Here is a 226,889-nt window from a genome sequence, read left to right on the forward strand (position 1 = left end):
GCGCCAGCAGCAGCACGCCACCATCCGAGGTGAGCCGGCCACCATCAAACGCGGCGGTCACTTTCTTGCGCGCCACTGCTGGGAATCGGAATGGGTTTGCGCTATCGACGTTCATGGCGGGTGTGGCCTGTGGCATTTTCTGCCCTGCGGCAGGTTCGGACTAGACACCCAGATCCTAATTCAGATCAGAGGCTTACGCCACTCCCGCCAACCCTTTGCCCCACCCTGATGAATAAGACGGGCTAAGGGGCTTCCACCCGGTGGCGAATGGCGTTGTATGTTCGTAGACGAAATTTCGGAAATTTCGGTACGAGACGGAGAATGGCGTACGCGCGATACGCACTCCAGGCCGCAGACGTGTGTGGATGAGGTCGAATTCGAAATTTTTCCCTAATTTATAGAATGTATTGCTGCGACGCATAATTTTTTGCCCGAAATTGTGCGTTGTTGCCATAAAACATGGCTTGCTCAATTGAGCCCTCTAGATCAATTGCCTCCACGATCCAGCCCGTGGGTTCATATTTGCACTGTTGAGTGCTAACTTCGATGAATTTTTTTTCAGTATTTTGTTCCAATTTTTCTCTCCAAGTTGAGTGTTGAGTGTTGAGTGTTGAGTGTTGAGTGCTGAGTGGAAAAGCGAATTGGCACCTTGAGGTCCTATTTGCGCTTCACCCCTGATCGAGCAGCAGCAGTTCCAGCTCCACCTCCAGCGTGCGCTGCGGCAGCATGGCCTCGTCGGTGCGCACCACGGTCACATCGGCCACCACCGCGCCGGGCACGGTGAATTCATGGTCGGGCAGGGCGGCAATCAGCGCCTCGCCATCGTCGCACGCTTCCCACCCGGTGTAGCGCAGGATCACGGTATGGCGCGCGCCGGAAAAGGTGACGCTGGCCCAGGGTCGTTCGCGGTGGTCGATGAGTTGTGCGCTGCGCCCGGCCAGCGCCAGCACGCTGCGCACCACGCGGGGCGCCAAGCCTGCCGCGACTCGGCGCGGGCGAGGGGCATTGCCGGGGCCGAAAGCATCGTGATTGCGCAGCATGGGAAGCAATCCTTTGTGTTGAAAACCCAATATGTTCATGAAATGTTCTTTGGCGCTTTTGCCACTGTCGCGGCCATGCCGGCTGGTCTGGATGGTTAAGGACATGGTTTGAATCGTGGCATGAAATTTCCTCGGATTCCGGTGCAGTCCTGTGGACAAATCCCGATAAAAATCCTATAAACTGCGGTATAGACCTAGTGTCTAGGAAAAATCCGTCGAGTTTGGACGCAGCATGGCGAAGTCTCTGGAATCTGTCGAAAGCGCTGGCGCAATAGGCAAAGGCGGTGGGGAGCCGCTCGATCCGGCGCGGGCGCGGCTGGTCGAACTGGCTGCCGCGCGGGGGGTTTCGCTCTCGGCGCTGTCCGGGCTGATCGGGCGCAATGCCAGCTATCTCCAGCAATTCGTGCGCAAGGGTTCGCCGCGCAAGCTGGAAGAGATCGATCGCGGCACCCTGGCGCGGTTCTTTGGCGTGGACGAGGCGGAATTGGGCGCGCCCGATCCGGCGGTGCATGTGCCCGCAGCGCTGCGCCAGGATGGCGTCGGTCTTTCCGCACCGCGAACCCAGGCCGAATGGGCCGACATTCCCCGCCTGGCGCTGGGCGCTTCGGCCGGGCCGGGCGCGCTGACGGCCGATGAAGTGCCGGTCGGCCGACTGCGCTTTTCCAGCCGCTGGCTCAAGGCGCAGGGCCTCGATCCGGCCATGCTCAGCGTGATTGAGGTGGAAGGCGATTCGATGGAGCCGACCCTGCGCGACAGCGACGAAATCCTGGTCGACCGCACCCCGCGCCCGTTGCGCGCCGGCATCCACGTAATCCGCGTGGACGATGTACTGCTGGTCAAGCGGTTGGAAGCGGGCGCGGCGGGCATGATCCGCGTGATCAGCGACAACCCCGCCTATCCCCGCATGGAACGCCCCATGGCCGATGTGGACGTGGTCGGCCGCGTGGTGTGGAAGGGCGGCAAGATCTGAAGGTGCGGCGCGCCAACGGCTTGCCATTTGCCGGCGCGCTGGCCATTTCAGGGGCATGAAGCAGACCCCATCCAGCACCCTGCCGCCCATGCAAGTGGCGATCCTGCCTGTTACGCCGTTGCAGCAGAACTGCACGCTGCTGTGGTGCACGGCCACGATGAAGGCGGCGGTGATCGATCCGGGGGGGGATCTCGACCGGATCAAGGCCCTGGTGGCCAAGGCTGGCGTGACGGTGGAAAAGCTGCTGATCACCCATGGCCACCTCGATCACTGCGGCGGCGCGGCGCAGCTGGCGCGTGACCTCGGCGTGCCGATCGAAGGGCCGCACGAGGCGGACCTGTTCTGGATTGCCAAGCTGGCCGAGGATAGCGGCCGCTGGGGCGTGCCGGCGGAAATCTTCACGCCGACGCGCTGGCTCGGCCAGGGCGATACGGTCACGGTGGGCAATCTGACGCTCGACGTGCTCCATTGCCCGGGGCACACGCCGGGCCACGTGGTGTTTTTCCACCAGCCCTCGCGCTTTGCCGTGGTGGGCGATGTGCTGTTCCAGGGCGGCATTGGCCGCTGGGATTTTCCGCTCGGCAACTTTGACGATCTGGTCGCCTCGATCACCGGGCGGCTGTGGCCGCTGGGCGACGACGTGATGTTCAATCCAGGGCACGGCCCGCGCAGCACGTTTGGCCATGAACGCGCGAGCAACCCCTGGGTGGGGGATGCCGCGCTCGCCTGAACGGGGCGGGCCTGATTCGTAGCGAATCAGGCCCCCAGGTTTTTCAGGCGTCGGCCGCGATGGAAATCGCCCAGACGGCAAGGCCAAGCAGCGCGAGAATCGTGGTCAGCGCGCCGATCATGCGCAGGCGCGAAGGCTGCTTGCCATCCATGCCCACGCCATGGGCAACGCGGCCCAGCATATAGATGCCCATGACGCCGAGCAGCCACGGGCTGCCCGGCCGCGCCAGTTCCACCAGGCCCGACAGGACCAGCACGATCGGGGCGCTTTCGATGAAGTTGGCCTGGGCGCGCATGCGCGCGATCAGCGGTGGATGGCCGCCATCGCCCAGCGCGATCTTGGCCTCGCGCCGCACCATGCCGATGCGCACCATCAGCCAGAAATTGAGAATCGCCGCCGCCCCGGCGGAAACCAGGGTGATGGGCAGGATGATCGGCATCGCGTATTTTCCCCTCTCGCATGTTCTGCCCAGGTTTTCTGCGCCAGTGCATGGGCCAAATGCCGCCTTTGCGACGAGGCCATGCTTGCAAAGCACCAGAAAATCCGTATAGGCGCGGCCTTCGCCCGTGATAGGCGATGCCGGTCCACCCGCTCTAATCCAGAACGGAAGCCGTATGAACCCTTCGTCGTGAGATGCGGGGTTGTGCGGTGGCACGGTTTTCCCTATCGCGCCCGCAATCGTTGTAATTTTCAGGAACAGGTGCCGAAATGGCCGTCCCAAAAAGAAAGACCTCCCCGTCCCGCCGGGGCATGCGCCGCAGCCACGATGCGCTGAAGGCAGAAGCATTCCACGAATGCTCGAACTGCGGTGAACTCAAGCGCCCGCACATGCTGTGCAACGCTTGCGGTCACTACAACGGTCGCGAAATCATCGCCGTCGGCGCCTGAGCCGATCTGACGGAGGGATGATCGGATCATGAGCCTGCCCAGAATCGCCGTCGATGCGATGGGCGGCGACGAAGGCGTGCGCGTGATGATCGAAGGCGCCGCGCTTGCGCGTCGGCGCCACGATCGCTTCAAGTTCCTGCTGGTCGGGGACGAGGCGAAGATCGCTCAAGCCCTTGACCATCATCCCAACCTTCGCAGCGCGTCGGAAATCCTCCACGCGCCCGAAGCGGTGGCCGGCGATGAACGGCCCACCCAAGCCCTGCGCCGCGCACGCACCACGTCGATGGGATTGGCCATCGATGCGGTGAAGCGTGGCGAGGCTGGCGCTGCGGTGAGCAGCGGCAATACCGGCGCGCTCATGGCCATGGCCAAGCTGGCGCTGCGCACCATGCCTGGCATCGATCGCCCGGCACTGGCTGCCCTCCTGCCCACGCTGGGCACGCACGATGTCATCATGCTCGACCTGGGCGCGAACACCGATTGCGATGCCCGCAATCTGTTCCAGTTCGCCATCATGGGCGCAGCCTATGCGCGCATTGTCCACGGGCTCGACAGCCCGCGCGTGCGCCTGCTCAACATCGGCACCGAAGAAACCAAGGGCACCGAAAACCTGCGCGATGCCGCCGCCCTGCTCAAGCAGGCCGCTGCCTCGCTCGCGCTGACGTTCGATGGCTTTGCCGAGGCGGACAAGGTCTCGCGCGGCGATTTCGATGTCGTGGTGACCGATGGTTTTTCCGGCAACATCGCGTTGAAAGCGATGGAAGGCGCCGCCCGCTTTGTGGGCGATCTGCTGCGTCGCAGCTTCGCCTCGTCGCTGCGGTCCAAGCTGGGCTTCCTGATCTCGCGACCGGCGACCGAAACGCTCAAGCATCATCTCGATCCCAATAACCACAATGGGGCGGTGTTCCTCGGCCTCAATGGCGTGGTGGTGAAAAGCCATGGCAGCGCATCGGCCATGGGGGTGGCCAATGCCGTCGCCGTGACCGCGCGCCTCCTGGAGGAAAACCTGATCGAGCGCATCGCGGCCGATGTGGCTGCGGTCGATCCCGATACGATTCGCCAGCCGGCCCGACGCCGCGCGGCCAACACGGAAGGTGAAACCGCGCTGTGACTCTGCGCTCGGTTATTACCGGCAGCGGTTCTGCTCTGCCGCAACGTGCCGTTTCGAACGCTGAAATGGCGCAGATGGTGGATACCACCGACGAATGGATCGTGGAGCGCACGGGCATTCGCAATCGCTATATCGCGGGGGAGGGCGAAACCACGTCCTCGCTCGCCATCCTCGCCGCCCGCCGCGCGATCGAGGCAGCGGGGATCGAACCTGCCAGCATCGACTTGATCGTGCTGGCCACGGCAACGCCGGATCAGACCTTTCCCGCCACGGCCACGATCGTCCAGCAGGCGCTGGGCTGCAATGGCGGCATGGCATTTGACGTGGCGGCGGTCTGCTCGGGCTTTCTCTATGCGATGGGCACGGCCGATGCCATGCTACGCACCGGCATGGCGCGCCGCGCCCTGGTGATCGGCGCGGAAACGTTCAGCCGCATTCTCGATTGGGAAGACCGCACCACCTGCGTGTTGTTTGGCGATGGCGCGGGGGCGATGGTGCTTGAAGCCCGCGAAGTCGATCCGGCTGACGCGGCGGCGCCGGGCGTTCTGGCCACCCGCCTCCATGCCGATGGCGCGCATAACCAGCTGCTCTATGTCGATGGTGGTGCCTCTACCACGGGCACGGTGGGCAAGCTGCGGATGAAGGGGCGCGAGGTGTTCCGCCACGCCGTCACCAATCTCGCCTCGGTACTGCAGGAAGTGCTGGCCGACACCGGCCATGTTTCTGCCGATATCGATTGGGTGGTGCCGCATCAAGCCAACTACCGCATTCTCGATGCCACCGCGCGCAAGCTCGGCCTGCTGGCGGAAAAGGTGGTGGTGACGGTGGACCAGCACGCCAATACCAGCGCCGCTTCGGTGCCACTGGCGTTTGACACCGCCGTGCGCGACGGGCGCATCACCAAGGGCCACCTGGTGGTGTTCGAAGCGATGGGCGGCGGCTTCACCTGGGGGGCGTGCATCGCGCGCATGTGATTCGCGCCATCGTGGCGCCAAGCGATTTCACGACCGTTTTGGAGCATGGGGATGCCTGAAACGATCTGAAACAGTCCGATCATCGCTGGATTTTTGCTGCGCAGAAAATCCATCAGGGCTTTGACGGAATGGAGTGCATTGCCTGTCCTGCAAAACGCGCTATTGTATGGGACGGGAAGGGATTTTTTTACCGGGGGGTAAAACAACCATGCGTTCTGTTGGTACGCTGACACGGGCCGATCTGGCCGAGAGCATCAATCGTCGGGTCGGTCTTTCACGGGCGGATTCGCTCGAAATGGTCGAGGCCATATTGCAGCACATGAGTGGTGCACTGTCCGAAGGCGAGAATGTTAAGATTTCCGGTTTCGGTACGTTCCTGTTGCGGGACAAGGCCGAACGCATCGGGCGCAACCCCAAGACCGGGGTGGAAGTGCCGATCACGCCACGGCGCGTGCTCACCTTCCGCGCCAGCCAGATGCTGAAGGATCGCATCAGCGACGGTTCCTGATAGAATGGATACATGACGGATAAGGGCCATCTCGTTTCTCCCGAAAGTGTGATTGATGATGGCAAGGCGCCCGATGCCTTGCGCACGATCGGAGAGGTGGCCCGGCTCCTGGGCGTGAAGCCGCATGTCCTGCGCTATTGGGAAGAGCAGTTTCCGATGCTGCGCCCGCTGACGCGCGCTGGTAACCGGCGCTATTACCGCGCGGACGATGTCGCGCTGGTGGCCACTATCGACCGCCTGCTCAATCACGAAGGCTATACCATTCGCGGCGCGAGACAGGCACTGGACGGTGGCCTGCGCGTGAGCGCACCTGTGGCGTCGGACAAGCCCGACCAAGGCCCGGTCTCTGCAACGCTGGCAGCGGATCGGGAAACCGCGCCCATGGGCACGGCCAGCCCCGCCCTGGAAACCGAACTGGTTGCCGCGGTGGCGCGGCTGCGCGTGCATCTGGAGCAGATTCGCAGCGGTCTGGCGGCAGCGCTGGACGACGATTGACCCGGCCGGGCAGCAGCGGATGCCGCGCCACCTGCCGTGCGTCGCCCGAAAGGGAAAGGCGGCCTTTCCCTAAAAATCTGCTTCGTTTCATTTGTTTGCGCCGCGTTGCCCTTGTGGGCAGGGGCATGTGCTGGAACTCTGCCTGTTTGATCTGGTTCGAACGGCGGCAATGATGCCGAGTGGAGAGTTTCCCATGCTGAAAGGCAAGTTCTATGCGTCGCTGGCCGCTGCCGGCCTGGCGCTTGCGCTCACCCCCGCCGCCCAGGCCGCCGCGTCGAAGATGGTCGGTGGCGCCGCGATGGTTGGCACCAAGACGATCGTCGAAAACGCGTCGAAGTCGTCCGATCACACCACGCTGGTCGCCGCCGTCAAGGCCGCCGGCCTGGTCGACACGCTGAACGGCAAGGGCCCGTTCACCGTGTTCGCGCCGACCAACGAAGCCTTTGCCGCGCTGCCGGCAGGCACCGTGGACACGCTGCTCAAGCCTGAAAACAAGGCGCAGCTGACCCAGATCCTGACCTACCACGTGGTGGCCGGGAAGGTGACGGCGGCTGACCTGATCGCCAAGATCAAGGCCGGCGGCGGCACTGCCACGCTGACCACGGTGGAAGGCGAACCCCTGACCGCCATGCTCGATGGCAGCAATGTCGTGCTGACCGACGCCAAGGGCGGCAAGGCCACGGTGACGATCGCCGATGTGCCGCAGTCCAACGGCGTGGTGCACGTGATCAATGCCGTGCTGATGCCGTAATGCTGTTGGGGGCGGGATAACATTCCCTCCCCCTGGCCCCCTCCCGCAAGCGGGAGGGGGAAACAGCTATCTCCCCTCCCGCTTGCGGGAGGGGCTGGGGGAGGGCGTGTCAGCCCTCTGCCAGTGCCTCAGCAATCAACTTGCGCGTATTGCCTACACCATACAGCGCGATGAAGCTGCCCATGCGCGGGCCCTGGGCAGAGCCCAGCAGCGTCTCATACAGCGCCTTGAACCAGTCACGCAGGGTTTCGAAGCCGTAGTGTGGGTCCTTGCCGATTTCATAGACGATATTCTGCAATTCCTCGGCCGTGGCATCGTCGCTCGTCGCGGCGAGTTCTTCGTCGAGGGCGGCCAGCGCCGCTGCCTCGCCAGCCTCGGGCTTGCGCCGCACCAGCGTGGGCGCGATGAAATCCCGGTTGTAGGCCAGCGCCCGCGTCACCAGCGCGTCGAGCGCGGGATGGGCGGCCGGATCGGCATTGTCGACATAGTTGGCAAGGTATGACCACACCTGTTCGCGCGTGGCATGGGCGCCCAGCACGCCGACGAGGTTGAGCAGCAGGCCATAAGTCACCGGCAGCTTGTCGCCCGCGCCAGATTGTTCGCCATTGGTGCGCAGCAGGTGCCACACCGGGTTGCCCAGTTGCTGCTCCACCGGCTGGCTGGGCAGCTTTTCGCGGAACTGCCAGTATTCATCGACCGCGCGGGGGATGATGCCCACGTGCAGCGACTTTGCGCTCTTGGGTTCGCGGAACAAGTAAAAGCCGAGGGATTCCTCGCTGCCGTAATCGAGCCATTGCTCGATGGTCAGGCCATTGCCCTTGGACTTCGAGATCTTTTCGCCCTTCTCGTCCAGGAACAGTTCGTAGATCAGGCCTTCGGGGCGGCGGCCGCCGAGCACCTGGGCGATGCGGCCCGATTGCGTCACGCTGTCGGTAAGGTCCTTGCCGCACATCTCGTAATCGACGCCCAGCGCCACCCAGCGCATCGCCCAATCGACCTTCCACTGCAGCTTGGACTTGCCGCCCAGGATTGATTGCTCGACCACCTCGCCGGTCACGTCGGTAAAGCGGATCATGCCGCTTTCGGCATCGACCACCTCGATCGGCACCTGCAGCACCTGGCCATTGCTGGGCGAGATTGGCAGGACCGGCGAATAGGTCTTGCGGCGTTCCTCGCGCAGGGTGGGCAGCATGATGCCCATGATGGCGTCAAAGTGGCGCAGCACGCTCTTGAGCGCTTCGTCGAAAGCGCCCGAATTGTAGCGTTCGGCGCCCGAGACGAATTCATAGTCGAAGCTGAAGCGATCGAGGAATTCGCGCAGCATCGCGTTGTTGTGGTGGGCAAAGCTTTCGTACTTGCCGAACGGATCGGGGATGCGGCTCAACGGCTCCTGCAGGTGCGCGGTGAGGAGGTCCTTGTTGGGCACGTTGTCGGGCACCTTGCGCAGCCCATCCATGTCGTCGGAAAAGGCGACCAGGCGCGTGGGGTGGCCACCGGTCAGCACTTCATAGGCGCGGCGCACCAGCGTGGTGCGCAACACTTCCTGGAAGGTGCCGATATGCGGCAGGCCCGAGGGACCATAGCCGGTTTCGAACAGCACCGGCACCAGCTCGCCCGCGCCGTCGCGTTTCCCGCCGGGATAGCGCTTGACCAGCTTGCGCGCTTCCTCGAACGGCCAGGACTTCGACACTTGGGCGGCGGTGGTGAGTTCGGTTTGGGTCATGGTTCCCGCCCTTTCGCGCCTGCCGCGCGCGAAGGCAAGGCATTTGGGGCGGTTGATGCGGCGGTTCCATGCGAAAATGCGGCACAGCCCGGGGGTGGGCTGTACCGCATTTCCGTGGAGGCTCCCGAAGCGGGTGTGGATGGGGGACTTACTTCAGGAGCGTCAGGACATTCTGCTGGTTCTGGTTGGCCTGCGAGATCATCGCGGTCGATGCCTGGGCGAGGATCTGCGCCTTGGCCATGGCGGTGGTTTCAGCAGAATAATCGGTATCCAGAATGCGGCTGCGCGCATCGGAAAGGTTGGTGACGTTGTCGGTCAGGTTGTTGACCACCGATTGCAGACGGTTCTGGCCGGCACCGAATTCGGCACGCACGGCCGTCACCTGCGCCAGGGCGGAGTCGATGTTGTCCATCGTGGTCGAAGCCTTGGCGGAATCGCTCACGTCCAGCGCCTGGGTGGTGGATGCGGCATCATAGGTCGATGCGCCCGAGCCGAACAGGATCTGGCCATCGAACGCCTTGGAGCGCAGCGTGACCACGTTGGTGGTGTTGGCGCCGGCCTGGATATCGAGCGTGAGATCGTCGCTGCCATCGGTGGCGGGCGTGCTGGTCATCACCTTGAACACGTTGTTGCCGTTGAACAGGGTGTTGTTGAGCACGTCTGAAATCTGGGCGGTGAGGTTGCCCACTTCCGACTGCATCGCGGTGCGATCGGAATCCTGGTAGGTGGCCGACTTGGACTGGACCGCCAGTTCGCGGATGCGCTGGAGCATCGCCGTCACTTCGTTGAGCGCGCCATCGGCGGTCTGCGCCATCGAGATGCCGTCGTTGGCGTTGCGCACGCCCTGCTGCATGCCCTGGATCTGCGCGGTCATGGTGGTGGTGATGGCCAGGCCCGCGGCGTCGTCCTTGGCGCTGTTGATGCGCTTGCCGGTCGACAGGCGCTGCATCGCAACGCCGGTCTGTTGCGACGCGGTGATAGAGGCGTTGGCGGCACGAAGCGCCGCGATATTGGTGTTGATGACTGCCATTTTCCCATTCTCCACTATGGGTTGAGTGACGATCCGGCGGTTCCCATCCGGTTCGCCAGCAAAAACGGCGCCGGCGCGGATTGTTTAAGTGGAGGGGGTGGGGCACGGGTGTATGCTTGCCCCTCGTTCCATTTTCGTTCACAGGTTCGGGCATGGCTGTCCCTGCTGCTCCAGACCCGGGCAATCCCGCCCCGCCGGCGCTCGATCTGCCCGCAGTCCATGCCAGCCACAGCGGCTGCTGGCTGCGCGGGGTTGATCTGTTCCCCTCCACCCGCACGGTGGGCAAGGGTGAGGCGATCGTGGCGGCGGCCGATACGCCGCTGCTGATGCTCAATGCGCCGCTGGTGGCAAGCCGGCTGGGCTATCCCGATCTGTCGGGCCTCGATCTGCTCGAGCTCTACGCCTTCGTCCATCCTGCGCGTTTCGTGGTGCCCACGCCCAAGGGGCTGGCCAATGCGCTGGGCCTGCCGCAACCGGCCGGAGACGCTGACGTGCCGCTGCTGTTGCAGCAGGCGGCGCAAGCCTTGCTGGCCACCACTGCTGCGCCCGATTGGCCAGAGCGGGAAGGGGCGTGGAGCGCGCTGCAATCCATGATCAAGCTGCGCTGGCCCTGGGCCACGTTGCTGAGCGGGCAGATCGCGCGGCCCGAACGCGCCGAGCGCTGGCTGTTTTCGCGCCTGCCCGAATGGGACGAGGCGGGCGAGCGGCCACAGCCGGCGCAAGTCGTGCTCGATCCGCAAGCGGTGGAGACGCGGCTCGCCACGCTGACCGGCGCCGGGGCGGAAGACCGGCCAGGCCAGCGCGCTTTTGCGCGCGAGGCGGCGCAGATGTTCGCGCCGCGCCGGGGGGCGCGGCAGCCGCATGTGGTGCTGGCCCAGGCCGGCACCGGCACCGGCAAGACGCTGGGCTATCTGGCGCCGGCATCGCTGTGGACCCAGCAATCGGGCGGCACGGTCTGGGTTTCCACCTATACCAAGGCGCTGCAACGGCAGCTGCGCCGCGAAAGCGCGCGTGCCTTTGCCATGCCGCCGCCGGGCAGCAAGGCGCCGCCGCCGGTGGTGGTGCGCAAGGGGCGCGAAAACTATCTGTGCCTGCTCAACCTGGAAGACGCCTTGCAGGGCGGCTTTACCGGGCGGCCGGCGATCCTCGCGCATCTCGTGGCGCGCTGGGCGGCCTATAGCCAGGATGGTGACATGATCGGCGGCGATCTGCCCGGTTGGCTGGGCACGCTGTTCCGCAAGCGCGGCATTGCCGCCCTGACCGACCAGCGCGGCGAATGCGTCTATGCCGGCTGCCCGCACTATCGCAAATGCTTCATCGAACGCGCCGCGCGCGCCAGTGCCGAGGCAGAGCTGGTGGTGGCCAACCACGCGCTGGTCATGGTCAACGCTGCGCGCGGCCGCGATGTCGCGCAGCGGCCCACGCGCATCGTGTTCGACGAAGGCCACCACGTGTTCGATGCCGCAGACAGCACGTTTGGCGCGGCGCTGACCGGGGCCGAGGCGATCGAGCTGCGCCGCTGGGTGATCGGCCCGGAAGGCAAGTCACGCGGGCGGCGGCGCGGGCTTTCGGCGCGGCTGGCCGATGTCGCCAGCTATGACGAAGCGGGCGCCATGGCGATCACCCAGGCGCGCGAGGCCGCCGAACTTTTGCCCGGCGACGGCTGGCTGGCGCGGATTGGCGAAGGCACGCCCGATGGCCCGGTGGAGCGTCTGCTGGCGGCCGTGCGCGCCACCGTGCTCGCCCGCGATGAAAGCGGCGGCACCGAGGCCGGCTATGGCCTGGAAACCGAAGCGGCGCAGCTCGATGGTCCGATGCTGGAAGCTGCCGCCGGCGCGCTCGAAGCGCTGGAAGACCTGCGCCAGCCGCTGCTGCGCCTGACCCTGCGCCTGGAAGCGATCGTGGAGGAAGGGCCCGACTGGCTCGACGGCCAGGCGCGCGCGCGGATCGAGGGCGCACGCAGTGCCATCCAGTGGCGCACTGACCTGCTTGCGGGTTGGATCGCGCTGCTCGGCCGGCTCGGTGGGCCGGCCGATCCCGATTACGTCGATTGGCTGGCCCTCGATCGCTCTGATGGCCGGGAATGGGACATGGGGCTGCACCGCCACCATCTCGATCCGATGAAGCCCTTTGCCGAAGTCGTGCTGGCGCCGGCCCATGGCGTGCTGATGACCTCGGCCACGCTCACCGATGGCGGTGACTGGAGCGGGGCGATCACCCGCAGCGGTGCCGCGCGGCTGGAGGTGCAGCCCGAGCTGTTCGCCGCCAAGAGCCCGTTCGACTATCCCAACCAGGCGCAGGTCCTGATCGTCACTGATGTGCCGCGGGGCGATATCGCCGCGCTGGCTGGCGCCTATGCCCGCCTGATCGAGGCGAGCGGCGGCGGCGTGCTGGGCCTGTTCACCGCGATCCGCCGCTTGCGCGCGGTGCACGGGCGCATTGCTGATCGCCTGGCCCGCGCCGGGCTGCCGCTCTATGCCCAGCATGTCGACCCCATCGATACCGGCACCTTGGTGGATATCTTTCGCGACGATCCGCGCGCCTCGCTGCTGGGCACCGACGCGCTGCGCGACGGGGTCGATGTGCCGGGCCAGTCGCTGCGCCTGGTGGTGATGGAGCAGGTGCCCTGGCCCAAGCCATCGATCCTGCACCGCGCCCGGCGCATGGCCGCCCCGCGCGAAGAGGGCGGCGCGCAGGGGCATGATGATCGCATCATTCGCGCGCGGTTGGCGCAGGCTTTCGGGCGCCTGATCCGCTCGGCCGATGACAAGGGCCATTTCGTGGTCCTCTCCTCGGCCTTCCCGTCGCGCCTGCTGTCTGCCTTCCCCGAAGGCACGCCAGTGCGCCGGGTGAGCCTGGAGCAGGCTTTACAATCCATCGCCGGCCGTGTTGATGAGGCGGTGTTGGCATCGAAAGTCGAAAGTTCGCCGTGAAGACGCTCGCCCTGTTCCGCCATGCCAAGTCTGACTGGAGCGATGCCCGCGCCCGCGATTTCGACCGCCCGCTCAACGAACGCGGCCAGCGCGGCGCGCTCGCCATGGGCGAGCATGTGCGCGACAGCGGCCGCCGCTTCGACCGCGTAATCGCCTCGCCGGCGGTGCGCGTGGCCGAAACCATCGAATGGGCCAGCAAGGCGTGGAACCGCGTGTTTCCGGTGGAATGGGACCGCCGCATCTACCTCGCCAGCTCGGCCACGCTGATGGACCTCTTGCGCGAATTGCCCGGCGATCCCGGCAGCGTGCTGATGATCGGCCACAATCCGGGCCTGGAAGACCTGATCTTCGATCTGGTGCCCGATGATGGATCAAGCCCCTTGCGCGATGTGGTGGAGGCCAAGTTCCCTACCGCGACTTTCGCCGTGCTGGAATTGGACGTGGCGCGCTGGGCGGATGTGGATGCGAACTGCGCACGGCTGGTTGACCTGACGCGGCCGCGCGATCTCGATCCGGCCTTGGGGCCACAGCCGCACGGGTGAGGGCTGGGCTCGCCCAGTTGCAGATGTTCGATACGTGTCGCAGAAACGCGCAATGAGCAGCATCGCAGACCTTCAAATGATCCAAATCATTTTGCACTGGGCTTGGGATCCGATCGGCGTGCGCGGTATCGAGGGAGCCTCCGACGAATACGACATGTACGCGCTTCAAGTGCTGAAGCTGCTCGAAACCGATGCGCCGACCGACGAAATCGCCAATTATTTGACAGCTATAGTCTGCGATCGAATTGGGCTTCCCAGTAATCCGGATCGAGATAGCGACGTCGCCACGATGTTAAGCCAACTTTACGCCATCGGTCGATAGCAGCGAGGAACAGCGATCCACCAATCTCGGACGTTTCAGTCCACTTCGCGAGGCGTCACGCTTTTGGAACTGATGCGCCCTATCGTCGGGGCCGCTCTTTTTCCAAATTTCCACACAAAGCCACGAAGACACGAAGAGAAGGGGCTTCTTCGTGGCTTCGTGGCTTCGTGTGTAATCATTTTGAGAATCACGCGCGCCTGGTTCGGGCGTGGTATTGAGGAATAAGGCTGGACCCCGGATCAAGTCCGGGGTGACGTTAGGTATTTGATTTGAGGTGTTTAAAATACCTCATATTCTTCGTCACCCCGGACTTGATCCGGGGTCCAGCTTCTTCTTGGCCAGCTACCGCGCCGCCTGTTCCTCGATCCAATCGTGGATCTTGTCTTCCAGCACCGGCAGCGGCAGCGCGCCGCTGCCCAGCACTTGGGCATGGAAGGCGCGCAGGTCGAAGCGTGGGCCGAGGCGGCGTTCGGCTTCGCCGCGCAGGCGCTGGATGGTGAGGGCGCCGATCTTGTAGGCCACGGCTTGGCCGGGATCGGCGATATAGCGATCGACTTCGGCCTGCGCATCGCTGCGGCCCATCCCGGAATTGGCGAGCATGTAGTCCAGCGCCTGGGCGCGGCTCCAGCCCTGGCTGTGCAGCCCGGTGTCGACGACCAGCCGCATGGCGCGCAGCATCTCGTCATCCAGCGTGCCCCAGTGCTGCATGGGATCATCGTACAGCCCCATCGCATAACCCAGGGTTTCGGCGTAGAGCGCCCAGCCTTCGACATAGGCGGTGTTGCCGCCATAGCGCTGGAAATCGGGGAGGCGCGGGTTTTCCTGGGCCAGGCTGATCTGGAAATGGTGGCCCGGCGCGCCTTCGTGCAGATAGAGCGTGTCGATCCCGGTCATGAACCGGCTCTTGAGATCGAAGGTATTGAAATAGAACACACCCGGGCGGCTGCCATCGGCAGTGCCGGGGCTGTAGCTGCCGCCCGCCTCGAACCGCGCGCGATAGGCTGGGTGCGGCATGATCAGCAGCGGCGTGCGCGGCATGGTGATGAAGAAGCGCGGTGCCTGCGCCGCCACGACCTGAGCCACGCGGCGATAGCCCGCGGCCAGATCCTCGGTCTTGCGCGGGTGATAGCGCGGATCGACGCGGATTTCGTCGAAGAACGCATGGAGCGAGCCGGTAAAGCCAAGCTGGGTCTTGACCAGGTCCATCTCGGCCTGGATGCGCGCCACTTCGGCGAGGCCCAGGGTATGGACCTGCGCGGGATCGAGATCGAGCGTGGTGTGGTGGTGCAAGAGCGCGCGATAGAGCGCGGCGCCGCCGGGCAGGGCATCGAGGCCGACGCTCTCGCGCGTGGCGGGCAGATATTCGTTGGCAAGGAACGCGCGCAGGGTGCGATAGGCGGGATAGACTGCCTCGATCGTGGCGGCGCGATATTCGGCCAGCAGGCGGCGGCGCGCAAGCATGGCAGACTTGCCGTTCAGGCCTTGTGCCTGCTGCGCCGGGGTCATGAAGAGGGAATGCTCGGGCGGGCGTGCCAGCAGCGCGTCGATCTGCCCGATCAGGGTTTCCACCACCGGGCGCGGGCTGGTCACGCCGCGCGCCAGCCCTTCGCGATAGCGGGCGATGGCCGCATCGAATACCGCCGGCAAAGCGCGATCGCGCGCCAGGTTGGCGGCATGGTCTGCGCCGGTAGCAAGCTCCATCGGCCCGCCGGCTGAGGCGAGGCCGGGATATTCCACCTGCAATCCGCCGACAGGATTGAGCGGCATCATCGCCAGCATGTCGGCTACCGGGGGGCTGAGCATGGCCTGCTCGTCATCGAGCACGGCGGCATAGGCCTTGGCCGAAATGCGCTGCGCCGGATCGAGCGTGTCGGGGTTGATCCGCGCCAGGGCATCGCGCGCGGCGGCATTGCGCGCGCGCTGCATCGTGGTCAGCGCCGGATCGAATATCAGGCGGAACTGCTCGGCCGTCAGTGGCTCGCCCCGTTCCAGGGTGTCGAGCGGATCGAGCGCGCGGCGGGCGGCGTCATCCTGCGCCAGGAACACGGCCAGTGCCGCATCGCTCCGCTGGCGTTGATCGGGTGTGGTTGTTGTGGCGGCGGCGGGCAGGGCTTGCGCCCCGGCCGGGTGGGTGGCCAGGGCCGATGCCGCCAGCAGGGAAAGGAGGAAGGCGCGCACCAGCCTGGTGCCAGGCCTCAATTCCACGGACGGGACCGATACCACTTGGTCAGCACGTATTTGACGCCGCGGATCACCGGCCGCCCGGCATGCATGCTCTTGGGATTGGGCCGCCCGTCGCGGTTCATGTTGTTCCAGATCAGCAGCGCGCCGGGCTGGGGTGGAACCGACAGGTTGACCTTGGGAAAGTCGGTCGAGCCGCCTTCTTCCACGGTGTTGAGATAGGCCATGGCCGTCCAGCTGCGCTGGCCGCCGTTGCGCATTTCTTCGGCCCACATCGGGTCTGACGGGCGGAAATGATCGAAATGCGCCTTGAATTCCTGGCCGGGTTGATAGCGCTGGCCTTGGATGGTTTCGCCAAAGGCAGGGTCCAGTCCCATGAGATCGTCGATCCGCCGCTGCAGCATGCGGATGAACGGATCGTGGGGATTGACGTCGCCGCTATAGCTCGTGCGTCCGCCATCGGTGCTGTAGGTGTCTGATGGGCGGGCCACGGCATCGACCACGCCGATCAGCCGCTCGCACTCGGGCCGGGTGAAGAATTCGCCCACGGCATAGATCTCGAAATCCTCGACCGGGATGCGATAGGCGGCCGGATCGGCATCGAGGCGCGTGCGCACCTGGTTACCGATACGCTTGAGATCGGCACTGTCGGGATGGGGCTCGGAACGGAACAAAACCATGATAGGGACGTCATGCAAGAACGTGTCGCTGGCTGCAAGCCGGCTCGGCAGGAACCCTTGGGAAAGCGGGCGCAAATGTAAATTCTGGTAGGTTTTGGTCCGATGTGGACCGAAATCGTTGATAATTCTCGCGAAATATTGTCGATATGGGGCTATTGCAAGGTGCGGTTAACCTGAAGCTGTCCAGCGGTTTGGGCATTGTGTCCGACCGAAGGCCTCGCGAAAGTAACGGGAACCACTGTGACGACCAAGCCATTCGCGCCTGCAGTTCCCTTAGGCAGCAAAACTGCTCCAGTTGTGGGAGGTCGCGTTCCGTTGGATGCCCTAGTCGATGCCGAAGCGGAATCCTTCCGCATTGCCAAGGCCTTGTATGCATTACGCCGGCGTCGCGACGGGGTGACACCGGTGAAGGGCCTGTTTGGCGAACCGGCGTGGGACATCCTGCTGGATCTCTATATCGCTCACAAGCGCGGCACCGAATTGCAGGTGTCGAGCGTGTGCCTGGAAGCCGGCGTGCCTTCCACCACGATTCTGCGCTGGATCGCGCGGCTTGAACGTGAAGGGCTGCTGTATCGCCAGGCCGACACGGGCGATCTGCGCCGGCGCTATGTCCGCCTGACCGATGACGGGCTGGCGATGATGCGCAACATTCTGGGCGCGATCGGCACGCTCTGAACGGGGCGTTCCCCGCCGCGCGGACGTTCACCGCATACAAGAAGGCCGGCGCAAGGCCAGCCTTCCCGTGTCATCGTTCTTACCAGAAGAAGTCGTAGATCACGTCCACCACCTGTCCGGTGTAGGTGTCGATCAGCACGACATCGTCATAATAGCGCACCCAGCGATAGGGCGGATAGGCTGGCGGCAGGCGATAGGCCCACGGATCGGCGATCCAGTATTGCTGGGCAAAGAATGGTGCGCCCAGATAGATGCCGATGTTCAGGCGGCTGTAGCGATAGTTGGGCATCGGGGCGAAATAGCGCGGCCCGCGGAACAGATCGCGATGGTCGCTGCGCCAGCCCTGCCAGTCATAGCGGCGATCCTGGCGCCAATCGTTGCGCCAGGGGCCACGGTTGTCACCCCAACCAGGACGGCCGGGGCCGCGATCGTTGTTCCAGCCGGGACGGCCATAGTTGCCGTTGTTGTTCCAGCCGGGACGGCCGGGACCACGATCGTTGTTCCAACCAGGGCGACCGGGGCCACCGTTGTTGTTCCAGCCGGGACGACCCGGTCCGCCATCGTTGTTCCAACCTGGACGGCCTTGGCCACCGTTGTTGTTCCAGCCGGGGCGACCCTGTCCGCCGTTGTTGTTCCAACCCGGGCGGCCCTGGCCACCGTCATTGTTCCAACCGGGACGGCCGGGGCCACGATCCCCGCCAGGGGCGTTGCCCTGCCAGCCTGGCTGCGGCGGTTGACCGGGTTGCGGCACGGCATGGCCGCCGCGCCAGCCACCGGGCTGGCCCTGGAAACCGCCGCCAAAGCCGCCCTGCGGGCCGCGCGGGCCTTGCTGCGGCATGGGCTGGGGCGCCTGCTGCTGCATTTGCGGCATCGGGCGCGGTTGCCCGCCGCCCGGGAAGCCGCCACCGCGGGGCTGTCCGCCACCGGGGAAACCACCGCCACGCGGCTGGCCACCACCGGGGAAACCGCCGCGGTTTTCACCACCGCGGTGATCGCCATGATCATCGGCAAAGGCCGTAACGGGAACGGCGGCTGCCAGCGAGGCAACGGCCAGCGCCGCGCCGATCTTCGTTGTCCATTTTCTACTGGCGGCCATGGCCGTCTCCCTTTCGAACGTGTTTTCAGGAAATGTCGCGCGATGGCATTGGTTTCCCATCACTTGCCAATAGTGATAGAGCATTGCCGCTGTCACATCGCTGAACCGAATGGATAGCCCGCCGTTCATATTGGTAACGCCGTTGATAAAACGGCCCAATCGTTCATCTTTGCAATCTCGCATTGTCCGCGCCACACCATCGCTATGAATAATCTGGATGAAATTCTTGGCGATGCCCAGGCGCGGCTCGATGCCGTTGTCGCCGATCGGCATGCGGCCATGCATTGTCCCGTGGTGGGCACACCCGATGGCGAGATGCGGATCATGGTATTGCGTGCAGTGGCACCTGATTTGGCAGCGCTGCGTTTTCACACCGATGCACGTAGCCCCAAGGTGGCGACGATCGCCCGATACGGCCGTGCCAGCGTGCTGGCCTATGATCCGGCGGCGCGCGTGCAGTTGCGCCTGGCCGGGTCGGCACGGATCGAGCAGCACGGCGCCTTGGCCGATGCCGCCTGGGATGCTGCGGCGGTGTTCAGCCGCCGATGCTATCTGGCCACGCATGGCCCGGGCGCACCGCTGGCAGAGGCAGGCAGCGCGCTGCCTGCCGATCTGCTGGCGCGGCGGCCCAGTTTGGCGGAAACCGAGGCCGCGCGCGATGTTTTCGCGGTGCTGGTGGTGGAGCCTGATACGCTCGACTGGCTCAGGCTGGACGCGCAGGGCGGGGTGCGTGCGCGCTTTGAGCGCGGGGCGCAGGGCTGGGTGGGGAACTGGGTGGCGCCTTAAGGTGCGTCACGCGTGGGTTCCACCACCCCCCGGCCCCCTCCTCTGAAGAGGAGGGGGAGTTAACATACCTATCTAAACGCCCCCTCCTCTTCAGAGGAGGGGGTTGGGGGTGGTGCGAAACCTTGCACCATCTTTGATCAGCGCGTGAGCTTCTTGTACGCCAGGCGCGTCGGGCGATCGGCCGCATCACCCAGGCGGCGGCGCTTGTCTTCTTCGTACATGGCAAAGTTGCCTTCGAACCATTCGACGTGGCTGTTGCCTTCGAACGCCAGGATGTGGGTGGCCAGGCGATCGAGGAAGAAGCGGTCGTGGCTGATGACCACGGCGCAGCCGGCGAAGTTTTCGATGGCTTCTTCCAGCGCCGCGAGCGTTTCCACGTCGAGGTCGTTGGTCGGTTCGTCGAGCAGCAGCACGTTGCCGCCCTGCTTGAGCATCTTGGCCATGTGCACGCGGTTGCGTTCACCGCCCGAGAGCTTGCCGACGTTCTTCTGCTGGTCCTGGCCCTTGAAGTTGAACGCGCCGACATAGGCACGGGTCGAAGTGTCGAACCCGTTGACCTTCATGTAGTCGAGCCCGTCGGAGATTTCCTCCCACACGTTCTTCTTGGGATCGAGATGGTCGCGGCTCTGGTCGACATAGCCCAGGCGCACGGTCGAGCCGATGTCGATCTCACCGGTGTCGGGGGTTTCCTGGCCGGTGATCAGCTTGAACAGGGTCGACTTACCCGCGCCGTTCGGCCCGATCACCCCCACGATGCCGCCGGGCGGCAGCATGAACGAGAGGTTTTCGAACAACAGCTTGTCGCCATAGGCCTTGGAAATGTTCTTGGCCTCGATCACCTTGCCGCCCAGGCGCTCGGGCACCTGGATGACGATCTGGGCCTTGCCGGGCGAGCGGTTTTCCTGGCTGGCGACCAGTTCCTCGAACTTCTTGATACGCGACTTCGACTTGGTCTGGCGGCCCTTGGTGCCGGCGCGGATCCATTCGAGTTCGTCGTTGATCGCCTTCTGGCGGCCGGTCGCCTCGCGGTCTTCCTGCTCCAGGCGCTTGGCCTTCTTTTCCAGGTAGGTCGAGTAGTTGCCTTCGTAGGGGAAGTACTTGCCCCGGTCGAGTTCGAGGATCCAGCCGACCACGTTGTCCAGGAAGTAGCGGTCGTGGGTGATCATCAGCACCGCGCCGGCATATTCCTTGAGATGGTTTTCCAGCCATTCGACGCTTTCAGCGTCGAGGTGGTTGGTCGGTTCGTCGAGCAGCAGGATCGACGGCTTTTGGATCAGCAGGCGAGTCAGCGCGATGCGGCGCTTTTCACCGCCCGAGAGGCTTTCCACCGACCAGTCGCCCGGCGGGCAGCGCAGCGCTTCCATCGCGATTTCAAGCTGGTTGTCGAGCGTCCAGCCATCGACCGCGTCGATCTTGCCCTGCAGGTCGCCCATTTCGTCCATCAGCGCGTCGAAATCGACGTCTTCTGGCGGATCGGCCATGATGTTGGAAATCTCGTTGAAGCGATCGACCAGGTCGGCCACTTCGCGCGCGCCTTCCTTGACGTTTTCCAGCACGGTCTTGGTGGGATCGAGCTGCGGCTCCTGCGGCAGGTAGCCCACGGTGATGTGCTCACCCGGCCATGCTTCGCCCGTGAAGTCCTTGTCGATGCCGCCCATGATCTTCATCAGCGTGGACTTGCCGGCGCCGTTGGGGCCGACGATGCCGATCTTGGAGCCCTGGTAGAACTGCAGGTTGATGTTGTTGAGCACCGGCTTTTGCGCGCCGGGGAAGGTTTTCGTCATGTTCTTCATGACGTAGGCGTATTGGGCGGCCATCTGAGGGTCCTTGCGCGAGACAGAACGTTTGGCAAAACGTGCGAAATTGTCCCGCGCTCTACAGGGCGCGCCCAAGTTGGGCAAGCACTTGGGGATGCCCGGCGCCAGGCTGGTCAAGCGGTGAGACAGGCGATGTCCGCAGGCGGGGTCGCGTCACCAGCCAGGCCCAGTGCTGCCGCGTCGAGCACTTCCCAGGTCTCGTTGGCGCGGCAACGGATCGTCGCTGCGGGCAACTGCCGCGAGGTGGCCTGGGTGCGTAGCGCCTGAAGCGGCACGCGCTCGACCGAGCACAGCATATCGACCAGAAAGGCCCGGCGCTGGCCGGCCATGCCGACCACCACCATGATCGCTTCGTCCACGGCCGCGGTGCGCGAGCAGCCAAGGCGCGCGGCGAGATCGAGCACGGGCGTTGGCCGGTCGCGATGCAGGAACACGCCCGATAATGGAAATTGCCCGGCCAGCGGCAAGAGCGGCTGTTCGCCCGGCAGCACCGCTTCCACTGCGCCCAGCGGCAGGGCATAGCGCGCCTCGCCCAGGCGAAAAGTGAGCCAGGCATCGGCCGTGCTGGTGGTGCCGGTGGCAGCGGGCAATCCGCGCAGGCGCTGGTTTCCATCGGTATCCTCGGGCGCGACCGGCACCTGCATGGCCGCCACTTCTGCCAGGCGCGGATCGCCGGTAATCGCCGTCGCGGACAGGTGCAGCACCGGCTGGCCGCCCAGGTCGACCAGGGCATGGGCCGCGCCAGTGCCGGCAATGCCGATCGCACCCAGCGCGGCGCCGGCATGGCGCGGCAATTGGCGGATATCGTCCACCCCGTCGATCAGCAGCGCGGCCCGGGCGCGGGTGCCGGCTGCGCTATCTGCCGGGCCGACGTGGATGACCACGGCGGCGCTGCGCCCCGGCGTGCGGCCGAGGCTGCCGATGCCGGCCAGGCGCAGGGTATCGACCGCCGGCACAGCCACGCCGTTCCACGCCAGCGACCCCATCCACAGCGCGTTGGTCACCGGTGGCGGAGCGAGGGCAGATTCGGGCAGCGTGGCGACGATGGCATGGGCATCGAGCGCCAGGCGCTGCCCACCGGCGCGGAACACCAGGCAGGTTACCTTGTCTTCCGCGCCATGGCCCAGGCGGTGTTCCTGGCGCTGCCCCGCAAGGCTGTCGGGCACCAGGGGCAGGCCCGGCATGGCGGCGAGTTGCGCGGTATCGAGCACGACCCCGCGCGTGTCGCCGTGCAGGAACCCAGCGGCGGCAAGACGGTGGAGCGGCGCGTCGTCAGGATAGTGCAGGGCGCCCAGCGCGCTTTCGGGCAGGCGGGCAATGCCTTCGATGCAATCGAGCAGAAGGCCGGTAACGCCGCCTTGGTGCCGCACGATCGCGACGATGCCATCGTGCACGCATGCCGGGGCCAGGCCCAGCATCAGCCCCATGTCGATGACGGGGATGATCGCCCCACGCACCGCGATGGCCCCGGCCAGATCGGGCCGGGTGATCGGAAAGGGCAAGAGCTGCGCCGGCCGGGGCACCACCTCGCGGATCGCTGCCGTCGCCATCGCTAGCGTGATGCCGGCTACCTGCAACAGGCCATAGAGGCGCGAGGTTGCGGCTGGCCCGGCCGGTTCAGGCGGGGTCATGGGCGGCGGCGGCCAGTTCCTGGATCAGGGTGACGATGTGGCGCGCCACCTCGTCCTGGGCCAGGGCAGAGCGGGTGATCACTTCGATCGCAGAGCTGGTGTCACCCACGCTGGCGGCGATCGCACTGAACGCGCTTTGTGCAGCCTGGGCGCGCTCGGTGCCCATGCCGATGCGCACCAGGCTTTCCTCGATCAGCCGGCTGATATCGCGCGCGGCGGTGCTGCTGCGTTCGGCCAGCTTGCGCACTTCGCCCGCCACCACGGAAAAGCCGATGCCATGCTCGCCGGCGCGCGCCGCCTCGATCTCGGCATTGAACGCCAGCAGGTTGGTCTGCCCGGCGATTTCGGAAATCACGCGCACGATCTCGGCAATCCCGGTGGCCGATTTCTGGATCAGTTCGATCGATTCGAGCGCAGACTTGAGCGCCACGCCGCCTTCATCGGCCTTGGTCTCGGTCAGATTGGCCAGCTTGTTGGCGGTTTCGGTGCTGCGGTTGATTTCCTCGATGGTGCGACCGAGGCGATCGGCCACGCCGGCGGTTTCCTGCGATCGCGCGGCGATCTTCTGCTCCAGGCGCACCTGCTCGGTTACGTCCGTAGCGTATTTGACGATGCGGCGCGGCTTGCCGCGCAGGTCGAGCACGGGATTGTATGTCGCCTGGATCCACACATCGCGGTTGTGCTTGCCCACGCGGTGAAACCGGCCCGACTGGAATTGCCCCTGGTTGAGCGCAATCCAGAAATCGGCGTATTCGCGGGTGCGGACAAATTCGGGCAGGCAGAACATCGCGTGATGCTGGCCCAGGATCTCGCGCGGGGAATAGCCCATGACCGACAGGAAATTGTCGTTCGCACTGATCACGTTGCCATCCAGATCGAATTCCACCACGGCCATGGCGCGGTCGATCGCTTCCAGCTTGGCTTCGTATTCGGCGGTGGACAGGCGCTCGGCGGTGATATCATAGGCAATCTTGAGCACCCGCTCCAGCTTGCCATCGGCACCGCGGATCGGGGTGTAGGAGGCGCGCACCCAGATATCCGCCTCGTTCTTGCCCACGCGCTTGTAGGCGCCATGGCACACCTGGTCGCGGCGCAGGGCGGCCCACAACTCGCGATAGGCATCCGATGCGGCCGTGTCCTTGTCGCAGAACAGCGTGTGCGACTGGCCCATTACCTCGGCCAGGGTATAGCCGGTCAGCTTGAGATAGTTTTCGTTGGCGGCCACCACTTCGCCATCCATGGTGAATTCCACCAGGGCCACGGCGTGATCGAGTGCGCCGAGCTTGGCCTGCGCATTGAACCGCGCCAAGCCATCGCGGCTGATGTCGATGCCCACCGCCAGGATGCGCGTGGGCAGCCCTTCGGCGGTATCGAGACGCGTGAACGCCAGGCGCACCCACACCGGCGGACGATCCTGCACCGCCAGGCGCAGCGCGGCAACCTGGCCCTGGCCATCGGTCAGGCGCTGCCAGAAGGCCGGCTCCGTGCTGGGGTCCTGCAAACCCTCGTGGCAAAGATTGTGATAGCGCCGCCCGACAAGGTCTTCGGCCGGCTCGCCCAGCAGATGGGCAAAGTTTTCGTTGGCGCCGATGATCACGCCGTCGCCGGTGAACTCGCACAGCAGCAGCGCGCGTTCGATCGCGTCGTTGCGCTGCACGGTCGCGTTTTCCTGCGCGCGCTTGCGATCGGTGGCGGAAATCGGTGTCTGGTCCGTCATGGCCTGAAAACCCCCAGTTCAAAACCCCATCCCCGGGGGTCGCGCGCGTTGTGCCGTGTGGGTGGTGGTGTAACCAGGCCATGGTTGATCGCGCTTGTCCCCGCGCCTGCGCATTGCCACGCAGTATCGGCCACAGGATGCCATGCGCAATTCCGGGCTTGATTATGTCAATTGAATAAGTAGACAAACAGGGCAAATGCCCAGCGACCAGAGGATGCCATGAGCGACACAACGCCAGAAACCCGCACGCCCCGTCCCGAAACCCTGGCCCTGCATGCCGGCTGGCGCGCCGATCCGGCCACCGGCGCGGTGGCCGTGCCAATCTACCAGACCACGTCGTATCAGTTCGACAGTACCGAGCAGGCCGCCAACCGCTTCGCCCTCAAGGAACTCGGGCCAATCTATACGCGGCTTGGCAATCCGACGACCGACGTGCTGGAACAGCGGGTGGCGGCGCTGGAGGGCGGGGCCGCTGCCGTGGCCGTGGCATCGGGCCAGGCGGCCTCGACCTATGCCGTGCTCAACCTGGCGCGGGCGGGTGACAATATCGTCAGCTCCACCGATCTCTATGGCGGCACCTGGAACCTGTTTGCCAACACGCTCAAGGATCTGGGCATCGAGGTGCGCTTTGTCGATCCGGCCGATCCGGAAGGGTTTGCCCGCGCGACCGACGACCGCACGCGGGCCTATTACGCGGAAAGCCTGCCCAATCCCAAGCTGGTGGCCTTTCCGATTGCCGAAGTGGCGGCAATCGGGCGCAAGCTGGGCGTGCCGCTGATCGTCGACAATACTGCCGCCCCGCTGCTGATCCGCCCGTTCGACCATGGCGCGGCGGTGGTGGTCTATTCCTCGACCAAGTATCTGGGCGGGCATGGCACCTCGATCGGCGGCCTGATCGTGGATGGCGGCAATTTCGCGTGGGACGAATTCCCCGAACGGCAGCCGCTCTTCAACCTGCCCGATCTCAGCTATCACGGCGCGGTGTGGGCGCGCGATATCAAGCCGCTGGGGCCGATCGCCTATGCCATCCGCGCCCGCGTGATCCTGCTGCGCGACATGGGCGCGGCGCTGTCGCCGTTCAACGCCTTCCAGCTGATCCAGGGGATCGAAACGCTGCCGCTGCGGATCGAGCGGCACAGCCAGAACGCGGCGGCGGTGGCGCAATGGCTTGCCGGCCATGGCAAGGTCACGCGCGTGATCCATCCCTCGCTGGCCCAGGGCCGCGCGGCAGACCTGGCCGCGAAATATCTGCCGCACGGGGCAGGGGGGCTGGTCGGCTTCGAACTGGCCGGTGGTGCCGATGCCGGGCGGGCCTTCATCGATGCACTCAAGCTGTTCTACCACGTTGCCAATATTGGCGATGCGCGCAGCCTGGCGATCCATCCGGCGTCTACCACCCATTCCCAGCTTTCTGCCGAAGAGCAGGCCGCTGCCGGGGTCAGCCCCGGTTATGTGCGCCTGTCGATCGGCATCGAGCACATCGACGATATCCTGGCCGATCTGGAACAGGCACTGGCGGGGGCGTGAATCGCATGTTTTGAACAGGCTGGCGGTTGACTTCGCAGGGGGGCGCGCAAATGTGGCGCACCCCCAACTCCTTCCGGGATTTGCCGATGCGCTCGTTGACCGCCCGCCTTTCTGCCGCCGCCGCCGTTCTCTCGCTTGCGCCCGCCATGGTGCCCACCCTGGCCCACGCCGCGGCGCCTGCACCCGATGTGGCCTGGGATCTGGTGCGCGACCTGACCACGCAGGTCGGCCCGCGTCCCGCTGGCAGCCCGGCCGAGGCCCGCGCCCGCGAGTGGGCCGCCGCCCGCCTCAAGCAGCTGGGCTTCCAGAACGTGGCAATCGAGCCGTTCACCATGCGCGCCTATCGCCGCGGGATCGACAAGGCCGAACTCGTCGGCTTTGCCGCGCAGCCGCTGGCGATCACCGCGCTGGGCTATTCCGGCGCCACGCCCGAGGCGGGCATCACCGCGCCGCTGGTCTACTTCCCCTCGCTCGCCGCGCTGGAAGCGGCGCCCGATGGTTCGCTGTCCGGCAAGATTGCCTTTATCGATCATGCCATGGCGCCAACCCAGGATGGCAGCGGCTATGGCCCCTATGGCAACGTGCGGCGCAAGGGGCCGGGCGTGGCCGTGGCCAAGGGCGCGCTGGCGGTGGTGATCCGCTCTGTCGGCACCGACAAGCACCGCAACCCGCACACCGGGGTGATCAGCTGGGCCAAGGGCGTGAAGCCCATTCCCGCCGGCGCAGTATCCAATCCCGATGCCGATCAGATTGCGCGGCTCGCCGCCACCGGCCAGCCGCTCAAGCTGCACCTGACGCTGACCGGCCAGATCATCGACAATGCGCCTTCGGGCAACGTGGTGGGCGAATTGCCAGGTCGCGATCCTTCGCTGCCGCCGGTGCTGGTGGCGTGCCACCTCGATAGCTGGGATCTGGGCACCGGGGCGATCGACGATGGCGCCGGCTGCGCCATCGTGGCTGGCGCGGCGCTGGGCGCGCAGACCAGCGGGCCCGATGGCGGCAAGCCGCTGCGCACGATCCGCGTGCTGTTTGCCGGCAGCGAGGAAGTGGGTGGCTTTGGCGGCGAAGCCTATGCGCAAAAGCATGGCAAGGAGCCGCATGCCCTGGCGATGGAAAGCGATTTCGGCGCAGACCGGGTATGGCGGGTGATCACCAATTTCGCGCCGTCAGCCGATGCGGTGAAGGCGCGCCTGCTGGCCGCGCTCAATCCGCTGGGCGTGGTGCCGGGCGATGGCACGGCCAATGGCGGCGAAGATGTCGGCGCGATCATTGCCGCGCAAAAGCTGCCGGTGGTGGACCTGAACCAGGACGGCACCCACTATTTCGATCTGCACCACACGCCTGATGATACGCTGGACAAGATCGATCCCGCCACGTTGGCGCAGAACGTGGCTGCCTGGCAAAGCACGCTGGCGATCGTCGCCAACGAGCCGGGGCCGATCGCCGCGCGTTAAGCAGCGCGCGCTGGCCCGCCAGAGTGGTGATCAGCCTGCCTGGTCAGCCCTGGCGGCCAAGCGTTTCGGGGAACAGCACCACGGTGGTTACGCCGGGATTGGCGGCCCCGTCGGTGCCGCTGCGCACGCGGTGGCTGCCGCCCAGCTGCGCCACCAGCCCGGCAATGATCGCCGTGCCCAGTCCGCGCCGCGTGCGCACGCCGCCCGGGATATGATCGGCCGGATCGGCGGCCGGCATGCCGCGGCCATTGTCTGCCACGGTCAGGCACAGCCGGGCATCATCGACCCGTTCCAGCCGCACGTCGATGCGCCCGGGCTGGCCAGGCGCAAAGGCATGCTTGAAGCTGTTGGCGAGCAGTTCGGTCAGCAGCAGCACCAAAGGCAGCAGGCGGCCCACCTCCAGCCGCACATCCTCGGCCACCACGTCCACGTCCACCGCATCGGCATCGGCCATTTCGCGCGCCAGGTTCACGGCTGAGGCCAGGATTTCGCTGATCGGCTTGGTCTGCACGGCCGGATCATAGAGCTGGCGATGCACCCGGCCCATCATCTCGATGCGCTGGTCCGCGCGATCGATCAGCGGCAGAGCGAGTGCTGGGTTGCGTTCGATCTGGCGTCGCTGCAGCCGCAGCATCGAGGCGACCGAGGCCAGGTTATTGGCCACGCGGTGCTGCAATTCCTTGAACAGCAAGGCCTGGTTTGCCGCCATCTCGGCCAGGCGCGCTTCGCTTTCCTCCAGCTGCCGCTGGCGGCGGGTGAGGCCATCGATCAGCACGATGTCTACCGCCACCACGCCGGTGTAGAACAGCATGGCCGTGGCAACCTGGGTGTTGATGGCAAAGCTGAATTCGGGCGGCACGAAAAAGTACCACGCCGCAAGGCCACTCAATATGGCGCAAACCATGCCAGGGCCGCGCCCGGCAATGAACGTGGCGATGATGACCGCAGGAAAGAACGTCAGGAACGGAAAGCCGGGCGGAAACAGATCATCGGCCACCCAGCGCAGCGACAGCGCGAGCACGAACAGAAGCACGCCCACGGTATAGCGGGTGGCAGGTCTGCAGGCTTGCAGGCCGCGGATGGACCAGAGCGGGGGGCGCGGCGCAGACGTCATTCCTTCCAGCATTGCCCGATGGCGCACCCCAGCGCAACCGCCGGCTCGACACGTCTGTCCAGCCCGTCCTAAAGGGCATGAGGCGTGGGCAATGGCCGCAGTGCATCACCGCGCGGCGCGCAAGTGGCATGGAGAGCATGGGATGGCAGAAGGCAACAGCGGGATCGGCGATGTGCGCGCAGCGGCACAGGCGCTCGCGCCCAAGATCGTGTCCTTGCGCCGCGCCATCCATGCCGAACCGGAACTGGGCCTGCACAACCCGGCCACGCGTGACAAGATCCGCGCCGCCCTGGCGCATCTGCCCCTGGAATGGGCGCAGGGACCATCGACGACGGGACTGGTTGCCACCTTGCGTGGCGGGGCCGTGCCGGCTGGCGCGGATCGGCCCTGCGTTCTGCTGCGTGGCGATACCGACGCCTTGCCCATGCAAGAGGAAACCGGGCTCGATTTTGCCTCCACCATTCCCGGCGCGATGCATGCCTGCGGGCATGATACCCATGTCGCGATGCTGGCCGGCGCGGTGGAACTGCTGGCCGCGCGGGCGGAAGGACTGGCGGGCGATGTGCGCTTCATGTTCCAGCCCGGCGAGGAAGGGCACCATGGCGCGCGCTTCATGATCGAGGATGGGCTGCTGGGCGATCCGCTGCCCGATGCCGCGTTTGCGCTGCACATCATGCCCAACAGCCGGCATGGCCTGGTGGCGGGACGGGGCGGCGCGCTGATGGCCTCGGCCGACCAGTTCGAGATCGTGGTGGAGGGGCGCGGCGGTCATGCCTCGATGCCGCACGATGCGCTCGATCCCGTGCCGGTGGCGTGCGAGATCGTGAGCGCGATCCAGGCGATGGTCACGCGGCGGTTCTCGGTGGCCGATCCGGTGGTGGCCACGGTGGCGCGGATCGAGGCGGGCAGCGCGCACAACGTGATCGCCGATCGCGCGCGCATGATCGGCACCTTGCGCACGCTGTCGCCCGGCAACCGCACGCGTCTGCGCGCGGCGTTGGAAACCTGCGCCACCCATGTCGCCGCCGCCCACGGCCTGACCGCGCAGGTGACGCTGCACGAGGGCTTTCCCGTGACGATGTGCGATCCCCGCGCGGTGACCCTCGGCGAAGCGGTGGCCCGCGATCTGGCCGGGCCCGAGGCCTTTGTCCGGCTGGACCACGCCATCATGGCCGCCGAAGACTTTTCCTATGTGCTCGAACAGGTGCCCGGCGCCATGTTCTTCCTGGGCGTGGCACACGAGGGGGCGGACTGGCGCCATGCCTGCGGCATCCATTCCACCCGCATGGTGGTGGATGAAGCGGCCCTGCCGACGGGCACCGCCCTGCTCGCCGGGTGCGCGCTGCGCTATCTGTCGCAGGGTTTTGCCGGTTTGCAGGTGTAGCGCAAAATTTTCGCTATCGCGGGGAACCGCTCCCGGCCCTGGCGCATTTTGCCGCCATTAAGTGGCATTCTGCCATGGGTCGAGAGAACATCAGGAACAAACGTTTGTCGAGTGACAGGGCAGATCAGGCGCCGGAGCGCCCGGACGAGGCCACGAAGGCGGGTGAAGCCGCGAGCGGCGACGACAGGGCGTTTTACGATGCCGGCGGCGCTGGGCAGTCTGCTGGCCCGCAACGTGCAAGCCAGGCCGGTGGCGCCTATGACGACAGCGCCGAACGGTTCCTTGCCAACCATCCTGACGATGCTTTTATCGGTGCCTCTGGCGTGCTGTTCGAGCAGGCCATGGCCCAGACCCGCATGGCCGTCTGTCTGTGCGATCCGCATACGCCCGACGCCCCGATCGTCTTCGTCAACCGCGCGTTCCGCTGGCTGACGGGCTATGAAGAACATGAGATCATTGGTCGCAACTGCCGCTTCCTGCAGGGGCCGGGAACCGATCGCAGCGCTGTTGCCCGTATTCGTCAGGCAGTCGAAAACGAAGACGTGGTGGTGGTGGAACTGCTCAATTATCGCAAGGACGGTTCAGCGTTCTGGAACGCGCTGCACCTGGGCCCGATCTATGACGCGCAGGGGCGCCTGATCTATTATTTCGGCAGCCAGTGGGACGTGTCCGACGTGCGCGCCGCCCGCGCCGACGAACGCCACGCCCGCGAATTGGCGCGCGAACTGTCGCACCGCATGAAGAACATGTTCGCGGTGATCGGCGGCATCGTCAACTTTACCGGGCGCAGCCGCGGAATCGAGGTTGAGGCGCGCGAGATCAACGATCGCATCCAGGCCCTGGGCCGCGCCTATGAAACCACGCTGGACGAGGCATCGAGCGGGTCGATCGAAGTCGGCCAGGCGATCCGTTCGGTGCTGTCGCCTTATGACCCGGATGGAAAGCGCATTCATTTCAAGGGCAACGGGTTACGCAGCGATTTCTCCGCAGTTTCCGTGCTTGGCCTGTCGCTCCACGAACTGGCGGTGAACGCGGCCAAGCATGGCGCGCTCAGCAGCGATGGTGGCGAGGTTACGGTTGCCTGGCAGAAGAACGGTTCCAGCGAGGCACCCACGATCGTGATCGACTGGATCGAACAGGGCGGGCCGGCGGTAAACCCGCCCGAAAACAACGCGGAGGCGCCCACCATGGGGATCGTCGACCGCATGCTGCACATGGCAAGGGGCAACATCATGCGTGACTGGCATCCCGATGGATTGAGGGCAAGGCTGCGCGTTCCCCTGCGCGAGGACGCAGTCTGATGGGCCAGTCGTGTTGCCCGAATGATGGTTGTCGCGTGCTGGTGCTCGATGACGAGCCCCTCATTCTGCTCGATCTGGAATTTGCGGTGGAGGACGCAGGTTGCGTTCCGCTGACCGCGCTTGAACTGGCCGAAGCGCTGGCAATTGCCGAGAGCGAGCACATCGTGGCGGCCATTCTCGATGTCTCGCTCGCCCATGGCCAGACCTGCGCCCCGGTGGCCAAGGCGCTGGCGGAACGTGGCGTGCCCTATGTCCTGCATACCGGCGATCTTGATCGCATGGATGAAGCCGTGCGCAAGCTAGGCGGCGTGCTGGTGCCCAAGCCCACCCCGGCGGCGGTTGTCGTCAGCCGTGCCCTGGAAGGCGTGACGCAGCGCCAGGGTGCCTGAGCCCAGGCGTATCCGCGCCCTGGTTTAAACGCAGGCAAGTTTTGCTTGGGCTGGTGTTTTTCACGACCAGCCCCTATCTCGCGCGCCATCGGAAGGAGTTTCCATGGCGACGACGCACAAGACCCGCATGCTTATCATCGGTTCCGGCCCGGCAGGCCTAACGGCGGCCATCTATGGCGCGCGCGCCGGGATGGAGCCGATCGTGGTGCAGGGGCTACAGCCCGGCGGGCAGCTGACCATCACCACCGATGTCGAAAACTATCCCGGCTTCCGCGACGTGATCCAGGGCCCCTGGCTGATGCAGGAAATGGAAGCGCAGGCGCAGCATGTCGGCACGCGGATGATGTGGGACACCATCACCGATATCGATCTGGCCGGCCCCCCGTTCCGCGCCACGGGTGACAGCGGCGATGTCTATGAAGCCGATACGCTGGTGATCGCCACCGGTGCCCAGGCCAAGTGGCTGGGCGTACCGGGCGAACAGCTGCTGTCGGGCAAGGGTGTTTCGGCCTGCGCCACCTGCGACGGGTTCTTCTATCGCGGCAAGAAGGTGGTGGTGATCGGCGGCGGCAACACTGCCGTGGAAGAAGCACTCTACCTCACCAACCATGCCGAGCATGTCACGCTGATCCACCGTCGCGACAGCTTGCGCGCCGAGCGCATCCTGCAACAGCGCCTGCACGCCCACCCCAAGATCAGCGTCTTGTGGAACAAGGCCGTGGCCGCGTTTTCCGGCGATCCCATGGCTGGCGGCCTCAAGGCGGTGGAACTGGTCGATACGGTGACCGGCGAAGGCAGCCGCGTGGAAACCGACGGTGCGTTCGTCGCCATTGGCCATGCGCCGGCCACCAGCCTGTTTGCCGGCAAGCTCGCGCTCGATGAAAGCGGCTATATCGTGGTTGAACCCGGTACGCCCAAAACCGCCATCCCCGGCGTGTTCGCCTGTGGTGACGTGATGGACCACACCTATCGCCAGGCGGTGACGGCGGCGGGCACCGGCTGCATGGCCGCGCTCGACGCCGAACGCTTTGTGGCAGAGCTGGACTTTGCCACCGGGCAACTGACCCAGGCCTAATCGCCCAGCGCGGCCAGCACCTGGTGCAACAGCCATTCCGGCGCATCGGCAAAGGAATGGCTGGCACCGGGGCGGCAGATCACGCGTGGATCGGCGCCCCAATGGCTGGCAAACAGCTGCGCGGTGCGATCACCTTGCGCGAGCAGAATTGTGACCTTGCCGCGATAGCTGGCCAGCGCAGCGCGCATTTCTTCTGCCAGCGCTGAAGCCGCCTGGGGCGCGGCAGCGGTGCGCAGCCCGCCCGCCAGCTTGCCCAGCGCCACCTTGCCGGCCAGCAGGCGTGCCCATTGGCGCGGATCGGCCAGGCGGCGCAGATAGTGGCGGCGCAGCGCGGCGGCAGAATGAACCGGCGCCGTTTCATTTTCTCCGTCCACCGTCCAGGGATTGGCCAGGATCAGTCCGTCGAGGCCGGGCAACGTGGCGGCATGGAGCATCAGCGCGCTGGCGGCATCGCAATTTCCCATCGCCACTACCCGCTTCACATGCGGCGCGGCGGCGCGGAACGCGGCCAAGGCGGCGGCAATATCGGGGCCACTGGCCCGAAAACCCCGGTTTTCGCCTTCGCTATCGCCTACGCCGCGCCGGTCGAAGCGGAACACCGGCACCCCTTCGCGAGCCAGTGCGGCGCTGAGCCAGGCCTGACCGCCCCAGGCACCGCTGCGAATCTCGTTGCCGCCCGATACCAGCAAGAGGCCAGTGGCGCCGCTGGCCAGGCCCATGTCGAGCGTGCCCAGCAACTGTGCGCCTTGGCAGGAAAAGGGGATGACGCTGCGGTTCATGTCGCCAGGTCTGCCACGATGCGCGCGGCCAGCGCGGCGGCGAGCGCGGGGGCCGGGGCCGGCTCCTGGCGCAGCCACGGCGCTGCACCGGTCACGCCCAGATCGCCGACCGCGAGCACCTGATGCCCTTCGCCCTGGCTGCGCGCTCCCTGAAGCCCGGCGATCAGCGCCGCGCCGCAGCGATAGCCGCCCAGCATGATGCCCGTGGCCCGCCCGGTTTCCAGCAGCGTTGCGGCGGTGGTTTCCGCCCCCTGCGCCCGCGCAGCGAGCATGGCCGCGCGCAGCAGCGGGCGCAGCACGGCATCGCCATCGAGCGGCGCCAGCGCCCAGCCGGGCAGGGTGGGTGGCGCGACCAGTGCCCCGCCGCGCAGCGCCAGGACATGGCTGGCGTCAAAATGACGCGCCGCCGCCGCCATGGCCGCGCGCCAGGCGTTGAGGCTTTGCGCGGAAAAATCCTGCACGCTTTCCCCGCAGCCGGGCAGATCGGGCAGGATCGCGGCCACGCCCGCCGCGCCCAGATCACGCAGCAGCGTCGCCAGCATGGCCCGCGTGCGGTTCATTTCATCAAACAGCGGCGGCACGATCAGCAGCCGCGCCAATGGCGCAGCGCCATCGGTGGCCAGGGCCCATTCGCCGTCTGCGCCCGATCCGGGGCAGGGCCAGCGCAGCGGGCCGAGCGGTTCAGCCACGGCCCTGCTTGCGCGCGACGAAGGCCAGCAGCGCGCCATAGGTTTCGAGCAGATCGCCGTCGATCTCATCCTCTTCCAGGATGAAGCCGAAGCTGTCTTCCAGCGCGGTGAAGAGGCCCGCCACCGCCATCGAATCGAGTTCGGGCAGCGCGCCGAACAGCGGTGTCTGCGCCGTGAACGCGGCCACCCGCGTCGGGGCCAGCCCCAGCACATCGGCGAGAAGCGCGCGCAGATCGGCGTCGAGCGAAGCGGGAAGCGTGTCGGTCATGCCTGGCGCCTTACCCATCGCCCGGCGGCGGGGCAAGCAGCGTGCGCCCGGCCAGGCGCCGGGCCAACCCGCGCGCCAGCGCTGGCCAGTGGCGCCAGGCCGCAGGATGGTGCGCGCGCAGCCGCCAGCGGGTGCGCGTGTGGTCCATCCAGTCTGCCTTGTAGGGATCATCGCCCGTGCCGAAATCGATCGCCGCGACGCCATCATGATCGATCACATGGGCAAACAGCGCCGCCGACAGCAGCGTTCCAGGCGACGCGGCGCGCGCATCGTCGCGGTGGGCGAGCTTGTGGATGAACGCGGTGCCGTGCTCCACACTCCACAATTGCGCGGCCACCGGCTGCCCGTCGATTGTTGCCAGGCCCAGCCGCAGCGCGCCAGCCGCGCTTTCGGCCTGGGCAAAGGCGCGCAGCAGTGCAGGGTCGCCCTCTGCCGGTTTCCAGCTGGCGGCATAGACCGCTTCATAGGCGGCCCAGTCGGCCGGATCAAAGCGGGTGGCGACGCGGCATTGCACCGCCCCGCGCGCGCCCTTGCGCCGCACTGTGGCGCGCAGGGCGCCGGGGCGGGTGGCCCACCACTGGGCAAAATCCTGTCCCCCGAGCACGAGGTGCCGGTTGACGTGGGCCGGTTCGACCGTGGCCATCCAGCCAGCGGCGCGGAATGCGCGCGCCATCCAGCCAGCCTCTGGCGCGGGCAGCGGGGCAAAATCGATCGCATCGTGGTGGGCCAGATCGCGCGCAATGGCAGTCAACAGCGCCTCGGCCCGATCGGGCGCCTGGGTGAGCGGGCGCGCCCAGAAACTGTACCAGTTGGCGCAGGCGGTAAGCCCCTGGGACGTTGCCAGCAGGGGCAGGGCGAGCATGGCGCCTTCCGCGTGAGCCGCCAAGCCCGGCTCTTCCGCCACGGCCAGGAACGCACGGCCCGGCGCACGGGTGGCGATCAGCCCCAGCCAGTCTGCCCGGTCAAACGGCCCGGCCGCAGCCCCGCGCGCCATCAGCGCGGCAAGGCGCGGATGGTCTTGCACTTGGGCAAGTTCGGCATGATAGACCCGGCAGGCCACGCTTTGCCTGGTTCCCTTTCCTTATTCCGTCAGGAGTGCCGTGACGCCTTTGCCCGACCCTGCCGTTCACCCGCTGGACCATCTTGCCCTGCGCGGCAAGCGTGATGCGCCCGCGCTGGTGCTCAAGGATGAGGTGCTTAGCCACGAGGGGTTAAATCGCCGTGTAGGGCAATTGGCGGCCTGGCTGGCAGCGCAGCCGGGAGTAGAGCCAGGGGCGCGGGTGGCGACGTGGCTGGGCAAGGGGCTGATCGCCTGCATCATCCCCCTGGCGGCGGTGCGCGCGGGGTTGGTGCATGTGCCGGTGAACCCGGTGCTGCGCCGGGCGCAGGCCGCGCATATCCTGGCAGACAGCGGCGCGGCGCTGTTGCTGGGCAATCTTGGCCGACTGGAAACCCTGTTGCCCGGCGATGCCGCAGCAGCGGCTGTCCATGATGAGGCAGCGGTGCTGGCCGCGCTTGACGCGCAAAGCGTCCTGCCACCCTCGGCTGCGTTGCCGCACAGCCTGGCGGCGATCCTCTATACCAGCGGTTCCACTGGCAAGCCCAAGGGTGTCATGCTCAGCCAGGCCAATCTGTGGCTCGGCGCGATCAGCGTGGCGAATTACCTGGGGCTTGAGGCAGACGATCGCGTGCTGGCGGTACTGCCGCTGGCGTTTGATTACGGCCAGAACCAGTTGCTGTCGGCCTGGGCGGCGGGGGGCTGCGCCGTGCCGCTCGATTACCTGATGCCGCGCGATGTGGTGCGCGCAGTGACGCGCCACGGCATTACCACGCTGGCCGGGGTGCCGCCGCTGTGGCTGCAACTGATCGAATGCGCCTGGCCTGATGATGCCGCGCAAACCCTGCGCCGGCTGACCAACAGCGGCGGCGCGCTCACGCCCGATCTGGTGCGACGCCTGCGGGCGCTGTTTCCCGGCGCGCGCCTGTTTGCGATGTATGGCCTGACCGAGGCGTTCCGTTCGACCTATCTCGACCCCGCGCTGATTGATGCCCATCCCACTGCGATCGGCACGGCGATTCCCTTTGCCGAGGTCATGGTGGTCAGCGATGCCGGCACCCCGGCGGCCGATGGGGAAGAGGGCGAACTGGTTCATGCCGGGCCGCTGGTGGCGCAAGGCTATTGGCAGGACGATGCCCGCACCGCCGAACGCTTTCGCCCGGCGCCGGCTTTTTCGCAGATGGGCGGCATCGCGGTGTGGTCTGGCGACAGGGTGCGACGCGATGCGCAGGGGCTGCTCCACTTCGTGGGCCGGCGCGACGCCATGATCAAGACGTCGGGCCACCGCGTCAGCCCGCAAGAGGTGGAGGAAGCCGCGCTGGCCACTGGCCTCGTGGCCGAAGTGGTGGCGCTGGGCCTGCCCGATGCCGAGCTGGGCCAGGCGATCCACCTGGTCTGCCGTGCCGTGCCTGGCGCGGGGGAAGACGATGCCGCGCTGCGCGCCGCCATGGCCCGGGATGTGCCAGCCTTCATGCTGCCGCGCGCGGTGCACTGGCGCGCGGCGCTGCCGCTGTCGGCCAATGGCAAGCACGATCGCGCCGGGCTTTACGCCGATCTTTACCATGCCTTGACTGGCAAGGCATAAGACCCCGGCAGATGAAACCGCTTGGCCCCATTCCCCCGCATTTTCCCGCCCAAGGGGCAGACCTGATGATCGCCGGGCGCCCGGCGCGCGCCTGGGCGCAGGAGCACGGCACGCCGTTGTTCGTCTATGACGCGGCCGTGGTGCGTGCGCGCGTGGCAGAACTGCGTGCCGCGCTGCCGCCGGCCGTGCGGCTGCACTACGCGGTCAAGGCCAATCCCTTTGGCCCGCTGCTGGCGCTGCTGGCGGGCCTGGTTGACGGGTTTGACATCGCCTCTGCCGGGGAACTGGCGCTGCTCGCCGCGCAGGGCATCGATCCGGCGCGCGCCGGGTTTGCCGGGCCGGGTAAGCGCGATGCAGAGATTTCCGCCGCGATCGCCGCCGGTGTCACGCTGCATTGCGAATCCGCGCGCGAGGTGGAGCGCGCCCTGGCGCTTGGCACCGCCGCGAACCAGCGGCCCCGCCTGGCGATTCGCGTCAATCCCGATTTCGATCTGCGCGGTTCGGGCATGAAGATGGGCGGCGGCGCGCGGCCCTTTGGCGTGGACGCGGAAAACGTGCCGCCGCTCGCCCGCCGCATCGTGGCCGCCGGGGCAGACTGGCGCGGCTTTCACATCTATGCCGGTAGCCAGGCGCTTGATGCCACAGCGGTGATCGCCACCCAGGCCGCGACGCTCGATCTGGCGCTGCGCCTGGCGCAAGACGCGGGCGTGCCGCTGCCCGCGCTCAATCTGGGCGGCGGCTTTGGCATTCCCTATTTCCCCGGCGATACGCCGCTCGATCTGCCCGCCGTGGGTGCGGCGCTGGCGCAGGAACTGGAGCGCCACGCAACGCAGCTGCGCGACACGCGGCTGGCGGTGGAACTGGGCCGCTATCTGGTGGGAGAGGCCGGCGTCTATCTGGCGCGGGTGATCGAACGCAAGGAAAGCAGGGGCGAGGTGTTCCTGGTGACCGATGGCGGGCTGCATCACCAACTGGCCGCCAGCGGCAATTTCGGCACCGTGGTGCGCCGCAACTATCCGCTGGCGCTGGCCACGCGCATGGATGCCCCGGCCGATGAGGTGGCCAGCGTGGTGGGGTGCCTGTGCACCCCGCTCGATCGGCTGGCAGACCGCGCTGCCTTGCCTGTGGCGGCCGAAGGCGATGTGGTGGCGGTGTTCTGTGCCGGTGCCTATGGCGCCACGGCGAGCCCGGCGGCGTTCCTGGGGCATGGTCCGGCGACGGAAATCCTGGCGGAAAGCGCCGCACACACGGTGGGTTAATCTTTGCCCGGGCACCCGTCCCGAATTGGGACCGGGCGACCAAGCGCCTTGTCGGGAAAGCCCGTTGGCAACAAGGATAACCGTATCTTCACCCTTTTTGTCGATAGCCGATGATGAAGGTCGCAGGTCTCGATGGTCCCGATAGGGGACACTACGTGGGCCGGCGCAAGAGCCAGACAAAGGAATCGATTGCGATGCCGTTCCATTCCGGCCCAGCCCTGAACGCCGCACGGCCCGCAGGTCCGCGCAGGCGTCTTGCCCGCTTGGGCCTGGGAACGGCGTGCCTGTCGCTGATGCTGACCGGCTGTGCCGGCGGCGCTCATGGCCCGCAATTGCCGCCTGCCGCGTTCGTGGCGCTGCAGGAAGGGCCGGGCGAGGAATATGTGATCGGCCCGCTCGATGAATTGACCATCTTCGTGTGGCGCAACCCGGAACTGGGTGCCTCGGTCCAGGTGCGGCCCGATGGGCGCATCACCACGCCGCTGATCACCGACATGCCCGCCGTGGGCAAGACGCCCTCGATGCTGGCCGAAGACATCAAGCTGCAGCTTTCGCAGTATATTCAAGAACCGATCGTCTCGGTGATCGTCAACAAGTTTGCCGGCACGTTCAGCCAGCAGGTGCGCATCGTGGGCGCCACCGAAAAGCCGGCCTCGATCCCTTATCGCGCCAACATGACGCTGCTTGACGCGATGATCGCGGTGGGCGGGCTTTCGGAATATGCCGCCGGCAACCGCGCGCGGCTGGTGCGGTTTGACAAGACCACCGGCAAGCAGACCGAATATGCTGTGCGCATCGGCGATCTGTTGCGCAAGGGCGATACCAAGGCCAATGTCATGCTGATGCCCGGTGACGTGATCATCATCCCCGAAAGCACGTTCTGACGATGGCGCGGGGGCACCACACCAGGCCGGCGCCGCACCTGCGGGAGCGCGGCGCGGCATGACCAACATTCTCGATGAAGTGCGCATCGCGCTCTATGGCATCTGGCACCGCCGCTGGCTGGCGCTGGGCGTGGCCTGGCTGGTCTGCCTGCTGGGCTGGCTGGTCGTGGCGATGGTGCCCAATTCCTATGAATCCAAGGCGCGCATCTTCATCCAGATCGACGATGTCCTGTCCGACCAGATCGGCATCGGCGGCAATGCCAAGCAGGATATCGAGCGGGTGCGCCAGACGCTGACCAGTACGGTCAACCTGGAAAAGGTAGTGCGCGCCACCCGCCTGGGCGACAAGGTCACCAACGACAAGCAGATGGAATCGGCCGTGGCGGGGCTGGCCACGCAGATCAAGGTGGTGAGCCAGCAGGACAACCTGTTCGAGATCAGCGCCACATCGGGCCGCGGTTCCTATACCGATGCGCAGAATGCCAAGCTCGCCCAGGACGTGGTGCAGAAGATGATCGACATCTTCCGCGAGGAAAACCTGGCCGGCGGGCGCGGCGAGATGACCGACAGCCTGGCCTTCATGGATCAGCAGCTGGCCGATCGGCAGAAGGACCTGGAAGCGGCCGAGCAGAAGCGCCAGGAGTTCGAAGCCAAGAATGCCGCGCTTATGCCGGGCACAGGCTCGGTCACGGCCAAGCTGGAAGGCGCGCGCACCGAATTGCGCGGGGTGGAATCCGATCTTCTGGCAGCGCAGAGCGCGCTGGCCTCGATCAATGGCCAGCTTTCGGGCACGGCGCCCACGATCACCATTCCCGGCGCGCAGGGCGGTGCCCATGGCGCGCTGGCCCAGGCGCTGGCAGACCTGGCCTCGATGAAGGCGCGCGGGCTGACCGACAGCCATCCCGATGTTCTGGCGGCCAAGGCGCAGATCGCCAGCCTGCAACGCCAGGCCGCCGCCGAAGGCAAAAGCGCCGGCACGCCCAACCCGGCCTATGCCTCGCTGCAGTCGATCAAGGCCGATCGTGAGGCGAGCCTGGTGTCGCTGCAATCGCGCAAGGCCTCGTTGCAGCAGGAAATCGGCCAGCTTACCGGCCAGCAATACAGCGAGCCGGCCGTTGCCGCCGAAGCGGCGCGGATCAACCGCGATTACGATGTGCTCAAGGACCAGTACGACAAGCTGCTGCGCGATCGCGAGCAGCTGCGCCTGCGCGGGCAAGTGGAAAGCGAGCACAACTCGGTCAAGTTCGACGTGATCGATCCGCCGAGCACGCCGCGCGGGCCCTCTGCGCCCGATCGGCCGCTGCTGCTGATGCTGGTGCTTGTCGTCGGCCTGGCAGCGGGCTGTGGTGCGGCCTTTGCTATGGCGCAACTGCGTTCGAGCTATGCCACCACGGGCCAGCTGGAGCGGGCCACGGGCATGATCGTACTGGGCTCGGTGTCGCTGACGCAGACCGCCGCAGCGCGGGCGCGGCAGTGGAAGCAGCTGAAACTGTTCGGTGGTGCCACGGCTGGCCTAGTGCTGGTATTGTTCGTGCTGCTGGCCGTGGAATTCATGAAGCGGCGGATGGTGGCATGAGGGTGCAGGACATGACGGACCAGAGCAACACGCCCCAGCCGCCGGAAGATAGGCCGCCCGAAAGCGGGCCACGCAAGGCTGGCCCTTCGCTGATCGAGCGGGCGGCCGGGACGTTCGATTTCCGCCAGCACTTGCGCGCGCCGGTGCTGCCGCCCGTGCCGCCGGCACCTGCCGCTCCGGTGACTGCATCGCCAGCGCCCGCCGCTCCGATGGCCGAGCCGGTTCAGCCCGAAGTGCCCGCGCCCGAAGCCGCCGAGCCAGCGCCCGCTGCCCCGTTCGCACCCGAGGGCGCGCAGGTGTTCGTTCCAGCCAGTGCCGATGCCGCGCCGGCTGATCCTGGCACGCCGGCGCCCTTTGCCAATCCGGCGCTCGAAGGCATTCCCTCGCGGCAGCGCTTCAAGAAGGCGCCGCAGCCGATCGATCGCCGCCTGCTGCGCGAGCAGTGCCTGATCGAGCCGGAGGGCCAGGTCAGCGCGCTGTTGGAAGAGTTCCGCATCGTCAAGCGGCAGCTGTTGTTGCAGGCCGCCGATTCGCGCGCCGGCCGCACTGCCCGCCATGGCGAGCGCATTCTGGTCTGCTCTGCCCATCCAGGCGAGGGCAAGACGTTCTGCGCGGTGAACCTGGCGCTGTCGATCGCGGCGGAAAAGGACAACGAAGTGCTGCTGGTCGATGCCGACTTTGCCAAGCCTTCGGTGCTGTCCACCCTGGGGCTGCCGGGCGGGCCGGGGCTGATGGATGCGCTGGCCGATCCGGAGGTGATGGTGGAGGAATGCATCATTCCCACCGATATTCCCGGCCTTTCCGTGCTGCCGGCGGGCAACCAGACCGGCTCTGACACGGAATACCTGGCCTCGGTCCGCACCCGCGCGATCCTTGACCGGCTGACCGCGCAGTCACCCAATCGCATCGTCATTTTCGATAGCCCGCCAGCGCTGGCAGCCTCGCCGGCATCGGAACTGGCCATGCACGTGGGCCAGGCGGTGATGGTCGTGCGCGCCGACGTGACCGGCGAGGCCGCGCTGCGCGATGCCGTCGGCATCCTGTCGGGCTGCGCGGACATCAAGCTTTTGCTCAACGGCACGCGGTTTTCGCCCACCGGGCGGCGCTTTGGCACCTATTACGGATACAAGGAATGAAACGCGCGCGTTCCCTTATCCTGGGCGGTCTGCTGGCCGGCTCTTGCCTGGCGGGCGCGACGGCGGCCGAGGCACAGGTTCTGCCCTATCAGGTGGGCAGCGACGATCGCCCCGCTGCGCCTTCCGGTGGCGGCAGCGATGGGCACGGCAGCGCACGCGGCGTGGGTTCGGGCGTGCGCACCACGATCCGTCCCTATCTGGAAGTGACGCAGAACCTGCTGGCGCAGATCACGCCGGGTAACGACGTGGTGACCTATACCGCACTGGCTGCCGGGGTGGATGCCACGCTCGCCGGGCGGCGCACGCAGGGGCAGATTTCGGTGCGCTATGAACGTCGCTTTGTCGAAAAGGGGCAGGTGGGCGATTCCGACACGATTTCGGGCCTGGCGCGCGTCTCGCACCAGTTGATCCCGCGCACGCTGAGCATCGACGCCGGTGCGCTTGCCGCGCGCACGCGGGTGGAGGCCAATGGCTCCGCCTCGCTCAATCCGCTGTCGGTCAACGATGCGATCAGCCAGGTCTATTCGGTCTATGCCGGACCGAACCTGACGACGCATGCCGGCGACGTGGCGATCAATGCCAACTACCTGGCCGGCTATACCAAGCTGACGCAGAAGAACGCCTATCAGCCTGCCGCTGGGCAACCGCGCATCGACCTGTTCAACCATTCGCTGATGCAATCGGCGCAGGTTTCGGCCGGGACCAAGGCCGGCACCGTGCTGCCGGTAGGCCTGGTCGCCAGCGCCGGGTGGGACCGCGAAGATATCTCCAACCTCGATCAGCGCATCGACGACAAGCGCGCCGGCGTGCAGGCGACATTGCCGGTCAGCCGCACGGTGCAACTGGTGGGCGACGTGGGCTGGGAGCATATCCGCGTTTCGTCACGCGATGCGGTCCGCGATGCCAGTGGCAACCCGGTAATCGGCAGCGACGGCCGCTATATGACCGACAAGAGCCAGCCGCGCCGCATCGCCTATGACAGCGACGGGCTGACCTGGGACGTGGGCGTGATGTGGCGGCCCAGCCGGCGCACATCGCTCTCTGCCTTTATCGGCCGCCGCTATGACAGCACGACCTACTTCGGCAGCTTCTCCTATGCGCCGAACACGCGCAGCTCGCTCAACATCTCGGTGTTCGACGGCATTTCCGGTTTCGGATCGAGCCTGTCGAACGCGCTGCGCCAGGTGCCGACCGACTTTGCCACGGGCGGGGCGACCGGCTGCGGCATCGGGGCTGCGGGTGGTTCGTGCGTCAACGGCGCGCTGTCGTCGGTATCGTCCTCGGTATTCCGCCAGCGCGGGGTCAGCGCGACCTATGGCTTTGCCATGGGCCGGCTGCGCCTGGGCGTGGGGGCGGGCTATGTCCGCCGTCGCTTCATTGCCGCGCCGGGCACGGTGCTGGCACAGGCCAATGGCACGGTGGACCAGAACTGGTACGTGACCGGCGGTGTTTCGGGCCAGCTGGGCCGCGATGCCAGCTTCAGCGTGGCGGTTTACGATGCTTGGTATGATAGCGGCAACGCGCTGTTGGGAACGACCAATTCCTATGGCATTTATGCATCTTACTATCGCCGCCTGGCCGATCGTCTCACCGCAACGGCTTCGGTTGGGCTTGACGGGGTGAGCCGCGATCTGGCTGCGGACCAATTGGAAGCGACAGGCCTGATCGGCCTGCGCTACACGCTTTGACGGTTCTGGAGGCGTAACGCCGATGTACGATGATTTTTACCGCCTTTCGGCCCGTCCGTTCCAGCTGACGCCCGATCCCGATTTCTATTTCGAAAGCGCCACGCACAAGAAGGCGCTGTCCTATCTGGGCTATGGCCTGGCGCAGGGTGAGGGCTTCATCGTCATCACCGGCGAGGTGGGCGCGGGCAAATCCACGCTGGCGGCGCACCTGCTCGCCAGCATCGACCGCGCGCAGCTGACCGCCGCGCAGATCGTGACCAGCAAGCTCGATGGCCAGGAACTGGTGCACATGGCCGCGCGCGCGTTTGGCCTGGATGTGGCCGGGCACGACAAGGCCGCCGCGCTGGCCCGGATCGAGGCGTTCCTGCATGACGAGGCGCGCGCCGGGCGGCGCTGCCTGCTGGTGGTGGACGAGGCGCAGAACCTGAGCGTGGAAGCGCTGGAAGAGCTGCGCATGCTGTCGAACTTCCAGCTGGGCGCGCATCCGCTGTTGCAGATCCTGCTGCTGGGCCAGCCCGAATTCCGCACCCTGCTGCAGCAATCGCCCCGGCTGGAGCAGTTGCGCCAGCGCGTGATCGCCACGCACCATCTGGCGCCGATGGAGCCCGAAGAAGTCGGCCCCTATGTCGAGCATCGCCTGGTGCGTGCGGGGTGGAACGGCAACCCGGCGTTCGAGCCGCGCTTCTTTGCCGATCTTGCCCGCGCCAGCGGCGGCGTGCCGCGCCGGGTGAACCAGATCTTGAGCCGCGTCCTGCTGGCCGGCGCCCTGGAGCAAGCCAGCCGGATCGAGGCCGGGCTGCTGCATGCCGTGCTGGATGACATGGCGTCTGACAGCGCGGTTTCGGTGGAAAGCACGCCGGTGCCGGCCGCTGCGCCGTCTGCCATGCCCGAGGCGGCATCATCGCAGGCACTGGGGCTGATGGCCGATACCTTCCACGGTGAAGGGCAGGGCCAGGCCAAGCCCGAGGGCGACGGCAGCCGCACCACGCGCCACGATTTCGATCTCGCCGCGATCGAGGCGGCCATGGCCAGCCGAGACGAGCAGATCGCCGAACTGCAGCAGGCGGTGATCGAAGTGGCGGAAATGCGCGCCGCCCACGGTGACGAAGCCGCTGCGGCACAGGCCGATGGCACGGCGCGCACCGAGGCGCTGGAAGCCGCGCTGAGCGATGCCGCCGCGCGCATCGGCGTGCTGGAGCATCGCCTGGCCGAGCAGGAGCAGGCCATTCGCCACGTGCTGACCATGCTGATCGAATGGTTCGAGACCGACCGCCCCAAGCGCGCGGCCTGAACGAAAGCAGCCCATCCATGTCTGCGCCTGTCATCAATGGCCTGTCGGTCGATGTTGAGGAATGGTTTCAAGTTGGCGCCTTTGAAAAGGTGATCGACCGCGCCGCCTGGGACGGGCTGGATTCGCGGGTGGAGCGCAACGTCCAGGCCATTCTGGCGATGTTTGCCGCTGCCGGCGCCAAGGGCACGTTCTTCACGCTGGGCTGGGTGGCGCAGCGCCATCCGGCGCTGGTGCGCGCCATTGCCGATGCCGGGCACGAGGTGGCTAGTCACGGCTGGGATCATCAGCGTGTATTCACGATGGACGCGGCACAGTTTGCCGCCGATCTGGCGCGCGCGCGCGATGCGTTGGAACAGGCGAGCGGGCAGGCCGTGACGGGCTATCGCGCACCGAGCTTTTCGATCGATGCACGCACGCCCTGGGCGCACGAAGTGCTGGCGCAGGCCGGCTATGCCTATTCCTCTTCCGTGGCGCCGATCGTTCACGATCACTATGGCTGGCGCGAGGCGCCGCGCTTTGCATTTCGCCCTGTGCCGGGCGGTGCCCTGCTGGAAATTCCGGTGACGACGGCCGAAGTGGCCGGGCGGCGCATGGCGGCGGGTGGTGGCGGCTTTTTCCGCCTGATGCCCTATGGCGTGTCATCCTGGGCGGTGCGGCAGGTCAATGCTGCTGGGCGCCCGGCGGCGTTCTATTTCCATCCCTGGGAAATCGATCCCGATCAGCCGCGCCGCGCCGATGCGCCATGGCGTTCGCGCTTTCGCCATTACACCAACCTTTCAGCCATGGCCGGCAAGCTGGAGCGGCTGCTGCGTGATTTTTCCTGGGGGCGGATGGACGCGGTGGCGCGGGTCGAAGCCGCCTGGGTCGCCAGCCGTGACGCCGCGCTGCGCGCAGCGGCGGCGGCGTGAACGCGCCGTTCCGCCTGGCCGCGCCGCAGGTGCGCGAGGCGCAGGCGGCCGATCTGGACGCCTATGTCCGTTTCCTGGCCGGGCAGGACCATGCGACCGTTTTTCATGATCCCCGCTGGCTTGATGGCGTGGCGCGCGGCAGCGGCCATGCCAGCCGCCTGTTGCTGGCCGAACAGGCCGGCGTCATCGTCGCGGCGCTGCCGCTGCATGCCGTATCGTCGTGGCTGTTTGGGCGTGCGCTGGTCTCGACCGGCTTTGCCGTGGGCGGCGGGGTGGTGGGCGACGAGGCCGCCGCGCCCGCGCTGATCGGCGCCGCGCAGGATCTGGCGCGCCAGCTCAACAGCCCGACGATCGAGCTGCGCGGTGGGGTGTTGCCGCAAGGCCCGGATTGGCATGTGAAGCAGGACAGCCATGCGGGCTTCGTCATGCCGCTGGCGGCGGATGATGCCGCGCAGTTGCAGGCCGTGCCGCGCAAGCAGCGCGCCGAACTGCGCAAGGGCCTGGCCCAGCTGCTGGAAATTCGCACTGGGAACAGCGCGCAGGATCGCGCCTGGCACTACCACGTCTATGCGCAATCGGTGCGCAACCTGGGCACGCCGGTGTTCCCGCGCCGGTTGTTTGCCAGCGTGCTCGATGCCTTTGGCGATGATGCCGATATCCTGACGGTGCTGCACCAGGGGCAGCCGGTGGCGAGCGTGCTCAGTCTCTATCACCGTGGCGCGGTGATGCCCTATTGGGGCGGCGGGGTGTTTGCCGCGCGGGCCCTGCGCGCCAACGACGTGATGTATCACGCGCTGATGAACCACGCGCGCCGGCGCGGCATGACGCACTTCGATTTCGGCCGGTCCAAGGTGGATTCGGGCGCCTATCACTTCAAGCGCAACTGGGGCTTCGTGCCCCAGCCGCTGTCCTATGCGCAGTGGACTGCCGATGGGCAGGCGCCGCGCGACGTCAACCCGCTGAGCCCGCGCTATCAGGCCAAGATCCGGTTGTGGCAGAAGCTGCCGCTGCCCGTGGCCAACCTGATCGGGCCGCTGATCGCGCGCGGGCTGGCCTGACGGGCATGGGCGAAATCCTGTTCCTTGCGCATCGCATCCCGTTCCCGCCCGACCGGGGCGACAAGATCCGCTCGCACCACATCCTCAAGGCCCTGGCTGCGCTGGCGCCGGTGCACGTGGCGTGCCTCGCCGACAATGCCCAGGACATGGCGCACGAAGCGGAACTGGCAGCCGTGGCGGCAAGCCATTGCCTGGTGCGGCGGCGCGGATCGCTGATAGGTGCCGGGCTTTCGGCACTGCTTTCGGGCCGGCCGATCAGCCTCGCAGCGTTCGCGTCCACCCGGCTGGCGCGCTATGTGAAGCAGGTGCTGGCAACGCGGCCGATCTCCACGATCTTCGTGTTTTCCGGGCAGATGGCGCAATATGTGCCGGCCTCGTTCCAGGGCCGGGTGGTCATGGACTTTGTCGACGTGGATTCGGCCAAGTTCGGCCAATATGGCCGGCGCCCCGGGCTGGGCGCGCCGGTCTATCTGCGCGAGGCGTGGTTGCTGCGCCGCTATGAGGCGCGGATTGCGCGGCGCGCCACCACCAGCTTGCTGGTGAGCGAGGCGGAAGCAGACCTGCTGCGCAGCCGCCTGGGCCAGGGGCCGATCCCCGACGTGCGGGCGCTGGGCAACGGCATCGATACCGCGCTGTTCGATCCGGCGGGTATTCCGATGGCGCCCGAACTGGTCATGGGCGGGCCGCAGATCGTGTTTACCGGGCAGATGGACTATCCCCCCAATGTGGAGGCGGTGGTCACCTTTGCACGGCAGGTCATGCCGCTGATCAAGGGGCGCTTTCCCGGCGCGCAGTTCAATGTAGTGGGCCGCGCGCCGACCGCGCCCGTGCTGGCGCTCGATGGTGTGAACGGCACGCGGGTAACCGGCGCAGTGCCCGATGTGCGGCCCTGGCTGGCCGGGGCCGATCTGGTCGTGGTGCCGCTGAGCCTGGCGCGCGGGGTGCAGAACAAGGTGCTGGAAGCCATGGCCATGGCGCGCCCGGTGTTGCTTACCCCGCAAGCCGCCACCGGCATTGCCGCCGTGGACGGGCGGGACTTTGCCATTTCCCCGGCCGATCCCGAGGAACTGGCGGCACGCGCCGTGGGCCTGTTGACCGACACGATCCGCGCTGACGCGCTGGGCCGTGCCGCCCGTGCGTTCGTCATCGCGCAGTGCGGGTGGGACCGGGTGCTGGCGCCATTGCCTGGCCTGGTTGGCCTTGATCGCCGGTTTGGCCGCCGTGCGGCTTGAAAACCTTTCCGTCGGGCCTGCGGCCCGCCACCTCCCCACGCGTGGGGAGGATTACGTATCCTCCCTCGCTCAGCGGGGGAGGGGGACCGCCGGCATAGCCGGTGGTGGAGGGGGGCTGCTGCCCTGGGCCATGCTGGGCTTGTGCTGGCTGGGCCTGATCGGGCTGTTCCGGGCCGACTGGGCGGCGATGGTGGGTCAGTGGTGGGACAGTTCAACCTATAACCACATCCTGCTGGTGCCGGCGATCCTGGCGTGGTTGGTGTCGATGCGCTGGCCCGCGCTGCGGCAGATTGCGGCGCAAGGCTGGTGGCCGGGTCTGGTGCTGTTTGCCGGGGCGGCGTTCCTGTGGATGCTGGGGGACTTCGCCGGTTTCTCCTTGGTGACACAGACAGCTTGCGTGTTGATGCTGCAGGCCAGCTTCCTGGCAATCATGGGGCCGCGCCTGGGCGCGGCGCTGCTGTTTCCGCTGGCCTATATGCTGTTCCTGGTGCCGTTCGGCGATGAACTGATCCCACTGCTGCAGATCGTGACGGCGCAAATTGTCATGGTGCTGCTGCACTTGGTGGGCATTCCCGCCGCGCTCGATGGCGTGTTCATCACTACGCCGGCGGGTTATTTCAAGGTGGCCGAGGCCTGTTCGGGGGTGAAGTTCCTGATCGCCATGGTCGCCTATGGCGTTCTGGTGTGTCAGGTGTGCTTTCGCCGCTGGCCGCGCCGCGCCGCGTTCATGGCCATGGCCCTGATCGTGCCGATCCTGGCCAACGGCGTGCGCGCCTGGGGCACTATCGTGATTGCCGGCTGGCGCGGTATCCAGTTTGCCGCCGGGTTTGACCATGTCTTTTACGGCTGGGTGTTCTTTGCCGTGGTCATGGCGCTAACGATGCTGGCCGGCTGGCCGTTTTTCGATCGGGCGCGGGATGATCCGCCCGTGTCGGTAGCCGCGATCCTGGTCGATCGACGCCTGGCCTGGGCGGCGCGGGCACGCGTGGGGCAGGGGCTGGCGCTCGTTGTGCTGGCCGCGCTGGCGCTGGCGTTCGTGGGCTGGGGCGCGGCGGCCGGTCGCCTGGCTGCGCCACTGCCCGCCCGTATCGACCTGCCGGCCGTTCCCGGCTGGCACCGCGTGGCAGCGCCGGGCGGCTGGCCATGGCAACCGCGCCACGGCGGGGCCGATCATCGCCTGCTCGGGCGCTATGCCGATGACCGGGGCCACGTAGTGGACGTCTCATTCGCGCTCTATGCCGGGCAAGGCGATGGCCGCGAGGCGGGTGGTTTTGGCGAAGGGGCCGTGCCGCCGGGCAGCGGCTGGGCCTGGGAAAAGCCGGCGCCGGGCGTCGCTGGCGGCAAAGGTGACATGATCCAGGCGCCTGGCCCGGTGCACCGCCTGGCGATCACCTGGTACCGTACCGATGGCTGGCTGGGCAGCAGCAACATGGCGCTCAAGCTGTGGAACATTGCTGACCGGCTCTTGCTGCGCGCGCAGCCCACGGCCACGCTGATCCTGTCGAGCGAAGACAATGCCGGGGCACCCGCCGCGCCGGCCCTGGCCGCTTTCGTGGCGGCCACCGGGCCGCTGGACCGCTGGATCGATACCGTTTCGCGCGGGCAATAGGGGGCTGGTTTTCAAGGCATGTGCGGCATTGCGGGGATCTTTCACACCCAGGGGATGAAGCCGGTCGATCCGGAGCGGCTGCGCGCCATGGGCGATGTCATCGCGCACCGCGGCCCCGATGGCCATGGCGTGTGGACCGCACCGGGCGTTGGGCTGGGCCACCGCCGCCTGTCGATCATCGACCTGGCCGGATCGCCCCAGCCCATGGCCAGCGCCGATGGCGCCGCCGTGCTGGTGTTCAATGGCGAAATCTACAATTACCAGGAACTGCGTCGCGAACTGGCGGCACTGGGCGCGCAGTTCCGCACTGATGGCGATAGCGAGGTGATCCTGGCCGCCTGGCAGCAGTGGGGCGTCGATTGCCTGGCTCGATTCAATGGCATGTTTGCCTTTGCCCTTTATGACCAGCGCGCCCGCACGTTGTTCCTGGCGCGGGACCGGCTGGGGGTAAAGCCGCTGCACATGGCCACGCTGGCCGATGGCAGCGTGATCTTCGGATCGGAACTCAAGCAGTTGCTGGCCCATCCGATGCTGCGGCGGACGGTCGACCCACTGGCCGTGGAGGATTACCTCGCCTGGGGCTTTGTGCCCGATGGCCGCGCGATCCTGGCCGGGGTGGAAAAGCTGCCGGCCGGGCATTACCGCCTGCTGCGCCATGATGCACCGCCGCCCCCCAGCGTGCGCTGGTGGGATGTCTCGTTTGCCGAGCGCGACAAGGCCAGCCAGAAAGACCTCGAAGCGCATCTGCTGCACCGGCTGCGCAAGGCGGTCACCTCGCGCATGGCGGCCGACGTGCCGCTGGGCGCATTTCTTTCGGGCGGGGTGGACAGCTCCACCGTGGTGGCGCTGATGGCCGAGGCCAGCCGCGACCCGGTCAAGACCTGCGCGATCGGTTTTGACGTGGCCGCGCTTGATGAAACCAGCTGGGCTGGCGCGGTGGCGCAGCGCTTTGCCACGCAGCACCATGCGCGCACGGTATCGTCCGACGATTTCGAGCTGGTCGACCGGCTGGTGGCGATGTTTGACGAGCCCTTTGCCGATGCATCGGCGCTGCCCACGTTCCGCGTGTGCGAGCTGGCGCGGCAGCATGTTACGGTGGCGCTGTCGGGCGATGGCGCGGACGAGGCCTTTGCCGGCTACCGCCGCCAGGTGTTCCATCACCGCGAAGAGCAGGCGCGCGCGCTGGTGCCGGCGGGGCTGCGCCGCCCGGTGTTCGGTGCGCTGGGCCGTCTCTATCCCAAGGCAGACTGGGCGCCGCGCCCGCTGCGCGCCAAGGCCACGTTCCAGAGCCTGGCCGAAGATGGTGAAACCGGCTATGCCCGCGCCTTGGCGGTGACCGCGCCCGAGGCGCGCGCCGCGCTGTTCAGCCCTGAGTTCCTGCGGCTGCGTGGCGATTACCGGGCTGAGACGCCGCTGATCGACCTGATGCGCCAGGCGCCGGCGCGCAGCGGCCTCGACCGCGCGCAATATGCCGATCTCAAGTTCATGTTGCCCGGCGATATCCTGACCAAGGTCGATCGCACCAGCATGGCGGTAAGCCTGGAGGCGCGCGAGCCGCTGCTCGACCACCGCCTGATCGAATTTGCCGCCGGCCTGCCCGAGGCGATGCGCGTGCATGGAGCCACCGGCAAATGGCTGATGAAGCAGACGATGCGCCGCTATCTGCCCGATGATGTGCTGTTCCGGCCCAAGATGGGCTTCGTCACGCCGATAGCCGCCTGGCTGCGTGGCCCGCTGGCGGGCGCAGCGCGCGCGATCGCCACGGGCGGCGCACTCACCCGCACCGGCTGGTTCGATGCCACCCGCATCGCCACGCTGGCCGAATCGCATATCGCCGGAAGGGCCGATAACAGCCGCGTCCTGTGGCAATTGCTGATGCTCGACCGCAGTTTGGCGCGGCTGGATACGGCTTTGTCGTCATAGCCTTGGCGGGCACATGGTGCCCTGCCTGTTACCATCGGTGGTAAACGGTAAGGTGATCTAAACCATTTCGGACTAGCCCCGTAGGGTAATCCAACTGCGCCGATGGTCCATGCGAAAGTTTCTACGATCACCGATCGGAATATCGCTGCTGCTGAGCCTGGCGCTTTGGCAGCCGCTTTTGAGCATCACGGACATTCCGCGCCACGTCTATTGGAATACGGCTTTTCACTTTGTGACGCGCCCGGCGCCCTCGTCGGTGGTGGTGGTGTCGGTCGATGGCATGCCGGAACTGGATACGGCGACCGAAGCGCGCGTGTTGGAGGGAGTGCGGCGGCAGATGCCGCGGCAGGTATTCGTGGATTTGCGCATTCCCTACGGGCTTGATGCCAGCGGGGACAAGCAACTCAAGGCCATCATCGACAGCTACGGCACCGACGTCGCGTTCGTCGCGCGCGCGAGCGAAGCCAATCGTAAGGACAAGAGCGCCTTTACCTTTCCGGCCCGGGAGATTGCCGGCAAGCATCCCATCTATGTTTCCTCTTGGAACGACAACTTCATCCACGCTGCCGTCTCCGCACCCTATTCGGTGACGATCGGAGAGCGGACATATCCCGCGTTCGCGGTCGCGCTTGCGGGTTTGAAGGCGGTTCCGCCCGGCACTTTCTATCCTGATTTCACGGTCGATCCCGCCACGATCCCCCAGGTTAGCGCGCGCACGCTTCTCCAGAATGGCTATTCTCCCGGTTTGCTGACGGGGCGGACCGTGGTTATCACGGCGTCCAATGGCATCGCCCCGATGCGGTACCTCGGGCACGGCATCAAGCCGCCGGTCTCGCTCGACATCGCGGGCGCGGAAGGGCTGAAGCGCCCACTCAACGCTGATCTGTCGTTCCTGCCGCTGCTGTTGCTGGCAGTGGGCACGGTGCTGTTGACCAACCGCATGCAACGCCGCGCAGCCAAGAACATGGCCTATGTCGCGCTGACGATGATCCTGGTGTTCCTGCCGATCTCGGTTCGCTTCCTCGGCTTGGTAGTCCATCCAGATGTCGCCATGACGTTCATGTCGATCTACGGGGCGATCCGGCTGTGGCAGCGGCGCACCCGACGCATTCAACAGACTAGCACGTCAGGATTGCCGAACTTTCTTGCCCTGTCGTCCCACCCGATCGAGGTGGGACGTGATGTGATCGTGGCAGTGGTTGGGCGATACGAAGAGATTCTCGCGACCTTGCCCCGCGATCTGCATGGGGAATGTGCCAATCAAATCGCCCGACGACTGTCGGTGGGATCTGGCGCGGGCCAGATTTTCCACGGGGATGGCGGGCATTTTGCGTGGGCGGAAGAAGCACGCCCGCTTGATGTCCAATTGAGCCACCTTGAAGGGCTGCGTGCCCTTTTTTCCGCGCCTTTGCAGATTGGCACACATACCTTCGACACCAATATCCACTTCGGTCTCGATCGTAACGAGGGGCTCGACGCGCTGACCCGCGTCAATTCGGCGCTGGCCAGTGCCAACGAAGCGCTGAGCAATGGCCGCCCGGTGGAGGTGTTCGAGGCGCATCGGTTGGCCGAGGCGCCTTGGGAACTGTCGTTGCACGCGCGCATCGACGAGGGGCTGCGCAACGGCGACATCTGGTTGGCGTTCCAGCCACAGTGGGATTATCGCACCGGGCGCATTTCCGGCGCCGAGGCGCTGATCCGCTGGAACCACCCGACGCGCGGCTACATCGCGCCCGATGCGTTCATCCTTCAGGCTGAGCGGGCAGGGCGAATCGATGCGCTGACCTATTGGGTGCTGGAAGAGGCCATCACTGCCGCGCAAGCCGTCAATGCCCTGGGCTCACGCTTTCAGATGAGCATCAACCTGTCCGGGCAGATGGTGGACAAGCCTGATCTGGTCGAGAATTTCCGTGAGATCGTCACGCGCCGTGGCATCGACCCTGGCTTGCTGACGATCGAGATCACCGAGACATCAGGCATGAACAATCGGGGCGATGCCGTGCGCAACATGTCGCGCTTGCGTGATCTGGGTTTTCGCCTGTCGATCGACGATTTCGGCACGGGTGAAGCCAGCCTGGCGTACCTGGCCGATCTACCCAGCGACGAACTCAAGATCGACCGGCGCTTTGTCTCGCGTTTGCTCAGCAGCGACCGTGACCGTGCGATCATCACCAGCACGATCGGCTTGGCCCATGCGCTGGGCCAAGCGGTGGTGGCCGAGGGCATCGAGGACGAGGCGACGTTCCACCTGCTAGCGGCTCTCGGCTGCGATCATGCCCAAGGCTATTACCTCAGCAAGCCCCAACCATTTGACGTGATGTTCCGCGATTACCAGGCGCGCCTGATGCGGCACAGCAGGGCTGTCTGATCCTCCCAACCACCTAAGGCAGCGTTCCCGTCTCCCTTGCGTGGGCGCACCAGGTGTCCTCGTTCTACTCCCGACTCGAGCGACCTTGTTCGCGCAATCGGCGCCTATCCCATTGGTAAATCTTGTCTCGCTGCGCTTAAGGGCAAGCCCTAGCTGACTCAGCGGCGCGTGGGCACCTCCGGTTGCACAATTCCCTGCAAATCTATGGGCTTGGCTGTTCCGAAACGGGACGGCTGCAACGGTTTGCGCCGAATTTGCAATTGTTTACTTCTTGTTAACCAAGGAACTTAGTGATATTGAAAGGCCTCTAACCGTGGATGGAGGTTTTCATGCTGCTTCGCCTGCTGTTCGGCTAATGCCGAAATAGGAATACGCTGGGTATCCGGAGAAATCTTAAGTGATGACCGGCCTGGCCTGTTAATTCCTACCAAAAAGCAAAAGCCCGCGATGAATAATCGCGGGCTTTCGTATTTTCGGAATAGGTGAATTTGTCTTCGGTCAGGCTCACTCGTTGCCGTGGCCAAGGGCCAGATAGTCCTGGCTTTGCATTTCCATTAGTCGACTGATGGTCCGATCGAATTCGAACCGGCCATCGCCCGATTCGTAAAGGTTAACGGGCTCGGCATCGGCCGTCGCGATCAGCTTGACCTTGTGTTCGTACAGCGCGTCGATCAGCGTCACGAAACGCGCCGCCTCGTTGCGTTGTTCCGGCCCCAGGCGGGGGATGCCGACGATGATCACCGTGTGATAGGCATGGGCGATCGCCAGGTAATCCGACGCGCCGCGCGGCTGCGCGCACAGCCGCTTGAAGCTGAACACGCCGACGCCCTTGAGGCTCTTGGGAACATGCAGCGTGCGTCCGCCGCCCAGATCGAGATCGGCGCTGGGCACGTTGGCGCTGTCTTCCGGGGCAAAGTCGGTCATGCGGAAGAACGCCTCGCGCACTGCTTCGGTGGCTGCCGGGCCATTGGGCACGTGCCATGTGCCCACGCCCTGCAGGCGTTGCAAGCGATAGTCCACTGGGCCATTGAGCGCGAGCACGTCGAGCCGCTCTTCCACCAGCGCGATGAACGGCAGGAAATGCTCGCGGTTGAGCCCGTTCTTGTACAGCTCTGACGGAGCGCGGTTGCTGGTGGTGACGATGACCACGCCGTGTTCCACGATCAGGGCGGTGAACAGCCGGCTCATGATCATGGCGTCGGCGCTGTTGTTGACCACCATTTCGTCAAAGCACAGCACGTGGCATTCGGCCGCGATGCTGGCCGCCACCGGCACGATCGGATCGCCGCTTTCGCTCTTGCGCGCCTCGCGCAGGCGCGCGTGCACGTCGAGCATGAAGGCGTGGAAATGCGCGCGGCGCTTGGCGGTGACGGCAAGGTTATCGTGGAACAGGTCCATCAACATCGATTTGCCGCGCCCGACGCCACCCCACATGTAAAGCCCGCGCGACACAGGTGCCTGCTTGCCACGCAGCAGGCGGCCGAACAGGCCGGGGGCTGGCGGCGGGTTTTCCAATTCCTGCTGCAACTGGTCCAGGCGGTTGGCAGCGGCGGCCTGCTCTGGATCGGGGCGCAATTCGCCCGAGGCGACGAGTTGGGCATAGCGCTGGGAAATGCGGGTCATGATAAAGCGACGGGCCTTGGGAAAAGCGAAACGCCGGCCGGGTGAACCGGCCGGCGTTCGGGAATAACGCGAAGGGAAAAGGCCAAGCCTGGCGCGTCAGATCGCGCGCTCGGCCTGCATCTTCTTGATTTCCGCGATGGCGCGTGCGGGCGAAAGGCCCTTGGGGCACACGTTGGCGCAGTTCATGATCGTGTGGCAGCGATAGAGGCGGAAGGGATCTTCCAGCTCGTCGAGGCGCTCACCGGTCATTTCGTCGCGGCTGTCGGCCAGCCAGCGATAGGCCTGGAGCAGGATTGCCGGGCCGAGGAACTTGTCGGAGTTCCACCAATAGCTGGGGCACGAGGTGGAGCAGCACGCGCACAGAATGCATTCGTAGAGACCATCGAGCTTTTCGCGCTGTTCCGGGCTCTGCAGGCGCTCCTTGCCCGAGGGCGTGGGCGATACCGTCTGCAGCCAGGGACGGATCGAGGCATACTGCGCGTAGAAGTGCGTGAAATCGGGGACGAGGTCCTTGATCACCTGCATGTGGGGCAGGGGAGTGATGCGGATTTCACCCTTGAGATCTTCGATCGCGGTGGTGCAGGCCAGGCCGTTGCGGCCATTCATGTTCATCGCGCACGACCCGCAGATCCCTTCTCGGCACGAACGGCGGAAGGTCAGCGTCGGGTCCTGCTCGCCCTTCATCTTGATCAGCGCGTCGAGCACCATCGGGCCGCACTGTTCGAGATCGATCTCGAACGTGTCGTAGCGCGGGTTCTCGCCGCTGTCGGGGTCATAGCGATAGACCTTGAACTTCTTGATCTTGCCGTTGGTGGCGGCCGCGTGGTGGCGCGCCTTGCCGGTGATCGTGGAGTTCTTGGGGAGCGTGAAAGTCGCCATAAAACCGGGTCCTGCTGCACTGGGCCGCTGGCCGGCAAGGCCAAGTCGGCTTCAACGAGTCGTCCTTAGCGCAAACGCAGCATGGGGCAAGGGGAGAGTGCCGCTCTTGCCCCATGGTCTGCGTGCCCGAAAACGCGGGTGCGGACACGAGGCATGGTGGCACGCAGTAATCGCATCCGTGTTGGCATTATTTGCGATGCGGCAGGATGGACTAACCGATGCAATCGGCATAACCCTGAAAACATTCAGATAAGGGGGCAAGATGCAGAATAGGGGATGGGCGGGCGCGCAGCGGCTGGGGGCAGGCGTTGGGCGATTTGGATCGGTGCTGACACTGGCATGTGCAGCCGGCGCGATCATCGCTTCGGCAGCCGTGGCGCAAACGGCGCCGCCGCCCGCGCCGGCTACAGCCTCTGCTGCTGCTGCACAGAAGGGCGCGCCTGCCGCGGTGCTGGATGCCGACGCGTTTGCCCAGATCCCGTTCTTTGCCGATGGCGCGCTTTCGCCCGATGGGCGGCGGATCGCCGGCAAGTTCGGCATGGGCGGCACCCAGGTGATCGGCGTCCGCAACCTGTTCGATCCCCAGGAAAAGCCCATGAACCTGGCTGTGCCCGATCAGACCGAGGCCGATTGGGTGCAGTGGGTCGGCGATGACTATCTGCTGGTGAAGCTGCGCGCGCTGCTGCCGATGCAGGACTCCGGCGATCGCACCTATGTCAGCCGGCTGATCTCCATCGAACGCAAGACCGGCAAGATCACGCGCCTGTTGTGGACGCTCGCCGGCCAGAATGTGGCCGACGTGATCTGGGTTGCCCATGACGGCACCCCTGAAATCCTGCTGTCCGCACAGAATTCGATGTACCTGGACGAAGGGTTCTTTCCGTCCGTGCACCGGGTCAATCTAGCCACCGGGCGTGAGCATGTGGTGCAGAGTTCTCGCGACGGCGTGCTGAGCTGGCAGGCTGATGGCAACGGCGTGGTGCGTAGCGGGGTTTCGGTGACCAAGTCGGGCCGGATGTCGCAGCTGTACTATCGCGGTGCCGACCCAAGCCAGCAGTTGCGCACGATCGACCGCGCCAGCAGCAAGGCCCACGAATCCCTGCTCGATCCGATCCTGTTCGTGCCCGGCACGGACAACGCTATTGCCGTTTTGACCGGCGATGATGGACGCGACCGGCTCTATGAAATCAACATGCTGACCCAGCAGACGGGGCGCGTGCTGTTCGAGGCGCCGGCCGGCACCGAAATCGCGCGCACGCTCCTGTCGCAAGACCGTTCTGCCGTGCTGGGCGTGACGACCTCTGACATGCCCGATCGCGTGCACTGGCTGGACAAGGACATGGCCGACCTTCAGGCCGCGTTCGACAAATCGGTCGAGCCGCAGAAGGTCAGCGTCGAGATTTCCAGCCTGAGCGCGGATCGCCGCGCCATGCTGTTGACTCTGGCCCGGCCCGACAGCCCCGGCGCGCTCTATTACTTCAGCCTTGATGGTGGGACGATGCAGCGCGTCGCCGTGTTCAACGACAAGCTCAAGCAGGTGCCGGTTTCGCCGGTCAAGACCGTGCACTACAAGGCGCGCGATGGCTTGAGCATCGAGGCGGTGGTGACCACGCCCAAGGGGCGCGAGGCACACAATTTGCCCGTAATCATGCTGCCGCACGGCGGCCCCTGGGCGCAGGATGTCGCCAGCTGGGACTATCTGGCGCAGTATATCGCCAGCCGTGGCTATCTGGTGATTCAGCCCAACTTCCGTGGCTCCACCGGCTATGGCGCCGATTTCCTGCACAAGGGCGAAGGGCAGATGGGCCTGGCCATGCAGGATGACATTACCGATGGCTTGGCCTGGGCTGTGGCCGAGGGCATGGCCGATCCCAAGCGAGCCTGCATCGTGGGGGCATCCTATGGCGGCTATGCCACGATGTGGGGCTTGGCCAAGGACCCCGACCTCTATCGCTGCGGCGTGTCGATCTCGGGCGTCGCGAGCCTGCGCCGCGAGGTGAACGACTTCGGTAACTATTACATGGAAGGCAAGTATTCCGACGATTGGAAAGCGATGACGCCTGATTTCGCCGCGGTTTCGCCGCTTAACGCGGTGGACCGGATCAAGGCGCCCTTGCTGCTCATCCACGGGCGCAAGGACGTGACCGTGGCGGTAAGCCATTCCGATGCCATGGCCAGCCGGATGCGCGCAGCGGGCAAGACAGTGGACTATGTAAGCCTGCCCAAGGCCGATCACTATTTCACCCGGCTCGACGATCGCAAGGCGATGCTTGACGCGATCGGGGCATGGCTGGCCAAGTATAACCCGTCGTAATGCCGATCATCCAGCCTTGTGGCGGGCTTCGGCCCGCTGCTTGACCACGGCCAGAACGTTGTCCTGGATATCGCCGAGCAGCAGCTCGCCCCACCAGCGCGCGTAGAGATTGACGTGGGTCATCGCCACGTAGTTGGTCGTTAGTGTCAGCCGTGTCGTGCCATTGGGCAGGGGCGTCAGGCGATAATCGCCAGTGTCGATCTTGAGGAACGGGCCGTCGGGCGCGATGTGCTCGTCGGTGTGGTGCTGGAGCGAGCTGTTGGTGAAGGCAAAGCGCCAGGCCAGCCGCCGGCCGGGTTGCCACGCGGTCACCCGTTCCTGGAAATCGATGCCCTCGCTCCAATAGGCCGTGCGCACGCCACCCACGCCGGGGCGATCGAGCACCGTGGCGCGAGGACGGGGCAGGCCGAGCACGCTTTGCGAAAAGGTCCAGCGGCCTTCGTCTTTGCCGATGTGGGTGTTGCTGACGGCATAGGGCCAGATTTCGGAGGGGCTGGCGTTAACAATGACCGAGCGGGTCAGCGTCACTGTATCGTGCGGGACGGGGATCTGGCTTTCAACGCTGCCCGCCAGCAGCGGCAGGAATAGCAAGGACGCGTGGAAGCTCGCCGCATCGTCACGCCGACGGCGCATCCTGCGCACTGAGAAGGCGCCAATCAGCCCGAAGATCAGCCAGATCGGTGAGAGCATTACCAGGCAGATAATGCCTTCGCCCAGGAACGCGGCCGAGCCAAAGATTACCAAGCCCACCAGGATCGGTGGCACCGATACATAGAAATTCCTCGAGCGGGTGCCGGCCGGATCGCCGACATAGCAGATCAGCGCACAGAGATAGGCCGGAAATACGGCGAGAAACCACAGGCTGGCAAAGGCTTGATTGCCCGCCCGGCTGGCGCTCATCAGCAAGTAGGCGCTCAGCGCGATGACCAGCGCCAGGGAAAAGCCAGCGATGATCCGGCCCTTGAGCAAGGAGACGGGGGCGCGATCGTCTTGAGGTTCGGCGGGCATGGCTGGGACCTTTTCTGTTTTCAGGCAATTCTGAAACAAGAGAAATTGGTGCATGCGTAAGATGGTAGCCAAGGCTCCGTCGCCGTGGCCGTTGCGCGCGGTGACGGGGTCAGGTCTGGTCGGTTTTGCTGCCGCCACGCCCGCTGACAAAGCGCAGCAGGCTTACAACCTTGGCGCCCATGCGGATCAGCGTCATGATCTGGGCCGGTGGGACGTTGAGCATCTGCTGGTACCAGCCATCCACCGTGTTGACGAAATCGTGCATTGCCACCAGCCGCTGGCGCACCTTGGCACTGATGCGGGGGTCATCGATATCCTGCATCGCCGCGCCGATTGCCGCGACCATCGGATCAATCTCGCGCGCCTTGCGACCCTGCGCCACTTTGGTGGCCATCTGCCAGAGATCGGCCTCGGCTTCGTAATGATCGCGGCGATCGCCCAGTACCGGCACCCGGTGGATCAGTTTCCACGCGAGCAGTTCCTTGAGGCTGTTCGACACGTTGGAGCGCGCCATGTTTAGCTTTGCCGCGATGTCTTCGGCCGTCAGCGGTCGTTCCGACAGGAACAGCAGCGCCTGAATCTGCGCCACGGAGCGGTTGACGCCCCACTGCGTGCCCATGTCGCCCCAGCGCAGCACGAACTGCTCCACCGAGGGGGGCAGGCGATCCGAGTCGTTTGATATTTCTGTCATGACAGAAATATCTGTCAGATTTGCTTCTTGGTCAAGGCACTTGGTGATCTTTGTCGTAGGCCACGAAAAAGCCCGCCCCGGCACTGCCGAGGCGGGCTTTTTTCAGAGCCGCAAGGGCCTCTGGCGATCAGGCGCCGAAGGTGCGCTGCCACCAGCCACGGCGCGGCGAAGCGCCGTCTTCGCCATCGGCTGCGGGCTGTTCGCCGGCATCGCTTTCGCCAGCCGCGTCAGCATCTGCCGGCGCAGCCGCAGCGGGTGCCACTTCGGGGGCAGCGTCCACGCTTGCTTCCGCGGGTGCTTCAGCAACCTTCTTCTTGCGCACGCGCTTGGGCTTGGCAGGCGCTTCGGTAGCCGGAGCCTCGGCAGCAGGCGCTTGCGCGGCGGTGGCCGGTTCGGCGGCCGCTTCGGCCGGAGCGTCGGCGACCTTCTTCTTGCGCACGCGCTTGGGCTTGGCAGGCGCTTCGGCAGCCGGAACCTCTGCAGCAGGCGCTTCGACGGCAGGTGCCGGCTCGGCGGCGGCTTCGGCAGGAGCCTCTACCACCTTCTTCTTGCGGACGCGCTTGGGCTTGGCCGGGGCTTCCTCGGCGGGCGCTTCGACTTCTGCTGCCACGACCGGTTCAGCAGCAGCGGCTGCTGCAACCGGAGCTGGTTCGGCAGCGGGGGCGTCAGCGATCACCGGCTCGGCGTCGGCGGTCTCACCGTCTTCGCCCTGGGCCTCGGCAGCGTCATCGCGCTGGCCACCGCGACGGCGGCGGCTGCGGCGGCGGCGCTTGCGCGGGCCACGGTCATCGTCGGCTTCGGCCTGACCTTCGGGAGCGCCGTCCTCGTCGCCAGCATCAGATGCGGCTTCCACCACATCGTCGGCCGCGTCTTCGGCATCGCTGCCTTCGGCTTCGTCGGTGTCATGCTCGTCACCGGCTTCGCCCGAGGTTTCGTCACGGCGATCGCGGTTGCGGCCACGACGGCGCTTGCGGCGCTTGCGACGGCCATTGCTGTCGGCTTCGCCCCGGCCTTCGCCACGGCTTTCCTCGCGCTCGCTGCGTTCCTCGACGACGTCTTCCTCGTCCTCGTAGGTGTCCTCGATCACGTCGTCTTCTTCAGGTTCGACGATGGGTTCGAAGCGCGGCACGAATTCAGGCTTGGGCCCGCGCGAGGCAACGCGCATCTTGGCGCCTTCGTTCTCGCCCTCGGGGATCACTTCCACGGCCACGCCATAGCGCATTTCGATCTCGGCAAGATCGGTGCGCTTGGTGTTGAGCACGTAGATCGCCGCTTCCTGGCTGGCGTAGAGCGTGATGATGCTGCCCTTGCCCTTGGCGGCTTCGTCCTCGATCATGCGCAGCGCCGAAAGGCCGGCAGACGAGGCGGTGCGCACCAGGCCCGAACCATCGCAGTGCGGGCAGGCGCGGGTGGTGGCTTCGAGCACGCCGGTGCGCAGGCGCTGGCGGCTCATTTCCATCAGGCCGAAGCCGGAAATGCGACCCACCTGGATGCGCGCGCGGTCGTCCTTCAAGGCGTCCTTCATCGCCTTCTCGACCTTGCGGACGTTCGATCCGTATTCCATGTCGATGAAGTCGATGACGACCAGGCCGGCCATGTCGCGCAGGCGCAACTGGCGGGCGATTTCGCGCGCGGCTTCCAGGTTGGTGGCCACGGCAGTCTGCTCGATGCCGTGTTCCTTGGTGGAGCGGCCCGAGTTGATGTCGATCGAGACGAGCGCTTCGGTCGGGTTGATCACCAGGTAGCCGCCCGAGCGCAGCTGCACCACGGGATCATACATCGCCGAAAGCTGGTCTTCGGCGCCATAGCGCTGGAACAGCGGCACCGGATCGGCATACTGGCGCACCCGCTTGGCGTGGCTGGGCATCAGCAGCTTCATGAAGTCCTTGGCGGCACGGTAGCCCGCCTCGCCCTCGACGACCACTTCCTCGATATCGCGGTTATAGATGTCGCGGATGGCCCGCTTGATCAGGTCGCTGTCGGAATGGATCAGCGCCGGGGCCGACGAGTGCATCGTGCGCTCGCGAATCTCGTCCCACAGGCGGGCGAGATAGTCGAAATCGCGCTTGATCTCGGGCTTGGTGCGCTGCAGGCCGGCGGTACGGACGATGCAGCTCATCGAGCGGGGCAGTTCCATTTCGGCGATGATCTGCTTCAGGCGCTTGCGGTCAGAGGCCGAGCTGATCTTGCGGCTGATGCCGCCACCGTGGCTGGAATTGGGCATGAGCACGCAATAGCGGCCCGCCAGGCTGAGATAGGTGGTGAGCGCTGCACCCTTGTTGCCGCGTTCTTCCTTGACGACCTGGACCAGCAGCACCTGGCGGCGCTGGATCACGTCCTGGATCTTGTATCGCCGGCGCAGGGCCATGCGCTTGGCGCGCAGTTCTTCGGCTTCCTTGCTCTGGCCACGGCCCTGGCGGCGCGGACGGCGCTGGCGGCGGCCGTTGTCGCTGTGCGATTCTTCGCCATCGGCGGCGTCTTCGGCTTCATGGTCAAAGCCGTTTTCGACTACGCCGCCTTCGATCGTGGCGACCTGGTCCTTTTCCGAGGTATCGACCTCGGTAACGCCCTGGCCGTCTTCGAAGTTGCCGTCGTCGTAGCCGCCTTCGTAGTCGGCGCCGCCTTCATAATCCTCGTCGTCGCCGTCTTCGGCAGCGCGCAGGGCGGCTTCTTCCTCAGCGTGGGCGGCTTCTTCGGCCAGCAGCGCTTCGCGGTCTTCCTTGGGGATCTGGTAGTAATCCGGGTGGATTTCGCTGAACGCCAGGAAGCCGTGGCGGTTACCGCCAAAGTCGACAAAGGCCGCCTGGAGCGAAGGCTCTACGCGGGTAACCTTGGCGAGGTAGATATTGCCCTTGATCTGCTTGTGATCAGCAGATTCAAAGTCGAATTCTTCAATACGATTGCCCTTGAGCACAGCCACCCGGGTTTCTTCCTGGTGGCGCGCATCGATCAGCATGCGCTGGGTCATTCTGTTGTCTCCAGCCGCGCGGCCGCGGGACATTGCCCGGGAATTTCGCGCGGTTTCTTGTGGTGAGGCAAAGGCCTGGCGTGCGGCCGTGATCCTTTTGATGAAGGAGGCCGGGCCAGTGGCGCTTTGCAAATGCGGGTTTGCCGGATCGGAGCATGGGCAGGCTGCCATGTGGCAAGGCCCTGCGATGCTCGCCGCCCGGCGGCGGTTGGTGTGCGTCTGCGGTGGCGAAGGCGTGCAACGATTGCCCTGCGTGGACGCCCCGGTTTGCAAGAGAGTTTGCAGCAGTGCCGGGGTATTCGTGCGTGCCGGCATCCGTCCAAAGCACAAAGGCCCCGGTGGGGCGCTTTGGCTGGAACGGTACGCGGCTCTTCATCACGGCATCAACCTCAAGCGCGGGCGAGGGTGGCGTATCTGCCTTGTCCCTTCCTGCCCGCCAGGACCAAGCCCGACTGCGTCATCCCCCTGCCATTGGCGCATCGGCCGTGGGCGTTGCTGCCTGGGCGCTCATCAAGGCGCGGCGGCAACGCGGCGAGGGACGCAGCAAGTCAAACTGCTCCGTGTGATGGGTGCTAGCACCCCAATCGCAAAGCGGCAATTAAAACCGTGTCCCGAAACCCTCCGGCATTTCACGGGGGTGGCAAGGGCCTGTCCAAGAGCCCAAGCTTGCGTCGATTGGGAGGCGGCGCGGTTTTGCGCTGGACCACTGCCCCGGCAGCGCGGCATAGGCAGCGCAATCATGGTAAAGCCTTCGCCCGAATTGATACCGCAGCGCCTGGTGATCGCCGCGCTGTTCGTGGTGCCGCTGCTGGTGCTGGCGGTATGGGCGCGGGTCATGCTGGGCATTGGCGCGGGCGGCGCCTGGCGCGATCCCGCCTATGTCGTGCATGTGGCGCTGCCCGATGGCACGCGGCCGATCGATCTGCCGCCGGTATTGGGCCCGGCCGATGCCAGCCGCCCGCTGGTGGTGATCGACGCTGGCCATGGCGGCCATGATCCGGGCGCGAGCGGCGAGGGCACCTTGCGCGAGAAGCAGTTGACCCTGGCCCTGGCGCTGGCGCTGCGTGATGCGCTGCTCGCGCAGGGCCATGTTCGCGTGGCGCTGACGCGCAGCGACGATCGCTTTCTTGCGCTCGAAGAACGCTCGGGCATTGCCCAGCGCCTGCACGCCGACCTGTTCCTGTCGATCCACGCCGATTCCGCGCCGAGTGCCGATGCCGGCGGCGCCACGGTCTATACGCTGTCCGATCGCGGGTCTGATGCGGTGGCCGATGCCCTGGCGCGGCGGGAAAACAGTGCCGACATGGTAAACGGCGTGGCACTGCAGGGGCGTTCCAGTGCGGTCAATTCCATCCTGGTAGATCTGTCGCGGCGCGAGATGCGCACGCGGTCCATCCATCTGGCCGATCTGATCCTGCGTGAAGGGCAGGGGGCGATCCGGTTTCATGTCGACCCCCGGCGCGAGGCGGCGTTCGTGGTGCTCAAGTCGCTCGATCTGCCCTCGGCGCTGATGGAAGCCGGCTATATCAGCAACCACGCGGATGCCGCCGCGATGACCGACAAGGCCTGGCGCGATCGCTTTGCCAAGGCCGTGGCTGGGGCCATCGCGATCTTTCTGGCGGAACAGGAAAGCCGGCCGCTGGGGGCGTAGCGCGGAAACGCCAGGGCGCATTTGCGCGATAGGCACTGGTGCGCCGTCAAAGCCCCGTGCTAGAGCGCGGCCACGATGGCCGACGACCTGCCCCCGATCATTGCGCGCGGCGATGCGCCCGAACCTGACCGTGAACCCGAGGGGGAGCCTGATGGCCGCCGCTTCCGCATTCGGCGGGGCGGCAGTTTTGCTAGCCGCATCAAGGGGCTGTGGCAGCGATCGAAGTGGCTGCGGCGTGCCGGCTGGCTGGTTCTGATTCTGCTGATCCTGCGCGGTTTGCTGTGGGTGACGGTGGAGCGCACGCTGCCCTCGGCCGATACCCTGCTGACCTATCAGCCGCCTCTGCCGACCATGGTGCGCGGCGCCGATGGGCAGATCGTGTCGAGCTATGCCCGCGAGCGGCGGGTGCAACTGCGCTTCGTCGATTTTCCGCCGCAGCTGATCAACGCGTTCCTGTCGGCCGAAGACAAGTCTTTCTGGAGCCACGGTGGTGTCGACCTGACGGGCTTGGCTGGTGCCGTCGTGGACTACGCTACCAAGCTGGGAACGGGCGCCCGGGCGCGTGGTGGGTCCACCATTACCCAGCAGGTGGCCAAGAACATCTTGATCGGCAACGAATATTCGGTAACGCGCAAGCTCAAGGAAATGCTCCTGGCGCGGCGCATCGAAAGCGTGTTGACCAAGCAGCAGATCCTGGAGCTTTATCTCAACGAAATCCCGCTGGGCCGCCAAAGCTTTGGCGTGCAGGCGGCAGCGCGCGCCTATTTCGACAAGGACGTAGGCGACCTGCAACTGCACGAAGCCGCGTTCCTGGCGATTCTGCCCAAGGCACCGGAAACCTACAGCCGCGCCAAATTTGCCGAAAAGGCCATTGCCCGCCGCAATTGGGTGCTGGACCAGATGGAGAAGAACGGCTGGGCCAGCGCCGCCGATGTGGCGCAGGCCAAGGCACAGCCGCTGGGCCTGGTGCCGCGCCGGACCGAAAACTACACCGCTGACGCCGGCTATTTCCTCGAGGAAGTGCGCCGCCAGTTGATCGACCAGTTTGGCGAGCAGGCCAAGGACGGGCCCAACAGCGTCTATGCCGGCGGCCTGTGGGTGCGTACCTCGCTCGACCAGCAGTTGCAGACTGCGGCGCAGGATTCGCTGCGCGCCGGGCTGCTGCGCTATTCCGCCGGGCGGGCGTGGCACGGGCCGATCGCGCATATCGACATGGACGACAGCGACTCCGGGAGCTGGCAGACGCAGCTGATCAACAGCAACCTGTCGATCCGCTATCTCGACTGGCGCGTCGCGGTGCTGATCTCGCGGCGCGGATCGAGCGGGCAGGTGGGCTTTGCCGATGGGCAGACCGGCACGCTCTATGGCGTGCCCGATGCGATGAAGGCGGGTGACGTGATCACCGTGGCCCCGGCCGGCAACGGCACTTGGGGCCTGCGCGTGGTGCCCGAGGTTTCGGGCGGCATGGTGGTGGAAGACCCGCAGAGCAGCCGCATCCTCGCCATGCAGGGCGGGTTCGACGCGCGCCTCGGTTCGTTCAACCGCGCCACCCAGGCGCAGCGCCAGCCTGGCTCGACGATCAAGCCGTTCGTCTATGCCACGGCACTCGATAACGGGATGACGCCAGCCTCGATGGTCGTCGATGGCACGTTCTGCGTCTATCAAGGCGCGGCGCTGGGGCAGAAGTGCTTCCGCAACTTTGGCAACGAAGGCGGATCGGGTAGCCACACGATGCGCTGGGGCCTGGAGCAATCGCGCAACCTGATGACCGTGCGCGTGGCCAACGACACCGGCATGGACAAGGTGGTGCGCACGATCAAGAACGTCGGCATCGGCGATTACCAGCCCTATCTGTCGATGGCGCTTGGCGCTGGCGACACCACGGTGACGCGCATGGTCAATGCCTATGCCGCGCTGGCCAACCATGGCCGCCAGCGCGACGCGACGCTGATCGACTATGTCCAGGACCGCAACGGCAAGGTGATCTGGCGCGCCGACAACCGCGCCTGCACCGGCTGCAAAATGCCGCGCTGGGATGGCACGGCGATGCCGCGCCTGCGTCCGGCAGGCAAGCAGGTGCTCGATCCGCGCACCGCCTATCAGGTGGTGCACATGCTGGAAGGCGTGGTGGTGCGCGGCACGGCCGAAACGCTGCACGATCTGGGCCTGCCGCTGTTCGGCAAGACCGGCACGACGAGCGGCCCCACCAACGTGTGGTTCGTGGGCGGATCGCCCGACATCATCGCCGGCGTCTACATGGGCTATGACCAGCCGCGCAGCCTGGGCGGCTATGCCCAGGGCGGGCGAATCGCCGCGCCGATCTTCAAGCAGTTCGTGCTGGCCACGCGGCCGCGCTGGGCCGACATTCCGTTTACCGCGCCGGCCGGCGTTTCCATGGTCAAGATCGATCGCGTTTCGGGCAAGCGCGTGTTCGGCGGCACGCCGCAGGACAATGACCGCAAGGCCTCGATTATCTGGGAAGCATTCAAGCCCGATACCGAGCCACGGCGCACGGTCCAACCCTCGGAAATCACCGCCAAGGAAGCCGTGCTCGATGCCCTGCGCAAGGCGCGTTCGGCACGCGGCGCCAAGGCCGCGCCGGCTGCCCGGCCGGCGGGCAGCAACTTTGTCGAGGACCAAGGGGGCATCTATTGAGGGGCGCGGCGCTGTGCTAAGCCTTCTAGCCATGAACACGCGCTCCCCCCTTGCCGCGTTGGCGGCCTTCGCTCTTTCCCTCACTCCCATGGCCGCCGCGCACGCTGCGCTGCCGCAGGGCGCCCGCGCGCCCGATTTCTCGGCACAGGGTGCGCTGGGCGGCAAGCCGTTCAGCTTCAACCTGAAAAAGGCGCTCAAGCGCGGGCCGGTGGTGCTCTATTTCTATCCCAAGGCCTTTACCCAGGGCTGCACGATGGAAGCCCACGCCTTTGCCGATGCCACGGCCGATTTCGCCCGCGCCGGCGCCACCGTGATCGGCATGTCGAACGATGACATTGCCACGCTGACTCGCTTTTCCACCGAGGAATGCCGCGACAAGTTTGCCGTTGCCGCCGCCAGCCCGGCCGTGGTCAGGGCCTATGACGTGGATCTGCAGCAAGGCGGCAAGTCCACCGGGCTGACCACGCGCACCAGCTATGTCATTGCGCCCGATGGCCGGATCACGCTGGTTCATTCCGACATGGACTATCGCGACCATGTCAGGCTGACGCTGGCGGCCGTGCAGGCGATGCACCGGCGCCACGGCTGATCGCATTTGCGCGTGGGCCCCGTCGGCAAAACACCCGCAGCAATCGGGCGTTTCCCGGCGGGGCCCCACGCGCACACCTTTACAAACGAGCCGGCTTCGCTAAGCGGCCAGTTCGTTTGTATGGAGTAAGACCGTCATGCGTGCCGAAGGGCAGGCTCATATCGACCGCATCGAGGCCGCACTCGCATTGGTGCGCAAGTTCCTCGACTGGGACCGCGCGGTGCGCCGGCTCGACGAACTCAACGCCCGTGTCGAGGATCCCAAGCTGTGGGATGATCCGAAGAAGGCCGAAGCCGTGATGCGCGAGCGTCGCCGGCTCGATGCCTCGATCGGCACCGTCAACCAGATCGGCCAGGAAATGGCTGACGCCATCGAGTTCGTCGAACTTGGTGAAGTGGAAGGCGATGACGAGACGATCGCCGAAGGCCTCGCCACATTGGCCGCGCTGGCCAACCGCGCCGATGCCGACAAGGTCCAGGCGCTGCTGGCTGGGGAAGCCGATGCCAACAATGCCTATCTGGAAGTGCATGCCGGCGCCGGCGGCACGGAAAGCCAGGATTGGGCCGAAATGCTGCAGCGCATGTACACGCGCTGGGCCGAACGCCACGGCTATAAGGTGGACCTGGTGGATTACCACGCCGGGGAAGCGGCCGGGATCAAGAGCGCCACGCTGCTGATCAAGGGCGAGAACGCCTATGGCTATGCCAAGACCGAAAGCGGCGTGCACCGCCTGGTGCGCATCAGCCCGTACGACAGCTCGGCCCGGCGCCACACCTCGTTCAGCTCGGTCTGGGTCTATCCCGAAATCGATGACAACATCGAGGTGGAGATCAACCCGTCCGACCTCAAGATCGACACCTACCGCGCCTCGGGCGCGGGCGGGCAGCACGTCAACACGACGGACTCGGCGGTGCGTATCACCCACGTACCCACCGGGATCATCGTGGCCAGCCAGAACGATCGCAGCCAGCACAAGAACCGCGCCACCGCGATGAACATGCTGAAGGCCCGCATCTACGAGGCCGAACTGGCCAAGCGCGAAGCAGCAGCCTCGGGCGAGTATGCCGCCAAGACCGAGATCGGTTGGGGTCACCAGATCCGCTCTTACGTGTTGCAGCCCTATCAGCAGGTCAAGGATCTGCGCACCGGCGTGGTCAGCACGAATCCCACCGACGTGCTCGATGGTGCGCTCGATCCGTTCATGGCTGCGGCCCTGTCGCAGCGCGTGACTGGCGAAAAGGTGGCGGTGGACGACGACGATTGATCGTTTCTGCCGGTTTGGAGAGGATTTTTGCCGGTTCGGCGCGTCATTTCGGCGCGCCAAAGGGGCAAAAGCACGAGACCGGACTTTCGCTGGCCGGCGTTTCGCCGTAAAACAGCCTATTCGGGTTTTTCATGTCCGGTCAGGCGCGCCGCGCACGGACGATCGCAAGGGATCGATCGGCCGTGCTGCGCTACAAGCCGGAAAACGCCACGCGCACGGGCGCGTCGAAGGAATGATATGTCTGCGTTCAAGGGGTTGAAGCCTATCCTCTATGGCGGCCGCGAAGTTTGGCCACTGGTGGAAGGCGGCAAGGGGGTTGCTGCCACCAATCACATGAGTTCCGGCGCCTGGGCCGCGGCCGGGGGAATCGGCACGGTCAGCGCGGTCAATGCCGACAGCTATGATGCCGAAGGCAAGATCATCCCGCAGGTCTATAATGCCCTGACGCGCAAGGAACGGCACGAAGAACTGATCCGCTATGCCATCGATGGCGCAGTGGAGCAGGTGCGCCGCGCCTATGACATCGCCAGCGGCAAGGGCGCGATCAACATCAACGTGCTGTGGGAAATGGGCGGCGCGCAGCAGGTGCTCGAAGGCGTGCTGGAACGCACCCGTGGCCTGGTTTCGGGCGTTACCTGCGGGGCGGGCATGCCCTACAAGCTGTCGGAAATCGCCGCGCGATTTAACGTCAGCTACCTTCCGATCGTTTCCTCGGGTCGCGCGTTCCGCGCCCTGTGGAAGCGCGCCTATCACAAGGTGGCGCACCTGATGGCGGCGGTGGTCTATGAAGATCCGTGGCTGGCCGGTGGGCACAATGGCCTGTCGAACGCGGAAAACCCGCGCCAGCCCGAAGATCCCTATCCCCGCGTCAAGGCGCTTCGCGACACCATGCGCGCCGAGGGCGTGAGCGATGACGTGCCGATCGTGATGGCCGGCGGCGTGTGGTTCCTGCGCGAATGGAACAACTGGATCGACAACCCGGAACTGGGCGCGATCGCCTTCCAGTTCGGCACGCGGCCGTTGTTGACCGAAGAAAGCCCGATCCCCCAGGCGTGGAAGGACCATCTGCGCACGCTGGAGCCGGGCGACGTGCTGCTGCACAAGTTCTCGCCCACCGGGTTCTATTCCTCGGCGGTGCGCAATCCTTTCCTGCGCGCGCTGGAAGCCCGTTCCGAACGCCAGGTTCCCTATTCCAAGGTGGCCGCGGGCGAGCATACGGTGCAGCTGGACGTGGGCGTCAAGGGCAAGAACTTCTGGGTGGCGCCGGCCGATCTGGCCCGTGCCCGCGAATGGTTCGGCGCCGGTTTCACTACCGCGCTGCGCACGCCCGATGACACGGTGATCTTCGTCAACCCCGAGGAACGCGACGAAATCCGCAAGGACCAGGCCGATTGCATGGGCTGCCTCTCGCACTGCGGGTTTTCGTCGTGGAAGGACCACGACGATTACACCACCGGGCGCCTGGCTGATCCGCGCAGCTTCTGCATACAGAAGACGCTGCAGGACATCGCCCACGGTGGCGATATCGACCAGAACCTGATGTTTGCCGGCCACGCCGCCTATCGCTTCAAGCAGGACCCGTTCTATTCCAACAACTTCACCCCCACGGTGAAGCAGCTGGTGGACCGCATCCTGACCGGCGACTGATCGCCATCAGGCCAAGCCATTACGAAAAAGCCCGGGATGCTCCCGGGCTTTTTTGTTTTTAAGGCAATGGCTTGCGCACGGTTGTTCAGTCCTGCTGCAACAAGGCCTCGCCATGGCTGGTCGCGTCCAGGCCGGCCATTTCCTCGTCCCGCGTGACGCGCATGGGCAGGGCCATCGATACCATCAATGCGGCAATCGCGGTGGCGATCGCGCTCCACGCGACCACGGCCACCACGCCGACGGCTTGGCCGACCACCTGGTGTGCCAGGGTCATGCCCGGTCCATAGCCGGTGCCGCCAAGCGCGGGGTGGAGAACCAGCGCGGTGAGCATCGTGCCGGCAATGCCGGTCATGCCCTGGCCGGCAAAGACACTCAGCGAATCGTCGACCTGCAAGCGGACCTGAACCAGGCGGGCAGTGCCTTTGGCGATGAGTGCGGCGACGAGGCCCAGCACCACGGCCATGCCGGGGCTGGTATAGGCAGAAACCGGGGCGATCAGGGCCAAACCGGCCAACGCGCCGCGTGCCAGCCCGGTGGGGCCGGGGCGGGTGCCGCCCAAGCGATCGAGCAGCAGCCATGCCAGCGCCGCCGTGGCGATGGCCACGTGGGTGTTGATCAGCGCCATGGCAGCGTCATCACCAGCGGCCAGAGCGCTGCCACCGGCCAGCGCCAGGCTGCCGGCCCAGACCATCGCGCCGCCAACCAGGGTCAGCAGCGGCAGGCCACCGTTGCGCGCAGCGGCCTGGGCAAAGCGTTCGCGCCGGCCCATCAGCAGCGCCACGATCAGCGCGGAAACCCCCGCGCTGGTGTGGACCACCAACCCGCCGGCATAGTCCACCGTGCCAAGCCGCGTGGCGAGCCAGCCGCCGCCCCAGATCCAGTGCGCGATCGGTGCATAGACCATCAGGCTCCACAGCGCGCAAAAGCCCAGCACCCAGCCAAAGCGGGCGCGATCCACCCATGCGCCGATCATCAGCGCCGGCGCGGCAAGGGCAAAGACCATCTCGAACAGAGCATAGGCGCTTTCGGGCACCAGGGTGTCGGCGCGCACGTTGCCCAGATCGATCAGCATCCAGGCACTGCCGCTGCCGAGCCAGCCATTGCTGACCGCGCCGAACGCCAGGGTGTAACCCACCACGATCCACAACAGGGAAACCAGCGCGGTGACCGCCATGGTCTGCGTCATGACCGAGAGCACGCTTTGTGTCCGCACGCGCCCGGCATAGAACAGGCCAATGCCCGGCAGCACCAGCAGCAGCCCGAGCAGCGTGGCGGCGAGAAGCCATGCGGTATCGCCGCTATCGGCGGGATCCAGCCCGGCATCCTGGGCGTGGGCAAGGGTTGGAACCAGCAGCAGGGCCAGCGCGGCCAGGGCGCGGGCCCCGTGATGTCGCAACGAATCGTTCATGACGCGGCACCTTAGGCCCAAGTCTTTGACAAATCCGAAATGGTTAGCGGCGCGGTGACAAATACGACGTTATGCCCAGCCTTCGATCACCTGGTCGGGCGGGCGATGGCCATCGGCCCAAAAGCGGATATTGGCGATGACCTTGTCGCCCGAGGCGAGCCGCCCTTCGAACGTGGCGCTGCCCATGTGCGGCAGCAGGACCACGTTGGGCAACTGGCGCAGGCGCGGATCGACCTGGGGTTCGTGCGCGAAAACATCGAGTCCGGCGCCGCCGATCGCCCCGGCTTCCAGCGCGGCGATCAACGCGGCTTCCTCGATCAGTTCGCCGCGCGCGGTGTTCACCACATAGGCGTGCCGCTTCATCATGGCGATGCGCCGCGCATTGATCAGATGGTGGGTTTCGCTCGTGTGTGGGCAATGCAGCGACAGAATGTCGGCGGTGCGCACCAGCGTGTCGAGATCGGCCTCATAGCGCGCGCCAAGCGCTGCCTCTGCCGCCGGGGGCAGGCGGTGGCGGTTGTGATAGACGACCGCCATGCCAAAGGCGCGGGCGCGCAGGGCTACGGCCTGGCCGATTCGCCCCATGCCGATGATGCCCAGCATCTTGCCGCCCAGGCGGTGACCCAGCAGGCTGGATGGCGACCAGCCTTCCCAGGTCTGTTCGCGGATCACGCGCTCGCCATCGGCCAGCCGGCGCGGCACCGAAATGATCAGCGCCATGGTCATGTCGGCGGTATCGTCGGTGAAGACGCCGGGCGTGTTGGTGACGATGATCTTGCGCGCACGCGCGGCGGCGAGATCGATATGTTCGATGCCTGCGCCGAAATTGGCGATCAGGCCAAGGCCAGGGCCAGCCGCCGCGATCAGATCGGCATCGATCGCATCGGTGACCGTGGGCACCAGGACATGCGCCTGCGCCACGGCATCGCGCAAGGCCTGACGTGACATGGGGCGATCATCGGCATTGAGCGTGACGTCGAACAATTCGGCCATGCGCCGCTGCGTTTCGGGCAACAGGCGACGGGTCACGACGACGCGGGGCTTGCCGTCGATACGGCGCGTGAGGCGCAAGTCTTGCGGGCGGGCGTGCTGGCTCATCCCCACTATGGCTATGCGCATGGGGTGGTGGTGGTCAAGCAGGACCAAGGGCGATATCCGACCGGGACCGGAATTTGTCGCGGCATTCGGGCTGGGCCAGGCGGGTGATCGCCGGCCGCAGCCATGCAGGCTGTTGCCCTTGCCGGCCAATGCTGTATCGCACCAGAGATTGCACGTCCGGGCGGGGGCGGCAGGAGAAGTCTTACCGTGATCCAGTTTCGCTTTATCATCCGTTCGGCCGCGGCGCTGGCACTGGTTGCCGGTGCGGTGGGCCTGGCCGGACGGCCGGCGCACCTGCACGCCGCCGATGATGGCAACAGCCCCTATTGGGCGTCGCTATCCAAGGACCAGACCAACATGCGCGTGGGGCCTGGGCGCGAATACCGCATCAATTGGGTCTATGTGCGCCGTGGCTTGCCGGTAAAGGTCTTGCGGGTGATGGGTGGCTGGCGCCTGATCGAAGATCCCGATGGCGCGCGTGGCTGGGTGCTGGCGCAGTTTCTCAGCCGCAATCGCGCCGCGCTGGTCAAGGGCGCGATTACGCCGATCCGCGCCAACAAGGATGGTAGCGGCCCGGTGCTGTGGCGCGCGGCGCCTGGCGTTCAAGCCGCGCTGGGCGATTGCCGCGATGGCTGGTGCCCGGTGGATGTCGGCGGGCGCCGGGGCTTTGTGGCGCAGGATGCGCTGTGGGGCGCGGGGACGCCTTGAAGGCTGCGATTTGGCTGCGTTTTCTTAGGTTTTCACCACCCCCCAACCCCCCTCCTCTGAAGAGGAGGGGGCGGAAGATTTCATCCGCTTTTAGACCAGTTCGACGGCGAGGGCGGTGGCTTCGCCGCCACCGATGCACAGGCTGGCCACGCCCTTGGTCTTGCCGTGGCGCTTGAGCGCGGCAAGCAGGGTGGTGACGATGCGTGCGCCCGAGGCGCCGATCGGATGGCCCAGGGCGGTGGCGCCGCCATGGACGTTGACCTTGTCGTGGCTGATGCCAAGGTCATGCATCGCGAACATCGCAACGCAGGCAAAGGCTTCGTTCACTTCGAACAGTTCGACGTCGTCGACGCTCCAGCCGGCCTTGTCGAGCACCTTCTTGATCGCACCGACCGGGGCGATGGTGAAGTCCTTGGGTTCCTGGGCATGCGCGGCCAGGGCGACGATGCGCGCTACGGGCTTGAGGCCCTTGGCATCGGCCACGCTCTGGCGGGTAAGCGCAAGGGCTGCCGCGCCGTCCGAGATCGACGAGGACGTGGCCGCGGTGATCGTGCCGTCCTTGGCAAAGGCGGGCTTGAGCGAGGGAATCTTGTCGGGGCGGGCCTTGCTCGGTGCCTCGTCGGTATCGACCGTCACTTCGCCAGCGCGGGTCTTGACCGTGACGGGGGCGATTTCCTCGACAAAGGCGCCATCGGCGATCGCGGCCTTGGCGCGGCGCAGCGATTCGATGGTGTATTCGTCCTGGTTTTCGCGGGTCAGACCATAGTCGTTGGCGGTGTCCTGCGCGAAGGTGCCCATGGCGCGGCCGGCGTCATAGGCGTCTTCCAGGCCATCGAGGAACATGTGGTCATAGGCCGTATCATGGCCGATGCGCGCGCCCGAACGGTGCTTCTTGAGCAGGTAGGGGGCGTTGGTCATCGATTCCATGCCACCGGCGATGGCCAGGTCGATGCTGCCGGCGGCAAGCGCCTCGGCGGCCATGATCACCGTCTGCATGCCAGAGCCGCAGACCTTGTTGACCGTCGTGGCCTGGGCCGACTTGGGCAGGCCGGCCTTGATCGCGGCCTGGCGGGCAGGTGCCTGGCCCAGGCCGGCGGGCAGCACGCAGCCCATGTAGACCCGCTCCACGTCGGCGCCGTCCACGCCGGCGCGCGCGACGGCGGCCTTGACCGCGGTGGCGCCGAGATCGGTTGCGGCAACCTCTGCCAGTGCACCCTGCATGCTGCCCATCGGCGTGCGCGCATAGCTGAGGATGACGATCGGATCGGCGGCGGAGAACTGGGCCATGGTAACAGGTCCTTCCTGTGCTAAACTGCCGCCCCGGCTGCGGGCGGGTGGCAGCGTCTTGTCGTTGCCAGCGCCGATGTAGAGACCGGGCGTGGCGATTGCAATTGAAGGCGGCCCTGCATTGCCTTTTCATGATGCATTGCAGCAATTCGGCAGACACCCTGGGGTGGGCTCGTGCTGCCGGGCATGGGGCGGGTGGGGGACGTAACGTGGGGTTTTCGGCGCAGATGCCGATGTTTACGGCCGTGGCGGGTATGCCGGCCTGGCTCTTGTTGACAATCGGCGCCATTTTGGGGGCAATCATCGGATCATTCCTGGGCACCGTGGCGGTGCGCCTGCCGGCCGGGCGCGGCATCATCCGCGCGCCTTCGGCCTGCGATGGCTGCCGCCAGCGCTTGCGCCCGTGGCACCTGGTGCCGATCGTTTCATGGCTGGCCCTGCGCGGGCGCTGTCAATCCTGCGCCGCGCCGATCGGGCGGGGGCAACTGGTGGCAGAGGTGCTGGGCGCCGCGATCGGCGCATTGGCATGGTGGTCACCGCCTGGCCTCTCCTTGCCGGCCATGGTGCTGGGCTGGCAACTCCTGCTGCTGGGGCTGCTCGATGCGCGCTGCCTATGGTTGCCGTGGCGCCTCAACGCTGCGCTGGCGTTGAGCGGATTGGCGGTATCCGTGGCGGACAACTGTTTGCCATTTGCCCTCGCTGGCGGCGGCCTGGGCTATGGCCTGTTGGGGCTGGTTGCGTGGGGCTACCGCCGGGTGCGCGGGCGCGAAGGGCTGGGCGGAGGTGATCCGCTGCTGCTTGGCGCGATCGGGTTGTGGGTGGGTCCGGTGGGCGCGGTGCATGTCCTGCTTGGCGCGGCGCTGCTCGGCCTGGCCGTGGCGGGCCTGATGGCCTGGCGAGGAGGCCGCATCGATGCGGCCACCAGATTGCCGCTCGGTACGTTCCTGGCGGCCGCGGCCTGGCCTGTTTTCGTGCTCGACCTGAGGTGAGGATGCGCGGGGCGCCTTGTGCGCCATGCAATCGTGTGCGCAATTCCTGCAACTGACATCTCGCGATGCGGCAAGAGGTGGCTGGTTTGCCGGGCTTTTGGGCGAAATCCGGGGGTTCGTGCCTCGGTATTGTCACGATCTTGCCCAAATGGGTGGGGTCAACCCCCTTTATTGCGCTGCACCCCACTTGCGCATGGGCCAAGGCAGGACTAGTGCCCCGTGCCAAGTGCATTCCATCGCGAGTCAGCCCCTTGGTCGACCTCATCCAATATCTGCCGATCCTGATCTTTCTCGGGATCGCGCTCGCGCTTTCAACGGCCTTCGTTTTCCTGCCCATGGGAGCTGCCCGCCTGACCGGCACGCACAACCCCACGGCAGACAAGCTGGCCGAATATGAGTGCGGGTTCCCCGCCTTTGAAGACCCGCGCAGCCAGTTCGACGTGCGGTTCTATCTCGTGGCGATCCTGTTCATTATCTTCGACCTGGAAGCAGCGTTCCTGTTTCCCTGGGCGGTGAGCCTCAAGCAGACCGGTTGGGCCGGCTGGGCGACCATGATGGTCTTCCTGGCTGAACTGGTGCTGGGCTTCATCTATGCCTGGAAGAAGGGCGCACTGGATTGGGAATGAACGACATGGCTACTACTCCCGCTGTCTCGCCCGTCGCTGGCTCGCCGATCGTCGCGCCCGACCAGGCCTTTTTCGAAAGCATCAACGCCGAGGTTTCGGACAAGGGCTTTCTCGTCACCTCGACCGAGGAACTGTTCCAGTGGGCGCGCACCGGCTCGCTCTGGTGGATGACCTTTGGCCTGGCATGCTGCGCGGTGGAAATGATCCACGTCAACATGCCGCGCTATGACATGGAGCGGTTCGGCGTTGCCCCGCGCGCTTCGCCGCGCCAGTCCGACGTGATGATCGTGGCCGGCACGCTGTGCAACAAGATGGCCCCGGCGCTGCGCAAGGTCTACGACCAGATGTCGGACCCCAAGTACGTCATCTCGATGGGCTCGTGCGCCAATGGCGGTGGCTATTACCACTACAGCTATTCGGTGGTGCGCGGCTGCGACCGCATCGTGCCGGTGGATATCTATGTGCCGGGTTGCCCGCCGACTGCCGAGGCGCTGCTCTATGGCGTGATGCAGTTGCAGCGGAAGATCCGCCGCATCGGCACGCTTGAGCGTTGAGAGGGTAGGGCACATGGCCATTCTGCATTCCGCACCGCGCTATGCCCCCTTCGACGGGGTGAAGGACACGCTGGCCACCGCGCTGGGCGACCTGGTGATCGAAGCCAAGGAAGAGCACGGCGAAATCGTCCTGCTGGTGGTGCGCGAGCGCATCCAGGACGTGCTGCGCACCCTGCGTGACGAGCACGAATACCAGCAGCTGATGGAAATTGCCGGGGCGGACTATCCGCAGCGGCTTGACCGTTTCGAGGTGGTTTACTGCCTCCTCTCGCTGACCCGCAACCACCGCCTGATCGTGAAGGTCCGCACCGACGAGTCCACCCCGGTTCCCACCGCCACCACGCTGTGGCCGGTGGCTGGCTGGCTGGAACGCGAAGTCTATGACATGTATGGTGTGCTGTTCGCGGGCAACCCCGATCTGCGCCGCATCCTCACCGACTATGGCTTCCAGGGGCACCCGTTCCGCAAGGACTTCCCGCTGACCGGCTATGTCGAGCTGCGCTATTCCGAGGAAGACCAGCGCGTGGTCTATGAGCCCGTGCGCCTGGCCCAGGACCTGCGCCAGTTCGACTTCATGAGCCCGTGGGAAGGCGCCGACTACGTGCTGCCCGGTGACGAGAAGGCAGCGCAAGCGGCCGCGCCTGCACCGGTGGCCACGCCCAAGGACACGCCGACGCCGGCGCATACCGGCGCTGGCGCGGCGGCCAACAAGGAAGCGACCAAGCCCTCGGGAGACAAGGCATGAGCTTCTCGCTCGAACAGTCGCCCACCACGGGTGACGAGGTCATCACCAACTACACGATCAACTTCGGCCCGCAGCACCCGGCAGCGCACGGCGTGCTGCGCATGGTGATGGAGCTGGACGGCGAAATCATCGAGCGGATCGATCCGCACGTCGGCCTGCTGCATCGCGGCACGGAAAAGCTGATCGAGCACAAGACCTATCTCCAGGCGCTGCCCTATTTCGACCGCCTGGACTACTGCTCGCCGCTGGCGATGGAGCACTCCTACGTGCTCGCGGTGGAAAAGCTGCTCAACATCGCCGTGCCGCTGCGTGCGCAGTATCTGCGCGTGCTGTTTGCCGAGCTGACCCGCATCTGCAACCACATGCTCAACATCGGTTCGCACGTCATGGACGTGGGGGCGATGACGCCGAACCTGTGGCTGTTCGAAATCCGCGAGGATTGCCTCACGTTCTTCGAACGCGCATCGGGCGCGCGCATGCACTCGGCCTGGTTCCGCCCCGGCGGCGTGCACCAGGACGTGCCGCTCAAGCTGTTGACCGACATGGCCGACTGGCTCGACACGCGCCTGCCGCAGCTGTTTGACGACGCGATGAGCCTGGTGGTTGACAACCGCATCTTCAAGCAGCGCAACGTCGATATCGCCGTGGTGAGCAAGGACGATGCGGTGCGCTGGGGCTTCTCCGGCCCGATGATCCGCGGTTCGGGCATCCCCTGGGATATCCGCAAGGCGCAGCCCTATGACGTCTATGACCGCATGGAATTCGATATTCCGGTGGGCACGCGGGGCGATTGCTATGACCGCATGATGGTGCGCGTGGAAGAAGTGCGCCAGTCGGCCCGGATCATGAAGCAGTGCTTGGCGCAGATGCCCGAAGGCCCGGTGCACAGCGACGACCGCAAGGTGATGCCGCCCAAGCGCGCCGAGATGAAGAGCTCGATGGAAAGCCTGATCCATCACTTCAAGCTCTACACCGAAGGGTTCCACGTGCCGGCCGGCGAAGTCTATGTCGCCACCGAAAGCCCCAAGGGCGAATTCGGCGTGTACCTGGTCTCTGACGGCACCAACAAGCCCTATCGCTGCAAGATCCGCCCCACGGCGTTTTCGCATCTCCAGGCGATGGACTTCATGTCCAAGGGCCACATGCTGCCCGACGCGACCGCCATCCTGGGCGCGATCGACGTGGTGTTCGGGGAGTGCGACCGGTGAGCCGCGCGCAGATCGATCAGGTTTCGATCCTCGCCTGCCTGACCGGGCTGGTCCTGGCCGTGGCATGGTTCATTGCCCTGGGCGTAACCGGCAAGGCGCCGGAAAGCCTGGCCATGCTGGCGAGCGCGGTAGGTGGTTTCGAGCTGTTCCATTTTGGCCAGGGGCTGTGGTTCAACCGCGCCCGCCGGCGCAGGGGGCTTTGACATGGCTGGTTTGACCCAGATCGCCACGGCCATGATCGCGGCCTACAACGCCCAGGATGCCGACACTTACGTCAGCTACATGACCGACGATGCCTGCGAAGCGGGCTATCGCGGCGCCGTGGTGCGCGACGGCAAGGAAGGCACCCGCCAGGGCCTCAAGAAGATGTTTGCCGAGTTTCCGGAAAACCGCGCCGAGGTGATCGGGGCGAACGAGCTGGGCAATTATGTGGTGTTTCACGAGCGCGTCTGGCGCTCTGCCGCTGCCGAGCCGTTTGACGTGATTGCCGTCTACAGCTTCGTCGATGGCAAGTGCGCACGCGTGGAGTTCATTCGCTAATGGCTGATCGTCATCCCGAACCCGATAGCCCCGCGCTGCGTGCGCGCTGGGGCAGCTTTGCCTGGACGCCCGAGAACGCGACCAAGGCCAAGGAAATCATCGCGCGCTATCCCGCCGGGCGCCAGCGTTCTGCGGTGATGCCGCTGCTCGACCTGGCGCAGCGCCAGGTTGGCGCCGAAGAGAACACGCAGGGCTGGCTGCCGCTGCCGGTGATGGAATACGTCGCCGCGCAGCTCGACATGCCGATCATCCGCGTGCTCGAAGTGGCCACCTTCTACACGATGTACAACATCGCGCCGATCGGCCGGTTCCACGTGCAGGTCTGCGGCACCACGCCGTGCATGCTGCGCGGGTCTGACGACATCCTCGCCTCCTGCAAGGCCAAGGGCATGAAGAAGGGCCACACCACTGCTGATGGTCTGTTCACGCTGACCGAAGTGGAATGCATGGGCAACTGCTCGTCGGCGCCGATGGTGCAGATCAACGACGACAACTATGAAGACCTGACGGCCGAGCGGATCGAGCATATCCTCGACGAACTCGCTGCCGGGCGCCAGCCCAAGACTGGCACGCAGGAGCCGGGCCGCCACACCGTGGAACCGGTGGGTGGGCCGACCTCGCTGACGGCGATGGTTTCCGAAAACCACGATTATCGAGGGGAGTGGTAAGCCATGGCCCTTGCCGACAAGGATCGCATTTTCACCAATCTCTACGGCTATCAGCCGTGGAACCTGGCTGCCGCCCAGGCGCGCGGCGATTGGGACAACACCAAGGATCTGATCGCGCGCGGCCGTGACGCGATCATCCAGGAAATGAAGGACTCCGGCCTGCGCGGCCGTGGCGGTGCGGGCTTCCCCACCGGCATGAAGTGGTCGTTCATGCCCAAGGAATCCAAGGATGGCCGTCCCAGCTTCCTGGTGATCAACGCCGACGAATCCGAACCGGGTTCGTGCAAGGACCGCGAGATCATCCGCCACGATCCGCACAAGCTGATCGAAGGCGCGCTGGTCGCCGGTTTCGCCATGGGTGCGCGCGCAGCCTATATCTACATTCGCGGTGAATATATTCGCGAGGCCGAAACGCTGTTTGCCGCCGTGGCTGAAGCCTACGACGCGGGTCTGCTCGGCAAGAACGCCGCCGGTTCGGGCTATGACTTTGACGTCTTCGTCCACCGCGGCGCGGGCGCCTACATCTGCGGCGAAGAAACCGCGATGATCGAATCGCTCGAAGGCAAGAAGGGCCAGCCCCGTCTCAAGCCGCCGTTCCCGGCCGGCGCCGGGCTCTATGGCTGCCCGACCACGGTGAACAACGTGGAATCGATCGCGGTTGCCCCCACCATCCTGCGCCGTGGCGCGGGCTGGTTCTCCAGCTTTGGCCGTGAGAACAACAAGGGCACCAAGCTGTTCCAGATCAGCGGGCACGTCGACAAGCCCTGCGTGGTCGAGGAAGAGATGTCGATCCCGTTCCGCGAGCTGATCGAGAAGCATTGCGGCGGCATTCGCGGCGGTTGGGACAACCTCCTGGCCGTGATCCCGGGTGGTTCGTCGGTGCCGCTGGTGCCGGCCGCCGAGATCATGAACGCGCCGATGGACTTTGACGGCCTGCGCGCGCTGGGGTCTGGCTTGGGCACCGCGGCGATCATCGTCATGGACAAGTCCACCGACATCGTCCGCGCGATCAGCCGCCTGTCGTACTTCTACAAGCACGAAAGCTGCGGCCAGTGCACGCCCTGCCGCGAAGGCACCGGCTGGATGTGGCGCGTGATGGAGCGCCTGCGCACCGGCGATGCTGACGTGGAAGAGATCGACATGCTCTTCAACGTGACCAAGCAGGTCGAAGGCCACACCATCTGCGCCCTGGGTGACGCGGCCGCCTGGCCGATCCAGGGCCTGATCCGCCACTTCCGCCCCGAAATCGAACGTCGCATCGCCGCGCGCGCCGACGTTCGGGAGGCAGCAGAATAATGCCCAAGGTCAAAGTAGACGGCGTCGAACTCGAAGTTCCGGCCGGGGCCACCGTGCTCCAGGCCTGCGAACTCGCCGGCAAGGAAATCCCCCGCTTCTGCTATCACGAGCGGCTGAGCATTGCCGGCAACTGCCGCATGTGCCTGGTCGAAGTGAAGCCTGGGCCGCCCAAGCCGCAGGCGTCGTGCGCGCTTCCGGCCAGCGAAGGCCAGGAAATCCGCACCGACAGCGAAATGGTCAAGAAGGCGCGGGAAGGGGTGATGGAGTTCCTCCTCATCAACCACCCGCTCGATTGCCCGATCTGTGACCAGGGCGGCGAATGCGACCTGCAGGACCAGTCGGTGGCCTATGGCCGTGGCGGCTCGCGCTATCACGAGCACAAGCGTGCCGTGACCGAGAAGTACATGGGCCCGCTGATCAAGACGACGATGACGCGCTGCATCCACTGCACCCGCTGCGTGCGGTTCTCGGAAGAGATCGCCGGCGTGGACGAGATCGGCGCGCTCTATCGCGGCGAAACCATGCAGATCAGCACCTATCTGGAAAAGGCCGCCAAGCACGAGCTTTCGGCCAACGTGATCGACCTGTGCCCGGTCGGCGCGCTGACCAGCAAGCCCTATGCGTTTGAAGCGCGTCCGTGGGAGCTGAAGAAGACGCTGTCGATCGACGTGTCTGACGCGATCGGCGCCAATATCCGCCTCGACAGCCGTGGCCGCGAAGTGCTGCGCATCCTGCCGCGCGTCAACGATGACGTGAACGAGGAATGGCTGGCCGACCGTGGCCGCTTCATGGTCGACGGCCTGACCCGCCGCCGCCTGGACCGTCCGTGGCTGCGCCGCGATGGCAAGCTGGTTGCCGCAACCTGGGCCGAAGCCTTTGCCGCGGTCGCCTCGATCAACCCCGGCCCGTCGGTCGCAGTGGTTGCCGGTGACCTGGTCGATTGCGAAACGATGTTCGCCGCCAAGTCTCTGGCCGGTGCGCTCGGTTCCTCGCTGCTCGAAGGGCGGCAGACCGGCATGGCTTACACCACGTCGAGCCTGGCTGCAGTGGCGTTCAACTCCACCCTTGCGGGTATCGAGGACGCCGACGCGATCCTGATCGTGGGCAGCCAGATCCGTTCCGAAGCTCCGCTGCTGAATGCACGCCTGCGCAAGGCCGCCAAGCGCGGCGCCAAGGTCTTCGTGATCGGCCCGGTGTGGGATACGACGTTCCCCGCCACGTTCCTGGGCGACGATGCCGCCACGCTTTCCAACCTGCCGGCCGAAGTGGCCGACGCGTTTGGTGCAGCGGCCAAGCCGGCGATCATCATCGGCGGTGCTGGCCTCGCCAAGGGCGCGTTGGAAGCGGGCCTGGGCTTTGCCGCGCGCTTCAACCTGGTGCGCGAAGGCTGGAATGGCTTCAACGTGCTGCACATGGCCGCCGCGCGCATGGGCGGCCTGATGCTGGGTTATGCCCAGCCGGGCGGCCTCGCTGATCTGGTGGCGGCCAAGCCCAAGATGGTCATTTCGCTGGGTGCGGACGAGGTCGACTGGACCAAGTTTGCCGACAGCATGATCGTGCACATTGGCCATCACGGCGACAAGGCGGCCCATGCCGCCGACGTGATCCTGCCCGCCGCTGCGTTCAGCGAAAAGGACGGCACTTACGTCAACACCGAAGGCCGCGTGCAGTTTGCCGAACGCGCCGTGTTCGCTCCGGGCGAAGCGCGCGAAGACTGGACGATCCTGCGCGCGCTGGCCGATGCCTTTGGCGTCAATGTCGGGTTCGACAGCTTTGAACAGCTGCGCGCGGCGATGATCGCGGCGGTGCCGGCACTGGGCGTCGAAGGTCTGGCCGATTACGGCGCGCTTCCCACGGCTCCAGCCAGCGCGGATTGCACTGGGACGATCGCCTATCCGATCGCCGATCCCTATCTGACCAACGCCATCGGCCGCGCCAGCCCCACGCTGCAGCGCTGCTCGAGCGAACTGCTCCACGGTGAACTTCAGGCGGAGGCCGCGGAATGACTGCGTTCTTTCAAGGCCTTGGCCTGCCCTTCGCGGCGGCCTGGACCATTTCCACGATCTGCGGAATCCTGCTGATCGCGCTGCCGGTGATGCTGGCGGTGGCCATGGTCATCTATGTCGACCGCAAGGTCTGGGCATCGATGGCGCTCCGCCGTGGCCCCAACGTGGTTGGCCCGTTCGGCATTCTTCAGTCGTTTGCCGACGGCCTGAAGGTGTTCCTGCAGGAAACCATCATTCCTTCGGCCGCGAACAAGGGTCTGTTCCTGATCGCGCCGATCATCACCTTTACCGTGGCGCTGCTGGCCTGGGCGGTGATCCCGTTCAATTCTGGCGCGATCCTGGCCAACATCAACGTCGGCCTGCTCTATATCCTCGCGATCTCGTCGCTCGGGGTTTACGGCATCGTCATCGCGGGCTGGTCGTCCAACTCGAAGTACCCGTTCTTCTCGGCGATGCGCGCATCGGCCCAGATGATCAGCTATGAAGTCTCGATCGGCTTCATCCTGGTCTGCGTGGTGCTGTGGGCCAACTCGTTCAATCTCAACGATATCGTCAAGGCGCAGCACGGCTTCGGGCTTGGCTTCATCAACGGTTTCTGGTGCAGCCCGCTGCTGTTCCCGATGTGGGTGATGTTCCTCATCTCCAGCATGGCCGAAACCCAGCGCGCGCCGTTCGACCTGACCGAAGCGGAAAGCGAACTCGTCGCCGGCTATCAGACCGAATATTCGTCGATGGCCTTCGCCCTGTTCTGGCTAGGTGAATACGGCAACGTGCTGTTGATGTGTGCGCTCAACGCCACGCTGTTCTGGGGCGGTTACCTGCCGCCGGTGGAACTGGCGATCCTCTACCTGATCCCTGGTTGGATCTGGCTGATCCTCAAGATCGCTTTCGGCTTCTTCGTGTTCAGCTGGGTCAAGGCGACGGTGCCCCGTTACCGTTATGACCAACTGATGCGCCTTGGCTGGAAGATCTTCCTGCCCGTCTCGCTGCTGTTCGTGTTCCTCGTCAGCGGCTACCTCATGGCTACCGGACACTTCGCATGACTGTCGGACAGCTCGTCAAGAGCTTCACCCTCTGGGAGTTCGTGAAAGCGCACTGGCTGACCCTGAAGTATTTCTTCAGGCCCAAGGCGACCGTGAACTACCCGTTCGAGAAGAACCCGATCTCGCCGCGCTTCCGTGGTGAACACGCCCTGCGCCGTTATCCCAACGGCGAGGAACGCTGCATCGCGTGCAAGCTGTGCGAAGCGGTGTGCCCGGCGCAGGCGATCACGATCGAGGCGCAACCGCGCGAGGACGGCAGCCGCCGCACCACGCGGTATGATATCGACATGACCAAGTGCATCTTCTGCGGCTTTTGCCAGGAAGCATGCCCGGTCGATGCCATCGTCGAAGGGCCGAACTTCGAATACGCGACCGAAACGCGCGAAGAACTGCTCTACGACAAGGCCAAGCTGCTGGCGAACGGGGACAAGTGGGAGCGGGCGATTGCCGCGAACCTTGAAGCCGATGCACCGTACCGGTAAGGGGCGCGCGTCATGATCCAGGCAATTGCCTTTTATCTCTTTGCCACGCTTACGATCTTTTCGGGCGCGGTGACCATTCTCGCCCGCAATCCGGTGCACTCGGTGCTCTGGCTGATCCTGGCGTTCTTCAACGCCGCCGGCCTCATGATCCTGATCGGCGCCGAGTTTATCGCGATGCTGCTGGTGATCGTCTATGTCGGCGCGGTCGCGGTGCTGTTCCTGTTCGTCGTCATGATGCTCGACATCGACTTCGCGCAGCTGCGGGCCGGCTTCATCAAGAACTTCCCGCTGGGCTTTGCCCTGGCTTTCGTGTTCCTGGCCGAACTGGTCATGGGCGTGGGCGCCTACAAGGCCGGTGGCCTGGTGCTGGGTACGCCTGATGCGGCGACTGCGCCTGTGGCGGGGCTGTCCAACACGGCGGCCATCGGGGCGCTGCTCTATTCGCGCTATCTCTTCCTGTTCGAAACCGCTGGCATCATCCTGCTGGTGGCCATGATCGGCGCCATCGTGCTGACCCATCGCCAGCGTGGCGATGTGCGCGGCCAGAAGCCGAGCAGCCAGATCTCGCGCCGTCCGGAAGAGGCGACCATCAATCTTCAGCCGGAAGTCGGGAAGGGGGTAACGCTCTGATGATCGGCATCGAACATTATGTCTTCGTCAGCGCGATCCTGTTCGTGCTCGGCGTGCTGGGGATTTTCCTCAACCGCAAGAACGTCATCATTCTGCTGATGTCGATCGAGCTGATCCTGCTGTCGGTGAACCTCAACCTGGTCGCTTTCAGCGTCTTCCTGCATGATCTGGTCGGCCAGATCTTCGCGATGTTCGTGCTCACGGTGGCAGCGGGCGAAGCGGCGATCGGTCTTGCCATTCTTGTCATCTACTTCCGTGGCCGCGGCACGATTGCCGTCGACGACGTCAACCGGATGAAGGGCTGAACCCATGTCGTCCATCAACGTCATCGTCTTCCTGCCGCTTCTGGCAGCGATCGTTGCCGGCCTTGGCAACAAGAAACTGGGCCTGATCCCGTCGAAGGTGATCACCACCGGCGCGCTGTTCTTTTCCTGCGCGCTGTCGTGGCCGATCTTCCTCTCGTTCCTGGGCGGCCATGCCGAAGCGAGCGTTACGCCGGTGCTGCACTGGGTGAAGTCGGGCGATCTCGATTTCCTCTGGGCGCTGCGCGTCGATACGCTCACCGCGATCATGCTGGTGGTGATCACCACCGTCTCGTTCCTCGTGCACCTCTATTCCTGGGGGTACATGAGCGAGGAACCCGATCAGCCGCGCTTCTTCGCCTATCTGTCGCTGTTCACCTTTGCCATGTTGATGCTGGTGACGGCCGACAACCTGGTGCAGATGTTCTTCGGCTGGGAAGGCGTGGGCCTGGCCTCGTACCTCCTGATCGGCTTCTGGTTCCGCAAGCCCAGCGCCAATGCCGCCGCGATGAAGGCCTTCGTGGTCAACCGCGTGGGCGACCTTGGCTTCATGATGGGCATCTTTGCGACGTTCCTGGTGTTCCACACCGTGTCGATCCCACAGATCCTGCACGATGCGCCAGCCGTCCTTTGGGGCTCGACCATCGGTTTCCTGGGCTATCGCCTCGATACCGCCACGGTGATCTGCATCCTGCTGTTCATCGGCGCGATGGGCAAGTCGGCGCAGCTCGGCCTGCACACCTGGTTGCCTGACGCCATGGAAGGCCCGACCCCGGTGTCGGCGCTGATCCACGCGGCCACCATGGTGACCGCCGGCGTGTTCATGGTTTGCCGCCTGTCGCCGCTGTTCGAACTGAGCCCGACGGCGACCAGCTTCGTCACCTTCATCGGCGCGATGACCTGCTTCTTTGCCGCCACGATCGGCACGACGCAGACCGACATCAAGCGCGTGATCGCCTATTCGACCTGCTCGCAGCTCGGCTACATGTTCTTTGCCGCCGGCGTTGGCGCCTATGGCGCGGCGATGTTCCACCTGTTCACGCACGCGTTCTTCAAGGCGCTGCTGTTCCTGGGTGCCGGCTCGGTGATCCATGCCATGCACCACGAACAGGACATGCGCTATTACGGTGGCCTGCGGAAGAAGATCCCGCTGACCTTCTTCGCCATGATGGCCGGCACGCTGGCCATTACCGGGGTGGGTGCATTCGAGATCGGTTTTGCCGGTTTCTTCTCGAAGGATGCGATCATCGAGGCCGCCTGGGCCAAGGGCACCGAACTCGGGCACTTTGCCTTCTTCATGGGCGTGTTCGCTGCGCTGCTCACCAGCTTCTATTCGTGGCGCCTGGTCTACCTGACTTTCTTCGGCAAGCCGCGCTGGGAGCAGTCGGAGCACATCCAGCACGCCGTGCACGATGCGCATGGCCACGACGATCATGGGCATGATCATGCACACGCGCATGGCCATGATCATCACCACCATGACGAACCCAGCGATGGCACGGCGGGCTATCACCCGCACGAAAGCCCGCTGGTCATGCTGGTGCCGCTGGTCGTGCTGTCGCTCGGCGCCATCTTCGCAGGTTGGGTGTTCGCACACGCGTTCATCAGCGAAGGGACGGGTGAGTTCTGGAAGGGCGCGCTGGTTTACAGCGAGCATCTGATCCACGCCGCGCACCATGTGCCGACCTGGGTGAAGTGGTCGCCGTTCGCGGTGATGGTCACCGGGTTCCTGATCGCGACTTATGCCTATGTCGTGAACCCGGCGTTCCCGGCGGCTTTCGTGAACCAGTTCGGCTTCCTCTACCGCTTCCTGCTCAACAAGTGGTACTTCGACGAACTCTATCACTTCATCTTCGTGCGCCCCGCGCTGTGGCTCGGCCGCGTGTTCTGGAAGGTGGGTGATATCGGGATCATCGATCGCTTTGGCCCGAACGGCGCTGCCTGGCTGGTGGCGCAGGGCAGCCGCGGGGCGGTCAAGCTCCAGTCCGGATATCTCTACAGCTATGCGCTGGTCATGCTCGTCGGTCTCGTCGGCGCGATCAGCTGGGTGATCGTACAATGACCGGCTTTCCGATCCTTTCGCTCATGCTGCTGGTGCCGCTCGTCGGCGCCGGCCTGGTCCTCAAGGCCAATCGCGAGCAGGCCCGCCTGATCGCGCTGATCGCCACGCTCATCGATTTCGTCCTGGGTGTTGTCCTGTGGATGCACTTCGATGTGGGCGGCGCGCAGTGGCAGTTCCAGGAGCGGGCTGCGCTCTTCTCCGGCTTTGAATGGAAGCTGGGCATTGATGGCATCGCCCTGCTGCTGATCGCGTTGACCGTGTTCCTCATGCCGATCTGCATCGGCGCCAGCTGGAACTCGATCGAGAAGCGCGCCGGTGAATACTACGCGGCGTTCCTGCTGATGGAGACGCTGATGATCGGCGTCTTCACCGCGCAGGATCTGTTCCTGTTCTACATCATGTTCGAAGCCGGCCTGATCCCGATGTATCTGATCATCGGCATCTGGGGTGGGGCGGACCGCATCTACGCCAGCTACAAGTTCTTCCTCTACACGCTGCTCGGCTCGGTGCTGATGCTGATCGCGATGTTCTGGATGGTCAACGTGGCGGGCACCAGCGACATCCCGACCCTGATGGCCTACAATTTCCCGGTCCATGCGCAGACTTGGCTGTGGCTTGCGTTCTTTGCCAGCTTTGCGGTGAAGATGCCGATGTGGCCGGTGCACACCTGGCTGCCCGACGCGCACGTGCAGGCACCCACCGCCGGCTCGGTGATCCTGGCGGGCGTGCTGCTCAAGATGGGTGGCTATGGCTTCATCCGCTTCTCGCTGCCGATGTTCCCCGAAGCCTCGGCGCAGTTCGCGCCGCTGGTGTGGGGCCTGTCGATGGCAGCCGTGGTGATTACCTCGCTGATCGCGCTGGTCCAGCAGGACATCAAGAAGCTGATCGCCTATTCCTCGGTCGCGCACATGGCGATCGTGACCATCGGCCTGTTCGCGTTCAACACGCAGGGTCTCGAAGGCTCGATGCTGATCATGCTCAGCCACGGCCTGGTGGCCGGCGCGCTGTTCCTGGGCGTGGGCGTGATCTATGATCGCCTGCACACCCGTGAAATCACGCGCTACGGCGGCCTTGCCATCAACATGCCGTACTACGCGCTGTTCATGCTGCTGTTCACCATGGCCTCGATCGGCCTGCCGGGCACCAGCGGGTTCGTGGGTGAATTCCTCTCGCTGATGGGCGTCTATGCCGAAAGCAGCTGGGTCGCGCTGGTCTGCACCACCGGGATCATCCTGGGTGCGGCCTATATGCTCTACCTCTATCGCCGCGTGATCTTTGGTGACCAGAAGAACGCCGACGCTGCCGCCATGCTCGATCTCGACAAGCGCGAGTGGGCAATGATGGTGCCGCTGGCCGCCGTGGTGCTGTGGATGGGCGTCTATCCGGAAAGCTTCCTGGCGCCGATGCGCAAGGATATCGCCGCGCTTGAAGCGCGCGTGGCCCCGGCCAAGCCCAAGGGCGACGCGCAACTGAAACTCGGGGTGGCCCAGCCGGTTGGTGCCGCTGCCCATGAAGAAGCCGCGCACGGGGAGGCGCACTGATGGAACTGCTTCGCTCTCTCCAGATCACCCTGGCCGAGGAAGTGCTCAGCATTTCCGGCCTGATCCTGCTGCTGGTGGCGGCCTGGGCCGGTGACAAGGCTGCGCGCCTGATCTCGATCCTGTCGGTTGCGGTCCTGACCGTCTGCGCCCTGATCGCCGCGCCCGCGCTGTGCGGATCGGCGATGGGCCCGGCGGTGACGGCCTTTGCCGGCCAGTATCATGCCGATGCCTTTGCCGCATTTGCCAAGCTGCTGATCTATGCCGGTGCCGGCGTGACGCTGATCGTGGCGCCCGCGTTCTTCGAACGCGTGCGCGGCATGCGTGCGGAATTTCCGCTGCTGGTGCTGTTTGCCGCGCTGGGCATGGGGATCATGGTTTCGGCCGGCGATCTTCTCGCCCTGTATATCGGTCTCGAACTCAACAGCCTGGCCTCGTATGTGCTGGCCTCAATGCTGCGCAGCGACGAACGCTCGGCGGAATCGGGCCTTAAGTACTTCGTGCTGGGCTCGCTCGCCTCGGGCATCCTGCTCTATGGCGTCAGCCTGACTTACGGCTTCACCGGCACGACCAGCTTTGAAGGCATTCGCCTGGCGCTTAGCCATGGCCTGTCCACCGGCGCCACTTTTGGCGTGGTCTTCGTGCTGGCTGGCCTGGCGTTCAAGATCAGCGCTGCGCCGTTCCACATGTGGACGCCCGACGTTTATGAAGGCGCGCCGACCCCGGTGACGACCTTCTTTGCCACGGCGCCCAAGGTCGCTGCGCTCACGCTGCTGATGCGTGTCAGCCTCGAAGCATTCGGCACCCAGGTCCACGCCTGGCAGCAGATCGTGATCTTCGCCGCGCTGCTGTCGATCGTGATCGGTGCGCTGGGCGCGATCGGGCAGAACAACATCAAGCGCCTGATGGCCTATTCGTCGATCAACAACGTCGGCTTCATGCTGATCGGGCTGGCCTGTGCCAACCAGCCGGGCGCGGCCGCGATGCTGGTTTACCTGGCGATCTACGTGGCGATGTCGGTGGCGGGCTTTGTCGCCGTGCTGATGCTCAAGGACGCCGATGGCGATCCGGTGGAAGCGATTTCCGACATGGCCGGCCTGTCCAAGACGCGCCCGGGCCTGGCCGCAGCGCTGGCTGCCGTCATGTTCAGCCTGGCGGGCATTCCGCCGCTGTTCGGTTTCTGGGGCAAGTTCGTGGTGTTCCAGGCGGCCGTTCAGGCCAACCTGCTGGCGCTGGCCGCGATCGGTATCGCGGCCTCGGTGATCGGCGCGTTCTACTACCTCAAGGTCGTCAAGGTGCTCTACTTTGACGAGGCGACCGACAAGGTGACGGGCAAGAGCGAACTGGCCCATACCGTGTTGCTGGTGGTGGCCACGCTGTTCATCTCGCCGCTGGGCTACCTGCTGACCAACTGGCTGCACGTGCTTGCTGGCAATGCGGCAGCCGCGCTGTTCCACGTGGCCTGAGCCGCCCTTGCTCGAATACGTAAAAGAAATCCCCTCCACCAACGCGGCCCTTGTGGCGCGCGCTGGTGGGGGGGATTGCCTTTTGGAGGGGCACTGGCTGATCGCCGATCGGCAGAGCGCCGGACGCGGCCGATCGGGCCGGGTGTGGAGCGATGGCTTCGGCAACTTCATGGGCTCTACCGCCGTGCAACTGGCGCCCCATGAAACCGCGCCGCAGACATTAGCACTGGTAGCCGGCCTGGCGTTGTGGGATGCGGTGGCCGGCGTCGCACCGGGGCTGCCCGGGCTGTACCTGAAGTGGCCCAACGACCTGCTGGTCGGCCAGGCCAAGCTGGCCGGCATCCTGCTGGAGCGGGTGGGCCAGACCGTGGTGGTGGGGATCGGCGTGAACCTGGCCGCCGCGCCCGATGTGCCGGAGCGGGAGACCGTTTCCCTTGCGGCATTGGGCCACGCTATTGCGCGTGATGCCTTTGCTGCAGCGCTGGCGGGCGCCTGGGCCGCGCGGCTTGGCGCCTGGCATGCCGGGCAATGGCCTATCTTGCGCAGCGCCTGGGAAGAGCGGGCGGTGCCGCGTGGCACGCTGGTTTCCGTAAACGATCGCGACCATGGCCTGATGATGGGCGCCTTTGCCGGCATCGATGCCGATGGCGTGGCGCAATTGCGCCTGGCCGATGGCCGCACCCTTGCGATTCATGCCGGCGATGTCGATCTGGTGGGCGATCCCACGCCGCCAGCGGCCCAAGGAGATGCGTAATGCTGCTGGCGGTTGATGTCGGCAATACCAACGTGGTGTTTGCCCTGTTCGAGGATCGCACGATCCGCGCGCGCTGGCGCGTGGCCACCGATCCGCGCCGCACGGCCGACGAATACGCCGTGTGGCTGCTGCAATTGATGCAGATCCAGGGCTTTGCCCGCGATGCCGTGCGCCAGATCGTGATTTCCACCGTGGTGCCGCGCGCGCTGCACAACCTGCAGGTTCTGGCCGACAAGTATTTCGGCCTGGAAGCGCTGGTGGCGGGGCAGGGCCTGGCCGAATGGGGCTTTGTCGCTGATGTCGACGAGCCGCGCTCGCTCGGCGCGGATCGCGCGCTGAACGTGATTGCCGGCCATGCCGCCCATCCCGGGCAGCACCTGATCATCATCGATTTCGGCACGGCGACCACGTTCGACTGGGTTGACCCGAAAGGCACCTACAAGGGCGGGATCATTGCGCCGGGGATCAACCTCTCGCTCGACGCGCTGGTGAGTGCGGCGGCGAAATTGCCGCGCATTGCCATTTCCGTGCCGCGCCAGGGCGAAAGCGTGATAGGGCGCAACACCGAAGACCAGATGCACATCGGCGTGTTCTGGGGCTATGTGGCCATGATGGAAGGCCTGATCGCCCGGATGCGCGCCGAAATCGGCCAACCGGCCAAGGTGATTGCCACGGGCGGGCTGGCCGTATTGTTTGACCGCCACACGCGGATTTTTGACCATGTCGACCCCGACCTGACGTTGGACGGCATGGCCTTGCTTGCAGAGCGCGCCATCGCGGCCGCCCAGAACAGGACACAAGAGTGAAGCCCGGAAAGGAATTGCTGTTTCTCGCCCTTGGAGGTTCGGGCGAGATCGGGATGAACGTCAACCTTTATGGGTGTGACGGCAAGTGGTTGATGGTCGACCTGGGCATGACCTTTGCCGATCCCTGGTACCCCGGCGTCGAACTCGTCTTTGCCGATCTGGAATTCATCGAAGCGCGCAAGAAGGACCTGCTCGGCATTGTCCTGACCCATGCGCACGAGGATCATATCGGCGCGGTGCCCTATTTTGCGCAGGAACTGGGCGTGCCGCTCTATGCCACGCCGTTCACCGCGCGCCTGGTGAATGAAAAGCTGGTGGAAGCCGGCATCGAGAACAGCGTCGAACTGAACGTGATCCAGAACGAGGGCAGCCTCTCGCTCGGCGCGTTCGACATCCGCTATGTGCCGCTGGCGCACTCCATCGCCGAAGGCAATGCCCTGGTGATCGACACGCCCTATGGCCGCGTGTTCCACACCGGGGATTGGAAGCTCGACGACGAGCCGCGCGTGGGCACGCCGGCTACCGAGGAAGAGCTGACTGCCATCGGTGACGAAGGCGTGCTGGCGCTGGTGTGCGATTCCACCAACGTGTTCAATCCCAAGCCGTCCGGCTCGGAAGGTGCGGTGCGCGCCGGGCTGCTCGAAACCATTGCCGAGCTCAAGGGCCGGCGCGTGGTGGTGACGACCTTCGCCTCCAACGTGGCGCGCTTGCAGACCCTGGCCGAAGTGGCCGAGGCCACCGGCCGGCAGCTGTGCGTGGCCGGGCGCTCGCTCGATCGCATCATCAAGGTGTCGCAGGCGTCGGGCTATCTGCTTGATTTTCCCGATCCGATCAGCATGGACGCGGCAATGGACCTGCCGCGCGGCGAAGTGCTGATCCTGGCCACCGGCGGACAGGGGGAGGCGCGCGCCGCGCTGGCGCGGATCGCGGGCGGCCAGCATCCGATCTCGCTGGAAGCGGGCGATGCGGTGGTGTTTTCCAGCCGCCAGATTCCCGGCAACGAACTGGCCATCGGCCGCGTGCAGAACGCGCTGGTGGAAAAGGGCGTGCGCCTGATCACCGACAAGCAATCGATGATCCACGTTTCGGGCCATCCGGGCCGGCCGGAACTGGTGGCGCTCTATGATTGGCTGCGCCCCAAGATCCTGGTGCCGGTGCATGGCGAAATCCGCCACATGGCCGAGCAGGCCGCGCTGGGCAAGGCCGAGGGCATTCCCAAGACCATCCTGCAGAAGAATGGTGATCTGGTGCGCCTTGCGCCCAATGGGCCGGTCAAGCTGAGCACGGAGCGCAATGGCCGCCTGGTGCTGGATGGCGATATCATCGCCCCGGCCGATGGCGAGGCGATGGCCGCGCGGCGCAAGCTGGGCAACAATGGCCTGGTCAGCGTGGCCCTGGCGGTCACCGCCGAAGGCAAGCAGGCCTCTGGCGTGGACATCGGCTGCATTGGCGTGCCCCTGGAAGAGGACATGGAGCCGTTCCTGGAAGAGGCGCGCGAGGACGTGTCCAAGGCGCTCAAAGCCCTCAAGGGCGACCGCAAGCGCGACCGGGTGGCCGTTGCCGAATGCGTGCGGCTTGCGGTAAGACGCACGGCGCAGCGCTGGTCGGGCAAGAAGCCGGTGGTGCAGGTGCTGCTGCGCGAACGTTGAGCCGGCAACAGCCGCACGGCGCAAGAGGGAGAGAACGATGCGTTTTGGCTCGATGCTGGCGGTCTATGCCCTGATCTGGGTGCTGGCGGCATTTGCCGTGCTGCCCTTTGGCCTGCGCACCCCGCACGATGCCGGGGTGAACCCCACGGTGGGCCATGCCACCAGCGCGCCGGTGAATTTCCGGCCGCGCATGGTGGCTTGGCGTGCCACGCTGGTTTCGGCGGTGGTCTTTGCCCTGCTCTACGCCAATTTCCGCCACGGTTGGATCACGGCGTCAGACCTCGACATTTCGCCATTGATCGGCCTTTGACCTACCACAGGATGCCGCCGTCGGGCTGAACCACCGGCACCGGCGGCAGGCCCAGGCTTTCATTGCAATCGGATTCGATCGTGGCGCACATCGCGGTGAGCGGGGCGTCGTGGATCGTGTTGGCAAACGGATTGACCAGATCATCGCCGATCTGCAGCGCGGCCAGGAACATGAAGCCCGCCAGCGCCGAGCCCAGCGGTGTGGCCGGCCCCAGCGTTTCGACCAGGCCAATCGGCAGCAGCACGCAAAACAGGCGCGTGAAGAACGTGGGAAAACTGCGGTATTGCGCGGGCAGCGGGGTGTTGCGCAGCCGCTCCATGGCGCCTTGGGCGTTGCTGATATCGACCATGATCGCCTCGATCCGGCTCAACTGCACGGTATCGATCCAGCCCTGGCGCAGCGCACTGGCCAGGCGCATGCCATTGCCTTCGAGCAGGCCATTGGCCGGGTTGCGCCGCGCCAACTCGGGAATATCGGTGATGCCGAGCACACGCTGCGCGCTTTCGGCCGGGTCTTGCCCGCGCAACTGGTGGCGCAGCACGTGGACATAGGCGATGTGGCGGCGCACCACGTCGTGGCGCAATGCCTGGCCGGCCGCGTGATCGGGCAGGGCGGCACCCACCGCGCGCGCCAGGCTGCGCGAGGCGTTGGTCATCGCGCCCCACACGATGCGGCCTTCCCACCAGCGGGCATAGGCCGAATTGACCCGGAACCCCAGCAGCAGCGCCAGCCCGGTGCCGAAGATCGTCAAGGGTAGGGCCGGCGCGGGGAAGGGCGTGAAATAATAGAAGACGGTTACCGCCACATCCCACACGAACAGGGCGAGCAGCGTGTTCCACGCCGCCACGAACGTCATGCGGATACGCGGGGTCTTGCCAACGATCATGCCTGGTTGAACCTTTGATCAGGGGCGCGGCGCCGGGGCATCGGGGCGATCCATGCCCAGCCATGCCCGGCGCAGCGCGATGCAGCCGATAATACCGATCACCTTGGCGAGCGCCAGTTGCAGTGTCTGCCCTTCTTCATTGATCGCCAGCCAGGCCAAGACGGCCATGGCCAGCACAGCGCAGTGCACCGGCAGCGCCTCGATATCGTTCCAGCGCAGGGGCTGTTCGGCGCGATGCGCGGCGGCAGGTGCGGCGTCGCGAAAGGGGAATGCAAAGGCCATCGACAGGTTCCCGTGTCTCATTGGCGGTACCACCATGGCACGCCATCACCCTTTCATTTTGCGACGCGCCAGGGGAATGGGAATGCCCATGGCCGACAACCGTGGCTTGCAGATTTTGAAAACATCAGGTGGAACAGGGCATTACGTCGTAAATCCGGCAGCGGGCAACGATTTCAAACAGTTCTGCAACCTTGGGCATATTGCGGCGCAATACGCGTTTCCTATCCTCGGTTAATGGCAGATCGTTATTCCGAACTGGTTTCATTCGTCCGCGTGGCGGAGGCGGGCAGCCTGTCGCAGGCCGCCGTGCGCCTGGGCCTGTCGCTGCCGGTGGTCAGCCGCCGCCTGGCCCAATTGGAGGCGCGCCTGGGCGTGGCGCTGGTCCGCCGCAACAGCCGCCATCTCTCGCTGACCGAGGAAGGCGAGATTTTCTATCGCCAGGCCGGGCAGGCCCTGGCCGACATGGAACGGGCCGAAACTGTGATTCGCACGCGCGCCTTTGGCCCGGCCGGCACGCTGAAAGTGGCCACGACCCTGGCCTTCGGCCGCCGCCGCCTGGGCGAACTGCTTCAGCGCTTTGCCCGCGCCCATGCCGATGTGACTGTGCATCTCGACAGCGTGCCCACGCTCGCCAATCCGGTGGAGAGCGGGCACGATCTGGTGATCAGCTTTGCCGCGCCGCCGCTGTCGTCGCTGATCTGCCGCCGTTTGGGCAGCAACCCGCGCGTGCTGTGTGCCGCGCCATCCTATCTGGAGCGGCGCGGGCGCCCGCAGGCGGTGGATGATCTTGCCAGGCACGAGCATGTGGTGGTGCTGGACGAAGCCGGCGCCGTGCTGCGCGAGGGCCTGCCCGAGGGGCTGGCGCTGCCGGCGGGCCTGGCCACCAACGATGCCGACGTGGCGCGGGCCTGGGCCCTTGATGGAGCTGGCGTGGCGCTGCATTCGCTGTGGGAAGTGGCCGAAGACCTGGAGAGCGGCGCGCTGGAGGCGGTGCTGCCCGATCTGGAACTGCCGGCGCTGCCGGTGGTGGCGCTGTTCGAGCCGCGCCAGGGACAGACACCGCGCCTGCGCCGCTGCCTGCAATTCCTGGCGCATCAGGTGCCGGCTTTGGCGTGATGGGAGGAGCATCGACGTGCCCCCCTCCGTCAGCCCTGCGGGCTTGACACCTCCCCCACGGTGTGGGGGAGGATTTGGATGGTTACACGCCTTCCAGGGCGTAGCCGGCGGAGCGCACGGTGCGCACCGGGTCAGCCGCGCCGGGCAGGGCGATCGCCTGGCGCAGGCGGCGGATATGCACGTCAACCGTGCGCAGTTCGATGTCGCTGCCGCTGCCCCACACCGCATCGAGCAGCTGCCCGCGCGAAAACACGCGGCCGGGATGTTCCATGAAATGCTTGAGCAGGCGGAACTCGGTGGGGCCGATCTTGATCGTCTGGCCGCGCCGGGTGACGCGGTGCGCGGTGGGATCGAGGCTCATGTCGCCAACGGTAATGGTTTCGCCGGCCAGCGCCGGGCGCACGCGGCGCAGCACGGCGCCGACGCGGGCGATGAGTTCGCGTGGCGAGAACGGCTTGGTGACATAGTCGTCTGCGCCGGTTTCCAGGCCGCGCACGCGATCATCCTCATCGCTGCGGGCGGTGAGCATGATGATCGGCACATGGGCCGTGGCCTTGTTGCGGCGCAGGCGGCGGCACACCTCGATCCCGCTGGTGCCACCGATCATCCAATCGAGCAGCACGAGATCGGGCGTGTCTTCGGCGGCCAGAAGCAGGGCTTCATCGCCATCGTCGGTGCTGCGCACGTCATAGCCTTCACCGCGGAAGCGATATTCCACGAGTTCGGCCAGCGCGGTATCGTCTTCGACGAGAAGCAGCTTGGGAGCAGACACGCATTACCTCCGGGATGAACCTTGACCGTAACCTTGCGAAAGCACGACAATTGTTACGTGGCCATGACGAATGGCGCGGGAATAATGCGGCCGCCGCGATCACGCTGGCGGAATGACGTCTTCCCGTTCGGGCAGATAGGTGCCCGTGGCGGCATAGTGGACGATTTCGGCAATATTGGTGGCCTGGTCGCCGATCCGCTCGATATTGCGGGCGACGAACATGAGCTGGGCCACGCTGCTGATCGTGGCCGGGTTTTCCACCATGTAGGACACGAAATTGCGGAACACGCTGTCATAGATCGCATCGACCTTGGCGTCGCGACGCACGATTTCGGCGGCGGCCACGGCATCGCGCGCGGCATACGCGGTGAGCACGTCGTGCACCATGTCGCTGGCCAGCTCGTTCATGATCGGCAGCAGGGTCAGCGGCTCGAAGCGCTTGCGCCCCTCGATATGACCCACGCGCTTGGCGATGTTCTTGGCATAGTCGCCAATCCGTTCGATCACGCCGGCGATCTTGAGCGCGGCGATCACTTCGCGCAGGTCGTCGGCCATCGGTGCGCGCAGGGCGAGCACGCGGATGGCGAGGCGATCGACCTCGCCCTCCAGCTGGTCGATGCGCTTGTCGCGCGCGATCACGCTGGTGGCCAGTTCCTCGTTGCCGCCAACCAGGGCGTCCATCGCCTCGGTAATGGAAAGTTCGGCCAGGCCGCCCATTTCCGCCACCAGGCCGCGCAGGCGGGTGATGTCTTCGTCGAATGCCTTGACGGTATGTTCAGCCACGTCTCGTATCCTTACCCGTAACGCCCGGTGATATAGTCCTTGGTGCGCTCTTCCCGTGGATTGGTGAAGATGTCCGAGGTCGTGCCATATTCCACGATCTTGCCCATATGGAAGAACGCGGTGCGCTGCGAGACGCGGGCGGCCTGCTGCATGGAGTGGGTGACGATCACGATGGCATAGCGGCCACGCAATTCGTCGATCAGTTCCTCGATCCGCGCGGTGGCGATGGGATCGAGCGCGGAGCACGGCTCGTCCATCAGGATCACTTCGGGATCGACGGCAATGGCGCGGGCAATGCACAGGCGCTGCTGCTGCCCGCCTGACAGCGCGGTGCCGCTGTCAGTGAGCCGATCCTTGACTTCGTCCCACAGGCCGGCGCGCTGGAGCGAGGTTTCGACGATGCCGTCCAACTCGCTCTTGCTGGTCGTCAGCCCGTGGATGCGCGGGCCATAGGCGATGTTTTCATAGATCGACTTGGGAAACGGGTTGGGCTTTTGAAAGACCATGCCAACGCGCGCGCGCAGCTGCACCACGTCCATGCCCGAGCGGTAGATATCCTGCCCATCGATCAGGATTTCGCCTTCGACCCGGGCATTGGCGATCGTGTCGTTCATGCGGTTCAACGAACGCAGGAAGGTGGACTTACCACAGCCCGAGGGACCGATGAACGCGGTGACATAGTCGTTGGGCACGTCGATCGAGACATCGTCGATCGCGCGCTTGGCGCCATAGAACACCGAAACGTTGCGCGCGCTGATCTTGGCCGGGCCATCGTCGGGCAAGCTGGTGATCTGCGCCGCGGCTTCGGCAGGGGCGTCGGTGAGGGGCAGGGGGGCGTTCATGTTACCACCGTTTCTCGAAGCGGTTGCGCAGGTAGATGGCAAGACCGTTCATGAGCAGAAGGAAGACCAGCAGGACGACGATCGCGGCGCTGGTGCGCTCGATGAAGCCACGGTCGATTTCGTCGGACCACAGGAAGATCTGCACCGGCAGCACCGTGGCTGGCGAGGTGAGATCGCCCGGTGGCGAAGCGACGAAGGCGCGCATGCCGATCATCAGCAGCGGCGCGGTTTCACCCAGCGCGCGGGCCATGCCGATGATCGTGCCGGTAAGGATGCCGGGCAGGGCGAGCGGCAGCACGTGGTGGAACACCACCTGCACCGGGCTGGCGCCCATGGCCAGCGCGGCATCGCGGATCGAAGGCGGGACTGCCTTGATCGCATTGCGCCCGGAAATCACGATGACCGGCATCGTCATCAGCGCCAGCGTCATGCCGCCGATCAGCGGGGCCGAGCGATAGTGCGGGAAGATCGCGAGGAATACCGCGAGGCCCAGCAGTCCGAAAATGATCGAGGGCACGGCCGCCAGGTTGTTGATCGAGATTTCAATGAGGTCAGTCCAGCGGTTGCGCGGGCCATATTCCTCCAGATAGAGCGCGGCGAGCACGCCCACCGGGAAAGCCAGCACGATCGTGACCAGCATGGTCATGATCGAACCCTTGAGCGCGCCCCAGATGCCCACGGACTGCGGGCTGGTAGCGTCGGAACGGGCAAGGAAGCCCCAGTCGAATGCGCGCACCAGCTTGCCATCCTGGACCAGGCGCTGCGCGACAGGGCGAAGTGCCTCGGGGCCATCGCCACGCTGGGCAGCGGCGAGTTCGTCGGTGGCGGGCAGGGAAAGCGATAGGCTCGGTTCGTCCAGCAGCGCAGGCTTGGCCGCGATCTGCGCGGCGACATCGCGCCAGGCACCATCGGCAAGCAGCGCCGCGCCGCCCTGGCCCAGGCCCTTTTCGGCAGCGGCATCGACCATGGCCGGCAGGCCTGCCAGTTCCAGCGCGCTGGCCGGATCGGGCTGGCCCAGGCGATCGCGATCGATCGAAAGCTGGCCGCGCAGGGGCAGGTCAAAGCGCAGTTCGCTGCGCTGGAAGCCAGCCAGGCCACTCGATGCCATCGACACCAGCAGGAACACCAGGACCAGCGCGGAAAACGCCACGGCACCCAGGCCAGCCAGCTTGAACAGCCGGTCGCCGGTGTGGCGGCGCGCCAGGCGCGCGGCCATGCGGGCGCGGCGCTGGGCGGCCAGCGTATCGGCAGAAGAGGAAGTCAGCGTGTCCATGATCGGCTCACTCATAGGCTTCGCGATAGCGCTTCACCACGCGCAGGGCGATGAAGTTGAGCGCCAGGGTGACAAGGAACAGCACCATGCCCAGGGCAAAGGCCGAAAGGGTGGCCGGGTGATCGAAGCTGCCTTCGCCGGTGAGCATGGCAACGATCTGGAACGTCACCGTGGTCATCGACTGAAACGGATTGGCAGTGAGATTGGCCGAGGCGCCGGCCGCCATCACCACGATCATGGTTTCACCGATCGCGCGGCTGACCGCCAGCATGATGCCCGCGACGATGCCGGGCAGCGCGGCCGGCACCAGCACCTTGCGGATGGTTTCGGCGCGGGTGGCGCCCATCGCCAGGCTGCCATCGCGCAGGGCATCGGGCACGGCGGCGATGGAATCGTCGGCCATCGATGACACGAAGGGAATGATCATCACGCCCATGACCAGGCCGGCAGCCACCGCGCTTTCGGTCGAGGCGCTGGAAATGCCGATGCCTTGCGCGAAATCGCGCACCGCCGGCGCCACGGTGAGGGCGGCGAAATAGCCGTATACCACCGTGGGCACGCCCGCGAGGATTTCGAGCAGCGGCTTGATCACCTTGCGCACGGTGGAAGAAGCATATTGCGTGAGGTAGATCGCGCTCATCAGGCCAAGCGGGATGGCCACCAGCATGGCAATGATCGCGCCGATATAGATCGTGCCCCAGAACAGCGGAATGGCGCCGAACTGCTTGCCATCGACCGCGCCGGTGCTCATCGGATCGGGCGCCCAGTGGGTGCCGAACAGGAAATCGATAGGCGAGACCATGCCGAAGAAGCGCACGGTTTCGAACACCAGGCTGATGATGATGCCGGCCGTGGTGAGAATGGCGACGAGCGAAGCGATCAGCAGCAGCGACATGACCGCCCGCTCCACCCGCGTGCGGGCGGTGAAATCAGGCTTCAAGCGCAGGAAGGCAAAGGCCCCGCCAGCCAGCGCGACCAGGATCGTCACGATCAGCCCGATCGATTCATAGCGGGCGAGCGCGACGCGATAGGGCGCGATCAGCCCTTCTGCCTCGGGCATGAACACGCCAAACGCTTTGCCTTCGGCCACGGCGCGGGCCTGCGCCAGCATGGCTTCGCGTTCAAAGCCAAAGCCGGGCAGGGCCGCCGCTGCCGGATCGGCCAGGACATGCGCGGTGATCAGCGCCGGGCTGACCGCATTCCACACCAGGGCAAAGACCAGCGCCGGCACCGCGATCCACAGCGCCACGTACCAGGCGTGGAAGCTGGGCAACGAATGCAGGCGCGCATCCGGCGTCTTGGCGCGAAACGCCCAGGCGCGCGAGCGGGCCGCCAGCCAGCCGACAAGGCCCAGCCCGAAGGCGAGCAGGAGAAGAATGGCTGGCGACATGACTGGGCTTTCCCGTCCTTTCTTACTTGAGCTGCGAACCGTCGAGCGACGGCATCGTGGTCACGGCCTTGGCGCTTTCGGCCAGGACGGCATCGGGCGCAACCACCATGCCGAGCTTGGCGAGCGTGCCATCCTTGCCCCACAGCTTTGACCATTGCGTGACATAGGCCTGCAGACCCGGAATCGCCTTGAGGTGGGCCTTCTTCACATAGATGTAGAGCGGGCGGGCGCCGGGATAGCTGAAGTTGGAAATGGTCTCATAGGTCGGCGTGATGCCGCTCATCGTCAGGCCCTTGATGCGGTCGGCATTGGATTCGACATAGGAAAAGCCGAAAATGCCGATGGCCTTGGGATTGGCCTCGATCTTCTGCACGATCAGGTTGTCGTTCTCGCCGGCATCGACATAGACGCCGTCTTCGCGCACTTGGGTGCAGACATCGTCGTGCTTCTTCTTGTCGCTGTCCTTGAGCGCCTTCATCTCGGGATTGGCGTCGCAGCCCTTGGCCAGGATCAGTTCCTTGAGCGCATCGCGCGTGCCCGAGGTGGACGGCGGGCCGTAGACCAGGATCGGATCGGCCGGCAGCGCCGGGTTCACGTCAGCCCAGGTCTTGGCAGTGTTGGGCTTGCCATAGGGGTTCTTGGCGAGCGCCTTGTAGATGTCTTCCGGGGTCAGCGCGAGATTGGCGCCGCCCTTGGCTTCGGCAAAGGCCACGCCATCCAGGCCCACCTGGATTTCGGTGATGTCCTTCACGCCATTGGCGACGCATTCGTCGAATTCCGACTTCTTCATGCGGCGCGAGGCATCGGCGATATCGGGGTGCTGCGGGCCGACACCGGCGCAGAACAGCTTCATGCCGGCGCCCGTGCCGGTCGATTCGATGATCGGCGACTTGATCGAGGGATCGCTCTTGGCGAGCTGCTCGGCGACGGCCTTGGCAAAGGGGTAAACGGTGGACGAGCCGACGGCGCGCACCTGGTCGCGGCTGCCGGAATCGGCGCCGCCGCAGCCGGCGAGAGCGAGCGAACCCAAAGCGGCAGTGGACAGAGCAAGTGTGCGAAGCGTGACCATGGCAATACCTTCCATTCCCCGTGGCCAGGAAGTGTCCCGGTGGATGAGCGGCCAATGCGACCAGGGTGTGACAGCTTTATGACAAAAGCTGCGGCATTTGTGACAAAACCATGGTGTCGTTGAAAAACGCCCGTTCAGCCCGGCAAGCCAGTCTGGCTAGGCAGCGGCTGGCGCAGCCTCAGGCGCGGCCAAGGGCAGGCGCACGGTCACGGTCGATCCTTCGCCCAATGTGCTGGCAATGTCGAGCTTGCCGCGATGGCGCTCGACGATGTGCTTGACGATTGCCAGGCCCAGGCCGGTGCCGCCCGCCGCGCGGCTGCGGCCAGGATCGGACCGGTAGAACCGCCGGGTCAGATAGGGCAGGTGATCGGGGTGGATGCCTTCGCCCTGGTCGGCCACTTCCAGCACCACGTCGCTGCCGTCGCGGTGGACCCGCACCGCCACCGGGGCCTGCGCGTCACCGTATTTGAGCGCATTGTCGATGAGGTTGCGGATCAATTGGTCCAACTGCTGGCGATCGCCACAGACCACGCCGGTTTCGGTTTCGGGCAGGATGCGTTCGTCACCCACGGTGAAGCCCACTTCGCTGGCGATGGTTTGGGCCATCTGCCCCAGATCGATGCGTTCGCGCGGGAATTCGTGCTTTTCCGCCTCGATGCGCGAAAGCGACATGAGGTCTTCCACCAGCGTCTGCAGGCGCTTGGCTTCGCGCAGCACGGTGGCGTGGAACTTGGCCGAGGTGGCCGGATCGATCCGGGCATCGGGATCGGCCAGGGTTTCGACATAGCCGATGATCGAGGCCAGCGGGGTGCGCAACTCGTGGCTGGCGTTGGCGACGAAATCGGTGTGGGCGCGGCTGATATCGGCCTCGGCCGTGCGGTTGACCAACTCGATCAGCGAAAAGCGGTCGTCGATCGCCACCCGGCTGACCTGCCAGATGCTGCGTGCGCCGGTAAGGCCGCGAACCAGCGCGGTTCCCTCCGGCTTGTCGAGCAGGGTGATCGCCTCGGGATGGCGCAGCGCCACGCGCGCGTCCTGCCCGACGATATGCGGGCCCAGCGCCTCACGCGCGGCGGCATTGGCCGAGGCGATGCGCTGGCGATCGAGCATCAGCACCGGCACGCTGAACGGCTCCACCAGGGCGACCATGGCCTGGCGCGAGACGCTGCCTTCCTCGGGCCGGACCTGGACGATCTCCGGCTCGGGGCTGGCGAGCCACAATGAGGCCAGCCACACCACCAGCACCGCAAAGGCAAGCCACAGGCTGGCGCCGGCAAACGGCATGGCCGCAGCGGCGACCAGGGCAATGCCCACGCTTGTCCAGGGCAGGGCCAGACCTTTCATCGGGGGATGTCACTTTCGCCAGGAAACGCAGATAGCGCACCTGTTAGGCGAGGGCAGGGGGGCGCGGCAAGCCCGCTGCCGGCCTGTCACACTTGCCGCCAAGGCTGTCCACAGGCTTGGCTGAGGGACGTGGCGGCGGCGCTGGACACGCGCGCTTTTGCTTCCGTTTCGGCGGGAGTGGTGACGGCTGGCGCGCGTGCCTGCCGTTTATTAGCCATCTAACATGCTGCTTTTCCCTGCAGATGATCTGAAAGGCGGCCATTCTGGTACACGACTTAGTTGCGCGCGATACCGCCAAAGCTGCGGGGAAAGCCGTGGCGGGTAGGCGTGGCGGCGCGTAGATGAGACCAAGGTCGAACATTCCCCTTCATCGTCCGCCGCCATGACGGGCAACGGGGCGCCGGGTTGCGCTGGCGGCTTGCAAGGCCGGCTCTAAGGCCTGTCGAGGTGTGGGCGCGCGCACGCGCGGCCTGATCGGCGCCAAGAAGTGGGAGGACGATTGCGTGAAATCCTCGGATCGCAACGGCGTCGACAAGGCCGTTCTGGCCGACCTGATCGGCAAGCTGGAAGGCTCGCTGGCGGTGCTCGATCACCAAGGCGCCTCGCTGGCGGCCGCGCACCTTTCCATGGTGCTGGATCTGATGCGCAAGGAACTGGCCGGCCCGCGCCCGATGGAGGGGATCGCCGGCATTCCTGCCACGATACAATCCTCGCAACTGCATTGAGGGCGTAATTGCGGGCGCGCACGGCCCAGCATAATGCGATGGACATGCGGAGTGCCGGCGATGTGGTGTGGTTCCGCGCCAATTGCGCCGGAATGGTGACCCCTACGGGAATCGAACCCGTGTTTCAGCCGTGAAAGGGCCGCGTCCTAACCGCTAGACGAAGGGGCCTTGCATGCGCAGGCATGGTTGCTGACAGAGCATGGCGTGCCAGCAATCCACACCTTGAGGCAAGATGCAGATGGTGACCCCTACGGGAATCGAACCCGTGTTTCAGCCGTGAAAGGGCCGCGTCCTAACCGCTAGACGAAGGGGCCGTCCGGCAGCGTGCAATGATGGTGACCCCTACGGGAATCGAACCCGTGTTTCAGCCGTGAAAGGGCCGCGTCCTAACCGCTAGACGAAGGGGCCTCCGGGCTTGCGCCTGCTGGGCAGGTCCGCGCCTCTATTAGGCTGGGGCCGGTGCGTCAACCCGCCGATCCAAAAAAATCAGACCCAAAAAATTCAATCGGCAAATGCGGCATCTTCGATGTGCAATTCGGCGGCGGGGCGGCTGCCCCAGTCGTCGAGCCGGGCGCGTCCGGCCAGCCATAGCTGGCGGCCCTTGCAGCCGTGCAGCAGGGCCTGGCCCAGATCGGTTTGTGCTGCGCGAAAGGCCATGGCCTTGAACGATCGGCCATCGGCCCCGGCCACGATCGCCCGCACGTGATCGTTGCCGACGATATCGCACTTGACCAGCCGCACCGGGCCCACTGCCACGCGCGGGCCGGGCCAGCCCACGCCATAAGGGCCAGCGCCTTCCAGCGTTTCGACCAGGCTGGGGGTCAGGCCGCCAGGGCTGAGCGACAAGTCCAGCGCCAGGCTTTGCGCGGCGCGGGCATTGGCCACGTCGCGGCCGAGGCGTTCATCGAGCCATTGCGCCAGCGGCTCCACGCTGTCGGGTGCGATGGTCAGGCCACAGGCCATGGCATGGCCGCCGCCCTTGACCAGCAGGCCGGCCTCGCGTGCGGCAATGATCGCTGCGCCCAGATCGACACCGGGGATGGAGCGGCCCGAACCCTTGCCCATGCCAGCGCCATCAACTTCGGCCTGTTCGCCATCGTCGAGCGCGATGACCAGCGTGGGCTTGCCGGTCTTTTCCTTGATGCGGCCGGCAACGATGCCGATCACGCCGGGATGCCAGCCCAGGCCGGACACTACCACTACGGCGCGATTGTGCTGTGCTTCCACTTGCGCTTCGGCGGCTTCCTGCACGGCCTGCTCGATCGCGCGGCGCTCGTCGTTGAGGGCCGAGAGGCGGGCAGCGATGTCCTTGGCCTCGTCAGGGTCTTGCGTCGTCAACAGCCGCACGCCGAGCGAGGAATCGCCGATGCGCCCGGCGGCATTGATGCGCGGCCCCAGGGCAAAGCCCATGTCGCTGGCGGTGGGCGCACGGGTGATGCGGCTGGCATCGATCAGCGCGGAAAGGCCGATATTGGCGCGCTTGGCCATGACTTTCAGCCCCTGCGCCACCAGCGCGCGGTTAAGGCCCTTGAGCTGCGCCACGTCGGCCACGGTGCCCAGCGCAACCAGATCGAGCAGGCCCATGAGATCGGGCGCTGGGCGGCTTTCGAACCATCCCTGCGCGCGCAGGACACGCACTGTCGCCACGGCAAGCAGGAAGGCCACGCCCACGGCGGCAAGATGACCATGCGCGGCGGCCTCGTCATCCTCGTCCAGGCGATTGGGGTTGACCAGGGCCACGGCAGGGGGAAGGTCAGGCGCGCACTTGTGGTGATCCACCACGATCACGTCGATTCCTGCGGCCGCGGCTTGGCCCAGCGCCTCGTGCGCCATGGCGCCGCAATCGACGGTGACGATCAACTGGCTGCCTTCGCGGCCAAGCCGGACCAGCGCCTCGCCCGAGGGGCCATAGCCTTCGAGCAGGCGATCGGGAATATAGGCTTGGCCTTCCACGCCGAGTGCGCGCAGCAGGCGCAGCAGCAGTGCGGCGCTGGTGGCGCCATCCACGTCGTAATCGCCATAGACGGTGATGCGCTCGCCGCGCACCACGCCTTCGGCAAGGCGGCGCGCGGCCACTTCCATGTCGCGGAAAATGGCGGGATCGGGCAGGAAATCGCGCAAGGTGGGGCGGCGGTGCCGCTCAAGATCATCGTGCGGCACCCCACGCGAGAGCAGCAACTGGTCTACCAGATCATTGCTGAGGCCATCGTCGCCACCGCCGGCGCGGCCGAAACGGCCGGAAAGGTCCATGTTGCCGCCGCGCCAACGCCAGGCGAGGCCGGAAAGGGAATGGGTAATCGCAGTGACCGGGATCATTGTTGCGCGGTAGCCGATTGCCGCCCCATGGGCAAACCGCACGGGCAGATACATCGCCAGGAAACCGATTTGGCAAAGCTGCGTTCATATCCGATTTGACACCAATGGATCGGCGCTTGTGCCGGGAATGACAAACGCTGCGGGGGCGGCGGTGGTGAAAAGGACAGGGGGCATGCTGGCAATCATCTGGCACAGCCGCACCGGCGCGGCACAGGCCATGGCACAGGCCGCTGCGCAAGGCGCAGCACAGGCCGGCGCGCCGGCGCAGCTGTTGCCGGCCGAGCAGGTTAACCCCGCGCAATGCATTGCAGCGCAAGGTTTCCTGTTCGTCTGCCCGGAAAACCTTGGCAGCATGAGCGGCGAGATGAAGGCGTTCTTCGACCGCTGCTATTACCCCCTGCTGGAGCAGATCGCGGGGCGGGCCTATGCCACGGCCATCGCAGCAGGAACGGCGGGGCAGGGAGCGCAGGCGCAGATCGACCGGATCGTGACCGGTTGGCGTTTGCGCCGCGTTGCGCCGCCCTGCATCATTCTAACGGGTGCGGATCGGCCCGATTCGATCTTGGCGCCCAAGGCCCTGCCGCATACTGCATTGCAAAAATGTCGCGAACTGGGGCAGTTGCTAGCGTCGGGTTTGGAAATGGGCGCTTTTTGAGCATGTCGCGCCGGGGTGTTGACGAAATTTCGACGGTATCGGGTGCAGGCCCTGTAGATCGCCGCAATGGATTGCGGCGCAAGGGTTTGTCCAACGACAGGAGCGTAAGCGGTGGCTGATGGTCAGGAAAGTGCGGGGGGGCGCGCCGTGGCGACGCTGTTGTTCGCCCCCGGCACGCGCCCTGATGCCGATGCCCTGGCCGGGTTGGCCCAGGCCGAGCACGCCTTTGCCGTGAGCCATCGCCCGGGCGGTGCAGCGCGTTGGGTGGAACTGCTGCGCGATGGTTTGACGTTCGACCTGACTGGTTTGGCGCCAAAAGAGGGGACGGCAACAGCGCTTGCGAACCTGCGTGTGGGCCTGCCTGCGGATTTTGACCCGAGCACCTATGAAGCGCTGCTGCTGGCGCCGGGGCCGCACTTGGCCGGGGCGGAAAGCCTCTTGCCGGTGGTGCAGGTGGCGGCCAGCCTGTTGCTGGCGCTGGCGACTTTGCCGGGCTTGGCGGCGATCGGCTGGTTGCCGGCTGGCAACCTTGTTTCGCCGCGCTGGTTCGTCGACGCCGTGCGCCCGTGGCTGAATGGCGGGCCGTTTCCGGCCATGGCCCTGGCCGGCTTGAAGCGCGGAGATGATCGCGTGACCAGCATCGGCCTGACCTTTTTCATCGGGCAGGAGTTCGCTTTGCACACCGGGGGCGAGCGGCCGGGAGAACAGCATGCGCGCGCCGCCGTGCGCCTGACAGACTGGTTGATCGCCCATGGCCACATTGCACAGGCGCAGGCGGTTGAGCTGCCCGGCGCCGGCACGCTCTGGTTAGAACCAGGGGAAGACTGTATCATTTCGGCACGATGGGCCTAACGAAATGTGTTCCTGATTCGTCTCGCAAATGGCGGTTCGCCGCGCGCCGGGCGATTCCGTTTCATTGCGTCAACGTCGTTGGCTCACCGGGATATCAGGCGCATATGCAGCGGCACCATATCCTGCCCTGCCAGGTTCTGACGCGCGCCGGTTTGAATGTGATGCTGGGCCGATTGGGCGAAGCCGAGGTGGGCTTTCACGATTTCCGCCGCAATGGTCTGCTGCTGCCGGCAACCGAGGCGGCCGCGCAACGCGTGCTGATGCCGCTGCATCGCGGCCCGCATCGGCAATACAACCAACTGGTGTTGGAACGGATCGGCCAGATCGAGGCCGGCTGGCAGCGGCGGCGCGGCGCCAACGACATGGCCGCCGATCGCGAAGCGCTGATGCGCCTCGACCTGTTGCAACGTGCCCTGCGCCGCCGCCTGCTCGATCCACGGCGCTGGGGCGGAATGCCGCTCAACCGCCGCGATCCGGCGGTGGATTTCAGCCATCTCGATGCCATGGCCGAAATGCTGTGGGCCGATACCGAGGCCTGATCGCAAAAAGGCCCCGGAGCGGGTGCTCCAGGGCCCTTGCATGATGCGTGTGATGGTGGTGGTGATCAGCGGCCGGCGTTGGCTGCCGAAAGGATGGCGCGCACGCTGGCGGTGGCAACGTCTTCGTCGATACCCACGCCCCATACCACGCGGCCATCGGCCAGTACGCATTCAACATAGGCGGCCGCGCGCGCATTGGTGCCGCTGCCCATGGCATGTTCGGAATAGTCGCGCACTTCCAGGCGAACGCCGAACCCTTCGGCCAGGGTGGCAACGACCGACGAGATCAGGCCATTGCCGCGCCCGCTGACCGACTGCACCTGGCCATCGATCTCGATTTTGCCGGCAAACACGCGGGTGCCGTCGGTGCCGCGCTGCTCGTCATAATCGACCAGCTGGAAATGCTGCGGGGCATCCAGGCGATAGACCTTGCGGAACACGCCCCAGATATCGCCGGCCTGCAGTTCGCGGCCGAGTTCGTCGGCCAGTTCCTGCACGTGGCGCGAGAAGTGCGCCTGCATCTTCTTGGGCAGCTTGAGGCCCTGGTCCTGTTCCAGCACCCAGGCAAAACCGCCCTTGCCGCTTTGCGAATTGACGCGGATCACCGCTTCATAGCTGCGGCCCAGATCGGCCGGATCGATCGGCAGATAGGGGACGGCCCAGAGTTCGTCGTTGCGCTTTTCCTGCGCGGCGAAGCCCTTCTTGATGGCGTCCTGGTGGCTGCCGGAAAACGCGGTGAAGACCAGTTCGCCACCATAGGGGTGGCGCGGATGCACGGGCAGCTGGTTGCAGTATTCCACGGTCTGGATCACTTCGTCGATGTTCGAGAAGTCCAGTTCCGGGTCTACCCCTTGCGTGTAGAGGTTGAGGCCCACGGTCACCAGGCAGCAGTTGCCAGTGCGCTCGCCATTGCCGAACAGGCAGCCTTCGACACGATCGGCCCCGGCCATCAGGCCCAGTTCCGCCGCGGCCACGCCGGTGCCGCGGTCGTTGTGGGTGTGCAGGCTGATCACGGCGCGATCGCGGCCGGGCAGGTTGCGGCAGAAATACTCGATCTGGTCGGCATAGATATTGGCAGTGGAGGCTTCCACCGTGGCCGGCAGGTTGAGGATGATGGGCTTTTCCACCGTGGGCTGCAGCACGTCCATCACCGCTTCACAGCAGGCGATGCTGAAATCGAGTTCGGCGGTGGAGAAGGTTTCCGGGCTATATTCGAAACGCCAGTCGGTCTGCGGGAAGCGGGCGGCCTGATCGCGCAGGAACGTCGCCCCACGGCGGGCGATTTCCTTGATTTCGCTCTGTTCCATGCCGAACACCACCGTGCGCCACAGCGGCGATACCGCGTTGTAGACGTGGACGATGGCCTGCTTGGCGCCGGCCAGGCTTTCGAACGAGGTCTTGATCAGGTCTTCGCGCGATTGCGTCAGCACCTGCACGACGACGTCTTCGGGGATACGGCCTTCGTCCACCAGGGCGCGGATGAAATCATATTCGGTGGCACCCGCGCTGGGGAAGCCGACTTCGATTTCTTTCAGGCCAACCTTGCACAGCAGATCGAAGAAGCGCGCCTTCTTGTCGGCGTCCATCGGATCGATCAGCGACTGGTTGCCATCGCGCATGTCGGTCGAGAGCCAGCGCGGGGCCTTGGTGATGGTGCGCGAGGGCCACTGGCGATCGGGCAGATCCACCTGCGGAAACGGACGATACTTGATGCCGGGATTCTTCAGCATGGCCATGATGGCTGAACCTTAAAATGAAAATGATGCGTCTGGTGCGAGGGGATGACCCTTGGGCGCCGTGTGCGCCGCAAAACCGACGCGTCAGCTCACGCCCAAGGGCGTGTAAGTCGCAGGGTAAGGTTCAGCGCGGCGATCATCGGCCATGCCTATGGTGCCTTGCGCCAGCTTTGTCCAGATCAAATGCCGGGCGCAACAAACCCCGCAGCGGCATGCCGTTGCGGGGTTGCTGGTCAGTCAGGCAGAGGTCAGGCGGTCTTTTCGAACGCGATGGTGATGTTGAGTTTTACCTCGTCAGACACCAGCGGCAGCGCGCCATTCACGCCAAAGTCTGAACGCTTGAGCGTGGTGGTCCCTTCAAAACCGACTGTTTCCTTGCCCCAGCCTTTGCCGGCGCCGATGAACCTGGCGGCGATGGAAACCGGCTTGGTCACGCCATTGAGCGTGAGATTGCCTGCGATGGTGGCGCTGGTGCCATCGGCGCCAGGTGTCACACTGGTGGATGTGAAGGTGGCATCGGCCGGATTGGGGCCAAAGAAATCGGGCTTCTTGCCCTCGGTGCCGGGGCGCAGCAGGTGCGCGTTGAGACCGGCATTGGCGGTGAGCACCTTGCTGACGGGGATAGTCGCGGTCACCTTGGCAGCGGAAAGATTGGCTGGATCGAGCGTGAGCTTGGCCGAAACATCACCAAACAGCCCGAAATAATCGTTGAAGCCGAGGTGGTTGACACTCCAGGCCACGAGCGAATGATTGGGATCGGCGGCATAGTTGCCGGCCGTGACGCGGGCCTTGTCCGGCTGGCCGGGAACGGCAGGGGCCTGGGCAATCATCGGCGTGGCGGCCAGGGCCAGGGCCAGTGGGGCGGCCAGCGTGAACGCGGTACGAACGGTGATCATGTGATGTCTCCCTTGGGCGCGGCCGTTGCGCAGCCAGGCACGCCGTCGCCCAGAGGGAAAGGTGCCAAACGCATGGGCGAGTGGCAAGCGAGCAAAGCGGCTATGGTCCCTGTTGCAGGGGCGGGCGATCAGCCGCAGCGGGTGGCGGCGATCTGGCCGTGTTCGTCGACGATGACGTTGAGCCGGCCGGGCTGGTAATCCATCGTCACGGCATCGCCGGGATGGACCCAGCGGATGTGGCGATGGCCCACGGCCGCAATCACGGCGGCATGGGCTTCTTCGGATTCCGGCATGTTCATCAGCTTGGCCATGCGGCCTTCGCCGCAATTGATCGCGGGCAGGGTATCGGGATCGACCGCTGCATCGCTGCTGTCGGAGGCATCTGCCACTGGGCCTGTAGTGGCGGGAGGCGCCACCGGCACTCCGGCGCCATCGGGCGTCGGCGTGGGCTTTGGCACCGGGGCCTGGCACGCCCCGAGCAGGCATAGCGCGGCACAGGCCGAGGCAAGATGGGGCAGCGAAGGCATCGGCGACTCGATCAGTTTCTGGTGGTGGGCAGGACTGGAAAGCGATGGGCGAACCAATAGGTCCAAAATGGCTATGAATGCATTTTTACGATTTTGCCATGCAGTTCGTCGAGCCGGTGGACCGCTCGGTAGAGCGAGGGGGCGCACGAAAAAGGGCCAGCCCGCCAAACGGGCCGGCCCCTTTGCCGGAAGGCCGCGCCACCGCACTTGCCAAGGCAAGGCGCGGTGGCGCAGGTCTTTGCGCGATCAGTTCTTGGACTGGTCGACCAGCTTGTTGGCGCCGATCCAGGGCATCATCGCGCGCAGCTGGGCGCCGGTCTTTTCGATCGGGTGCGCGGCAGCGGCCTTGCGGGCAGCCTTGAGTTCGGGCTGGCCAGCGCGGTTGTCGAGCACGAAGTTCTTGACGAAGCGGCCCGACTGGATGTCGGCCAGAACGCGCTTCATTTCCGCCTTGGTTTCGGCGGTGATGATACGCGGACCGGTGACGATGTCACCATATTCGGCAGTGTTCGAGATCGAGTAGCGCATGTTGGCGATGCCGCCTTCATAGAGCAGGTCGACGATCAGCTTGGTTTCGTGGAGGCATTCGAAATAGGCCATTTCCGGGGCATAGCCGGCTTCGACCAGCGTTTCGAAACCGGCCTGGATCAGGTGGGTCACGCCGCCGCACAGCACGGCCTGTTCGCCGAAGAGGTCGGTTTCGCACTCTTCCTTGAAGTTGGTTTCGATGATGCCCGAACGGCCGCCGCCCACGCCCGAGGCATAGGCCAGGGCGATGTCGTGGGCATTGCCGGTGGCGTTCTGGTGGATGGCCACCAGGCACGGCACGCCGCCGCCCTTGACGTATTCACCGCGCACGGTGTGGCCCGGGCCCTTGGGCGCAACCATGATCACGTCCACGTCGGCGCGCGGTTCGATCAGGCCGAAGTGCACGTTGAGGCCGTGGGCAAAGGCCAGCGCCGCGCCGGGGCGCAGGTTGGCGTGGATGTCGTCGGCATAGATGGCAGCCTGGTGCTCGTCGGGCGCCAGGATCATCAGGATGTCGGCCCAGGCGGCGGCTTCGGCGTTGGGCAGAACCTTGAAGCCGGCGGCTTCGGCCTTGGCGGCGCTGGCCGAACCGGGACGCAGGGCAATGGCCACTTCCTTGATGCCCGAATCGCGCAGGTTCTGCGCGTGGGCATGGCCCTGGCTGCCATAGCCCAGGATGGCGATCTTCTTGCCGGTGATCAGATTGAGATCGCAATCGGCGTCGTAGTAAACCTTCATGGTACTCGTCCTTGGTTGGTCGTCCTGCCGCAACGGGCATCCCTCAGGCCGAATTAGCGCAGTGGTGGACGCAGGGTTTGTGCAAACAGCGATGGAAAAAGGGTCAGGCGGCCTCGGCGCCGCGGATCATGCCGACGATGCCGGTGCGGCCCACTTCGACAAGGCCCAGTTCCTTCATCAGGCTGACGAAGGTATCGATCTTGTCGGGCGCGCCGGTCAGTTCGAAAATGAAGCTTGAGGTGGTGGTGTCGACCACGTTGGCGCGGAACACCTCGGCCAGGCGCAGCGCTTCCACGCGGTTTTCGCCCTTGCCGGCCACCTTGATCAGCGCCAGTTCGCGCGCGACATAGGGGCCAACCTCGGTCAGGTCGGTCACCTTGTGCACCGGCACCAGGCGTTCGAGCTGGGCATGGATCTGGTCGATCACCGCTGGCGGGCCGTGCGTCACGATCGTGATGCGGCTGACATCGTGCTCGTCGGTGATGTCGGCCACCGTCAGGCTGTCGATATTGTAGCCGCGCGCGGTGAACAGCCCAGCGATCTTGGCCAGGATGCCCGCCTCGTTGTCGACCGTGATGGTCAGGACGTGGCGCTCCTGCGCCTCTGCTTTGATTTTCATCATCGGATCAATCTTCAAATCGGGCTTCAAACCAGGGCCTTGGCTTCATCATCCATCGTGCCGGCCACTTCGTCGCCGTAGAGGATCATGTCGGTATGCGCAGCGCCCGAGGGGATCATCGGGAAGCAGTTGGCTTCCTTGGTGACGCGGCAATCGACGATCACCGGGCCGGGATGATCGATCATCGCGCGGATGCCGTCGTCCAGCTGATCGAGCGTGTCGATCTGGATACCCTTCCAGCCATAGGCTTCTGCCAGCTTCACGAAATCGGGAAGGGCATCCGAATAGGAGCTGGAATAGCGGCTTTCATAGGTCAATTCCTGCCACTGGCGGACCATCCCCATCCATTCGTTGTTGAGGATGAAGACCTTGACCGGCAGGCGGAACTGCGTGGCGGTGCCCAACTCCTGGATGTTCATCTGGATCGAGGCATCGCCGGCAATATCGATCACCAGCGCATCGGGGCAGCCCACCTGCGCGCCGATCGCTGCCGGCAGTCCATAGCCCATGGTGCCCAGGCCACCCGAGGTCAGCCACTTGTTGGGCCGATCGAAGTGGAAGTGCTGCGCCGCCCACATCTGGTGCTGGCCCACTTCGGTGCTGATGATCGGCTCGCGGTCCTTGGTCAGTTCATAGAGCCGCTCGATCGCCAGTTGGGGCATGATCTCGCCATTGGTACGCTTGGGATAGGCCAGGCTGTTGCGCGCGCGCCAGCCGTTGATGCGCGCATGCCATTCGGTCAGATCCTGCGCCTGGTGCCCGGCATCGAGCCAGCCGGTGATGATCTGGTGCAGCACGCGGCCGCAATCGCCCACCAGCGGCAGGTCGACGCGGACGGTCTTGTTGATCGAGGCACGATCGATATCGATGTGGATCTTGCGGCTATCGGGCGAAAATGCGTCGAGCCGGCCGGTGACGCGATCATCGAAGCGCGCGCCGATGCACACGACCAGATCGGCGCGGTTCATCGCCATGTTCGCTTCGTAGGTGCCGTGCATGCCGAGCATGCCCAGCCAATCCTTGTGCGCCGCAGGGAACGCGCCCAGGCCCATCAGCGTGGAGGTGACCGGCGCGCCGGTGAGCGTCTGCAGTTCCTGCAGCAGGCGTGCGGCTTCCGGGCCGGAGTTGATCACCCCGCCGCCGGTATAGAACACTGGCGCCTTAGCCGTCGCGAGCATGGCCACGGCCTGCGCAATCGCGTCGCTGGGTGCTTCCACCTGCGGGGCATAGCGATTGCGCATCTGCGTCGCCTGGCCGGTCCAGCGGGTGGAGGCGATCTGCACGTCCTTGGGAATGTCGACCACGACCGGGCCGGGGCGGCCTTCGGTGGCGATGCGAAACGCCTCGTCGATGATCGTGGCCAACTCGGCCGGGTCTTTGACCAGGTAGTTGTGCTTGGTGCAGTGGCGCGTGATGCCAACGGTATCGGCTTCCTGGAACGCGTCGGACCCGATCAGCGCCGTGGGCACCTGGCCGGTGATGACGACCATCGGGATCGAATCGAGGAATGCGTCGGCAATGCCGGTGACGGCATTGGTCGCGCCAGGGCCCGAGGTGACCAGCACGACCCCGGGCTTGCCCGTGGCGCGGGCATAGCCTTCGGCGGCGTGGGCCGCGCCGGCTTCGTGGCGGACGAGGATGTGGCGGATGCGTTCATCGCCGAACAGCGCATCATAGATCGGAAGTACCGCGCCGCCGGGATAGCCGAAAACGAATTCGACGCCCTTGGCGACCAGGCTCTCGACCAGGATTTCAGCGCCGCTGCGCTCGCTTTTCACGACCTTGTTCCCTTGCTTGCCGGGCCGCGCGAACGGCCCATAATCCTAAAAAATTGCGGCCCGGCTGCAGTTGCCTGCGCCGGGCCGTCTCTCCCTACTCGGGCACTTGGCAAGAGCCAAGCAATTGACGGCTTGGTAATTGACACAAACATTCGTGTCAACCCGCTAGTTTTGAAATAAAGATGCTATCCGGGTTCTGTCAAGGCAATTTTCGTGCGTGTCACGTGGCCAATCACCCGGAAACTGGTGCTTGGCCCAGGTGAACTGCCGCTTGGCATAGCGCCGCGTGGCCTGGCTGCCGGCGGCAATGGCGGATTCGGCGCTGATTTCACCGCGCAAGTAGGCCGCGATCTCGGGCACGCCGATCGCGCGCATCACCGGCAGATCGGGATCGAGCTGGCGCGCCAGCAGCGCGGCAACTTCGGCCTGGGCGCCCTGTTCCCACATGGCGGCAAAGCGTTGGTCGCAGCGGGCATAGAGCCACGCGCGATCGGGCAGCAGCACCAGCGGTTGCAGCGCCACGCTATCAGCAATGCCACCTTCGCGCCGGGCCTGCCAGTGGGCCAGCGGCTGGCCGGTGGAGCGCACCACTTCCAGCGCGCGCGCCACGCGGATGCTGTCGCCAGGATTGAGCGCGGCGGCGCGCGCTGGGTCTTCGCGACACAGCGCGGCATAGGCCTCACTTACCGGCAGGGCGCGAACCGCCGCCCGGATGGCGGGATCAATGGCGGGAATAGGGGCGATGCCATCAAGCAGCGTGCGGATATAGAGGCCGGTGCCGCCCACCAGGATCGGCAGCGCGCCAGCCGCGTGCGCGGCATCGATTTCTGCCTTGGCGGCCTGCGCCCAATCGGCGGCCGAACAGGCCTGCGCGCCGTCCCACGCGCCGAACAGGCGGTGCGGCACGCCCTGCATTTCCGCTGGTGAAGGGCGGGCGCTGAGGATGGCGAGATCGGCGTAGACCTGCGCGCTATCGGCATTGATCACCACGGCCGCGCGGCCAGCGGCCTGCTCGGCCAGGGCCAGCCGCACGGCAAGATCGCTCTTGCCGCTGGCGGTTGGCCCTGCAATGAGCGCGAGCCGAGGCCGGTTGTCGGTGGCGTGATTGTCCTGGCCGGAACAGGAAAGGGAAGTTTCAGTGCTCATTGCCCGTCTGATAGCAGACCCGACGACGCTTGGTGACAATCTTGCACGGGCGGTGGAGCAGATCACGGCCGCAGGCGGCGAAGTGGCCGGCGCCGGCATGCTCGATTTCTGCGAATCGGTCCTGGAAATCGAAGTGGCGACGGGCGATGCCGCCGCGGTGCGCGGCATTCTCGACACCTGCTTTCCGGCCAGCGATTTCCTGCTGTCGGATCGCGTGATCGAAACGCCGCGCCTGTTCGTGTCCGACATGGATTCGACCATGATCAGTGCCGAATGCATCGATGAACTCGCCGATTTCGCGGGCTTGAAAGAGCGCATCGCCGCCATCACCGAACGCGCCATGCAGGGCGAACTGGATTTCGAATCCGCCCTGCGCGAGCGTGTCGGCCTGCTCAAGGACTTGCCGGAAACCGCCATCACGCAGTGCCTCGACGAACGCATCCGCCCGATGCCCGGTGCACGCACGCTTGTTTCCACGCTCAAATCGCGCGGCTGCCACACCGTACTGGTCACTGGCGGCTTCCATTCGTTTGCCGATCCGGTGGCAGCGCAACTCGGCTTTGACCGCGTAGTAGGCAACCGCCTGGAGATCGCCGACGGGCGCCTTACCGGCGCGCTGGTTGGCGGGATCGTCGATAGCGGGGTGAAGAAGACCGTGCTGCTCGAGGAGATGGAGCGGCTCGGCCCGGCGACTGCCAGCCTTGCAACCGGCGATGGCGCTAACGATATTCCGATGATCGCGGCCGCCACCCACGGCATTGCCTATTATGCCAAGCCCAAGGCGCGGCAGGCCGCAGATGGCTGGATCGACCGGGGTGACCTGACATCGATCCTGCAGCTGTTTGGCATCGCGCGCGAGGATTGGGTGATCGACTGATGGAGCAACGGGCGGGGGACTTTGCGGCGCTGCCGCTGTTTGACCCGGCGCGGGAAAAGCCGCGCCTGCGCCCGCTGGTTGCCTATCGCCATTTCCGCCGACTGATGCACAATACCGAAAACACGGCAGAGGTGTTCGGCATCTTTGCCGCCTTGCCCTGGCGCGGCGGGGGCAGGGCAGGCTCTGCGTTTCTCGCCACGCGGCAAGGCCATGCCCTGGCGCTGGCCGAGCCGTGGCTGCCGGCGGTGCTCGACGATCACGCGGCGCTGCGGCGGCTGCCGGCTGGCTCGCTGGCCCAGGCCTATTGCGATTTCATGGAGGCCGAGGGCCTGACCGCGCAGGGCCTGGTGGAAGAAGCCGAGCGCTTCCTGGCGGATCGCCCGCGCTATAACGACCGCTTCCAGTGGTACATGAACCGCCTGCGCGATGTGCACGATCTGCTGCATGTGCTGACCGGCTATGGCCGCGACGCCCTGGGCGAGGCGTGCGTGCTGGCCTTCACCTTTCCGCAGCAACCGGCGCCCGGGCACTTGTTCATCGCCTGGATGGCGGCGCTGCAGATGAAGCTGCGCCTCAACAGCCGGGCGCCGGTGCTGGGCGCGGTGCGCGAGGCATGGCGGCGGGGCAAATCCTGCCCGCGCCTGATGGAGCAATCGATCGTCGCGCTCTTGCCGCTGCCGCTGGAAGAAGCGCGGCGACGCTTGGGGATCGTGCCCGGCGTGGTGTATGAGCAGGCCCATGCCGTGTGGCAGGCCGAAAGCATCGATCCGCGCGACCTGCTCAAGCACGCGCGCTAAACGGCTAAACGCCCCTCCCGCAGGCGGGAGAGGTTGGAGAGGGGATGTTAAGCCAACATGCCCCCTCCGACAGCCCTGCGGGCTGCCACCTCCCCCACGGTGTGGGGGAGGATCTGGTCCTCCCTGTCGCACAGCAACGGGGATGGGGACCGCCCGCGCAGCGGGTGGTGGAGGTGCGGCTTAGCCTTCCATCCAGTCGCGGAAGAAGGCTTCGTTCGCTTCGCGCAAGGCAGCAAGCGGCACGCCGGCCAAGGCCTGGCCGCCGGTGGTGCCAAGCTTGGTGGCGCCGTCAAGCACCACGCCAGCCGGCGTGGTGACGACATAGCGCGACTGGTCTTCGCCAAAGGCCTGCGCGGTGGTGAGCGGGGCATCGAGCGTCACGCCGATGTTGCCGGCCAGCGCCATTTCGGTGAGCGCCACGAGCAGGCCGCCATCGGCCACGTCGTGCACTGCCGTAACCTTGCCGTCGGCAATCCATTCGCGCACCAGTTCGCCGTTGCGGCGTTCCAGCGCGAGGTCGACCGCGGGAGCCTGGCCTTCTTCGCGGCCGAGGATTTCGCGCAGATAGAGCGACTGGCCCAGGTGGGTGCCTTCGGGCCCGAGCAGCCACACGGTTTCCCCGGCGGCCTTGAAGGCAACCGTGGCCATGCGCGTATGATCGAGCATCAGGCCAACGCCGCCGATGGCCGGGGTGGGCAGGATGGCCGAGCCGCCGCCAGTGGCCTTGGATTCGTTGTAGAGCGAGACGTTGCCCGAGACGATCGGGTAATCGAGCGCGCGGCATGCATCGCCCATGCCTTCCAGGCAGCCCACGATCTGGCCCATGATTTCCGGGCGCTGCGGGTTGGCAAAGTTGAGGCAGTTGGTGATGGCGAGCGGCGTGGCGCCGACCGCGCAGATGTTGCGGAACGTCTCGGCCACGGCCTGCTTGCCGCCCTCATAGGGGTCGGCAAAGCAATAACGCGGGGTGCAGTCGGTGCTGATCGCCAGCGCCTTGTCAGTGCCATGCACGCGCACCACGGCAGCATCGCCACCGCTCTTCTGCAGCGTATCGGCGCCGACCTGGCTGTCGTATTGTTCGAAGATCCAGCGGCGGCTGGCAAGGTCCGGGCTGCCGATCAGCGTGACCAGGTCAGCGCCAATGTCCGCGCTTTCAGGCAGGGCTTCGATCGCGGCCGGCTTGGGCGTGGGCACGTGCGGGCGATCATAGAGCGGCGCATCGTCGGCCAGCGGATCGAGCGGAATGTCGCACACGACTTCGCCGTTCCATTCCAGCACCATGTGGCCGGTGTCGGTCACTTCGCCGATCACGGCAAAGTCCAGCTCCCACTTGCGGAAAATCGCCTCGGCCATCGGCTCCTTGCCGGGCTTCAGCACCATGAGCATGCGCTCCTGGCTTTCCGAAAGCATCATTTCATAGGGCGTCATGCCCTCTTCGCGGCAAGGCACCATGTTCATGTTGAGGCGGATGCCCGCGCCGCCCTTGCTGGCCATTTCCACCGACGAGGAGGTGAGGCCGGCTGCACCCATATCCTGGATGGCGACAATGGCGTCGGTGGCCATGAGTTCGAGGCACGCCTCGATCAGCAGCTTTTCGGTGAAGGGATCGCCCACCTGCACGGTCGGGCGCTTTTCATCGCTCTTCTCGTCGAAATCGGCGCTGGCCATGGTAGCGCCGTGGATGCCGTCGCGCCCGGTCTTGGAGCCGACATAGACGATGGGATTGCCCAGGCCCGTGGCTGCCGAATAGAAGATCTTGTCGGTATCGGCCACGCCCACGGTCATCGCGTTGACCAGGATGTTGCCGTCATAGGCCTTGTGGAAATTGGTTTCGCCGCCAACCGTGGGCACGCCCACGCAGTTGCCATAGCCGCCGATGCCCGCCACCACGCCCTGGACCAGGTGCTTCATCTTGGGGTGATCGGGCCGGCCGAAACGCAGCGCGTTCATGTTGGCGACCGGGCGCGCGCCCATGGTGAACACGTCGCGCAGGATGCCGCCAACGCCCGTGGCCGCGCCCTGATAGGGTTCGATGTAGCTCGGGTGGTTGTGGCTTTCCATCTTGAAGATGGCGGCCTGGCCATCGCCGATATCGATCACGCCGGCGTTCTCGCCGGGGCCGCAGATCACCCAGGGTGCCGTGGTCGGCAGCTTCTTCAAGTGGATGCGGCTCGACTTGTACGAGCAATGCTCTGACCACATGACCGAGAAAATACCCAGCTCGACCAGGTTGGGCTCGCGCCCCAGCGCGCCGAGCACGCGGGCGTATTCTTCTTCCGACAGGCCGTGAGCGGCGACGATTTCAGCGGTGATCTGGGACATGGGAAGCGCCCTTAGCCGCGTGCGCGCGTTTGCGCTAGGGGAAGAACACCCCAAAAGGCCGGTGACAGCCACGCGTTCCCCGCTTGACCGGCCCGGCCGGCGCGGCCATTGCTTGCCGCGATGGCTAGCACACCCGATATCACCGCGCTCAGCTTCGAGGATGCGCTGAAGGAACTGGAAGTGGTGGTCCGCCGCCTGGAAAGTGGCGAGGCTCCGCTCGACGAATCGATCGACCTCTACGCCCGGGGCGAGGCCCTGCGCACGCATTGCCAGGCCCGGCTCGATGCCGCGCAGGCGCGAATCGAGGCGGTCGTGGCCGATCGCGAAGGGCGGCCGGCAGCAACCCGGCCGTTCGACGGGGCCTGATCGCGATGACCGCGCCCACGGGCAGCCCCGGCCTGCTCAAGCCGGCACTGGCCGCGATCCAGGCAGATATCGACGCCAGCTTTGATGCGCTGCTGCCCGTGCCGGGTGATCCGCGCGATCGGCTGGTGCAAGCCATGCGCTATGCCACCATCGGTGGCGGCAAGCGGCTGCGCCCGCTGCTGGTGACGGCCACGGCCGCGATGTATGGCGTCGATCGCCAGGTGGCGGTGCGGGCAGGGACCGCGCTGGAGGCGATCCACGTCTATTCGCTGATCCACGATGACCTGCCGTGCATGGACAACGATGATCTGCGCCATGGCAAACCCACGGTGCACAAGGCGTTCGACGATGGCACCGCCGTGCTGGCGGGCGATGCGCTGCACGATTTCGCGTTCGAGATCCTGTCTGATCCCGCGATGAGCGGCGACCCGTTCGTGCGGGTCGAACTGATCCGCACCCTGGCCGTGAACAGCGGCACCAATGGCATGGCCGGCGGGCAGATGATGGATATCGTGGCTGAAACCGCCACGTTCGATCTGCCCACGGTGACCCGCCTGCAACAGCTCAAGACCGGCGCGCTTCTGGCCGCTGCGGTGGAAATGGGCGCGATCTTGGGGCGCCTGCCGCCCGAAGGCCGCACCCACCTGCGCGGCTATGCCCGCGATATCGGCCTGGCTTTCCAGATCGCCGACGATCTGCTCGATGCCGAGGGGGACGAGGCCGCCGCCGGCAAGGCGCTGCGCAAGGATGCCGTTGCCGGCAAGGAAACCTTCGTCTCGCTGCTTGGTGTCGAGCGCGCGCGCGAGCAGGCGCGCATCCTGGTCGACCAGGCAATCGCCCACCTGGGCAGCCATGGCGCCGAGGCAGACCTGCTGCGCGAACTCGCGCGCTTCATCGTGGAAAGGAATCACTGATGGCGCAGCGCGTTGGCATTTATCCCGGCACGTTCGATCCGATCACGCTGGGCCATCTCGATATTATCCGCCGCGGCGCCAAGCTGGTGGACCAGCTGATCGTGGGCGTGACCACCAATCCATCCAAGAACCCGATGTTCACACCCGAAGAGCGGATGGACATGGTGCGCCGCGAACTGGACGAGCAGGGCATCGACAATGTCAGCGTGGTGGGTTTCAACGCCCTGCTGATGAAGTTTGCCGAAGCGCAGGGCGCCAGCGTGATCGTGCGCGGCCTGCGCGCCGTGGCTGATTTCGAATACGAATACCAGATGGCCGGGATGAACCAGCAGCTCAACGACCGGATCGAGACGGTCTTTCTGATGGCCGATGTCAGCCTGCAGCCGATTGCGTCCAAGCTGGTCAAGGAAATCGCGCTGTTCGGCGGCGACATTTCCGGCTTCGTTACCCCCACCGTGCGCGACGATGTGGTGGCCCGCGTCAACAGCATCGGCCGCCTGGGGGATTATTGAGCGCGCCATGCCGCCGCGCCGATCGCGTGTTTATTGCCGAATCGTTCATTGCAGTGTCAGCGCGCCGGGCCTAATCGGCGTTTCACATATTCCAACAAGGTGGCAGGCTTGATGATCGCCCGTTCGTTTTCCAAGGCCCTGATCTGCGCTGCCCTGGCAGCCTCGGCGGTCGTGTCCGGCCCGGCCATGGCGCAAAGCCGTGGGGAAAAGGCCCCGGCGCAGCCGTTTAAGATCGACAAGGTCGTGCCGCAGCACGAAATTACCTATGCCGTCGATACCGATCCGGCCCACGATCCTGAAAACGTGCTGGTGCTCGACCTGTCGAACGGCGGGCGCGTGCTGATCCGCCTGATGCCGCAATGGGCGCCCCACCATGTGGAGCGCATCAAGACGCTGACGCGCGAAGGGTTCTACAACGGCATCATCTTTCACCGCGTGATCGACGGGTTCATGGCGCAGACCGGTGACCCCACCGGCACGGGGCAGGGCGGATCGAAGCTGCCTGACCTTCAGGCCGAATTCAACGATGCCCCGCACATGCGCGGCACTGTGTCGATGGCGCGCACCAACGAGCCGAACTCGGCCAACAGCCAGTTCTTCATCGTGTTCTATCCGCGCTTTGCGCTCGATCACAAGTACACCAACTTCGGCCGCGTGATCAGCGGGATGGATGCAGTGGATACGATCGTGCGGGGCGAGCCGCCCAGCAACCCGACCAAGATCCTCCAGGCCTCGATCCTGGCTGACAACAAGCCGCGCCCCGCACTGCCGGCGCCGGTGCCGACCGGCGCGATCACGCCCGACATGCTGAGCAAGTCGCGCACTAACTGATTGGGCCTGGGGACGATTTAGGCTGCTTATCTCCCCTCCTCTTTAGAGGAGGGGCCGGGGGTGGTGCGAAGCCTGGCGCTACGCATCCACCACCCCCAACCCCCTCCTCTAAAGAGGATGGGGAGCCGGTGGCGTCATGTGCTTGCCCTGTGCCACGGCTGCGGCTAGCGCGCTCGCCATGCGTGTTGACCTATTCGATTTCGAACTGCCGCCCGAAAATATCGCCCTGCGTCCGGCTCGCCCGCGTGATGCGGCCAAGCTGCTGCATGTGGCCGGCGGGCAGCCGCTGAGCGACCATGTGGTGCGCGATCTGCCCAGCCTGCTGCGCCGCGGCGATGTGCTGGTGTTCAACGATACCCGCGTCATCCCGGCCCAGCTCGAAGGCCGGCGCGGCGAGGCGCGCGTGGGCGCCACGCTGCACAAGCGGCTCGACCTGCGCCGCTGGCAAGCCTTCATCCGCAACGGCAAGCGGCTGCGCGCCGATGACGTGATCGATTTCGGCGCCGGCGTTTCCGCCACGGCCGAGGCGCGCCACGCCGATGGCAGCTGGACGCTGTTCTTCCCTGGGGATGAGCCGGTGGAAGTGCTGCTGGAACGGGCCGGCCGCATGCCGCTGCCGCCCTATATCGCCGGCAAGCGCGAGACCGACGCCCAGGATCGCCAGGATTACCAGACGATGTTCGCGCAAAAGGACGGGGCCGTTGCCGCGCCCACCGCCGCGCTGCATTTCACGCCAGAGCTGATGGCGGGGCTGGCCGACGCCGGCATCGCTCATGAAACGCTCACGCTGCATGTGGGGGCGGGCACGTTCCTCCCGGTCAAGGCCGATGACACCGCCGATCACCAGATGCATGCCGAATGGGGCCGGATCGAGCCCGAAACCGCGGCCCGGCTCAACGCCGCACGCGCGGCCGGTGGGCGCATCATCGCGGTGGGCACCACTTCGCTGCGCCTGCTGGAAAGCGCAGCCGACGACGCGCGCACGATCCATCCGTTCGAAGGGGATACCGCGATCTTTATCACCCCGGGCTATCGCTTCAAGGCGATCGACGGGCTGATGACCAATTTCCACCTGCCCAAGTCCACGCTGTTCATGCTGGTTTCGGCGCTGATGGGACTGGACACGATGCAGGCGGCCTATGCCCACGCCATCGCCACCGGCTATCGTTTCTACAGCTACGGCGATTCCAGCTTGCTCCTGCCATAAACCCAGGTTCTGCCGCTGGTCTGGCCGGTGTAGCGCTTGCGGTCAGGTGCTGGTCACCCGGCAAACCATTGCCACACCAGCCGCCCGGTCAGTGCCAGGCTGACCACGATCAGCAAGGGACGGATCAACCGGGCGCCAAAGCGGGTGGCAAAGTGGCTGCCAATGATGGCGCCGGTCATCGCCCCGGCGCCCATGCACAGGCCCAGCAGCCACAGCACATGGCCGCCCAGGGCAAAGACGATCACGCTGGCCAGGTTGCTGGTCACGTTGAGCAGCTTGGTCAGTCCGGTGGCGCGGGTCAGCCCCATGCCGCGCAGGGCCACCAGGGTGGTGGTGTAGAATTGCCCGGCGCCGGGGCCAAAGAACCCGTCGTAGAAGCCCACGCCCCCCGCAACCGGCAGGAACTTGCGCGCGCCAAGGCGATCGTGGCGGTCGCCATCGTCCATGCGCGGGGAAAGCACGGTGTAAAGCGCCACCCCGATCAGCAGCACCGGCACGATCAGCGAGAGCACCTGTGGCTTGAAATGCTGGATCACCAGTGCGCCGATCAGCGCGCCGGCAAACGTGACGGCCACCAGTACGCCATTGCCGGCCAGGGTGAACAGCCCGGCGCGGTGATAGCGCCAGGTCGCCATCGTGGTGCCGCACATTGACTGGATCTTATTGGTGCCCAGCGTCAGATGCGGCGGCAGGCCGATGGTGATCAGCGCAGGCATCATGATCAGCCCGCCGCCACCGGCAATGGCATCGACCAGGCCGGTGATCACGGCAATCGCGGTCAGTACCGGATACATCCACGGCGCTGGCGTGAACGCGGGCGTCTGGGCAGCGGCAAGAGCAAGGTGAAACAGCGACATTTGCACGCCTTGGCGTTTGCGCCTAAGGGCCGCAACTGTTCTTTTGCCCCGGATGATTGCCCGCACCCGATGACCCGCTTTTCGTTCCAGATCCACGCCACCAGTGGCAAGGCCCGCACCGGCACCATCCAGATGAAGCGGGGGGAGATCCGCACGCCGGCATTCATGCCGGTTGGCACGGCGGCCACGGTCAAGGCAATGAAGGTGGAAGATGTGCGCCGCACCGGTGCCGACATCATCCTGGGCAACACCTATCACCTGATGCTGCGCCCCGGCGCCGAACGCATGGCGCGGCTGGGTGGTCTCCACGCGTTCATGGGCTGGGATCGCCCGATCCTGACCGACAGCGGTGGCTATCAGGTGATGAGCCTGTCAGACCTGCGCAAGATCACCGAGGAAGGCGTCACGTTCGCCAGCCACCTCGATGGCTCGCGTCACATGCTCTCGCCCGAACGCTCGATGGAAATCCAGCGCCTGCTGGGCTCCGACATCGTGATGGCATTCGACGAATGCCCGCGTGCCGATCAGCCGCGCGACGTGATCGCCCGCTCGATGGAAATGTCGATGCGCTGGGCCCGCCGCAGCCGCGCCGGTTTCGACAGCGGGGAAGAGCATGCCGCGCGTTCGGCGCTGTTCGGCATCCAGCAAGGCGCGCTTGATGAAGGGCTGCGCCAGGCCAGTGCCGATGCCCTGCGCGATATCGGCTTTGACGGTTATGCCATCGGCGGCCTGGCGGTGGGCGAGGGGCAGGAGGCGATGTTCGCCACGCTCGATTTTGCGCCGTCGCAATTGCCGGCCGATCGCCCGCGCTATCTGATGGGCGTGGGCAAGCCCGATGACCTGGTCGGCGCGGTGGAGCGCGGGGTGGATATGTTCGACTGCGTGCTGCCCACGCGTTCAGGCCGCAACGGGCAGGGCTTTACCTGGAACGGCCCGATCAACATGCGCAATGCCCGCCATGCTGAAGATACCGGCCCGCTCGACCCGCGCTGCACCTGCCCGGTCTGCGCCAAGTACAGCCGCGCCTATCTGCATCACCTGCACAAGGCTGGCGAAATGCTGGGCGCCATGCTGCTGACCGAGCACAACCTGTCGTTCTACCAGCAGCTGATGGCCGGCATGCGCGCGGCCATCGCGGAGGATCGCTTTACCGCGTTCGCCGCCGATTTCCGCCGGGACTATTTCAACCGGGAGTGATCCGTCAGGCCGTCAGGCCGCGATCTGCGGTTGCGGCGTCATCACCACCTCGGTTTCAAGCCGGGTGCCGGGATATTGCGCGAATTCGCCGGTCCGGGTGTCGAGAAAGCCGGCGCCGATGGCGCTGGCCTGGGCCTTGGCTGTTTCCAGATCAGGATACCATTTGCCGCAACGGTGCGGCGTGACGAAGCGATACATCAGCATGCTGCGATAATGCTGGCGGCGCGATGCTGTTCCCATTGTCTGCTGCGTTCATGCGCAATTTGCGACGATCCGTTTGTTGCGGGAAACGGCTGAAAATATTGCTTTATTGTGTCTACCATTCGGCGGCCATCGCGGGCACCGTGGCGGCGAGGAATTCGATCCAGGCGCGGGTCTTGGCGGCCGGCCGGCGCGAGGGATGGGTGATCGCATGGACGGCGCCGAGCCCCGCCAGCGGCTGGTCCAGCACCACCTCTACCAGCCGCCCTTCGCGCAGGGCACGCGCGGCGATGAAGCGTGGACCATAGACCAGGCCAAGCCCTGCTGCCGCCGCTTCCACCAGCACGTCGCCATTGTCAGCCTGCAAGGTGCCGCGCACTGGCTGGTGGATCGTGCCATCCAGGCCAAAGCGCCAGACGTGCTGGCCAAACCGGGTCAGGGTGAAGCCCAGGCAATCATGCTGCACCAGATCGCTGACCTGGCTGGGGGTGCCGCGCTGGGCGAGGTAGGCAGGGGAGGCGCAGACCACCAGATGCATGTCGGCCAGTTTGCGCGCCACCAGGCTGCTGCCGACCAGGCGGCCGATGCGGATGGCCATGTCCCAGCGTTCTTCCACCAGATCGACCTGGCGATCGCTCATCCCCAGTTCCACGGTAATGCCGGGATAGCGCTGGTTGAAGGCGGCGACCAAGGGCGCGATGTGCAGCACGCCGAACGACATCGGGGCGCTCACCCGCAGCAGCCCTTCGATCGCCACGCTTTGCGCGGCTGCTTCTGCTTCGGCCTCGCGCAAGTCGGCCAGTACGCGTTCCGCCTTGTCGAGGTAAGCCGCGCCCGCCTCTGTCAGCGACAGGCGCCGCGTGGTACGGTGGACCAGCGTGGTGCCCAGCCGCGCCTCCAGCGCGGAAAGGTGCTTGGCCGCCATCGCCGGCGACATGTGCAGGGCGCGGGCGGCCGCAGAGAGGCCGCCCAGCCGCATCGCTTCGACGAACACCTCGATTCCGGTCAAGCGGTCAGCCACTGATTTCGCACCCTGGGTAAAAGGATAATCTCATGCTTGGCGTATTATCATCTGATGGTGGAAACGCCATCTTGCGCCCGATCATTTCACCGCTGATCATTGCAACAAGGACGATCCCTGTCATGACACGTACCAAGACTTTCGCCGCTCTGGCCCTGGCTCTTGCCGTTCCTGCCCTGGCCGCGCCGGCGCTGGTCGCCGCGCAGGCCACTGCCGCGCCTTCGGCCGTGCCGGCTGGCACCTATCAGGTGGAAACCCACCACACCCTGGCCGAATTCACCGTCAGCCACTTTGGCTTCAACGACTTTTTCGGCGTGATCCCCGGCGCGACCGGCACGATGACGCTCAACCCGGCCAACCTGGGTGCCACCACGCTGGACGTGGCGCTGCCGGTTTCGGCAATCTCCACCACCAACGCCACGCTCGATGGTGAACTCAAGAGCGCCGACTGGTTCGACGCGGCCAAGTATCCCACCATCCGCTTCGTCTCGCACAAGGTGGTGCCGACCGGCGATCGCACCGCGCGGATCGAGGGTGACCTGACGATGCACGGCGTGACCAAGCCCGTCACGCTCGACGCCACGTTTGGCGGCGCTGGCTCCAACCCGATGAGCAAGGCCTTCACCGTGGGCTTTGGCGCCACCGGCACGCTCAAGCGTTCGGATTTCGGCGTGAGCAAGTATGTGCCCTTCGTCAGCGACGAAGTGCGCCTCAAGATCACCGTGGCGTTCGAAAAGAAGGCCTGATCGCGCGGCGTTCTGCCCGGTGCGCACCTGCGCATCGGGCATACGGTTTGGCCGCGTTTGGCGGGCAACAAAAAAGGCGGGGTGAAAACCCCGCCTTTTCCGTTTGTCTTGTCCGTGTGGACCGACCGATCAGCGCGAATAGAATTCGACGACCAGGTTCGGTTCCATCTTCACCGGATAGGGCACTTCGTCGAGCGTCGGCACGCGCACGAAGGTGACCTTGTCGGCGCCTTCTTGGGCGACGTAGTCAGGGACTTCGCGTTCCGGCAGAGCCTGCGCTTCGGCGATCAGGGCCATTTCCTTGGCCTTGGTGCCCAGGGTGAGCACGTCGCCGGGGCGCACGCGGCGGCTGGCGATGTTGCACTTCACGCCGTTGACGCGGATGTGGCCGTGCGAAACGATCTGGCGAGCCGCAAAGATGGTCGGCGCGAACTTGGCGCGGTACACGACCATGTCGAGGCGCTGTTCGAGCAGGCCGATCAGGTTCTGACCGGTATCGCCCTTCATGTTCGACGCTTCCTGATAGGTGCGCTTGAACTGCTTTTCGGTCACGTCGCCGTAGTAGCCCTTGAGCTTCTGCTTGGCGCGCAGCTGGATGCCGAAGTCGGAAACCTTGCTCTTGCGGCGCTGGCCGTGCTGGCCCGGGCCATACGAGCGGCGGTTCACCGAGCTCTTGGGGCGGCCCCACAGGTTTTCACCAAGGCGACGGTCAATCTTGTACTTGGACGAATGGCGCTTCGACACGCGTTCGTTCCTTTCAACTAGCGTTTGGTCTGGGGAAGGCCGATGCCCTCCCGGCTGATGCCCGGAACCGCACCATCCCGCCAATTGCCAGGATGCGGCCACCACTTCACCGGACGTGTGGGGCCAATTGCGAAGGCGCGCCTAGAACAGGACACGCCCGCAGAGTCAAGGGAAAAGCTTATTCCCCGCGAGGCTCGGTGCCGGGCTTGCTGCCTGGCGCGCGGCGCATGGCAGACAGCACCCCGCGCAGCGTGCGGATTTCGAGATGATTCCAGCCCGGCTTGGTCAGCATGGTGCGCAGCGTGCGGCGCGTGGCCGCCGCGCGGTCTTCAGGCATGAAATAGCCGCGCGGTTCCAACAGGCCGCACAGCTGGGCAAACATGCCTTCAAACTCTTCCTGCGGGGCAGGGGGCAGCATGTCTTCGACCGTGGGCTGCACCAGGGCGCCGGCGGCGTTCTGATGCTTGGACCATTCATAGGCGCACAGGATCACTGCCTGGGCCAGGTTGAGCGAGCCGAATTCGGGGTTGATCGGCACGGTCAGGATGGTGCGCGCCAGGGCAACGTCATCGGTTTCCAGGCCCGAACGCTCTGGCCCGAACACCAGCGCGCTGCGGCCTTCCTCGACCACGATCGCGCGGGCCGCTTCCTCGGGCGTCACCACCGGCTTGGTCACCCCGCGCTTGCGCACGGTGGTGGCATAGACATGGGCGCAATCGGCCACGGCATCGGCCAGCGTTTCATAGACCTGCGCCCGTTCCAGCACCACGTCGGCGCCAGAGGCGGCCGGGCCGGCGGCCGGATTGGGCCAGCCATCGCGCGGCGATACCAGGCGCATTTCCGCCAGGCCGAAGTTGAGCATGGCGCGCGCGGCCTTGCCGATGTTTTCGCCCAATTGCGGGCGCACGAGAACGATAACGGGCTGTGCAGGCATGGCTTACTTGGCCACTTCCTGGATGGAAGAGGCAAATTCCTCGAAATCACGGGCTTCGGAAAAATCGCGATAGACGCTGGCAAACCGGATATAGGCCACGCTGTCGAGCTGGCGCAGCGCATCCATGACCATCTCGCCGATCACCTTGGAGGCGACCTCGCCATCGCCCATGGTTTCGATCTGGCGCTGGATGCCGGTGACCAGCTGATCCAGGCGTTCCTGCGTTACCGGGCGCTTGCGACAGGCGAGCGCGACGGACTGTTCGATCTTGGTGCGATCGAACGGTTCGCGGCGCGGCTCGCTGCCATCGCCCTTGTTCTTCACCACCAGAACCTCGCGCAGTTGCACGCGTTCGAACGTGGTGAAGCGGGCGCCGCAGCTTTCGCATTGGCGCCGCCGGCGGATCGAGGTGTTGTCCTCGGTCGGCCGGCTGTCCTTCACCTGGCTGTTGTCATGGGCGCAGAACGGGCAACGCAAACGCTCAAAGCTCCGGGTAGATGGGGAACTGCGCGCAGAGGTCCGCCACGGCGTCGCGCACGCGCTGTTCCACCTGGCCGTCGCCTTCTTCGCCATTGCGGGCCATGCCATCGACCACCTGGGCGATCAGTTGGCCGATCTGGCGGAACTCTGCCTCGCGGAAACCGCGCGTGGTGCCGGCCGGCGTACCCAGGCGGATACCCGAGGTGACGAAGGGCGAGCGCTTGTCGAACGGCACGCCGTTCTTGTTGCAGGTGAGCCAGGCGCGATCGAGGCCCTTTTCAGCGGCCTTGCCGGTCACGTCCTTGGCTGACAGGTCCACCAGCATGAGGTGGTTGTCGGTGCCGCCCGAAACGATGCCGAGCCCGGCATCCTTGAGGCTTTCCGCCAGGGCCTTGGCATTGGCCACCACCTGGTGGGCATAGGCCTTAAATTCGGGGCGCAGCGCATCGGCAAAGGCCACGGCCTTGGCCGCGATCACGTGGACCAGCGGGCCGCCCTGGAGGCCGGGGAACACGGCGGTGTTGAACTTCTTGGCCAGCGCCTCGTCGTTCGTCAGGATCACGCCCGAACGCGGGCCGCGCAGGCTCTTGTGCGTGGTGGTGGTCACGACATGGGCATGCGGGATCGGCGAGGGGTGCGCACCGCCGGCAACCAGGCCCGAGATGTGCGACATATCGACCAGCAGATAAGCGCCCACTTCATCGGCAATGGCGCGGAACGCCTGCCAGTCCCAGGTGCGCGAATAGGCGGTGCCGCCCGCGATGATCAGCTTGGGCTTGTGCTCGCGCGCCAGGCGGGCCACTTCGTCCATGTCGATCTGGTGATCGTCGGCGCGCACGCCATAGGGAATGGGGTGGAACCACTTGCCGCTCATGTTGACCGGCGAACCGTGGGTGAGGTGGCCACCCGAATTGAGATCGAGGCCCATGAAGCTGTCGCCCGGCTGCAGCAGCGCCAGGAACACGGCCTGGTTCATCTGGCTGCCCGAATTGGGCTGCACATTGGCGAAATTGCAGCCGAACAGCTTCTTGGCGCGTTCGATCGCCAGGTTTTCCACCACGTCGGCATATTCGCAGCCGCCGTAATAGCGCTTGCCCGGATAGCCTTCGGCATACTTGTTGGTCAGCACCGAGCCGGTCGCTTCAAGCACGGCCAGGCTGGTGATGTTTTCCGAGGCGATCAGCTCGATCTTGGTCTGCTGACGCTTGAGTTCACCCTGGATGGCGGCGAAGATTTCGGGATCGGCCGAGGCGAGATGCTCGGTGAAGAAGCCTGCCGTGCGGACTTCCGGCGATGCGGTGGCAGCGGTGGACATCGGGTGTGGCTCCTGGATCAGAGGGCTGGATTGGAAAGCTTGGTAACGCGGCGCACGTGGCGGTCGCCGGCAAAGGGCGTGGCGAGGAACGCCTCGACGCAGGCCTTGGCCATGTCGAGCCCGGTCAGCCGGGCGCCCATGGCCAGCACGTTGGCATCGTTGTGCTCACGCGAAAGCTTGGCCGAAAACGGCTCACCCACCAGGGCGCAGCGCACGGCCGGGTTGCGGTTGACGGCAATGGAAATACCGATGCCCGAGCCACACAGCGCGATGCCGCGTTCGGCTTCGCCGGCGGCCATGGCGCTGGCCAGCTTGTACCCGTAATCGGGATAGTCGACGCTGTCGCCGTTATAGGGGCCAAGGTCGGCCACATCGTGGCCCAGCTCGCCCAGCCACTGGACAAGATCGGCCTTGAGCGCCAGCGCGGCGTGATCGGAAGCAATGGCAATGCGCATGGGTTATAGCGGTTCCGGTTGCCTATGGTGGGGGTTCTGGCGTCCCCCTAAACCCATTGCGCGCGCTATGCCAGATTAATTGGCCTTATGATGCACCCTTTGCCCAGATGGGTGGGCAGCCCGGCGCGGCAGCCCACCCGTCGCCTCTCATTGCCCGGCGTGGGCAGCGGCGATCTTCTTGGCGACCTCTGGGTGCTGGGTCAGGTAGGTGGTCAGCTCTGCCTTGAGATTCTTGGCCATGCCCATGCCCACTTCCATGCCGTCGCGGTTCATCGCGGTCATCACGGTAACCACGTCAGGGTCCTGCATCAGGTCGGCCGAGCGCGAGAGATAGTGACTACCTGCCGGCGTCTGGGCGAAAGCCAGAATGGCGCGAAGGTCTTCGTGCGAGAAATGGCGGACATAGGCGCGGGTCATGGCATCGACGAGTTCGGGCATGCGGCGCTCCATCGCCGGGCGCATCGCGGCGGGCATCGTTTCGAACATGCGCGCGAAGATCTGCTGCAAGCCGGGATCGTCCACGCCCATGATGCCGGCCATATTGCCCTGCATGGCGCCCATCATCGTCTTGGTGACGCGCTCGACAATTGCCACGCGTTGTTCGGGCGGCAGGATAACCGCGATGATCTGGCTGGCCACTTGCAGATCGGCAGGATCGAGCGGGCGTGCCGCCGGGGGCGGTGCGGTCTGCGCCTGCGCGGCAGCGGGCAGGGCCACGGCGCTGGCCAGCGGGGCGAGGGCCAGGGCGGCAAAGGCAACGGTTTGGCGGGCAGGCAGCATTGGCGGAAACTCCCGGAGGACAAGCCGGGCGAAAGCCGGTGTCGCGGTTCTGTTCGTTGCGCCTTGTTGCGGGCCGGTCAAGGGCGGAAAGCCCAGCGTCAAAAGGATTTATTCGGGCTGCCATAACGCGAAACGGGGCGGCATCGCTGCCACCCCGTCCCGATTGTCATGCTGTGCGATGCGATCAGCGGAACGAACCGCTGAACGAGACACCGATCGTGCGCGGATCGTTGTAGATCCCGGCGCGATAGTTGGAGGTGTCGATCACGCCGACCAGGTTGCGCTTGTTGGTCAGGTTGCGGGCGAACACCGCCAGCTCGTAGCGACCAAACGCGAAGCCGGCCTTGGCGCCCAGCTCGTAGTTGCCGTCAGAGGTGTATTCCACCGTCTTGTACGGCACATACATGGTATAGCCCTGCAGGTTGAAGTCTGCGCCGACGAACGCCTTGAAGTCGTCATTCAGCGGCAGGTCGTACCGGCCCGACAGGTTGAGGTTGAAGCGCGGCGCGTTGGGCAGCGAATTGCCGTTGATCTGCGCAAAGTAGTTCGCGCCGACCTTGTTGACCGGGTTGAGCACGGTTTCCGACAGCACGCCACCAGCCGAACCGGCCTGGGCAAACACGTTGGGGTCCTTGACCTCGGTGTGCAGCACGCTCACGCCAATGTCGAAGCGCAGGTTCTTCGACGGACGCAGGCCCACTTCCGCTTCGGCGCCATAGCCCACGGCCTTGTCGGCATTGAACAGCACGCCGCTGCCATTGCTGTCGTTGCCGTTCAACTGGATGTCGGTGACGGTGTAGTAGAACCCGGTGAGGTTGAACGTCAGCGCGTTATCCAGCCAGGCGCTCTTGATGCCGGCTTCCCACGAGGTGTTCTTTTCCGAATTGGCCGTGGTGAACGGCGAATTGAACACGGCCGAGCGCCCCTGGATGGTCGGGCCACGGAAGCCGCGCGCCACGCGGGCAAAGAACGACAGGTCGGAATTGGCGCGATAGAGCAGGCTGGCGTCAAAGCTCGGCTGCGTGTCCGACAGGCGCACGTTGCGCGCGGCCGTGGCCGGGAAGGTCACCACGCCAGCGGCGGTGTCCGCCGTCTTGAGCAGGGTGGTGGTCTTGGTGTCGTTTGACAGGCGCGCGCCGGCAGTAAAGCGCAGCTTTTCGGTCAGGTCATAGCTGGCCTGGCCAAACACCGCCCAGCTGGTGTTGACGTTGTGCAGCAGCACCCAGTTGTTGGGGTTGGCACCCGGCGCACCGGCGTTGAGGAAGTAGCCGCGCTGGTCGAACTCGGTGTAATCGCGCGAGTCGAAGTAGATGCCGCCCAGCTGCCACTTGAAGCGGGCCGCGTCGGGGCTCGCCAGGCGTACTTCCTGGCTCCACTGGTTGAGGCTGCGCAGCACGCCGCGCGATTCGCCAAAGCCGGCGCCGCCAAAGTTGGCCGCCGCGCCGCCGTCGGTGTCACCACGGCTCGAACCGTGCGACGCTTCATAGGCCGTGATCGAGGTCAGCGTCATGCTGCCGATGTCCTGCACGGCCTTGAGCGAGACGCCCTTGGTCTTGTAGGCCTGCGGGTTGTTGCCGCCTTCGTCATAGGCCACGTTGGTCAGGTCCAGGTTCTGCGGCACGGTGTGCGTGCCCTTCTGGATCGAACCGCGGTAAAAGATCGAGGCGCTGCCGTCGTAATCGCGATAGTGGCCCGAGAGGCGCAGCGACAGGGTTTCGGTCGGCTGGGCGAGCAGCTGCAGGCGCACGTCGCGCTCGTTGAAGCCGCCCATGACGTTGTTGCCGGGCTTGGTGCCGTCGTCGCTGACGCCGGTGTAGGTGTTGTTGATCCAGTTGTCGCGGTGCTGGTACAGGCCCGACAGGCGGAAGCTGACGCGGCCGTCAGAAGTCAGCGGACCACCGACGCCGGCGTCGATGTTCACGCTGTTGCGGCTGCCCCAGCTGGCGCTGGCCTGGCCGGCCCAGGTTGCGGTGGGCTGGGCGGTGTCGAACTTGACGATACCGGCGGTGGTGTTGCGGCCGAACAGCGAACCCTGCGGGCCGCGCAGCACTTCCACCTGGGCGATGTCGAACGCCGGGTTGGACTTGAGCACCACGTGCTCCATCACCACGTCGTCCTGGATCACCGACACCGGTTGCGAAGCGCCGAGGTAGAAGTCGATGTTGCCAAGGCCGCGGATGTAGAAGCGCGGGAAGATGCGGCCCGTGGTCGATTCGACGTTGAGGCTGGGCACGCGGCCGGCGAGCGAGAGCAGCGTGTCAGCGCCGGCGGCCTGCAGGTTGTGCAGCAGTTCGGGCTTCATCACGGCCACCGACACCGGCACCGACATGATGTTTTCCTGGCGGCGCTCTGCCGTCACGACGATGGCATTGCCGGCATCGTCAGCAGCGGCGGCGGCGGGCGCAGCGGGTGCAGCATCCTGGGCAAAGGCGGCAGGTGCGATGGCCGCAAAGGCGGCCCCCGCCAGCATGGCGGAAGCGAAACGGGTGGTACGCATGGAATTTCCCCTGACGGAAAGGACGCGGTCTTTGCCGCTGTTGTGTGATCCGGCCGGGCTATTAGCGTTTTGTGTCAAGCCTGTGTCAGACTAATGCAAGGGTGTGTCGGTTTCAGTTGATACTGATGCCGCATTGCAACACATCGCGACCAGACGAAAAGAGGCGCCGGGCCGGAGCCGGGCGCCTCTCTTGGCGTAGCGCGCTTGCGGCAGTGCCGCAGGGCTTACTGATCGAGGAACGAGCGCATCTTGCGGCTGCGGCTCGGGTGCTTGAGCTTGCGCAGCGCCTTGGCTTCGATCTGACGAATGCGTTCGCGCGTCACCGAGAACTGCTGGCCAACTTCTTCCAGCGTGTGATCGGTGTTCATGCCGATGCCGAACCGCATGCGCAGCACGCGTTCCTCGCGCGGGGTCAGGCTGGCCAGAACGCGGGTGACGGTTTCCTTGAGATTGGCCTGGATGGCCGCATCCACTGGAATGATCGCGTTCTTGTCCTCGATGAAATCGCCTAGGTGCGAATCTTCCTCGTCGCCGATCGGCGTTTCGAGGCTGATCGGCTCCTTGGCGATCTTCATCACCTTGCGCACCTTTTCGAGCGGCATCGAGAGACGCTCGGCCATTTCCTCGGGCGTGGGCTCGCGGCCCTGCTCGTGCAGGAACTGGCGGCTGGTGCGCACCAGCTTGTTGATCGTCTCGATCATGTGCACCGGAATGCGGATGGTGCGCGCCTGGTCGGCGATCGAGCGCGTGATCGCCTGGCGGATCCACCAGGTGGCATAGGTGCTGAACTTGTAGCCGCGGCGGTACTCGAACTTGTCCACCGCCTTCATCAGGCCGATGTTGCCTTCCTGGATGAGGTCCAGGAACTGCAGGCCGCGGTTGGTATACTTCTTGGCGATCGAGATCACCAGGCGCAGGTTCGCCTCGACCATTTCCTTCTTGGCGATGCGCGCCTCGCGCTCACCCTTCTGGACCATGTTCACGATGCGGCGGAACTCGGCCAGCTGCATGCCCGTGGCCGAGGCAATGTCGGCCACTTCGGCGCGGATGCGTTCGACCGCGCCCGCTTCGGTGGCAGCAAAGGCCGCCCACTTCTTGTCGCGCGTGGCGAGCGACTGCAACCAGCCTTCGTCCAGCTCGCGCCCGACGTAATGGTCGAGGAAGTCCTTGCGGCTCACCTTGTGGCGCTCGGCCAGGCGCAGCATCTGCCCGCCCAGCGTGGTCAGCCGGCGGTTGAACGCATAGAGGTTGTCGACCAGGTATTCGATCTTGGAAGCGTGGAACTGCACGCTTTCCACCTGCGCGGTCAGTTCCTCGCGCAGCTTGTGATATTCGGTTTCCTTGGCGGCCGAGAACGGCAGGCCCAGGCCCAGCGCGTCAAGACGCTCGCCCTGGAGCTTTTCAAAGGCGCGGAACAGGCTGGTGATTTCGGCAAAACGCTCCAGCGCGGCAGGCTTGAGCGTGGCTTCCATCTGCGCGAGGGAAAGGGTGTTGTCTTCCTCTTCCTCTTCCGCCGGACGGGCGCGGCGCTCGCGCAGCTCGTCGTCCTCGTCCTCGGTTTCCTCTTCCTCGACGTCTTCCTCTTCCTTGAAGGAAGGGCCAGCGGTGGCCTCGCTGATTTCGCCGTCGGCTTCCTCGCCGTCTTCGGACAGGTTCTCGGGCTGCGGTTCCTTGGACAGCATGGCATCGAGATCGAGAATCTCGCGCAGCTGCATTTCGCCCGCGTTGAGCGCTTCGGACCACTGAATAATGGCGTGGAAGGTAATCGGGCTTTCGCACAGGCCCATGATCATGGTGTCGCGGCCGGCTTCGATGCGCTTGGCGATGGCGATTTCGCCCTCGCGGCTGAGCAGTTCCACCGCGCCCATTTCGCGCAGGTACATGCGCACCGGATCGTCGGTGCGTTCGATGGTTTCCTTGCGCTTTTCAACTACCGGGCGGTCGTCCATCCCGGTGTCGTTGTCTTCGGCTTCCTCAGCCTCGCGCTCTTCGGGATCGACCGCGTCCTCGTCGCTCTCGACGATGTTGACGCCCATTTCCGAGATCGCGGCCATGATGTCCTCGATCTGCTCGGAGGACATCTGGTCTTGCGGCAAAGCTTCGTTCAGCTCGTCATACGTGATGACGCCGCGACGCTTGGCGCGCGCGATCAGCTTCTTGATCGAAGCCTCGTTAAGGTCGATCAGCGGTGCATCGCCGCTATCGGTCTTGTCGTTGGAAGCCATTAACCCCGATACCACCCTTTGACGTCGTGCCGCATTGGGCCCCATCGGTGCCCAGGCCAGGATCGCATCCGGTCTCGGGCGATCCATATGTTCCTATTATAACGATGCACGAGTGCGACCCATTTGCCCCAACCTGGCCAGCAAAGCCAGCCTTCGTTGCAGCAATCGTTGTTGTTCGGCAAAGCTATCCTCGGAAAAGTCGTTTTCGAGGCGCTCTGTCGCTCGCGCCAGCGCCGATTCCACCGCCGGAAGATCGACAATCAGCTCGATCGCTTCGGCCAGTTCGTCAAGCGCGGTGGCGCTCGTTTCCGAAAGGAAGCCGAATCGCAGGCCATCGTAATCGTCTGCCGACGGCACCTCTAGCTGCCGCTCAAGCAATATGGGGCGCAAGGCCGTGCTTTCAAGCGGCGCGCCCGATTCGGCAAAGGCCAGCAGCGCATCGAGCAGCGCGGCCATGCCGGCCTGCGCGGGGTGGATGCGCGCCAGCGCCTCGCCATGGCGGGCCAGCGCGGCCGGATGCACCACCAGCCCGGCCAGAACCGCCGCCAGCAGCGCGTCGCCCGAACCGACCTTGGCCGAGAGGCGGCTGGCCGTGGCAGCGGGCAGGGGCGGGGGTGCCGGCTTCCATGGCCCGCGGCCCTGGCGCGGCTGGAACGTGCCACCCTGGCGCGGGGTGAAGGTAGGGCGCTCGCGCCGGGCAAAGGCCAGTTCGCCAAAGCGATCGAGCAGTTCGCGGCGGTAGAGCGTCTTGATATCGGGATGGGCGATGGTGTCGCAATGGGCCAGCAGGCGCGCCTTGAGCCCGGCCTTGTCTTCCGGCGTGGTCAGCGGCGAGGCGTCACGCTCGCCTTCCCACAGCACATCGACCAGGCTGCGCGCGGTGCCGAGCAGATCGAGCATCGCCTCGCGGCCGCGCTTCTTGACCACGTCATCGGGGTCCATGCCATCGGGCAGGGTGACGATGCGCAGGCTGTGCCCAGGGCGCAGCAGGGGCAGGGCGCGCGTCACGGCCTTCATTGCCGCGCGCTGCCCGGCGGCATCGCCATCGAAACACAGCGTCGGGCATTCGGTCACGCGCCACAGCCGCTCGATCTGGTGCTCGGTCAACGCCGTGCCCAGTGGGGCGACGGCTTCGGCAATGCCGGCGGCGGCCAGGGCGACCACGTCCATATAGCCCTCGACCACCACGATCCGGGCCGACGATCGCGCGGCCGGTGCAGCGCGGTGCAGGTTGTAGAGCGTGCGGCCCTTGTCGAACAACGGCGTATCGGGCGAATTGAGATACTTGGGGGCGTCGGTCTTTTCGGCCGCCAGGATGCGCCCGCCAAAGGCGATGATCCGCCCGCGCTGGTCGGCGATCGGCAGCATCAGCCGCCCGCGAAAGCGATCGTAGGGCGTCTTGCCTTCGACCACGATCTGCAAGCCGGCCTCGATCAGCATGCTTTCGGGAAACTGGCCCAGCGCCTCTTTCAGCGCAGTGCGGCTGTCAGGGGCATAGCCAAAGCCGAATTCACGGGCGATGCGCTCGGGAAACCCGCGCGAGGCGAGGTAGGCCCGCGCTCGCTCGGCTTCTGGCGCTTTCAGGCTGGCCACGAAAAAGTCCTGCGCCGCCTGCATCACATCGTGCAGCGACTTGGCCGCCTGCGCGCGCTGTGCCGCTTGGCGGTCCATCTCGGGCATGTCCATGCCCGCCTGCGCCGCCAGTTCCTTGACCGCCTCGATGAACGGCAGACCCTGGTGATCGGTCATCCAGCGGATGACATCGCCATGTGCGCCGCAGCCAAAGCAGTGGTAGAAGCCCTTTTCGTCGTTGATCGTGAAGCTGGGCGTCTTCTCGTTATGGAACGGGCAGCACGCCTTGAACTCGCGCCCGGCCTTCTGCACGCGGATCGACCGCCCGATCACGCCCGAAAGCGAGACGCGGTTGCGCAGTTCATCCAGCCATTGCGGGGTTAGGCTCAAACTCCCCTCCCGCTTGCGGGAGGGGCTGGGGGAGGGTGTGTTGCGTCAAAGCTCACCCTTCACTCCCAATTCCTTCAGAACACGGATCAATTCCAAGATAATCCCATCACGGTTGTTCATCACGTCGCCGTTCCAGACGCGGACGACGGAGAAGCCCTGGCTTTCCAGAAACGCTGTTCGCCGGGCATCATAGGCCTGCGCCGCTGCATGCGTGGCGCCGTCGATTTCGATGACCAGCCGATATTCCCGCGAAATGAAGTCGCAGATGTATGGCCCGATGGGGAATTGCCGATTGAACCGCACGCCCAGCACTTGGCGGCTGCGCAGGGCCTGCCACAGGTGGCGTTCCGGTTCGGTGGCATTGTTGCGCAACTGGCGGGCGCGGGCGGTAGGGCGCTGGTCGCCCTTGTCGTTCGCGCGCTGCCAAGCTTGGTCCATCGGGGGAACATGCCCTCCCCCAGCCCCTCCCGCAAGCGGGAGGGGAGCTAAAAAGAAGTCCTTCCAACGGGAGGCGGAGGCATAACGCCAAAATCCCCCTCCCGCCTGCGGGACGGTTTAGGGGAGGGCATGTTGCTTACGAAAGCGCCGCCTTCACCAGACCGCTGGCCTTGCTCATGTCGATCTGCGTGCCGTGGCGCGCTTTCAGTTCAGCCACCACGCGGCCCATGTCCTTCATGCCGGTGGCGCCGAGTTCGGCCTTGATGCCTTCGATCGCGGCCTTCACGTCGTCTTCGGAAAGCTGCGCGGGCAGGAATTCCTCGATCACGACCAGTTCGGCCTTTTCCACGTCGGCCAGTTCCTGGCGGCCGCCCTGCTCGAACAGGGTGATCGATTCGCGGCGCTGCTTGACCATCTTTTGCAGCACGTCGATCACCACGGCATCGTCATCCGGCACCGTCTTTGCGGTGCGCAGTTCGATGTCCTTGTCCTTGAGCTTGGCCAGGATCAGGCGGACGGCGGCAAGGCGTCCCTTGTCTCCGGCTTTCATGGCAGCCACTTGCGCGGCCTTGATCGTGTCGCGGATCATGTCGTGTTTTTCCTGTGGGTGTTCGGGCCGCGCAGGGCGGCGCAAAGGATTCCTCCTAGGACAAACTTTCTTGAACCGCTAGGTTGACGCTGCGGCCATAGGAGCGTAGCGGCCGGGCCTTAGCAACATCGCCAGAACCCCTGCCAACGGAGCGCCCCCATAATGGCCGACCCCGCCCTTTCGCTTGCGTCCCAACCAGAAGGATCGACGGGTGTTCTCGTCCTTGCCGACGGTTCGGTCGCCTGGGGCCGAGGCTTTGGCGCCGTGGGTGAAGCCGTCGGCGAGGTGTGCTTCAACACCGCGATGACCGGCTACCAGGAAGTGATGACCGATCCCAGCTATGCATCGCAGATCGTCACGTTCACGTTCCCGCACATCGGCAATGTCGGCACCAATGCCGAAGACATGGAAAGCCATGGTGTGCCCGGCGCGGTGGGCTGCGTGGTGCGCGAAGACGTGACCGCGCCGGCCAACTTCCGCGCCCAGGGCACGTTCCAGCAGTGGATGGAGCGCCAGGGCCGCATTGGCCTGGCCGGCATCGATACCCGCGCGCTGACCCGCCGCATCCGTTTGTCGGGCGCGCCCAACGCAGTGATCGCCCACAACCCCGAAGGCCAGTTCGACCTGGAAGCGCTGCTGGAAAAGGCGCGCGCCTGGCAGGGCCTGGAAGGCCTTGACCTCGCCCGCGTGGTCAGCCGCGAGGCCCGCGAAGAATGGCAGGGTTCGGTCTGGCATCTGGGCGAGGGCTATACCCGCCCTGAAGGCACTGGCCGCCCGCACGTCGTCGCCATGGATTTCGGCGCCAAGGACAACATCTTCCGCAACCTGGTCAAGGCCGGGGCGGACGTGACCGTGGTGCCGGCGCAGACCGGGTTTGACGAGATCATGGCGCTCAAGCCGGCGGGCGTGTTCCTGTCCAACGGTCCGGGTGACCCGGCCGCGACCGGCGCCTATGCCGTGCCGGTGATCCAGCAACTGCTCGCGGCCGACGTGCCGATCTTCGGCATTTGCCTCGGGCACCAGATGCTCGGCCTGGCGGCCGGCGCCAAGACCACCAAGATGAACCAGGGCCATCGCGGCGCCAATCATCCGGTCAAGCGCAACGAAGACGGCGTGGTGGAAATCACCTCGATGAACCATGGCTTTGCCGTGGACAATGCGCCGGGTTCGCTGCCTGCCAACGTGATCGAAACCCACGTCTCGCTGTTCGATGGTTCCAACTGCGGGATCGCGATCACCGGCAAGAAGGCGTTCGGCGTGCAATACCACCCCGAAGCCTCACCCGGCCCACAGGACAGCTTCTATCTGTTTGAAAAGTTCGTGAGCATGCTGGGCTAATCGCCCAGCCATCGTTTCCGAACCCATTCGCCGTGCCCGGCACGGCTGACGCCAGAACAAAGACAAAGGCCCACCCATGCCCAAGCGCACTGACATCTCCTCGATCCTGATCATCGGCGCCGGGCCGATCATCATCGGCCAGGCTTGCGAGTTCGACTATTCGGGCACGCAGGCGGTCAAGGCGCTCAAGGAAGAGGGCTATCGCATCATCCTGGTCAATTCCAACCCGGCCACGATCATGACCGACCCGGAAATGGCCGACGCCACCTATGTGGAGCCGATCACGCCCGAAGTGGTGGCCAAGATCATCGCCAAGGAACGGCCCGATGCCGTGCTGCCGACGATGGGCGGGCAGACCGCGCTCAACACGGCGCTGGCCCTGGCCAATGACGGCACGCTGGAAAAGTATGGCGTGACGATGATCGGCGCCAACGCCGAGGCGATCGACAAGGCCGAAGACCGCCAGAAGTTCCGCGACGCGATGGACAAGATTGGGCTGGAATCGGCCCGGTCGGGCGTGGCCCACACCGTGGAAGAAGCACTCGCCGTGCTGGAAACCACTGGCCTGCCTTCGATCATCCGCCCCAGCTTTACCCTGGGTGGCACCGGCGGCGGCATTGCCTACAACAAGGACGAGTTCATCAAGATCGTCCGCGGTGGCCTGGAAGCATCGCCGACCACCGAAGTCCTGATCGAGGAATCGCTCCTCGGCTGGAAGGAATACGAGATGGAAGTCGTCCGTGACCGGAACGACAATTGCATCATCATCTGCTCGATCGAAAACGTCGATCCGATGGGCGTGCACACCGGCGATTCGATCACCGTGGCCCCGGCGCTGACGCTGACCGACAAGGAATACCAGATCATGCGCAATGCATCGATCGCGGTGCTTCGCGAGATCGGCGTGGAAACCGGCGGTTCCAACGTGCAGTTCGCGGTCAACCCCAAGGATGGGCGCCTGATCGTGATCGAGATGAACCCGCGCGTCTCGCGCTCCTCGGCGCTGGCGTCGAAGGCCACCGGCTTCCCGATCGCCAAGGTCGCGGCCAAGCTGGCGGTAGGCTATACCCTCGACGAGATCACCAATGACATCACCGGCGCCACGCCGGCGAGCTTTGAACCGACGATCGACTATGTTGTCACCAAGATCCCGCGCTTTGCCTTTGAAAAGTTCAAGGGTTCCGAACCGCTGCTCTCCACGGCGATGAAGTCGGTCGGCGAAGTCATGGCGATCGGCCGCAACCTCAAGGAATCGCTGCAGAAGGCGCTGCGCGGGCTGGAAACCGGCCTCGACGGCTTCAACCGCTATGATGCCCTTGAAGGCGCGACGCGCGACGAGATCAACGCCGCGCTCAGCCGCGCCACGCCCGAGCGCCTGCTCGTGGTCGGCCAGGCCTTCCGCGAAGGCTTCAGCGTCGAAGACGTCCACGCCGTGACCAAGTACGAACCCTGGTTCCTGCGCCACATCGCCGAAATCATCGCCGAGGAAGAAGCGGTGATCCAGCACGGCCTGCCCGTGACGGCCGAAGGCATGCGCCGGTTGAAGGGCATGGGCTTTTCCGACAAGCGCTTGGCCAAGCTGGCGGTGCGGTCGGCGGGCCTGGTCGGCAGCCCCAACCACGCCCGCTCGGGCCTGGTCCACGATGTGGTTTCGGCCATGGCTGGCGCCACCAGCGAGGCCGAAGTACGCAAGCTGCGCCACAAGCTGGGCGTGCGCCCGGTGTTCAAGCGCATCGATAGCTGCGCCGCCGAATTCGAAGCGGTCACGCCCTACATGTATTCCACCTATGAAGGTGGCCTGTTTGGCGAACCCGAAAACGAAGCCATGCCCAGCGATCGCCGCAAGATCGTGATCCTGGGTGGCGGCCCCAACCGCATCGGCCAGGGCATCGAGTTCGACTATTGCTGCTGCCACGCCTGCTTCGCGCTGGAAGACGCCGGGTTCGAGACCATCATGGTCAACTGCAACCCGGAAACCGTTTCCACCGACTATGACACCTCGGACCGCCTCTATTTCGAGCCTCTGACGGCCGAAGACGTGCTGGAAATCCTTGATGTCGAGCGCTCCACCGGGGAACTGGTCGGCGTGATCGTGCAGTTTGGCGGGCAGACCCCGCTCAAGCTGGCGCAGGCGCTGGAAGACGCCGGCATCCCGATCCTGGGCACCTCGCCCGACGCGATCGACCTGGCCGAAGACCGCGAGCGCTTTGCCGCGCTGGTCGAGCAGTTGGGCCTCAAGCAGCCGGCCAATGGCATCGCCCGCAGCCGCGACGAAGCCATCGCTGTGGCCAGCCGCATCGGCTATCCCGTGCTGATCCGCCCCAGCTACGTGCTGGGCGGCCGCGCCATGGAAATCGTCGACAGCCAGGCCCAGTTGGAAGACTACATCGCCACGGCGGTGCAGGTTTCGGGCGATAGCCCGGTCCTGATCGACCAGTATCTGCGCGATGCGATCGAATGCGATGTCGATGCGCTGGCCGATGGCGAAACCGTGCGCGTGGCCGGTGTGCTGCAGCACATCGAGGAAGCCGGCATCCATTCGGGTGACAGCGCCTGCACCCTGCCGCCTTACAACCTGCCGGCCGAAATCGTTGCCGAAATGGAGCGGCAGGCGGTTCTGCTGGCCCAGGCGCTCAAGGTGCGCGGCCTGATGAACATCCAGTTCGCGGTCAAGGATGGCGATGTTTACCTGATCGAGGTGAACCCGCGCGCCAGCCGCACCGTGCCGTTCGTGGCCAAGGCCGTGGGCCAGCCCATTGCCAAGTATGCCGCCCGCGTGATGGCCGGCGAACGCCTGGCCGATCTGCCTGAAATCCGCCGCGACATCGATTACATGGCAGTCAAGGAAGCGGTGTTCCCGTTTGCGCGCTTCCCCGGCGTCGATCCGGTGCTCTCGCCGGAAATGAAGTCCACCGGCGAAGTCATGGGAATCGACGAGAACTTCGGCATGGCCTTTGCCAAGGCGCAGCTGGGCGCCAGCACCCGCCTGCCGCAGGGTGGCACGCTGTTCGTCTCGGTCAAGGATACCGACAAGCCGGTGGTCCTGCCCGGCGTGCGCAAGCTGGCGGCGATGGGTTTCAAGATTGTCGCCACTGGCGGTACCGCCCGCTATCTGGCCGACAATGGCGTGAACGTGGAACAGGTCAACAAGGTGGCCGAAGGCCGCCCGCACATCGTCGATCGTATCATCGATGGCGAGATTGCCCTTATTTTCAACACGACCGAAGGCTGGCAAAGCCACAAGGACTCCGCTTCGATCCGTGCATCGGCGCTCAATGGCAAGGTTCCCTACTTCACCACGGCCACCGCATCGGTGGCTGCGGCAGAGGCGATCGAGGCTTTGCGCAGTGCCGAACTTGAAGTGAAGTCGCTGCAAGACTATTATCGTTGATCGTCCAAGGGTTCCCCTCCCACAGCGTTGCCCATCGCGGCTGAACGTGGCCAGGCTGGTTTCCAGCCCGGCGGGGGAACGGTTTTCCCTCGAACCCATTGGGCCAGGGAATTGAAAGAGAAGGATTACGGATGGCCAGTGTTGAAAAGCTGCCGATGCTCCAGGAAGGCTATGAAAAGCTGACTGCCGAGCTCAAGCTGCTGCGCGAGGAGCGTCCCCGGATCGTAGACGCCATCGAGGAAGCACGCGCCCACGGCGATCTTTCCGAAAATGCCGAATACCATGCCGCCAAGGAACGCCAGGGGCAGGTTGAAGCGACGATCGCCGATCTCGAAGACAAGATCAGCCGCGCGCACATCATCGATCCCACCACTTTGTCGGGTGACCGCATCGTGTTTGGCGCCACGGTGACGCTGCTCGACGATGATGAAAAGCCGGTGCGCTACCAGATCGTGGGCCAGGCCGAGGCCGACGCGAAGCGTGGCCGCATCAGCTACAATTCACCGCTCGGCCGCGCGCTGATCGGTCGCAAGGTGGACGAGGAAATCGAAGTCACGGTTCCCTCGGGCGACAAGTTCTACCTGGTGCAGAAGATCGAGTTCATCTGAATCGATCCTGCGCAAAGTCATCAAAAAGCCCCCGGAAACTGCTGTTTCCGGGGGCTTTTTGCATTGGCGCGATCGCGCTGCGATCAGGCGTCGCTTTGTGCCGGATCGAGCAGCTTGTGGAGGTGGACCACCACATAGCGCATTTCGGCATCGTCAACGGTGCGCTGCGCTGCCGAACGCCAGGCTTCTTCGGCCGCGGCATAATCGGCATAGACACCGACGAGATCGATGGCTTTGAGATCGACGAAATCGAGCGTCTGCGGGTCTTTCACCCGGCCGCCCATCACGAGATGGAGTTTCTGCATTGTGGCCCTTCCCTGGGAGGATGCCAAAAGCCGATGGCAAACTGTGCGGCTTTGCGCAAGACCCGTGCGCGGCTGCACATTTGCAACCTGCGCACGGGCATTTGCGCAAAACGGCGCTGGGGGCAGGGCGGGCGTGCTCAGCGCTTGAGACGGGCGGCCAGTTCGCTGGCCTTCGTCAGCGCCACGTCGGCCGCCTCGCGTGCGGCGTTGGCAGCCACTTCGGCCAGATCAGTCGCCTTCTTGCGTGCTTCGCCGGCACCCCCGGCCAGCTTGCCGCCGGCTTCGCTGCCGATGTCTTCCAGCTTGTGCACGCCTTCGCGGCCGGCATCGGCCGCCTTTGCGGCATAGGCAAGGGCGATCTCTGCCGCCAGCGTCGCCAGCGTGCTGGCTTTCTTGCCGAGCCCGGCGGCGACCTGCTCGGCCGGTTCGGCCAGGCTGGCAAAGGTTGAGGCGGCAGTCGGCTTGCGGCTGCGCGTGGCCAGCTTGCCGACGACCAGGCCAAGCGCGATGCCACCGGCCAGCGCCGCCAGAGGGTGCTGCTCCACCACCTGGCGCACGGTGCTGCCCACCTCCGCAGCCTTGGCGCGGGCCTGGGCCACGCGATCGCTCGCCTGGCTACTATCGTCGTCCTGCGCCGGCACTACCGGGGTCAGTTCAGGCGTCTGCTTCGTGTCGTCGCTCACCATAATCCTCCAGTTTTGCGCCCCCACTTGCGATTTTCGCGCTTGCCGAACCATCCGCTCGGCCGCTTGTCCCACAGCCATTGGCCAAGGGCCATCAGCGGCTCGCGCAAGGTCCAGCCTGCGAGCACCACCAGGGTAATGATCAGCGCCGGTGCGGTATCCTTGATCACCGTGCCGGCGCCGTCGATGGCTTCCACCATTTCGTCGATCAGGCGATCACGCAGTCGCTGCCCCAGGGGGCGCGCGGCCAAGTCATCCTTGAGACCGACAAGTTCCGATCGCATGTCTTGCCAGGCCTGCGCGCGCGCCTGGGCGGCGGCCAGCAGGGTTTCCTCGGCGCTCATGCCGCTGTTTCCTGCATGGCGTTCTCCTGCTCTACGGCAGCAACCACTGCCGCTTCTGCCCGGGTGGGCTTACCCAGCACCGTATCGCGCGCATCGCGAAACGCGCGCACGGCGGCGCGGAAGCACAGGCCGCTGAGCAGCATGAGGCCCAGGCCGACCACGGCCAGCGCCCCCCAGGCCGTCAACAGTGGCGCCAGCGCAATGAGCAGGCCCACCACCAGCGCCACCAAGGTCAAACCGCCGAACGCGCCAGCCAGGAGCAGATAGATGGCCACGCGTTTGCCCCGGCTCCAGCCAAAGCCAACGCGCGCCTTCTGATAGGCCATCTCGGCGCCGAGAACGGCTTCACCCTGGCGGAACAGCGCTTCGAGTCGCGCGGCCAGCGGCGTGGCCTCGCTGCTGTCAGGCATCCGTGCTGTCGCCACCGCGGAACAGGCGGGCCAGCACGAAGCCGGTCACGGCCGCGATGCCAAGCGCGGTGGCCGGGCTCTTGCGCACGAAGGTCTTCACGTCTTCACCCAGTTCGGCAAAGTCCTTTGATGCGAGCTTGTCGGCGGTGTCTTCCACGCTCTTGCCAGCGGTGCGGGCATAGTCGCCATACTTGACGCCAAGCTTTTCATCGATTGCGTCGGCCGAACCGGCAATGGCCTTGCCCACGGCAGCCAGCGCTTCGCTGGCCTTGGCCTTGCCATCGTGCGCCAGATCGGCGCCCTTGTCCTTGGCCTGCGCGGCCAGAGCCTTGGCCTCGTCAGACCACTGCGCGGCGGTGTCGGTCGCCTTGTCCTTGTAGACCTGGCTCTTTTCCAGTGCCTCGGCCTTGAGCGTTTCGGCGCTGCTGCGTGCTTCGTCCACGGCCTGGGCAAAGCGGGTCTTGGCCTTTTCAGCCAGATCGCGTGCCGTGGCGGCCAGGTCGTGCGCCTTCACGTCGACGGCATCGGCCGCCTTGGTGCCGGCATCCACCAGATCGGCGCCGGCATCCTTGATGGCAGCTTCGGTTTCGTTGGTTTCAGGTGCGGTGTCGGCCATGAGAATCCCTTTCTCTTTCGACAAATTCGTATGCCACAATCGTATGCCCTGCATGGGCCATGGATCGGGCGGCGTTCAGGTGTTGCACTGCGGCATTATTTGCCGCTCTACGCCATCTTGCAAGCCAACGCCGCTTGCTTGCCAAGGTTCCACCCGATAGGAGCCCGGCAGGCCGGTGAAGTCCAGAGAAACTTGCCCTGGATAGTTACACCGTCGTTCGCTGCTGGAAGCAGGCCCACTGGGGGCCGGCCACCGAAAGCCAAGGGAAGCCGATCATGACCGCGATCATCGATATTCACGCCCGCGAAATTCTCGACAGCCGGGGCAATCCCACCGTCGAAGTCGACGTTCTCCTTGACGATGGCTCGTTCGGCCGCGCCGCCGTGCCGTCCGGCGCCTCGACTGGCGCGCACGAAGCAGTCGAACTGCGTGATGGCGACAAGAGCCGCTATCTGGGCAAGGGCGTGACCAAGGCGGTCGACGCCGTCAACGACGAGATCAGCGAAGTCCTGCTCGGCCTCGACGCCGAAGACCAGCGCGACATCGACATGGCGATGATCGAACTGGACGGCACCGAGAACAAGGGCCGCATCGGCGCCAACGCCATTCTCGGCACCTCGCTCGCCGTGGCCAAGGCCGCTGCCGATGCGCGTGGCCTGCCGCTCTATTCCTATGTTGGCGGCGTGTCGTCGCACGTGCTGCCGGTGCCGATGATGAACATCATCAACGGCGGCGAACATGCCGACAACCCGATCGATTTCCAGGAATTCATGATCATGCCGGTGGGTGCGCCCACCCTGGCCGAAGCCGTGCGCTGGGGCGCGGAAGTGTTCCACACCCTCAAGAAGGGGCTCAAGGACAAGGGCCTGGCGACTGCCGTGGGCGACGAAGGCGGCTTTGCCCCCAACCTTGCCAGCACGCGCGATGCGCTCGATTTCGTGATGGCCTCGATCGAAAAGGCCGGGTTCAAGCCGGGCGAAGACATGGTTCTGGCGCTCGACTGCGCCAGCACCGAATTCTTCCGCAACGGCAAGTATGAAATCAGCGGCGAAGGCCTCTCGCTCAGCCCCGATGCCATGGCCGATTACCTCGCCGCGCTGTGCGATGCCTATCCGATCCTCTCGATCGAAGACGGCATGGCCGAAGACGATTTCGAAGGTTGGGCAGCGCTCACCAGCAAGATCGGCAAGCGCGTGCAGCTGGTCGGCGACGATCTGTTCGTGACCAACCCCAAGCGCCTGGAAATGGGCATCGGCAAGGGGCTGGCCAACTCGCTGCTGGTCAAGGTCAACCAGATCGGCACGCTCACCGAAACGCTCGAAGCGGTCAGCATCGCGCAGCGCGCGGGCTATACCGCAGTGATGAGCCACCGTTCGGGCGAAACCGAAGACGCGACCATTGCCGACCTGGCAGTGGCCACCAACTGCGGCCAGATCAAGACCGGCTCGCTCGCCCGTTCCGACCGGCTTGCCAAGTACAACCAGCTGATCCGTATCGAGGAAGAGCTGGGCCAGGCCGCGCGCTATGCCGGCCGTGGCGCGTTCGGCCGCCTCGCCTGATCCGGACATAAAAAGCCCTCTCCCCAATGGGGAGAGGGTTGGGTGAGGGGGTGTTGGAATGTCGTTCGGAACATTCCCTCCCCCAGCCCCTCCCCCAAGCGGGAGGGGAGTATAAAAGAAAACCCCTCCCGCAAGCGGTAGGGGAGATTGAGGAGCCTCCACCGCTTTGCGGGGAGGCGCCTCAGGCGATCAGTCGCCCCACTTCTTCTTGAGATCGTATAGCGCCAAGGCCGCCTTGGCCGCTTCGCCGCCCTTGTCCTTCTGCGCCGGATCGGCGCGCACCAGGGCCTGGGCTTCGTTCTCGACCGTCAGGATGCCATTGCCAATCGGCAGGCCGTCCATGGTCAGCGCCATGATGCCGCGCGCGCTTTCACCCGCCACGATTTCAAAGTGATAGGTCTCGCCGCGGATCACGACGCCAATGGCGACATAGCCATCATAGCTGCCGTCCTGGTCAGCCAGCGCAATCGCCGCCGGAATTTCCAGGGCGCCGGGAACGGTGACGACATCGGCCTTGTGGCCGGCTGCCTTGAGCGCGGCGCGGGCGCCGGCGATGAGCTGGTCGTTGAGATGCGCGTAGAACCGGGCTTCAACGATGAGGAACTTGGCCAAGAAACTTACTCCGCTGGAATCGGGCGCTCGCCCACGATGTTGAGGCCATAGCCTTCGATCGCGATCGGCGTGTGGTGGGAATTGGACAGCAAGACCAGGTCGTGGATGCCAAGATCTGCCAGGATCTGCGCGCCGATACCATAGGCGCGCAGGTCCATGTCCTGGCCCGGCGTGGCGCCACGCACGGGATCGCTGTCTGCGGTAGGGAACAGCAGCACGATCACGCCGGCCCCGGCGCGGCCGATTTCGGTCATCGCGCGTTGCAACGTGCGCTTGCGCGCGCCGGCCCGGCCCAGCAGATCGTCAAACGCGGAAAAGGCATGGACGCGCGCCAGCGTGGGCGTGCCGGGAATGACCTGGCCCTTTTGCAGGACCAGGCTTTCGGTGCCATCCACCTTGTTGCGATAGGTCAGCACGCGCCAGTCGCCGCCATAGTCAGACGTGAACGGCACTTCGGCCACCTTCTGCACCAGATGGTCATGCCGGCGGCGATATTCGATCAGGTCGCGGATCGTGCCGATCTTGAGGCCGTGGCGCCGGGCAAATGGAACGAGATCGTCCATTCTGGCCATGGTGCCATCGTCCTTCATGATCTCGCAAATCACACCCGAGGGGTTGAGCCCGGCCAGCCGCGAGATATCGACCGCCGCTTCGGTATGGCCGGTGCGCACCAGCACGCCTCCATCGCGTGCGATCAGCGGAAAGACATGGCCGGGCGTGACGATGTCATGGCGGCCCTTGGCCGGATCGATCGCCACGGTAACGGTGCGGGCGCGATCATGCGCGGAAATGCCCGTGGTCACGCCTTCGCGCGCCTCGATCGAAACGGTGAACGCGGTTTCGTGGCGCGTGCCGTTGTTGCGGCTCATCAGTTCGAGGCCAAGTTCCTCGACGCGCGCGCGGGTCAGCGTCAGGCAGATCAGCCCGCGCCCGTGGGTGGCCATGAAGTTTATCGCGTCGGGCGTGGCCATCTGGCCCGGGATAACCAGATCGCCTTCGTTTTCACGGTCTTCGTCATCCACCAGGATGAACATGCGCCCGTTGCGCGCTTCCTCGATAATCTCTTCGATCGGCACGATGGCGGGGCTGTCGTCGCCCTCGGTCAACACCCGCTCCAGCTTGGCCAGCGTGTCGGCAGTGGGATTCCAACCGGGCGAGGTGCATTCGCGCAGGGTGTTGGCGTGCAGGCCGGCCGCGCGGGCAAGCCCTGCGCGCGACATGCCGCCTTCGGTCACCAGCTTGCGGACGCGTTCGATGAGTTCGTTTGACATGCACCTGCATTGTCACATCGAAATGTGATATGCAAGAGTGTGAATCACATTGCTGTGTGAGTATTGGTCAGCCTTGCGGCACGACCAGAACCGTGATGGTGCTGGTGGCGTTGCCCACGATCTGCACGACATGGTCGCCCGGTTGCAGCGCGAAATCGATGATCTTGCGAATGCCGCTGCAATCCGGCCCATGCCCGTGCGCGGTGGTGGGCAGTGCGGCCCCGGCCGAGACAAGATCGACCCAGGCGGGGGCGCTGAGCGCCACGCGATAGGTGCCCGCGGTGGTGACGTGCAGGGCAACCATGCCGCCGAAGGTGCCCGGAGCCGCAGGCTTTTGCGGCGGCAAGGCATAGTGCACTTCGGCCATGGGGTGCAGCGTCAGCGCTTCTGCTTCCCCCGGCGCAATCTTGGTCATGGCGAGGCCGGGGCGATCGGTGGCGCTTTCCAGCGTTGTCGCATTGCTCCACGCGGCAAAGGCCGGGGGCAGGGCGGCCGGCGTGGCGGGGCAGGCAGGCGCGCTGCTGGGCGCCATGGGCTGCGCGAACGCGCTGCCTGCCGACGAGGCGGCGAGGAGGGCCAGCGCCGAAGCGGCCAGGCGGCGGAATGAAAGGCTGGACGCGCGCATGAAGATCCTCGCTTATGATGATGTTTCTGCATGCATAGCATGCGGCAGACGGGGATGGCCATGGTGCCGCTTGCGGTCTTCGCGCGTTGTGGCCGCGCGGGCATATGGACAGCGCCTGGCGTGCGGCCCAAAGAGCGCCGGCGGCGTGGCGCGTGATGGAGACAACTGATGGAGTTCGATTTTTCGCAGATGGCGGCGGGTGATCGCTACAAGCTGATGAGCGCCTCGGTCACGCCGCGGCCGATCGCGTGGGTGACCACGCGATCGGCCGCCGGGGCGGCCAATGCCGCGCCGTTCAGCTTCTTCAACATGGTCGCCGCCGATCCGCCCTTGCTGACGATCGGATTCCTGCGCCAGGCCGATGGCCGCCACAAGGATACCCCGGCCAATATCCTGGAAACGAAGGAATTCGTTGTAAACCTTGTGTCAGAAGATGACGCGGAAGCGATGAACTTTACCTGCATCGATGCCCCGCCCGGATTTGACGAAGCGGCACACGCCGCCCTGTCGCTGGCGCCGTCGAGCGTGGTTGCGCCTGATCGCATCGCTACGGCCCCGGTATCGATGGAATGCCGGCTCTATCAGGCGATCGAGGCGGGACAAAGCACGATCGTGCTGGGCGAAGTCGTGCGTTTCCATATCCAGGACCGCTTCATCGACGTCGATCGCCTCTACGTCGATACCATGGCCATGGGCCTGATCGCGCGCATGCACGGGGCGTGGTACAGCCGCAGCGATACCTCGTTCCAGCTGGCGCGGCCGCGCTATGCCGATTGGCTGGCAGAAAAGAATGACGATTGATTGACGGGATTCGTGTGAAACTGTTGCAATGCGATGATCATTTCGCTGCATTGCAATATGCAACTGAGATCGTTGCATGTGTTTCTTTTGTATTCCAAAATATCACAATAAATCAACGGTATATACCGAATAGCTGTAGCAAATCTGGCATATTTGCGCCTTATCCGGCCACGGTTTCAAGGAGGCAATATGACCGAACAAAAATACCGCCTGGCGGCCCACGCCAGCGCCACCGTGCTTGCCCTGGCAAGCCTGAGCCTGGCCGCGCCGGCGCTGGCCCAGTCCACCGGCAGCATGGACTTCGGCAACCAGATCGTGGTGACCGGCACGGCCCAGAAGGGCATCGTCGGCGTCGCCAATCCCGATACCAGCAAGGCCTCGGCCATTCTCAGCCAGGCCTGGATCGAACGGCAGACGCCCGGCCAGTCGATCAACGACATGATCAATTACCTGCCTGGCGTCAGCTTCCAGAACAACGATCCCTATGGTGGTAGCGGCGGCACGCTGATGATCCGCGGCTTTGATGCCACGCGCATTTCCGAAACCATCGATGGCGTGACGTTGAACGATGATGGCAACTATGCGCTCTATTCAGGCGAGCTGCTCGATTCCGAAGTGATCGATCAGGTTGCGGTCAATTTCGGCACGACTGATGTCGACAGCCCGACGTCATCCGCCTCAGGCTCGACCATCAACATCCGTTCGCACAAGCCGACCGAGGATTTCCACCTCAAGGCATCGGGCGCGATGGGCACTGACAATTACTACCGCGTGATGGGCATGGTCGACAGCGGCGCGATCGGACCGGCTGGCACGCGCCTCTATGGCGAATACAGCCACTCGCACAACGATTCGCCGTTCAACAACTATGGCAAGGTGCGGCGCGAACAGGCCAACGGCGGCATCTATCAACCGCTGGGCGCCAATGGCGATTTCCTGTCGCTGACCGGCACCTATGTCGGCACGGAAAACAACTTCTCGGGCTCGGTCCCGCTGTCGAACGTGCCGCTGACGGCCGACACCGGCGTCGGCTTCACCTATTTCCCGACGAGCTTCAAGAACGGCTATTACCACTATGCGCCGTGCACCACGGCGGCGGCCAATGCCGGCACGGCCGACAATGCCAACACCTGCGGTTCGGCCTATGACTATCGCGTCAACCCGGCGCAGTTGCTCAACCTGCGCGGCAGCGCGCGCCTGACGCTGGCGCCAGGCCTGGTGTGGACGATCGACCCCAGCTATCAGTGGACCAAGGCCAATGGCGGCGGCACGGTTGTGGCCTCGGAAGGCACCTCGGCCGGGATGACCGGCTATCTCAACGGCAGCTATTACCTGGGTGAGGATCTCAACGGCGACGGCGATACGCTGGACAAGGTGCGCCTGCTGGCGCCCAGCCAGACGACCACGCACCGCATCGCGCTGACCACCTCGATGCGCTATGACATCGACAGCCGCCAGGCCGTGCGTATTGCCTATGCCTTTGCCCGCTCGGTCATTTCGCAGACCGGCGAACTCGGCATGCTCAACAGCGATGGCTCGCCGGTGCTGATCTCGCCGGTCAACGATCCGCTCGCCGATGGCGCGGGCAACGTGGTGGAAAAGCGTGACACGCGCTCGATCGCGTTGCTCAACCAGGTTTCGGCCGAATATCGCGGCAGCTTCATGGACAACCGCCTGAAAGTGAATGCCGGCCTGCGCGCGCCGTTCATGCACCGCGACCTCACCAACGACTGCTTCACCCGCAGCAGCAGCGGCGGCGTAAGCTGCGTGTTCGGCGCATCGGCGGCAACCTATGCCGCGGCCAACCCCAGCGCGGTTTCGCCGCAACGCCGCACCTATAACTACAATGCCGTGCTGCCCAGCCTGGGCGTGACCTATGACCTGCCCAGCGCCGGCCAGATCTTCTTCAATTACTCCAAGGGCATGTCTGTTCCGCAGACGACCTCGCTCTATCAGTCGTTCTACTTTGCCAATGGCAGCAATGCCGGCCTGGTGGACCCGGAAAAGACCGACAACTTCGACCTTGGCTTCCGCCGTACCAGCGGCCCGCTCCAGGCGCAGGCAGACCTGTGGTACACCCACTTCACCAACCGCCTGGGCACGGCCTATCAGCCTGACGCCAACACCGCGATCTACACCAACCTGGGCACCGTCGATCGCTATGGTATCGATGCCAACGTGTCGTACCGCTTCACCTCGCACGTGAGCGGCTATGTCTTTGGCTCGTGGCTGCATTCGCGGATCAAGGACAATGTCGATTCGCCCACCGGCGAACTGGCCACCGCTGGCAAGTTCGAATCCGCCGTGCCGATCACCACGGTTGGCGCGCGCCTGGCGGGCAATTTCCAGCCCTTCACCCTGGGCGTTCAGGTCAAGCGCACCGGTCCGCGCTATGTCAACGATCAGAACACGCCCTATTACCTCGCGGGTACGACCACGGTGGCCTATGGCGCCAAGACGCCGTCCTACACCCTTGTCGATCTCGATGCGCGCATGGCGCTGGGCGCGGTCGGTCTCAACGACCGGTCCTATCTCCAGCTCAACGTGACCAACCTGTTCAACCAGTATTATGCGGGTGGGTTCTCGGGCACGTTCAACAACCAGGTGAGCTATACCGGTAGCTATACCAATGTGCAGATCGGTGCCCCGCGCGCCGCGATTGCCACGCTGGTTCTGGCTTACTGATCAGCCCCGCGGCTGAAAAGGGAAGGGGTGGCGCGCCGGGGAGGGCACGCCGCCCCTTTTTCCTTGCGTCTTTTCCGGCGCTTGGTCGTATCATGGGGCATGACTGAGAAAGCCTGCACCATTCACCGCCTGCATCCCGCCCATCGGGATGACATCGGCGATCTTGTCACCCGCCGCCCTCTGCCGGGGCCCGCGCTCGATCATCTTGGCGCGTTCCTGTTCCTCAACCACCATGGGCCGCAGGTCTATCCTTCGCCCAACCGGGGCCTGCCATTCGGGCCGCATCCGCATCGCGGCTTTGAAACGGTCACCTTCATCCTCACCGGCGAGTTGACCCACCGCGACACCGGCGGGCACGAAAGCACGATCCACGCCGGCGGGGTGCAGTGGATGACGGCCGGCAGCGGCCTGATCCATGCCGAAATCTCGTTAGACGATTTCAAGCGCCGGGGCGGGGCGGTGGAAATCCTACAGTTGTGGGTCAATCTGCCGGCCCGCCTCAAGATGACCGCGCCGCGCTATACCGGGGTGCAGGCCGATGGCGTGCCGGTGTTGACCGAAGACGCCGGGCGCGTGCGCGTGCATCTGGTTTCGGGCACACGCGGCGGAGCCACAGGGCCAGTCGCATCGTTGACCGGCGTGTTCATGAGCTTCGCCTATCTCGATGCCGGAGGCACGCTGGTGACCGAGGGGCTGCAGGGGCGCGACGTGTTCCTCTATGTCGTGCGCGGCAGCATTGCCGTGGATGGCACGGTGGCACCAGCCTTCAACCTGGTGGAATTGACGCCGGGCGACCGCCTAGACCTGGTGGCGCAGGAAGATAGCGTTATCCTGCTGGGCCATGCCGATCCGATCGACGAGCCGATCGTGTCGCACGGGCCCTTCGTGATGAACAGCGTGGCCGAAATTCACCAGGCCTATGCCGATTTCCAGGCTGGAAAGTTCGGCACGATGGGCTGAAACGCTCGGCTAGGTACGGGCTTCGACAAGCTCAGCCCGAACGGATCACTATCCTTCTTCGGAGCAGGGGAAATTCTGCAAATTCCCCATTCGCCCTGAGCTTGTCGAAGGGCCCCGCGCTACGCCGTTCCGTCAGTGCCTTTACGCTGGCACATGATCATCGTTGATCGAGGCCAAAGCCGCCCCTGGCAGTTCATGCCATTCTCCATGTCATTGGCGAAACATGGAGAATGGCAATGGCCGAAACGATGAAAGCCGCCGTGGTGCATGCCTTTGGGCAACCGCTGACGATCGAGCGCGTGCCCATCCCGCAGCCCGGCCCTGGCCAGGTGCTGGTGCGGATCGCGACCTGCGGGGTGTGCCACACCGATTTGCACGCCGCCTGTGGCGATTGGCCGGTCAAGCCCCAGCCACCGTTCATTCCCGGCCACGAGGGCGTGGGCCATGTCGTGGCCGTGGGGCCGGGCGTGGTGGGTGTGAAGGAAGGCGATTGCGTGGGCGTGCCCTGGCTGCATTCGGCCTGCGGCCATTGCCCGCATTGCCTGGGCGGCTGGGAAACCCTGTGCCACGAGCAGCAGAACACCGGCTATTCGGTGAACGGCGGCTTTGCCGAATATGCCCTGGCCGATGCCGCCTATGTCGGCCACATTCCTGCCGGGCTCGATCTGGTGGAAGTCGCCCCGATCCTGTGCGCCGGGGTCACGGTCTACAAGGGCCTCAAGATGACCGATACCAAGCCCGGTGACTGGGTGGCCATTTCGGGCATCGGCGGGCTGGGGCACATGGCGGTGCAATATGCCAAGGCCATGGGCCGCAAGGTGATCGCGGTGGATGTGGACGAGGCGAAGCTCGATCTTGCCCGCCGGCTGGGCGCTGAGCTTACCGTCAACGCCGTGCAGGACGATGCCGCTGCGTTCGTTCAGGCCCACTGTGGCGGCGCGCAAGGCGTGCTGGTCACCGCCGTATCGCGCAAGGCCTTCGAACAGGCACTGGGCATGGCCGCGCGCGGCGGCACTGTGGTGCTGACCGGCCTGCCACCGGGCGATTTCCCGCTGTTGATCTTCAATACCGTGCTGGGCGGCATCACCGTGCGCGGCTCGATCGTGGGCACGCGGCTCGACCTGATCGAGGCGCTGGACTTTGCCGCCGCAGGCAAGGTGCGCGCTACGGTGGAAACGGTGAAGCTGGAGGATATCAACGCCACGTTCGAACGGATGACCGCCGGCACCATCGAAGGGCGCGTGGTTCTCGATCTGCGATAAGGGGGGTGACGCTGGTGCGTCTGCTGCCAGGTAACGGTGGTGGACGCACTAGGGCTCGAACCTAGGACCCGCTGATTAAGAGTCAGCTGCTCTACCAACTGAGCTATGCGTCCGTGCCGGTTGTGGCAGGCCGGTGAGTGGCACCGGAAGAAGGGATGGTGGACGCACTAGGGCTCGAACCTAGGACCCGCTGATTAAGAGTCAGCTGCTCTACCAACTGAGCTATGCGTCCACACCTGCTGTTCGGGCAGGCCGGTGTTGGTGCACCGGAAGTAGGATGGTGGACGCACTAGGGCTCGAACCTAGGACCCGCTGATTAAGAGTCAGCTGCTCTACCAACTGAGCTATGCGTCCGGGTTCCCGAGCGACCGTCGCCGCCCGGGAGCGGCCCCAATAGCGATTTCTCCGCCCCTGCCAAGCCCCAATTTCAACTTTTTTAGGAAAGACCTGTGGAACTCCGCCGGCTCCACCGATCGACCGCCATGATCGTGCCGATGCAGATCATGTTGGTCATCATCGACGAGCCGCCGTGGCTCAGGAACGGCAAGGGAATGCCCACCACGGGCGCCAGGCCCATGACCATCATCATGTTGATGCAGGCATAGAAAAAGATCGTCGCGGTCATCCCCGCGGCCAGCAGGCGGGAAAACCGGTCAGGCGCGTTCATCGCCACTTTCAGGCCCCAGCGCATGATGAGACCGAACACCAGCAGCACGAACAGGCCGCCCAGCATGCCCCATTCTTCGGCCATGGTGGCAAAGACGAAGTCGGTGTGGGCTTCGGGCAGGTAATCGAGATGGCTTTGCGAGCCATTGCCGAAACCCTTGCCGAAAAATCCGCCCGAACCGATCGCGATCTTGGACTGGGTGATGTGATAACCCGATCCCAGCGGATCGCTTTCCGGGTCCATGAACACCAGCACGCGCTTGCGCTGATAATCGTGCAGGGCAAAGAAGAACGCCAGCGGTGCGATCACTGCCCCGGCGCCACCCGCGCCCAGGAACCAGCGCAGCGGCAGGCCGGCCAGGAACATCACCACCACCCCGCCAAAGCAGATGGCGAGCGCCGTGCCCAGATCAGGCTGGAGCATGACGAAAGCGGCGGGAAAGCCAAGCAGGCCCATGGCCGGCGCCACGGCGCGCCAGCTACGTGTTTCGCCCGTCGGCAGCACGCTGTAGAACCAGGCGAGCACCAGCACGATGCCCGGCTTCATCAGTTCCGAGGGTTGCAGCGTCATGAACCCGAGGTTTAGCCAGCGCTGGCTGCCCCCGCCGATGCCACCGATCAGTTCCACCAACACCAGCAGCACGCAAAGCAGGCCATAGAGGGGCAGGGCGGCCCGCCGGAACCAATCCTGCGGCACCCGCGCCAGCACCATGGCCATGGTCAGGAACACGAAGAAGCGGGCGACGTGCATCAGCGCCCAGGGCTGGAAATGCCCGCCGGCCGCCGAATAGAGCACGGCCCCGCCAAAGCACACCAGCATCAGCAGCGGCAGCAGCACGCCCCAGGGCTGGCGCGACAGGCCGGTAGGAACATAGGCGCGGCGCATGGCGATCACTGCCCCCCGTTGGGCGCGGCACCGCCCGCCTGGGTTCCGCCAGAGGCCGGGCTCGGCGTCGGCTGCGGCTGCGGCGCATCGGGTTCGGGCGCCGGGGGCGCAGCATCGGTTTGCGGCGCGGCCGGCGCGGCGGGTGGCTTGTTTTCGTCTTCCATCACCTGGCTTGCCTGCGCCTCGTCGGGCGCCCGCGGGGCACTGGCGCCATATTGCGCGGCAAACGTGTTGTAGCGGGCGGCCATGCGCTGCTGCACGTTGCCGCCCCAGCCCTTTTCCAGTTCCTCCAGCGCGGCCATCGCCTTGGCCGGATCGAACAGATAGGTCATCACGTCACGTGCGATCGGATAGGCGCTGGGCGAGCCGCCGCCATGCTCGATCGCCACGGCGCAGGCATAGCGCGGCTTGTCGAACGGCGCGAAGCAGATGAAGTGGCCATGGTCGCGCCGCTTCCATTCCACGTTCTTGCCATTGCCGTGTTGCAGGCCAACGACCTGCGCCGTGCCGGTCTTGCCGGCCATCAACACGCCATCTATCGGGATGCGCGCCTTGCCCGCCGTGCCGCGCCCGTTGACCACTTCGTTCATCGCCGCATGAATGAGATCAAGGTGTTCCTGGGCAAAGCCCATCGAGGGCGGGGGCGCGGCATGCTTGTCGAGCATCAGGCGCGGGGTGAGTTGCAGGCCGGAGGCGATGCGCGACACCATCGTTGCCTGCTGCAGCGGGTTCACCAGCATATAGCCTTGGCCGATAGTGGCATTCACCGTGTCATAGATCGCCCATTCCTTGTGGTACTTGCGCAGCTTCCACGCGGGATCGGGCACCGTGCCATAGGATTGGCCGGGATAGGGCATGGGAAATTCCTGGCCCAGCCCCAGGCGCCGCGCCATGGCGGCGATCTTGTCCATGCCGATCTGCTGGGCGAAGTGATAGAAATAGACGTCGCACGACTGATAGATGCCCTTGAGCATATCCGTCTGGCCGTGGCCGTGGTGGTTCCAGCAGTGGAACACGCGGTTGCCCACGCGCAGCCCCCCGGCGCAGTTGACCGAGGCCTTGGGATCGAGCCCGGCCTCGAGGAACGAGAGCGCGACCAGCGGCTTGACCGTCGAGCCGGGGGGATAGAGCCCGCGCAGCACCTTGTTGCGCAAGGGCACGTGATCGTCTTCCGACAGCATCTTCCATTCGATGCGGCCGATGCCGTCGGAAAAGCTGTTGGGATCGTAGCACGGCATCGACACCATCGCGAGGACGTCACCGGTGGCGCAGTCCATTACCACGACCGAGCCGGATTCCAGGCCAATGCGCCGCGCCGCATAGTCCTGCAGCCCGCCCAGGATGGTCAGCTGGATCGGCTGGCCGGGCACGTCTTCGCGCGTGCCCAGGTCGCGCACCACGCGGCCAGTTGCCGTGGCCTCTACCCGGCGCGCGCCAGGCACCCCGCGCAGGCGGGTTTCGAAATGCTTTTCAAGACCATCCTTGCCGATCTTGAAACCCGGTGTGATGAGCAGCGGATTGTGTTCGCGCTCGTAATCCTCGGCCGAGGCGGGACCGACATAGCCGACCAGATGCCCCACCGACGGCCCGGTGGGATAATAGCGCGAATAGCCGCGCTGCGGGATCACGCCGGGCATCTCGGGCAGGCGCACGCTGACTGCGGCAAACTTGTCCCAGTCCAGCTTGGCGGCCACTTCCACCGGCTGGAATCCGCGCACCTTGTCGAGCTTGTCCTTGATGTCGCTGACCTTGTCCGCCGTCAGTCCGAGCAGGCCCGACAGCTTGGACAGGGTATCGTCGGGATTGACCAGACGATCGGGGATCACGTCGACGCGGAAATCGGCACGGTTGGAGGCCAGCGCGGCGCCATTGCGATCGAGCACCCAGCCGCGCCGCGGCGGGATCAGCGACAGGTTGACGCGGTTGCTTTCCGACGCCGCCTTGTACTTGTCGTTCTCGAAGATCGCGAGATAGGCCAGGCGCGTGGCCAGCAGCACGCCGACGCTGGCCTGGGCCATGCCCAGCACGAACGTGCGGCGTTCAAAGCGGTTGGTCAGGATTGCCGAAGTCAACGGCAGCTTCTGCTTCACGTCACAGCCTTTTGAGCGGGAGCAGGCGAATGCGATCGAGCAGCGCGACAATGCGCGTGACCACGGGATGAAGCAGCACGGTCAGCAGCACCTGCGGACCGACCGTGACGGGCAGGGGATAGCTGGTGACCAACCCGGCAAAGGCCGCCGTGAGCACGACATAGGCGCTCAGCAGCGTGGCAGCGGTCAACCAATCCTGGATAAAGCCGCGCCACAGGAACTTTTCATCGATCACGTCCATCGCCAGCATGGTGAGGGACCACAGCACGATGCCGCTGCCAAACGGCTGGCCGCTATAGAGATCGTCGAACAGGCCCAGCGGCAGCCCGGCCCAGATCGGCAGCAGCGTGGGCCGCAGCAGACGCCAGGCCAGCAGGGTCATGAAGCCGAGCGGTGGCAGCACCGGCGCCGAGGCGACTACCGGCGAGAATGTCACCATCGATGCCAGCATGATCGACAGCCACGGCAAGCCCTTGGCCAGAAATGGCAATGGCTCGCGATTGAGGCGTCGCCGCACAAGGTCTTCGGGCCGTGCGGGCAGAAAGGGGAGCGGCATCGTGGCGCTGCCTTACGGGGTGTTGTCGTCGGCCGGCGGCGGGGGCGCGGCCTTTTGCGCAGCCACCAGCGCGGCCTGGGCATTGGCCTGCCAGGCGGGCAGCACCACCACGAAATCGGCGTCGGCCGGATCGCTGGCAAGGTGGCCCGTGGCGCCATCGCGGTGCGGCTGGGTGGCGACGGCCACCGGGATGCCCGGCGGATAAAGCCCGCCCGAACCAGAGGTGACAAAGACATCGCCCACGTGCAGCGTGGCAACGCCGGTGTTGATCAGGCGGATTTCGATCTTGCCGTTGGCGCCGCCCTGGACGAACGCGGTCAACCCATCGGATGCACGGCGCACCGGCACCACGTTATCAGGATCGGTCACCAGCAGCACGCGCGCGGTATCCGGCCCGGTTTCCACCACGCGGCCGATCAGGCCACCGGCCGCGCGCACCGGCTGGCCCGTCTGCACGCCCTGGTGGCTGCCCACCGACAGCACGGCAAAGCGACGGGTGGAGGTGGCGGTAGAGCCGATCAGGCGTGCGCCGGTGACCGGCTTGAACGCGGGGTCGACAATCCCGAGCAGCGCCTTGAGCCGGGCATTTTCCTGTTGCAGCGCATGCATCGTCACGGCGTCGGCCCGCGCAGCCTGCACTTCGCGGGTGAGCGCCGCGTTCTGCCGCCCGGCATTGAAATAGGCGCCGATCGCGGCAAACACACCCTGGCTGGCGCTGCGCGTTTCCGCGCCCGCCTGGCCCAGCGGGCGCGCCACTTCGCTCGCGGTGGTGCGGGCAAAGGCAAAGGCTTCCGGGTTGAACATCGAGACGCCAAGCACGACGAGACCCGCCACGACGCCGACAACGGCGATCACGTAGCCAGTAAAGATCCCGTATTGCGCCCTGCGCGAAAAGCCCGGGCGCCGGTCAGGCGACCGCGCCATGATATTCTACCCCTGATACTCTACACTATGCCAAAGCCAGACACGCGATGAAGGCCGGCTGAACCGCCCTGCCACCGCGTGCGTCCGTGGCTCCAAATCCGGCATTCCTCAGGCGGTCATCAGCACGCCGCGATAGATCGGATCTTCCATGGCGCGGCCAGTGCCGAGCGCCACGCACGACAGCGGATCTTCCGCCACGCTCACCGGCAGGCCGGTTTCCTCGCGCAGGTGCTCGTCCAGCCCGCGGATCAGCGCGCCGCCGCCGGTCAGCACGATGCCCTGGTCGACGATATCGGCAGCCAGTTCGGGGGCGGTGTTTTCCAGCGCGATGCGCACGCCTTCGACGATGGCGCCGATCGGTTCAGACAGCGCCTCGGCCACGTTGGCCTGGGTGATGGTGATTTCCTTGGGCACGCCATTGACCAGGTCGCGGCCCTTGATGTGGATGGTTTCACCAATGCCATCGGCCGGCATCGTCGCGATGCCATAGTCCTTCTTGATCCGCTCGGCCGTGGCTTCGCCGATCAGCAGGTTGTGATGGCGGCGCACATAGCTGACGATGGCCTCGTCCATCTTGTCCCCGCCGACACGCACCGAGGTGGTGTAAGCCAGGCCGCGCAGCGAGAGCACGGCCACTTCGGTGGTGCCACCGCCGATGTCGACCACCATCGAGCCGACCGGCTCGGTAACCGGCATGTCGGCGCCGATCGCGGCGGCCATCGGTTCGAGGATCAGATAGACCTGGCTGGCGCCGGCATTGCTGGCCGCGTCGCGGATCGCGCGGCGTTCCACCGAGGTGGAGCCCGAGGGCACGCAGATCACGATTTCCGGGTAGCGCAGCAGGCTCTTGCTGCCGTTCACCTTGCGGATGAAATGCTTGATCATTTCTTCTGCCACTTCGATGTCGGCAATCACGCCGTCGCGCAGCGGGCGGATCGCCTCGATGCTGTCGGGCGTCTTGCCCATCATCATCTTGGCGTCATCGCCGACGGCCTTGACCTTCTTGATGCCGTTCAGCGTTTCGATGGCAACGACCGAGGGTTCGTTGAGAACAATGCCGCGATCCTGGACATAGACGAGGGTATTCGCCGTGCCGAGGTCGATCGCAATGTTCTGGGAACCGAACTTGAAGAATCGGGAAAACATCGATGCCATCAGAAAATCCGTGTGATTCGCGCGCGGTACCAACCGCAATGGGTGGCCTATGCGCAAAAGTGAGCGCCCGGGGAAGGCGGCTCATTAGCGCAAGCGGGGGGGAAAACCCAATATTTTGTGCACTGCCGCCATGGGATAAGTCATGCTGCCCGTCTCGAAAAAGGGCACGTTCGTCGCTACCTTGCCAGGATCATGACCAGCACACCCCGCGTCATCCGCCGTCTGCCCGACACGCTGATCAATCGCATCGCCGCAGGCGAGGTGGTGGAGCGGCCCGCCAGCGCGCTCAAGGAGCTGGTGGAAAACGCGATCGATGCCGGCGCGGGGCAGATTTCGGTGCGTCTGGCCGAAGGTGGCCTCGGCCTGATCGAGGTGACCGACGATGGCTGCGGCATGCGCGCAGACGAGATCGCCCTGGCATTGGAGCGCCATGCCACCTCGAAATTGCCGGACGAGGCGATCGAGCTGGTCGCAACACTGGGCTTCCGCGGAGAGGCGCTGCCTTCGATCGCGTCGGTCGCGCGCGTCACCATTGAAAGCCGCAACCGCGCCGATGGCGAGGCGTGGAAACGCACCATCGACCATGGCACGCTGGTGAACGAAGGCCCCGCCGCGCTGCCGCCCGGCACGCGGGTGCGGGTGGAAGACCTGTTTGGCAAGATCCCGGCGCGGCGCAAGTTCCTGCGCAGCCCGCGTTCGGAATGGGCCTCCAGCCTCGATGTCGTGCGGCGCCTGGCCATGGCCAGGCCCGATATCGGTTTTACGCTGGAGCATGACGGGCGCCGCGCGCTGCATGTCCAGCCTGGTGACACCCTGGCCGCGCGCGTGGCGCAACTGGTGGCACGCGAACTGGCCGACAATGCCGTGGCCGTCGATCTGCTGCGTGGCGACTATCACCTGATGGGGGTTGCGGGCCTGCCGACCTACAACCGTGGCGTGGCCGATCACCAGTACCTGTTCGTCAACGGCCGGCCGGTGAAAGATCGGCTGCTGCTCGGCGCGGTGCGCGGCGCCTATGCCGATATGCTGGCGCGTGATCGCCATGCCGTGCTGGCGCTGTTCCTCGATGTGCCCGCCGAGGAAGTGGACGTGAACGTGCATCCCGCCAAGACCGAAGTGCGTTTCCGCGACAGCGCCCTGGTGCGCGGATTGATCGTCACCGGCCTGCGCCAGGCCCTCTCCACCGGCGATCGCCGCTCTGCCCAGGCGCCCGATGCCGGCGCGATGCGCGCCTGGCAGGCCGAACCGGTTGCAATGGCGCCGCTCTTCACCCCGCCACCCGCGCCTGAACCGGCGCGCCAGGGCAGCATCTTCACGCCGTCCTATCAGCCCGCCCGCGTGAGCGAGGCGGGGCAGGCCTGGCGCGGCTATGAAGCCGGCGTGATGGCGCCGCCCGTGGCCCGTGCCGAAACCGCGGCCGAGCCGGTGCCCGAGGCGGTGGAGCATCCGCTCGGCGTGGCGCGGGGCCAGGTGGCCAAGACCTATATCGTGGCTGAGGCAAGCGATGGCCTGGTCATCGTCGACCAGCACGCCGCGCACGAACGCCTCGTCCTCGAACGCCTGCGCGCCGCTGGCGCGGGCGAGGGCACGGCTCCCGCCCAGGCCCTCTTGCTGCCCGAAGTGGTCGACCTCGATGAACCATCGTGCGACCGCCTCGAAGAAGCTGCGCCGCGCCTCGCCGATTTCGGCCTTGCTCTCGAACGCTTCGGCCCGGCCGCCATGCTGGTGCGCAGCGTGCCGGCGGCGCTGGCCAAGGGCGATGTCCAGGCCCTGGTGCGCGACGTGGCCGACGATCTGGCCAAGCACGGCGATGCATTGCTGCTGGGCGAGCGGCTGGATCTGGTGCTGGCGACGATGGCCTGCCACGGCTCGGTGCGCGCTGGCCGCGTGCTGTCGGTGCCGGAAATGAACGCCCTGCTGCGCGAAATGGAAGTGACCCCACGCTCGGGCCAATGCAACCATGGCCGGCCGACCTGGGTGAAGCTGGCGCACGGCGATATCGAGAAGCTGTTCGGGCGGAAATAGCGCCCCCTCCGTCGGGCCTGCGGCCCGCCACCTCCCCCGGTGGGGGAGGATTTGTTCAGGGAGAAGATCCTCCCCCACCGGGGGAGGGGAAACGCGCGCGCAGCGCGTGGTGGAGGGGGGCGAGGAACCGTTTGGTCGCCAGCTGTTCCACGATTATCCAGATCAAAGACCTTTACGGGAGAGACCCCATGCATCGTGCCGCTATTGCCCTGCCTCTGGTTTTGCTCGCCGCGTGTCACAAGGCCCCGCAGCAAAGCGACGATGCGGCGATTGCCCAGGTTGAGGCGGCGCAGAAGGAGCGGGCACCGGCGCAGGAGATCAGCCCGCAGGTCATCGACTTTTTCGACATTACCAAAGGCAAGCTGACCGGATCGGGATGCAACTTCGTGCCTGACAATGGTGGCATGGGGGCGGTGCTGCTGGCGCAGGAGGATCGCGGCCTCATCAAGATCAAGGATCAGATCGTGGTATTGGCCGCCGACAAGGGCAGTGCCAAGCTGCCGCAGCACGGCTGGTCGCACTATACCGGGCGCGAGTGGGCGCTGACGCTGACGCGGATCGATGATGGCAAGGCCAAGACGATGGGCGTGATCGACAGCTTTGACGGGCAACTGGTGATTTCCGACGCCGATAGCCGCCCGGTTTATACCGCCAAGGGCAATGTGCAGTGCAAGCCGATGTAGGTTTGCGCACCATATCTTGCAAAAGCACCAATCTGGCGCGTTTCGGTCCATTTCGGCGTGACTCTTTGCCCTCTCATGCGTCTTGCATCGCGCGGGGGCGCCAAAGACTAAGGGAAACGCCTATGAACAAGGGTCGTCAAATCGTGTTGCTTTCCGCACTTCTGCCAATGGCGCTGGCAGGGTGTGCAACCACCGGATCGGTTAAGCGGGCCCAGGCTGCGGCCGATCAGGCACAGGCGCGCGCTGATGAAGGCGTAATGACGGCGCAGCGGGCGCAGGGTTCGGCCGATTCCGCGGCACAGGCTGCGGCGCAGGCACAGGGTTCGGCCAACAACGCTATGACTGCGGCGCAGAGCGCCGGTTCGGCCGCCCAGGCCGCCTCGATGGCGGCGCAATCGGCCGGCAGCCGTGCCGATACGCTGGAAACGCGCCTGCGCTCGCTTGAGCGTTGGAAGTGGGCCAAGACCCACCCCAAGAAGGCCAAGAAGCACCACGCGCGTCATCACCACGCCAAGCACAACGCGGCGCTGCATCGTCCGGTCACGGCCGATCAGACCTCTGCCCAGAAGATGTGATCACGCACATCTGATGCAAGGAAACGGGCGCGTGCGGCCATGCCACGCGCGCCCTTTTTCATGGACCCTGCCTGTTCAGTCGGTGCCGTTGGGGTCGCGCGTGCTCACCATGGCGTTGCTCACCATGGTCAGTACGATCACGTCATCCTGGTTGAGCACGCGGGTTTCGGCGCGGAACAGGCCCATTTCCGGGCGCGATTGGCTGCGCCGCTTGCTCAGGATCGTGGTTTCCACGCGCAGCGTGTCGCCGGGATAGACCGGGTGGCGCCAGCGCAGTTCGTCGATGCCGGGTGAACCAAGGCCCTGGTGGCCGGCGCGGTCCTGCTCTTCCACGATCATCGCCATGGTCATGGCGCAGGTATGCCAGCCACTTGCGGAAAGCCGCCCGAAGTGCGTGGCGGCGGCCGCCTCGTCAGACAGATGGAACGGTTGCGGGTCATATTTTCCCGCAAACTCGACCACTTCCTCTCGCGTGACGTGGCGTTGCCCGAACCGGGCAACGGCGCCCACTTCCAGATCTTCATAGTATCGCATGGGGACAGGGTGAACCTGCTTTCCCCATGCGTCAACCATGCGATCGCACAGGTTCAGACGTTGAACTTGAAGTGCATCACATCGCCATCCTTGACGATGTATTCCTTGCCTTCCTGGCGCAGCTTGCCGGCATCGCGCGCGCCCGCTTCGCCGCCCAGCGCCACGAAATCATCAAACGCGATGGTTTCGGCGCGGATGAAGCCGCGCTGCATGTCGGAGTGGATTTCGCCGGCAGCCTCGGGGGCCTTGGCGCCCTGGTGGACGGTCCAGGCGCGGGCTTCCTTGGGGCCGACGGTGAAGAAGGTCAGCAGGTGCAGCAGGTCATACCCGGCGCGGATCACGCGGTTGAGACCGGTTTCATGCAGGCCCAGTTCGGCCAGGAACGCCAGGCGTTCCTCGCTGTCCATGCCGATCAGGTCGGCCTCGATCGCGGCAGAGACCACCACGGCTTCGGCGCCTTCTGCCTTGGCCTTTTCAAACACGCGGGCGGAGTGGGCATTGCCGGTGGCGGCGCTTTCCTCTTCCACGTTGCAGACGTAGAGCACGGGCTTGGCGGTGAGCAACTGCGCCTGCTTGAACAGGCGCTCTTCCTCGTCGTCCTTGGGCTGGGTGAGGCGGGCGGGCTTGCCTTCGCGCAGCAGTTCCAGCGCCTGGCCCAGCACCGAGGCCATGGCCTTGGCTTCCTTGTCGCCGCTGGTCGCCTTCTTGGCGGCGGCAGGCACGCGCTTTTCCAGGCTTTCCAGGTCGGACAGCATCAGTTCGGTTTCCACCGTGTCGGCGTCCGACAGCGGATCGACGCGGTTATCGACATGCTGGATATCGTCGTTTTCAAAGCAGCGCAGCACGTGGATGATCGCATCCACTTCGCGGATGTTGCCCAGGAACTGGTTGCCCAGGCCTTCACCCTTGGATGCACCGCGCACCAGGCCGGCGATGTCGACAAAGCCAAGCTGGGTGGGGATGATCTTCTGGCTGCCGGCGATCTTAGCCAGGGTATCGAGCCGCGCGTCGGGCACGCCGACATTGCCCACGTTGGGTTCGATCGTGCAGAACGGATAGTTGGCGGCCTGGGCCGCCTGCGTTTCGGTCAGCGCGTTGAACAGCGTCGACTTGCCGACATTGGGAAGGCCGACGATCCCGCAACGAAAACCCATCTTCGTGTCCTTGGCTATGGCCCCAAGCCGATGCGGGGCCGCATATTGCCGGCCGCGATGGTGGCTTGTAGGCCCAAGGTCAAGGGGGCAGCGCCCTGTGGCAAGGGGTTTTGCGTGGCCGGTCGGCAATCTTCACCGAAGTTTCAGGCCTTGCTGGCATGGCAACCGGCATGAGGCGCGCTATCCTGCCATCGTTTTTGCACCGCCATGCCCGTGCCGGTCTGCCGCGCGGCGCGCTGATCACGCCGGCATTGGCGCTGGCCCTGGTGCTGGCCGGCTGTGGCGACAATCCCGCCGCCCATGCTGCCAAGGCCCGCAGCGCCTTTGCCGCGCAGGATTTCGTGACGGCGCGGATGGAAGCGCTGAGCGCGCTCGACTCGGGCAAGCTGCCCGCCGCCGACTCGCAGGCGCTGCTGCGGCTGCTCGCCCGTGCGCAGTTGCAGATGGGCGATGGCGATGGCGCGCAGGCAACGCTGACGCGGCTGGAAGATGCCGGCGGTGGCGGGCCGGCGGTCAACCGCATGAAGGCCGAAGCAGCCCTGCTGCGCGGCCTGCCGCGCCAGGCGCTGTCGCTGCTGGGCCAGGATGGCGATGCCGATGCCTGGCGCCTGCGGGCCGCAGCGCACCAGGCTCTGGGTGACAATGCCCAGGCACTTTCTGCATTTCGCCAGGGCATGGCCGCCGGAGACAATGTGCAACTCGCGCGCGACTATGCCCGCTTCCTGATCACGGCCGAAGATTTTGCCGGGGCCGACCAGGTCCTGGCCGTGATGCAGCGGCTCGATCCCAAGGGCCTCGATACCGCGATGGTCGAAGGGGCGCTGCGGGTCCGGCAAGGCCAGCTAGACGCGGCCGGCGCTGCCTATGACCGCGCAATCGCGGCCTATCCCCGCCGGATCGAGCCGCTGATCGAGCGGGCCAACCTGGCTGACATGCAAAGCCAGCTCGACCGCGCGATCGGCCTCATCGGCAAGGCCGCGCGCCTCGCGCCGGGCGATTCACGCGTGCTCGATCTGCAGGTGCAGTTCGCCAGCGAAAAAGGCGATTGGGAAAAGGTACGCCAGCTCTTGGCGCCGCATGAGGTCGATCTCGATCCACGCACCCCCAACGGGCTGACCTATGCCGAGGCGTTGCTGCGTCTGGGCCATCCCGAGCAGGCCCGCGTGATCTTTGCCCGCGCGCTGCTGCTCTCGCCGCAAAATCCCTATTCGCGCATGATGCTGGCCGAAGCACAACTGGCCACCGGCGATCCCGGCACGGCGCTGCGCACGATCCGGCCCTTGTCGGATTCGCTGCTGGCTGGCCAGCGCGAACTCGATCTGGCCCTGCGTGCGGCGCGGGCAGCGGGTGATCCCTCGGCCGATGCGCTGGCGGCGCGGCTCCGCTCCGGCCAGTGGCAGCAGGACCAGCGCCTGGCCGCCGATGGCCAGGCCGCGCTGGGCCGGCGCGATTGGGCCGCAGCGATTACCGCCTATACCACGCTGCTGGGCAATGGCAGCGATCCCGAAGTGCTCAAGCGGCTGGCGGTGGCCTGCACCAGCGCTGGTCGCCACCAGGAAGCGATCGCCTATGCCGACCGCGCTCTGGCCCAGGCGCCGCGCGATCCCGACATGCTGCACATCGCTGGCCTCGTGCGGCTCAACGCCGGGCAGGACATGGCCGCCGCCCAACGCCTGATGCAGAGCGCAGTCGATGCCGATCCGGCCAACCGCCTGTTCCGCGCCGATCTCGCTCGCGCCCAGGCCCACTGACGGCGCACACTCCATCCGAACGCAAAAATGCCGCCCAAGCCAGGCTTGGACGGCATTTTTTCGCGAAACATCGGCGTTAGGCGGGCTTTGGGTCAGCCGGGTGGCATGCGTTCAGCGTGCCGGCCCGTCCCTGCGCTGGTGTGTCCCAGCCCGCGCCAAGCCTTCAGCGGCGACGACGACGCACGAACGCCAGGCCAGCCAGGCCAGCGCCCATCAGGCCCAGCATGCCCGGTTCCGGCACGTCGGTGCCGCCGGTCGACGACGAGGTGGTGCTGCCGCCCGAAGTCGACGACGTGGTCGAGCCGCCGGTCGAGGTCGAAGTGGTGCTGCCACCCGAAGTCGACGACGTGGTCGAACCGCCCGAGGTGGACGAGGTGGTCGAAGACGTGGTGCTGCCACCCGAGGTCGAGGTCGAAGTCGACGAGGTGCTGCCGCACATCGCCGCACCGGCCGAGTGGCCGCAGTTGCAATAGTGCGTGTGGAAGAAGGTGGCGTGGGCCGGGGCTGCAGCGATGGTGGTGGTCAGCGCGGCGGCGAGGATGGCAATCGAACGCTTCATGGTCAGGTCCCCTGTCAAACGTGACGTTGTAATCTGCAAGGCAGGCCTTCGAACGATCAGATCCGAAAGCAATGTCTTGGTTGACAGAGATAAAAGCAAAAGCGGTGCCAATTGCAGAAATCGGCGCATTTTGGTGGTTAACGCCGTTTCACGGATATGCCGGTTGTAAGCGATTCCGACGGTTTCTCCGGGAATCTGCGTTAACCTTTTCAGGACATTTCAATCCTGCTGGCGCCGGGCCACATCACTCATGAAGCGGGTATCGTCGCCTTGGGCCAGACGATCGGCTTCTGCTGCCACGGCGCCCAGCATGGTGACCAGGTCATCGTGCTCCGCCTTGGCAAAGGGGCCCAGGACATAGCCGGTCACGCGGTCCTTGTGGCCGGGGTGGCCGATGCCCAGGCGCACGCGGCGGAATTCCGCGCCACAGTGCTGGTCGATCGAACGCAGCCCGTTGTGCCCGGCATGGCCGCCGCCCTGCTTCACTTTCACTTTGAACGGCGCCAGGTCCAGTTCGTCATGAAACACGGTGAGGGCATCGGTGGCGAGCTTGTAGAAGCGCAGTGCCTCGCCCACGGCGCGGCCGCTTTCGTTCATGAACGTAGCGGGCTTGAGCAGGATGATCTTCTGCCCGCCGATGCGGCCTTCCTGCACCCAGCCCTGGAACTTCTTCTGCACCGGGCCAAAGCCGTGGACATCGGCAATCGTGTCGAGCGCCATGAAGCCCACGTTGTGGCGGTGCAGGGCGTATTGCGGGCCGGGATTTCCCAGGCCAACCCAGACTTGCATGGCAGACGCTCCGGTTGTGGTTTGCAGGTGTGGCGCGCGTGCCTATTGCATGGGCGCGGCGCAAAAAAGAACCCCTCCCGGTTGGGGGAGGGGTTCCTTGAACCGATGCGGCAGCCCGAAAGCTGCCGTGCCGGAAAGATCAGCCTTCGCTGGCTTCGCCAGCAGGAGCTTCTTCTTCCTCGGTCAGAACGGTCGGCGTGGCGATCGTCGCGATGGTGAAATCGCGGTCGGTGATCGCCGAGCGGGCGCCGGCCGGCAGCTTCACGGCGCTGATGTGCACCGAATCGCCGATTTCCAGGCCCGAAAGATCGACGATGATGTCATCGGGGATCTTGTTGGCTTCGCACACCAGTTCCAGTTCGTGGCGCACAACGTTGAGCACGCCGCCCTGCTTGATGCCGGGGGCCTTTTCTTCGTTCTGGAACACCACGGGCACGTTCACGTGCACTTCGGCATTCGCGCTCACGCGCAGGAAGTCTGCGTGCTGCGGACGGTCGCTCACGGCGTGGAAAGCCACGTCCTTGGGCAGAGTGCGGACCTTCTTGCCGCCGATGGTCAGTTCGACGATCGAGTTGAAGAAGTGGCCGGTGCCCAGGGCACGTGCCAGTTCCTTTTCTTCGAGGTGGATGGCAACCGGTTCCTGGTTGCCGCCATAAACCACGGCAGGAGTGCGGCCTTCGCGGCGCAGGGCACGGGAGGCTCCCTTGCCTGCCCGTTCGCGCAGCTCAGCCGACAGGGTCAGCGTCTCGCTCATGTGAAATACCTTCCGAAATAAATCTGTTGCATGTTCCTTCCGCCACGCCTCCAGGGATGACCATGACGGGGAAGCGGCGGCCCTTAGCGGATCGGGCCGAAAAAGCAAGGGGCGTGCGCGATCACTCCACCCGGCGCACCAGCCAGCCCTTGGCTTGGAGCAGCGCGGGCAGGCCATCGCTGCCGGCCACGTGCGCTGCGCCCACGGCGATGAACGGCGCGGCGCCATCCTTGAGCATGGCATCGATCTGGCTGGCCCAGTCCGCGTTGCGCGCGGTGAGCAATGCCTGGTGCAGCGTGGGATCAGCCAGGAAGCCCTTCTGGCTTTCGCGCGCAATGCCCAGGTCATCGCCGCGCAGCCACAGGCGCACCATGTCGGCATCGTCGTCGCGGTTATCGGCCGCTTCCACGGCGATCTGTTCCAGCAGGGTCTGCTGCGCGCGATCGGGCAGCGCATCGAATATGCCAAACTGCCCATCGAGCGTTTCCAGGCCCGCTACCGGCTTGGTGCCGATCAGCTTGCGCAGTTGCGGCTCCACCCCGCTGGCTGGGTCCATGCCTTCCTTCTGGCCGCCGATCGCGGCAATCTGCAGGGCGACCGCCCAGGATTCCTCGTTCTGGAATTGCGCGTCGGTCAGGTGGAGGTCTTTGTAAACCTTGGCCAGCGCATCGCGATACTTCATCGCCACGCGCGCCGAGGGCGGCGGCAGGCCGGGGGTATAGGCAAGGCGCGCCAGGGCGACGCCGGCGACATTGCCATCGAGCGGCTGGGCGATTTCCAGCACCAGGCGATCGGCATTGGCCAGCGCGCGGTCGATCGCCGGGCGGCGCCATTGCACCCCGGCGGGCAGGGCATGGACAGTGCCGAATATCCAGCCGCGCGTGCCGCTGGTATCGGCGATTTCCCACAACGCCACCTTGGCAGGCAGCGGCGGTGGCGCGGCCTTGTGACAGGCGGCAGCCAGCAGGGCGAGGGCGGCGACGAGGAACGGTTTCCAGCGCATGGTCATGCTCATTGCACCCGCGTCACAGTGATGCCGTCGCGCGCCAGGTCTTCCTGCACGCTGCCCTTGCCGGCCAGATGCCCGGCGCCCACGGCCATGAACACGGTGCCCGGCGTTTTCAGCCGCTGTTCGATCCACTTGGCCCAGGTGGCATTGCGGCGGATCAGCAGCGCGTCGATCAGGCGGGGATCGTCCTGCATGTCGGCGGTCATCAGCTTGCCCAGTTCCTCGGCATTGCCCTGGCGCCAGGCCGCAACGATGCCGGCGATCTGTTCGCCGATCGTGTCGTACTGGGCGATCACGCTATCGAGCCAGGCGATCTGGGCATCCTGGGGCAGGCTGTCGATCAGCCCAAGCTGGAACGCCACGGTCTCCAGCCCTGCTTGCCGTTGCGGGTGGGCCGCCTGCAGTGCGGCTTCCACGCCGTGCGACGGCTGATAGCCACGCTGCACCAGCGGCAGCATCGAAAGCGCGGTGGCCGCCATCCACGGCTTGTAGCCATCCAGCTGCCTGGCCGGCACACCCGAAGCGGTGAGCGTGGCCGCCAGCCGTGCCGCGCGCTGTGGCCCCAGCAGAGCAGTCAGGGTCTGCCCCTTGGGCAGCAGGCCGGGCGCTGTGTCGATCGCCCCATGCATATCGGCCTGCGTCACCTCGGTCACCAGCGTGTCCGATCCGTTGAGCGCCTTGGCGACGGGGCCGACCAGCCACGGCGCGCCGCCCTTGGGCAGCATGTGGATCGTGCCGAACAGCCAGATCGTGGTATCGGCATCGGCCACTTTCCACAGTGCCGGGCGCGAGGGCGCGGCATCGGCCTGCTCCGCTTGCGGCGCCGGCAGCGGGATGGTCTGCGCATGGGCAGAAAAAGGGGCCTGCAGCAGCGCGATGGCGGCACAGGCGGCGATGCGGACGGAGATCTGGGCAAGGAAGCGGCGCATGCCCTGTCCCATGCACAGGGCAGCGCGCAATGGGAAGTCCCCATGTTGCGCCTGCTGGCGGTTGATTTGCGCTGCGCCATCGGCCATGGGCGGCACACCATGGCCGATACTGCACCAAAGCCGCTCAGCCTGCAGGACATGATCCTGCGCCTCCATGCCTATTGGAGCGACAAGGGCTGCCTTGTCCTGCAACCCTATGACATGCGCGTGGGCGCGGGCACGTTTCACCCGGCCACCACGCTGCGTTCGCTGGGGCCAGAGCCGTGGAACGCGGCCTATGTCCAGCCCAGCCGCCGGCCGACCGACGGCCGCTATGGCGAAAATCCCAACCGGCTTCAGCATTATTACCAGTACCAGGTGATCATGAAGCCGAGCCCGGCCGACATGCAGGATCTCTATCTCGACAGCCTGCGCGCCATCGGCGTTGATCCGCTGCAGCACGATATCCGCTTTGTCGAGGATGACTGGGAAAGCCCGACGCTGGGCGCCTGGGGCCTGGGCTGGGAAGTGTGGTGCGACGGGATGGAAGTGACTCAGTTCACCTATTTCCAGCAGATGGGCGGGTTTGATTGCAAGCCGGTGGCCGGCGAGCTGACCTATGGCCTGGAACGCCTGGCGATGTACATCCAAGGCGTCGATAACGTCTATGACCTGGCCTATAACAGTCACGGCGTGACCTATGGGCAGGTGTTCCTGGAAAACGAACGCCAGATGTCGAAGTGGAACTTCGAGATCGCCAACACCGACGCGCTGTTCGACCTGTTCAACAAGGCGGTGGCGGAATGCCGCAACTGCCTCGATGCCAAGCTGCCGATCCCGGCCTATGAACAGGCGATCGAGGCCAGCCACGTGTTCAACCTGTTGCAGGCGCGCGGCGTGATCTCGGTGCAGGAACGCGCCAGCTACATGGGCAAGGTGCGCGACCTCGCGCGCGGTTCGTGCGAAGCCTACATGGACAAGTACAAGGACGAGTGGGCGCAGAAATTCCCGGGGTGGAGCGCATGAGCCGGTTGGTTGCGCGTGGGGCTTCGACAAGCTCAGCCCCAACGGACCTCTGGATCGGTTCTCACACCCCGTTCGCCCTGAGCCTGTCGAAGGGCGCTGACACCACCTTGAACACACTCAAGCGAGACGCCGCATGACCGCCGATTTCCTGCTCGAACTGCGCAGCGAAGAAATCCCCGCGCGGATGCAGGCCGGCGCGCGCGCCGATCTGGAAAAGCTGTTCGTCAAGGAACTGACCGCCGCCGGGCTGACGCCGGGCGCGATCACCGTATGGTCCACCCCGCGCCGGCTGGCGCTGATCGCGCGCGATCTGCCGCTGGGCACGCAAGCCGTCAGCGAGGAAGTGAAGGGGCCGCGCGCCTCGGCCCCGCCGCAGGCACTGGAAGGCTTCCTGCGCAAGACCGGGTTGACCCGCGAGCAACTGACCGAGCGCGATGGCGTGCTGTTCGCCATCACCGAAAAGCCCGGCCGCGCGACCAAGGACGTGCTGGCGCAGGCCATCCCGGCGATCGTTCGCGCGTTTCCCTGGCCCAAGTCGCAGCGCTGGGGCGCCGCTTCGTTCAGCCCGGAATCCTTGCGCTGGGTGCGCCCGCTCTCGGGCATCATCGCAATCCTGGGCGACGAGGCGATCGACCTTGAAGTGGGCGGCATCCGCTCTGGCACGGTCACGCGTGGGCACCGTTTCCACCACCGCGGTGACATCACCATCACTGGCGCGGCCGACTATGCCGCCCGCTTGCGCGAAGCCTACGTGATCGTCGACCACGCCGAGCGAGAAGCCATCGTGCGCGACAAGGCGCGCGCCGCGGCGCAGGCCGCCGGCCTCGTGCTGGTGGACGATGAAGGCCTGGTGGTGGAAAACGCCGGCCTGACCGAATGGCCCCAGCCGCTGCTCGGCGGTTTTGACGAGGCGTTCCTCGACGTGCCGCCAGAAGTGATTCAGCTGACCGCGCGGGTCAACCAGAAGTATTTCATCTGCCGCGACGCTGCCGGCAAGCTGGCCAATGCCTTTGTCTGCACCGCCAATATCGCCGCCACCGATGGCGGCGCGGCGATCGTGGCGGGCAACCGCAAGGTGCTCGCCGCGCGCCTGTCCGACGCCCGCTTTTTCTGGGAGCAGGACAAGAAGGTTCCGCTCGCCCGCCAGGCGGAAAAGCTGGCGCGCATCACGTTCCACGAAAAGCTGGGCAGCGTGGCCGACAAGGTCGCCCGCGTGGCCGACCTGGCCGAATGGCTCGCCCGCGAAGGCGTGGTGCCCGGCGCCGATCCGGCCCTGGCGCGCCAGGCGGCGCAGCTGTGCAAGGCCGATCTCGTCACCGACATGGTTGGCGAGTTCCCCGAACTGCAGGGCCTGATGGGCGGCTATTACGCCCGCGCCGAAGGCCTGGGTGATGCCGTGGCCGACGCGATCCGCGATCACTACAAGCCGGTGGGGCAGGGTGACGATGTACCCACCGCGCCGGTTTCGGTGTGCGTCGCGTTGGCGGACAAGCTCGATACGCTGCGCAGCTTCTTTGCGATCGACGAAAAGCCGACCGGGTCGAAAGACCCCTTCGCGCTGCGCCGTGCCGCCCTGGGCATCATTCGCCTGATCACCGAGAACCATCTGCGCTTCGCCGTGGCCGAAGGTGACTTGCTCGGCTTCTTTGCCGACCGTCTCAAGGTGCAACAGCGTGAAGCCGGCGTGCGCCACGACCTGATCGATGCCGTGCTTGCCCTCGGCGGTGAAAGCGATCTCGTGCGCCTGCTGGCGCGCGTGTCGGCGCTTCAGGCGTTCGTCGGCACCGAGGATGGCGTCAACCTGCTGGCGGGCTACAAGCGCGCGGCCAATATCCTCAAGAAGGAAGCCGCCGCCACGGCCGGCGCGCAGGGCGAGGGCGTGGTGCCGCCCACTGGCGAGGAAGACCCGCTGGTGCTGGTCGACGATCCGCTATTCAAGGATATCGCGGCCGAGTTTGCCCATGGCGAAGCGGCGCTGTCCTACACCCCCGAACCGGCCGAAGCGGCGCTGATGGCGGCGCTCGCCCAGGCCGAGCCGCAGGTGGACGAGGCTGTGGCGCAAGAGGCATTCACCACCGCCATGGCTGCGCTCGCCTCGCTCCGCGCGCCGATCGACGCGTTTTTCGATGACGTTACGGTCAATGACGCAGATGCGGAAAAGCGTGCCCATCGCTTGGCCCTGCTTGACCAATTCCGTGCTGCGGTGCACAAAGTAGCGGACTTCTCGCGGATCGAGGGCTAACCGCCCTCGGTCCACTTCCTGGACCTCGCAATGACTGACCTTTGCTCAAGGAACGGACTGTAATCATGAGTGCATACGTATTCCATTTCGGCGGTGGTGCGCGTAACGACGATCCTCGGGCCAAGGACAAGACCATTACCGGGGGCAAGGGCGCCAACCTGGCCGAGATGGCGGGCATCGGCCTGCCGGTGCCGCCGGGCTTCACCATCAGCACCGAAGTGTGCACGCAATACAATTCGGCCGGCAAGCAGTTTGACGCCGACATCAAGGCCGGCGTTGCCGCCGGGCTCTCGCACATCGAAGCGGCGACCGGCCGCGTGTTCGGCGATGCGGCCAATCCGCTGCTGGTCTCGGTGCGCTCGGGCGCGCGGGTGTCGATGCCGGGCATGATGGATACCGTGCTCAACCTCGGCCTCAACGACGTGACGGTGGAAGGGCTTTCGGCCGATTCCGGCGACGCGCGCTTTGCCTGGGACAGCTATCGCCGTTTCATCCAGATGTATTCCGACGTTGTGCTGGGCGTGGACCACCATCGCTTTGAAGATGCGCTGGAAATCGCCAAGGAAGACAACGGCTATTACGCCGATGTGGAAATGAGCGCGGACAACTGGCGCAAGCTGGTGGGCGAATACAAGGCGATCGTCGAAGAGGAACTGGGCCGCCCGTTCCCGCAGGACGTGCACGAGCAGCTGTGGGGCGCGATCGGCGCGGTATTCGATAGCTGGGAAAGCGAACGCGCCAAGGTCTATCGCAAGCTCAACGACATTCCGGCCGAATGGGGCACGGCGGTCAACGTCCAGGCCATGGTGTTCGGCAACATGGGCGATACCTCGGCCACGGGCGTTGCCTTCACCCGCGATCCGGCGACCGGCGAAAAGGCCTATTACGGCGAATGGCTGGTCAACGCCCAGGGCGAAGACGTGGTGGCCGGCATCCGCACCCCGCAATATCTGACCTTGGCCGCGCGCGAGCGGGCCGGGGCCAAGCCGCTGTCGATGGAAGAGGCCATGCCGCAGGCCTACGCCGAGCTGGCCAGCGTGTTCGAGCTGCTGGAAAAGCACTACAAGGACATGCAGGACATCGAGTTCACGGTTGAAAAGAACAAGCTGTGGATGCTGCAGACCCGCTCGGGCAAGCGCACCGCCAAGGCCGCGCTCAAGATGGCGGTGGACATGGTGGGCGAGGGCCTGATCGATGAAGCCACCGCGATCGCCCGGGTCGATCCCATGGCGCTCGACCAGCTGCTCCACCCCACGCTCGATCCCAAGGCGCCGCGCGATGTGCTGGCCAAGGGACTGCCGGCCTCGCCGGGCGCGGCCAGCGGCGCGATCGTGTTCGATGCCGACACTGCCCAGGCGCGTGCCGAGCGCGGCGACAGCGTGATCCTGGTGCGCGTGGAAACCAGCCCCGAAGACATTCACGGCATGCACGCGGCCAAGGGCATCCTCACCGCGCGCGGCGGCATGACCAGCCACGCTGCGGTGGTGGCGCGCGGCATGGGCCGTCCCTGTGTGTCCGGCGCGTCGGGCCTGTCGATCGACATGGCCGCGCGCAAGGCGCGGATCGGCACCCGTGACCTGGCCGAAGGCGACGTGATCACGCTTGACGGCTCGACCGGCGAGATCATGGCCGGCGAAGTGGCGATGGTGGAACCCGAACTGGTCGGCGATTTCGCCACGCTGATGGTCTGGGCCGACAAGCACCGCCGCATGAAAGTGCGCACCAACGCGGAAACGCCGATGGATTGCCAGGTGGCGCGCCAGTTCGGCGCCGAAGGCATTGGCCTGTGCCGCACCGAGCATATGTTCTTCGAAGCCGGGCGCATTTCCGCCGTGCGCCAGATGATCCTGGCCGAAGACGAAGCCGGCCGCCGCGCCGCGCTGGCCAAGCTGCTGCCCGAACAGCGCGCTGATTTCATCGCGATCTTCGAGGTGATGGCCGGCCTGCCCGTGACGATCCGCCTGCTCGATCCGCCGCTGCACGAATTCCTGCCGCATGCCGATGCAGAGTTCGAGGAACTGGCCGAAGTGACCGGCCTGGGTGTCGACCATCTCAAGCGCCGTGCCGGGGAACTGCATGAATTCAACCCGATGCTGGGCCATCGCGGCTGCCGCCTGGGGATCACATTCCCCGAAATCTATGAGATGCAGGCCCAGGCGATCTTCGAGGCGGCGGTGGAAGTGGCCACCAAGTCTGGCGAAGCAGTCGTGCCCGAGGTGATGATCCCGCTCGTCGCCACCAAGAAGGAACTGCAGATCCTGCGCGCGCTGGTCGATCGCGTGGCCGCACAGGTCTTTGCCGACAAGGGCAAGACGCTGGATTACCTGGTCGGCACGATGATCGAGCTGCCACGCGCCGCGCTGATGGCCGGGGAAATTGCCGAGGAAGGCACGTTCTTCTCGTTCGGCACCAACGACTTGACGCAGACCACCCTGGGCGTAAGCCGCGACGATGCCGCGCGCTTCCTCAACCCCTATGTCGACCAGGGCATCTATCCGCGCGACCCGTTCGTCAGCCTGGATATCGAGGGCGTGGGCCAACTGGTGGAACTGGCGGCCGAGCGCGGCCGCCAGACCCGCCCCGATATCAAGCTGGGCATCTGCGGCGAGCACGGCGGCGATCCCGCCTCGATCGCATTCTGCGAAAAGGTCGGCCTCGATTACGTCTCGGCCAGCCCCTACCGCGTGCCGATCGCGCGCCTGGCCGCAGCGCAGGCGGCATTGAAGGCGTAAGGATCAAAGCCCCTCCACCAGCCTGCGGCTGGTCCCCCTCCCCACGCTGTGGGGAGGACCTTGGCGATCCTCCCCATGGCATGGGGAGGGGGACCGCCGCGCAGCGGTGGTGGAGGGGGCGTTCCGCCTAAAACTTCGGCGCGCGCAGCGGCTTGGCCCAGCCGCTCAGCGTCAGGATTTCGAACGTCTCGGTAACCCGCCCTTCCGCATCAGCGGCGGCGGCAAAGGCTTCTTGCGCGCGGGCCAGGGCGGCCTTGCCGAGCGGCGCGCCGGGGCGGGCGAGGCAGTTGGACAGGCCCTGGTCGCGCAAGTCCTGCACGAGCCGGGTCAGGCTGCGATAGCGTACGGCCAGGCTGCGGCTGTCGATCACCGGATCGGCAAAGCCGGCGCGTTGCAGCAATTGCCCGCCAGCGCGCACATCCACTTGCGGGTGTACGCGCGGGGCGGGCCGATCCGCGTCGGCGGCCAGCATCACGCTGCGCAGCGCCGGCAGGCTGCCGGCGGCGGTAAAGCTCACCATCGCCAGGCCATCGGGCGCCAGTGCGCGGCGCAGGTGGACCAGCGCGCCAGGCAGATCGTTCACCGTGTCGAGCGTGCCCAGCACGGCGATGAAATCAAACCCCTGGGCAAAGGGCAGCGGCGCTTCCTGGTCCACATTGATCTCACCGGGCAGGGCAGCCGGATCAGCGTGGGTGACGGCCACGCCTTGCGCGGCCAGCGCGGCGCCCAGGCTGTGGTCCACATCGCCGATAATCAGCGCGGTCTGCGGCGTGTGGCGCAGGAACGCAAGGCGATCGAGCATGTCCTCGATCATGTCATCGGCCAGGAAGCGCGCGGCATCGGGCCGCGTGGCCAGTCGGCGCATGCGGGCGCGCTGGGCCAGGCGGCGGTGGCGGGCAAAGATTTCGGGCGGGGCGGGGGGCGTGGTTTGGGCCATGCCGTGCTGCCTGCCCGCAAGCTGCGCGCTTGCCAAGCCTCTTGCGCTGGTGGAAGCATGGCCAGCGATGCTGCGCCCCGCGTTTCTTGCCCCGGTCGTTGACCTGCTGTTTCCGCCGCGCTGCCCGCTGTGCGGGGAAACCCTGGCCACGCATGGCGGGTTGTGCGCCGCGTGCTGGGCCAACCTGGAAATCCCCGGGGAGCCGAGCTGCCACTTGTGCCAGCGCCCCCTGGAAACCAGCCTGGCGCGTGATGAGGCGGCGCTGTGCGCCCCCTGCATGGCGCAGCCGCCACGGCATGATGGGATCGCTGCCGCCACGCTCTATGGCGATGCCACACGCACCCTGGTGCTGCGATTCAAGCATGGCCGCAAGGTGGGGCTGGCCGGGCTGATGGCACGCCTGATGGTGGCGCGCCTGCCGCCACTCGACGGGGAATGGCTGATCGTGCCGGTGCCGCTGCACCGCTGGCGGCTGTGGCAGCGCGGCTATAATCAGTCAGCATTGCTGGCAACGCAGATTGCGCGGGCGACCGGGCAGCGCCTGCTGGTCGATGCGCTGGTGCGGCGCAAGCGCACGCCTTCGCTCGGCGGTCTGGGTGCCAAGGCGCGCGCGCAGGCGCTGGCGGGCGCCATCGCGCCTCATCCGCGCCATGCCGCGTCTTTGCGCGGTGCGCAGGTACTGCTGGTCGATGACGTCCTAACCAGCGGCGCCACCAGCGATGCCTGCGTGCGGGCGCTGCGCCGCGCCGGCGCGGCCAAGGTCAAGATCGCCTGCTTTGCCCGCGTGCTGCGCGAGGCCGAAGGGCGGGGGTAAAAAAGGAGAGTTGATTCGCGGGCGACAGGCGCGATGCAAGCGGCATCTAACCGAAAACGCCCGGAACCTTGCGGCCCGGGCGTTTCGTGACGAAACCTTGTGATTGACGGGGCTCCCTCTCGGCCCTGACCGTAACCCCGTCGCTCAATATCTCCAGATGGCTGCGCCTTCCTAGTCAGAAGGTCGAACCAGCCCCCCGGTCCCTCGCGTGTCCCTGAACTTTGGCGCTTGCCGCGCCGCCTTTCGGCGGTTCAGATCGCGGTTCCCTCAAACCGCATGTTCTTTCTTGACGATTGCGCCGCCGGAAGGAAGGGGGACATGCGTATGCCGCCGATTTTGCCCAGGCCATGTGGTTATCGTGCAACAATGTATGCTGTGGCAGCCCGTTTGCAGAAGGGAATTACCTACCGTGTCGGTCGATAACGATTCGCTACAGCGCGAACAGGGCACCGCCTTCATGCCGCGCTTCGATTCTCACGGCCTGGTCACCGCCGTGGCGATCGATCACCGCACTGGGCAGTTGCTGATGCTGGCGCACATGGATGCCGAGGCGATCACCCGCACGCGCGAAACCGGTCTGGCGCACTTCTGGTCGCGCTCGCGCCAGAAGCAGTGGATGAAAGGCGAAACCTCGGGCCACGTGCTCAAGGTGCTCGAAATCCGCGTGGACTGTGACCAGGATGCGCTCGAACTGCGGGTCGAGCCGGTTGGCCCGGCCTGCCACACCCTGGCGCAAAGCTGCTTCTATCGCCGGATTACCCCGCAAGGGACGCTGGAGCGGATTGAGGTTTGACGTTTACGTAAGCTGCGCGGTATCGTGGCGGGCATGGACACCGTGCCCGCCTCTTCCCATACCGGCCATCTTGACCGGCCCGATGCCCTGGCCCGCGACCAGTTCACCATCACCGACCTGTCGGCCGAATTCGGCGTAACCGCGCGTGCGCTGCGGTTCTATGAGGACGAGGGCCTGATTTCGCCGACGCGGCACGGTACGGCGCGGATCTATTCCCGGCGTGATCGGGCGCGGCTGGCGTGGATCATGCGCGCCAAGAACGTGGGTTTCAGCCTGGCTGACATTCGCGAGATGATCGATCTCTACGATCTGGGCGATGGCCGTGCGCAGCAGCGCAAGGTGACGATCGCCAAGTGCCGCGAACGCATCGCTGCTCTGGTGTGCCAGCAGGCCGATATCGCCAGCACGATTGCCGAGCTGGAAGGCTTCGTCGCGCAAGTGCAGCAACTGGAAGGTGCCGAGGGCGGCGGCCCGACCTGATCGGCCCGGCCACCGCCCCGCGGCGGATGGATATCAGCTATAGATTTCGTCGAGCAGCGCGGTCAGCGCCAACCACGATTGGCGGTCGGCGCTGGCGTTATAGCCGAGGAAATCCTTGCCGCGCGCCTCGCTGTCGGGATCAGTGAACCCGTGCTTGACCCCGGCATAGGCATGGAAGTGCCAGTTGCCGCTGGCGGCATCCATTTCCTTCCAGAAATCCAATACCTGCTCGCGCGGGACGAGCGGATCGGCATCGCCGTGGCAGATCAGCAGGCGCGGCTTGATCGGGGTTTCCGCCGTGGCCGGGCGATCAGAGGTGAGCAGGCCGTGGAAGCTGGCCGCCAGCACGATCGGTGCGTCCATGCGCGCCAGTTCCAGCGCCGCCTGGCCGCCCATGCAATAGCCGATCGCCGACAGCGTTAGCCCCGGCGCCGCCTTGGCCAGCGCGTCGAGCCCGGCGGTGATGCGGGCGCGGTAGTGATCGACATCGGCACGCAGGGCATTGCCCAGCGGGAACGACGCTTCAAAGCTTTCCACCGGCTCGCCATAGAAATCGGCGACCATGGCAACAAAGCCTTGATCGGCCAGCATGCGCGCACGCTGTTCCATTCCGGCGTTGACGTTGGCGATGGTGGGCAGGATCAGGATCGCGCCGCGCGGGGCGCCTTCGGGGCGGGCAAGCCACCCCGTCAGCGCCACGTCACCATGCGCATAATCGATGCGTTCAAGGCTCAAGGCTGGTTACTCCGGAAGAAAATCGGGCACCGAGAGGTAGCGCTCGCCGGTGTCATAGTTGAAGCCGAGCACGCGGCTGCCGGCGGGCAGTTCGCGCAGCTTGGCGGCGATGGCGGCCAGCGTCGCGCCAGAGGAGATGCCGACTAGAAGGCCTTCCTCACGCGCCGAGCGGCGGGCCCATTCCTTGGCATCGGCCGGATCGACCTGGATCGCACCGTCGATTGCCTGGGTGTGCAGGTTGCCCGGAATGAACCCGGCGCCGATGCCCTGGATCGGGTGCGGCGCGGGCTGCCCCCCGGAAATGACCGGCGAGAGCGTCGGTTCCACGGCATAGGCCTTGAAATCCGGCCAGTGCTTCTTGAGTTCCTCGGCGCAGCCGGTGAGGTGTCCGCCGGTGCCAACCCCGGTGATCAGCACGTCGATCGGGCTATCGGCGAAATCGGCCAGGATTTCCTGCGCGGTGGTGCGCACGTGCACGGCCACGTTGGCAGGATTGTCGAACTGCTGGGGCATCCAGGCGCCCGGCGTTTCGGCCACCAGTTCCTTGGCGCGCTCGATCGCGCCCTTCATGCCCTTTTCGCGCGGCGTCAGATCGAACGTGGCCCCATAGGCAAGCATCAGCCGGCGCCGCTCGATCGACATCGATTCGGGCATGACGAGCACGAGCTTGTAGCCCTTGACCGCCGCCACCATGGCGAGGCCAATGCCGGTATTGCCCGAGGTCGGCTCCACGATGGTGCCGCCGGGCTTGAGGCTGCCGTCGGCTTCGGCGGCCTCGATCATGGCCAATGCGATCCTGTCCTTGATCGAGCCACCTGGATTGGTGCGCTCGCTCTTCACCCATACCTCGTGGTCGGGAAACAGGCGGGACAGGCGAACATGCGGCGTGTTGCCGATAGTGGCGAGAATGGAATCCGCTTTCATGTCGCGTGTGCTCCTTGGTGTTGAGCGGGTCAGGATTGGTATTTTGCAGCAAAGGTCCGGGCGCGGCGCAATTCGGGAAAGCCGATCGCCCAGGCCAGGGTAACGACTATCGCACCCACCCCGCCAAACACAACCGCCCCGGTTGCGCCAAGCAGGGCCGCAGCCACGCCCGATTGCATGTCACCCAGTTCGTTGGAGCAGGAAATCGCCAGGCCCGAGATGGCCGAGACGCGGCCGCGCACGGTGTCTGGCGTGTGCAATTGCACCAAGGTGGTGCGGATATAGACCGAAACCATGTCCGCCGCGCCGATCAGCACCAGTATCGCCAGCGACAGGAACAGGTTGCGCGACAGGCCAAAGCCGATTGTCGCCACGCCAAAGGCGGCGACCGCCAGCAGCATCTTGGCGCCGACCTCGCGCTCGACCGGGCGCCGCGCCAGGAATGCCGCGACCAGCGCCGCACCGAGCCCAGGCATGGCCCGCATCACGCCCAGGCCATAGGAACCCACGGAATGGCCATCGAACGTCAGGATGTCGCGGGCATAGACCGGCAGCAGCGCGGTTGCGCCGCCCAATAGCACGGCAAAAAGATCGAGCGTGATACAGCCCAGCAGAAACCGATCGTGCGCCACGAAGCGAAAGCCATCGGCGACCTGCCGAAACGGGTGCGTACGGCGATTTTCCGCTGGCGGGGGCAGGCGGCGAATGCCGAATGCGCCGAATGCGGCCAAGGCCAGCAGCGCCACCGAAACGCCATAGGGCAAGGCAGGAGAGAAGGCGAAGAGCACGCCGGCCAGCGCTGGCCCGCCCATCGAGCCGATCTGCCACGCCATGGAATTGATCGCTACCGCCCGCGGCATGAGCTTGGCCGGCACGATGTTGGGCGCGATCGATGACAGGGCCGGGCCGATGAACACGCGGCTGGTGCCATGCGCTGCGGCCATGGCAAACAGCAGCGGCAGAGACAGCGTGCCACTGGCGGTGGCGATCGTCAGCACCAGCGCGATCAGCGCGTCGAGTACCATGGTCAGCCCGGCGATCACCCGCCGGTCGAACCGATCGGCGACGACGCCGGCGACGGGCGTAAGCACGAACTGCGGCAGGAACTGCACCAGCCCCATCAGGCCAAGCTGAAACGCCGCTTCCTTGATGCCCATGCCATATTGGCCGCGCGCGACGTCATAAAGCTGGTACCCCAGCACCACGACCATGCCGGACGTGGCCAGGACGGAAAACAGGCGTGCCACCCAGAACCGCCGGAAATCGGCAATCTGGAACGGTGATGAAGGGCTATCGGGCGCCGGGGCAGGGGTGTCGGTCACGGCTTGGTCTGTGGCAGCGGCCCAGTGCTTTGCCAAGCCAACAATTGTTTGTCGTCGTTTCAGAAAATCATGATCGGCGCCAATCGCGCCGGGCCCCGATCAGCCAGCGCCCGATCAGCCCCCCGCCCGATCAGCCCTTGCCGCGCAGGCGGGTGTTGGGCTGGAGCTGTTTGATCATCTTGGCAAAATCATCGTGCCGCACGATCCGCTCGAACTGGAAGCCAGCACGGCTTTCATCGCTCCACACCAGAAACGCCTCGATCCGGCCGATCTGGGGCAGGCGGATGGTCACCCGCTCACCCCGGCCAAGGTCGAGCGTGTCGCGCACCATGAAGCCGGTCGTGGAAATATTGACGATGTTCAGCATCACGTCGCCCAGGCGGCGATGCTCCCCGATCACCGGCAGGTGAACGGGGTGGCGGGTAGACCGGCGCAGGTCGGTCACTGAAAGCTGCGCGCCGCCGGACATGGCTTCTCCTGCCGGTATGAGGGATTACAGGCGGGAAAAATACATCCAGATTGACTTAGATTTGGTTAATGGGCGGCAGCGGCCTGCCGCCGCCCTGCAACGGCAAGTCGTTAAGCGGGCTTGATTATGCCGTGCTTCTTCTTGCCGGAAGACAACCGACGCTCGGCCGAAACCGCGATAACGGCGGTATCGTCGGTGATCGCCTCGCCATCCAGCCGGGCGCCGCCGCCGGCGATCAGGCGCTTGGCCTCACCCCGGCTCGCGGCAAAGCCCAGGCCGATCAGCGCCTCGATCACGCTGATCGTGGGCTCGCCCACTTCCAGCGTCGGCAGGTTCTGGCCCAGGCCACCACCGGCAAACGTGGCCTTGGCGGTTGCCTCGGCAGCGTCGGCAGCCTCGCGCCCACGGATCAGCGCGGTCACCTCGTTGGCCAGCACCGTCTTGGCGGCGTTGATCTCGCTGCCTTGCAGCGCTTCCAGGCGGGTGATTTCATCGAGCGGAACGTCGGTGAAGATGCGCAGGAAGCGGCCCACGTCGCGATCGTCGGTATTGCGCCAGAACTGCCAGAAATCGTAGTTGGGCAGCTGTTCCTCGTTCAGCCAGACGGCGCCGTTGACCGACTTGCCCATCTTGGCGCCATCGGCGGTGGTCAGCAGCGGCGTGGTCGCGCCATAGACCTCGATCCCGTTCATGCGCCGGGTCAGCTCGATGCCGTTAACGATGTTGCCCCACTGGTCAGACCCGCCGAACTGCAGGCGGCAGCCATGGCGCAGCGCCAGCTCGCGGAAGTCATAGGCCTGGAGAATCATGTAGTTGAATTCCAGGAACGTCAGCGGCTGTTCGCGATCCAGGCGCAGCTTGACCGAATCGAACGTCAGCATGCGGTTGACGGTGAAGTGCGGCCCCACGTCACGCAGCAGGTCGATATAGCCAAGCTTCGACAGCCATTCATCGTTGTTGACCAGCGTGGCCCCGGTGGCGCTGTCGTCAAACGTCAGCAGGCGGTCGAACACCTTGCGGATCCCGGCGATGTTGCTGGCGATGATTTCTTCGGTCAGCATCTGCCGGCTGGTGTCCTTGCCCGAAGGATCGCCGATCTTGGTGGTGCCGCCGCCCATCAGCGCGATCGGCTTGTGCCCGGCCTGTTGCAGGCGGCGCAGCAGCATGACAGAGGCGAGGTTGCCGACATGGAGCGATGGCGCGGTGGCGTCATAGCCATTATAGCCCACCACGATTTCCTTGGCCGCCAGGGCATCCAGGCCCTGCGCATCGGTCAACTGGTGGATATGGCCCCGCTCGGACAGCAGGCGCAGCAGGTCGGACTTGTATTCGGTCATGGTTGCCTCGATGTGGAGCGGGGCGCCTAGCATGAAAGGACGTGCCTTGGAACCGGCGCTGCTTGTTGCCCATCCCGATCACCCGGCGCTGGCCGTGCGGCAGGTTGCGGCGCGCATCATCTCGATGGACGATCACTGGCTGTGCCTGCGCTGGCGGGTGGAGGGCACCTCGGCCCTGGTCGTCCCGCCGTTTTCCGGCCGCGCGCGCACCGATGGCCTGTGGCAGTCGACCTGCTTCGAACTGTTCCTGGGCGAAGACGATCCGGCCGCCGGCGGCGCCTATGCCGAATTCAACTTTGCCGCTTCGGAGCGCTGGGCGGCCTATGATTTCGATGGCTATCGCGAGGGTATGGCGCCGCGCCCGATCCCGCGCGAGCCGGTGATCACGCCGCGCCGTGGGCAGGATGTGCTGATTTTCGACGCGGCGCTGCCCGTTGCCGGCCTGCCGCCGCTGCCCTGGCGCATGGGGCTCAGCGCGGTTCTGGAAGAGGCCGGCGGCGTCAAATCCTATTGGGCGCTGGCCCATCCGCGCGGCAAGCCTGATTTCCACCATGCGGCTTGCTTCGCCGCGCGGGTTGAGGCACCTCACGCGCCATGAAGACCGGACTTGATCGCCTGCTGGCCGAGCCTGCGCTGCGTGCGCCGCTCGCCGGCCGCCGCGTGGCCCTGGTGGCCCATCCCGCCTCGCTTACCGATGGCCTGGTCCACGCGCTCGATGCGCTGGCCGCATGCCCTGACGTGACGCTCAGCGCCGCGTTCGGGCCGCAACACGGCCTCAAAGGCGACAAGCAGGACAACATGGTCGAATCGCCCGACTATCGCGATCCGGCCTTGGGCATTCCGGTGTTCAGCCTCTATGGCGAAGTGCGCCGGCCAACGCCCGCGATGATCGACACGGCCGATGTCTTCCTGTTCGATCTGCAGGATCTGGGCTGCCGCATCTACACGTTCGTGACCACGCTGCTCTATCTGCTGGAAGCCTGCCACGGCACCGGCAAGGCGGTGTGGGTGCTCGATCGGCCCAACCCGGCCGGGCGCCCGGTCGAAGGCACGCGGCTGGTGCCGGGCTGGGAGAGCTTTGTCGGCGCCGGGCCGATGCCGATGCGCCATGGGATGACGCTGGGCGAAATGGGCCGCTGGTTCATCGCGCACTACAACCTTGATGTGGATTACCGCGTCATCACGATGGCAGGCTGGCACCCCGATGCCGCGCCGGGCATGGGCTGGCCGCAGGACCGCATCTGGATCAACCCGAGCCCCAATGCGGCAAGCCTGGCCATGGCGCGCGCCTATGCCGGCACCGTGATGCTCGAAGGCACCACCCTTTCGGAAGGGCGCGGCACCACCCGCCCGCTCGAAGTGCTGTTCGGCGCGCCTGATGTCGATGCATTGGCCGTGAAGGCGGAAATGGCCCGGCTGGCGCCGCACTGGCTGGCCGGCACCGCAATCCGCGAATGCTGGTTCGAGCCGACGTTTCACAAGCATGTCGGCCACCTGTGCCACGGCCTGATGTTGCATCCCGAAGGCCCGTTTTACGATCACGCCGCGTTCCGCCCCTGGCGGCTTCAGGCGCTGGCGTTCAAGGCCATCCGCAACCTCACTCCCGATTATCCGCTGTGGCGCGATTTCCCCTATGAATACGTGCTCGACAAGCTGGCGATCGACGTGATCAACGGCGGCCCGGCCTTGCGCGCATGGGTCGATGACCGCGCCGCGCAGGCCGGTGATCTCGATGCCGTGGCCGACCCGGACGAGGCCAGCTGGATCGAAGAACGCGCGCCCTTCCTGCTTTATTGAGCCGGCTGGCCGGGCGCGGGCGGTTGCCCGGCAAAGCTGGCGGCGCGCTGGTCGATCTGCGCCCAGGCCGGCGCATCGTCGGTCCAGATCACCGCATCGGGTTCCAGCCCATGGCCGGGATCGAGAAAGCCCAGGCGCACCGTGCGCAGATGCATGCGACCCGATGACTGGGCCATGACCCCGGTGCCGCAGGCCGGGCAGAAAAACTGCGTCAGCGTGTTCCCCGATGGCGCCACATAGGAAAACGATCCCAGGGTTCCCGCGATGGCAACGGCCTCGGCCGGGAACACCGCATTGTTGGTGCAGCCGCCGGCAGCGGCCTGCTGGCACTGCCGGCACCAGCACTGGCGCACCGCCACCGGTTCCTGCGCAGAAATGGTGGCGCTCACCGCCCCGCAGGCACAGTGTCCGGTAAAGCTCATGCGAATTCTCCGATCGGGTATTGTTAGGTTTGCAAACAATCGTTAGGCTGCGTGGACAAGACCGGGCCGCAGCCCGGGAGAGGATAACAGGCCCGAGGATAACAGGCTCCATGCTCAAGCTCTACAGTTTCGGTCCCGCCGCCAATTCCATGAAGCCCTTGCTGACCCTGTTCGAAAAGGGGCTGCCGTTCCAGGCCAATCGGCTCGACCCGGCCAAGTTCGAGCATCATTCCGACTGGTTCAAGGCGATCAACCCGCGCGGGCAGGTTCCCGCCCTGGTCGATGGCGACAAGGTCATCACCGAAAGCACGGTGATCTGCGAATACCTGGAAGATGAATATCCCACGCAAGTTTCGCTGCGCCCGGCCGACAGCTATGGTCGCGCGCAGATGCGGGTATGGACCAAGTGGGTGGACGAATACTTCTGCTGGTGCGTCTCGACCATCGGCTGGCACCGCTATGTCGGCAAGATGGTGCAGGGCCTGTCCGACCAGGAGTTCGAGGACAAGGTCAAGGCCATCCCCGTGGTGGAGCAGCAGGTGAAATGGCGCCGCGCCCGCGAAGGCTTCCCGCAGGACCTGCTGGACGAGGAAATGCGCAAGATCGCCTTTTCGGTGCGGCGCCTGGACGATCACCTGCGCGATCATGAATGGCTGGTCCCTGAGCAATATACGCTGGCGGATATCTGCAATTTTGCGATCGCCAACGGCATGCAGTTCGGGTTTGCCGAGCTGGTCAACCGCGAGGATACGCCGCACCTGGTGCGCTGGATCGAGCAGATCAAGCAGCGTCCCGCCGTACGCACCATGTTCGACAGCGTGGAACTGGAAAACCTCGGCCCGCGCGATTGAGGTGGCTATCCTTTCCCGCGCACTGCTTTTTTTCTGGGGCGGGCGAAGGGTGGGACGCAATCGGAGGGTTTTGTCAGTGGCAGCCTTGGTATAGGGCGGCCGCTTGCAGGAGTGTCCGCGCGCATGCGCGGCGCACGGGCACCCTGCGGTGACGGAGCCTTGATGCAAGACGTGCTGCTTGCGGAAGGGGGTGGGCGCTATGGCGCAGACCCTCGCCGCCGTTCCATCTCGTTCGTGCTGGCGTTGGCCATGTCGCTGCTTTTGCTGGCGGCACTTCTCTCCGTGGGCCTTTACGAGCCACCGGCCAAGCATGAGGGGGGCACGCTCACCGCGGTCAATCTGTCCGCTGCGGCCGGTGACAAGAGCGAAAACCCCACGCCCAAGCAGCAGAAGGCCGCCCAGCAGGCCACCCATGCCACGGCCACGGCACCGGCGGCCGCCACCCCGCCGCGCGTGGTCGTGCCGACGGACAACAAGGTGGTCTGGCCTGAAGGCTTCATCCCGATGAAGCGATCAGACTTTGCCGCGTCGGACATTTCCAAGCTGACCGGCCCGGCCGGCACCGGCAGCGCGGCGCAGCAGGCCTCTGCCGGCGGTGGCGGCGGCACGGCCGGCACCGCGCCCGATGGTTCGCGCCTTTACAATGCACAGTGGTATCGCGAGCCGCGCGACGCGGAAATCGATGGCTATATGCGGCCAGGGCAGGCTTCGGGCCGCTGGGCGATCATCGCCTGCCGCACGATTGCCGATTACCATGTCGACAATTGCGAAGAGCTGGACGAGAGCCCGCGCGGTTCGGGCATGGCCCGGGTGCTGCGCCAGGCCGCCTGGCAATTCCTGGTGCGCCCGCCGCGCATCAACGGCACACCCCAGGTTGGCGCCTGGGTGCGCATCCGCTTTGATTTCATCCGTGGCAAGCGCAACGATGACGCCGGCGGCAGCGACGGCGCCAGCAGTCCCAACGCTGACGGCTGAGCCTGAAATCACCCAAGCTCGTCGATTGGGCATGGTGCGCAAGGTTCACGGATGGATCGTGATCGATTTGCCGTCCGATGTTTCGCTTTGTGGATGTTCGCGGTCGAGTGCGGCGATCGCCTGGTCTGGTGGCGGAAGGGTCGCATAGGCCGGATAGACCATGACCTTGTCGAACACTGTCAATGTGGCGCTATAGGTTAGTCGCTTGTCGAGCAGCGCGGACAAGGTGTTAGGGCCGACCGCCAGGGTGATGCCAGCGTCGCCGAGCGCGATGACGTAGCGCTGCATGTCACCCGGTGCTCGATAAACGCCGTGATCGATCGATGATGATGGATCGCGGCAAAGCGTAGCGGCATAGGGCGGCGGTTCGCTGGTGGCGTCGCCCTTGGCCTCCGCCTGGTCTGCGGCGCCTTGCGATTGGGCCAGCGCAGCCCCGAACAACGCGTCGATCAACGAATTGCTGCTCTTGCTTGGTCCGACATGCTTGGCCGGTTTGAGCGTCAGCGTATCGGTGCAGGCGATAATCGGCACGGCGGCAGGCAGCGGCTGGGCCGGGGCTGGCACGTGCAAGGCTGCGGCCGCTGCAGTCAACTGGGCGTCCAGTACCTTGGCGTTGAGCGTGGCAGAGCTCATCCGCATGGTCACCAGCCACTGCCCATAAGGAATGACCACCGCCCCGGTCGCCTGCCATTGTCCGCCTTGCACTGCCTGCACCACGCGCAGCGCGCTGGCATTTACATGGCCTGTGGGAGCAAACGCGGCAAAGCTGGGCGGCCCTGCCAGCGTACCACCGTTGCGCTGCGCGCTCATCGCCATCACCTGGCTCAATCGGTCTGCCCACAATGGCGCCTGCGGCCAGCCAGCGCGAAAGACGTAGACGGTCAGCGCGGTGCGGCTGACGTTGTCCTGATAGGAGATCGAAACATCCGCCAGGCCATGATCGCTCTGCGATACTTCCGTGCGGGTGAATGCCCCCATCGCTGCTGGCAAAACGATGCCGGTGGGGCCGTGTGTCCAGGCAGCGGCGGTATCGACCACGATCGGGCCCGCTTTGGCCGGTGCCGTGGCTTCGGCAGCCTGGCTCTCGGGCACGGCCCCTGCCAAGGCCCACCCCATTGCAATCAACCGCACGCCTGCCGCCGCCTTCATGTCTCGCCCCCCACTATGCCCGCCTCAATTCACGGCAGATCAGGAACTTGGCGACATTGGAGGCGCCGTGCAAGCTGATCCTAGAACTCGGACCAGTCTTCCATGCCGCTGCGTCCGCCGACAGCCGCGCTGATCTTGCGCGGGGCGGGGATGGCGGCGGGGATGGCGGCGGGGGTGGGCAGGGCGCGCGGCGCCGGCGCTGCCACTGGCGTGGGAGCAGGCAAGAGGGCAGGGGCCGCCGAAGCGACGGCAAGCACCGCTGGTGCGCGGTGTGCCGGGCCGCTGCTGCCGGCGCGGAAGCGGGCGACCAGGTTGCCTAGCGCGTCGGCCTCGCTCGCCAGGGTGCGGGCGGCGGCCGTGCTTTCTTCGACCATGGCGGCGTTCTGCTGGGTCATCCGGTCGAGCGAGCCAACGGTTTCATAGACCTTCTTCACGCTGTCGGATTGATCGGCGGTGGCTTCGGCGATGCCGGCGACAAGGCCGCGCACGTTGCCGATGCGGGCAATGATCGCCTCCAGTGCCTCGCCTGTGCGGGTCACCAATTGGACCCCGGCAGCGACCTGGCCGGTGCTTTCCCCGATCAGTCCCTTGATATCGCGTGCGGCGTCGGCCGAGCGGCGGGCGAGGGCGCGCACTTCGGTGGCGACCACGGCAAAGCCCTTGCCGGCGTCGCCCGCGCGCGCCGCCTCCACCCCGGCGTTGAGAGCAAGCAGGTTGGTCTGGAAGGCAATACCATCGATCAGGTCGATGATCTGGTTGATCGTCTGCGACGAGCGGGCAATGCCATCCATCGCCGCCACTGCTTCGGTCACCACCTGGCCGCCGTCGCTGGCAGCCAGAGCGGTTTCCTCGATCGTGTGGCGCACGGCTTCGGCCTTGGCCGCGCTATCGTCCACCATCGCCGTCACGTTGCGCATGGCGGTGGCGGCGGTTTCCAGTTGCGCCGCCTGGGCCTCGGTACGGTGGGCAAGATCGTCAGACGCGGCGCGGATCTCGGTCGATCCGGTGCGCACGTTATCGGCCGCGCTGGTCACCGCGCCGATCACTTTGCCCAGCTCGGCCGCCATGGTGTTGAAATCGTCGCGCAGCTGCGCAAAGGGGCCTTCCAGCCCGCCCTCGATCCGCGCGGCCAGGTTGCCGCTCTTGAGGTCGGCCAGGGCCACGCCCAGCGTGCGCACGATCAGGTCCACCTGCGCCGCCTTGGCCGCGTCAGCTGTGGCGAGTTGGTCGCGCAGTGCGCCAAAGGCACGGGCCAGGTCGCCGAGTTCATCCGCGCTGTCAGCGTGATCGACCTGCGCTGTGCGGTCTCCCGCGCCCAGCCGGGTGAGAGCCTGGGTCACCTCCGCCACCGGGCGGGCGACCAGGCGTTCGAGCAGGCGGTAGCTCCACATCAGCACCGCGATCAGCCCGGCCAGCGCGCCCAGCCCGGTGATCAGCGAAAACCAATAAGCCTGGTTGGCCGCGGTCGTCGCCTGGGTGATATGGCCCCGCTGATAGTCGATCAGCTTGTCGAGGCTGGCGTCGATTCCCTGGGCCAGTTCCTCGTTTTGCTGGATCAACCCCTGGGCTTCGGCCATGTGGGCCTGGCCGGCCAGGGCCTGCACCTGTTCGGCCGCAGTGGCATAGCTGGTCCAGCCCTTGGCGAAATCGCCGACAAAGCCGGCTTCGTTGGCATCCAGGTCGGTAGCCTTGAGGCTGGTCACCGCCTTGTCGATCATCGCGCGGTTTTCGGCGATGCGCGCGGTGTGGCCTGCGGCCGTCTGGCTGGATGATGGCATGGTGAGCGCACGCAGATCGGCGTCGATCTGGGCAATCGCGGTGTCCATGCCATTGGCCAAGAGCGCCTGCGGCACGTGGTCACCAGTGATTTCAGCGTCGTTGGCGCTGATCTGGTGCAGCCCGGCACTGATCATCGCCAGGGCCGCCATGATCATCGCGGCAATGATCACGAAAAGCCGCGACAGCTTGCGGCGGATCGGCGCGTTCTTGAGATATTCCATCGACACTCACCTGGCCAGCCGGCAGCGCAGGCCGCCGGTTCTCGAACAGATGAAATGCCACAGTCTGCTTAGGTGCCTTTCAATGCCGGGCTAAGCGAAAGCGCCTAGTCCGGACAGCCGCGCCAAGCCTCAGGCGTCGATCAGGTCGCGGTCCAGATCGCCGGCGCGGTTCTGGATGAACATGAAGCGGTGTTCGGGGTTGCGGCCCATCAGGCGGTCGACCAGGTCTTTCACTGCCGCGCGGCCTTCATATTCGGGTGGCAGGGTGATGCGCAGCAGGCTGCGGCTGGCCGGCGCCATGGTGGTTTCGCGCAACTGGCCGGGGTTCATTTCGCCCAGGCCCTTGAACCGGCCCACGTCCACCTTCTTGCCTTTGAACTTGGTCGCTTCCAGTTCGGCGCGGTGCGCGTCGTCGCGGGCATAGGCCGAAACCGTGCCGGCGGTCAGGCGATAGAGCGGCGGCTGCGCCAGGTAGAGGTGCCCGCGCTTCACGATCTCGGGCATTTCCTGGAAGAAATAGGTCATCAGCAGCGTGGCGATATGCGCGCCGTCGACGTCGGCATCGGTCATGATGATCACGCGGTCATAGCGCAGCGCGTCGGGGTTGCAGTCCTTGCGCGTGCCGCAGCCGAGCGCCAGGCACAGATCGGCGATTTCCTGGTTGGCGCGGATCTTGTCGGCCGTGGCGCTGGCTACGTTGAGGATCTTGCCGCGGATGGGCAGGATCGCCTGCGTCTTGCGGTCACGCGCCTGCTTGGCACTGCCGCCAGCCGAATCGCCTTCGACGATGAACAGTTCGGTTTCGCCGCTGCCTTCGCCCGAACAATCGGTCAGCTTGCCGGGCAGGCGCAGCTTGCGTGCGTTGGTGGCGGTCTTGCGCTTCACCTCGCGCTCCGCCTTGCGGCGCAGGCGATCATCCATCCGCTCCATCACCGCGCCGAGCAGTGCGCGGCCGCGGTCCATGTTGTCGGTCAGGAAGTGGTCGAAATGGTCGCGCACGGCCGCTTCCACCAGTCGCGCGGCTTCGGGCGAGGTGAGGCGGTCCTTGGTCTGGCTCTGGAACTGGGGATCGCGGATGAACACCGACAGCATGATCTCGCTGCCGGTGATCATGTCTTCGGGCGTGATGTCCTTGGCCTTTTTCTGGCCAACCAGTTCGCCAAAGGCGCGAATGCCGCGCGTCAGCGCCGCGCGCAGGCCCTGTTCATGGGTGCCGCCATCGGGCGTGGGAATGGTGTTGCAGTACCAGGAATAGGCCCCGTCAGACCACAGCGGCCAGGCGATCGCCCATTCCACGCGGCCCATTTCCTGCCCATCGAGCCCGGCGGGAAAGTCCTGCCGCCCGGCAAAGGGCAGGGCCGTCACGCATTCGCGGCCCTTGACCTGTTCGGCCAGGTGATCGGCCAGGCCCCCGGGGAACTGGAACACCGCCTCGGCCGGGGTATCGTCGGCAATCAGCGCGGGATCGCACTTCCAGCGGATTTCCACCCCGGCAAACAGGTAGGCCTTGGACCGGACCAGGCGGAACAGGCGCGCCGGCTTGAACTTGGCATCGGCGCCAAAGATCGTGGCATCGGGAATGAAGGTGACGGCCGTGCCGCGCCGGTTGGGCGCATTGCCGACGCGGGCCAGCGGGCCCTTGGCCAGGCCGCAGGAAAACTCTTGCGCATAGAGTTCCTTGTTTCGCGCCACTTCCACCCGGGTGAGGGTGGACAGCGCGTTGACCACCGAAATCCCCACGCCGTGGAGACCGCCCGAGGTGGCATAGGCCTTGCCCGAAAACTTGCCGCCCGAATGCAGCGTGGTGAGGATCACCTCCAGCGCAGACTTGCCGGGATATTTGGGATGCTCGTCAACCGGGATGCCGCGCCCGTTGTCGGTGATCGTCACCTTGCCAGCGGCGCCATCGGCAGCTTCCAGGAAAACCTCGATGCGGTTGGCATGGCCCGCGACGGCTTCGTCCATCGCGTTGTCGAGCACTTCGGCAACCAGATGGTGCAGGGCGCGCTCGTCCGTCCCGCCGATATACATGCCGGGGCGGCGGCGCACCGGTTCCAGCCCTTCGAGCACCTCGATGGCAGAGCCATCATAGCTTTCTTGCGGGCTGCCCTGGGGCAGCTTGTCGAACAGGGAGCCGGAATCGTCTGTCGCCATGAGAACGGCTATAGAACACGCGCGAATTACCGCGCAAGCCGTGCAGGCCCCCTTATCCGATGGAATCGCCTAGTTCGTGAACTTTTCCGGGGCGCGCGACACGGTCACCACGGTTCCGCCCGAAACCTCGCGCACTTCCAGCGCGCGCTCGGCCACGCCATTGGCATTGAAGCGGAAAACGCCATCGGTGCCGATGAAGCCGTCCGGGGCATAGAGCCTCGCTGTGGGAAACAGCGTGCCCGGCTTCCAATTGCGCGCGATGTTGAGCGTGAGCAGCACCGAATCATAGCCCAGCGTGGCGATGCGGGCGGGCGCCGTGCCGAACCGCTGACGGTAGGACTGCTCGAAGCGCGGCAGGCGATCATCGGAAATCGCGGCAAACCACGCGCCCTTCATCGCCGGGGTGCGGGCGAGCGTCGGATCACCCTTCCACAATTCGGTGCCGAGCAGGCGGGTGCCCTTGGCAAACGGTGCGGCCTGCACCGCGATGCGCGCGCCATCACCGATTAGCAGCGCATCGATCGGCCCGCGCGCCTTCACCCGGCGCACCGCGCTCGCGGCCGAGGTGTTGCTGCGGTCATAGGTTTCGATGGCGGTCAGGCGAATGCCCTGCATCCGCGCGGCATCGGTCAGCGCGATGCTCACCCGCTGGCCGTAAGTGCCGCTCGGCACGATCGCGCCCACGGTCCGGATGCCCTGGCTGTGCGCGTAGCCGACAACCCGGGCGATCGATTGACCGGGCACCTGGCCCAGCACGAAAACATCGCGATCGGCTACCGCGCTGTCGTTGGAATAGGTGATCATCGGCACCTTGGCCGGGCGGGCAACACCGGCCACGGCGCTGACATCTTCCGAGGTCAGCGGGCCCAGGATCAGGCGGTTGCCATCGAGCACGGCCTTACTGGCCGCTGCGGCAGCACCAGCGCCGGTATCATAGGTGGTGATGCGCAGGGACTGCGCATTGGTATCGAGCAGGGCCATCGTGGTGGCATTGGCAATCGCCTGGCCCACCGCGGCGTTGGGGCCGGTCAGCGGCACCAGCAGCGCCACGCGGTGGCGGCCGGCATCGCTCGGCAGCACATTTTCCTGCGGCGCGGTTTCGCGCGGCGGGGGCGGGGTGCCCGGCGTTCCGGGCTTGGGAATGACCGAACAGCCGGCCAGCAGCGCCGCCGGCAGCGACAGCGCCAGCCACTGGCCCATGCGGCGGCGGCTCAAGCCGGAAGGCGCCCTGCTGCCGTCCGCAATGCCGTTGTTGCCGCTCTTGCCCATCATCATCTGCTTGCCGCTCCCGTAAGGCCGGTCCATGGAAAAGGAATGGATACACCACCCCTTGCGCCCGGGCTCTATATCGTGGCCACGCCCATCGGCAATCTTGGCGATATCACCGCCCGTGCCGCCGACATCCTCGCCCGGTGTGACGTCATAGCCTGCGAAGATACCCGCGTCACGGGCAAGTTGCTCAATCATCTGGGAATCCGCAAGGCCATGCGCCGCTATGATGACCACGCCTCGGCCGATGTGCGCGAGCGGCTGCTCGGTGAAATGGCCGAAAAGTCGGTCGTGCTGGTATCTGACGCCGGCACGCCGCTGATTTCCGACCCCGGCTATCGCCTGGTGCGCGAGGCACGTGAACTGGGCCTTGCCGTCACCAGCCTGCCGGGGCCGAGCGCGATGATCGTGGCGCTGACGCTGGCAGGCCTGCCGACCGACCGCTTCATGTTTGCCGGTTTCCTGCCGTCCAAGGACAAGGCGCGCGGCGATGTGCTGGCCGAACTGGCCGCAACGCCGGCCACGCTGGTGTTCTATGAAACCGGGCCGCGTCTGGTTGCCTCGCTCACGGCGATGGAACAGCATCTGCCGGGGCGCGAACTGGCCGTCGCGCGCGAATTGACCAAGCTGCACGAGGAATGCCGCAGCGGCACGCCCGAAGAACTGATCGCGCACTACTCTGCCCATCCGCCCAAGGGTGAGATCGTGCTGCTGGCCGGCCCACCGCCCGCGCCTGCTGCGCCAGCGGGCGATGACGTCGACACACTGCTGCGCGCCGCGCTGGAGCACCTGTCGCCCTCGCAGGCGGCCGGGCAGGTGGCCAAGGCGCACGGCCTTGATCGCAAGGCGCTTTATGCCCGTGCCATGGCTTTGAAAGAGGCGCCGTGAACCGCGCCCGGGCGGAGGCACAGGGCCGTCGCGGCGAATGGCTGGCCGGGCTCTACCTGATGCTCACCGGCTGGCGCGTGCTGGCGCGGCGGGTGAAGATCGGCGTGGGCGAGGTGGACCTGGTCGCGCGGCGGGGCCGCACCGTAGCCTTTGTCGAGGTGAAATGGCGGGCCAGCGCGGCCGCGCTCGATACCGCGATCGACGCCCGCCGCCTGGCGCGGGTTGCCCGTGCGGCGCAGGCACTGGCGTCGCGCTATGCCGGACCAGGCGATGATGTGCGCATCGATGTGATCCTGATTGCGCCGGGCCGCTGGCCGCGCCGCATCGTCAACGCCTGGCAGCCATGACCATCAGGCGTGTACCAGGCCCGGCACGTCGATCAGCACCACCGCGCAGGCAATGAAGCACAGAAACGGGGTAATGAGCCGGGCGGCAAGCATGGTTGATTTTTCCTGATGCGGTTGCGGCTCCTTTTTGGTCGCGCTGCTGCCAATTCGCCTTTAAACGGGCCACCCGCAAGACCACGGATATCATTCGGAGCACTGCCTTGACCCTGCGCGTTGCGGTCCAGATGGACCCTCTCCATTCGATCAAGATCGGTGGCGATTCGACCTTTGCCCTGATGCTGTCCGCCCAGGCGCGCGGGCATGAACTGTGGTATTACCACGTCACCAGCCTGGCCTGGGAAGCGGGCCGGGTAACGGCCGATGCGGCGCCAGTCACCGTGCAGCACGTCGAAGGCGATCACTATCACCTGGGTGAGACGCGCAAGATCGATCTGGGCCGCGATGTCGATGTCGTGCTGATGCGGCAGGACCCGCCGTTTGACCTGGGCTATATCACCGCCACGCACCTGCTGGAGCGGCTGGAGGGCGAAACCCTGGTGGTCAACGATCCCCGCTCGGTCCGCAATGCGCCCGAAAAGGTCTATGTCCTCGACTATGCGCGCTTCATGCCGCCCACGCTGATCACGCGTTCGGCGCTCGACGTGCGCGCGTTCCAGCACAAGCACGGTGACCGCGCCGTGGTGGTCAAGCCGCTGCATGGCAACGGCGGCAAGGCGGTGTTCAAGATCGATGCCGATGGCGGCAACCTGTCGGCGCTGGCCGAACTGTTCGGCCAGGTCTGGCCCGAACCGTTCATGGTCCAGCCCTTCCTTCCCGAAGTGGCCGAGGGCGACAAGCGCATTGTGCTGGTAGACGGCGAAGTGGCCGGCGCGATCAACCGCAAGCCGGGCGAGGGCGAGTTCCGCTCCAACCTGGCCGTGGGCGGCTATGCCGAAGCCGCCACGCTGACGGCGCGCGAGCAGGAAATCTGCGAAGCCATGGGTCCCGAGCTGAAAAAGCGCGGCCTGATCTTCGTGGGCATCGACGTGATCGGCGGCAAGTGGCTCACCGAAATCAATGTCACCTCGCCCACCGGCATCGTCGCGATCGACCGGTTCAACGGCAGCGATACCGGCGGCATGATCTGGGACGCGATCGAACGGCGGATTTGATTTTTGCGCGGGGCCGTTTGCGGCTCCGCGCGTTGTTCCGACCATGAACGACTGGATTTTGCAGCTTATTGCCGACGGCGGCTATTGGGGCATCGCGTTCCTGATGGCGCTGGAAAACATCTTTCCGCCCATCCCTTCCGAGGTGATCATGGGGCTGGGCGGCATTGCCGTGGCCCAAGGGCGCATGGATGTGGTGCCGCTGATGATCTTCGGCACGGTCGGCTCCACGCTGGGCAATTATGCCTGGTTCCTGCTTGGCCGCCATCTTGGCTATCAGCGACTGCGGCCGTTCGTCGCGCGCTATGGCCGCGTGCTCACGCTCGATTGGCCGGCGATGCGCCGCCTCGTCGCGTTCTTTCGCCGCCACGGGCAATGGGTGGTCTTCGTGATGCGGTTTTCGCCGGCGATGCGGACGATGATCTCGCTGCCGGCCGGCCTCGCCGCCATGGGCCACGCGCGCTTTCTGGTCTTTACCTTTGCCGGCGCGGCAATCTGGAATGCGTTGCTGGTCTGGGCCGGCTGGCACCTGGGGCAGCACTACGAAAAGGTGGCCGCCTATACCGGGCCGGCCTCGCTCGGGCTCACAGCCGTGCTGGTCGGCGCCTATCTCTGGCGCGTTGCCACGTGGAAGCCGCGGGAAGTTCAGCGGGACCCCGGATCAAGTCCGGGGTGACGTAAATCTATTGTCGTCGTCACCCCGGACTTGATCCGGGGTCCCGCTTGTCCAAGCAACAAAAAAGGCCGCTTCTTGCGATGCGACCTTTTCGTGTTACTTGCCGCCGCCCTGGGCCAGCCATTCCTCAAGATACTTGATCGAATAGCCGCCATCGAGAACCGTCGGATCTTCCAGCAGCCGCTGGTGCAGCGGGATCGAGGTCTTGACCCCGTCGATCACCATTTCCTCCAGCGCGCGCTTGAGGCGCATGATGCAGCCTTCGCGGGTACGGCCATAGACGATCAGCTTGGCGATCATCGAATCGTAATAGGGCGGGATCTTGTAGCCGGCATAGAGCCCGCTATCGACGCGCACATGCATGCCACCGGCCGCGTGATAGCTCTTCACCAGGCCCGGCGAGGGCGCGAACGTAAAGGGATCTTCGGCGTTGATGCGGCACTCGATCGCGTGGCCCTTGAACTCGATCTCGTCCTGCGTCACCGACAGCGGCTTGCCATCGGCAATGCGGATCTGCTCGCGCACCAGGTCGACGCCGGTGATCGCTTCGGTCACCGGATGTTCCACCTGCAGGCGGGTGTTCATTTCGATGAAATAGAACTCGCCGTTTTCCCACAGGAACTCGATCGTGCCGGCGCCGCGATAGCCCATGTCGGCCATCGCCTTGGCCACAACGCCACCCATGCGGGCGCGCTCGTCAGACGAGATGACCGGCGAGGGGGCTTCTTCCAGCACCTTCTGGTGGCGGCGCTGCAACGAGCAGTCGCGCTCGCCCAGGTGGATGGCCTTGCCATTGCCGTCGCCAAAGATCTGGAATTCGATGTGGCGCGGATTGCCCAGATACTTTTCGAGGTACACCGTGGCATCGCCGAACGCAGCCTTGGCTTCAGAACCAGCCTGCTGCATCAGCGTGGCGAGGTCATCCGGGCTGTTGCACACCTTCATGCCGCGCCCGCCGCCGCCCGAAGCGGCCTTGATGATCACCGGATAGCCGATTTCCTCGGCGATCTTCCGGGCTTCTTCCACATCGGAAATCGCGCCGTCAGAACCGGGCACCAGCGGCAGACCCAGCGCGCCGGCGGTGCGCTTGGCTTCCACCTTGTCGCCCATCGTGCGGATGTGCTCGGGCTTGGGGCCGATCCAGGTAATGTCGTGCGCTTCGACGATTTCGGCAAAGCGCGCGTTTTCCGACAGGAAGCCATAGCCGGGGTGGATCGCGTCGGCCTGGGTGATCTCGGCCGCCGAAATGATCGCGGCGATGTTGAGATAGCTGTCCTTGGCGGCGGGCGGCCCGATACACACGGCATGGTCTGCCAGGCGCACGTGCATGGCATCGGCGTCGGCGGTGGAATGCACCGCCACCGTTTCGATGCCCATTTCGTGCGCAGCGCGATGGATGCGCAGCGCGATTTCGCCGCGATTGGCGATCAGCAGGCGCTTGATGGCCATCTTTTCTATGTCCTTAGCCGATGACCACGAGCGGCTGGTCATATTCGACCGGCTGCGCGTTTTCGACCAGGATCGCCTTGATCGTGCCGGTGGCCGGCGCGGTGATCGGGTTCATCACCTTCATCGCTTCTACGATCAGCAGCGTGTCACCGGCCTTTACCGCCTGGCCCACCGCGATGAACGCGGGCGCGCCCGGCTCGGGGGTGAGATAGCAGGTGCCGACCATCGGCGATTTCACCGCGCCGGCCAGATCGGCGGCGGCGGGAGCGGCGTCTGCCGCAGGGGCAGGGGCTGCAGCGGCCGGCGCGGCCACGGCAGCAGCAGGCGCTGCCACCATGTGTGCCACCGGGGCGGCCGTCAGCGTGCGCGCCACGCGGATCTTGCGGGCACCGTCTTCCACTTCGATTTCGGAAAGCCCGGTGTCGGCCAGCAGTTCGGCCAGTTCGCGCACAAGCGCGCTGTCGATTGCCATGGTTGCGGCGGGCTTGTCGCCGGTGTCGTGGCCCATTGTTAACCTCACAGGTGGGAAAGTCTGGCGCAGCGCCATGCCCGCACGGCGGCGCGCTGGCAAGGGGAAAGGCGGGCGAAATCGCCCACCCTTCGGGGAAAAACCGGGCCTAAGCGCGGTTAAAGATGCAAAACCGCATCCAGCGCGACGATATAGCTCGCCGCCCCGAACCCGGCGACAGTGGCCTTGGCCGCCATGCCGACATAGCTCTTGTGGCGAAATTCCTCGCGCTTGTGCGGATTGGAAAGGTGCACTTCGATCACCGGGGTGACGATGCCCTTGATCGCATCGTGCAGCGCCACGCTGGTGTGGGTATAGGCACCGGCGTTGAGCAGCACCGCGCGCGCGCCCACGGCCTGGGCCTCGTGCAGCCAGTCGATCAGGTGGCCTTCGTGATTCGATTGGCGCACGTCCACCGTCAGGCCCAGGTCCTGGGCGCGGTCTTCCAGGCGGCCGGCAATATCGTCGAGCGTGTCGTGGCCATAGATGGCCGGCTCGCGCATGCCCAAAAGGTTGAGGTTCGGGCCGTTGAGCACGAACACCACGGGCGCGGTGGCAGGGGCGGCGGTATCGGTCATGGTCGGGCTAAACTCCTGCCGGGAACGGTGCGCGGGTGATAGCGCCCTGCTGCGTTGGTGCAAGAGCTGTGCCTTGGCTGCAAGAGGCAGCCGATCAGGACGCGACTGGCGGACTGCCCACGTCGACCGGGCCAGGCACGCCGACCGGTGGCGGCGGCTGGATCACCAGTTGCGGCCCTTCGTTGTCGGGCTGGAAATCGGCCGATGGCTGGTTGTCGCTTTGCTGCTGCTGATCGACGTCACCTTCCACCGGCGGCTGGTCTTCCGAGGTTGCTTCCTGGCTGTCGCTATCGTCGCTCACGGTGCCAGTCGTGACGGGTGACGTCGATCCAGCCGCGGCCTCTGCCGCCGCCGCGCGCTTTTCCGCGGCAGCGGCCTTGGCCTCGGCCGCGGCAATGCGCTCTTCCATCTTGCGGTCACGCTCGCTTTCGCAACCGGCCAGGGCCAGGCTGCCCACGGCCAGCGCCATGAGCGAAAGACGGGGCAGGTGCATGCGCAAGGATCTGGACAGGTTGGGCATCTTGAACCCGAGCCTAGCAGCCAAAGGTTACCGCAAGCTAACCACCATGACGCCGCAACCTGTCACTCCTCCGGCTTACTGGTGGCGATAGACCGCGCGTTCGTGGCTGAAGCACTTGAAGCCGAAATAGCCGTGGTAGCTGCCCATGCCGCTGGTGTTCACGCCGCCAAACGGCAGGTTGTTTTCCAGATAGTGCGAGAACACACCGTTGACGGTGACGCCGCCAGACGAGGTGCGGGCCAGCACCGTCTCGACGACGGTCTCGTCGGGGCTGTACACATACAATGCCAGCGGCTTGTCGCGCGCCTCGATATAGCCGATCGCCTGGTCGAGCGATTCATAGGTCATCACCGGGATGACCGGCGCAAAGATCTCGTCCTGCAGGATGGTCATTTGCGGCGTCACGCCGGTGAGCATGGTTGGGTGGATGGTCAGGTCTTCGGCCTCGAACGTGCCGCCCACGGCCACCGTGGCGCCCTTGGCCACGGCATCATCAAACATGCCTTTCACGCGATCGAAATTGGCCTGGTTGACGACCTGGGCAATGCCATCCTTTTTCAACTGGCCATCGTCGCCATAGAGATTGGCGCGGACGCTGGCAGCAAAGCCTTCGACCAGCGCGGCTTTCTGCGCTTCCTTGACGAAGACATAGTCGGGGCTGATGCAGGCCTGCCCGCCGTTGAACTGCTTGGCGGCGGCCAGCTGCGCTGCAACCTTGCCGATGTCGGCGCCATCATCGACGATCACCGGCGACTTGCCGCCCAGTTCGAGCGTGACCGTGGTCAGATGCTTTGCCGCCGCCGCCATGACGATCTTGCCCACGCGCGGGCTGCCGGTGAAGAAGATATGTGAAAACGGCAGGTCGAGCAGCGCCGTGGCCACCGAAACGTCGCCTTCGAACAGCGCGACATCCTTCTCGTCGAACGCCTCGCGAATGATCGTCGCCGCAACGCGGGCGGTCGCCGGGCACAGGTCGGTCAGCTTGACGATGCAGGTGTTGCCCGCCGCAATCGCTGCCGCCACTGGCCCGAGTGCCAGGCCGAGCGGAAAGTTCCACGGCCCGAGGACGAGGCAGACACCCCGTGCTTCGTAGATGATCTGTGCGCGATCGGCCGGATTGAGCGACGGCGTCACCTCGGTGGGCGCCATCCAGGCATCGAGATTGTCGATATTGCGCTGGATATTGCCAGTCACGTTGAGCACCTCGGTGACGCGGATCTCGCCCACCGGCTTGCGCGTGTCTTCCAGCACGGCGGCAATAATGGCGTCGGCATGGGCTTCCACCGCCGCCTTCAGCCGTGCCAGCTTGGCCTTGCGCACTTCTGCACTCGATGCCTTGGCCTCCCACTGATGCGCCTGTTGCAGGGCAAAGACGCGACGGATGTCGTCGGCAAGGTCGGCGGCGGTCGGGGCGGTCGTCGTCATGGCTATGGCATCCTGCTCAGTGTTTTGTTCGTTAGATACACTAACTAGTGCAGGGACCGCTGGCAACGATGTCCGAAGGGGTGGGCGCGGGTTACCGGCCTGCCGATGTGGCAGTGGCGCGCTGGCATCAATATCGGGGTTGGTCACGGACGGTCGCACGACTCAGCCAGGCCCGCCAAGGGATCGGGGCGGTCAGCAACGCATATCGGGAGAGGATTTTCTGGCACGTCGATCTATCCCGCCAGCGCCGCTTGCGCGCAATTTCGGGGAGCCCCCAGAGGGGTAGGATATCGATTATGTCAGTGAAAAATTGGTCGGGACGAGAGGATTCGAACCTCCGACCCCCACACCCCCAGTGTGATGCGCTACCAGGCTGCGCTACGTCCCGACCGGTGGGGCGCCTCTAAGCGGAACGTTTCGGGATGGCAAGCCCCTTGCGCGGCATCTTTTTGCGCCGGCCGGGAAATGCCTGTGGATTGTGATGCGCTCAGGGCACGGCGATCGGGGTGCGAAAGGCGCGCCGATGGCGCTTCATTGCCTTGCCTTTCCCAAACTGCTAGCAGCCGCGGCCAATTGCAACAATCGGGGGAAGGTGCGGCCACACGTGCCCCGCCGGGGGTTGTAAACCCTTGTCTCCGATCCCACGAACGGTTCTGTCATGCTCAGCCTTCTCTCCGCCGCCGCCGCAAATGCGGCTTCGCCGCCCGCCTACCTCCAGTTCCTGCCGCTGGTGGCCATGGCCGTGATCTTCTATTTCCTCATCCTGCGTCCGCAGATGAAGCGCCAGAAGGAACACCAGCAGCGCCTGGCCGCCTTGCAGAAGGGCGATTCCGTGATCACCGCCGGCGGCCTGCTCGGCAAGATCGTGCGGATCGACGATGCCTATGTCGATCTGGAACTGGCCCCTGGCGTGCGCGTCAAGGCCGTGCGCTCCACCCTGGGTGAGATCGTGCAGCCCGGCGACAAGCCCGCCAACGACTGACCGTTACCGGACCCTGGCCGATCTCGTTGGTCCGACCACATAGATTTCTGGCCCGATAGATTTCTGAAAGCCCGATCATGCTCGATTTTCCGCGCTGGAAGGTACTGATGCTATGGGGGGTGACCATTCTGGTCGCCCTGGCATCATTGCCTTCGCTGTTTACGGTCTCCGGCCTTGCCTGGCCCTCGGCCCTGCCTTCGCCCACGATCAACCTGGGCCTGGACCTGGCCGGTGGCAGCCACATCCTGCTCGAGGCCGATCCATCGCAAGTGCGCGAGCAGCGGTTGGAAGGCATGGAGGAATCCGTCCGCAACAAGCTGAAGACGACCGATGCCACCATCCGCATCAGCGACATCAGCAACAACAACGGCAGCCTGACCTTCCTGGTTGACGATGTCACCAAGGTGGACGCCGTTCGCGAGGCGATCCTGCCACTGACGTCGGGCGCGGGCCTGACCGGCCAGCGCGACTGGAACATCCAGGTGGTGGACGGCAACCGCTTCGTTCTCACCCCCACGCAGGAAGGCATCGACCAGGCCGTGAGCCAGGCGATGGACACCGCCGTGGAAGTGGTGCGCAAGCGCATCGACGGCCTGGGTACCAAGGAACCGACGATCCTGCGCCAGGGTGCGCAGCGCATCGTGGTCCAGGTGCCGGGCCTGCAGGACCCGCAGCAGCTCAAGAGCCTGCTGGGCCAGACTGCCAAGCTGGAATTCAAGCTGGTCGATCAAAGCGCGCTGCCGTCTGACCTGGCGCGCGGCATTGCCCCGGCCGGCAGCCAGATCCTGCCGTTTGCCGATCCCAAGCAGGGCGTGCCGATCGCGGTCAAGCGCCTGGGCGGCATTCGCGGCGACGAACTGACCAACGCGCAGGCCGGCAACAACCCGCAGACCAACGAACCGGTGGTGAATATCACGTTCAACACCGAAGGCGGCGCCAAGTTCGCCAAGTTGACCACGCAGAACGTGGGCAAGCCCTTTGCCATCATTCTCGATGGCAAGGTGCTGTCGGCACCCAACATCAACGAACCGATCCTGGGCGGCAGCGCGCAGATTTCCGGCCACTTCACCGCTGAAAGCGCGGGTCAGCTGGCAATCTCGCTGCGCTCTGGCGCCCTGCCGGTCGATCTCAAGGTCGTGGAAGAACGCACGGTCGGTCCTGACCTTGGCGCCGATTCGATCCGCAAGGGCGTGATCGCCATGGCGGTCGGCACGCTGGCCCTGGTGGTATTCATCATCGCCACCTATGGCCGCTTCGGGGTCTATGCCTGCCTTGCGCTGGTCATGAACATGCTGATGATCCTGGGGGTCATGGCCACGATTGGCGCCACGCTGACGCTGCCAGGCATTGCCGGCTTCGTGCTCACCATCGGCGCGGCGGTCGACGCCAACGTCTTGATCAACGAGCGTATCCGCGAAGAACGCCATCGCGGCCGCCGCGTCGTGGCGGCGGTCGAAACCGGCTACAAGGAAGCCAGCCGCGCCATCTTCGATGCCAACGTCACCAACGTGATTGCGGCCGTACTGATGGCCAGCTTTGGCTCCGGCCCGGTCAAGGGCTTTGCCGTGGTGCTGATGATCGGCATTGCCACCTCGGTCTACACCTCGATGTGGCTCACCCGCATGTGGGTGGCGCAATGGCTGCGCCGCGCCCGCCCTGCCGATCTCAAGCTGTGACAGGGGAGCGATAACCCATGAAACTTTTGAAGCTCGTTCCCGACAATACCAACGTCCACTTCCTCAAGTGGCGCGTGCCGTTCTACCTGGGCAGCCTGCTGCTCATGGCCGCCTCGCTTGGCCTGGTGTTCACCAAGGGCCTGAATCTGGGCGTCGATTTCGTCGGCGGCCAGATGATCCGCGTGACGTTCGAGCGCAGCGCCGAGGCGCCGGTGGCCGACCTGCGCAGTGAAGTGGCCAAGCTCGGCTATGGTGAGCCGATCATCCAGCGCTATGGCAAGCCCAACGAAATCTCGATCCGCATGAAGCTGCCCGAGGGTTCGGAGCATGATGCCGCGCAGTCTGACAAGATGGCGCGCACCATCACGGCCGATATCAAGAGCCACCACGCCGATGCGCGGATCGACGGCATCGATTCGGTTTCGGGCAAGGTGTCCGGCGAACTCAAATGGGACGCGTTCAAGGCGCTCGGCCTCGCCGCGCTGGCCGTGGCCGCCTATATCTGGATGCGCTTCGAATGGCAGTTCGGCGTCGGCGCCCTGTTCAGCCTGGTGCACGACGTCACGCTGACGCTGGGCATGTTCGCGCTAACCCAGATGGAGTTCGACCTCAACATCGTGGCGGCACTGCTCACGCTGATTGGCTATTCGCTCAACGATACGATCGTGGTCTACGATCGCGTGCGCGAAAACCTCAAGAAGTATCGTAAGATGCCGTTGCCCGAACTGCTCGATCTGTCGGTCAACGAAACGCTGGCACGCACCATCGTCACGTCGCTGTCGATGCTGATCACGCTGGTGGCGCTGCTCGCCTTCGGGCCGGAAGTGATCTTCGGCTTTACCGCCGCCATCACCCTGGGCATTTTCGTGGGTACCTACAGCTCGATCTACATGGCCGCGCCCATCCTGATCTGGCTCAAGGTCAATCCCAAGAGCTTCGTGCCCACCGAAACCGCGCTGGAAAAGCAGGAGCGCCTCGCGCGCGAAGGCGCCTGATTTCAAGGTAGCTCAAGGCTTTACACCACCCCCAACCCCCTCCTCTGAAGAGGAGGGGGCTTTTTTATGTCTTACTCCCCATCCTCTTTAGAGAAGGGGTCGGGGGGTGGTGGGAGCCACAACCTAGGCGCAAGTGGCGCGCTCAGCCCGCGACAACCTTGCCGTAAACATCAGCCAGCATTGCGGCGTTGTTTTCCCAACTGAACCGCGCGGCGCAGGCCGCAACCGCTTCGGGCGCGCTGGGCTGGGAAATGAGGGCCGCCAGCGCGCGGGCAATCGCGGCAGGCTCGCGGGCGGCGATCCGCCCGGCGGCCGGCGCCATCAGCACTTCGCGCGCGCCGCCGATATCGGGTATCACCAGCGGCGTGCCGCAGGCCAGCGCCTCGATCCACACATTGGCCAGGCCTTCGCGTTCGGACGGCAGCACCATCGCGCTGGCGCCGGCCATCAGCACCGGCATGAAATCGTGCCCCAGTGCGCCCATGAAATGCACGCGATGCGCCACGTCCAGCTGGCGGGCCAACGCGCGCAGCGCCGCCTCGTCCGGGCCGGTGCCGGCCAGGGCCAGGCTCACCCCTTCCATGCCGGGTTCGGCCAGGGCCTTGATCGCCAGGGCCTGGCCCTTGATCGCGATCAGCGCGCCGACGCAGGCGACCAGCGGGCCATCGGCGGGAATGTGAAAGCGTTCGGCCAGGATTGCGCGCGACGCGGCGCGGGGGCGGGGGTGGAAACGGCCATGATCAAGCCCGGTATAGTGCACGGTGATGGCGCGTTCGGGCAGGCCCAGATCGGCCATGTCGTCAGCCAGCGCCTGTGACACGCTGAGCAGCGCCCCGGCGCCCTGGGCCGCGGCGGTCATCTGGCGCAGCGCCTCTGGCCGATGTCCCCATACGTGAATGTCTGATCCGCGCGCCTTGATGGCATAGGGCAGGCCCAGCGCATCAGCGATCCGCGCGGCGGCGGGGCCATCGGGATAGAAGAACTGCGCGTCCACCATGTCGAACGGCTGCTCGGCATGAAGCCGCCGCGCCAGCGGCAGCACCGCACGCACGATCAGCGCCGGGTTCAGGCGGCCGGAAAGACCCGGCAGCAGGCGAAACCGCGGATGATGCACCGGCACGCCGCTGCGCCGTTCCATCGGCGGAATTTCCAACAACGGGCGATAGATACGCGGCATCAGTGCGCCGGGCAGGGGGGGCAGGCCGATCGGATTGATCACCGTCACGTCCCAATCGGGCCGCGCGGCCAGCGCTTCCATCTGCCGCGCCACGAACCGGCCAAAACCGGGCCGAAGCGAGGCAGGATAGAGCGTGGACAAGCTGAGCAGGCGCAACGTCATGGCTCAGGGCGTAGCGCGAAAATGCTGCGTGTGCGAGGGCAAGCGTACCGGAATGGACACAAAGGGCCTGGAGAGCCGGATATTGCGGCGGTTTGGCGTCAGAGTGGGCGAACCAGAACTTCGGCCACGGCAATCCACGCCGGGCGATCGATCACCAGTTGCCGTTGGCCGGGCCCGGGCGGCAGCAACGCCACGCGGCCATCGCGATGGTCGATCATCCGGCCAAAGGCAAAGCGCCCGCCGGGCCGCGGCGCAAGCACATCGCGGTTGAGACCACGGCCGATCTCGGCGGCGTCGAGCCGGCGCAGCCATACCTGGTCACCCGCACGCCAATCACCCGCGCTGGCTTCCACAGAGAGCGCCATCAGCCCCTCTCGCCCCAGCAGCGTGTCGGGCAATTGCGCCAGGATCGGGGTTGGCACCGGTTCGGCGCCCACCGGGGTGAGGCGCGCCACGACATGCGCCTGCGCGTCGTCTCCCGCGCGCACGAGCAGTTCGGGATCGATGCCCAGGGCGGCACCGATCCGGTTCATCCACTTGAGTGAAAGCGATCGGGTGCCGGTTTCCAGGCGGCCGATCGTTTGCGCCGTAGTGGCGGGATTACAGCGCGCGGCAACGTCGGCCAGCGTAAGCCCCTTTTGCCTGCGAATTTCGCGAATTCTGTTGATCATCGGGGATGGTCCACATCTACAGGCGTGAGGTGTTATGCTTTCTTACCCGTAATTTGGACGGCAGGGCAAGCATCCTTGCACAATTGATCACGAGAACCGGCGTTGGTCGATTCATATCGTGATTTGGTCGATCGCCGTATCATTTTGATTGTCGCTGCACGGTGGCCGTGGCACCTCGTCTCACTTGAAACAAAAAGCCAGGGAGCGACCCTTTAGATGATGCACGGTTTGGAACGACGCGCCTTCCTTTCGCTGGCTGGCGGCACCATGGCGGGTGGCCTGCTGGCTGGCATGCCGGGCTTGGCATTTGCCCAAGATACTGGCGACGCAGCATTTGTTTCCCTGCTCGATCGCATTTTCTGGTCCAGCCTGCTGATCGAGCCGGAACGCGCGACCGGTCTTGGCCTCGATACCGGCGTGCGCGCCATGCTGCGCCACCGGCTCGACAGCGCCGGGCAGGGCGGCCGCGAAGCCAGCCTGGCGTTTTATCGCGATGCCCGCGCTGCGGTCGCCGGGTTCGATCCGGCCGGATTGAGCGCTGCCAACAAGCGCAATCGCGCCATCGTCCTGCATCGCCTGGGTGACCAGTTGAGCGGCGCTGCCTTTGATATCGATGATCCGCAAACGCCGTTCACTATCGATCAGCAGCGCGGCGCCTATTTCTCCGTGCCTGATTTCCTCGATAACCAGCATCCGATCGAAAAGCTCGACGATGCCGAGGCCTATCTCGATCGCCTGGCCGCGTTCCCGGTCGTGCTCGATGATCAGACCGCCGAAGTGGCGCGCCAGGCCGGCTTGGGCCGCATTCCCCCGGCCTGGGCGATCGATCTGGCGCTGGGCCAGATGGGCAAGCTGCGCGGCGTGCCGGCTGGCGAAAGCGGGCTGGTCACCTCGCTGGTGCGGCGCGCCCGTGAAAAGGGCCTGGCCGGCGATTGGCAGGGCCGCGCCACGGCGATCGTCAAGGACAAGGTCTATCCCGCGCTCGATCGCCAGATCGCGCTGCACCGCCGCCTGCGTGGCAAGTCGGCGCCCGGCGATGGCGTGTGGCGCCTCAAGCGTGGCGATGACATCTACGCCGCCGCGCTCGCCAGTGCCACCACCACCACGCTCAGCCCCGAGCAGGTGCACAAGATGGGCCTGGAGCAGGTGGCCGATATCACCGGCCAGCTCGATACTGTTCTCAAGGCGGCCGGGCACACTACCGGCACCGTGGGTGAGCGGCTTTCGGCGCTCAACCGCGCCAGCGACCAGCTCTATCCCGATACCGCGCAAGGCCGCATCGATCTTATCGCGGGGCTCAACAAGAGCGTGGCCGCGATGCGCGAAAAGCTGCCGCGCGCCTTTGCCGATATCCCCAACGATCCGCTGGTGATCCGCGCCGTGCCCACCGATATCCAGGATGGTGCGCCCAACGGCTATTACAACAGCGCTCCGCTCGACGGGTCACGTCCGGCGATCTATTGGATCAACCTCAAGTCGGTGAACGACTGGCCCAAGTATACCTTGCCCTCGCTCACCTATCACGAAGGCATTCCCGGGCATCATCTCCAGGGTGGCTATGCCCAGGGTGGCGGTGAGCTGCCGTGGATTTTGCGCGATTACTTCATTTCTGCCTATGGCGAGGGCTGGGCGCTCTATGCCGAGCAGCTGGGCGACGAATTGGGTGGCTATAACGGCATCGAGCGCGCCGGCTATCTCCAGTCGTTCCTGTTCCGCGCGGTGCGCCTGGTGGTCGACACCGGCATCCACCACTATCGCTGGAGCCGGGAAAAGGCGACGGCCTATATGGTGGAAAAAACCGGCTTTACCCAGGCGCGCAGCCAGCGCGAGATCGAGCGTTATTGCACGATGATCGGGCAGGCCTGCAGCTACAAGATCGGCCACACCGCGTGGGTCGCCAATCGCAAGAAGGCGCAGGCGGCGCTGGGCGACAAGTTCAGCCTGCCGTGGTTCCACGCCGTGCTCAAGGAAGGCTCGATGCCGCTTTCGATGCTCGAAGCGCGGATCGACGAGCGCATTGCCGAGCGTCTGCGCAGCGCCTGATCAGCACGGGAGCCGGGCAGCACATTGGCTGCCCGGCTCTCGCCGCTTGATGGTTCAGGCCCCTTCGACCTGTTCGGCCAGTTCGAGCCAGCGTTCCTCGGCCGCTTCCTTTTCCCCCCGCGCCTTGGCCACGGCCTCACTCAGCGCTGCAAAGCACTTGGGATCGCGGGTGTAGAGCGCCGGATCGGCCAGCGCGGCTTCATCGCGCGCGATCGCCGCATCGAGTTCCTCGATGCGCTTTGGCAGCATTTCGTAGTCGCGCTGATCCTTGTAGGTCAGCTTGGCCTTGCGCGGTGCCGGTGGCGGCGGGGGAGGGGCCGCCTCGGCCACCTTGCTCGCGCCCACCTTGGGCTGCGCGGCCAGGCGCGCCTTGCGCTGGCGCTCCCAATCGGCATAGCCGCCCACCACGATATCGACCTTGCCCGAGCCATCCATGCCCAGGGTGATATTGACGGTGCGATCGAGAAAGTCACGGTCGTGGCTGACGATCAGCACGGTGCCCTCGTAGTCGCCGATCACTTCCTGCAACAGGTCGAGCGTTTCTAGGTCGAGGTCGTTGGTCGGCTCGTCGAGCACCAAGAGGTTGGAGAACCGCGCAAACTCGCGCGCGAGCAGCAGGCGCGAGCGTTCGCCACCCGAAAGCGTGCCCACGCGCGCTTCGACCAGGCCCGGATCGAACAGGAAGTCCTTGAGATAGCCGTGGATATGCTTGCGCACACCGCGTACGTCGATCCAGTCGCCGCCTTCGGCCAGCACATCGCGCACACGCTTTTCCGGCGCCATCAGGCTGCGCTGCTGGTCGATCACCACTCCGGTCAGCGTTTGGGCCAGCGTGACGCTGCCTTCGTCGGGCGCCAGTTCGCCGGTCAGGATTTTCAGCAGCGTGGTCTTGCCCGCGCCGTTGGAGCCGACCAGGCCGATACGGTCGCCGCGCTGGATGCGCAGCGAAAAGTCCTTGATGATCGTGCGATCGCCAAACCGCTTGGTCACGTGGTCAGCCACGATCACCGACTTGGTCTTGCTGTCGTCGCTGGCGATGGCGAGCTTGGCCGCGCCTTGCGGCCCAGTCATCGCGGCGCGTTCGGCGCGCATTTCGTGCAGCTTTTCCAAACGGCCCATGTTGCGCTTGCGCCGCGCGGTCACGCCGCGGTGCAGCCAGTGCTCCTCGATCTTGAGCTTGGCATCGAGCTTGTCGGCCGCGCGCGCCTCTTCGGCGTGGACCTGCTCCATCCACGCTTCATAGCCGCCAAAGCCCACTTCCTTGCGGCGCAGGCTGCCGCGGTCGAGCCACAGCGTGGCGCGCGTCAGCCGCGTCAGGAAGGTACGGTCGTGGCTGATCACCACGAACGCGCCGTTGAAGCGTTGCAGCCAGTCTTCCAGCCATTCGATCGCGGCCAGATCGAGGTGGTTGGTCGGTTCGTCGAGCAGCAGCACATCGGGGTCTTGCGCCAGGGCGCGGGCCAGCGCCGCCCGGCGCCGTTCCCCGCCGGAGGCGTTCTGCGCCTCACGCGCCAGGTCGATGCCCAACTGGTCGGCGATCGCCTCCACTTCGTGCGGTTCGGGGGCATCGGGCCCGTGCAGCGCGAAATCGCGCAAGGTGGCAAAGCCCTTGAAGAACGGGTCCTGCTCCAGCGTCACCACGCGCGCGCCGGGCTGGACCGAACGCTTGCCCTTGTCGGCATCGATCGTGCCGGCAATCAGTTTGAGCAGGGTGCTCTTGCCCGCGCCGTTGCGCCCGATCAGGGCGAGACGGTCACGCGGGGCGATTTGGATGTCGAGGTCCTGGAAAAGCCAGCCGGTGCCTTGATGCAGGCCCAGCCCTTCCCAGCTCAGGATTGGTGCTGCCATAAGCCCCTGCGCTTAGCGGCGGGCTGGCCACAGGTCCACCTGAACATGGCGAAACGGTGCTATTCACAACTTGTTCAATAGGATTGTTGCATGCACAAGGCATGACGATGCTCCGCCGCCTTCTCCTTGCTGCTGCCAGCGTGCTGGCCCTGGCTGCCGCCGCACCGGCGGCCAACGCCCAGATTCGCAACGAACAGGACCGTGCCCGCCAGGATCTGGCAGCCGGCCATGTGCGCTCGCTGCGCGAGATTGAGGCGCGTGTATTGCCGATGATGCGCGGCGCACAGTATCTCGGGCCTGAATACGATCCCCAGGCGCGCGCCTATCGCCTGAAATTCATTCGCGAGGGCCGGGTGGTTTTCGTCGATGTCGATGGCCGCACTGGCCAGGTCATGGGCGAATCGCGCTGATATCCCCCGCCGGTTACACGGCATGATGCGCCACGCGGGAACCGTTTCTTGACCGTTCAGGTTCCTGTCGCCATCTAACCTCCATTCCAGCACGTTCGCGCCGCCCGTCCATCCGGGCAGCCGGCGCCAGAAGGGGCCAATTGCCATGCGTATCCTGATCGTCGAGGACGAACCGACCCTGGGGCGGCAGCTCAAGTCCACGCTCGAGCAGAACGGCTATGCCGTGGACCTGTCGACCGATGGGGAAGACGGCCACTTCCTCGGCTCGACCGAAGACTATGACGCGGTGATCCTCGACCTCGGCCTGCCCGAAATCGACGGGCTCACCGTTCTGGGCATGTGGCGCAAGGAAGGCCGCAAGTTCCCCGTCCTCGTGCTCACCGCGCGTGACAGCTGGTCCGACAAGGTTGCCGGCCTCGATGCTGGCGCTGACGATTATCTCGCCAAGCCGTTCCAGACCGAAGAACTCATCGCCCGCCTGCGCGCGCTGATCCGCCGCGCCTCGGGCAATTCCTCGTCGGAATTGATCGCCGGCGATGTGCGCCTCGATACCCGCTCGGGCCGCGTCACCCTGCAGGGTGAGCCGGTCAAGCTGACGGCGCAGGAATACAAGCTGCTGTCCTATCTGCTCCACCACAAGGGCAAGGTGGTCAGCCGCACGGAACTGATCGAACACATCTATGACCAGGATTTCGATCGCGATTCCAATACGATCGAAGTGTTCGTCACGCGCATTCGCAAGAAGCTGGGCGCCGATGTGATCACCACGATCCGGGGCCTGGGCTACAGCCTCGACGATCCGGCGGCCGTGCGCGGATAAGGGCTGCGGCGTGAACCGGCTGGCCCGCCTCCTGCTGCGGCTGGGCTTCGGGCGCCACCGCGCCGAAGCCGCCGCTGCTACGGCAGGCGGGCGCCAGCACACCGGCTCGCTGTCGCGGCGCATGCTGCTGATTGCGTTTGCCTGGGTCACGGTGCTGTTGCTGGGCGGCGGCCTGGCGCTTGATCGCACGCTGACCGGGCTGGTCACCCGCAATTTCGATGACCAGCTCAACTACATGCTCACCGCCATGGTCGCTTCGGCCGAAATCGGCCCGGATGGGGAGGTGTTCTTCAACCGCACCCTGGGCGACCAGCGCTTTCTCGAACCCAACAGCGGCCTCTACTGGCAGATTTCGGGGCAGGGGCATGACGATTTCCCTTCCCGCTCGCTGTGGGATCGTACGCTGAAGCTGCGCGCCGATCACGTCGACACGGCGCCGCACATCTACGATTCCAACCAGTTTGGCGATAACGAGAGGCTGCGCATGATCGAGCGATCGGTCATCCTGCCGGGCAGCAACACGCTGTGGCAATTCTCCGTGGCGGCCAGCCGTGGCGAACTCGATGCGCAGATCACCCGTATTCGCGCGATCCTGGTCTGGTCGTTCCTGGTGCTGGGCATGGGCCTGTTCATCATGGCCGGCCTGCAAACCTATTATGGCCTGGGTCCGTTGCGCCGCGTGCGCCGCGCGATTGCCGCCATGCGCGAAGGCGGCGCATCGCGCGTGAACGAGCCGCTGCCCCTGGAAGTGCAGCCGCTGGTCGAGGAAATCAACTTGCTGCTGGCCCATTCCGAAAAGCAGGCGGAAGAGGCGCGCACCCATGCCGGCAATCTCGCCCATGCGCTGAAAACGCCGCTGACGGTAGTGATGAACGCAGCCACCGCCCACGCGCCCGACCTGTCCGACACGGTGATCCGCGAAGCGGCGGTGATGCGCCGCCAGGTCGATCACCATCTCGCGCGCGCCCGCGCCGTCGGCCGGCGCGCCACCGGCCTGTCGCGCGCCACGGTATGGGAAAGCGCCGATGCCGTGGTGCGCGCCGTCACCCGGCTCTATGCCGATGTGCGCTTTGACCTCGATGGCAACCGCGAGGCGGGGGTGGCGATCGAGCGGCAGGATCTGGACGAGATCCTGGGCAACCTGATCGAGAACGCGGCCAAGTATGGCGGCGGATCGGTGTTCATCACCATCGACGCCGTGCCCACCGATCCGCGCTTTTGCGATATCTGGGTGGAAGACGACGGCATGGGCATACCCGAGGCGGAGCGCGAGCGGATTTTCGACCGTGGCGCCCGGCTCGATACCGGCAAGCCAGGCACGGGCCTCGGCCTGGCCATCGTGCGCGACGTGGCCGAACTCTATGGCGGCGCGGTGACGCTGGGCGAAAGCGAAGACCTGGGCGGTCTGCTAACGACCCTCAGATTGCCCCGCGCCAAATAAAAGATCCTCCCTCCGCGCCAGCGGGGGAGGGGAACCGCCTGCAAAGCGGGTGGTGGAGGGGGGTGAGCTACTCCCCCCGCTCGCGCGGATGGGCATTGCGATAGGCATCGAGCAGCGTGGCGGCATCCACCCGCGTATAGATCTGCGTGGACGACAGGCTGGCATGGCCCAGCAATTCCTGCAGGCTGCGCAAATCGGCTCCGGCGCCCAGCAGATGCGTGGCAAAGCTGTGGCGCAGGGCGTGGGGCGTGGCTGTGGCCGGCAGGCCCAGGGCCACGCGGGCGCGTGCCATCGCGCGCTGCACCAGGCCGGGCGAGAGCGGCCCGCCCTTGGCGCCGCGAAACAGCGCGGCGTCGCGCTCCAGCGGCCAGGGCACTTGCGCGGCATAGTCGGCCACCGCCTGGCGCACCGCCGGCAACAGCGCGATCACCCGCTGGCGCCCACCCTTGCCGGTCACCACCAGCCGCTCGCCCAGCGGCAGTACGCTGGCGGGCAGGGCCAGCGCCTCGGCAATGCGCAGGCCGGCGCCATAAAGCAGCAGCAGCACGGCGCGGTCGCGCGCGGCGATCCAGGGCGCGGCCTCGTCGGAAACCATCTCGGCCAGGGCCACGGCATCGTCGGGTGAAATCGGGCGGGGCAGGCCCTTCTTCACGCGCGGCCCACGCAGGCGCGGCGCTACGGCATCGGGCAGGCCGGCCTGGGCGCGGGCAAAGGCCAGGAACGCCTTGAGCGCGGAAAGCTCGCGCGCGGCAGAGGTATTGACCAGGCCCTCCGCGCGCCGCTCGGCCAGATGCTGGCGCAGGCGCGGGGCATCGAGCCGGGCCAGGCTGGCCCAGTCCTGCCCGGCGGGCAGAGCATCGAGCAGGCGCTGCGCGGTCTTGTGATAGGCGCGCACGGTGTGGGGCGATCGGCGCAGCGACAGCGCCAGGTGATCGTGCCAGGCAATCAGCAGGTCTGCCCGGTCCATGCCGCTTTTCCCTCAGCCTACCAGCTCGGCCGGCACAAGTTCGGCCAGCAGCGCATCGAGCAGCGGCATCCCCGCCTCGGTCACCACCAGCCGCGTGCCCTCGTCGCGCAGCAGGCCGCCACGCGCATGGAACGCGCGCTTGGACGGGTCGATCAGCGCGCTTTCCGCCAGGCCAAAGCGGCGGGAGAGGGCGGCGACATCCACCCCTTCATCCAGGCGCAGGCCCATCAGCAGCGCTTCGCTGGCCTGTTCGGTCCGGCCCAGCGCGCGTTGTTCCACCAGGCCATGGCCTTGCTCTGCCACCGCGCGCAGATATTTTTCCGGCTTGCGATGCCTGACCGTGGCAGTTTCCAGCCGCCGGCCATGTGCACCCGGCCCGATCCCGGCATAGTCGCCATAGCGCCAATAGGTCAGGTTGTGGCGGCTCTGCTCGCCCGGTCGGGCGTGATTGCTGATTTCGTAGGCGGGCAGGCCGGCCGCGGTCATGCGTTCGCGGGTCAGCGCAAAAAGGTCGGCCGCGGCATCATCGTCAAGCGGGGTAAAGCGCCCTTCGCGCACCAAAGTGGCAAAGCGCGTGCCCGGTTCGATCGTCAGCTGATAGAGCGACATATGCCCGGTGCCCAGCGCCAGTGCCTCGCCCAGTTCGGCATCCCACGTTTCGGGCGTGTGGCCCGGCCGGGCATAGATCAGGTCAAACGTCACGCGGGCAAAGTGGCGCTGCGCCACGTCAAGCGCCGCCAGTCCCTCGGCTGCATTGTGCAGCCGGCCCAGGAAATGCAGCGTCTCGTCGTCCAGCGCCTGAAGGCCCAGCGACACGCGGTTGATCCCCACGCTCGCCAGTGCCGCAAAATTGGCCGCCTCCACTGACGATGGGTTTGCTTCCAGCGTGATCTCGATATCGCTGGCCAGGCGCCAGTGCTGCCCCGCCGCTTCGATCAGCCGCGCCACAAGCGCGGGCGGCATCAGCGAGGGCGTGCCGCCGCCAAAGAAGATCGAGGTGAGTTCCCGCCCGGGCAGCAGGGCCGCCTCGTGCGCCATGTCGGCCAGGAGCGCACTTTCCCATGCCGCCATGTCGGTCTTGGCGCGCACATGGCTGTTGAAGTCGCAATAGGGGCACTTCGCGAGGCAGAACGGCCAGTGGATATAAAGCGCGAGGGGGGGCATTTGTTCTCCGGGAAATCGTGCGCGAGGCTTCACACCACCCCCCGACCCCCTCCTCTTCAGAGGAGGGGGTCGGGGGGTGGTGGGAAGCCTTAAGCAACCCAGCCCCTTCTACCCCGCAAACTGCGCGGCGACCAGCTTGGCAAAGGCATCGGCGCGATGGCTGATGGCGTGCTTTTCGGCCGGATCGAGTTCGGCAAAGGTGCGCGTATCGCCCACCGGCACGAACACCGGGTCATAGCCAAAGCCCAGCGTGCCGCGCGGCGGCCAGGTCAGCGTGCCATCGGCCCGCCCTTCATAGCTGACCGCTTCGCCATCGGGCCAGGCAATCGCCAGAACGCACGAAAACCAGCAGTCGCGCGGGGCATCCGGGCCCAGCTCGGCCAGCTTGCCCTCAACCTTGCCCATGGCCATGTACCAGTCGCGGCCAGGCCCACCTTCATATGGCGCCGCTTCCGCCCAATCGGCGGTATAGACGCCGGGCGCGCCGGCCAGCGCGGCCACCGAAAGCCCGGAATCGTCAGACAGCGCCGGCAGGTTGGCGGCGCGCGCCGCTGCGTGCGCCTTGATCAGCGCGTTTTCCACAAAGGTCGTGCCGGTCTCTGCCGGTTCGGGCAGACCAAGCTCGCCCGCCGACAGGCATTCCAGGCCATAGGGAGCCAGCAGCGCCTGGATTTCGCGCAGCTTGCCCTTGTTGTGCGTGGCGATGACCAGCTTGCCGGGGGCGAGCGTGCGGCTCACCGCGCCACGGCCTTTTCCTGCGCGGCGAAGATGTCGGTGCAGCCCAGGCGCGCCAGGCGCAGCAGGCGCAGCAGCGCTTCCTCGTCATAGGTCGCGCCTTCGGCGGTCGCCTGCACTTCGGCGATGTGGCCGCCTTCGATCAGCACGAAGTTGGCATCGGCATCGGCCGAGCTGTCTTCGATATAGTCGAGATCGAGCACCGGCGTGCCCTTGACGATCCCGCACGAGATCGCCGCGACCTTGCGGGTCAGCGGATCGTCCTGGATCGCACCGGCATCCATCAGCTTCTGCACCGCCAGGCGCAGCGCGACCCATGCGCCCGAGATCGAGGCCGTACGGGTGCCGCCATCGGCCTGGATCACGTCGCAATCCAGCGTGATCTGGCGTTCGCCCAGTTTCTTGAGATCGGTCACGGCGCGCAAGGACCGCCCGATCAGGCGCTGGATTTCCTGGGTGCGGCCCGATTGCTTGCCCTTGGCCGCCTCGCGGCTGCCACGGGTGTGGGTGGCGCGGGGCAGCATCGAATATTCCGCCGTCACCCAGCCTTCACCCTTGCCGCGCATGAACGGCGGCACGCGCTCTTCCACCGATGCGGTCACCAGCACCTTGGTGTCGCCAAAGCCGATGAGGACCGAGCCCTCGGCATGCTTGGTGAAGTTGGTCTCGATGGTGATCGCCCGCATCTGATCGGCGGCGCGGCCGGAAGGACGCATGTTGAGGTTTCCTTGCAAGGGTGGGTGCCAGAATTGCGCGCTGCCTTGGCCGATTGCTTGATGGCCCGCAAGCAATTCCGCGCGGCATGCAATTCCCTTGAGCCTTGGGCCAAGGCTTCTACATATAGCTCTGGTATGAACGGCTCCACGCTTACCGATCTGTCCAACCGCGCCCGCGATATCTTCCGCCTGGTGGTGGAGGGCTATATCGCCTCGGGCCAGCCGGTCGGCTCCAAGACGCTGGCCGGCGCGGGCGGGGTCAATCTGTCGCCCGCCTCGATCCGCTCGGTATTGCAGGAACTCCAGGACGCCGGGCTGCTGGCCGCGCCGCACACCAGCGCCGGGCGCATGCCCACCGAAATGGGCCTGCGCCTGTTCGTCGACGGCATCATGCAGGTCGCCCAGCCGAGCGAGGCCGAACGCGCCCAGATCGAACGCGGCCTCAAGCGCACCCGCGCGCAGGGCGGCACGATCGAGGCGGCCCTGGCGGCGGCAACCTCGGCGCTGTCAGAGCTTTCGGCCGGGGCAGGGGTGATCATGGTGCCGCGCCGCGAACCGCGGCTGATGCAGCTTTCGTTCGTATCGCTGTCGCCCACGCGCGCGCTGGCCGTGCTGGTGGCCGAAGACGGTGGCATCGAAAACCGCGTGATCGATCTGCCGGCGCCCACCGCACCCTTCATGCTGGAACAGGCCTCCAACTATCTCACCGCGCGTCTCGCCGGCCGCACCCTGGCCGAGGCGGTCGCCGCGATCCGTGCCGAAATTGCCGGCGGGCGCAGCGCGCTCGATGTTGCCAGCGCCGATCTGGTGCAGCGCGGCCTGGCCGTATGGAGCATGGACGCGGCCCAGCGCCCGGTCCTGGTGGTGCGCGGCCAGGCCAACCTGCTGGATGAAGCCGCGCTCGGCGATATCGAGCGGGTGCGCCTGCTGCTCGATGAACTGGAAAGCGCCGAGGCGATTGCCGGCGTGCTCGACGCCGCGCGCGAGGCGCAGGCCACGCGTATTTTCATCGGCAGCGAGAACCGCCTGTTCTCGCTTTCGGGGTCCTCGGTGATCGCTTCGCCCTGGCGCGACGGCGAGGGGCGGGTGGTCGGTGTAGTGGGGGTGATCGGGCCAACGCGGTTGAATTATGCGCGCGTCGTCCCCATGGTGGATTTCACGGCCCAATCCTTGGGCAAACTTATCGGACAAGACGGATTTTCACGCAAATGACGGATAACGAGACGCGCCCGCAAGATGCAGAGCTGGAAGCCGAACTGGCTGGCGTGCCCGAGGATTTGAAGGAATCCGGCGCCGCTGGCCACGATACCGAGCTGGCGGCCCTGCGCGAATCGCTCGAGGTGGCCAAGCAGGACGTGCTCTATGCCAAGGCGGAGACACAGAATGTGCGCCGCCGCATGGAAAAGGACATTGCCGATGCGCGCGCCTATGCCGCCACCAGCTTTGCCCGCGACATCCTGTCGGTGGCCGACAACCTGGCCCGCGCACTGGAAACCATCCCGGCCGACCTGCGCGAGGACGACAAGTTCAAGAACCTGGTCACCGGCCTGGAAGCCACCGGGCGCGAGATCGAAAAGGTTTTCGGCAACCACGGCATCAGCCGCATCGCCGCCAAGGGCATGCCGCTCGACCCGCATCAGCACCAGGCTATGATGGAAGTGCCCTCGGCCGAGCATGAACCCGGCACCGTGGTGCAGGAGCTTCAGGCCGGCTACACCATCAAGGACCGCCTGCTGCGCCCGGCCATGGTCGTGGTGGCCAAGAAGCCGGATTGATTTTCGGGCGTGGCTAAAGGGTCCACACCACCCCCAACCCCCTCCTCTAAAGAGGAGGGGGCTTTAGAGTCAAAGCCTTAACTCCCCATCCTCTTTAGAGGAGGGGGTTGGGGGGTGGTGGCGGCCAAAAACCGCGCTTCTGTGGAACCAACCGC

208 protein-coding genes and 7 tRNA genes are annotated in these 226,889 nt (G+C 65.6%); 110 read left to right on the top strand and 105 right to left on the bottom strand.

All coding sequences use genetic code 11. The features are described 5' to 3' along the window. Positions 1-668 precede the first annotated feature (668 nt). A complete protein-coding gene (locus ABIC78_RS11685; RefSeq protein ID WP_354489817.1) occupies positions 669-1,040 on the bottom strand; it encodes a hypothetical protein in 372 nt (123 codons plus the stop codon). 232 nt (positions 1,041-1,272) lie between these two features. Between ABIC78_RS11685 and ABIC78_RS11690 the strand changes: the two genes are divergently transcribed. Beyond that, complete coding sequence (locus tag ABIC78_RS11690; protein WP_354489819.1) at positions 1,273-2,010, top strand: S24 family peptidase; 738 nt, start codon at positions 1,273-1,275, stop codon at positions 2,008-2,010. 55 nt (positions 2,011-2,065) lie between these two features. Continuing rightward, positions 2,066-2,740 (top strand): MBL fold metallo-hydrolase, encoded by a 675-nt coding sequence (locus ABIC78_RS11695; RefSeq protein ID WP_354489821.1) that lies wholly within the window; start codon positions 2,066-2,068, stop codon positions 2,738-2,740. Positions 2,741-2,783: 43 nt separating this feature from the next. On the opposite strand, the gene ABIC78_RS11700 is transcribed toward ABIC78_RS11695, so the two are convergent. Continuing rightward, complete coding sequence (locus ABIC78_RS11700; RefSeq protein ID WP_354489823.1) at positions 2,784-3,179, bottom strand: MAPEG family protein; 396 nt, start codon at positions 3,177-3,179, stop codon at positions 2,784-2,786. A 269-nt stretch (positions 3,180-3,448) separates the two neighbouring features. Between ABIC78_RS11700 and rpmF the strand changes: the two genes are divergently transcribed. The 6 genes from rpmF to ABIC78_RS11730 all read left to right on the top strand — a co-directional run bounded on the left by rpmF (position 3,449) and on the right by ABIC78_RS11730 (position 7,467). Beyond that, positions 3,449-3,628, top strand: a complete 180-nt coding sequence (rpmF, locus tag ABIC78_RS11705) for a 50S ribosomal protein L32 (RefSeq protein ID WP_022676831.1) — start codon at positions 3,449-3,451, stop codon at positions 3,626-3,628. A 28-nt stretch (positions 3,629-3,656) separates the two neighbouring features. Further along, a complete protein-coding gene (gene plsX, locus ABIC78_RS11710; protein ID WP_054131985.1) occupies positions 3,657-4,739 on the top strand; it encodes a phosphate acyltransferase PlsX in 1,083 nt (360 codons plus the stop codon). Beyond that, on the top strand, positions 4,736-5,713 hold the full coding sequence (locus ABIC78_RS11715) for a beta-ketoacyl-ACP synthase III (protein ID WP_354489826.1): 978 nt from the start codon (positions 4,736-4,738) through the stop codon (positions 5,711-5,713). The genes plsX and ABIC78_RS11715 overlap by 4 nt, the downstream gene beginning before the upstream one ends. A 208-nt stretch (positions 5,714-5,921) precedes the next feature. Then, positions 5,922-6,221: an integration host factor subunit alpha gene (locus ABIC78_RS11720; RefSeq protein ID WP_022676834.1), complete on the top strand. Its 300-nt coding sequence runs from the start codon at positions 5,922-5,924 to the stop codon at positions 6,219-6,221. Positions 6,222-6,233: 12 nt separating this feature from the next. Further along, positions 6,234-6,716 (top strand): MerR family transcriptional regulator, encoded by a 483-nt coding sequence (locus tag ABIC78_RS11725; RefSeq protein ID WP_171792537.1) that lies wholly within the window; start codon positions 6,234-6,236, stop codon positions 6,714-6,716. Between the two features lie 193 nt (positions 6,717-6,909). Continuing rightward, positions 6,910-7,467, top strand: coding sequence for a fasciclin domain-containing protein (locus ABIC78_RS11730; protein ID WP_022676836.1), 558 nt, complete (start codon positions 6,910-6,912; stop codon positions 7,465-7,467). 109 nt (positions 7,468-7,576) lie between these two features. Here ABIC78_RS11730 and ABIC78_RS11735 read toward each other — a convergent pair whose 3' ends face one another. Both ABIC78_RS11735 and ABIC78_RS11740 read right to left on the bottom strand, forming a co-directional pair. After that, positions 7,577-9,190 (bottom strand): lysine--tRNA ligase, encoded by a 1,614-nt coding sequence (locus ABIC78_RS11735; RefSeq protein WP_054131987.1) that lies wholly within the window; start codon positions 9,188-9,190, stop codon positions 7,577-7,579. 148 nt (positions 9,191-9,338) lie between these two features. Further along, on the bottom strand, positions 9,339-10,220 hold the full coding sequence (locus ABIC78_RS11740) for a flagellin N-terminal helical domain-containing protein (RefSeq protein WP_309804145.1): 882 nt from the start codon (positions 10,218-10,220) through the stop codon (positions 9,339-9,341). A 152-nt stretch (positions 10,221-10,372) separates the two neighbouring features. On the opposite strand from ABIC78_RS11740, the gene ABIC78_RS11745 reads away from it, so the two are divergent. Genes ABIC78_RS11745 through ABIC78_RS11755 form a run of 3 tightly spaced genes read left to right on the top strand, consistent with a single transcriptional unit; the run spans position 10,373 to position 14,017 of the window. Continuing rightward, entirely contained in the window at positions 10,373-13,153 is a 2,781-nt protein-coding gene (locus ABIC78_RS11745; RefSeq protein ID WP_354489829.1) for an ATP-dependent DNA helicase, read from the top strand. Continuing rightward, a complete protein-coding gene (locus ABIC78_RS11750) occupies positions 13,150-13,695 on the top strand; it encodes a SixA phosphatase family protein (protein WP_107715653.1) in 546 nt (181 codons plus the stop codon). The genes ABIC78_RS11745 and ABIC78_RS11750 overlap by 4 nt, the downstream gene beginning before the upstream one ends. A 52-nt stretch (positions 13,696-13,747) precedes the next feature. Continuing rightward, positions 13,748-14,017 carry a hypothetical protein gene (locus ABIC78_RS11755; RefSeq protein ID WP_354489831.1) on the top strand — a complete coding sequence of 90 codons (270 nt, stop codon included), beginning with the start codon at positions 13,748-13,750 and terminating at the stop codon, positions 14,015-14,017. A gap of 342 nt (positions 14,018-14,359) precedes the next feature. Here ABIC78_RS11755 and ABIC78_RS11760 read toward each other — a convergent pair whose 3' ends face one another. Both ABIC78_RS11760 and ABIC78_RS11765 read right to left on the bottom strand, forming a co-directional pair. Next, positions 14,360-16,195 (bottom strand): DUF885 domain-containing protein, encoded by a 1,836-nt coding sequence (locus ABIC78_RS11760; protein WP_354489833.1) that lies wholly within the window; start codon positions 16,193-16,195, stop codon positions 14,360-14,362. A gap of 17 nt (positions 16,196-16,212) precedes the next feature. Next, on the bottom strand, positions 16,213-16,878 hold the full coding sequence (locus ABIC78_RS11765; RefSeq protein WP_022676162.1) for a prolyl hydroxylase family protein: 666 nt from the start codon (positions 16,876-16,878) through the stop codon (positions 16,213-16,215). Between the two features lie 240 nt (positions 16,879-17,118). Between ABIC78_RS11765 and ABIC78_RS11770 the strand changes: the two genes are divergently transcribed. Beyond that, a complete protein-coding gene (locus ABIC78_RS11770) occupies positions 17,119-17,553 on the top strand; it encodes a MarR family transcriptional regulator (protein ID WP_354489835.1) in 435 nt (144 codons plus the stop codon). A 79-nt stretch (positions 17,554-17,632) separates the two neighbouring features. Here the strand turns inward: ABIC78_RS11770 and ABIC78_RS11775 are convergent, their stop codons facing one another. Beyond that, positions 17,633-18,649: an RcnB family protein gene (locus ABIC78_RS11775; RefSeq protein WP_354489837.1), complete on the bottom strand. Its 1,017-nt coding sequence runs from the start codon at positions 18,647-18,649 to the stop codon at positions 17,633-17,635. Between the two features lie 204 nt (positions 18,650-18,853). Between ABIC78_RS11775 and ABIC78_RS11780 the strand changes: the two genes are divergently transcribed. After that, a complete protein-coding gene (locus ABIC78_RS11780) occupies positions 18,854-19,435 on the top strand; it encodes a flavin-binding protein (RefSeq protein WP_354489839.1) in 582 nt (193 codons plus the stop codon). A gap of 137 nt (positions 19,436-19,572) precedes the next feature. Here ABIC78_RS11780 and ettA read toward each other — a convergent pair whose 3' ends face one another. From ettA to ABIC78_RS11795, 3 genes are all read right to left on the bottom strand, one after another. Next, the gene (gene ettA / locus ABIC78_RS11785) at positions 19,573-21,252 is read right to left on the bottom strand and encodes an energy-dependent translational throttle protein EttA (protein ID WP_022675635.1); all 1,680 of its coding nucleotides are present in this window, start codon (positions 21,250-21,252) and stop codon (positions 19,573-19,575) included. Between the two features lie 113 nt (positions 21,253-21,365). After that, entirely contained in the window at positions 21,366-22,883 is a 1,518-nt protein-coding gene (locus ABIC78_RS11790; protein ID WP_354489842.1) for a chemotaxis protein CheW, read from the bottom strand. Beyond that, a complete protein-coding gene (locus ABIC78_RS11795; protein WP_354489843.1) occupies positions 22,870-24,600 on the bottom strand; it encodes a methyl-accepting chemotaxis protein in 1,731 nt (576 codons plus the stop codon). Before ABIC78_RS11795 ends, ABIC78_RS11790 begins: the two co-directional genes overlap by 14 nt. A 219-nt stretch (positions 24,601-24,819) precedes the next feature. Between ABIC78_RS11795 and ABIC78_RS11800 the strand changes: the two genes are divergently transcribed. Both ABIC78_RS11800 and ABIC78_RS11805 read left to right on the top strand, forming a co-directional pair. After that, complete coding sequence (locus ABIC78_RS11800; RefSeq protein WP_354489845.1) at positions 24,820-26,127, top strand: O-acetylhomoserine aminocarboxypropyltransferase/cysteine synthase family protein; 1,308 nt, start codon at positions 24,820-24,822, stop codon at positions 26,125-26,127. An 86-nt stretch (positions 26,128-26,213) separates the two neighbouring features. Then, positions 26,214-27,581, top strand: coding sequence for a M28 family peptidase (locus tag ABIC78_RS11805; protein WP_028657826.1), 1,368 nt, complete (start codon positions 26,214-26,216; stop codon positions 27,579-27,581). A gap of 43 nt (positions 27,582-27,624) precedes the next feature. Here ABIC78_RS11805 and ABIC78_RS11810 read toward each other — a convergent pair whose 3' ends face one another. Then, entirely contained in the window at positions 27,625-28,695 is a 1,071-nt protein-coding gene (locus ABIC78_RS11810) for a sensor histidine kinase (protein WP_158271856.1), read from the bottom strand. A gap of 142 nt (positions 28,696-28,837) precedes the next feature. Between ABIC78_RS11810 and ABIC78_RS11815 the strand changes: the two genes are divergently transcribed. From ABIC78_RS11815 to trxB, 4 genes are all read left to right on the top strand, one after another. Further along, the gene (locus ABIC78_RS11815; RefSeq protein WP_043608958.1) at positions 28,838-30,079 is read left to right on the top strand and encodes a M20 metallopeptidase family protein; all 1,242 of its coding nucleotides are present in this window, start codon (positions 28,838-28,840) and stop codon (positions 30,077-30,079) included. Positions 30,080-30,183: 104 nt separating this feature from the next. Next, positions 30,184-31,380 carry a PAS domain-containing protein gene (locus tag ABIC78_RS11820; protein ID WP_022676193.1) on the top strand — a complete coding sequence of 399 codons (1,197 nt, stop codon included), beginning with the start codon at positions 30,184-30,186 and terminating at the stop codon, positions 31,378-31,380. 35 nt (positions 31,381-31,415) lie between these two features. Next, complete coding sequence (locus ABIC78_RS11825; protein ID WP_233253887.1) at positions 31,416-31,769, top strand: response regulator; 354 nt, start codon at positions 31,416-31,418, stop codon at positions 31,767-31,769. Between the two features lie 103 nt (positions 31,770-31,872). Beyond that, a complete protein-coding gene (gene trxB, locus ABIC78_RS11830) occupies positions 31,873-32,844 on the top strand; it encodes a thioredoxin-disulfide reductase (RefSeq protein WP_354489849.1) in 972 nt (323 codons plus the stop codon). Here trxB and ABIC78_RS11835 read toward each other — a convergent pair. The 4 genes from ABIC78_RS11835 to ABIC78_RS11850 are packed head-to-tail and all read right to left on the bottom strand — an operon-like array spanning position 32,841 to position 35,640. Next, positions 32,841-33,623, bottom strand: coding sequence for a hydrolase 1, exosortase A system-associated (locus ABIC78_RS11835; RefSeq protein WP_354489851.1), 783 nt, complete (start codon positions 33,621-33,623; stop codon positions 32,841-32,843). The genes trxB and ABIC78_RS11835 overlap by 4 nt on opposite strands. Beyond that, positions 33,620-34,312: an alpha/beta hydrolase family protein gene (locus ABIC78_RS11840; protein ID WP_354489853.1), complete on the bottom strand. Its 693-nt coding sequence runs from the start codon at positions 34,310-34,312 to the stop codon at positions 33,620-33,622. Before ABIC78_RS11840 ends, ABIC78_RS11835 begins: the two co-directional genes overlap by 4 nt. After that, positions 34,305-34,580: an acyl carrier protein gene (locus ABIC78_RS11845; RefSeq protein WP_354489855.1), complete on the bottom strand. Its 276-nt coding sequence runs from the start codon at positions 34,578-34,580 to the stop codon at positions 34,305-34,307. Before ABIC78_RS11845 ends, ABIC78_RS11840 begins: the two co-directional genes overlap by 8 nt. Positions 34,581-34,590: 10 nt before the next feature. Next, positions 34,591-35,640, bottom strand: coding sequence for a GNAT family N-acetyltransferase (locus ABIC78_RS11850; protein ID WP_354489857.1), 1,050 nt, complete (start codon positions 35,638-35,640; stop codon positions 34,591-34,593). Positions 35,641-35,680: 40 nt separating this feature from the next. On the opposite strand from ABIC78_RS11850, the gene ABIC78_RS11855 reads away from it, so the two are divergent. The 13 genes from ABIC78_RS11855 to ABIC78_RS11915 all read left to right on the top strand — a co-directional run bounded on the left by ABIC78_RS11855 (position 35,681) and on the right by ABIC78_RS11915 (position 54,154). Continuing rightward, positions 35,681-37,222, top strand: coding sequence for an acyl-CoA ligase (AMP-forming), exosortase A system-associated (locus tag ABIC78_RS11855; RefSeq protein WP_354489859.1), 1,542 nt, complete (start codon positions 35,681-35,683; stop codon positions 37,220-37,222). An 11-nt stretch (positions 37,223-37,233) separates the two neighbouring features. After that, the gene (locus ABIC78_RS11860) at positions 37,234-38,481 is read left to right on the top strand and encodes a pyridoxal-dependent decarboxylase, exosortase A system-associated (protein ID WP_354489861.1); all 1,248 of its coding nucleotides are present in this window, start codon (positions 37,234-37,236) and stop codon (positions 38,479-38,481) included. 293 nt (positions 38,482-38,774) lie between these two features. Then, positions 38,775-39,365, top strand: coding sequence for an XrtA/PEP-CTERM system exopolysaccharide export protein (locus ABIC78_RS11865; protein WP_231627739.1), 591 nt, complete (start codon positions 38,775-38,777; stop codon positions 39,363-39,365). 58 nt (positions 39,366-39,423) lie between these two features. After that, the gene (locus ABIC78_RS11870) at positions 39,424-40,941 is read left to right on the top strand and encodes an XrtA system polysaccharide chain length determinant (RefSeq protein WP_354489863.1); all 1,518 of its coding nucleotides are present in this window, start codon (positions 39,424-39,426) and stop codon (positions 40,939-40,941) included. Between the two features lie 11 nt (positions 40,942-40,952). Then, positions 40,953-42,077, top strand: coding sequence for an AAA family ATPase (locus ABIC78_RS11875; protein WP_354489865.1), 1,125 nt, complete (start codon positions 40,953-40,955; stop codon positions 42,075-42,077). Then, a complete protein-coding gene (locus tag ABIC78_RS11880; RefSeq protein WP_354489867.1) occupies positions 42,074-43,765 on the top strand; it encodes a preprotein translocase subunit YajC in 1,692 nt (563 codons plus the stop codon). The genes ABIC78_RS11875 and ABIC78_RS11880 overlap by 4 nt, the downstream gene beginning before the upstream one ends. Positions 43,766-43,787: 22 nt before the next feature. Beyond that, a complete protein-coding gene (locus tag ABIC78_RS11885) occupies positions 43,788-45,056 on the top strand; it encodes an XrtA/PEP-CTERM system-associated ATPase (RefSeq protein WP_354489869.1) in 1,269 nt (422 codons plus the stop codon). 17 nt (positions 45,057-45,073) lie between these two features. After that, the gene (locus tag ABIC78_RS11890) at positions 45,074-45,964 is read left to right on the top strand and encodes an XrtA system polysaccharide deacetylase (protein ID WP_354489871.1); all 891 of its coding nucleotides are present in this window, start codon (positions 45,074-45,076) and stop codon (positions 45,962-45,964) included. Next, entirely contained in the window at positions 45,961-47,022 is a 1,062-nt protein-coding gene (locus ABIC78_RS11895; protein ID WP_354489873.1) for a FemAB family XrtA/PEP-CTERM system-associated protein, read from the top strand. Before ABIC78_RS11890 ends, ABIC78_RS11895 begins: the two co-directional genes overlap by 4 nt. After that, positions 46,956-48,254 (top strand): TIGR03087 family PEP-CTERM/XrtA system glycosyltransferase, encoded by a 1,299-nt coding sequence (locus ABIC78_RS11900; RefSeq protein ID WP_354489875.1) that lies wholly within the window; start codon positions 46,956-46,958, stop codon positions 48,252-48,254. Before ABIC78_RS11895 ends, ABIC78_RS11900 begins: the two co-directional genes overlap by 67 nt. 130 nt (positions 48,255-48,384) lie before the next feature. After that, positions 48,385-49,863 (top strand): exosortase A, encoded by a 1,479-nt coding sequence (gene xrtA, locus ABIC78_RS11905; RefSeq protein ID WP_354489877.1) that lies wholly within the window; start codon positions 48,385-48,387, stop codon positions 49,861-49,863. 18 nt (positions 49,864-49,881) lie between these two features. Continuing rightward, on the top strand, positions 49,882-51,786 hold the full coding sequence (locus ABIC78_RS11910) for an XrtA/PEP-CTERM system amidotransferase (protein ID WP_354489879.1): 1,905 nt from the start codon (positions 49,882-49,884) through the stop codon (positions 51,784-51,786). 178 nt (positions 51,787-51,964) lie between these two features. After that, complete coding sequence (locus ABIC78_RS11915) at positions 51,965-54,154, top strand: EAL domain-containing protein (RefSeq protein ID WP_233250870.1); 2,190 nt, start codon at positions 51,965-51,967, stop codon at positions 54,152-54,154. Positions 54,155-54,658: 504 nt separating this feature from the next. On the opposite strand, the gene zapE is transcribed toward ABIC78_RS11915, so the two are convergent. Continuing rightward, a complete protein-coding gene (gene zapE / locus ABIC78_RS11920; RefSeq protein WP_171792517.1) occupies positions 54,659-55,777 on the bottom strand; it encodes a cell division protein ZapE in 1,119 nt (372 codons plus the stop codon). 96 nt (positions 55,778-55,873) lie between these two features. Further along, complete coding sequence (locus tag ABIC78_RS11925; RefSeq protein WP_022675959.1) at positions 55,874-56,656, bottom strand: succinate dehydrogenase iron-sulfur subunit; 783 nt, start codon at positions 56,654-56,656, stop codon at positions 55,874-55,876. 262 nt (positions 56,657-56,918) lie between these two features. On the opposite strand from ABIC78_RS11925, the gene ABIC78_RS11930 reads away from it, so the two are divergent. Continuing rightward, entirely contained in the window at positions 56,919-58,970 is a 2,052-nt protein-coding gene (locus tag ABIC78_RS11930; protein ID WP_354489882.1) for an alpha/beta hydrolase family protein, read from the top strand. Between the two features lie 6 nt (positions 58,971-58,976). Here ABIC78_RS11930 and ABIC78_RS11935 read toward each other — a convergent pair whose 3' ends face one another. The 3 genes from ABIC78_RS11935 to ABIC78_RS11945 all read right to left on the bottom strand — a co-directional run bounded on the left by ABIC78_RS11935 (position 58,977) and on the right by ABIC78_RS11945 (position 63,637). Beyond that, positions 58,977-59,978 (bottom strand): SRPBCC family protein, encoded by a 1,002-nt coding sequence (locus ABIC78_RS11935; RefSeq protein WP_354489884.1) that lies wholly within the window; start codon positions 59,976-59,978, stop codon positions 58,977-58,979. 109 nt (positions 59,979-60,087) lie between these two features. Beyond that, positions 60,088-60,669: a GbsR/MarR family transcriptional regulator gene (locus ABIC78_RS11940; protein ID WP_022675956.1), complete on the bottom strand. Its 582-nt coding sequence runs from the start codon at positions 60,667-60,669 to the stop codon at positions 60,088-60,090. Between the two features lie 127 nt (positions 60,670-60,796). Then, positions 60,797-63,637: an Rne/Rng family ribonuclease gene (locus ABIC78_RS11945; protein WP_354489886.1), complete on the bottom strand. Its 2,841-nt coding sequence runs from the start codon at positions 63,635-63,637 to the stop codon at positions 60,797-60,799. A 739-nt stretch (positions 63,638-64,376) separates the two neighbouring features. On the opposite strand from ABIC78_RS11945, the gene ABIC78_RS11950 reads away from it, so the two are divergent. From ABIC78_RS11950 to ABIC78_RS11970, 5 genes are all read left to right on the top strand, one after another. Then, positions 64,377-65,288 (top strand): N-acetylmuramoyl-L-alanine amidase family protein, encoded by a 912-nt coding sequence (locus ABIC78_RS11950; RefSeq protein ID WP_062782095.1) that lies wholly within the window; start codon positions 64,377-64,379, stop codon positions 65,286-65,288. Between the two features lie 75 nt (positions 65,289-65,363). Further along, the gene (locus tag ABIC78_RS11955) at positions 65,364-67,943 is read left to right on the top strand and encodes a penicillin-binding protein 1A (RefSeq protein ID WP_354489889.1); all 2,580 of its coding nucleotides are present in this window, start codon (positions 65,364-65,366) and stop codon (positions 67,941-67,943) included. Positions 67,944-67,974: 31 nt separating this feature from the next. Continuing rightward, on the top strand, positions 67,975-68,532 hold the full coding sequence (locus ABIC78_RS11960) for a peroxiredoxin (protein WP_022676314.1): 558 nt from the start codon (positions 67,975-67,977) through the stop codon (positions 68,530-68,532). Between the two features lie 136 nt (positions 68,533-68,668). Next, complete coding sequence (gene prfB, locus ABIC78_RS11965; protein ID WP_022676313.1) at positions 68,669-69,796, top strand: peptide chain release factor 2; 1,128 nt, start codon at positions 68,669-68,671, stop codon at positions 69,794-69,796. Between the two features lie 237 nt (positions 69,797-70,033). After that, positions 70,034-71,443 (top strand): NAD(P)H-dependent flavin oxidoreductase, encoded by a 1,410-nt coding sequence (locus ABIC78_RS11970; RefSeq protein ID WP_168351309.1) that lies wholly within the window; start codon positions 70,034-70,036, stop codon positions 71,441-71,443. A gap of 85 nt (positions 71,444-71,528) precedes the next feature. Here the strand turns inward: ABIC78_RS11970 and ABIC78_RS11975 are convergent, their stop codons facing one another. Further along, entirely contained in the window at positions 71,529-72,851 is a 1,323-nt protein-coding gene (locus tag ABIC78_RS11975) for an ammonium transporter (RefSeq protein WP_354489892.1), read from the bottom strand. Between the two features lie 69 nt (positions 72,852-72,920). Beyond that, positions 72,921-73,949 carry a 2-hydroxyacid dehydrogenase gene (locus ABIC78_RS11980; protein WP_107715624.1) on the bottom strand — a complete coding sequence of 343 codons (1,029 nt, stop codon included), beginning with the start codon at positions 73,947-73,949 and terminating at the stop codon, positions 72,921-72,923. A 207-nt stretch (positions 73,950-74,156) separates the two neighbouring features. Here ABIC78_RS11980 and ABIC78_RS11985 point away from each other — a divergent pair, with 207 nt between their 5' ends. After that, positions 74,157-74,657 (top strand): SH3 domain-containing protein, encoded by a 501-nt coding sequence (locus ABIC78_RS11985; protein ID WP_022676307.1) that lies wholly within the window; start codon positions 74,157-74,159, stop codon positions 74,655-74,657. A gap of 90 nt (positions 74,658-74,747) precedes the next feature. On the opposite strand, the gene ABIC78_RS11990 is transcribed toward ABIC78_RS11985, so the two are convergent. Continuing rightward, positions 74,748-75,944 (bottom strand): thiolase family protein, encoded by a 1,197-nt coding sequence (locus tag ABIC78_RS11990; RefSeq protein WP_169048088.1) that lies wholly within the window; start codon positions 75,942-75,944, stop codon positions 74,748-74,750. Positions 75,945-76,171: 227 nt separating this feature from the next. Here ABIC78_RS11990 and ABIC78_RS11995 point away from each other — a divergent pair, with 227 nt between their 5' ends. The 21 genes from ABIC78_RS11995 (at position 76,172) to ABIC78_RS12095 (ending at position 95,618) form a co-directional block, all read left to right on the top strand. After that, the gene (locus ABIC78_RS11995; protein ID WP_354489895.1) at positions 76,172-76,933 is read left to right on the top strand and encodes a prepilin peptidase; all 762 of its coding nucleotides are present in this window, start codon (positions 76,172-76,174) and stop codon (positions 76,931-76,933) included. Positions 76,934-77,184: 251 nt separating this feature from the next. Next, complete coding sequence (ndhC, locus tag ABIC78_RS12000; RefSeq protein WP_022676304.1) at positions 77,185-77,559, top strand: NADH-quinone oxidoreductase subunit A; 375 nt, start codon at positions 77,185-77,187, stop codon at positions 77,557-77,559. Beyond that, positions 77,556-78,113, top strand: a complete 558-nt coding sequence (locus ABIC78_RS12005; RefSeq protein ID WP_022676303.1) for a NuoB/complex I 20 kDa subunit family protein — start codon at positions 77,556-77,558, stop codon at positions 78,111-78,113. Before ndhC ends, ABIC78_RS12005 begins: the two co-directional genes overlap by 4 nt. A gap of 13 nt (positions 78,114-78,126) precedes the next feature. Then, positions 78,127-78,858: an NADH-quinone oxidoreductase subunit C gene (locus ABIC78_RS12010; protein ID WP_168351305.1), complete on the top strand. Its 732-nt coding sequence runs from the start codon at positions 78,127-78,129 to the stop codon at positions 78,856-78,858. Next, the gene (locus ABIC78_RS12015) at positions 78,855-80,066 is read left to right on the top strand and encodes an NADH-quinone oxidoreductase subunit D (RefSeq protein ID WP_022676301.1); all 1,212 of its coding nucleotides are present in this window, start codon (positions 78,855-78,857) and stop codon (positions 80,064-80,066) included. Before ABIC78_RS12010 ends, ABIC78_RS12015 begins: the two co-directional genes overlap by 4 nt. Continuing rightward, a complete protein-coding gene (locus ABIC78_RS12020; protein WP_022676300.1) occupies positions 80,063-80,269 on the top strand; it encodes a hypothetical protein in 207 nt (68 codons plus the stop codon). Before ABIC78_RS12015 ends, ABIC78_RS12020 begins: the two co-directional genes overlap by 4 nt. A 1-nt stretch (position 80,270) precedes the next feature. After that, positions 80,271-80,606, top strand: coding sequence for a nuclear transport factor 2 family protein (locus ABIC78_RS12025; protein WP_062782116.1), 336 nt, complete (start codon positions 80,271-80,273; stop codon positions 80,604-80,606). Continuing rightward, positions 80,606-81,274 carry a complex I 24 kDa subunit family protein gene (locus ABIC78_RS12030; RefSeq protein ID WP_062782119.1) on the top strand — a complete coding sequence of 223 codons (669 nt, stop codon included), beginning with the start codon at positions 80,606-80,608 and terminating at the stop codon, positions 81,272-81,274. Before ABIC78_RS12025 ends, ABIC78_RS12030 begins: the two co-directional genes overlap by 1 nt. Before the next feature lie 3 nt (positions 81,275-81,277). Continuing rightward, entirely contained in the window at positions 81,278-82,570 is a 1,293-nt protein-coding gene (nuoF, locus tag ABIC78_RS12035; protein ID WP_354489899.1) for an NADH-quinone oxidoreductase subunit NuoF, read from the top strand. Beyond that, a complete protein-coding gene (gene nuoG, locus ABIC78_RS12040) occupies positions 82,570-84,576 on the top strand; it encodes an NADH-quinone oxidoreductase subunit NuoG (protein WP_354489901.1) in 2,007 nt (668 codons plus the stop codon). Before nuoF ends, nuoG begins: the two co-directional genes overlap by 1 nt. Next, positions 84,573-85,619: an NADH-quinone oxidoreductase subunit NuoH gene (gene nuoH / locus ABIC78_RS12045; protein WP_171792506.1), complete on the top strand. Its 1,047-nt coding sequence runs from the start codon at positions 84,573-84,575 to the stop codon at positions 85,617-85,619. The genes nuoG and nuoH overlap by 4 nt, the downstream gene beginning before the upstream one ends. After that, the gene (gene nuoI, locus ABIC78_RS12050) at positions 85,616-86,101 is read left to right on the top strand and encodes an NADH-quinone oxidoreductase subunit NuoI (RefSeq protein WP_022676294.1); all 486 of its coding nucleotides are present in this window, start codon (positions 85,616-85,618) and stop codon (positions 86,099-86,101) included. Before nuoH ends, nuoI begins: the two co-directional genes overlap by 4 nt. A 12-nt stretch (positions 86,102-86,113) precedes the next feature. Beyond that, positions 86,114-86,731 carry an NADH-quinone oxidoreductase subunit J gene (locus tag ABIC78_RS12055; protein ID WP_022676293.1) on the top strand — a complete coding sequence of 206 codons (618 nt, stop codon included), beginning with the start codon at positions 86,114-86,116 and terminating at the stop codon, positions 86,729-86,731. Continuing rightward, entirely contained in the window at positions 86,731-87,036 is a 306-nt protein-coding gene (nuoK, locus tag ABIC78_RS12060) for an NADH-quinone oxidoreductase subunit NuoK (RefSeq protein ID WP_022676292.1), read from the top strand. The genes ABIC78_RS12055 and nuoK overlap by 1 nt, the downstream gene beginning before the upstream one ends. Positions 87,037-87,040: 4 nt before the next feature. Continuing rightward, positions 87,041-89,095, top strand: a complete 2,055-nt coding sequence (nuoL, locus tag ABIC78_RS12065; RefSeq protein ID WP_354489904.1) for an NADH-quinone oxidoreductase subunit L — start codon at positions 87,041-87,043, stop codon at positions 89,093-89,095. Then, a complete protein-coding gene (locus ABIC78_RS12070) occupies positions 89,092-90,636 on the top strand; it encodes an NADH-quinone oxidoreductase subunit M (RefSeq protein WP_022676290.1) in 1,545 nt (514 codons plus the stop codon). The genes nuoL and ABIC78_RS12070 overlap by 4 nt, the downstream gene beginning before the upstream one ends. Next, positions 90,636-92,099, top strand: coding sequence for an NADH-quinone oxidoreductase subunit NuoN (gene nuoN / locus ABIC78_RS12075; RefSeq protein ID WP_354489907.1), 1,464 nt, complete (start codon positions 90,636-90,638; stop codon positions 92,097-92,099). Before ABIC78_RS12070 ends, nuoN begins: the two co-directional genes overlap by 1 nt. Continuing rightward, entirely contained in the window at positions 92,068-92,853 is a 786-nt protein-coding gene (locus tag ABIC78_RS12080) for a biotin--[acetyl-CoA-carboxylase] ligase (RefSeq protein ID WP_354489909.1), read from the top strand. The genes nuoN and ABIC78_RS12080 overlap by 32 nt, the downstream gene beginning before the upstream one ends. Then, positions 92,853-93,659: a type III pantothenate kinase gene (locus ABIC78_RS12085; RefSeq protein WP_169048082.1), complete on the top strand. Its 807-nt coding sequence runs from the start codon at positions 92,853-92,855 to the stop codon at positions 93,657-93,659. The genes ABIC78_RS12080 and ABIC78_RS12085 overlap by 1 nt, the downstream gene beginning before the upstream one ends. Positions 93,660-93,712: 53 nt before the next feature. Further along, on the top strand, positions 93,713-95,308 hold the full coding sequence (locus ABIC78_RS12090; RefSeq protein ID WP_216643461.1) for a ribonuclease J: 1,596 nt from the start codon (positions 93,713-93,715) through the stop codon (positions 95,306-95,308). Between the two features lie 37 nt (positions 95,309-95,345). Beyond that, a complete protein-coding gene (locus ABIC78_RS12095) occupies positions 95,346-95,618 on the top strand; it encodes a DUF1467 family protein (RefSeq protein ID WP_022676285.1) in 273 nt (90 codons plus the stop codon). Position 95,619: 1 nt separating this feature from the next. Here ABIC78_RS12095 and ABIC78_RS12100 read toward each other — a convergent pair whose 3' ends face one another. Next, positions 95,620-96,504: a bestrophin family protein gene (locus tag ABIC78_RS12100; RefSeq protein ID WP_354489912.1), complete on the bottom strand. Its 885-nt coding sequence runs from the start codon at positions 96,502-96,504 to the stop codon at positions 95,620-95,622. An 18-nt stretch (positions 96,505-96,522) separates the two neighbouring features. Continuing rightward, positions 96,523-96,786 carry a hypothetical protein gene (locus ABIC78_RS12105; protein ID WP_354489914.1) on the bottom strand — a complete coding sequence of 88 codons (264 nt, stop codon included), beginning with the start codon at positions 96,784-96,786 and terminating at the stop codon, positions 96,523-96,525. An 88-nt stretch (positions 96,787-96,874) separates the two neighbouring features. On the opposite strand from ABIC78_RS12105, the gene ABIC78_RS12110 reads away from it, so the two are divergent. Both ABIC78_RS12110 and ABIC78_RS12115 read left to right on the top strand, forming a co-directional pair. Next, the gene (locus tag ABIC78_RS12110) at positions 96,875-97,021 is read left to right on the top strand and encodes a hypothetical protein (protein WP_354489916.1); all 147 of its coding nucleotides are present in this window, start codon (positions 96,875-96,877) and stop codon (positions 97,019-97,021) included. Then, positions 97,021-97,902, top strand: a complete 882-nt coding sequence (locus ABIC78_RS12115; RefSeq protein ID WP_354489918.1) for a LysR family transcriptional regulator — start codon at positions 97,021-97,023, stop codon at positions 97,900-97,902. The genes ABIC78_RS12110 and ABIC78_RS12115 overlap by 1 nt, the downstream gene beginning before the upstream one ends. An 82-nt stretch (positions 97,903-97,984) precedes the next feature. On the opposite strand, the gene phoB is transcribed toward ABIC78_RS12115, so the two are convergent. The 7 genes from phoB to ABIC78_RS12150 all read right to left on the bottom strand — a co-directional run bounded on the left by phoB (position 97,985) and on the right by ABIC78_RS12150 (position 105,375). Next, complete coding sequence (gene phoB, locus ABIC78_RS12120) at positions 97,985-98,674, bottom strand: phosphate regulon transcriptional regulator PhoB (protein WP_022676280.1); 690 nt, start codon at positions 98,672-98,674, stop codon at positions 97,985-97,987. Positions 98,675-98,773: 99 nt separating this feature from the next. Then, the gene (gene phoU / locus ABIC78_RS12125) at positions 98,774-99,457 is read right to left on the bottom strand and encodes a phosphate signaling complex protein PhoU (RefSeq protein ID WP_022676279.1); all 684 of its coding nucleotides are present in this window, start codon (positions 99,455-99,457) and stop codon (positions 98,774-98,776) included. A gap of 11 nt (positions 99,458-99,468) precedes the next feature. Next, the gene (pstB, locus tag ABIC78_RS12130) at positions 99,469-100,299 is read right to left on the bottom strand and encodes a phosphate ABC transporter ATP-binding protein PstB (protein WP_062782152.1); all 831 of its coding nucleotides are present in this window, start codon (positions 100,297-100,299) and stop codon (positions 99,469-99,471) included. Position 100,300: 1 nt separating this feature from the next. Then, on the bottom strand, positions 100,301-101,572 hold the full coding sequence (gene pstA, locus ABIC78_RS12135; protein WP_354489921.1) for a phosphate ABC transporter permease PstA: 1,272 nt from the start codon (positions 101,570-101,572) through the stop codon (positions 100,301-100,303). A 7-nt stretch (positions 101,573-101,579) separates the two neighbouring features. Continuing rightward, positions 101,580-102,962, bottom strand: a complete 1,383-nt coding sequence (gene pstC, locus ABIC78_RS12140) for a phosphate ABC transporter permease subunit PstC (RefSeq protein WP_022675553.1) — start codon at positions 102,960-102,962, stop codon at positions 101,580-101,582. Between the two features lie 22 nt (positions 102,963-102,984). Further along, positions 102,985-104,031, bottom strand: a complete 1,047-nt coding sequence (locus tag ABIC78_RS12145; protein ID WP_028657663.1) for a substrate-binding domain-containing protein — start codon at positions 104,029-104,031, stop codon at positions 102,985-102,987. A 156-nt stretch (positions 104,032-104,187) separates the two neighbouring features. After that, positions 104,188-105,375, bottom strand: coding sequence for a sensor histidine kinase (locus ABIC78_RS12150; RefSeq protein WP_354489923.1), 1,188 nt, complete (start codon positions 105,373-105,375; stop codon positions 104,188-104,190). Positions 105,376-105,824: 449 nt separating this feature from the next. On the opposite strand from ABIC78_RS12150, the gene ABIC78_RS12155 reads away from it, so the two are divergent. Then, positions 105,825-106,100 carry a hypothetical protein gene (locus ABIC78_RS12155; protein ID WP_354489925.1) on the top strand — a complete coding sequence of 92 codons (276 nt, stop codon included), beginning with the start codon at positions 105,825-105,827 and terminating at the stop codon, positions 106,098-106,100. Positions 106,101-106,193: 93 nt separating this feature from the next. On the opposite strand, the gene ABIC78_RS12160 is transcribed toward ABIC78_RS12155, so the two are convergent. The 4 genes from ABIC78_RS12160 to recJ form a co-directional block, all read right to left on the bottom strand. Beyond that, a tRNA-Glu gene (locus ABIC78_RS12160) sits at positions 106,194-106,268 on the bottom strand. Positions 106,269-106,339: 71 nt separating this feature from the next. Then, positions 106,340-106,414: transfer RNA gene (locus ABIC78_RS12165), tRNA-Glu, on the bottom strand. A gap of 19 nt (positions 106,415-106,433) precedes the next feature. Next, positions 106,434-106,508 (bottom strand) — tRNA-Glu (locus tag ABIC78_RS12170). Between the two features lie 93 nt (positions 106,509-106,601). Further along, positions 106,602-108,416: a single-stranded-DNA-specific exonuclease RecJ gene (recJ, locus tag ABIC78_RS12175; protein ID WP_354489927.1), complete on the bottom strand. Its 1,815-nt coding sequence runs from the start codon at positions 108,414-108,416 to the stop codon at positions 106,602-106,604. Between the two features lie 172 nt (positions 108,417-108,588). Between recJ and ABIC78_RS12180 the strand changes: the two genes are divergently transcribed. The 3 genes from ABIC78_RS12180 (at position 108,589) to ABIC78_RS12190 (ending at position 110,462) form a co-directional block, all read left to right on the top strand. Continuing rightward, the gene (locus ABIC78_RS12180) at positions 108,589-109,071 is read left to right on the top strand and encodes an NAD(P)H-dependent oxidoreductase (protein WP_354489929.1); all 483 of its coding nucleotides are present in this window, start codon (positions 108,589-108,591) and stop codon (positions 109,069-109,071) included. Positions 109,072-109,182: 111 nt separating this feature from the next. Further along, the gene (locus tag ABIC78_RS12185; protein WP_107715608.1) at positions 109,183-109,923 is read left to right on the top strand and encodes a hypothetical protein; all 741 of its coding nucleotides are present in this window, start codon (positions 109,183-109,185) and stop codon (positions 109,921-109,923) included. Positions 109,924-109,976: 53 nt separating this feature from the next. Then, positions 109,977-110,462 (top strand): AHH domain-containing protein, encoded by a 486-nt coding sequence (locus ABIC78_RS12190; RefSeq protein WP_255420046.1) that lies wholly within the window; start codon positions 109,977-109,979, stop codon positions 110,460-110,462. A 65-nt stretch (positions 110,463-110,527) separates the two neighbouring features. Here ABIC78_RS12190 and leuA read toward each other — a convergent pair whose 3' ends face one another. The 7 genes from leuA to miaA all read right to left on the bottom strand — a co-directional run bounded on the left by leuA (position 110,528) and on the right by miaA (position 118,430). Next, positions 110,528-112,198, bottom strand: a complete 1,671-nt coding sequence (leuA, locus tag ABIC78_RS12195; RefSeq protein ID WP_022675561.1) for a 2-isopropylmalate synthase — start codon at positions 112,196-112,198, stop codon at positions 110,528-110,530. Positions 112,199-112,446: 248 nt separating this feature from the next. Then, a complete protein-coding gene (locus ABIC78_RS12200; RefSeq protein WP_054132237.1) occupies positions 112,447-113,094 on the bottom strand; it encodes a YceI family protein in 648 nt (215 codons plus the stop codon). Positions 113,095-113,222: 128 nt separating this feature from the next. Then, positions 113,223-113,621: an I78 family peptidase inhibitor gene (locus ABIC78_RS12205; protein WP_022675563.1), complete on the bottom strand. Its 399-nt coding sequence runs from the start codon at positions 113,619-113,621 to the stop codon at positions 113,223-113,225. Between the two features lie 246 nt (positions 113,622-113,867). Next, complete coding sequence (gene ilvC / locus ABIC78_RS12210) at positions 113,868-114,887, bottom strand: ketol-acid reductoisomerase (RefSeq protein ID WP_022675564.1); 1,020 nt, start codon at positions 114,885-114,887, stop codon at positions 113,868-113,870. A gap of 103 nt (positions 114,888-114,990) precedes the next feature. Next, positions 114,991-115,506 (bottom strand): acetolactate synthase small subunit, encoded by a 516-nt coding sequence (ilvN, locus tag ABIC78_RS12215; protein WP_171792719.1) that lies wholly within the window; start codon positions 115,504-115,506, stop codon positions 114,991-114,993. Between the two features lie 26 nt (positions 115,507-115,532). Beyond that, positions 115,533-117,284 carry a biosynthetic-type acetolactate synthase large subunit gene (gene ilvB, locus ABIC78_RS12220; protein ID WP_022675566.1) on the bottom strand — a complete coding sequence of 584 codons (1,752 nt, stop codon included), beginning with the start codon at positions 117,282-117,284 and terminating at the stop codon, positions 115,533-115,535. 165 nt (positions 117,285-117,449) lie between these two features. Further along, positions 117,450-118,430, bottom strand: a complete 981-nt coding sequence (gene miaA / locus ABIC78_RS12225; protein ID WP_354489933.1) for a tRNA (adenosine(37)-N6)-dimethylallyltransferase MiaA — start codon at positions 118,428-118,430, stop codon at positions 117,450-117,452. On the opposite strand from miaA, the gene serB reads away from it, so the two are divergent. After that, on the top strand, positions 118,423-119,307 hold the full coding sequence (gene serB / locus ABIC78_RS12230; RefSeq protein ID WP_354489935.1) for a phosphoserine phosphatase SerB: 885 nt from the start codon (positions 118,423-118,425) through the stop codon (positions 119,305-119,307). The genes miaA and serB overlap by 8 nt on opposite strands. Then, positions 119,307-120,104: a Coq4 family protein gene (locus ABIC78_RS12235; protein WP_354489937.1), complete on the top strand. Its 798-nt coding sequence runs from the start codon at positions 119,307-119,309 to the stop codon at positions 120,102-120,104. The genes serB and ABIC78_RS12235 overlap by 1 nt, the downstream gene beginning before the upstream one ends. A gap of 180 nt (positions 120,105-120,284) precedes the next feature. Here the strand turns inward: ABIC78_RS12235 and purL are convergent, their stop codons facing one another. Then, positions 120,285-122,426: a phosphoribosylformylglycinamidine synthase subunit PurL gene (purL, locus tag ABIC78_RS12240; protein ID WP_354489939.1), complete on the bottom strand. Its 2,142-nt coding sequence runs from the start codon at positions 122,424-122,426 to the stop codon at positions 120,285-120,287. Between the two features lie 120 nt (positions 122,427-122,546). Between purL and ABIC78_RS12245 the strand changes: the two genes are divergently transcribed. The 5 genes from ABIC78_RS12245 (at position 122,547) to queA (ending at position 126,256) form a co-directional block, all read left to right on the top strand. Next, positions 122,547-122,792 (top strand): exodeoxyribonuclease VII small subunit, encoded by a 246-nt coding sequence (locus ABIC78_RS12245; protein ID WP_354489941.1) that lies wholly within the window; start codon positions 122,547-122,549, stop codon positions 122,790-122,792. A 5-nt stretch (positions 122,793-122,797) separates the two neighbouring features. Beyond that, entirely contained in the window at positions 122,798-123,706 is a 909-nt protein-coding gene (locus ABIC78_RS12250; protein ID WP_354489943.1) for a polyprenyl synthetase family protein, read from the top strand. After that, positions 123,706-124,218: a pantetheine-phosphate adenylyltransferase gene (gene coaD, locus ABIC78_RS12255; RefSeq protein ID WP_022675573.1), complete on the top strand. Its 513-nt coding sequence runs from the start codon at positions 123,706-123,708 to the stop codon at positions 124,216-124,218. Before ABIC78_RS12250 ends, coaD begins: the two co-directional genes overlap by 1 nt. Positions 124,219-124,329: 111 nt before the next feature. After that, entirely contained in the window at positions 124,330-125,049 is a 720-nt protein-coding gene (locus ABIC78_RS12260; protein ID WP_054132239.1) for a peptidylprolyl isomerase, read from the top strand. Between the two features lie 178 nt (positions 125,050-125,227). Then, entirely contained in the window at positions 125,228-126,256 is a 1,029-nt protein-coding gene (gene queA / locus ABIC78_RS12265; RefSeq protein WP_168351281.1) for a tRNA preQ1(34) S-adenosylmethionine ribosyltransferase-isomerase QueA, read from the top strand. A gap of 53 nt (positions 126,257-126,309) precedes the next feature. On the opposite strand, the gene ABIC78_RS12270 is transcribed toward queA, so the two are convergent. Beyond that, positions 126,310-127,113, bottom strand: coding sequence for a TSUP family transporter (locus ABIC78_RS12270; RefSeq protein WP_168351280.1), 804 nt, complete (start codon positions 127,111-127,113; stop codon positions 126,310-126,312). Between the two features lie 69 nt (positions 127,114-127,182). On the opposite strand from ABIC78_RS12270, the gene tgt reads away from it, so the two are divergent. Continuing rightward, positions 127,183-128,310, top strand: coding sequence for a tRNA guanosine(34) transglycosylase Tgt (gene tgt, locus ABIC78_RS12275; protein WP_022675577.1), 1,128 nt, complete (start codon positions 127,183-127,185; stop codon positions 128,308-128,310). A 12-nt stretch (positions 128,311-128,322) separates the two neighbouring features. On the opposite strand, the gene ABIC78_RS12280 is transcribed toward tgt, so the two are convergent. Both ABIC78_RS12280 and ABIC78_RS12285 read right to left on the bottom strand, forming a co-directional pair. After that, positions 128,323-128,550: a hypothetical protein gene (locus ABIC78_RS12280; protein WP_022675578.1), complete on the bottom strand. Its 228-nt coding sequence runs from the start codon at positions 128,548-128,550 to the stop codon at positions 128,323-128,325. Positions 128,551-128,626: 76 nt separating this feature from the next. Next, positions 128,627-129,532 carry a LysR family transcriptional regulator gene (locus tag ABIC78_RS12285; RefSeq protein WP_062782194.1) on the bottom strand — a complete coding sequence of 302 codons (906 nt, stop codon included), beginning with the start codon at positions 129,530-129,532 and terminating at the stop codon, positions 128,627-128,629. Between the two features lie 122 nt (positions 129,533-129,654). Between ABIC78_RS12285 and ABIC78_RS12290 the strand changes: the two genes are divergently transcribed. Continuing rightward, complete coding sequence (locus tag ABIC78_RS12290) at positions 129,655-130,278, top strand: YceI family protein (protein ID WP_054132241.1); 624 nt, start codon at positions 129,655-129,657, stop codon at positions 130,276-130,278. A 129-nt stretch (positions 130,279-130,407) separates the two neighbouring features. On the opposite strand, the gene rpsD is transcribed toward ABIC78_RS12290, so the two are convergent. The 11 genes from rpsD to ABIC78_RS12345 all read right to left on the bottom strand — a co-directional run bounded on the left by rpsD (position 130,408) and on the right by ABIC78_RS12345 (position 142,697). Beyond that, a complete protein-coding gene (gene rpsD, locus ABIC78_RS12295; protein WP_022675581.1) occupies positions 130,408-131,022 on the bottom strand; it encodes a 30S ribosomal protein S4 in 615 nt (204 codons plus the stop codon). A 178-nt stretch (positions 131,023-131,200) separates the two neighbouring features. Then, positions 131,201-131,956: an RNA methyltransferase gene (locus ABIC78_RS12300; protein ID WP_354489948.1), complete on the bottom strand. Its 756-nt coding sequence runs from the start codon at positions 131,954-131,956 to the stop codon at positions 131,201-131,203. Between the two features lie 3 nt (positions 131,957-131,959). Continuing rightward, complete coding sequence (nrdR, locus tag ABIC78_RS12305; RefSeq protein ID WP_369801299.1) at positions 131,960-132,397, bottom strand: transcriptional regulator NrdR; 438 nt, start codon at positions 132,395-132,397, stop codon at positions 131,960-131,962. Between the two features lie 40 nt (positions 132,398-132,437). Then, positions 132,438-133,751, bottom strand: a complete 1,314-nt coding sequence (glyA, locus tag ABIC78_RS12310; protein WP_169048061.1) for a serine hydroxymethyltransferase — start codon at positions 133,749-133,751, stop codon at positions 132,438-132,440. A gap of 17 nt (positions 133,752-133,768) precedes the next feature. After that, positions 133,769-134,206, bottom strand: a complete 438-nt coding sequence (rpiB, locus tag ABIC78_RS12315; protein WP_022675585.1) for a ribose 5-phosphate isomerase B — start codon at positions 134,204-134,206, stop codon at positions 133,769-133,771. Positions 134,207-134,353: 147 nt separating this feature from the next. Then, positions 134,354-134,986, bottom strand: a complete 633-nt coding sequence (locus ABIC78_RS12320) for a DUF2059 domain-containing protein (protein WP_354489951.1) — start codon at positions 134,984-134,986, stop codon at positions 134,354-134,356. Positions 134,987-135,170: 184 nt separating this feature from the next. Beyond that, the gene (locus ABIC78_RS12325) at positions 135,171-137,483 is read right to left on the bottom strand and encodes a TonB-dependent receptor (RefSeq protein ID WP_022675587.1); all 2,313 of its coding nucleotides are present in this window, start codon (positions 137,481-137,483) and stop codon (positions 135,171-135,173) included. Between the two features lie 224 nt (positions 137,484-137,707). Next, positions 137,708-139,708: an RNA polymerase sigma factor RpoD gene (rpoD, locus tag ABIC78_RS12330; RefSeq protein ID WP_022675588.1), complete on the bottom strand. Its 2,001-nt coding sequence runs from the start codon at positions 139,706-139,708 to the stop codon at positions 137,708-137,710. A 96-nt stretch (positions 139,709-139,804) separates the two neighbouring features. Then, complete coding sequence (gene dnaG / locus ABIC78_RS12335) at positions 139,805-141,670, bottom strand: DNA primase (RefSeq protein WP_171792482.1); 1,866 nt, start codon at positions 141,668-141,670, stop codon at positions 139,805-139,807. A gap of 45 nt (positions 141,671-141,715) precedes the next feature. Next, positions 141,716-142,108 carry an endonuclease domain-containing protein gene (locus ABIC78_RS12340; protein ID WP_354489954.1) on the bottom strand — a complete coding sequence of 131 codons (393 nt, stop codon included), beginning with the start codon at positions 142,106-142,108 and terminating at the stop codon, positions 141,716-141,718. Between the two features lie 136 nt (positions 142,109-142,244). Then, positions 142,245-142,697, bottom strand: coding sequence for a GatB/YqeY domain-containing protein (locus ABIC78_RS12345; protein ID WP_022677779.1), 453 nt, complete (start codon positions 142,695-142,697; stop codon positions 142,245-142,247). Between the two features lie 162 nt (positions 142,698-142,859). On the opposite strand from ABIC78_RS12345, the gene carA reads away from it, so the two are divergent. The 3 genes from carA (at position 142,860) to greA (ending at position 148,034) form a co-directional block, all read left to right on the top strand. After that, positions 142,860-144,035 carry a glutamine-hydrolyzing carbamoyl-phosphate synthase small subunit gene (carA, locus tag ABIC78_RS12350; protein ID WP_354489956.1) on the top strand — a complete coding sequence of 392 codons (1,176 nt, stop codon included), beginning with the start codon at positions 142,860-142,862 and terminating at the stop codon, positions 144,033-144,035. A gap of 76 nt (positions 144,036-144,111) precedes the next feature. Beyond that, complete coding sequence (gene carB, locus ABIC78_RS12355; protein WP_354489958.1) at positions 144,112-147,426, top strand: carbamoyl-phosphate synthase large subunit; 3,315 nt, start codon at positions 144,112-144,114, stop codon at positions 147,424-147,426. A 131-nt stretch (positions 147,427-147,557) separates the two neighbouring features. Further along, positions 147,558-148,034 carry a transcription elongation factor GreA gene (gene greA / locus ABIC78_RS12360; protein ID WP_022677776.1) on the top strand — a complete coding sequence of 159 codons (477 nt, stop codon included), beginning with the start codon at positions 147,558-147,560 and terminating at the stop codon, positions 148,032-148,034. Positions 148,035-148,117: 83 nt separating this feature from the next. Here greA and ABIC78_RS12365 read toward each other — a convergent pair whose 3' ends face one another. From ABIC78_RS12365 to ABIC78_RS12385, 5 genes are all read right to left on the bottom strand, one after another. Beyond that, on the bottom strand, positions 148,118-148,339 hold the full coding sequence (locus ABIC78_RS12365; protein WP_022677775.1) for a DUF4170 domain-containing protein: 222 nt from the start codon (positions 148,337-148,339) through the stop codon (positions 148,118-148,120). A 137-nt stretch (positions 148,340-148,476) separates the two neighbouring features. Continuing rightward, positions 148,477-149,022, bottom strand: coding sequence for a hypothetical protein (locus ABIC78_RS12370; RefSeq protein ID WP_354489961.1), 546 nt, complete (start codon positions 149,020-149,022; stop codon positions 148,477-148,479). After that, entirely contained in the window at positions 149,019-149,366 is a 348-nt protein-coding gene (locus ABIC78_RS12375; RefSeq protein ID WP_354489963.1) for a hypothetical protein, read from the bottom strand. The genes ABIC78_RS12370 and ABIC78_RS12375 overlap by 4 nt, the downstream gene beginning before the upstream one ends. Beyond that, positions 149,363-149,776 (bottom strand): hypothetical protein, encoded by a 414-nt coding sequence (locus ABIC78_RS12380; RefSeq protein ID WP_062782221.1) that lies wholly within the window; start codon positions 149,774-149,776, stop codon positions 149,363-149,365. The genes ABIC78_RS12375 and ABIC78_RS12380 overlap by 4 nt, the downstream gene beginning before the upstream one ends. After that, positions 149,769-150,392, bottom strand: a complete 624-nt coding sequence (locus ABIC78_RS12385) for a hypothetical protein (RefSeq protein WP_062782224.1) — start codon at positions 150,390-150,392, stop codon at positions 149,769-149,771. The genes ABIC78_RS12380 and ABIC78_RS12385 overlap by 8 nt, the downstream gene beginning before the upstream one ends. A gap of 275 nt (positions 150,393-150,667) precedes the next feature. On the opposite strand from ABIC78_RS12385, the gene eno reads away from it, so the two are divergent. Beyond that, a complete protein-coding gene (gene eno, locus ABIC78_RS12390; protein ID WP_022677770.1) occupies positions 150,668-151,951 on the top strand; it encodes a phosphopyruvate hydratase in 1,284 nt (427 codons plus the stop codon). A gap of 189 nt (positions 151,952-152,140) precedes the next feature. Here eno and ribH read toward each other — a convergent pair whose 3' ends face one another. The 3 genes from ribH to ABIC78_RS12405 all read right to left on the bottom strand — a co-directional run bounded on the left by ribH (position 152,141) and on the right by ABIC78_RS12405 (position 154,459). Then, on the bottom strand, positions 152,141-152,563 hold the full coding sequence (gene ribH, locus ABIC78_RS12395; protein ID WP_062782226.1) for a 6,7-dimethyl-8-ribityllumazine synthase: 423 nt from the start codon (positions 152,561-152,563) through the stop codon (positions 152,141-152,143). Positions 152,564-152,568: 5 nt separating this feature from the next. Further along, the gene (gene ribB / locus ABIC78_RS12400) at positions 152,569-153,834 is read right to left on the bottom strand and encodes a 3,4-dihydroxy-2-butanone-4-phosphate synthase (RefSeq protein WP_107715590.1); all 1,266 of its coding nucleotides are present in this window, start codon (positions 153,832-153,834) and stop codon (positions 152,569-152,571) included. A 67-nt stretch (positions 153,835-153,901) separates the two neighbouring features. Then, complete coding sequence (locus ABIC78_RS12405) at positions 153,902-154,459, bottom strand: homogentisate 1,2-dioxygenase (RefSeq protein WP_354489967.1); 558 nt, start codon at positions 154,457-154,459, stop codon at positions 153,902-153,904. Positions 154,460-154,627: 168 nt separating this feature from the next. Between ABIC78_RS12405 and ABIC78_RS12410 the strand changes: the two genes are divergently transcribed. The 4 genes from ABIC78_RS12410 (at position 154,628) to adhP (ending at position 160,167) form a co-directional block, all read left to right on the top strand. Further along, complete coding sequence (locus tag ABIC78_RS12410; protein ID WP_354489969.1) at positions 154,628-155,260, top strand: flavin reductase family protein; 633 nt, start codon at positions 154,628-154,630, stop codon at positions 155,258-155,260. A gap of 189 nt (positions 155,261-155,449) precedes the next feature. Further along, on the top strand, positions 155,450-157,945 hold the full coding sequence (locus ABIC78_RS12415) for a TonB-dependent receptor (protein ID WP_354489971.1): 2,496 nt from the start codon (positions 155,450-155,452) through the stop codon (positions 157,943-157,945). Positions 157,946-158,044: 99 nt separating this feature from the next. Beyond that, positions 158,045-158,905 carry a pirin family protein gene (locus ABIC78_RS12420; RefSeq protein WP_354489973.1) on the top strand — a complete coding sequence of 287 codons (861 nt, stop codon included), beginning with the start codon at positions 158,045-158,047 and terminating at the stop codon, positions 158,903-158,905. A 236-nt stretch (positions 158,906-159,141) separates the two neighbouring features. Then, the gene (gene adhP / locus ABIC78_RS12425) at positions 159,142-160,167 is read left to right on the top strand and encodes an alcohol dehydrogenase AdhP (RefSeq protein ID WP_354489975.1); all 1,026 of its coding nucleotides are present in this window, start codon (positions 159,142-159,144) and stop codon (positions 160,165-160,167) included. 37 nt (positions 160,168-160,204) lie between these two features. On the opposite strand, the gene ABIC78_RS12430 is transcribed toward adhP, so the two are convergent. The 8 genes from ABIC78_RS12430 to ABIC78_RS12465 form a co-directional block, all read right to left on the bottom strand. After that, positions 160,205-160,280 (bottom strand) — tRNA-Lys (locus ABIC78_RS12430). Between the two features lie 43 nt (positions 160,281-160,323). Further along, a tRNA-Lys gene (locus tag ABIC78_RS12435) sits at positions 160,324-160,399 on the bottom strand. Between the two features lie 46 nt (positions 160,400-160,445). Then, a tRNA-Lys gene (locus ABIC78_RS12440) sits at positions 160,446-160,521 on the bottom strand. 82 nt (positions 160,522-160,603) lie between these two features. After that, positions 160,604-161,719: a rod shape-determining protein RodA gene (gene rodA, locus ABIC78_RS12445; protein ID WP_054131221.1), complete on the bottom strand. Its 1,116-nt coding sequence runs from the start codon at positions 161,717-161,719 to the stop codon at positions 160,604-160,606. A 5-nt stretch (positions 161,720-161,724) separates the two neighbouring features. After that, on the bottom strand, positions 161,725-163,809 hold the full coding sequence (gene mrdA, locus ABIC78_RS12450) for a penicillin-binding protein 2 (protein WP_354489977.1): 2,085 nt from the start codon (positions 163,807-163,809) through the stop codon (positions 161,725-161,727). Between the two features lies 1 nt (position 163,810). Beyond that, positions 163,811-164,365, bottom strand: coding sequence for a rod shape-determining protein MreD (locus ABIC78_RS12455; protein WP_354489979.1), 555 nt, complete (start codon positions 164,363-164,365; stop codon positions 163,811-163,813). Between the two features lie 12 nt (positions 164,366-164,377). Continuing rightward, on the bottom strand, positions 164,378-165,289 hold the full coding sequence (mreC, locus tag ABIC78_RS12460) for a rod shape-determining protein MreC (protein ID WP_354489981.1): 912 nt from the start codon (positions 165,287-165,289) through the stop codon (positions 164,378-164,380). Between the two features lie 108 nt (positions 165,290-165,397). Beyond that, positions 165,398-166,444, bottom strand: a complete 1,047-nt coding sequence (locus ABIC78_RS12465) for a rod shape-determining protein (protein ID WP_022674563.1) — start codon at positions 166,442-166,444, stop codon at positions 165,398-165,400. 192 nt (positions 166,445-166,636) lie between these two features. On the opposite strand from ABIC78_RS12465, the gene mutL reads away from it, so the two are divergent. From mutL to ABIC78_RS12480, 3 genes are all read left to right on the top strand, one after another. Further along, positions 166,637-168,469 (top strand): DNA mismatch repair endonuclease MutL, encoded by a 1,833-nt coding sequence (mutL, locus tag ABIC78_RS12470; protein ID WP_354489983.1) that lies wholly within the window; start codon positions 166,637-166,639, stop codon positions 168,467-168,469. Between the two features lie 188 nt (positions 168,470-168,657). Then, on the top strand, positions 168,658-169,152 hold the full coding sequence (locus ABIC78_RS12475) for a hypothetical protein (protein ID WP_022674661.1): 495 nt from the start codon (positions 168,658-168,660) through the stop codon (positions 169,150-169,152). 122 nt (positions 169,153-169,274) lie between these two features. Further along, the gene (locus ABIC78_RS12480) at positions 169,275-169,727 is read left to right on the top strand and encodes a hypothetical protein (RefSeq protein WP_354489985.1); all 453 of its coding nucleotides are present in this window, start codon (positions 169,275-169,277) and stop codon (positions 169,725-169,727) included. Between the two features lie 75 nt (positions 169,728-169,802). Here the strand turns inward: ABIC78_RS12480 and ABIC78_RS12485 are convergent, their stop codons facing one another. Together ABIC78_RS12485 and ychF are read right to left on the bottom strand one after the other, a co-directional pair. Beyond that, on the bottom strand, positions 169,803-170,261 hold the full coding sequence (locus tag ABIC78_RS12485; RefSeq protein WP_107715580.1) for a MaoC family dehydratase: 459 nt from the start codon (positions 170,259-170,261) through the stop codon (positions 169,803-169,805). A gap of 53 nt (positions 170,262-170,314) precedes the next feature. Then, positions 170,315-171,415: a redox-regulated ATPase YchF gene (gene ychF / locus ABIC78_RS12490; RefSeq protein ID WP_062782286.1), complete on the bottom strand. Its 1,101-nt coding sequence runs from the start codon at positions 171,413-171,415 to the stop codon at positions 170,315-170,317. Positions 171,416-171,585: 170 nt separating this feature from the next. Between ychF and ABIC78_RS12495 the strand changes: the two genes are divergently transcribed. Beyond that, on the top strand, positions 171,586-173,166 hold the full coding sequence (locus ABIC78_RS12495) for a tetratricopeptide repeat protein (protein WP_354489988.1): 1,581 nt from the start codon (positions 171,586-171,588) through the stop codon (positions 173,164-173,166). Between the two features lie 163 nt (positions 173,167-173,329). On the opposite strand, the gene ABIC78_RS12500 is transcribed toward ABIC78_RS12495, so the two are convergent. The 5 genes from ABIC78_RS12500 to ABIC78_RS12520 form a co-directional block, all read right to left on the bottom strand. After that, a complete protein-coding gene (locus ABIC78_RS12500; protein ID WP_084390722.1) occupies positions 173,330-173,725 on the bottom strand; it encodes a PEP-CTERM sorting domain-containing protein in 396 nt (131 codons plus the stop codon). A 219-nt stretch (positions 173,726-173,944) separates the two neighbouring features. Next, a complete protein-coding gene (gene pth / locus ABIC78_RS12505) occupies positions 173,945-174,514 on the bottom strand; it encodes an aminoacyl-tRNA hydrolase (RefSeq protein WP_022678194.1) in 570 nt (189 codons plus the stop codon). Between the two features lie 139 nt (positions 174,515-174,653). After that, positions 174,654-175,268, bottom strand: a complete 615-nt coding sequence (locus ABIC78_RS12510; protein WP_054130944.1) for a 50S ribosomal protein L25/general stress protein Ctc — start codon at positions 175,266-175,268, stop codon at positions 174,654-174,656. A 121-nt stretch (positions 175,269-175,389) separates the two neighbouring features. Then, positions 175,390-176,271, bottom strand: coding sequence for a TraB/GumN family protein (locus ABIC78_RS12515; RefSeq protein ID WP_354489991.1), 882 nt, complete (start codon positions 176,269-176,271; stop codon positions 175,390-175,392). 8 nt (positions 176,272-176,279) lie between these two features. Beyond that, positions 176,280-177,206: a TraB/GumN family protein gene (locus ABIC78_RS12520; RefSeq protein WP_354489993.1), complete on the bottom strand. Its 927-nt coding sequence runs from the start codon at positions 177,204-177,206 to the stop codon at positions 176,280-176,282. Positions 177,207-177,305: 99 nt separating this feature from the next. On the opposite strand from ABIC78_RS12520, the gene ABIC78_RS12525 reads away from it, so the two are divergent. From ABIC78_RS12525 to ppdK, 3 genes are all read left to right on the top strand, one after another. Next, a complete protein-coding gene (locus ABIC78_RS12525; RefSeq protein WP_107715741.1) occupies positions 177,306-178,211 on the top strand; it encodes a glycine--tRNA ligase subunit alpha in 906 nt (301 codons plus the stop codon). A gap of 133 nt (positions 178,212-178,344) precedes the next feature. Then, entirely contained in the window at positions 178,345-180,453 is a 2,109-nt protein-coding gene (gene glyS / locus ABIC78_RS12530) for a glycine--tRNA ligase subunit beta (RefSeq protein ID WP_354489995.1), read from the top strand. 65 nt (positions 180,454-180,518) lie between these two features. Next, positions 180,519-183,185, top strand: a complete 2,667-nt coding sequence (gene ppdK, locus ABIC78_RS12535) for a pyruvate, phosphate dikinase (protein ID WP_354489997.1) — start codon at positions 180,519-180,521, stop codon at positions 183,183-183,185. 127 nt (positions 183,186-183,312) lie between these two features. Here the strand turns inward: ppdK and ABIC78_RS12540 are convergent, their stop codons facing one another. Next, positions 183,313-184,122: a methyltransferase domain-containing protein gene (locus tag ABIC78_RS12540; protein ID WP_354489999.1), complete on the bottom strand. Its 810-nt coding sequence runs from the start codon at positions 184,120-184,122 to the stop codon at positions 183,313-183,315. 67 nt (positions 184,123-184,189) lie between these two features. On the opposite strand from ABIC78_RS12540, the gene ABIC78_RS12545 reads away from it, so the two are divergent. The 3 genes from ABIC78_RS12545 (at position 184,190) to ABIC78_RS12555 (ending at position 186,209) form a co-directional block, all read left to right on the top strand. Further along, entirely contained in the window at positions 184,190-184,936 is a 747-nt protein-coding gene (locus ABIC78_RS12545) for a double zinc ribbon domain-containing protein (protein WP_354490001.1), read from the top strand. Between the two features lie 457 nt (positions 184,937-185,393). Then, a complete protein-coding gene (gene hisI, locus ABIC78_RS12550; protein ID WP_051146288.1) occupies positions 185,394-185,729 on the top strand; it encodes a phosphoribosyl-AMP cyclohydrolase in 336 nt (111 codons plus the stop codon). A gap of 33 nt (positions 185,730-185,762) precedes the next feature. Then, on the top strand, positions 185,763-186,209 hold the full coding sequence (locus tag ABIC78_RS12555; protein WP_354490003.1) for a MerR family transcriptional regulator: 447 nt from the start codon (positions 185,763-185,765) through the stop codon (positions 186,207-186,209). Positions 186,210-186,242: 33 nt separating this feature from the next. Here the strand turns inward: ABIC78_RS12555 and ABIC78_RS12560 are convergent, their stop codons facing one another. The 5 genes from ABIC78_RS12560 to tyrS all read right to left on the bottom strand — a co-directional run bounded on the left by ABIC78_RS12560 (position 186,243) and on the right by tyrS (position 190,996). After that, positions 186,243-186,944 carry a dienelactone hydrolase family protein gene (locus ABIC78_RS12560; protein ID WP_354490005.1) on the bottom strand — a complete coding sequence of 234 codons (702 nt, stop codon included), beginning with the start codon at positions 186,942-186,944 and terminating at the stop codon, positions 186,243-186,245. Positions 186,945-186,950: 6 nt separating this feature from the next. Next, entirely contained in the window at positions 186,951-187,868 is a 918-nt protein-coding gene (gene cysK / locus ABIC78_RS12565; protein ID WP_022675767.1) for a cysteine synthase A, read from the bottom strand. 29 nt (positions 187,869-187,897) lie between these two features. Then, positions 187,898-189,190 carry an MFS transporter gene (locus ABIC78_RS12570; protein WP_354490008.1) on the bottom strand — a complete coding sequence of 431 codons (1,293 nt, stop codon included), beginning with the start codon at positions 189,188-189,190 and terminating at the stop codon, positions 187,898-187,900. Positions 189,191-189,320: 130 nt separating this feature from the next. Then, on the bottom strand, positions 189,321-189,659 hold the full coding sequence (locus tag ABIC78_RS12575; RefSeq protein WP_022675765.1) for a PilZ domain-containing protein: 339 nt from the start codon (positions 189,657-189,659) through the stop codon (positions 189,321-189,323). A gap of 110 nt (positions 189,660-189,769) precedes the next feature. Then, positions 189,770-190,996, bottom strand: a complete 1,227-nt coding sequence (gene tyrS, locus ABIC78_RS12580) for a tyrosine--tRNA ligase (RefSeq protein WP_354490081.1) — start codon at positions 190,994-190,996, stop codon at positions 189,770-189,772. A 31-nt stretch (positions 190,997-191,027) separates the two neighbouring features. Between tyrS and ABIC78_RS12585 the strand changes: the two genes are divergently transcribed. Both ABIC78_RS12585 and ABIC78_RS12590 read left to right on the top strand, forming a co-directional pair. Further along, on the top strand, positions 191,028-191,594 hold the full coding sequence (locus tag ABIC78_RS12585; protein WP_354490010.1) for a DOMON-like domain-containing protein: 567 nt from the start codon (positions 191,028-191,030) through the stop codon (positions 191,592-191,594). After that, a complete protein-coding gene (locus ABIC78_RS12590) occupies positions 191,591-192,793 on the top strand; it encodes an exo-beta-N-acetylmuramidase NamZ family protein (protein ID WP_354490012.1) in 1,203 nt (400 codons plus the stop codon). The genes ABIC78_RS12585 and ABIC78_RS12590 overlap by 4 nt, the downstream gene beginning before the upstream one ends. Here ABIC78_RS12590 and ABIC78_RS12595 read toward each other — a convergent pair. Beyond that, positions 192,787-193,215 (bottom strand): GFA family protein, encoded by a 429-nt coding sequence (locus tag ABIC78_RS12595; protein WP_022675761.1) that lies wholly within the window; start codon positions 193,213-193,215, stop codon positions 192,787-192,789. The genes ABIC78_RS12590 and ABIC78_RS12595 overlap by 7 nt on opposite strands. 110 nt (positions 193,216-193,325) lie before the next feature. On the opposite strand from ABIC78_RS12595, the gene ABIC78_RS12600 reads away from it, so the two are divergent. Both ABIC78_RS12600 and ABIC78_RS12605 read left to right on the top strand, forming a co-directional pair. After that, entirely contained in the window at positions 193,326-194,066 is a 741-nt protein-coding gene (locus ABIC78_RS12600; RefSeq protein WP_354490015.1) for a glutathione S-transferase family protein, read from the top strand. Between the two features lie 162 nt (positions 194,067-194,228). Further along, positions 194,229-195,041, top strand: a complete 813-nt coding sequence (locus ABIC78_RS12605) for a hypothetical protein (protein ID WP_354490019.1) — start codon at positions 194,229-194,231, stop codon at positions 195,039-195,041. A gap of 45 nt (positions 195,042-195,086) precedes the next feature. On the opposite strand, the gene ABIC78_RS12610 is transcribed toward ABIC78_RS12605, so the two are convergent. From ABIC78_RS12610 to ABIC78_RS12625, 4 genes are all read right to left on the bottom strand, one after another. After that, positions 195,087-196,172, bottom strand: a complete 1,086-nt coding sequence (locus ABIC78_RS12610) for a hypothetical protein (protein WP_354490021.1) — start codon at positions 196,170-196,172, stop codon at positions 195,087-195,089. 98 nt (positions 196,173-196,270) lie between these two features. Next, complete coding sequence (locus ABIC78_RS12615) at positions 196,271-198,190, bottom strand: methyl-accepting chemotaxis protein (protein WP_354490023.1); 1,920 nt, start codon at positions 198,188-198,190, stop codon at positions 196,271-196,273. A gap of 129 nt (positions 198,191-198,319) precedes the next feature. Then, entirely contained in the window at positions 198,320-200,344 is a 2,025-nt protein-coding gene (locus tag ABIC78_RS12620; protein ID WP_354490025.1) for a DNA topoisomerase IV subunit B, read from the bottom strand. A gap of 69 nt (positions 200,345-200,413) precedes the next feature. Further along, the gene (locus ABIC78_RS12625; RefSeq protein ID WP_502915677.1) at positions 200,414-201,544 is read right to left on the bottom strand and encodes a penicillin-binding protein activator; all 1,131 of its coding nucleotides are present in this window, start codon (positions 201,542-201,544) and stop codon (positions 200,414-200,416) included. Positions 201,545-201,658: 114 nt separating this feature from the next. Between ABIC78_RS12625 and rsmI the strand changes: the two genes are divergently transcribed. From rsmI to ABIC78_RS12645, 4 genes are all read left to right on the top strand, one after another. Beyond that, the gene (gene rsmI / locus ABIC78_RS12630) at positions 201,659-202,501 is read left to right on the top strand and encodes a 16S rRNA (cytidine(1402)-2'-O)-methyltransferase (protein ID WP_354490029.1); all 843 of its coding nucleotides are present in this window, start codon (positions 201,659-201,661) and stop codon (positions 202,499-202,501) included. Continuing rightward, complete coding sequence (locus ABIC78_RS12635) at positions 202,498-202,848, top strand: YraN family protein (protein WP_171794541.1); 351 nt, start codon at positions 202,498-202,500, stop codon at positions 202,846-202,848. The genes rsmI and ABIC78_RS12635 overlap by 4 nt, the downstream gene beginning before the upstream one ends. Before the next feature lie 200 nt (positions 202,849-203,048). Continuing rightward, complete coding sequence (gshB, locus tag ABIC78_RS12640) at positions 203,049-203,999, top strand: glutathione synthase (protein WP_022675258.1); 951 nt, start codon at positions 203,049-203,051, stop codon at positions 203,997-203,999. Positions 204,000-204,042: 43 nt separating this feature from the next. After that, on the top strand, positions 204,043-204,672 hold the full coding sequence (locus ABIC78_RS12645; RefSeq protein ID WP_168351247.1) for a DedA family protein: 630 nt from the start codon (positions 204,043-204,045) through the stop codon (positions 204,670-204,672). Positions 204,673-204,768: 96 nt separating this feature from the next. Here ABIC78_RS12645 and accC read toward each other — a convergent pair whose 3' ends face one another. From accC to ABIC78_RS12675, 6 genes are all read right to left on the bottom strand, one after another. Continuing rightward, entirely contained in the window at positions 204,769-206,121 is a 1,353-nt protein-coding gene (gene accC, locus ABIC78_RS12650) for an acetyl-CoA carboxylase biotin carboxylase subunit (protein ID WP_022675256.1), read from the bottom strand. 13 nt (positions 206,122-206,134) lie between these two features. After that, positions 206,135-206,629 carry an acetyl-CoA carboxylase biotin carboxyl carrier protein gene (gene accB / locus ABIC78_RS12655; protein WP_054130953.1) on the bottom strand — a complete coding sequence of 165 codons (495 nt, stop codon included), beginning with the start codon at positions 206,627-206,629 and terminating at the stop codon, positions 206,135-206,137. Positions 206,630-206,748: 119 nt separating this feature from the next. Then, entirely contained in the window at positions 206,749-207,207 is a 459-nt protein-coding gene (aroQ, locus tag ABIC78_RS12660; protein ID WP_022675254.1) for a type II 3-dehydroquinate dehydratase, read from the bottom strand. Positions 207,208-207,301: 94 nt separating this feature from the next. After that, positions 207,302-207,700: a hypothetical protein gene (locus ABIC78_RS12665; RefSeq protein WP_354490033.1), complete on the bottom strand. Its 399-nt coding sequence runs from the start codon at positions 207,698-207,700 to the stop codon at positions 207,302-207,304. Positions 207,701-207,802: 102 nt separating this feature from the next. Beyond that, on the bottom strand, positions 207,803-209,152 hold the full coding sequence (locus tag ABIC78_RS12670) for an aldehyde dehydrogenase family protein (protein WP_354490035.1): 1,350 nt from the start codon (positions 209,150-209,152) through the stop codon (positions 207,803-207,805). A gap of 311 nt (positions 209,153-209,463) precedes the next feature. Continuing rightward, positions 209,464-209,540: transfer RNA gene (locus ABIC78_RS12675), tRNA-Pro, on the bottom strand. A 270-nt stretch (positions 209,541-209,810) separates the two neighbouring features. Here ABIC78_RS12675 and yajC point away from each other — a divergent pair. The 3 genes from yajC (at position 209,811) to secF (ending at position 212,805) form a co-directional block, all read left to right on the top strand. Next, positions 209,811-210,134, top strand: coding sequence for a preprotein translocase subunit YajC (gene yajC, locus ABIC78_RS12680; protein ID WP_022675251.1), 324 nt, complete (start codon positions 209,811-209,813; stop codon positions 210,132-210,134). Between the two features lie 77 nt (positions 210,135-210,211). Further along, positions 210,212-211,810 carry a protein translocase subunit SecD gene (gene secD / locus ABIC78_RS12685; protein ID WP_022675250.1) on the top strand — a complete coding sequence of 533 codons (1,599 nt, stop codon included), beginning with the start codon at positions 210,212-210,214 and terminating at the stop codon, positions 211,808-211,810. Positions 211,811-211,827: 17 nt separating this feature from the next. Continuing rightward, positions 211,828-212,805 (top strand): protein translocase subunit SecF, encoded by a 978-nt coding sequence (secF, locus tag ABIC78_RS12690; RefSeq protein ID WP_168351246.1) that lies wholly within the window; start codon positions 211,828-211,830, stop codon positions 212,803-212,805. A 142-nt stretch (positions 212,806-212,947) separates the two neighbouring features. Here the strand turns inward: secF and ABIC78_RS12695 are convergent, their stop codons facing one another. Both ABIC78_RS12695 and ABIC78_RS12700 read right to left on the bottom strand, forming a co-directional pair. Then, positions 212,948-214,144, bottom strand: a complete 1,197-nt coding sequence (locus ABIC78_RS12695) for a glycosyltransferase (RefSeq protein WP_171799011.1) — start codon at positions 214,142-214,144, stop codon at positions 212,948-212,950. A 98-nt stretch (positions 214,145-214,242) separates the two neighbouring features. Continuing rightward, the gene (locus ABIC78_RS12700) at positions 214,243-214,815 is read right to left on the bottom strand and encodes a helix-turn-helix domain-containing protein (RefSeq protein ID WP_022676005.1); all 573 of its coding nucleotides are present in this window, start codon (positions 214,813-214,815) and stop codon (positions 214,243-214,245) included. 216 nt (positions 214,816-215,031) lie between these two features. Here ABIC78_RS12700 and ABIC78_RS12705 point away from each other — a divergent pair, with 216 nt between their 5' ends. Then, positions 215,032-216,858: a DUF885 domain-containing protein gene (locus ABIC78_RS12705; RefSeq protein WP_354490038.1), complete on the top strand. Its 1,827-nt coding sequence runs from the start codon at positions 215,032-215,034 to the stop codon at positions 216,856-216,858. A gap of 54 nt (positions 216,859-216,912) precedes the next feature. Here ABIC78_RS12705 and ABIC78_RS12710 read toward each other — a convergent pair whose 3' ends face one another. Next, entirely contained in the window at positions 216,913-218,706 is a 1,794-nt protein-coding gene (locus tag ABIC78_RS12710; RefSeq protein WP_354490041.1) for an ABC-F family ATP-binding cassette domain-containing protein, read from the bottom strand. A gap of 107 nt (positions 218,707-218,813) precedes the next feature. Here ABIC78_RS12710 and ABIC78_RS12715 point away from each other — a divergent pair, with 107 nt between their 5' ends. The 3 genes from ABIC78_RS12715 (at position 218,814) to ABIC78_RS12725 (ending at position 221,377) form a co-directional block, all read left to right on the top strand. After that, positions 218,814-219,116 carry a hypothetical protein gene (locus ABIC78_RS12715; protein WP_369801227.1) on the top strand — a complete coding sequence of 101 codons (303 nt, stop codon included), beginning with the start codon at positions 218,814-218,816 and terminating at the stop codon, positions 219,114-219,116. A gap of 145 nt (positions 219,117-219,261) precedes the next feature. After that, positions 219,262-219,936, top strand: a complete 675-nt coding sequence (locus tag ABIC78_RS12720) for a response regulator transcription factor (protein ID WP_022676009.1) — start codon at positions 219,262-219,264, stop codon at positions 219,934-219,936. A gap of 121 nt (positions 219,937-220,057) precedes the next feature. Beyond that, complete coding sequence (locus ABIC78_RS12725; RefSeq protein ID WP_107717415.1) at positions 220,058-221,377, top strand: sensor histidine kinase; 1,320 nt, start codon at positions 220,058-220,060, stop codon at positions 221,375-221,377. A gap of 67 nt (positions 221,378-221,444) precedes the next feature. On the opposite strand, the gene ABIC78_RS12730 is transcribed toward ABIC78_RS12725, so the two are convergent. From ABIC78_RS12730 to rph, 4 genes are all read right to left on the bottom strand, one after another. Then, positions 221,445-222,344 (bottom strand): tyrosine recombinase XerC, encoded by a 900-nt coding sequence (locus ABIC78_RS12730; RefSeq protein ID WP_054130973.1) that lies wholly within the window; start codon positions 222,342-222,344, stop codon positions 221,445-221,447. Between the two features lie 12 nt (positions 222,345-222,356). Beyond that, positions 222,357-223,508, bottom strand: a complete 1,152-nt coding sequence (hemW, locus tag ABIC78_RS12735; protein WP_354490044.1) for a radical SAM family heme chaperone HemW — start codon at positions 223,506-223,508, stop codon at positions 222,357-222,359. Between the two features lie 108 nt (positions 223,509-223,616). Beyond that, positions 223,617-224,246, bottom strand: coding sequence for an RdgB/HAM1 family non-canonical purine NTP pyrophosphatase (gene rdgB / locus ABIC78_RS12740; protein ID WP_354490046.1), 630 nt, complete (start codon positions 224,244-224,246; stop codon positions 223,617-223,619). Next, positions 224,243-224,959 carry a ribonuclease PH gene (gene rph, locus ABIC78_RS12745; RefSeq protein ID WP_107717294.1) on the bottom strand — a complete coding sequence of 239 codons (717 nt, stop codon included), beginning with the start codon at positions 224,957-224,959 and terminating at the stop codon, positions 224,243-224,245. Before rph ends, rdgB begins: the two co-directional genes overlap by 4 nt. A 135-nt stretch (positions 224,960-225,094) precedes the next feature. On the opposite strand from rph, the gene hrcA reads away from it, so the two are divergent. After that, entirely contained in the window at positions 225,095-226,171 is a 1,077-nt protein-coding gene (hrcA, locus tag ABIC78_RS12750) for a heat-inducible transcriptional repressor HrcA (protein ID WP_062782367.1), read from the top strand. Then, the gene (grpE, locus tag ABIC78_RS12755; protein ID WP_022677505.1) at positions 226,168-226,734 is read left to right on the top strand and encodes a nucleotide exchange factor GrpE; all 567 of its coding nucleotides are present in this window, start codon (positions 226,168-226,170) and stop codon (positions 226,732-226,734) included. The genes hrcA and grpE overlap by 4 nt, the downstream gene beginning before the upstream one ends. Positions 226,735-226,889: the final 155 nt, after the last annotated feature.

The sequence above is a fragment of the Novosphingobium sp. 1529 genome, assembly GCF_040544855.1.
GTDB classification, from domain to species: Bacteria; Pseudomonadota; Alphaproteobacteria; order Sphingomonadales; family Sphingomonadaceae; genus Novosphingobium; species Novosphingobium capsulatum.

Excerpts from the sequence above, each read along its gene's own strand:
- ABIC78_RS11945 (WP_354489886.1), bottom strand. The coding sequence starts at position 63,637 with ATGACCCAGCGCATGCTGATCGATGCGCGCCACCAGGAAGAAACCCGG.
- ABIC78_RS11955 (WP_354489889.1), top strand. The coding sequence starts at position 65,364 with ATGGCCGACGACCTGCCCCCGATCATTGCGCGCGGCGATGCGCCCGAA.
- ABIC78_RS12670 (WP_354490035.1), bottom strand. The coding sequence starts at position 209,152 with ATGACGACGACCGCCCCGACCGCCGCCGACCTTGCCGACGACATCCGT.
- hrcA (WP_062782367.1), top strand. The coding sequence starts at position 225,095 with ATGAACGGCTCCACGCTTACCGATCTGTCCAACCGCGCCCGCGATATC.
- ychF (WP_062782286.1), bottom strand. The coding sequence starts at position 171,415 with ATGGGTTTTCGTTGCGGGATCGTCGGCCTTCCCAATGTCGGCAAGTCG.
- ABIC78_RS12485 (WP_107715580.1), bottom strand. The coding sequence starts at position 170,261 with ATGCGATACTATGAAGATCTGGAAGTGGGCGCCGTTGCCCGGTTCGGG.
- ABIC78_RS11720 (WP_022676834.1), top strand. The coding sequence starts at position 5,922 with ATGCGTTCTGTTGGTACGCTGACACGGGCCGATCTGGCCGAGAGCATC.
- ABIC78_RS11780 (WP_354489839.1), top strand. The coding sequence starts at position 18,854 with ATGAATAATCTGGATGAAATTCTTGGCGATGCCCAGGCGCGGCTCGAT.
- greA (WP_022677776.1), top strand. The coding sequence starts at position 147,558 with ATGGCCAGTGTTGAAAAGCTGCCGATGCTCCAGGAAGGCTATGAAAAG.
- nuoI (WP_022676294.1), top strand. The coding sequence starts at position 85,616 with ATGACTGTCGGACAGCTCGTCAAGAGCTTCACCCTCTGGGAGTTCGTG.
- ABIC78_RS12545 (WP_354490001.1), top strand. The coding sequence starts at position 184,190 with ATGCTGCGCCCCGCGTTTCTTGCCCCGGTCGTTGACCTGCTGTTTCCG.
- ABIC78_RS12700 (WP_022676005.1), bottom strand. The coding sequence starts at position 214,815 with ATGATCAACAGAATTCGCGAAATTCGCAGGCAAAAGGGGCTTACGCTG.
- hemW (WP_354490044.1), bottom strand. The coding sequence starts at position 223,508 with ATGCCCCCCCTCGCGCTTTATATCCACTGGCCGTTCTGCCTCGCGAAG.
- ABIC78_RS12665 (WP_354490033.1), bottom strand. The coding sequence starts at position 207,700 with ATGCACCTGCCCCGTCTTTCGCTCATGGCGCTGGCCGTGGGCAGCCTG.
- purL (WP_354489939.1), bottom strand. The coding sequence starts at position 122,426 with ATGTCCCAGATCACCGCTGAAATCGTCGCCGCTCACGGCCTGTCGGAA.
- ABIC78_RS12605 (WP_354490019.1), top strand. The coding sequence starts at position 194,229 with ATGCAAGACGTGCTGCTTGCGGAAGGGGGTGGGCGCTATGGCGCAGAC.
- aroQ (WP_022675254.1), bottom strand. The coding sequence starts at position 207,207 with ATGACCGATACCGCCGCCCCTGCCACCGCGCCCGTGGTGTTCGTGCTC.
- ABIC78_RS11740 (WP_309804145.1), bottom strand. The coding sequence starts at position 10,220 with ATGGCAGTCATCAACACCAATATCGCGGCGCTTCGTGCCGCCAACGCC.
- ABIC78_RS11755 (WP_354489831.1), top strand. The coding sequence starts at position 13,748 with ATGAGCAGCATCGCAGACCTTCAAATGATCCAAATCATTTTGCACTGG.
- glyA (WP_169048061.1), bottom strand. The coding sequence starts at position 133,751 with ATGTCCACCGCTGCCACCGCATCGCCGGAAGTCCGCACGGCAGGCTTC.
- adhP (WP_354489975.1), top strand. The coding sequence starts at position 159,142 with ATGGCCGAAACGATGAAAGCCGCCGTGGTGCATGCCTTTGGGCAACCG.
- prfB (WP_022676313.1), top strand. The coding sequence starts at position 68,669 with ATGCGTGCCGAAGGGCAGGCTCATATCGACCGCATCGAGGCCGCACTC.
- nuoF (WP_354489899.1), top strand. The coding sequence starts at position 81,278 with ATGGCCCTTGCCGACAAGGATCGCATTTTCACCAATCTCTACGGCTAT.
- ABIC78_RS12620 (WP_354490025.1), bottom strand. The coding sequence starts at position 200,344 with ATGGCGACAGACGATTCCGGCTCCCTGTTCGACAAGCTGCCCCAGGGC.
- mreC (WP_354489981.1), bottom strand. The coding sequence starts at position 165,289 with ATGGCGCGGTCGCCTGACCGGCGCCCGGGCTTTTCGCGCAGGGCGCAA.
- accC (WP_022675256.1), bottom strand. The coding sequence starts at position 206,121 with ATGGCCATCAAGCGCCTGCTGATCGCCAATCGCGGCGAAATCGCGCTG.
- ABIC78_RS12475 (WP_022674661.1), top strand. The coding sequence starts at position 168,658 with ATGCATCGTGCCGCTATTGCCCTGCCTCTGGTTTTGCTCGCCGCGTGT.
- ABIC78_RS11795 (WP_354489843.1), bottom strand. The coding sequence starts at position 24,600 with ATGACGGACCAGACACCGATTTCCGCCACCGATCGCAAGCGCGCGCAG.
- hisI (WP_051146288.1), top strand. The coding sequence starts at position 185,394 with ATGCCGCGCTTCGATTCTCACGGCCTGGTCACCGCCGTGGCGATCGAT.
- ABIC78_RS12095 (WP_022676285.1), top strand. The coding sequence starts at position 95,346 with ATGCGTTTTGGCTCGATGCTGGCGGTCTATGCCCTGATCTGGGTGCTG.
- secF (WP_168351246.1), top strand. The coding sequence starts at position 211,828 with ATGAAACTTTTGAAGCTCGTTCCCGACAATACCAACGTCCACTTCCTC.
- rodA (WP_054131221.1), bottom strand. The coding sequence starts at position 161,719 with ATGCGCCGCGCCTATGTTCCTACCGGCCTGTCGCGCCAGCCCTGGGGC.
- ABIC78_RS11875 (WP_354489865.1), top strand. The coding sequence starts at position 40,953 with ATGACGGACCAGAGCAACACGCCCCAGCCGCCGGAAGATAGGCCGCCC.
- ABIC78_RS12600 (WP_354490015.1), top strand. The coding sequence starts at position 193,326 with ATGCTCAAGCTCTACAGTTTCGGTCCCGCCGCCAATTCCATGAAGCCC.
- ABIC78_RS11980 (WP_107715624.1), bottom strand. The coding sequence starts at position 73,949 with ATGAGCCAGCACGCCCGCCCGCAAGACTTGCGCCTCACGCGCCGTATC.
- ABIC78_RS11940 (WP_022675956.1), bottom strand. The coding sequence starts at position 60,669 with ATGACAGAAATATCAAACGACTCGGATCGCCTGCCCCCCTCGGTGGAG.
- ABIC78_RS12380 (WP_062782221.1), bottom strand. The coding sequence starts at position 149,776 with ATGCCTGACAGCAGCGAGGCCACGCCGCTGGCCGCGCGACTCGAAGCG.
- ABIC78_RS11970 (WP_168351309.1), top strand. The coding sequence starts at position 70,034 with ATGTCTGCGTTCAAGGGGTTGAAGCCTATCCTCTATGGCGGCCGCGAA.
- ABIC78_RS12005 (WP_022676303.1), top strand. The coding sequence starts at position 77,556 with ATGAACGACATGGCTACTACTCCCGCTGTCTCGCCCGTCGCTGGCTCG.
- ABIC78_RS11700 (WP_354489823.1), bottom strand. The coding sequence starts at position 3,179 with ATGCCGATCATCCTGCCCATCACCCTGGTTTCCGCCGGGGCGGCGGCG.
- ABIC78_RS12555 (WP_354490003.1), top strand. The coding sequence starts at position 185,763 with ATGGACACCGTGCCCGCCTCTTCCCATACCGGCCATCTTGACCGGCCC.
- ABIC78_RS12420 (WP_354489973.1), top strand. The coding sequence starts at position 158,045 with ATGACTGAGAAAGCCTGCACCATTCACCGCCTGCATCCCGCCCATCGG.
- ABIC78_RS12455 (WP_354489979.1), bottom strand. The coding sequence starts at position 164,365 with ATGCCGCTCCCCTTTCTGCCCGCACGGCCCGAAGACCTTGTGCGGCGA.
- ABIC78_RS11735 (WP_054131987.1), bottom strand. The coding sequence starts at position 9,190 with ATGACCCAAACCGAACTCACCACCGCCGCCCAAGTGTCGAAGTCCTGG.
- rpmF (WP_022676831.1), top strand. The coding sequence starts at position 3,449 with ATGGCCGTCCCAAAAAGAAAGACCTCCCCGTCCCGCCGGGGCATGCGC.
- ABIC78_RS11805 (WP_028657826.1), top strand. The coding sequence starts at position 26,214 with ATGCGCTCGTTGACCGCCCGCCTTTCTGCCGCCGCCGCCGTTCTCTCG.
- ABIC78_RS11790 (WP_354489842.1), bottom strand. The coding sequence starts at position 22,883 with ATGACCCCGCCTGAACCGGCCGGGCCAGCCGCAACCTCGCGCCTCTAT.
- ABIC78_RS12055 (WP_022676293.1), top strand. The coding sequence starts at position 86,114 with ATGATCCAGGCAATTGCCTTTTATCTCTTTGCCACGCTTACGATCTTT.
- mutL (WP_354489983.1), top strand. The coding sequence starts at position 166,637 with ATGACCAGCACACCCCGCGTCATCCGCCGTCTGCCCGACACGCTGATC.
- ABIC78_RS11725 (WP_171792537.1), top strand. The coding sequence starts at position 6,234 with ATGACGGATAAGGGCCATCTCGTTTCTCCCGAAAGTGTGATTGATGAT.
- pstB (WP_062782152.1), bottom strand. The coding sequence starts at position 100,299 with ATGAACGCCCCCCTGCCCCTCACCGACGCCCCTGCCGAAGCCGCGGCG.
- ABIC78_RS12365 (WP_022677775.1), bottom strand. The coding sequence starts at position 148,339 with ATGCAGAAACTCCATCTCGTGATGGGCGGCCGGGTGAAAGACCCGCAG.
- ABIC78_RS12085 (WP_169048082.1), top strand. The coding sequence starts at position 92,853 with ATGCTGCTGGCGGTTGATGTCGGCAATACCAACGTGGTGTTTGCCCTG.
- ABIC78_RS11685 (WP_354489817.1), bottom strand. The coding sequence starts at position 1,040 with ATGCTGCGCAATCACGATGCTTTCGGCCCCGGCAATGCCCCTCGCCCG.
- ABIC78_RS12500 (WP_084390722.1), bottom strand. The coding sequence starts at position 173,725 with ATGAAGCGTTCGATTGCCATCCTCGCCGCCGCGCTGACCACCACCATC.
- ABIC78_RS12515 (WP_354489991.1), bottom strand. The coding sequence starts at position 176,271 with ATGCGCTGGAAACCGTTCCTCGTCGCCGCCCTCGCCCTGCTGGCTGCC.
- ABIC78_RS12495 (WP_354489988.1), top strand. The coding sequence starts at position 171,586 with ATGAGGCGCGCTATCCTGCCATCGTTTTTGCACCGCCATGCCCGTGCC.
- ABIC78_RS12590 (WP_354490012.1), top strand. The coding sequence starts at position 191,591 with ATGAAGACCGGACTTGATCGCCTGCTGGCCGAGCCTGCGCTGCGTGCG.
- ABIC78_RS11935 (WP_354489884.1), bottom strand. The coding sequence starts at position 59,978 with ATGCCCGCCGAACCTCAAGACGATCGCGCCCCCGTCTCCTTGCTCAAG.
- eno (WP_022677770.1), top strand. The coding sequence starts at position 150,668 with ATGACCGCGATCATCGATATTCACGCCCGCGAAATTCTCGACAGCCGG.
- carA (WP_354489956.1), top strand. The coding sequence starts at position 142,860 with ATGGCCGACCCCGCCCTTTCGCTTGCGTCCCAACCAGAAGGATCGACG.
- rph (WP_107717294.1), bottom strand. The coding sequence starts at position 224,959 with ATGCGTCCTTCCGGCCGCGCCGCCGATCAGATGCGGGCGATCACCATC.
- ABIC78_RS12730 (WP_054130973.1), bottom strand. The coding sequence starts at position 222,344 with ATGGACCGGGCAGACCTGCTGATTGCCTGGCACGATCACCTGGCGCTG.
- ABIC78_RS12105 (WP_354489914.1), bottom strand. The coding sequence starts at position 96,786 with ATGGCCTTTGCATTCCCCTTTCGCGACGCCGCACCTGCCGCCGCGCAT.
- ABIC78_RS12115 (WP_354489918.1), top strand. The coding sequence starts at position 97,021 with ATGGCAGATCGTTATTCCGAACTGGTTTCATTCGTCCGCGTGGCGGAG.
- ABIC78_RS12465 (WP_022674563.1), bottom strand. The coding sequence starts at position 166,444 with ATGGCATCGATGTTTTCCCGATTCTTCAAGTTCGGTTCCCAGAACATT.
- ABIC78_RS12205 (WP_022675563.1), bottom strand. The coding sequence starts at position 113,621 with ATGCCTTCGCTGCCCCATCTTGCCTCGGCCTGTGCCGCGCTATGCCTG.
- tgt (WP_022675577.1), top strand. The coding sequence starts at position 127,183 with ATGACCCGCTTTTCGTTCCAGATCCACGCCACCAGTGGCAAGGCCCGC.
- ABIC78_RS12410 (WP_354489969.1), top strand. The coding sequence starts at position 154,628 with ATGGAGTTCGATTTTTCGCAGATGGCGGCGGGTGATCGCTACAAGCTG.
- ABIC78_RS12280 (WP_022675578.1), bottom strand. The coding sequence starts at position 128,550 with ATGGGAACAGCATCGCGCCGCCAGCATTATCGCAGCATGCTGATGTAT.
- ABIC78_RS11815 (WP_043608958.1), top strand. The coding sequence starts at position 28,838 with ATGGCAGAAGGCAACAGCGGGATCGGCGATGTGCGCGCAGCGGCACAG.
- ABIC78_RS12180 (WP_354489929.1), top strand. The coding sequence starts at position 108,589 with ATGCTGGCAATCATCTGGCACAGCCGCACCGGCGCGGCACAGGCCATG.
- ABIC78_RS11695 (WP_354489821.1), top strand. The coding sequence starts at position 2,066 with ATGAAGCAGACCCCATCCAGCACCCTGCCGCCCATGCAAGTGGCGATC.
- ABIC78_RS11845 (WP_354489855.1), bottom strand. The coding sequence starts at position 34,580 with ATGACCGACACGCTTCCCGCTTCGCTCGACGCCGATCTGCGCGCGCTT.
- ABIC78_RS11775 (WP_354489837.1), bottom strand. The coding sequence starts at position 18,649 with ATGGCCGCCAGTAGAAAATGGACAACGAAGATCGGCGCGGCGCTGGCC.
- nuoL (WP_354489904.1), top strand. The coding sequence starts at position 87,041 with ATGTCGTCCATCAACGTCATCGTCTTCCTGCCGCTTCTGGCAGCGATC.
- cysK (WP_022675767.1), bottom strand. The coding sequence starts at position 187,868 with ATGAAAGCGGATTCCATTCTCGCCACTATCGGCAACACGCCGCATGTT.
- ABIC78_RS11810 (WP_158271856.1), bottom strand. The coding sequence starts at position 28,695 with ATGACGTCTGCGCCGCGCCCCCCGCTCTGGTCCATCCGCGGCCTGCAA.
- ABIC78_RS11925 (WP_022675959.1), bottom strand. The coding sequence starts at position 56,656 with ATGGCGACTTTCACGCTCCCCAAGAACTCCACGATCACCGGCAAGGCG.
- pstC (WP_022675553.1), bottom strand. The coding sequence starts at position 102,962 with ATGTCGCCAGCCATTCTTCTCCTGCTCGCCTTCGGGCTGGGCCTTGTC.
- ABIC78_RS12720 (WP_022676009.1), top strand. The coding sequence starts at position 219,262 with ATGCGTATCCTGATCGTCGAGGACGAACCGACCCTGGGGCGGCAGCTC.
- ABIC78_RS12015 (WP_022676301.1), top strand. The coding sequence starts at position 78,855 with ATGAGCTTCTCGCTCGAACAGTCGCCCACCACGGGTGACGAGGTCATC.
- ABIC78_RS11995 (WP_354489895.1), top strand. The coding sequence starts at position 76,172 with ATGCCGATGTTTACGGCCGTGGCGGGTATGCCGGCCTGGCTCTTGTTG.
- nuoG (WP_354489901.1), top strand. The coding sequence starts at position 82,570 with ATGCCCAAGGTCAAAGTAGACGGCGTCGAACTCGAAGTTCCGGCCGGG.
- ABIC78_RS12625 (WP_502915677.1), bottom strand. The coding sequence starts at position 201,544 with ATGGGCCAGTGGCTGGCGCTGTCGCTGCCGGCGGCGCTGCTGGCCGGC.
- ABIC78_RS11960 (WP_022676314.1), top strand. The coding sequence starts at position 67,975 with ATGAACACGCGCTCCCCCCTTGCCGCGTTGGCGGCCTTCGCTCTTTCC.
- queA (WP_168351281.1), top strand. The coding sequence starts at position 125,228 with ATGCGTGTTGACCTATTCGATTTCGAACTGCCGCCCGAAAATATCGCC.
- glyS (WP_354489995.1), top strand. The coding sequence starts at position 178,345 with ATGACCGCCGATTTCCTGCTCGAACTGCGCAGCGAAGAAATCCCCGCG.
- ABIC78_RS11885 (WP_354489869.1), top strand. The coding sequence starts at position 43,788 with ATGTACGATGATTTTTACCGCCTTTCGGCCCGTCCGTTCCAGCTGACG.
- ABIC78_RS11730 (WP_022676836.1), top strand. The coding sequence starts at position 6,910 with ATGCTGAAAGGCAAGTTCTATGCGTCGCTGGCCGCTGCCGGCCTGGCG.
- ABIC78_RS11950 (WP_062782095.1), top strand. The coding sequence starts at position 64,377 with ATGGTAAAGCCTTCGCCCGAATTGATACCGCAGCGCCTGGTGATCGCC.
- ABIC78_RS12235 (WP_354489937.1), top strand. The coding sequence starts at position 119,307 with ATGGAGCAACGGGCGGGGGACTTTGCGGCGCTGCCGCTGTTTGACCCG.
- ABIC78_RS12325 (WP_022675587.1), bottom strand. The coding sequence starts at position 137,483 with ATGCGTACCACCCGTTTCGCTTCCGCCATGCTGGCGGGGGCCGCCTTT.
- ABIC78_RS12320 (WP_354489951.1), bottom strand. The coding sequence starts at position 134,986 with ATGCTGCCTGCCCGCCAAACCGTTGCCTTTGCCGCCCTGGCCCTCGCC.
- zapE (WP_171792517.1), bottom strand. The coding sequence starts at position 55,777 with ATGACCCGCATTTCCCAGCGCTATGCCCAACTCGTCGCCTCGGGCGAA.
- leuA (WP_022675561.1), bottom strand. The coding sequence starts at position 112,198 with ATGGCCATGCTGAAGAATCCCGGCATCAAGTATCGTCCGTTTCCGCAG.
- ABIC78_RS11800 (WP_354489845.1), top strand. The coding sequence starts at position 24,820 with ATGAGCGACACAACGCCAGAAACCCGCACGCCCCGTCCCGAAACCCTG.
- nuoK (WP_022676292.1), top strand. The coding sequence starts at position 86,731 with ATGATCGGCATCGAACATTATGTCTTCGTCAGCGCGATCCTGTTCGTG.
- ABIC78_RS11745 (WP_354489829.1), top strand. The coding sequence starts at position 10,373 with ATGGCTGTCCCTGCTGCTCCAGACCCGGGCAATCCCGCCCCGCCGGCG.
- coaD (WP_022675573.1), top strand. The coding sequence starts at position 123,706 with ATGGCGCAGCGCGTTGGCATTTATCCCGGCACGTTCGATCCGATCACG.
- ABIC78_RS12710 (WP_354490041.1), bottom strand. The coding sequence starts at position 218,706 with ATGGCAGCACCAATCCTGAGCTGGGAAGGGCTGGGCCTGCATCAAGGC.
- ABIC78_RS12290 (WP_054132241.1), top strand. The coding sequence starts at position 129,655 with ATGACACGTACCAAGACTTTCGCCGCTCTGGCCCTGGCTCTTGCCGTT.
- ABIC78_RS12480 (WP_354489985.1), top strand. The coding sequence starts at position 169,275 with ATGAACAAGGGTCGTCAAATCGTGTTGCTTTCCGCACTTCTGCCAATG.
- secD (WP_022675250.1), top strand. The coding sequence starts at position 210,212 with ATGCTCGATTTTCCGCGCTGGAAGGTACTGATGCTATGGGGGGTGACC.
- ABIC78_RS12025 (WP_062782116.1), top strand. The coding sequence starts at position 80,271 with ATGGCTGGTTTGACCCAGATCGCCACGGCCATGATCGCGGCCTACAAC.
- ABIC78_RS12080 (WP_354489909.1), top strand. The coding sequence starts at position 92,068 with ATGCGGCAGCCGCGCTGTTCCACGTGGCCTGAGCCGCCCTTGCTCGAA.
- ABIC78_RS11910 (WP_354489879.1), top strand. The coding sequence starts at position 49,882 with ATGTGCGGCATTGCGGGGATCTTTCACACCCAGGGGATGAAGCCGGTC.
- ABIC78_RS11860 (WP_354489861.1), top strand. The coding sequence starts at position 37,234 with ATGAAACCGCTTGGCCCCATTCCCCCGCATTTTCCCGCCCAAGGGGCA.
- ilvC (WP_022675564.1), bottom strand. The coding sequence starts at position 114,887 with ATGAAGGTTTACTACGACGCCGATTGCGATCTCAATCTGATCACCGGC.
- rpoD (WP_022675588.1), bottom strand. The coding sequence starts at position 139,708 with ATGGCTTCCAACGACAAGACCGATAGCGGCGATGCACCGCTGATCGAC.
- ABIC78_RS12345 (WP_022677779.1), bottom strand. The coding sequence starts at position 142,697 with ATGATCCGCGACACGATCAAGGCCGCGCAAGTGGCTGCCATGAAAGCC.
- ABIC78_RS12715 (WP_369801227.1), top strand. The coding sequence starts at position 218,814 with ATGCTCCGCCGCCTTCTCCTTGCTGCTGCCAGCGTGCTGGCCCTGGCT.
- grpE (WP_022677505.1), top strand. The coding sequence starts at position 226,168 with ATGACGGATAACGAGACGCGCCCGCAAGATGCAGAGCTGGAAGCCGAA.
- ABIC78_RS12150 (WP_354489923.1), bottom strand. The coding sequence starts at position 105,375 with ATGAAAGGTCTGGCCCTGCCCTGGACAAGCGTGGGCATTGCCCTGGTC.
- xrtA (WP_354489877.1), top strand. The coding sequence starts at position 48,385 with ATGCTGGGCTTGTGCTGGCTGGGCCTGATCGGGCTGTTCCGGGCCGAC.
- ABIC78_RS11690 (WP_354489819.1), top strand. The coding sequence starts at position 1,273 with ATGGCGAAGTCTCTGGAATCTGTCGAAAGCGCTGGCGCAATAGGCAAA.
- ABIC78_RS12010 (WP_168351305.1), top strand. The coding sequence starts at position 78,127 with ATGGCCATTCTGCATTCCGCACCGCGCTATGCCCCCTTCGACGGGGTG.
- ribB (WP_107715590.1), bottom strand. The coding sequence starts at position 153,834 with ATGTCAAACGAACTCATCGAACGCGTCCGCAAGCTGGTGACCGAAGGC.
- ABIC78_RS12340 (WP_354489954.1), bottom strand. The coding sequence starts at position 142,108 with ATGGACCAAGCTTGGCAGCGCGCGAACGACAAGGGCGACCAGCGCCCT.
- ABIC78_RS11765 (WP_022676162.1), bottom strand. The coding sequence starts at position 16,878 with ATGGTTTTGTTCCGTTCCGAGCCCCATCCCGACAGTGCCGATCTCAAG.
- ABIC78_RS11930 (WP_354489882.1), top strand. The coding sequence starts at position 56,919 with ATGCAGAATAGGGGATGGGCGGGCGCGCAGCGGCTGGGGGCAGGCGTT.
- plsX (WP_054131985.1), top strand. The coding sequence starts at position 3,657 with ATGAGCCTGCCCAGAATCGCCGTCGATGCGATGGGCGGCGACGAAGGC.
- ABIC78_RS11870 (WP_354489863.1), top strand. The coding sequence starts at position 39,424 with ATGACCAACATTCTCGATGAAGTGCGCATCGCGCTCTATGGCATCTGG.
- ABIC78_RS11835 (WP_354489851.1), bottom strand. The coding sequence starts at position 33,623 with ATGAACCGCAGCGTCATCCCCTTTTCCTGCCAAGGCGCACAGTTGCTG.
- pth (WP_022678194.1), bottom strand. The coding sequence starts at position 174,514 with ATGCAAGTCTGGGTTGGCCTGGGAAATCCCGGCCCGCAATACGCCCTG.
- ABIC78_RS12145 (WP_028657663.1), bottom strand. The coding sequence starts at position 104,031 with ATGGTCACGCTTCGCACACTTGCTCTGTCCACTGCCGCTTTGGGTTCG.
- ABIC78_RS12415 (WP_354489971.1), top strand. The coding sequence starts at position 155,450 with ATGACCGAACAAAAATACCGCCTGGCGGCCCACGCCAGCGCCACCGTG.
- ABIC78_RS12575 (WP_022675765.1), bottom strand. The coding sequence starts at position 189,659 with ATGTCCGGCGGCGCGCAGCTTTCAGTGACCGACCTGCGCCGGTCTACC.
- ettA (WP_022675635.1), bottom strand. The coding sequence starts at position 21,252 with ATGGCCGCCCAATACGCCTACGTCATGAAGAACATGACGAAAACCTTC.
- ABIC78_RS11975 (WP_354489892.1), bottom strand. The coding sequence starts at position 72,851 with ATGAACGATTCGTTGCGACATCACGGGGCCCGCGCCCTGGCCGCGCTG.
- ABIC78_RS11890 (WP_354489871.1), top strand. The coding sequence starts at position 45,074 with ATGTCTGCGCCTGTCATCAATGGCCTGTCGGTCGATGTTGAGGAATGG.
- ABIC78_RS12595 (WP_022675761.1), bottom strand. The coding sequence starts at position 193,215 with ATGAGCTTTACCGGACACTGTGCCTGCGGGGCGGTGAGCGCCACCATT.
- ABIC78_RS12250 (WP_354489943.1), top strand. The coding sequence starts at position 122,798 with ATGACCGCGCCCACGGGCAGCCCCGGCCTGCTCAAGCCGGCACTGGCC.
- ABIC78_RS12725 (WP_107717415.1), top strand. The coding sequence starts at position 220,058 with ATGCTGCTGATTGCGTTTGCCTGGGTCACGGTGCTGTTGCTGGGCGGC.
- miaA (WP_354489933.1), bottom strand. The coding sequence starts at position 118,430 with ATGAGCACTGAAACTTCCCTTTCCTGTTCCGGCCAGGACAATCACGCC.
- ABIC78_RS12300 (WP_354489948.1), bottom strand. The coding sequence starts at position 131,956 with ATGCCTGCACAGCCCGTTATCGTTCTCGTGCGCCCGCAATTGGGCGAA.
- ABIC78_RS12520 (WP_354489993.1), bottom strand. The coding sequence starts at position 177,206 with ATGCGCCGCTTCCTTGCCCAGATCTCCGTCCGCATCGCCGCCTGTGCC.
- carB (WP_354489958.1), top strand. The coding sequence starts at position 144,112 with ATGCCCAAGCGCACTGACATCTCCTCGATCCTGATCATCGGCGCCGGG.
- trxB (WP_354489849.1), top strand. The coding sequence starts at position 31,873 with ATGGCGACGACGCACAAGACCCGCATGCTTATCATCGGTTCCGGCCCG.
- ABIC78_RS12385 (WP_062782224.1), bottom strand. The coding sequence starts at position 150,392 with ATGGCCGACACCGCACCTGAAACCAACGAAACCGAAGCTGCCATCAAG.
- ABIC78_RS12375 (WP_354489963.1), bottom strand. The coding sequence starts at position 149,366 with ATGAGCGCCGAGGAAACCCTGCTGGCCGCCGCCCAGGCGCGCGCGCAG.
- nuoN (WP_354489907.1), top strand. The coding sequence starts at position 90,636 with ATGGAACTGCTTCGCTCTCTCCAGATCACCCTGGCCGAGGAAGTGCTC.
- ABIC78_RS12200 (WP_054132237.1), bottom strand. The coding sequence starts at position 113,094 with ATGATCACCGTTCGTACCGCGTTCACGCTGGCCGCCCCACTGGCCCTG.
- accB (WP_054130953.1), bottom strand. The coding sequence starts at position 206,629 with ATGGGCCACGACACCGGCGACAAGCCCGCCGCAACCATGGCAATCGAC.
- ABIC78_RS12260 (WP_054132239.1), top strand. The coding sequence starts at position 124,330 with ATGATCGCCCGTTCGTTTTCCAAGGCCCTGATCTGCGCTGCCCTGGCA.
- ABIC78_RS12090 (WP_216643461.1), top strand. The coding sequence starts at position 93,713 with ATGAACGTCAACCTTTATGGGTGTGACGGCAAGTGGTTGATGGTCGAC.
- tyrS (WP_354490081.1), bottom strand. The coding sequence starts at position 190,996 with ATGACCGAATACAAGTCCGACCTGCTGCGCCTGCTGTCCGAGCGGGGC.
- ABIC78_RS12705 (WP_354490038.1), top strand. The coding sequence starts at position 215,032 with ATGATGCACGGTTTGGAACGACGCGCCTTCCTTTCGCTGGCTGGCGGC.
- ABIC78_RS12510 (WP_054130944.1), bottom strand. The coding sequence starts at position 175,268 with ATGAGCGAGACGCTGACCCTGTCGGCTGAGCTGCGCGAACGGGCAGGC.
- ABIC78_RS12525 (WP_107715741.1), top strand. The coding sequence starts at position 177,306 with ATGGCCGATACTGCACCAAAGCCGCTCAGCCTGCAGGACATGATCCTG.
- ABIC78_RS11880 (WP_354489867.1), top strand. The coding sequence starts at position 42,074 with ATGAAACGCGCGCGTTCCCTTATCCTGGGCGGTCTGCTGGCCGGCTCT.
- ABIC78_RS12030 (WP_062782119.1), top strand. The coding sequence starts at position 80,606 with ATGGCTGATCGTCATCCCGAACCCGATAGCCCCGCGCTGCGTGCGCGC.
- rsmI (WP_354490029.1), top strand. The coding sequence starts at position 201,659 with ATGGATACACCACCCCTTGCGCCCGGGCTCTATATCGTGGCCACGCCC.
- ABIC78_RS12270 (WP_168351280.1), bottom strand. The coding sequence starts at position 127,113 with ATGTCGCTGTTTCACCTTGCTCTTGCCGCTGCCCAGACGCCCGCGTTC.
- ABIC78_RS12110 (WP_354489916.1), top strand. The coding sequence starts at position 96,875 with ATGGCCGACAACCGTGGCTTGCAGATTTTGAAAACATCAGGTGGAACA.
- recJ (WP_354489927.1), bottom strand. The coding sequence starts at position 108,416 with ATGATCCCGGTCACTGCGATTACCCATTCCCTTTCCGGCCTCGCCTGG.
- ABIC78_RS11865 (WP_231627739.1), top strand. The coding sequence starts at position 38,775 with ATGCTGACCGGCTGTGCCGGCGGCGCTCATGGCCCGCAATTGCCGCCT.
- ABIC78_RS12405 (WP_354489967.1), bottom strand. The coding sequence starts at position 154,459 with ATGCGCGCGTCCAGCCTTTCATTCCGCCGCCTGGCCGCTTCGGCGCTG.
- ABIC78_RS11990 (WP_169048088.1), bottom strand. The coding sequence starts at position 75,944 with ATGGCCCAGTTCTCCGCCGCCGATCCGATCGTCATCCTCAGCTATGCG.
- pstA (WP_354489921.1), bottom strand. The coding sequence starts at position 101,572 with ATGGACACGCTGACTTCCTCTTCTGCCGATACGCTGGCCGCCCAGCGC.
- ABIC78_RS12540 (WP_354489999.1), bottom strand. The coding sequence starts at position 184,122 with ATGGCCCAAACCACGCCCCCCGCCCCGCCCGAAATCTTTGCCCGCCAC.
- ABIC78_RS12645 (WP_168351247.1), top strand. The coding sequence starts at position 204,043 with ATGAACGACTGGATTTTGCAGCTTATTGCCGACGGCGGCTATTGGGGC.
- ABIC78_RS12245 (WP_354489941.1), top strand. The coding sequence starts at position 122,547 with ATGGCTAGCACACCCGATATCACCGCGCTCAGCTTCGAGGATGCGCTG.
- nuoH (WP_171792506.1), top strand. The coding sequence starts at position 84,573 with ATGACTGCGTTCTTTCAAGGCCTTGGCCTGCCCTTCGCGGCGGCCTGG.
- ABIC78_RS12070 (WP_022676290.1), top strand. The coding sequence starts at position 89,092 with ATGACCGGCTTTCCGATCCTTTCGCTCATGCTGCTGGTGCCGCTCGTC.
- ABIC78_RS12585 (WP_354490010.1), top strand. The coding sequence starts at position 191,028 with ATGAAAGGACGTGCCTTGGAACCGGCGCTGCTTGTTGCCCATCCCGAT.
- ABIC78_RS12100 (WP_354489912.1), bottom strand. The coding sequence starts at position 96,504 with ATGATCGTTGGCAAGACCCCGCGTATCCGCATGACGTTCGTGGCGGCG.
- rpiB (WP_022675585.1), bottom strand. The coding sequence starts at position 134,206 with ATGCGCATTGCCATTGCTTCCGATCACGCCGCGCTGGCGCTCAAGGCC.
- ppdK (WP_354489997.1), top strand. The coding sequence starts at position 180,519 with ATGAGTGCATACGTATTCCATTTCGGCGGTGGTGCGCGTAACGACGAT.
- ABIC78_RS12695 (WP_171799011.1), bottom strand. The coding sequence starts at position 214,144 with ATGACGTTGCGCCTGCTCAGCTTGTCCACGCTCTATCCTGCCTCGCTT.
- ilvN (WP_171792719.1), bottom strand. The coding sequence starts at position 115,506 with ATGAAAATCAAAGCAGAGGCGCAGGAGCGCCACGTCCTGACCATCACG.
- yajC (WP_022675251.1), top strand. The coding sequence starts at position 209,811 with ATGCTCAGCCTTCTCTCCGCCGCCGCCGCAAATGCGGCTTCGCCGCCC.
- ABIC78_RS12615 (WP_354490023.1), bottom strand. The coding sequence starts at position 198,190 with ATGGAATATCTCAAGAACGCGCCGATCCGCCGCAAGCTGTCGCGGCTT.